The sequence below is a fragment of the Bradyrhizobium australiense genome, from assembly GCF_013114825.1.
In the GTDB taxonomy this organism is placed as follows: Bacteria; Pseudomonadota; Alphaproteobacteria; order Rhizobiales; family Xanthobacteraceae; genus Bradyrhizobium; species Bradyrhizobium australiense.
Map to the genome: position 1 here is coordinate 227,644 of NZ_JAAVLX010000005.1, position 229,064 is coordinate 456,707.

Below are 229,064 nucleotides of genomic sequence, written 5' to 3' on the forward strand. Positions count from 1 at the left end.
GCCGATTACTTCTTCCAGTACCGGCAATGGTACCAGCGGCAGAAGATGTCGCTGCAGGAGATCAAGGACGAGTTCAAGCAGTCCGAAGGTGACCCCCACATCAAGGGCCGTATCCGGCAGTTGCGGGTGCAGCGAATGAAGAAGCGCATGATGGCCGCCGTTCCCAAGGCCAGCGTTGTTATCACCAACCCGACCCACTATTCGGTGGCGCTGTCCTACGATCGCGGCATGTCGGCGCCGGTCTGCGTCGCCAAGGGCGTCGACAATATCGCGTTCAAGATCCGGGAAATCGCCAAGAAGCACGACATTCCGATCGTGGAGAACGTGCCGCTAGCGCGCGCGCTCTATGCCACCGTCGATATCGACGAGGAGATTCCGGTCGAGCACTATCACGCGGTGGCCGAGATCATCGGCTACGTCATGGGTCTGAAGCGCGGGCTTGCCGCCCGGAGAATGTGAAGGGAACCGCTGGAAACTGCCTTGAAATGCCTTCAACCTGTCAAATAACCGCCTGATGGACTTGCGCTTGCCGGTCCGATTCAGGCACTCAGGAGCGGCGCGCGGACCAGCGCGTCACCTCCTTGCCGACGGGCAGTGCCTTTTCAGATGACCGCCGAAACCGACAGCCATCCGCCCACCGAGCCCTTCGCGGCCCACGAGCCGGCGCGGCGGGGCGGTAGCATCGTGCTGGTGTTGCTGGTGGCCGCCGGCATCGTCGCGGTGGCGGTGGTGCTGATGACCATCGGCCGCGCCCAGGCCCAGCCTTATATCCTCGGCGTGCTGGCCCTTTTGGCCATGGTCGGCCTGTTCAATCTGTTCGCCTTTGCCGCCGGTATCGTCCGCTTCACCGACCGCACCGCCGACGATCCCGTAATGGGCCGCATCGCCGACCACGCCTATGACGGTCTGGCGGTGACCGATCCCAAAGGCCACGTTGTCTATTCCAACGCCGCATATCAGGCGCTGACCGGAGCTGCCACGGCGCAGGACGTGCGGCCGGTCGAGCGCGTCTTCATCGGTAATCCCGACGTCTCCGAAGCCGTGTTCCGCCTGCTCAAGGCCGCCCGCGAAGGCAAGCGGCAGCAGGAGGAGGTCCGCATCGCCGGCTCCGACGGCGCGCAGGGCCGCTGGCTCCGGATGCGGGTTCGCCCGCTCGGCCAGAGCAAGCGCGAAGCAAAATACGCGGTGTGGTCGATCGCCGACATCACGCGGGACCGCGAGCGCCAGGAAGATGTGTTCCGGGAACTGCAGCACGCGATCGAATATCTCGACCACGCCCCATGCGGCTTCTTCTCTGTCGATCCGGCCGGCGACGTCATCTATGTCAACGCCACGCTGGCGAACTGGCTCGACTATGATCTCGCCGAGATCGGCTCGGGCGGGCTCAAGCTCACCGATATCGTCTCGGGTGATGGCGCCTCGCTCCTGACCTCGATCGTGGCGGTACCTGGCGAAGTCAAGACCGAAGTGTTCGACATCGACCTGCGCATGCGCAGCGGCAAGCCCATGCCGGTGCGGCTCTATCACAAGCTCGCGTTCGGCGCCGACGGCTCGCCGGGGTCGTCGCGTACGCTCGTGATCAGCCGCGCGCGCGACGAGCATTCCGACCCTGAGCGCGCCGCCGAAGTTCGCTTCATGCGGTTCTTCGACCATACGCCGATGGCGATTGCGACGGTGGACCGCGGCGGCACGGTGGTGCGCGCCAACGCCCGCTTCGCCAAGCTAGCACAGAGCCTGGGGCCGGATGGTGCGGCCAACAAGTCGATCTTCCGCACCGTTAACGCGCGCGACCGCGGCCTTTTGATCGCGGCGATCAATCAGGCGGCCGAAGGTCAGGGCGACATCGCCCCCGTCGAGGCCATGCTCGACGGCGCCAAGGAGCGCTGGGGCCAGTTCTTCGTCACCGCAGTTGAGGAGGACGAGCGCGACACCGAAGCCGCCATAGTTTATCTCTTGGAGACCACCGAGCGGCGCACGCTGGAAAACCAGATCAACCAGTCGCAGAAGATGGACATGGTCGGCCAGCTCGCCGGCGGCATCGCGCACGACTTCAACAACGTGCTGTCAGCCATCATGATGGCGAACGACTTCCTCTTGAACGCGCACAAGCCGACTGATCCGTCGTTCCAGGACATCATGCAGATCAAGCAGAACGCGACCCGCGCGGCGACGCTGGTGCGGCAACTGCTCGCGTTCTCGCGCCGCCAGACGCTGCGGCCGCAGGTGCTTGACCTCGGCGACGCACTTTCCGACCTCACCATGCTGCTGCGGCGGTTGATCGGCGAGAAGGTCAAGCTCGACCTCGTGCACGGCCGCGATCTCTGGCCGGTCAAGGTCGACGTCTCCCAGTTCGAACAGGTGGTCGTCAATCTCGCCGTCAACGCGCGCGATGCGATGCCCGATGGCGGCAAGCTGACGGTAAGGACTGCCAATGTGACGGCAGACGAAGCCGCGCAGCTCTCGCACAAGGGCATGCCGGCCGCCGATTACGTGCGGATCGATATTTCCGACACCGGTACCGGAATCCCGGCCGACATTGTCGACAAGATTTTCGAACCATTCTTCTCGACCAAGGAGGTCGGCAAGGGCACCGGACTCGGCCTCTCGACGGTGTACGGCATCGTTAAGCAGACCGGCGGCTTCGTTTACGTCGACTCGATGCCGGGCCAGGGCACCACCTTCCGTATCTTCCTGCCGCGTCACCGGCCCGAACTGGAAGCCCAGCCCGAAGCGCAGGTCACGAACGGTGCCGCGAAGGACGCTGCGGCCGAACCGCCGAAGCCGCGGACCGACCTGACCGGGCAGGGCACCATCCTTCTGGTGGAAGACGAGGACGGCTTGCGGTCGCTGAATGCGCGCGGCCTGCGTTCGCGCGGCTACAGCGTGATCGAGGCCTCCAACGGCATCGAGGCGATGGAGGCGCTCGACGAAAAGGACGGCGCGGTCGATCTCGTCGTCTCCGACGTCGTGATGCCGGAAATGGATGGCCCGACGCTGTTGCGCGAAATGCGTAAGCGCAATCCGAACCTCAAGATCATCTTCGTCTCCGGCTACGCCGAAGAGGCCTTCGACAAGAGCCTGCCGGAAAACGAGCAGTTCGCCTTCCTGCCAAAACCGTTCGCGCTCAGCGCGCTGGTCGAAAAGGTCAAGGAAACCATGACGGCGTCCTGAGCTTCGGACCCGGACAGGCAATGTCCGGGAGCGCAACGCACGGGGCTTGTCGTGCTCGCGCCGGTGGAACGGCATGTTCTGCCGGGCGGCGGGAGAAGGTGCCTGCCAGGCCCTGAAATGACCGCTAACTCCTGCCAAATCGTCACATCCCCGCGACTGAGGGCCGCAGCTGCGGTTCCCGATATTGGCTTCACTTTTAGGCAGCCGTGCCCATGTTAGGGGCGCTTCCCCAATCCTGGGAACTGAGGAAAAACACATGAGTTTCTCGCAAGGCACGCGCGGAATTATTCGAGCGCTGGCGATCGTCCTGTCCGTGGCGCTCCCGTTGGCGGTCGCGGTCTCGGAGGCTGACGCCCGCGTCGGCGGCGGTGGCAGCTCGGGTTCGCGGGGATCGCGAACCTTTTCGGCGCCCCCAAGCACGACCACGGCGCCGGGCACGGCGCAGCCCATGAACCGTACCTTTACCCAGCCGAGCAACCCCGGCGTAGGTGCGCCGGCGGCCGGCGCGGCCAGCAAGGGCGGCTTCTTCAATCGGCCCGGAATGGGCATGCTCGGTGGCCTCGCCGCCGGCTTCCTCGGCGCCGGCCTGCTCGGAATGCTGTTCGGCGGCGGTTTGTTCTCCGGCCTCGGCGGCCTGTCGTCGATCATCGGCCTGCTGCTGCAGGTCGCCCTGATCGTCATCGTGGTGCGGCTGGCGATGTCGTGGTGGCAACGCCGCCACACGCCGGCCTCCGCTTATGCCGCCGGACCTGCCGCGAGCGGACCGGCCGAAGGCCCCGGCGCCCAGACCAGCTTCCGCTCGGGGCTGGGCGGCTTCGGGCTCGGATCGAGCCAGCCGGCGCTGGAAATCCAGCCGGCCGACTATGAAGCGTTCGAGCGGCTGCTCGGCGAGATCCAGGCCGCCTGGTCGAACGAGGACGTCGCCAAGCTGCATACGCTGGCGACGCCCGAGATGGTGTCCTACTTCTCGAAGGATCTCGAGGAGAACAAGGCCCGCAACGACGTCAACAAGGTGACCGACGTCAAGCTGCTGCAGGGCGACCTCGCGGAAGCCTGGCGCGAAGGCGAAACCGATTACGCCAGTGTGGCGATGCGGTTCTCGCTGGTCGACAAGACCCTGGAGCGCACCACTGGCCGTCTGGTCGCGGGCAGCGAAGCCCCGATCGAGGCCACCGAGGTCTGGACCTTCGCCCGCCGCCGCGGCGGCGATTGGGAACTCTCGGCGATCCAGCAGACGAGCTGATTGTTCATACGTGATGACGAAGGCGCTGCGGTTCGTTCCGCAGCGCCTTTTTCTTTGTTCGCAGATAGGCACGTGTTTTCGTGGGTAGCACGTGTCCCGGACGCGGTGCTGCGTTCCTCACGCTGCACCGCATAGCCGGGACCTCGTGGGTCTGGGTCCCCGGCTCTGCGCCGCGTCACTCCGTGCCGCGCCGCTCCGGGACACGAGAAGCGTTCCTCGGTTCATTCATTTCACGATGAGGTCACCGGAATCGGAATAACGGCTGGCGCGTTGGGTTGATGACAACGAGCCAAAAACCAAAGGGAGAAAACCCAGATGAAGAATATTGCGAGGATCGTCGCTCCGGCCGGCATGACGGTCGCTCTCATGTCGGTCATCCCTGCAGCACCCGCGCAGGCGCAATCCGCCGACACCAGCTTCTTTCTGACGAGTAACGGCATCGGTAACGGCGGCAATCTCGGCGGCCTCGCCGGCGCCGACAATCATTGCCAGACGCTCGCGCAGGCGGCCGGAGCGGGCGGCAAGACCTGGCGCGCCTACCTGTCGACGCAAGCCGCCGACGGTCAGCCTGCCGTGAATGCGCGCGATCGCATCGGCAAGGGGCCGTGGAAGAATGCCAAGGGCCAGGTGGTCGCCAAGGACGTCGCCGAATTACACGGCGCCAACGGGCTGACCAAGCAGACCGCGCTCAGCGAAAAGGGCGAGGTCATCAACGGCCGCGGCGATACACCCAATCGTCACGACGTGCTAACGGGATCGCAACCGGATGGCACCGCGTTTGCGGCCGGCGAGGATCGCACCTGCAAGAACTGGACGAGTTCGACGCAAGGTGCAGCGATGGTCGGTCATTCCGATCGCATGGGCCTGCGCGACGACGACGCCTCGAAGTCCTGGAATTCCTCGCATCCCTCGCGCGGACCGGACGGCGGCTGCTCACAGGCCGACCTCAAGAGCACCGGTGGCGACGGGCTGTTCTATTGCTTCGCGACGAACTGAGTGCACGCCGTAGCCCGGATGGAGCCAACTGGTCGCGCGAACGCGCGCCCGATGACAGGCTCCGCGCAATGCGGGGGGCCAAACGTGCAGGGGTCCCGGGTTCGCTTCGCTTACCCGGGCTACGATCATGACGTGCCTCGGCCATCAGTGCTGACCCCACCGCAATTCTTGCGCAAAGGCCGCCGCCAGGCGGCCTTTTTCATTTGCGCGCATCCAGAGCGCGGCGGTTGCGCGTGACGAACGAACCGCCGGATGATTTGTTGTGTCGGTGAAACCGGCTGCGGAGGTATTCAATGCGTTATGAGCTCTATTACTGGCCAATGATTCAAGGCCGCGGCGAGTATGTCCGCCTCGCACTGGAAGAGGCGGGCGCCGGCTATACCGACGTCGCGCGCCACGGCAACGGCATGGCGGCGATGACGCGCATGATGGAAGCGGGCAAGGGAACGCCGCCCTTCGCACCGCCGTTCCTGAAGGCCGGGAAGCTTGTGATCGGGCAGACCGCCAACATCCTGCTCTATCTGGGATCGCGCCATGGGCTGGCGCCGAAAGCGGAAGCCGGCAAATTGTGGGTGCACCAATTGCAGCTCACGATCGCGGATCTGGTGCTGGAAGCTCACGACACCCATCACCCGCTCGGGCCGTCGCTGTACTATGAGGAGCAGAAGGCGCCAGCCAAGAAACGCACCGATGAGTTTTGGAAGGCGCGCGTGCCGAAATACCTCGGCTATTTCGAAGACCTGTTGCAGGCCAATGGCGGGACATATGTCACCGGCCGCCGCCTAACCTACGTCGACCTGTCGCTGTTCCAGATCGTGGAAGGCCTGCGCTACGCTTTTCCAAACCGCATGAAGGCCTTCGAGAGCGAAATTCCCGGTCTCGTCGAACTGCGCGACCGCGTTGCGGTGCGGCCGAACATCAAGGCGTATCTGGCGAGCGATCGGCGGATCCAGTTCAATGAGGAGGGGATTTTCCGGCGGTACAAGGTGCTGGATGCTTGATGCCGTTATTCCGGGATGGTCCATAGGACCAGACCCGGACTATCGAGATTCTACGATTTGCAGTTGCATCGTAGTTCGATGCTACGCATCGCCCGGAATGACGGCGTCGCCGTCACATGTTCCTTCCATCCACCGGTGTCATCTGCAGCTTCGACAGTTCGATACCATCGAAGCAGCTCACATTCACCGCCACCACGTCAGTGCCGTCGGGCTTCTTGCCGCGCGCGAAGACATCGACGCCGCAATCGACGCAGAGCTGATGGTGGATCGCGTGCTTGTTGAAGAGATATTCCTTCAGGTTTTCCTCGCCGGCGCGGAGGTGAAAGCTTTTCGGGTCGAGAAAGGTGAAATGCAGGCCCTTCTTGGTGCAGATTGAGCAGTTGCAGGCGGTGACCATCGCGAGGTCGGTGGTACATTCGAAGCGCACCTGGCCGCAATGGCAGCCGCCGGTGTAGGTCTTGCTATCGGGCATCGGTCATCCTTCTCACCAAATTCCGGGCACGAGACGATAGCGCACGCGGGCGGCGTAGTCAGCATAGCCCGCAAGCCCTTCGACCAATGCGCGCTCCTCGATGCGGGCGCGAATGGCAAACAGCACGGCGAATACCGGCGCGAGCGCCACACCCCACCACGATCCCAGGAGCAGCGGTATTCCGATGAAGTACAACATGACGGCGCTATACATGGGATGGCGGACGAAAGCGTAGGGGCCACTCGAGATCACGCGTTGGTGGCGCGCGGCCTGCACCTTCACGACCGGTGCCGCGAACGAATTCTCGCGGAAGACCCACATGATGAACGCGATCGAGAGCAAATACATCGCAAGGCCGAACGCCTGCAGCAGCAGCGGAACGTCGGAGGCGTCGGCGCGCCGGTCGAGGCCGATCGCGACGAGCCACAGCAGCAGCGCCGCGACAAATATCAGCATGAATTTCTTGTCGGCGGCAGGCTGGTCGGCCTGAAATGTCGGCCGCATGCGCTCGGCGAGCAGCGCCGGATCGGTCTTGGCAAGCCACAATCCGCAGGCCGGACCGAGGATCGCGCTGACGATCAACATCACCCACGCCCCCGGCCAGTCCAGCGAACCCGCAGCGGCGAACAATAGCGCGCCCATGCCAACGACGACGATGGTGTTCTGCAGCAGAAGTTTTGCGGTCATGCGCGGGTTCCTTGGCCCCACGCGCAACAGGATCGCGCATTTTTTCGGCAAACTTGCGGCGTCAGATGGTTGGACGAGAGAAGCAATGCGCCTCGTCTCGCTCGACCGTCATACCCGCGAAAAGCGCGTATCCAGTACGCCGTGGCCTATCGGCTCAATCGTGACGTCTCTGGAAAACTGGGTCACCCGCTGGAGCCCTTCATCGGGCGGCGCTGCGCGCCGGCCCGTTGGCGGTGACGACAACCGGTGGGTTGGCTCAAGCCAACTGGTCGACCCGCGTTCCCTGTCCGGGCGGCAGCGCGGCGAGCAGTGTCGGCTGCGGCGTACGGGTGCCGTCGGCCGGTGCACCGTTCTGCACGTCCGGCGCCTTGTCGGGCGTTTTGAGCGCACTGGTTTCAGGCGCCGGCGTCGCCAGCGGTGCGGTCACAGCAGAGACATTCATCGGAACCATCCCTATTGGTTGATTCCGAGATTGGCCGGCGCGAAGCGAAGGATTGGTGAATCCGCAACCGCCATTCGCCGGCCGCTGGCGCCCATCCTGTCCGATGGTGAACCGGGCGCTGCCGCTTTCGTTAGAATGCGATGTATCGGAGAGGCCGGCGCTACTCGTCCTTGCCGCGGGTCACCACGATCGAGGCCTCGGTCTTGGTGCGGGTGCATTCCATGTTGAGCCGGCGGAAGCGCATGGAAACCTTGTCGCCGCGCAAGATGCCCATGCGCTTGATACAGCGCGAGGAGCCGGTCGCAACGTCGGGCTTCGGAATCGTGAAAATGATGGCGCCGGCCGAGGCGATCAGTTCGAAGAATTGCGGCTTCGGCTTGCGGTCCGTCTTGGCGTAGAGCTCGTTGGAATAATTGCGGCCGCGACAGCCGAGCGACAGCTCTTTCGCCGCCGGATGCGTCAGATAGATCATGTTGCCGGTATTGACGCTGATCTTGATGCCGTCGATCTGGTTCTTCAATTCGATGGCGATATCGTTGCAACGATCAGCCTGTGCCGGCGAAGCACTGATCGCAGCGACCAGCGCCAGCATGGCGGCAAGCAAGGTCGGTTGTCGAAGTTGTGGTCCCAAAGCCATTGTGAATGCCCCTTTGCGTCAATGAAGCCGCGCGGATTTCCTGCAAGGAGCGCGCGCGGAAGTCAACTTGCTTGTCAGAAACCGTAGAGGAAGACGCTGATCCCGAAGGCGATCACGGCGAGCACATCGAACAGTGTGGGGATGCTGACCAGCAGGGTGGCGAGCCCAAGCCGCTCCTTCCGTATGGCGAGTGCGATGGCGCAGGCGCCCATCAGCGGAAACGCGATGATCTGGACCGGGGTCTGGAAGGCGGAGAGGCCGCCGAAATCCAAGCCGTGCCGCACGACGGAAGGCATGTAGTTCAGCCAGTTCATCAGTACCAGCGCGCCGAGCGCCACGATCGCATACCGCAGCCGGCCCACGGTCGCGAACGCCAGCGCCGCCAGCGCCAGCACGGGATGCGCAGCGACATAGGCCTTGATGATCGCTCCGCCGATGCCGGGGCCTGGAATCTCTGACATGTCGCCGAACAACATCGGTGCATGCGACAGCCCTTCGAAAGCTTCGATCGCGGCAATGATGATCAGAAGCAGATAAAGCCCGAGCAGCCGCGGCGGGCGGGCCGGGACAGAGGCCGCGTCGGGCACTGTAGTCGCGGAGTTCATTGCTATCGCAATCGGTTCAGGGATCATCGGAAATCTCGGATTTGTCTGAAGACGACCCGGAACGGTTCAATCGCCAATATGAGGTCGCAAGTGCCAGTTTCAGCTTCTTCTCGCGGGCAAGCAAAACCTTCCTTTTGTCCGAAAAATGCTTAGAACGGGTCTATCGCTGCGGCGCCGTTCTGGCCGCCGTCGGCTCCAACCCGAGATATCGACATGAACGCCCCGACCGCTTTTCCCGACCAAAAGCCCGTTCCACCCTACAAGCATACGCCGCTGTTTCCGCTGGGGCCGGATACCACGCCTTACAAGAAGATCACGTCCGAGGGCGTGCGGGTCGAGAAGGTGCTCGGCAAGGACATGCTGGTGGTGTCGCGCGAGGCGCTGCGGGCGCTGTCGGAAGCCGCCTTCGGCGACATCAATCACTATCTGCGCCCTGGGCATCTGAAGCAACTTCGCTCGATCCTGGAAGACAAGGAAGCCAGCGACAACGACAAGTTCGTCGCCTTCGATTTTCTGAAAAACGCCAACATCGCTGCCGGCGGCGTGCTGCCGATGTGCCAGGACACCGGCACCGCGATCATCATGGGCAAGAAGGGCTGCAACGTCATCACCGATGGCGACGACGAGGCGGCGCTCTCGGAAGGCGCGCGCGACGCCTACCTGCGTCGTAACCTGCGCTATTCGCAGGTGGCGCCGCTGTCGATGTATGAGGAAAAGAACACCGCCAACAACATGCCGGCGCAGTGCGAGATCTACGCCGAGGGTGATGATGCCTACAAATTCATGTTCATGGCCAAGGGCGGCGGAAGCGCCAACAAGAGCTTTCTGTTCCAGGCGACGCCCTCCGTTTTGACCAAAGACCGCCTGCTGGCCTTCTTGAAGGAGAAGGTGCTCACCCTCGGCACCGCGGCGTGCCCGCCATATCATCTGGCCATCGTCATCGGCGGCACCTCGGCCGAGCTTTGCATGAAGACGGTAAAACTCGCGTCCGCGCGCTATCTCGATGCGCTGCCGACCCACGGCTCGGCCGACGGCAATGCGTTCCGCGATCTCGAGATGGAGCAGGAAATTTTGAAGATGACGCAGTCGCTCGGCGTCGGCGCGCAGTTCGGCGGCAAGTACTTTTGCCACGACGTGCGCGTGATCCGGATGCCGCGCCACGGCGCCTCGCTCCCGATCGGGCTCGGCGTCTCCTGTTCGGCGGACCGCCAGGTGCTCGGCAAGATCACCAAGGACGGCGTCTATCTCGAAGAGCTCGAGCACAATCCGGCGCAGTATCTGCCTGCGGTCGAGCAGTCGCTCGGCGGCGAGGTCGTCAAGATCGACCTCAACCAGCCGATGAAGAACATTTTGGCGACGCTCTCGAAATATCCGATCAAGACCCGGGTCTCGATGACCGGCACCATGATCGTCGCGCGCGATTCCGCGCACGCCAAGCTGCGCGAGCGGCTGGAGAAGGGCGAACCGCTGCCGGATTATTTCAAGAATCATCCGGTGTATTACGCCGGCCCCGCCAAGACGCCCGATGGTTACGCATCCGGCGCGTTCGGCCCGACCACGGCGGGACGCATGGATTCCTTCGTCGACCAGTTCCAGGCGGCGGGCGGATCGATGGTGATGGTCGCCAAGGGCAACCGCGCGGTCGCGGTGCGCGAAGCCTGCAAAAAGCACGGCGGCTTCTATCTCGGTTCGATCGGCGGAGCCGCGGCAAATCTTGCCGAGCACTGCATCAAGAAGGTCGAGGTGGTGGAATATCCCGAACTCGGCATGGAAGCGATCTGGCGCATCGAGGTGGTGGATTTTCCGGCCTTCATCATCATCGATGATAAGGGCAACGACTTCTTCAAGGAATTGAATCTGGGGTGAGGGCCGATCGTTGGACGGGTTAGCCGAGGATGCGATGATCGAGTGGTTCGATGACCTGAAGATCGGCATGCGCTTCAAGAGCGAGGCGGTGACGGTGTCGAAGGAGGACATCATCCGCTTCGCATCTGAATACGATCCGCAGCCGTTTCACCTCGACGAGGAGGCCGCGAAGAAGACGATTCTCGGGGGCCTCGCGGCTTCCGGCTGGCACACGGCGGCGATTGCCATGCGGCTAGCAGCGAACAGTCGCCCGTTCGGACCGCATCCCTTGTTCGGCGCCGGTGTCGATGATCTGCGCTGGCTGAAGCCGGTGCGGCCCGGCGATACCATCCATCTCGAAGGGGAGGTGGTGGAACTGGTGCGTTCGCGATCGAAGCCGCACGGCGTCGCTCGCGTCAAATGGACCGCCTATAACCAGCAGGGCGAGGCGGTCTACACCTTTAATCCGATCGCGATCGTGCCGAGTCGCCCGAAGTGAGTGCGAGGACGTGTTGTAGGGCGATTGGCCTCGATGGATTCAGCAAAGGCTGGGTCGCTGTGCTCCTCGACGGCGACCGGCAGGAAATCTTGTTCCATCGAGATGTCACCGATGCGCTGTCGCACCCGTTCGACAGGGCAGGGATCGACATTCCGATCGGAATGACCGACGATGGTGGGCGCGACTGCGATCTGCTGGCACGAACGAAGCTGCGGCCGCATACCTCGCGTGTCTTTACGGGCGCGCGCCGCTGGCTTTGGCAGGAATTCAGCGATCCCGATGCTGCCAACGGAGAAGCGCAGCGACGCGGGCAGAAACGAGTGTCGCGCCAGCTCTGGCACCTCGGTGCGAAGATCATGGAAGTCGACGCGTTCGTGCGTGAGAATCCCTCTCGCGATGTCCGCGAGGTTCATCCCGAACTGGTGTTTTTGCGGTTGAACGGCAGCGAGCCTTTGCCTTCGAAGAAATCCACCGAGGGAATCATGCTGCGCCGCGCGCTGCTCAAGCAAGCAGGCATTCGGCGCATTGATCGCTGGTTGACCGAAGCGCGGATCGGTAGTGGCGCAAAGCCTGATGATGTACTGGATGCCTGCGCGGTCGCGATTGCGGCCTGCGAGCCTAAGGGCAGCGTCCCGGAGGGGACGCCGGCCCTTGATGCGCACCGCTTGCCGATGCAGATTTGGTTCTAGCCGACGGATTACGCCCGCGACCCTGTGAAGGGAAAGCTGCCCATTGGGCCGATGCCCATCTCGCCGGACATGCTGTCGCCGGAAACCTTGCCGGTGAAGGCAAGCGTGAGAGGCATCGGGTTGGTGATGGAGATCTTCCAGGCGACGTCGTCGCCGTTGACGGTGCCGTCAAAAATTTCACCGGAATTGCCGTCGGCGCCCTGCGTGCCCGTCAGAGCGCCACCTGCGCTCTTCAGCGAAAGCGTCGCCTTGCGCTCGCCCATCGGCGTGCTCATGGTGATAGTCCAGTTACCGTCCACAGCCATCGCTGTCTCCCCGAAATTTTCCCGGCAAGCCGGAATGGCTTGCGAGATCCGCTAAACTCGATCGGCGGTATAGCCTATCTCGCCACACAAGCCCAACTGTCTCAAGCGTCGTTTTGACGCGTGCTTCTCAGGCGCGCTGGGCGGTAGCACGGAGCCGGCTGCCAACCAGAATACGAAACGCGATGTATTGAATTGCGAAGGCTGCAATTTTGGCGCCGACCAGCACGACGGTCACGTAGAACGTCCACAGCTTCATGTCGCCGGTCATCGCAACACCGATCGTGCCGGCAGCGAGCACGAAACACAGTGCGGCCCAGGCGTAGCCCGCGTAAATGACATATTCGGGAACGGTCTGTGTCACGATGGAGGGCATGTAGCGCAACATCCAGCCGCGCTTGAGCATGATGACGCCGATTGCGAAATGCCCGATGGCGGGTTTCGCCAGCACAAAGCGCGGGTCGTGGGTCAGAAGCGTGGCGCTGCCGAGCACGATGACCAGTGCCAGGCTCGCCCACGTCATGTAGCCGAGCTCTTTGTCCTTGATGCGGGAGTAGATCACCTGCGCTATTGCGCCCGCGATCGCGACGCCTGTCGCCAGCAGCACGTTGTCGGTAGCAAGATAGATCGCGATGAACACGATGGTGGAGAAAAAATCGGCGCTCAGTCTGGCGAATACGTCCTTCATCGTCTTGCTCTCTGCTGGTCGTGTTACGGTGGAAGTCTGGTTCAGTCGGCGCCGGGAAGGGCACTCGCAGGCGGCGTACCATACTTCGCCTTACGATATAGTGGATACCATGCGGTGAAGTAGGCGGCACCGTTGCGGGCGGCGAACGCGATCACAAGTCCCGACCAGAGCGGCAAGCCCGGGACATAGATCGTCAGCACGTTGCCGATGATCATCAGTACAAACGCGGCGTTCCAGGCCCAGGTGATGAGATAGACCGCCTTCAGAAAGCCGGGCTGCCTGGCCGTCTCGGCATCGACTTCCTCAAGCGCATATTGCAAGATGAACGGCTTGCGGATGATCAGCGAAACCAGCGAGATCGCGAACACTCCGATGTCGATCGTCAGCTTGACGGCCGAATGGCTGAGATTCGGATCGACCAGGACGACGTAAGCGCCAAGCGCGGAAAATACGACGACCGAGCCCGCGCCGAGCATCTTGATCGAGCGGCCGCGATAGACGTCCACGCCGATGACGGCAAGACAGATCGCGGCTGCCACGAAGAGGCTGATCTCGGCCGAGGTCACCAGCATCAGCAGGGCGAACGAACCGAACGGGGCCAGTATCAGGAAGATGGTCATGACGGCCTCTCAAGGCAAATCTTTACAGCGTAAAGATACCGTAGGACCGGAGGGTGGAGTCGTCAAGAAGATCTTTACAGTGTCAAAATGTGGCTGCTATGTTGGCAACGATGTGCCGAGCAGGGGAGCACCGCCCTTCGGTGCTCGCGCGCCCGCTACGCATCGCGCCCCCGTCGGGATCGTCAGCGCAGGCCAGCAGTAAAACGCCAATATTCCAGGGCGATGCGTCAGCATCGAACAATGGTGCGCAATTGCGCACCTGAGAATCTCGAGAGTCCGGGTTCATCGCTGCGCGATGCTCTACGATGTGCAATTGCACATCGTAGAATGACGGGGGCGCGCTAACTTACGCTGCCCCGACCCAATTGCCGTGAAAACCGTCGGGCACGCGGTGGCCGAGATGTACCAGCGCGACGGGCCCGGCTTCGACATTCTGTGCGTTGAATACCGCAAGATCGCTGCGGTTCTCCCGCGCGCGCCATACGACAGCGAGAAGCCAGCCGTCGCCTTCGGCGGCATCAGGCTCGCGCTCCACGAACACCGGCTCGGAAATCGTGTCGCCGGCGGGTAGCAGGTAATGACCGAGACGTTCGCCCGTGCCGTCGACATGAACGATGCCGGACAGCGCGCCGAACATCGGCAGGTCAGGATTGGCGCAGGCATACCAGCCGTGGCTGTTCGCCAGTCCCGCGCTGCGGTCATCGATGCGCGGGAATTCGCCGGTGAGATCGTCGAGATAGATTTGCGTGAAGCGGTCGGTATTGCCGGCGAGGTCGAAGGTCCAGCGGCAGTACCGGGCGCGCGATTTTTGCGGGTCTGTCTTCGAGCCGTCGGCATAGGTGAACAACGGCGCTTCCTCGAACTGCATCACGTCGGCGACGATGCGGTCGCCTTCCTCCCAGGCATTCATGACGTGAAAGACGTAACAACTCTCGCCGCGGAACCAGACCATCTCCTTCGCCGAGCCGTTGCGCTTCATGAGGCCGACATAAGCGCCTTTGTCCGGCTCCCAGGCATAGGGCGGCTTGCCACGCATCGCGCGATCCATGCTGCCGGTAATGGGCAGGATCGGAAACAGCAGGTGATTTTCGGTGACGATGAAGTCGTGCACCATGCTGGCATAGGGCGCCTCGAAGCGATCGAACCGTGTCACGATGCCCGAGGCGCTGACCGATCCGAAGGAGAGGGCAGGGGTGAGGGGGCCCATGGCGTTGTAGCCGAAGAACATCATCTCGCCGGTCACGGGATCGATCTTCGGATGCGCGGTGAAGGGCCCCTTGATGCCGCCCTTGTAATCGCAATAGCCCGTTCGCTTGAGCGTGCTGGGTTCGATCTCGGTCGGCAGATGGCCTTCCTCGAGCGCCAGCAACTTTCCGGCATGGAAGATGATGTTGGTATTGGCGACGCCGCCATCATCGGTAGTCCCGGCCGGCGCACCCGGCAGCTTGCGGCCGAAGCCGCCGAACAGCGCGCGGCCTGCGTCATGCTCGGCCAGCCATTTCGGGGTGCGGACCCAGCGATTGCGATAGCTGGCGCGGCCGTTCTCCAGATGGAAGGCGTGCAGCATGCCGTCGCCGACGAACCAGTGGGCGCCGGGCGCATCGAACTGCGGGTTGGGGCCATTGCGATAGAGCGTGCCGTTGAGCTCGCGCGGCAATTCGCCGGTCACCTTGAGGTGTGGTGCATCGCATTCCATCGGGATCGGCGCCAGATTGGTTCGGGCCGTCTCCGTCGTCACCTGATCGAGCATCTCGCGTCTCCTCCGGCTTAATCTTTACACCGTAAAGATGACAGTAAGGACGTTGCAAGCTATCGTCAAGCAAAATCTTTACAGTGTAAAAATTGCGGCTATAACGAGTCGCATGGCAAGAACATCGCGAGAAGCCCGAACGATCCGTCCCGCCCCAAGGCGCAGGGCGGCGAAACCCGTAGCGGAGAGGCCGGCCAGCGGTCGGCGCCGGCCGGCCGGTGAGACCCCTTATCATCACGGCGATCTGCACGACGCTTTGCTCGCCGCGGCGGAGCGGGTGCTGGAACGCGACGGGTTGCCGGGCCTGACGCTCCGGGCGGTGGCGCGCGAGGCCGGCGTGTCGCATGCGGCTCCGACGCATCATTTCGGCGATCTCACCGGGCTATTGAGCGAGCTCGCCGCCATCGGCTTCAGACGCTTCAACGAGGCGATGACCGCGGCGGGCAACACCGAAACGCAGCCGCTGATGAAGGCGATGGCGCGCGCCAAGGCCTATGTCGCCTATGCGCAGGCGCGTCCCGGCATGTACGGGCTGATGTTCCGTACCGAGCGGCTCGATATGACCAGGCCTTCGCTGCACGAGGCGGCGACCGCCTCTTTCGAAGGCCTGGCGGCCGCGGTGAGCCTCAGCCGCAACGAAAAACTCACCGGCGAGGCGCTGGAGGCGCTGTCGCTCGACCAGGCCGCGGCGATTGCGCGGGCATGGTCGCTGGTGCACGGCTTCACCACGCTGCTGCTCGATGGAAGGCTAAAGCACATCCTGCACCGGCTGCCCGACGGCACAGGCGTCGAAAAGCTCCTGGATGCCATGCTCAAATCAACCGTCCGGCCGCAGGGGACTTGATGCCGCGCTGCCGGGGCCGGGCTCATAAACGGGCAGGGCCGGCGCGCAGTTCTCGTGATACATTGCGTCGAAAAGCCAAGGCCCGCAGCACCTCCGAATGACCCGGCTGCAAGGGCCCAAATATATTCCGCTTGCGACTGCGAAGCGTCAGGGCTTTACATACGACCAGCCCTGCTCCTGCAATTGCATCACGCGCACAACGCCGGACTTCACGACTTGCGCCTGTGGAATGATTGGAATGTCCTTGCCCTCGGCCTTGCGCATGTTTTCCTGGGTATTGGCGCAGGCTTTGAACGAGATTTCCGGCGTGCTCAATGCGAGCACCTCGATTCGCGCCTTCACCGGCGAGGTGTCGTTACGCAGCATGTGCAGGCCAGGGCCGAAAGTGACGACCTCGATCGACACTTTCTCGCCGCGGTCCTTGTAGTATTGCGCGACGTTCGTCGCATTGTTGAGTGCGAGATTCATCATTGTGGGTTCGTTGGTGTTTACCTGCAGGACAAGATTGTGCAACTTGCTGTTAGCAACGGCCTGCTTCTGCGCTGTCGTTTGCTTCGTCGGCGCCGCTGGCGCCGCGACGATCTGCGCCCTTATTGGCGTCATAGCCGGCTCCGCCGCCGATGACGTGGCGAGGATGAACAGCGCTACGACGCCCATTGCCGCTCTAACAAAATTTTCAAATTTAATCATCACGCACCTCCCTTGAACGGTTTCCTGTTCGATGCCCCTCAGTTGCGTGGCGTGGCAATGGCTTGCGGCCATTTGCATATCGCGGCCAGCTTTTGTCGCACCATCTTCAATCCGCCGATCGAAAAACTCCCCTCGCGGGCGATGCCCGTTCGGGGAGAAAGGCGAACGGCGATCTCGCCCTCCTCGGGGAGCGACTGTAACAAGCCCACGACATCGCCCTTGAACGCAGCGCCGCTTCCAAACGATGGCGCGCCTGCCGCGGTTTGCACCGGGTGGTCGCCATTGACGCGATAGGACAAGGCGTAATCTTCGCCGCGACCAGAGATGGCCGGTCCGGCGACCACAAGTTCGGTGCGGCCATTACGACAGTAAATGGAGAGCTGCATCGTGGAGCGCTGGGCGCCCTCAAGGGAGGGTGTGGTGGCTACGACGAATGGCTTATAGTCCACGGGCGATGTGGTCTCGCTAATAGTCCAGTTTGCGACCGCAGGCGTCGGGCGCACTGCGGGCGCCATGCTGCGCGACAGCCGGTCCAGACATTTCAGCCGTTCTGCGCTCTCCAACAGGGCACAGTCGCGAAGTTGCGCCAACGGATCGCTCGTGCTTTGCGCGAGAGCAATTCCGCTTGCCAGCTCGAATGCGACGAACAGGGGGATCGCAGCGGTCCTCATTGCGATGCCTGCTTTGTACGCGCCTGACGATCCAGCCATGCCTGCGCCGCTGAGGAGCGGGCTAACCCGGGGACCGTCGCAGCAAGATTGATCGATTTCCATTTCGGGTCGAAGCCAGTCGCCTGCAGCCTGTCGATCCGGGAAAACAGGTAATCGACAAAGCGTGCGACGCGCTGATACCGATTCGATTGGGCCGGCCAATTGAAGGCGACTAGAACGGTCGGCACGGCGATCGTCGACACGCGTTCGCCTTGCTTGATCAGATTGGGATATTCGCTCGGCTCCAGCACTGCAGGAAGGTAGTAATCCTCGAACTTGCTCTCGTAAGCGACCGGAAGGAACTTGAAGCCAGGCTCCCAACGCCCACGCAGGAAAGCGTCAACCGGCTTCGAGGTGATGAAAACGACGGCGGCCATTTCGCCCTTGCGCATCTGCTCCAGCGCGACCTGGTGCGGAATGAAAGTCTTTTCGACGTCGATGCCGAGGCGGCTGAAGATCAGCGGTCCCGAATAGGCGGCGGCCGTGCCCAGGGTGTTGAAATTCACCTTCTTGCCGGCGAGATCCTGCAGGCTCGTAATCTCCGGCCGAACGAAGATATGCAGTTCCGACGGGAAGAGGTTGAGAAGGTAGACGACGCGATGCTGAACATCAGGCGCCTGAAGCTTGTACTCTTCGAGCGCATCGGAATTGATGATCGCCATGTCGACGCCACGCAGATAGAGCAGCGCATTCATATTTTCCGTGGCGCCTCGGGTCACGATGGGCAGCACAAGCATGTTCGGCCCGTCGTCGACGACGCGGGCGATCTCCGCAGCAAGTCGGATAGGTGCGCCCTCCAGCAGGCCCCCGGCGAGGCCGACCGTCCACGCATTCATTCTCTCTTTTTGCGTCTCGGAAGCTAGGCCGCTTCGCGGCGGGCGGGCGGGCTGCGCCTGTGCACCGACTTCGGCAAACTGAAGTGCCAGCATGACCGGCGCCAACATACTGAGCACGAGCAATAAGCGTGATTTAAAAAGTGTGCTCATCTGCAAACTCCTCTTGGGTCAAAAAAACTCCACTTGCGTCAAATTTGGCTTTCAACTGGCCAATCGCCCCGGCAAGGCCCGATGGGAGATGTAATCGTATCACTCAGACAATGCGTCGAATCGATTCTTGGCCTCCTCAATTCCGCCAGCATGAGCCTTCGAATAGAGCTCGCGTGCTTTCGTCGCTTCGCCGCGCGTTCCGTATGTGCCCCATATGGAAAGAATGATAGGATCATACGTCTCCGCGAGCATGAAGCTCGCCTGTGCGCTGCCTGTCTCGGCAGCGCGCTCGAGTACGATCCGCGCCGCACCGATATTTCCCTGGGCGAGCAGCGTGCGGGCGCGCGCCATCAACTTGGCCGCTTCCGGATTGCCTTGCGTGTCTGCGGCCACTGGCTGCACTGAAGCGGTTGTCTCCACGGTGAGCGCCGCCTGGGCGATTGGGCTATTCGCAGTCGGCTCAGGCGAAGTGCGCGCATCGATCGCGCGCTGCCCCATTGTCGTTTCGCGCGGCGGTGCCTTGGCCCTGTCGCGCTCTTGCTGCAGCTCCGTCGTCGTCCTTCCCGCGGTCTGCTTGAACTTCGCTGCTTCGTCGCGCGCCTTGGTCAGCAGCGCCGTGTTCGCCTCGATTTCGCGGCGCGCCGTCGCGAGTTCGCGCGACAACGTCTCGGCGCTTTCGCGCTCCTTCTGCTGCTCCGCTGCCGTCTTCTCTGCGGTCTGCTTGAACTTCGCTGCTTCGTCGCGCGCCTTGGTCAGCAGCGCCGTGTTCGCCTCGATTTCGCGGCGCGCCGTCGCGAGTTCGCGCGACAACGTCTCGGCGCTTTCGCGCTCCTTCTGCTGCTCCGCTGCCGTCGTCTCTGCGCTCTGTTTGAACCGCGCAGCGTCGTCGCGCGCTTTGGTCAGCAGCGCCGCGTTCGCCTCGATTTCGCGGCGCGCCGCCGCGAGTTCGCGCGATAACGTCTCGGCCCTTTCGCGCTCCTTCTGCTCCGCTGTCGTCTTCTCTGTGGTCTGCTTGGACTTCGCCGCATCGTCGCGGAACTTGTTCAGCAGCGTCACGTTCGCCTCGATTTCGCGGCGCGCCGTCGCGAGTTCGCGCGACAACGTCTCGACGCTTTCGTGCTCCTTCTGCTGTTCCGCCGTCGTCCTTTCCGCAGTCTGCTTGAACTGCGCCGCATCGTCGCGCGCCTTGGTCAGCTGCGCCGTGTTCGCCTCGATTTCGCGGCGCGCCATCGCGAGTTCGCGCGCCAAGCTTTCGCGCTCCTTCTGTTGCTCCGCTGCCGCCGTCTCTGCAGTCTGCTTGAACCGCGCAGCGTCGTCACGCGCCTTGGTCAGCTGCGCCGCGTTCGCCTCAATTTCGCGGCGCGCCATCGCGAGTTCGCGCGCCAAGGCTTCGCGCTCCTTCTGCTCCGCTGTCGTCTTCTCTGCAGTCTGCTTGGACTTCGCCGCATCGTCGCGGAACTTGTTCAGCAGCGTCACGTTCGCCTCGATTTCGCGGCGCGCCGTCGCGAGCTCGCGCGACAACGTCTCGACGCTTTCGTGCTCCTTCTGCCGCTCCGCTGCCGTCTTTTCTGCAGTCTGCTTGAACCGCGCAGCATCGTCACGCGCCTTGGTCAGCAGCGCCGCGTTTGCCTCGATTTCGCGGCGCGCCGTCGCGAGTTCGCGCGCCAAGGTTTCGCGCTCCTTCTGTTGCTCCGCTGCCGTCGTCTCTGCGCTCTGCTTGAACCGCACCGCATCGTCACGCGCCTGGGTCAGCTGCGCTGCGTTTGCCTCGATTTCGCGGCGCGCCGTCGCGAGTTCGCGCGCCAAGGTTTCGCGCTCCTTCTGCTGCTCCGCTGCCGTCGTCTCTGCAGTCTGCTTGGATCGCGCAGCATCGTCACGCGCCTTGGTCAGCTGCGCTGCGTTTGCCTCGATTTCGCGGCGCGCCATTGCGAGTTCGCGCGACAACGTCTCGACGCTTTCGTGCTCCTTCTGCTGCTCCGCTGCCGTCTTCTCTGCAGTCTGCTTGAACTGCGCAGCTTCGTCGCGCGCCTTGGTCAGCAGCGCCGCGTTTGCCTCGATTTCGCGGCGCGCCATCGCGAGTTCGCGCGATAACGTCTCGGCGCTTTCGCGCTGCTTCCAATGCTCCGCTGTCGTTTTCTCTGCAGTCTGCTTGAACTTCGCCGCATCGTCGCGGAACTTGTTCAGCAGCGTCACGTTTGCCTCGATTTCGCGGCGGGCCGTCGCGAGTTCGCGCGACAATGTCTCGACGCTTTCGTGCTCCTTCTGCTGCTCCGCTGCCGTCTTCTCTGCAGTCTGCTTGAACCGCGCAGCATCGTCGCGCAGCTGAGTCAGCAGTGCAGATTTCGCCTCGATTTCGCGGCGCGCCATCGCGAGTTCGCGCGACAGAGCCTCGGCACTTTCGTGTTCTTTCTGCTGTTCCGCCGTCGTCCTTTCCGCAGTCTGCTTGAACTGCGCCGCATCGTCGCGCACCTTGGTCAGCTGCGCTGCGTTCGCTTCGATTTCGCGACGCGCCGCCGCGAGCTCGCCCGCCAGCACGGCTCCGCGAGCGCGTTCCTCTTGAAGAGCTTGGCGTTGTTGCTCCGTCCTTGCTGCCTGTTCCTGTGCGAGAGCCGCTGTTTTTTCGCGCTCCTGTTCGAATGATTGTGCAGCATTCGCGGCGGGCGGGCGCAGTTGCTCGATCGCGCTGCGTGTCTCGGCAGCCTCATTCGCCAGGATTTCGGGACGCGGCGCCTTCTCTAAAGATTGTCCTGCCTCCGGTGCGGGCGCCTTCACGGCCTGCTTGACCTGAGGAGTCTTCTGCGTCCCCGTCTGCGCTCCGAAATCGACCTTGATCTGCTGTTGTTGCCCAAATAGGTCGGCCCTCCCCGGGTCCTGACTCACCAACCGGGTCTCTTGCTCAGCGAACTGCCCGCCGCTCGCGCCGACGGCAACGGTATCCTGCTGACCGGTGTTTCGCGTCACCCAGGTGGCGACCTCGGTGCGGAAATATAGGCCGGTTAGCGCCGCCGCAACGAACGCTGTGGTGATGGAGAAAGCTGCAAATCGCCGCCGCGCACGGCCGACGTGAGAGGAGGTGATTGATCGTTTGAGATACGGATTGTGCAGTAGCGGAGACCAATGCGTCGGCGTGATCTTGCTTGGTTCGCCGTTTTCACTGATCCATTCGCCCGCCTCGAGCGACCAGTGAGCGACATCAAAAGTTCCACTCGCATCATCCTCGAGGATGATGGTCTCTTGGTTCCTCGGTGCGCTCTCGATCGTTTGGCGCATAAAAACGCCTACTCTGATGGTACTATTTTTCTGATTTGCTGACGAATTACCCGACTATCACTTCTCTATTCCAATACGGGAAGCCTATTCCACTCGCGAGACGACCTCAAGCACCCAGAAGTTGGGAGACGCGGTGAAATCTCGCGCGAATCGTCCATAGGTTTACGGGCGTGTTCATCGGCGCCGGGATGGGCCTGCGCGACGACGGTTGCGGCTCGCGTGTCGCTCAGCAACCCCTGCAAATCTTGGTTTGCCGCGCGAGCCTTGCGTCGGCTTCCGCATCTTCGGTGGGCTGCCGCGTCCACTCGTCGTAGCGCGCTTTGGGGTCCGATTTGGGCGGGGCTTCGTTCAAGGGGCCGAGAATGATCTCTCGGTTGCGGGCGGTTCTCCGCTTGGGTCGCCTGTCCTCGCCTGGCTCTTCGTTGGACGTCGGCGGTTCACCCAACCCGTCCCAGGCAATCGGCGCGCCCGCTGTCTGCGTCGAGCAGCCAGTTCCGGAGGCGCAGCAGCCGGAGAGGGCGACGCCGGCGATGAGGAGAGCCAGGAGTTTGAATTGCATCGCTGCCCCGGGTGATGCCGTGAAATAACAAGATTTGACAAGGTTCAAGTACTCAAGCCTGAAGCTTTGACGTTAATGCGGCAAGAAAGCGCCAGATTGGGTCTACCATCACCGCTTCGCCAATGCCACCGCGCGGCCGCGTTCACCGATCACCTTCACTTCGTCCTTGCCGCATTTGAAATCGCGGGCGAATTCGTCCGCCGCCTGGCGGGCGAGCTCGTTGGGGTTACGGTTGGCCTGGCCATCGATATAGGCGATGTGGCAGACCGGCCCGGGTGGCAGCCGCGTCACCGCGAGCATCGGTTTCGTGATCGGGCTTCCGGTCTTGTCCAGGTCGTTGTTGTCGGCGATCAGCCAGCGCTGAATGATCGCGAAGGGCCTGCCGTAAACTGCCCGCCATTCGACGGTGTGGCCGATCGAATTGAAGGGGCCGAACCATGCCTCCGCGGCCGGCTCCTTGGCGGCGGCCTCGCGGTTTCGCCCGACCGAAACGGTTTCACGCAGGTCGCCCTCGCTGATCAGTACCACCAGCCCCGATTTGCCGGGGCAGACCTGCGTGGTGCTGCCGTCGGATTCGGGCTTGCCGACCGTGTGGCAGTCCTTTGGTGCGGTCGACGTGTAGCTGCTGCTGAATGTTTGGGCGTTCGCCGGTGACATCAGGCCGGACAACAGAGCTGCGGCCGATGCGATCAATTGTGAGGAACGTTTCATCCTGCCACTCATTTCCTCTGGAACCTCGAAGATCAGACGTGTGCAACCTGGGGAAGGTTCACGGAAACCCCGCGAAATACCTGACATTGCCGTGGAATCGTCCTAGAAGGGCGACTTCGCAATTCCTCGTTTTACAAGCGTGCAGTCATTCAGTCGCCATGCCCTCCATTCCTTCAAACAAACCCTACCGCGTCGGCCGCTCCCGCACCGGGCTTGGTCTCTTCGCCACCAAGCCGATCAAGAAGGGCACCAAGATTATCCGCTATTTTGGGCCGCTTTTGGATTCGAAGAAGAAAGAGGAAGACGCGATCGAGAACAAATATTTGTTCGAACTGAACGACCGCTGGACCATCGACGGCTCGGTGCGCAAGAACATCGCGCGCTATATCAACCATTCCTGCCGGCCGAACGCCGAATCAGATGTCAAACCCCGCAAGCGCAAGGTGTTCATCCGCGCCATCAAGAACATCGAGCCGGGCGAGGAGATCAACTACGATTACGGGACTGATTATTTCAAAGCCTATCTGAAGCCGATCGGCTGCAAATGCGCAGCCTGCGAGAAGAAGCGCAAGAAGCAGCGTGCCGAAGCGCGGGCGGAGAAGGCGCGGCTGAAAGCGAAGGCCGAGCGGAAAGCGCTGAAGAAGGCCGAAAAACTTGCGAAAGCGGAAGCAAAGCTGAACGATAAATCGAAGGCGAAGGCTGAGCGGAAGTCGAAGAAACTCAATGGGCATTCGCTCAACGGCAAGCATCTGAACGGCAACAGCCACGCCAGGGTTGCCGGCAAGAAGCTCGCCGGCCGGAAACGGCCCCCCGCAGCATCAGCGCCGGCCCTTCAGGCATAGCTCATCCGCCGGACTTGCGTACCGACCTCGGCAGCAACGAATTGCCGTAGTCGATCGCCGAGCGCTGAATGATCGCGCCCTTTTCGTCGACCACGACGCGAAACCGCCGATGTGCTGACAGGAAGGTCAGCCGATGCCGGCCGCTGTCGGCATCGACGCCGCGCTCGGCAAAGCTCGTGATCTTGCCCGCCCGCATCTCCTGCTGAAGGAGCGGCAGCTCAAGACCGAGGCCCTCGGCGACGATGGCGGCATCGATCTGCACGATGCCATTCTCGAATTCGATCGGTTTCATGTTCAGGCCCTGATGCTTCGGTGCGGACCTTACGCGGTCACCGGACTGCGTTTGGGCTGCGCGGGATAGGCGCATTCCGCCAGCGTTGTGGCGTCGAGCTCGCGCATGAAAGCTTCGCGCGCGGCAGCGAGCCTCGCTTTCAGCCGGCACCGCGGCTTCAGCGCGCAACTCCCGCCATCCTCGCGAAAGCATTCGACCAGTGGCGGCCCTTCCAGCGCCCGCACCACTTCGCCGATGGTGATCGACTTGGCGGGGCGGGCCAACATGAAGCCGCCGCCGACGCCGCGTTGGGTCGAGATGAAACCGCTATCGGCGAGGTTACGCACGACCTTGGCCAGATGGTTTCGGGAAATGCCGAACTCGGCCGCGATCTCGTTAGTCGCGAAGGAACGGTCGGGCTCGCCCGCCAGCCGCATCAGGGCGCGCAAGGCAAAATCCGTGAACGACGTCAGGCGCATGGGAGCCCTTTCAAAAGATCTGCTTGCAAATCATCTATAGCCGTCTAAATAGGTATTTGAAATACCTATTTACGCGCGACCGATTGAGGCAGGCGGAATGGAAGCGATCGTGGCAGGGCCGGAGCGGCGCGAACGGCTCACGGCCGAGATCATGGAACGTACCGGAATTGACGAGGCGATGATCGAACGCCTGGTGCGCGCCTTCTACGCCAGGGTCCGCGAGGACGCGGTGCTGGGGCCGATCTTCGACGCGCGGATCAGCGATTGGGAGCCGCATCTGGCGCGGATGTGCGCGTTCTGGTCGTCAGTCGCGCTGATGACCGGCCGCTATCACGGCACGCCAATGGCCAAACATCTGCCATTGCCTATCGACGCCGCGCATTTCGACCGCTGGCTTGCACTGTTCGAGGCCACGGCCCGCGAGATCTGTCCGACCGCGGCCGAAGCGCATTTCGTGGAACGGGCGCGTCGGATTGCGGCGAGCCTCGAGCTTGGCGTCGCCGGCGCCAACGGCGTCATGCTCGCCAATGGGGAAAGATTTCGACGTAGTCAAGCAGGAGCAGTATGATGGCCTATCGTGCACATATCGTGACGAACAAGGAGCAGGCCGACCCGTATTCGGGCAGGCCTGGTGCCGATGCTGGTCATCGGGCTGGTGCTGACTTTTGCCGGAATGATTACGGCGGTGATTTTGAGCTGAGGCTTTCCGTCGTTGCGAGGAGCGCAAGCGACGAAGCAATCCATCTATCCGGTATGCCGCGATATGGATTGCTTCGCTTCGCTCGCAATGACGACTGGGCCCTACGCCGTCACCGTCTCACCACTCTTTCGTAGCCCAATATACTGCAGCTCGGCAAACACGCCGGTGGCAATGGCCTGCGCCACGATGGAGATCTGACCGAGCAGGTTCGGCGACACCGCGCCGGAGAACAGCAGCGCGATGCTGCCCAGCGTCCACGCGGCGTTAACTACGATCACGAGCAGCACCAGCGCCTTTATCACCGTTGACCTCGTCGCTAACCAACCGACTAACGCGGTATAGGCGATCAGGAACAGGCCGGTTTCGCGCAACAAGACTTCCGGCAGGTCGAGGAATGGCGCGAGCGCGCCGGCGCCGAGCGTCAGCGCCACCGCGGCGACGCCGCTGAAGATGGCGTCGGCGACGAGGGCACGGTCCAGGAAGGTGGATGGATGGATCATGACGTTCTCCTTTGCTTGGGAATGGACTCTCGGGGGCAGGGATCAGCGTTGCAGCAGCGACCTGAGCTGACGCATCAGCCGCACCGGGCAGAGCGCCTTGCCGACCGTGTTCTCGATCGTCTGCACCTGCACGAACACGAATACGCCGGCGTCATGCACCAGAGGCTCGGGCATATTCAGGGAGCGTGCCACGAGCCAGGTGACCAGACTGCGAGCCCAGGGGATCATGGCGGCGACGAAGCGGAACAGCGAAAGCATCAGCATGGGTCGTCTCCTGTGATCCCAAGATGACAGGGCTCCCGACCCGTTTCGATTACCTCGGACGTAAGAAGGCAGACTGTTCGAAGACGTTCTAAGATGTTCGATGGTGTTCGCACACGCTCAGAAACGCTTGAAAAATAGGGGTTTCCGCGTACATTCATGTTCGTCACCGTTTGTTCTCGTTCGCGTCCAGCCGCCGACTTTGTTGGTATTTTTGTTGGTATCGGAAGAACAAACGTCGGGGCACAATTCCGATCTTCCGAGACGCGAGAAGTCGAAGCAGATGGCACGCAGTCAGGTTGGCGAGCACGCAAACCCCCAGCAGATCAGGACCGACGTCGACTGTCGCGCCGCCAAACCGAAATTCGAGAACGGCGCTTGGACCGCCACGAAAATTTCTGACGTGACAGGCGGCGGTCTCTATCTCTTCATCAAGCCGGACCTGAACAGGCCGGGCAAAGCCGCCTCCAAGCTCTGGCAGATGGCCTATCGCTTTCATGGCCGACAGAAGACCTACTCCGTCGGGCCTTACGGCGATGGCAACGACGGCACCTTTTCACTCGCCACTGCACGTCAGAAGCGCGACGTCGCAAAGGCGCTGCTCGCCCAAAGCCCACCAGTCGATCCCTCCGTCGAAAAACAATTCGAAAGACATCGTCAGGCGGCCGAACGCCCTCTGGGCGTGTGGATCGATGAATGGCTTGCAGAGAAGAAGATCGAGAAGATCAAGCGCGGCAGACTTGTCACAGTTCGCAGTCCTGAAACCATCGCGCTGCTCGAAAGATGGGCTGGTTATCTGAAGGGTCGTTTCGGCAAGCTCTGTCGGAAAGACATCAAACGCCCCGACGTTCTCGCTTTCTTTCGGGCGATGCAGGCTGAAGGCAGACTAGAGACCCGTGACCGAGTTCACAGTATCGGTTCGCAAGTTTGCGACTACGCTGACCTCGAAGGGGATGGCTACAATCCGTTCCGTGCCTGCAAGAAGCAGCTTATTGCCAACGTCTCGACGCCGCGGCCCGGCGTCACTGATCCGCAGGATGTGATTCGCTTGTTCAGGCTGATCATGCCAACATGGGCGAAGGCCAGATTTGGTGATGTCGTCGGTGATGCCCTTCGGCTCGATGCACTTACCATCCCGCGCCCCGGCATGATCAACAACATGGAATGGTCAGAAGTCGACTGGGATGCCGAACGGTGGACTATTCCTGCTGCTAAGATGAAGACCGGTTGGGATCATGTCGTGCCCCTGTCGCGACAAGCCGTCGCTATCCTGCGACGCGTGCGGAAAATCAACGGCAATCGGCGCTACGTGTTCGCTTGTGCCGAAGATGAGCCCTTGTCCAGTAGATCGCTTTGTTCTCGGCTGCGTGCACTCGGCATCGACACCAAAACCGAACATTGCGCCCATGGCTTCCGCACTACATTCTCGACCCTTTGTCACCATGAGGAGATCAAGGAAGCCAAGGCGTGGGATGGCGACGTCATCGAGTTGCAACTTGCGCATCTCGAAAGTGACTCGGTGAAGGCGATCTACAAACGGCACGGACCGCTGGCTCTGATCGGCTCGCGGACCAAGCTGATGCAGCATTGGGCTGACCGGATCGATCGCTTTGCCCTCCCAAAAAAGATTGTGCCGATCAAGGAAATCCTCGAAAGCTGTGCGAATTAAGAGCGCCTTCACGTTCTCGGCTCAATGCGAGGGAGGGTCATATGATAGGCCTCGATGGAATCGGCATCGACCATGGTCTGGCCCTCCATTTTGTAGGCGATGATCTTTCCCTTCTTGATCAGCTTGTAGGCCTTGGTCCGGCCGAAACCACCCCGCTCCAACGCCTTTTTTAACGGAATCAGGTTCCGTTTTTTGCGGGGCTCATCCGTCATCGCCATCAATCGCTCCCTGCTCGGTTATTCATTCTTCTCCGCCGCCCAATTGAATCAAGATCGGCGGTCTCGTGCGGCTAACGGCGGCGCTTCGGAACAGCGCGCGCCTGACATGCCTTTGTGAGTTTGGTTCTCGACACCAGATTGGTGACCGCAAGATTGGTGACCGCAACATAAAAACGAGTGGCAGGGAAGAAAGCTCCGCGTCGATTCATTCAATCACGGCATTCGCTCCTCTCTCCAGTGAAAGCTAAGAAAGCTTCGAGTATTATGGGACAGCTGAAAGAGCCGAGGATCATTGAGAGCCGGTGAGATCGGAGAAGAACACAGCGATCATTTTCCGGTGACTGGATTTTCGCGTCATTTTTGGGTGTGACCAATTTTGCTGAACGCGCATCAAGCCGTCGCCTTTATTGCTTTAGCTCGCACAATTTTGGCCATGATGAACTGGACAGGCCGGCCGCGTCGCAAATTGGCTTATTTACGCGATAGTAAGCACATGGTGCCGGTAAGCGCGCTCCTCAAAATCGCGACTCTGGATACATGCCGCCGGAAATCTTGCCATTTGTTGAGGCAGGTCGAGATCGCCCATTTTGCGGATATAATTTTCGACCCGCCGTTCGATGCCCGAAGACACTACACAGCAAAAAGGGTCGGGTAATCTGCGGCCCGACTTTCGAATTTAGAACGGCTGGCTTTTTGTCACGTGACCGCGCGTTATCTGCTTTCGCATGCCGTCGTCATTGTTCGCAAGGCGTAGACGCCATTTCTTGACCAAGGGGTCTGCCTCCTCCGCAAGCGCCCGAACGACGCGCGCTCTATCCACATAAAATCGCTCGCCCATGCTAGTCCCCCTTGACATGAGAGGCACATGCCCGTTTTTGCGCCCGACAACAGTAATCCAAATCTCAGGCGACGAGGTCGCATTCACATTCTCGCCTTGTTCATTGTCGCCGATGCAGGCTGTCATGATAGAAGCCCGGCTCTGTCCCAATCCGATTCGGAGAAAGAATGGCAAAAGCAAAGAAAGTAGTTCGCCGCGCGTGGACGAAAGACGATGTTCGAAAAATGAAGACCATGGCAAAAGCAAAGTTAGGCGTCGCCAGGATCGCAAAGGCGCTAAAGCGGACGCCCGGTGCCACCACTGTGATGGCAGCAAAGCTAGGCGTTTCATTATCAACGCGCGCTTAACCTGTAGGCGACCGGCCGGGGGCGGCCTGTCGCCCATTTCCCGCATCGGTGAATCTGAGCGATTGGTGGCGGTCACGTCGGGGCCATTCAAATGTGGTCGGCTAAGCTGTTGATTTTTAGTCTAGCTCCAAAAAAACGTGAGTTTGAGAACCAAAGAATTATGAGTCGCTTCAAGTCTTGAAACCAAAGATTGCGAATCGCTCTTTGAATGGGCTTGGCCTTGGGTTCGGAATGCCGTGGGCCCCAGACATTGTAGATCGCCGCCAGGATCAGATGGATAAACTACCGAGCATTCGGAACCTCGCTGTGCTTGTGAGGCGTTCGTTGAAGTCGGGGTGGTCCCAGGTGCCACAGCCCGTATCCCTTCGCGTTGGACACCACCGGCTTTCGCTGATCCTGGCGTCGAAGGACTCGTGCGTGTGGCCATAGAGCCAGAGGTCGGCCGGGCGCAGCGCGCCCCGTCCGTCGTCACGCAGAGATCATCAGTCGCGTTAGATCGCTGCAGTAGGCGGCGTCGAGGGCGAGGTCGCTCTCCGGACGCTGCGCTGTGGCGGCATCTGTCGCACCGGCGCATGGTGCATGACGAGGACCAGGCGGTCTCCGCCGCGGGGCTTGCGCATTTCGGCGTCCAGAAATGCCACAAAAATGAGATGCCTCGTGAGGGCGTGATGCGGCAGGAAGCGCGGCTCATAGTTTGAAATCCGGATCTTCTTGAAGTCGTTCATCCGGTCGCCGGCGGTCATCATCGCGATGCGCGTGGCCGTTGAGGCCGACGTCCGTCCAGAGTGTCGCGCCCGCGAACGTGACATCGCCGACGCGGACGGTTTCGTTCTCCGCAACGTGCACGTGCATTCCGGCAGCCGCAGCCCTGACCCTCTCAAGCGTCGTTCCCAGGTCGTGCCATAACGTTCGTGATTGCCCATGACGTAGATGAGGGGCCGGTCTGTCACGCGGTCGAGCAACCAGCGGACGCCGCGCTCGGCCCTGGGGACCAGGTCGCCGGCGACGATCAGCACGTCGTAATCCGGACGCGCCGCGCCGGACGCAGGTCCCAGCCCCGCGTGAGCTCGAGATGGAGGTCGGACATGACCCACAAGCGCATGGTCAGTCCTCCCGCCTTCGCGATCGAGGGGCTCGGCCCGGCTCAGGTTTTCGATGATCTCATACACGAGCTGGTCGGGAGCGCGAACTGCACCTCGCGCGAGCCGCAGCGCGGGCACTCGTGCCGCTTCGGGTCGTAGACGAAATCGCCTTTCTGGCCGCAAGCGCGACAGCGGAATCTGGCCATCCCATTCCTCCTCGATTCCGGGGTAGGCGGGATCGACGTCCACGAACGCATCGTTCTCCCGGTCGTAGCATCGGCAGGTGATCCGGCGCTGATCGCCGATGCCGTACCGGACCATGCCGATGTTCTCGAAGCCGGGACGGACCTCGGCAGGAGGCCGGCCTCAGCGTACCGGTAGCAGCGAGTCGTCAGCCAGCCGCCGCTGCGGAGGACGCCGACCTCGCCGCACACTTCTCAGGTGCAGGCGCTGCGGGCCTCGGCCAGATCGATCGCCTCCTCGACCTGGCCGTTCGCGTCCAGAGACAATCGGTCTGTCCAATACAGGGGGCGAGCCATATTTCTCTCTGATATGCGTCAACTGGAAGGTGCCGCCGTCGGCTTGGACAGCCGTCCGGATCTGGACGCAGCACCGGTCGATAAGATCCTGCCATCCGGGCCCGCGCCCCCGCCCCCGCTATGGTTAACGAAAGGTTTCTCGCAGCGGAGGGGTCAATGGTCGGAAGGAAGAGGGCGCCGAAAAAGGGCAAACGAACCCCCATAGGGGACCGGGTTACGTTAATTGCGATGATGGACAAGGACATCATCGCGGACATCAAGTAGGTGGCCATCGACGAGCATCGGGCAGCCTGGGATATCATGGAGCAGGCCGCGACGGAGTTTCTGAAGCGGAGGAAAGCAAGGAGAACGCCCCGAAACTCTACTGTTTTTCCTTGCAGTTGAAGGAGCGTAACGGTTCAATCCATCGGCTCAAGGACCGATGATGAAGCTGTTTGGTTATCTTCCGGAGACCCTCTTCAAGCCTCTATCGGGGCCGAAGAAGCACGTCTACGCGCGCCTGCTGATGCGTCTCTACGAGAGGGTCTATTCGGCACGGATCCTCGAGACGCCGCTCAGGGAAGAGGTCGTGAAGCAGATCGAAATCGGCCTCTCGGAGTTCGGCATCGGATCGATGGGCGAGCTTTCCGAGGGCGACCCTGAGGAAGATCAGACCACGAGCCAAGCTCATTACCTTGCCTACTATCGACTGCGCGACACCGGTTGGCTCACAGAAGAGACCGAGAAGTGGCGCACCTACGTCGACATGAATCCGGACGCGTTCATGGTCCTGGGCGCGATCACCGACTTCGGCAACAGCCGGGTGCGCGTCGCCGGAGCCGTTGTCGACGTCAAGAACAACCTTGAGGCCGCGAACCGCGAGCCGGAGACCATGGCCCAAGGTCTGGCCAACGCGCACGACACGGCCCTGCGGTTCGCCCGCAGCATGCGCCGAATCCTCGCCGGCATGCGCGAGATCGAGGACCGCATTCTGGGCAATCCAAACGCGGCGGCCATCCTCCGCACTTTCTTCCAGGACTTTGTCGACGGGCTGCTGATCGCTGACTACAAGCAACTCAAGACGTCCAACAACCCCTACCGTCATCGCCGCACGATCGCATCGCTCGCGGGCGACATGCTCGCGGATGCCGCGCTGCTCGGCAAGATCGCACGCGCCTACATCGAGCAGGGTGTCATGGCTCCGGGCGCCACGATCGCCACGGCCGAGGAGCGCGTCGTCGCGGAGCTCGAAAAGATTAAGAGCGTATTCGAGGACGTCGGACCGTTCATGGACAAGATCGAGGACTTCCGCGATCGCCTCGAACGCCGCATCCGCACTACGGTCCACTACATGGACGTCATGGGAGAAGGGTCCGCCGAGCGGATCGTGCGGTTGATCGAGCAGCTCTCGAAGATCGGCAGCGACGAGGTCGAGATCCGTCTGAGGTCGCCGGATGTCGGTCTGCCGATCACGTCCCTCGCGCTATACACCCCGCCGCCGCCGAAGGCTCCTCCGGAGCGGACCCGCTTCAAGGTACCGAAGCAGGATCCCTATCTGCGAGCCTATGTCCAGGCCACGACCGAGTTCGACCGGATGGTGCGGGTGTCCGACCAGAAGCTGCTCGAGTTTGCTCGCCGGCAGATGCAAGGCCGCGATGCCGTGTCGTCCGCGGAGATCGAGATAGAAAGCATCCCGGATCTGTTCGCTTACCGGGCCCTGCCGAACCTGGCGGCGGTTGGTCGCTCCGTGCGGTTGGGCGAATTCACCATCACGCTCGAGGAGGAGCGCACCGCTAACGACTGGATCGACGTTACCGCCTTCCGCATCGAGAGAACGAGGACCTCCGCCGATGCTGCGTGATCTTTCCAAACTGATCGACGACGAGGATTCCGAGGGCGGCGACGGCGACCGGTTGCAGAAGGAGTTGCGCCAGGCCGCGCAGTCGCTCTGGCGCGCCCAGTTCATCTACGAAAACGACTGGGGCATGAAGACCTCCTACGAGGTGCTCCGCCGCTACATGGGCTACTTCGAGAACCTGTTCGACGCCCTGGGTTACCGCGTCGTAGGCAGGCCGAACGACGGATACGTCGGCCTGGTGGCGAACGAACTGCCTCCCCGTCAGAGCATGAAACTCGACGAAAGCCTGCTCCTGCTGGTGCTGCGGCTCCATTACGAGGAGGCGTTCACGCGGTTCGAGGCCAAGGAATTCGGCGAGGTGGAGGTCGAGAGCGAGCAGATCCTGCAGATCTACGAGGACCGGACCCATCGCGAGCGGCCTAACTTCGGGCGGGTAAAGGAAATCCTGGCCGGCTTCAGGCAGCGCGGCCTCGTGAGGATCGAGGATCGGGACGACAGGAACTTTACCCTGTTCCTGCGGCCCGCGTTGCCGATCGTGGTCTCCAAGGACACGCTCGGCTCCCTCGAAGAGTTCGTCTCGCGCTCGGCCGCGGCGACGGCAAAGACCGACGCCACGAGCGAGGTGCAGGCGTGATCGAACTCCGTCGTATCATCCTGGTCGACTGGTATCTGTTCCGGGCGCAGCAGGTCGACATGCGCGGCATGACCGCGATCATCGGCCCGAATGGGGCGGGGAAATCGGCGATCATCGACGCCGTTCAGACCGTGCTCTCCGGCGCAAGTATGGCCAGCATCCGGTTCAATCCGAGCGCCCAGAGCAACGTCAGGAGTAAGCGGACGCTGCGCGACTACTGCCTCGGCGTGGTCTCGCTCGATGAGAAGGGCGAGCGGTCGGAGCCGACCAGGCAGCATGCCTACACCTACGTCATCCTGGTTTTCGAAGACCTGAACGACGGCTCCACAGTGAGCTTGGGCGTGGCTTTTTCGGCATCGGCATCGAGAAGCGACGAGTCCTGCGAGGCGCGCTTCATTGCCAAGTGCGCGATGACGAAGGAAGACATCCTCGCTGCGGTTGGCGACGATGAGGTCGAGACGCTGCAGTGGCATGCGGTGCGCACCGCGTTGCGGGCCCGGAATATCGAAGTCGACGACGCGTTCTCCAGCGCGACCGACTTCGTCGCGGAATCGCTCCGGGCCTTGTCGCCGGCGGGCTTCCCGCTCGACCCGAGGCGCTTTCAGAAGGCATTCCGGAACGCGCTGCTGCTGAAACCAGTGGACAATCCCACGGACTTTGTCCGGAACTACGTTCTCGATGTTCAGCCCCTCCAGGTCGATAGGCTTCGGCGCGGGATCGAACATTGGCGTTCGCTGACCCGCCGTATCGAGGAATTGAGGGCGCAGAGCGCGAGCTTCGCCGGAATCCTCCGCATCGTCGGCCGCGCCGTCGAAAACGAACGAGTTATCGCGGTCACCAATTGGCAGATTGCCCGCCTTGAGTGGGAGAAGTTCCGGCGGGATGCGCGACGTCAGGAAGAGAACATTGCGCAGCTCAAGAGCGCCGCTGCAAAGGCGGAAGTGGAAGCCGTCGCTGCGTCGACCCGGCACTCGACGCTCGAAACGGAGCTCAAGGCCGTCGAGTTGTCGATCAACACCAGTGACGGCGAACAACTCGCCCAAATGTATGAATCGGACAAGAATTTCACCGTGGGTCAGCGCGCCAATGCAATGGCACCGGTCAACGAGATCGATGGGCTCATCGCCTCGATAAAAAGGGCCGTTGAGCGCAATCTGCTGGTTCGCCGGGACGATCTGCTGCATGCGCTGCTGAGTGCAGTCGTGGTCGCTCGGGGAAGAGCGCCACTTTCCGAATGGGACAAGACGCTCTCGGAGGACTGGAAGGATAGCGCTTCGCATCTGGATGCGGCGCTTGCCGCGGTCGATCAGGAACGGCTCGCGGCGGTCCGCAAGACATTCTCGGATGTCCATTTCAACGCCCGTGTCGCGACCAAGGATCTTCAGGATCGCATTGATCAGATCAACAGCAATCTCAAGCGAATGGACCAGGGACTGAGCCCCATCGAGCGTGGCACGCGGGAGCTGATCGACCAGCTTCGTTCGCATGGCATCGAAGCTGAACCATTGTGCGATCTGGTGGAAATCCGCGACGACAAGTGGCGGATGGCGGCCGAAGCCGTACTGGGGCGGTCCCGGGAGGCGCTGATCGTTGAGCCTAATCGGGCGGTCCGCGCCCTCGAAATCTATCGGGAAGGCGGGGAGTATTCGTTCCAGCACGCTGAGGTCATCAACACGACGAAGACCGACAGTACCAGGCCGGCCGAAAAGGGCTCGCTGGCGCAGATCATCAGCACGGAAAACCGGCACGCGCGGGTCTTCCTGAACTATCGCCTCGGCCGACTGATGATGGTGGAGACCATGGACAGGATGGTCGCCGCTGAGAACGCCATTACGCCAGATCGCATGATGCAGGGCGGCAGGACGGTCCGGCGACTTCCTAAGCCGGAGTACCTGAAACTCGGTCGCGCCACGCAGGCCCAGATGCGCCAGCAACTTCAGACCGAGCGGCAAGAGCTCGAGCTCAAGCTCGCCGAACAGGCTCGTGAGATTGGGCGCCTGGAAGAAGAGGCCCGTCTCTTCGAGGGCATGTTCGCGCAATTCCAGAAAGTACAGGGCGCGGGCCTGAGCTGCTTGTCGTGCGGCGCTACGCTGGTCGAATTCGATCGCAAGATCTCGGACGCCGAGAAGAACATCGAGGATGCCCGGCGCAATCGCGATCCCAAGCTCATATCAGAGCGAGATCGTCTGCGGTCTGAAGCGGGGACGGCCGCCCGGCTGAAAAACACGACTCAAGTGACCTTCAACGGGGCACAAACGGCGCGGGACCGCGCCGAGGGCGCATACGAAATCTATGTGAAGGAGAACCGCGACCACTTGTCGTCGGTCCGGCGCGGTCGCGCGCGCCAGATGCGGGATAGCTTTCCGCAGTCGACGGCCATGCGCGAGTACCGGGGGCAGGTCCCTGCGATCGCCACTGAATCTATACAAAACCTCATCGCTGGCTTCGTGGCCGATCGGGATCGCCGCTCGACGGATCGCCGCTCGAGTCTCATGCGCGAAATGACCGGCGCAATGAACAAGCATGGTCAGGAATTCCATGTCGTGCCGCCATTCACGGCTGAAGAAGCGACGCCGGCGGCCGTTGAGAAGTGGGCCGCGGCGGAAAAGCAGCGCCTCGAGACACATGAACTGGTCCAATACGAGGAGCAGTGCCGGAATGCCGCGACCGAGATGACCTCGGCATTCCGCGATGATCTCCTGCATCGCCTCGACGACGCCTTCACCGGCATTAAGGCCACCCTGAACGAGCTCAATCGTCACCTCAAGGATCGTCAGTTCCACGGGCGCGACTACTACTCGTTCAAGGCGCTGGAGGCCCCGACCCATGTCGACATGATCGAGCTCGTCGAGGAATCCAGGAAGTCAGAGTTCAATCTGTCTCTCTTCGGGGATCGCAGCGGCGACGCGAACTCTCCCATGATCCGGGCGGTTCGCCAGATCGAGGAGATCCTGTCGAATGTGGAGGCGCGGACCGAGGATATCGAGGACCCGCGCAAGTATTTCAATTTCGAACTCTACATCCAGGATGCCGAAGGCAAGATCCGATCGTCGCTGACGAGCCGTGCGGGCACGGGATCCGGTGGTGAAGGCCAGTTGCCCTTCTACATCGCCATCGGTGCCTCGTTGGCCGCCACGTACCAGAACCGGCGCACCGGCGAGAGCGGACTGTCGCTCGCCATCTTCGACGAGGCCTTCAATCGACTGGACACGAAGGCGATCGGTCAGTGCTCGGAATTCATGCGGGATCTCGGGCTCCAGGTCATGCTGGCCACCCCCGACGAAAAGCGTCACGTGTTCATGGAAGTGGTCGACACCGTCGTGAATGTGAACCGGCTCGGCAACCAGGTGATGATCGACACTGAATTCCTGACCGAGAAGGCCCGCGACGCGATCGTTGCGATCGACCCATACCGGAAGGGCTTCGACGTGTTCAAATCCGAGCTGATTGCTGTCGAGAAGGCTGCGGTCATCCCCCAGGACCAGGCGGCGGAATGACCGACGTTCGTACACCGGATGCCGTCGAATTCCTTGACCGGCTGCTGGAGCGGAGCGAGCGCAACCCTGATCGCTCCCGGCCGGCTTCCGCGGCTCCGGAGTACGACAGGCTATCGACCGCGCAGCAGGTTAGCCGCTTCCACGATCAGATGGCGGCGGCGGAGAGGTTCGGCGCCGTCGAACTGCTGTGGGGCAAGAGAGACCGGAGCCATCTGATCGAGCGGGTTCGCGTGCGCGATCCTGAACTGCTGGCCAGACACCTGGGGCGTCCGCCGGCGCCAGCAACCGCGCAGCGCGTCCGGAACGAGCTGCTTCCGGCCGCTACGGCCGGTGAGCCGTGGGTGGTCGGCCTATTGGATGAAATGACGGCTAGGTGGACCCGCAACGAGCCCGCCTATCGCCTGGCGGCCGGCCAGGCCGATGCCGCCAAGGAGTTCTTCACGCTGTTGGCGTCCATCTCGCGGCAGGAGGCAAAGGACTGGACGCGCGAACCTTCTCCCAAAAGGCGACGAACGACACGAAGGCGTTCGATCGGCACGCTTCGCGGCTCGCCGCCGTTCTCGGCGTCCAGATCGGGCAGCCCGGTGCAGCGGCGGACGTAGTCTGGGCGCACATCGGCCTGGAGCGTTTCAGCCACCCTGTTCATCTGAAAGGGCCTATTGCCGTGGACGGGGCCAGTGGCCGCGTGGTCGACGGTCGCGCCAAGCCGTTCGCATCAATCCATCCGGAGATGCTCTCGCAGCTATCGGTCTTGGTGCGGCCGACGGCCATCCTGACGATCGAGAACTACGCGAGTTTCAATCGGCAGGTTCGCGAGATCGAGGACGGCAGCCTGGTCGTCTACACCGGCGGTTTCCCGGCGGCGGGAGTCATCGAGCTCCTGTCGAAGGTTCTGCTGACCGTGCCCGCCGAGGTGCCGTTCCTTCACTGGGGCGATGTAGATGCCGGCGGTCTGCGGATTTTCAGGTATTTGGAGGAAAACTTGCCGCGTGGGCCGCAGCCGCACCTGATGACCAAGGAGCTGGCCGAGAAGGCCGGGCAGCCGGCCGATCCGGAACCGAGCCTAGGGTCGATCGCGAGATCCGAAAGCGCTATCCGCAATTTGGCTGACTGGCTGGCGTTTGGATCCGATGTGCGCCACCTGGAGCAGGAGGCGCTGGAGCCGCGGTCCGTCGTGCCAGCTGCGGATCACGGCCTAGGCTGAGCGCTAGGAAAACAGGCGCAGGGGGAGCAGCTGTGCAGATGGAAAGGAAACGGTTTTGGGGCAGGACGGCCGATCGTTCGCGCCTAATCTTCTTATGAAGTCAAAGTCATATAACGCACAGGCCTTCAAAACAGGTGGAAACGGCAGTGGAGTTTCTCGATTGCGCTTGCGACGATCGGCAACTCCATGGGACGGTCTTGTAATAACGGCGCCCATTTGATCGGTGCCTGCATTTATCACGAAGCTGAGCGATGGGGCGACGTAGCAATAATTCGGCGGGAATGGGCCTATTGATCGTTTTGGGTCTCGTTTTTTGGGCCCTGAGCGCGGCGTATCACTTCGTCCTGCAAAATGGCGCTGCCATCGCAGGGTTTGCAATTATTGTGGGGGTGCTACTCCTGATCTGGTCGATAGGGGCGCGGGCGCTGTCTTCGGGCAAAGCTCCCCCGCCGTTGCCGGCGCAGAGCGACCAGGGTTCAGTCGTCGCGCCGATGAACCGGCAGGCAGCAAAGCGGGCTCCAGCGCGGTGGGTTGATCCTTCAGAAACTGTGGTCGTGCAGGGCGCGCAGATCCAGGGCGGGTTGTTCTATCTGGGCGATTTCGTGCAGTTGGACGACCGGCGCTCGACTGATCAGTACGCGATCAATCCGAAGCTCTCCGCGAGCGCAACTCGGCCTGACGTCGAAGGAAGTTCGATGCCCTATTGGCCGTCCTATGCCGCCATCACTCCTGCCGCCCGCCGCGGCTTCCTGAACTGGATGGCCGACGGGCGCAACAGCCGAGCTTACGGCGTTGGACACGTGTTCCTTTTTTTCTACGGTCTGGAGCACCGCGCCTTCATCGAGACGAATCTTGCGTCGTTGCCTGCTCTCATTCAGGAAGTGGAGCGGCTGCTGACTGTCTACGCGGACAACAACTCCTTCCGCGGCTATGCCACGCGCTTTTTGAGCTATGCCAGAATAGCCGCCGGGATTCCGATCTCGCCGCCAACTCCTTCCCCGGAGCGGACAGTCACCTCGGAACTGGATGTCGCGATCCGACTGCACCTCGGGCGGGCGCTTCAGCAGGATGGAGCGCTCGGCCCCCACGACGCCTTGCTGTGGGCGCTTGCAATTCCGGACGTCTATCTTCGGACGCCCGCAGTCCGGTGCTTCGAGGAATTCGAGCGGCTCTTCCGCCATCGGTTCAACGAGCGCTATCCCAGCGGCCTTGCGCTTCGAGCAACGGGCAACATCCGCCTCAGCTACAAGGCTGCGAGCGGCGCGTTCGAGGTTCCCATAGCGGGTAGTCACGAGAGATATCCGGACATTTGCCAGACTTCGGGAAAGGGGCCGGCCAATCTGAAGAGGATCGTTCAGGAGTGCACGGACGAACTCGACAGCTTCAGTCGCTTCGTCGGAAGGCGTCCCGACTCCCGCGAGTCTATGCAGGCCGCGCTTTTGTTGCCGGAGCCGCTGCAACGAGACCCTGCGGATGGCCGCATTCACCTCTTTGGCCAGAAGATGCACCGCTCGATGGGCGAACACAAACGCGCCAGCACGAAGATGCGCAACATGCTGGAGGCAGCGGGCTTCGACATGCCGGCGAACGGGAAAGTCACGTCCACGCTTGCCGATCAGCTCGGCTCGGCTCTGGACCGCATCGACATCGCGATAGAGCCGGATCGCCGCTATGGGAGCGGCGTCCCTCAACTCGAGGATCAGGTGATCATCTTCAAAGCGGATGGCGGCGGAAAGGTCGATCCTGACCGATCTTGCTACAGAGCCGTGAAGGCTCAGGTCGAGGTGGCCGTCTTGGCCGCGGCCGCTGACGGCGATGCCTCCGTCGACGAGTTGAAGCGGGTAGTCGCAGGAGTTCGAGACGCCTCGGATCTATCCCCGATCGAGCAGGCACGGCTGATCGCCTACGCCGCGACCGTGTTCAACAGTCCGCCCAAGCAGGACCGGGTAATGCGCAAGCTGGGCGAGCGCAGCCCAGAGGAGCGCACGATCATCGCCGATGCCGCACTAGCGATCATCGCTGGCAACGAGAACGTGGATCCGAGCGAAGTGCGCTTTCTGGAGCGGCTCCATAAGGCGCTCGGTCTTCCGAAGGAACGGGTGTATTCCGCCTTGCATCGCGCAAGTCCAACCCAGGCAGCCGACGAGCCCGTTGCCATCTCACAAGAAGTCCGTGCCGAGGGGGTACCGATCCCCGTCTCGGAGAAGACGCCCATTCCGGCCGAGACGGCCAAGGCGCAGGCGGAGTCGCCGCCGGCATCGACGATCCGCATAGATGCCGCCCGGCTTGCACGAACGCAACGCGAGACCCAAACGGTTTCGGCTCTCCTAGCGAACATTTTCGAAGAAGACGGGGCATCGCCGCCCGAATCATCCCCCGCCGTCTCCGGCACCACCGGCTCGCTTGATGGGCTCGACGCCGCCCATGCCGAATTGGTCGAGCTCCTCGAAATTAAGGGATCCCTGCCAAGGGCGGAGTTCGAGCAACGCGCGAAGGACCTCAAGCTGCTGCCGGACGGGGCCATCGAACGGATCAACGATTGGGCCTTTGACCGATTCGAGGAGGCAATCATCGAGGACGGCGAGGACGTCGTCATGGTAGAGCACCTGCGCAACAGGCTGGCTGAACTGAGAGAAGCGGCATGAATCCATCCACTGCACGCCCGATCAAAGCGAAGGACCGGGACACCATCATCCAGGCGCTCGCCGCCGGCGTGGTGCCACGCATAGGGCTGCCGCACATCCAGGTCGGCCGCGTGGCGGAGATCACCGCGCTGGTTCGCGACATCGAACGGATCTCCGACGGCGGCGCCGGCGTTCGCTTCATCATCGGCGAATACGGTGCCGGCAAGACGTTCTTCGCGAACCTGATCCGTCTCATCGCGTTGGAGCGGAAGTGCGTCACCGTCCACGCCGATCTTGCGCCGGATAGACGCATCCACGCAGGCGGCGGACAGGCGCGGGCGCTGTACTCCGAGGCCATTCGCAATATGGCCACTCGCACGAAGCCGGACGGCGGCGCGCTGGGTGCGGTAATCGAGAGGCTGGTCACGGACTCCCTCAAGGAGGCCGCCGATCGGCAGCTTTCGGTCGAGAGCGTGATCGATCAGAAGCTCGCTCCCATTCAGGATTTTGTCGGGGGATACGATTTCGCCGTCGTGCTGAAGGCCTATTGGCGCGGCAGCGAACATTCCGACGCGTCGTTGAAAACCTCGGCCCTGAGGTGGCTCCGAGGGGAGTTCTCGACAAAGACGGAAGCCCGCCAGGCGCTAGGGGTGCGGACCATCATCGACGACGACAACGTCTACGATTCATTGAAGTCTCTCGCCTGTCTGACGCGGCTGGCAGGATATGCCGGTCTGATCGTGATGTTCGACGAGATGGTCAACATCTACAAGCTGCAGAATTCCCAGGCCCGCAATCAGAATTTCGAGGAAATCCTTCGCATCGTAAACGACGCCCTGCAGGGCAATACCACCGGCATCGGCTTCATGATGTGCGGGACGCCGGAATTCCTCCTCGACACGCGGCGCGGCCTGTACAGCTACGAAGCGCTTCAATCGCGTTTGTCCGAAAATCGCTTCGCGGCGGACGGATTGGTCGACTATAGCGGCCCGGTCATCCGACTGCAGAGCCTCACGCCGGAAGATCTCCTCGTGCTTCTGTTCAACATCAGGAACGTCTTTGCTGGCGGCGACCCCGCGAAGTTCCTGGTGCCAGACGAGGCCTTGACCGCTTTCATGGATCACTGCAATCGCCGCATCGGAGAGGCGTATTTCCGGACGCCACGCACCACCGTCCGCGCGTTCGTGCAGATGCTCGCCGTTCTTGAACAGAACCCAGGCGCACGCTGGCAGGACCTGATCGGCGGGATTCAGATTGCGCCCGATGCGCCCGATATCGCCGTCACGGAGGAAACGACCAAGTCCGCGGGAGGGGAGGGCGATGAGCTCACCAGTCTCCGTATCGGCAACTGAAGGGGCCTTCGACCGGCTTCATCCGAAGATCAGACGTTGGATACGCGACCAGGGCTGGGATGAACTTCGCGAAATTCAGGCACGCTCCATCGGCACCATTCTCGACGGGGCGGGGGACGTCGTAATCGCTGCTGCGACCGCCGCCGGAAAGACGGAGGCAGCGTTCCTACCGATCCTGACTTTGATCGCGGAAAGGAAGGGCGGCGGATTCTCTGCAATCTACGTCAGCCCTCTGAAGGCGTTGATCAACGACCAATTCCGGCGACTGGATGAACTCTGCGAAGCGATGGAGATCCCTGTCGTCAAGTGGCATGGGGACGCCTCTCAGGCGGAAAAGCGGAAGGCCATCGCGAAGCCTTCGGGTGTCGCGCTGATTACTCCTGAATCGATTGAGGCGATGTTGACGCGGCGCCCGGGCGATGCGCATCGCCTTTTTGCGTCGGCAGACTTTATCGTCGTGGACGAACTCCACGCATTCCTGCAGGGTCCACGCGGACTGCATGTAGCCAGCCTCTTGAAGCGCATTGACGCGATGGCTCAGAAGCCAGCCCGCAGAGTCGGATTGTCGGCTACAATCGGTGATCTGACCCAAGCTACGGCCTGGCTTCGTCCGTCGGCTCCGCAAAATGTCGACCTTCTCGTCGCGAAGGCGGATTCTCCTGAGTTGCGGCTCCAGATACGTGGCTACGTCGAGCCGCCGGATCTCGACGATCCCGATCATGCGGAAGGAGCCAGCCAAGACGCTCAACCGCCTAAGCGCATCGCGCTGGACGCGATCTGTGACCATCTATTCTCGACCTTGCGCGGCACGAACAATCTGGTCTTCGGCGGGTCTCGGCGAACCGTGGAGTCGGCCGCCGACCGTCTTAGGCGTCGATCCGAGAAAGCGGGCGTTTCGAATGAGTTCTATCCTCATCACGGCAGTCTTTCGAAGGTTCTCCGAGAGGATCTCGAGATTCGGCTGAAGGACGGAAGCCTGCCAACGACGGCGGTATGTACGTCCACCCTCGAGCTTGGCGTCGACATCGGCTCCGTCAAATCGGTCGCCCAGGTCGGCGCGCCTCGCTCTCTTTCGTCGCTGCGACAACGTCTCGGCCGAACTGGTCGGCGGCGCGGGACCCCGTCGATCCTACGCGTGTACGTTCGCGAGCCCTACGTCGACGTCGAGTCGGGGATCCTCGACCAATTGCGTCCGAATACTATCCGGTCGGTGGCTGTGGTCCGCTTGCTGCTGGCTGGGTTCGTCGAGCCTGCTGCGCCCAGCCCGGAAACGACCTCCACGCTGATCCATCAAGTTCTGTCCGTCATCGCCGAACGGGGCGGCATCCGTCCGAAGCCGTTGTTCGATCTGCTGTGCGGGCCGGGACCGTTCAACTCGATCGATACGGCGGACTTCGCGCAGCTGCTGCGTCATCTGGGATCCGGTGAGGTCCGGATGATAGAACAGGCGCCAGACGGCGTCCTGATGCTCGGTTCGGAGGGCGAGAAGATCGTGCAGTCGCGCGATTTCTTCGCTGTGTTCGAGAGTTCGGAGGAATGGCGTCTCACCGCGGCCGGGCGCACGCTCGGCACTCTCCCGATCTCGTTCCCGGTTCACAAGGACAGCCTGGTGGTCTTCGCCGGGCAACGGTGGATCGTTCTCGACGTCGACGAGGCCGGAAAGGTCCTGTCGGTCGCTCCGCATCCGGGAGGCATGGTGCCGCGGTTCGAGCCATCTCACGGTGAGGCCGCGCACGACCGATTGTTGGCCGAGATGAGGGCGGTCTACCTCGACAACGGTGTTCCGGAATACCTGGACAAGGCAGCCCAAGAACTGTTGGCCGAAGGGCGCGATAGCTTTCGGGCGCTCGACCTCGATCGGCGCTCCCTCATCCAGGAAGAGCGCGACCTCCACCTCTTCGTCTGGAGGGGCTCGCAGACGACGGCCGTCTTCAGCGCTGTGCTCGGAATGGCCGGCTTGGAGTGCGGTGTCCACGATTTGGGAGTGACCGTGCCCGAGACCACGCCGGCGCAGATGGTACCCATTCTCGAGAAACTCGGCTGCATGTCCGCGCTCGACCCTATGGACGTCGCAGCTTTCGTGAAGAACGTACGCTCAGGGAAGTTTCAGGACTTCGTGCCCGAGGCGCTCGCTCAGAAGCAGTGGGCACTTCAGAACGGGCAGTTCGTTGGCACGGCCACGGCAATCGCGAAGACTTTGCGCTGACCATCCGCCGATCCTCACTGGACGCGTGTGTAGCTCCGGGAAAGGAGATCGAATTCCCCGGAACCCGCGGTAAAGCCGTAGGACTGGCTTTTCGGATTCGAGCGGCATGTTTTTACCGATCACAGCGTCGAGTCCTTAAAAATGGTGGAAACCGGCGCCTTCTTGATCGGGCGAAGTTGCCGAAGAGTTCAGCCATTGAGAGCATTTCACGCTTTTTAAAGATGCAGACTGCGCCAAAATACTGTCAACTCGAGGCGCACCAAAGCGAGGCTTTTCGTCGGGCAGATGCAAGTGCGCGGAACGGTGGTCGCTCATACGACTCTCGCCGGTCAACATGGTACGGGTACATGCCGTGCGTCGCAACGAAGCCGGCATGCGGGTCATAACCATGGGCCAGCTTGCCGCGAGGCCTTGCAGGTGGCCTTCAGGACGGCCGAGGTGCGAGGGTAGGGATCGTGCTGCACCTAAGTGACCGGGTGGCCTGGGGCAGGATCCCGGAGCGCTGAAGGGGACCGGCAGGCATGTTGCCGCTTGCAAGTAGCCTTCGTTGATGGAACGTATCGGGAACAAAGCCCGGTTGAAACTTTCGAAAGCCAAAACAAGCGCCCTCGCGATCGCAGCCTCTCGATCACGAAAGGAGGCCGAGGCGCTGAAGACGTTGGCTCGGGAAGCCGCGTTGGGCGTCGCGCAGATGAAGCAGCAGGCGGATGCGACACGGATCCAATCCGAAGCGATCGGACTGTCCGTAGGGGCGGCCACCGCGTACATCGCGGCTCAGACTCGGATTGCTGACGCGCTCCGCGCCAAGCAGCCGCTCACCGAGAAGGATATCGCCCAGATCAAGGTCGAGGCCGCGGCGCTAGGGGAGGCGACCCAAGCAGCTGAACGAGCTCGGATCAACGATCAGATCAGAACCGATCGGCGGACCGTGCTGCTCTCAACCGATGATGTAGCGATTGCGCAGCAATTGCGCGGGATCTACCCCGACGTGAGTCAAGCCCTTGCGAGCTCCGAAGCGGCCGCCATGCGCTTCAACATGAGCTCCGCGACATCTCGACGACCGGCCAGGATCTGAATCGTTCGTTCTTCGTCGACTTTACCCAACAGCTTCGCAACGGCGCCAGCGCCTTCGACGCGATGAAAACTGCCGGCGTCAACGCGCTGGGAAAGATTGCCGACAAGCTGGCCTCAATGGCCGCCGACAGCCTCTGGGCCAGCGCGTTTGGAGGCTCATCGGGCGGAGGCCTTCTCAGCTTCTTGGGGCTGGGCGGCAGCGGCAGCGTACCGGTGATGAGCGGTACCGGACTCGGTGCTGGCACCGGTGGGCTGTCGTTCCCGATGTTCGCCGGCGGCACCAGCTACGCGCCAGGCGGACCGGCCATGATCAACGAGGGTGGCCGCGGCGAGATCGTGAACCTGCCAAGCGGCGCCCAGGTCATCCCGCACGACATCTCGATGCAGATGGCGGCAGCCGCCGGCAACGACAAAGTCACGATTCACGGCGGCACGACCAACATCATTGTTCAAGGCAACGCCGACGACAAGGCAATGGCCACGATGAAGCGGGAACTCGCCCAGCGAGACGCCGATTTCGAACGTCGGGTTATCGAAGCCTACCGCAAGGCAAAAATCAGGCGGCAAATCTGATGGTGCTTCCAGAAAAGTGGACCGCCCCTGTGGGGCTTTGAGACCAGTGGCCCGTGTCCTGCAGGTGCTACGACTGAAGGATCGAGATTCTTAGACGCGTCGATGCGCCTCGTTGGGGGTCAACTTTTGCCGCTTTTTATCGAGAGTTGTCGGATCAGTCCTTCGGCGGGCGCGTGGAATGTGAACCAGATATCCGGCCTTCGCAGTTCGTTCGTTCTCACAAAATGCTCGTAGTCTCTTAGCCATTCCTGCCAGTCCGAGGATTGGCAGTCATATAGTTCGGCCAATCGCTTTATGGCCGGCAGAGCGTCGTTTGGGGATAGTTCGATCCGTCTTATCTGCTTGGCGAGTGGATCCGTTTCGCTTCCCGAATGAATGAGGGATCCGACAAACGCTGATCTCATGTCGAATTCAGTGAAGTAAAAGAAATCCTTTAGTACGTTGTTGCGTTGATTAGGATTAAGTCCGCTGGAGGCTACGATCAGATCAACGTCGCTCACGATCTTTTTTTGGTAACTGCGATCCTTGCCTGCAAAGCGGCCTGATCGCATTGCGCCTGACACCGCAAAGGATAGCGTTAGCTCGATCGCTTTCTTAAGCCGATCGTTCAATTCGTCAGCCTGAGCTATTTTTGCACGAAGTTTTGCGGATAGGGGGCCCAGTCCGATCTGTTCGAGCTGATCGACGTTTACATTCAGTGCCAACAACGCGATGAGCAGGCAAACCAGCGTCAGCAGGGCCGTCGGCTCCTTTCCGTAATACGATAGGAGGGGCGGCACTATTACCACTCCTGTGAGCAGGAAACCGCTCACGATCGTCCGTGCAATTTTCGAAACAGACACCCGCCCAGCGCCTTTCAATTCGCCTTTAGCCCCGATCGCTACTTGTTTGCTTGTTCCTTGTCCCAAACATCTTGGCGATCGGACTCCATGATCAGGCTGGCAAGAGGTGCAATATATTGAGCCCGGAAGGTCAGATAGTCCGCACGGTCGTAGATTAAGACCGACACGACTAACTCCTCAACATCGACATATTCGATCAGAAACCCGTCGTCAGGAGTCCTGTACAGGTTGAGATTATCGATGTCGCCAAAGCTTTCCACTTGTCTGCAACCGGCGCGAGAAAGCGTTTCGGCCCAACCGATCGCGTCGTCCGATTCAGTCGCCTTCAGAAACCAGGCAGGCATGTCGCATTTCGACAGCTTGCCGTCCTGGAAACGGTAAAGATTATCTGCAATCGTCATAGTGCGGGTTCTCCTGCTATCGATCGATTGTTATGGGTGGTGGCGGCTAGAGACGCAACTCGGTTGAGCTGGACTTGCCGGACGCTTCGGCGATTGCCGCGTCTATGGCTTCGATAGCTTCTTGCAGTTCAATAAGCTTTGTGACCGCTTCCTCCGTCTTGCCGCGCTCGTAAGGCGTGGCCAGAACTTCCGCCCACCGTTGGCGCATCGTGACCAAGTTTGCTCGCGCCTTTTTCAAGGTCTCGCCCGGTTCGCTCATTTTTTCTTCCCTTTCGGCTTCTGCTGCAGTGGGACCTCGACCGGAGGCACCTACCTACTGATCACGTGCAGGACTTTCGGACCGTCTGACCATTTCGCGAAATATCTTCGGCAGTCAGGCCAATCTCTGCAATCGAATCCTTTAGCGCTTCACGAAACATGTCTGGAAAAAAGGCGTGCCAAACAGTAGCGAATTTTAGGGGATGATCTTTAGCGAGTTTTTTCATTGCGCCGTTCAGCGCTTTGGCGCCGCCGCTTTGATATGACCGCTGAAGCTCATTTATCTGTGCCCAATCCGCATCGGTGAGCTTTGAACTATCGACTACCTCAAGTTGCTCGTACGGCATTTGCTGTTTCCGTTCACCTTCAGCCCAATCTCGGTCAGACTGGCAGGCTGCGATTCCACTTTCTACATTCCGTCGATGATGAAGCGATAGTTGCGCGTCTCAATACGACCAGGTTTGTATGTGAACTTGTTTCCGGTGGCGATGCCCTTCATGTGCGCCTGCAACCGCTTTGCGGCTTGTTCAGTAGCGTACGATTTCACCTCTTTCATGACTGCCTCGTAGGTGTCGCCAGCTTGGCATTGAGGGCAAGAGAAAATATCCGCAGGTGAGGGATTCTCAGGCCCGGTGAGAGTCAACTTGCACGCAGCACAGATGACGGTGTGGTTTTCAGACATTGTCAGAGAACTCCAGGAGGGAACAGCGCCGACAAACCAAGTGGGCTTGCCGGCGCGCGCCAAGGAATTAGCCTTTGATATTGCGGGGATCGTTGCCGTAGGTTCGTTCCTCGCGGATCCTACCATCGCTCTTGTGCAGAACCGCTTGACCGAGACCGCCGCTATCTTGCGCGCGATGTCCGGCCTTCACAGCAGCGGCCTCGCTTGCCGCCTGCGTGCGATGGTTGGATATGACCTTGCCGCTCTGCTCAACGGCCCAACCATTACCTTTTGGAACGGAGTGGAAGACTTGTCGTTTAGCCATTTTTGTTCACCTCAGTTGAGTGCATTTGCGATCCGCTTCAATTTGCGGGTCGCGTCATCGAGTTCGCTGAGCGCACGACGCGGATCTTCGTCCCGGATCGCTCGCTCGCAGTCATCAAGTTCGCGCCGGAGCAACTGCCGGATCGCGTTCGCAGCTTCTTGTGGTGTCATGCCAAGAATCCTTGAGAGCCGGAGCGCCAGGCCGCGCGACTTGGCGCTCCGGGGCGGCCGGTCAGGCAACCTTGCTGTTGACGAAATCGGAGTTGGTGCCGTGGGCCGTGACTGCGGCCTCGGTGAAGCGGTCGTCACAGTGCGTGGCGAAAGATTCGACGAAACGTCCGTGATAGACGCCGTAAAGCGCCTTCGTCGTGACTTCTCCGACACCAGAGATGAAGTTGAACTTCAAGCCACCGAGCTCGATGGATGGCCTCATCCACGCCTTCGACCGCCATTGGTGGGGCGTGTGCGTGAAGTCACCGTCCGTGTCATAAGACCACGTAACCACATGGCCTTCATCGATCTTTTTCTTGAAGTCGTTTAGCAACGCCTGGGGCATTGTCGTCCTGAATAGAACCGCCATGGTTCTGTTCCTTTCTGCATAGCAGCAGGAACGTCAGGACCACTTGACAGTTTGGTACCATCGATACAGATACTACCCATGTGATCACATACTCCCTGCCCGCCAGGTGGGGGATAGGCCCGGACGGTGGTGAGACATCGTCCGGGCCGCGCTATGTCCCGCCTTCGCACGGCCAGCGGCCAAACTTCAGCGAGACTCCTGCGAGTTGGGAACGATCGTTCCAACTTTCAAGCATCCGTGAACTGACTCTTTACCGTGGATTGCGCGCGAGAGCCGATTGACTCCGTGAGTCACGGCTTCGCTTATTCACTGATTCGCGAAGCGCGGCTTGCAGCGTCGTATCCATCGCAATCAGCGCGACATGGTCGACGCCGGATTATTTCTTCGACTTCAGCCCATCTCGACAAGCCGAAGCATCCAACCGCAACCGAAGGCGAGGGCAAGCCGCCGAAACAAAACGGCCGCCCTGGCGTGGCGGCCTTTCTGCATCAGCGGAGAATTAAGACAGGCGAGGCACTGCCTCTTTCGTATCCGTAACGGGACCACCTGTCCGGGCTGCATTCCGTCGTGGTGCACCACGCCTCATGGGAAGCCCGGATGGATTGGTCCGCCTGAACATAGGCCAAATTGCGACGAGGGCCTCAATCGCCAACTCAGAAGATTAAGTTATCTGTCCAATGTGACGCGTAATCTCGGCGTTCACAATCGACTTTGCAATATCCCAAGCAAAGCGCAGCGTTTCCGCTCCGCGACTTTTTGCGATGGATTTGGCTTTCGCCCAAATATCGGGTTGGCGCGTTGAATCAAGGAAGTCGTGACCGTCGGCCGTTATCCGGGTGAGCGCGAATTTTCCTGACGTTCGCCAATATTCCCCTTCGATCCACCCCTCGTCAATGATCAGCATCATGTGATAGGCGAGCTCATCGTCATCATGACCTTCCAGCTTTGCGAATTCGCTCGCATAGCCTTCCCAGGAAGCTCTACCGTTGAGCTGTGGTGAATTCTCCAAAGCCAACATAATCTCTCTTATGAGATCGAGATCTCGCTTCATGCCGTTCGTTCCGCGCGCTCGGTCAGTCGGACCATCGGATTTCTTGCCCTTAAGGTGGCGTGTCTCCACTGCGAAGTCTAGAGTGGCCTTCATTTGCGCTTCTGTGACCGTTGGCGCGACAGCAGATTCAAGCGCTCGAGCGATCGCGAGACACGCTGCTGGCGGCGGCAAATGCAAGTTGTAACCTGTGACGTATCGGAAATCGTAGTCCTTGTTCATTTCCTGCAACGTGCTGACATATTCGCGAAGATCGATGACGGCCGGCAAATGCTTTTCTTCACATAGGTCAAGTAGTGCAGGTAGGTTATGACGAACTGCAACATCTCTCAGCCGCTTCTTCGGTACCGCGTGAGCCGTGAGATAGGCCTTCAGCAACAACTCGATCGCGTGCGTTACGAGAAAATACATTGCATAGAGCGGTCGAGGCTCCGGCGTGTTCAGCAGTCGCTCGAAGGCCTCGAGATATTCTCTAGCTCTTTCCCGTTGCTCGCCCGCGAGAATACCGAGCGGTTGCGGCATCTCGTGCGTCACGGGCTGCTCAGTAGAGCGCATCGCAGGTTCCGGTGTAGATGGAAAATCCATTCATGACGAATACGAACTCGATAGGTTCGCTTTTCTCGCGAGGCACCCTTAGCCTGAAATGATCGGCGGCGACTCGATCGACGCGGGTATCTGCAGAACTGGCAACGAAGTCCCAATCGCCATCGACTTTTTTCTGTTGAATGAACCAATCGGTAACAGCCGCGTCTCCCAACTTGATGGATCCAGAGCGCGTATCAACGATGATTGTCTTATAAGCATTCTCCCACCACCATTTGGAGACGTTGTCGCGGATGAAACGTCCCTGGTCGCTACGAACAGCGTCCGCCGAACTCGCGCTGCATCCCATGTCGGAGCAACTCGTTTATCTGACCACAGAGTACGGGAAAGCCTTCACGGCAGCAGGTTTCGGAAATTGGTTCGAGGATCTTTGCATCGAGGCTGGCGTCCCGGGTCGAGTTCACGGTCTCCGGAAGGCATCGGCGATTAGACATGCGCTTAACGGCGCAACGGCCCGAGAGCTCATGGCGTGGCACGGCTGGAAGACAATCGGCGAAGCTCAACGCTACATCGAGGAGGCAAATCGGATAAGGCTCGCAGAGAACGCTGGGCGAAGATCATTTTAGGTACAGCCGTTGGCTCACCTCTTGACCCGGTGAGCCAATTGAGAGCGTTATGAAAGGCGGGCTCTAACGATTCAAGCGCAGGAGAGACATTTGCGATCGCCCTGGTCGCAAGCACACCTTATTTGGACTTTCGTCGCACCAGCCATTGCCTCGCGGCTTCCTCCATTACACCCCACGCGGCGCGATCGTCCTCCAAAGCGGCCTGCTTTATCGCCTTTATGATTTGTGGCGACATCATTGTCAGGAACTGCCTTGATATCACCGAGCGGACTCCTCGCTCTTTTTGGCGACTTTCTCTTTTCAACCATCCCGCTCCCGTTGTGATCGGTTTTAGCGCCGGAACTTCCCATGCCTCGCGAGTCGCCAACGTCATCGGCGGCTCGGATCCCATGCTGACCTTCTTCCCCGACTTTCAGCTTACCGTCGATGGCCGCTTTGTAGAAGAACTCGCGCGGCGTGCCGTTTTGGTTGGCTGCACGTCGATGGTTTGCGGATCGCCCTTCAAGAACGCTGATCTTGAGGTAAAGAATGACAAAGATCCCAGGCGCAACGCCGCCCTTTGGCAGATCGCGCGATTTCACTACAGTTGCGAACGACCAGCGCGATTTGGCTCAAGGCGCTGACTAAGGTGACGGCACTGGAGTTCGCCGCGCGTTCGATTTGGTTGATCAATCGGGCGGACTCAGGAGGCATGGCAAGGCCTCTACGGCGTCATCATCACCCTCAGTTCCTCGCGATGGGCACCACCATCATGGCGATGGGACGACGGCACTCAGAGGACCCGACGCGCGGACGGAACAGTTCGTGGCTGGGACGGTCGGCGATAAGACGCGCAGCGGGCAGCTGCATGATTGCTTCTAATTGAATAAGAGCCAGTGCTCCGGCCAGCCGGTCTCAAGGACGAAGGCGGCACTGACGTGCTCTGCTTTCGAGGGCAAAGCGGAATTGTTGTCCTTGATCTGAGACTCAGCGATTTTGAGGCTGACCTTTGCCTGGTCCAGAAGTGCCGACAGGAACATCCCGATCAGAGGAAACTTCGGAATCTGGCGAGTTCTGTGATGTGATCGGCTAACAAGATTTCCGTTACGAGCGGAGGCTGTGGCGCTGTGTGGATCTCGTAAAGATGACGTGTGGCCTCAGGCTTCGTCATAAACTCTCGTATGCAGTCGTCCAGCGTGCCTTCCGCCAGCAGATAGGTGCTTCTGTCTGCACGACGTTCGTTGTTTATGGACGGCCATTTGCGAAGCATGGCGGGCGCATCGAATCGCATGTGAATGTCATTCGCCTCCATCATCTCTGTTGTCGATCATTCAACGTGGCTGCTCCGCCTCTGAACAGTCGGGAACTGCCTGATTGCCTCATGCTGCGCCATAAGACATTGCCAGCCATTGCCGAAGCCGCGTCTGCTTCTTTACAAAATGGCGCAAAGCGGACGCCCTCAATGATCAGCATTCGCTTGCGGGCAGTAACCCCGCTAAGGCCTTGGCTTCCGATTTGAGAGCATCGATTGCCGACTTGCGGGCTTCAGCATCGAAGCGCGTCTTGATCGCTGATAGCGAAAGGGCGCCCCTCAGTTTGCCGTGTACGTCCATCAACGGCACGGCCGCCGCGGCGACCTCCGGATCCCGCTCTCCGATTGAAACATAAAAGCCTCTATCGCGGATCTTCTTCCCTTCTACGTTCGTTGGCTCGCGGTATGCAGTGAGAATTCGACCGGCGGCGCCGCAATCAATCGGCAATCGCTGGCCTTCTTCGAGATGGTGTCGAACTGAACGCGGAGAATTGACGCGGTAAAGACAGATGCGTTGGTCGCCATCTGCAACATAAAAGGATGCAGTTTCTCCCGTTGCCTCAACCAGACGCCGAAGGGATGGCCGGATGACTTCGCCAAGATCCAGACCGCGCTGATAGAGCGCCCCAAGGCGCCACAATTCCGGTCCTGGTCGAAACAACCGGTCCGCGCCGCGGACGAGAAAGCCATCAGCTTCCAAGGAAGAGGCCAATCGGAGCACTGTGCTCTTGTAGAGGTCTGTCATTTCCGCAATCTGCGTCAGCGTCATCGCAGACTGCTCCGCGTCGAAACTTTTCAGGATCGCGAGCGCTCTCCTGACCGCGTCAACTCCTATCTTGCTCATCTCTGCTCCAGGTTCTGAAGAATAGAACCATCATAAAACTGAGGCGTTAGAGGCCATCAAATATGGAGGAAGGTGGTTCTGTACACCAGAACAGATTGACTTTTTTCACGCGCAGGACTATGGGTGCACATAACAGAACGAGTTCTGAAATGCGAGACAATGGAAGGCCACCAACGCTGGCCGTTGACTTGCGCGAGGTAATGATCCGCTTCGGCGCATTCATCGCAGTCAAAAGCATGAACCTCCAGGTAGGCGAGGCGGAGTTCGTTGCGGTCGTGGGCCCAACCGGTTGCGGCAAGTCCACCATCCTGAACACTGTCACAGGTCTCTTCAAACACTCGTCGGAGACGTTCAGATCTTCCGCAAGCCGCTCACGGGACTGAATGATCAGTCCGGCTACATGCTCCAACAGGCGGGCCTAATGCCGTGGAAGATCGCGCAGGACAACATTGGGCTCCGGCTCGTTCTTCAGGGCAAGTCAGTCGAGGAGGCGCGCTCCGAGGCTCGGTTCGGCCTGACGGGGTTTGAGCAGCGTTATCCGCATCAGCTATCAGGCCGGCAACGCAAGCGCGCGGCGATGCAGACGCTCATCACGGAGCCGAGAATTGTTCTTCTGGACGAGCCCTTCTCGGCGCTCGACGTTCACACGCGCCGGCTGATGCACCGCATCCTGCTCGATCTCTGGCAGGCCGAGCGCCGCTCCTTGATCTTCATCACCCATGATCTCGATGAGGCGATCACGCTGGCTGACCAAGTCGGCGCGACGTCCGCGGGGCCTGCAAGCGGGATGGTCGGCGAGGTCAGGATCACGCTGCCTGATCGCGGGACGTCTCCGCGCTGCAGACCACGGAGGAGTTCGTCGCGCTCTATCGCGAAATCTGGTCGCTGCCTGGTGGGGAAGTGGAGAAGAGCTATGCCGCCCGGAACTAAGCTCGTTGTCACGCAAGTCGCCATATTTGTCGATCTTGTCCCGATCTCGGAGCTCGGGGTGCGATCAGGCCTCATCGACGCCTTCTTGTTTCCGGCGCCGTCGACCCTTGTCGGCAGGATGAGGAAGTGGACGTCGACGCCGGATTTCCGGGGCGATGTTGGCATAACGCTGGTCGCGATTCTATCGACTTCAGCCAAAAACTTCACCAATCGCTTCGCCGAGCGTGCGGCCCCGCAACTGAAATAGCAACCGCAGCGGCCGAAGATACCGCAAAGAAGGCTTCGTCAGATGTCCCTGCCGCTCACCGGTATCCGTGTCCTCGACCTGTCGAACGTATTGGCAGGCCCATTCTGCGGCTACCATCTCGCGCGCCTCGGCTCGGAGGTTATCAAGATCGAAAACTCCAATGGAGGCGATCTCGCGCGACGCCTTGGCGCAGATCCGCAAAGGGCAGAGCGCCTTCAGGGGCTCTCGTTCGTCGCCGTGAACGCCGGTAAGCAGTCGGTGGCGCTCGACCTGAAGTCTGGAGCGGGCAGAGAAGTGTTTTTCAGACTGGTGTCCAAGGCCGACGTCCTTCTCGAAAACTTCCGGCCCAAGGTCATGGAGCGGCTTGGTCTCGGTTTTGACGTGTTGTGCAAGCGCAACCCGCGGCTCATCTATTGTGCGATCTCAGGCTTTGGGCAAAACGGTCCTTGGTCGGCCCGCCCGGCCTACGACCAGATCGTCCAGGGTCTTTCCGGCGCGATGAGTATTACCGGTGATGCAGCCACGGCTCCGCTGCGGACCGGCTTCCCGATCGCTGACACCATCGCCGGGCTAACGGCCGCCTTTGCCATCTCCGCCGCCCTCGTCGAGCAGCAGCAAATGGGCAGGGGCCGGTTCATCGACGTGTCGCTGCTCGAGGCGACAATCGCAGCCATGGGATGGGTGGTTTCCAATCACCTGAACGGCGGAGTCGAGCCGCGGCCGATGGGGAACGAGAATTTCACGGCCGCACCCTCCGGCACGTTCCGCACGGCGACCGGCCCGCTGAATATAGCCGCTAACGAGCAGAAACAGTACCGGACCCTTTGCGATCTGATCGGCCGGCCGGATCTGAAGACAGATCCGCGCTTCGCTAAGCGCGAAGCACGTAAAATGAACCGCGGGGCGCTTAGCGATGAGTTGAATGCAGCTTTGAGCTACAGGCCTGCGGAGGAGTGGGAGGCACTGTTTAATGCCGCCGGCGTTCCCGCTGGCTGTGTGCTGACCGTTCCGCAGGTTTTGCGCGAGCCGCAGTTGCTGGAGCGCGGCTTTGTCGAGACGCTTGCGCTCGACAGGGCTGGCGAACCACCATTACGCATTACGCGCCCTGGTTTTCGGCTGGATGAGGCATTTCCTGTCCCCGCACTCCCTCCGTCGCTCGGTGCGGACACAGAGCGATGGCTGGCTCGGCTCGGTTATACCTATCCGGAAATTGAGCACCTTATCGCAAGCGGTGCCGCCGGAACTGCACGTCAAGGAGGACCGGATTTTCCGCGGGTCCGCCCGGCGACGGATGGAGCAGCGTGACGGGCAGGGAGTTGCGCGCAAGCAAGCTTCGGCCGGACATAGGCTGACGAGATTGGAGAATAGAATGAGCGAAACGCAGCTGCGAGAGCAGGCCGCCCATTGGTGGCGGACCTCCATATGCGACATTGCGCCCGGGCGGATCGCCTACCGCGGATACACGATCGAGGAATTGATTGATCAGATTTCCTTCCCCGCAATGATCTGGTTGATGCTGCGCGGCGAGCTACCCACACCGGCGCAGGAGCGGCTGTTGCAGGCTGCACTGGTTGCATCAGTGGATCATGGCCCGCATGCACCTTCTATCGCCATCGCGCAGATGGCTGTCAGTTGTGGGCTGCCGCTCAATAGCGCGATGGCTTCCGCGATCAACACGCTCGGCGACGTGCATGGCGGAGCGGGTGAGCAGGCGATCGAGCTCTACGACGAGGTCCTGCGACGGAGCGAGACCAAGGATATGGATGAGGCTGCCGCCGAGGCAAGCGATCATTTCACCGCCACGCGAAGCAAATATCTGCCCGGCTTCGGTCACCGGTTTCATCCCGTCGACCCGCGCGCTGACCCGCTGCTCGCACTAGTCGATGCCGCGGTCAGTGATGCTGCCGTCAGCGGTCGCTACGCCAGCGCTGCGCGCGCGATCGAGCGCGTCATGCGCGAGCGCAAAGGCAAGCTCATCCCTATGAACGTAGATGGAGCCACTGCAGTCATCTACGCGGAGCTGGGCTTTGCTCCACCCCTAGCCCGCGGCATCTTCTGCTTGTCACGCGCGGTAGGCATCCTGGCGCATGCATGGGAGCAGACCGGACGCAAGGACCGCAACAAAGGGCCAATGCCCAAGCAGTTCGCCTACAAATATCAGGGGCAGCCAAAGCGCAGCCTGAGGAAGCGCCATGATGTACGTTGAGGGACTGCCGCAGCTCATCCAAACGCGCGTCTTTTCGGCCATGCCCGCCAAATTTCGCCGGCCCGGAGTCCGCTCCGATTGGACGGAGTGTCAACCGTGGAGGAAAGCCCGGTGTGCGGTCGCAAACCCCGCCAAGTCGCGGGCCACTGGTCACCAACATCCGTAACACCCGCGCACTGGCGCATCTGGCTCAAGGCGGGAGAACCGCTGCTTAGTGTCCGCTACAGCTTCAACGGGTGATCGCGGCACGGATTTCAAGTTGATTTACTTGCTGCCATTGCCTGCCCTAAGCCATCTCCTTAGTCTCTATCAGACTGGCAGAAGCTGACGATTTCGCTTCCGTGCGTTAAGCTGGCAAGTGTGCGCCCCGCTCTCCGATATCCTCACGATTGGCAAGTCTCTGCGACTCGCAAGAAGTTCATCAGTAGCACCTGCCCTTGTTGGGTAAGTATCGATTCCGGGTGGAACTGTACGCCATAGGTCGGGTGAGAGCGATGTGCGAGGGCCATGATCTCGCCTTCATCCGAACGCGCTGTCACCGTTAGTTGCGGTGCGCATGACTCGTCGAGCTCAACAACAAGAGAATGGTAGCGGCCAACGCAAAGTGGGGACGCGAGTTCCTTGAACAGTCCGCGGCCGTCATGGGTGACGTACGAGGACCTGCCGTGCATCGGACGACGGGCACGCGCGACGCGTCCGCCGAACACTCTCCCAATACACTGGTGTCCGAGGCAGATGCCGAGAATTGGGACGCGACCTGACAGTTCGCGGATGACGGCGGTCGAGATTCCGGCCTGAAGTGGTGTGCAGGGACCAGGGGAGAGCACCACGGCGATCGGCTTGAGGCCGGCAAGGTCGCTGACGCTGACCGCGTCGTTCCGGATCACTGCCGTTGCTGCACCGAGCTGGCGGAAATAGCGGGCAATGTTGAAGACAAAGGAGTCGTAGTTGTCGATAATGACAATCAAAGTGCACCGGATGTGTCAGCACGAAACGCGTCAAATATGCGCTGCGCCTTCGCGAGCGTCTCCTCGTATTCGGCCTCTGGATCTGACATCGCCGTGATCCCGCTCCCTGCATGAAACAGAGCCAAATCATCGTCGATTGTGACAGTGCGGATGGCGATATTCGTATCCATGTGCCCGTTAAAGCCGATAAAGCCGATCGCCCCGCAATAGACCTCTCGCGCCACTCGCTCGATCTCTGCAATGATTTCCATCGATCGCACCTTGGGCGCGCCGGTGATGGAGCCGCCGGGAAAGCAAGCTCGCAGTAAGCTGACGGCATCTTCATCTCCGGCAAGTTCACCCGTCACGGTCGACACGAGGTGGTGCACTGAGGCACAGGATTCCAGGGCACACAGCTCTGGAACCTCGACCGACTGCGGCGTGCATACGCGTGACAGATCGTTGCGCAGGAGGTCGACGATCATCGTGTTCTCGGCACGGTCCTTTTCGGAGGCGAGGAGGAGTTCAGCGCGGCGCCGGTCGTCCTTCGAATCAGCGGAGCGCGCGATCGTGCCCTTGATCGGCCGCGTTTCGACATGCGGTCCATCAAGCTTGAGAAATCGTTCTGGCGAGCTCGAGGCAATGGTCAGCTTGCCGTGGCGCAGCAGGGCTGCAAAGGGGGCCGGATTGAATGACCGCAACTGGCAATAGAAAGCCAGCGGATCGAATGAGCTCGAAAGGCGGGTGCTGAAGCGCTGCGCAATGTTTGCTTGGAAGATGTCGCCAGCCAGAATCAAGTCAATGACGCGCTGCACCGCCGCAATGTAGCTCTCACGGCTGAAGTTAGAATGCCATGCGCCAGCTGTGCCGGGCAAGTCATTCCGCGGCGCCCTTGGGCGATCGAGCAGCGCTGCAAACTCATCGGCTCGACGACTCGCACGCTCGCGCCGTCGTGCGGGATCCTGCTCCGGCCATCCGGTCGAGACGATCCAGCATCTGTCGTCACGGTGGTCGAAGCTGATGACCACATCATAGAAATGCAGGATGGATTGCGGCAACCTCTGACCGGAGATTGCCGGCGCAGGCAGTCGCTCCAGTGTCCTGTTCAGATCATAAGCAAAGAAGCCGGCCGCACCGCCCTGGAACGGCGGCAGATCGGGACGATGCTCTTCTGGGTACCTCGCGAGCAGGGTGCGAAGAGCTCGCCACGGATCGCCCGCGAGAGCCTCTGTGTTGCAACTCGCCTGTCCGTCCGTGACCGTATAGATGCTGAATGGGTCGCAGCTCAGATAGGAATAGCGCCCAAGCAGCTCATGCGTTGCCGCGCTGTCGAGAAACGTCAGGTGCGGTCGATGCGCGAGACAGCGCATCGCGGTGACAGGTTCAATCCACTGCAGTTCGCGGACGTGCATCGCCTTGTCAGTCACCGACAACGGGCGTGCTGGTGAGACGCGCTCCGATTGCGAATCCCACCTCGTCTGGCACCCACAAGCTTTTGAGACCGATTGCCAGATTAACCCCCGCTAGTTGACCCGAAGCGCTCACTAACTTCGCTTATCGCTGCCGTCGAGGCGAACCGCACATCGACTGGATACATTGTAGTCGGCTGCGAACCGTAGCTCCCGAAGGGGGCGTACCCGCCTGATCGATTCCTGGTATAGATCATGCGCTTTGTACGCTGCCAGCTCCGTCTCGTTGTCGAACTCACCATACACCACCACGTCGATCTCGTTGCCGAGCTGGTCGGTCTTGCAATTGCGCGCAATCTCGAGCCGACGTGCATGCGGGATTGTGGTGAGAACCGATAGGCCTTCGATGATTTGCTCGATATGGGCCTGATCCTTGGCGCTGAACAAGACAATGTGACGAATCATGGGCGGCCTTAAGGAGTGATGTCGCAAGGAGGTCGATTAACTATCTTGGGATCGAGCCCGCTGCAACGGGGGCGCAGCCGCAAGCCGCATCGCGCGGCAAAAAGGTCGGAGGTTTGGTGCTCTTGCGCTTTGCCCCGGGGTTTGCAACCGACCTCGCCAGATCTCGTTCGCGGTCATGACGAGGAAAGGGCAAGGCGCTCAATGGTTTGAATGTGGCGCGCGAGCAGACTACAGGCTTGATCGACGTTGCGCGCCCGCAGGGCTTGCAAAATCAGGCGGTGATCCTGGTTGGACCGCGGTCGCCAGCCGCTACTGCGCGCCATCGCGAACACGAGTCGTGAATTTGCAAGCTGTAGTCCGTCAAGGCTCGCGAGCAGGCGCGGCATCGCGCAGGGCGCTACCAGCGCGTGGTGAAAAGCGCGGTTGGCCATTTCAAACTCCTGAATGGTCTGGGCGGTGTCTCCTTCAATCAGGGCGAGCTCGATCCGTGCCAAATGGCTAGAGGTGAGCTTTGGCGCCGCATTGCGCAACGCGACCACTTCGAGCGCGGCGCGCATCTCGGCGATCTCCTTCACGGAATTGATATTAAGTGGGGCAACTCGCACGCCGCGACGGGGCACGGCGACGACAAGATGTTGGGCCTGAAGTTGCCGAAAGGCCTCGCGCACCGGGACGTGGCTGGAATTGAATTCTCGCGCGATATGGTCCTGCCGGAGTGGGGCGTCCGGCTGCAGCTCGCCGCTGATGATGCGCTCGCCGATTGCCTCTGCAATGCGCCCCGCTGTCGTCGTATTCTCGTCGTCAGTCATTATAGATTATCTATCATAAACGGTTGCGCTCGGGAAGCAGGCGAGTGCCCGGCCATGCGCATGGCCAGGCGTCAAAATCTAAGAGGTGCCCTCATTTTGCGGCATTTCTCCAAACTTTGGCTGATTTCGCGGTCTTTAAGCGCCAATACACCTTACACCGTTGCGTTGAACGCTAATTGGGGCGCCTGCACGCAGCTCCGAGAGTTCTTGAAGGTCATCTCCTGAACGTCCAAGTATCGTTGCCGTGAGCAGTTGTTATAGATTATAGCTTCCATTATCTACGGTAATCGCTGATGGGAAAGCAAATCTTAATGGTTGGTGGAGTGGGAGCGCAACGGAACGAAAACGGCAAGAACGCACCGGTTCGCAGTAACTGGGAGCGCGCCGAGGCCGAAGCACTTTATGGCCTGCCGTTTGCCGACCTGATGTTTCGGGCGCAGAGCGTTCATCGCGAGAACTTCGATCCAAATCACGTCGAAACCGCAAGCCTGCTCAGCATCAAGACCGGCGGCTGTCCCGAAGACTGCGGCTACTGCGCCCAGAGCGCGTATTATGACACCGGCCTGAAAGCCAGCCGCCTCAAGGCTCGCGCCGATGTGGTCGCCACCGCCCAGCGCGCCAAGGAGGCCGGCGCGAGCCGCTTCTGCATGGCCGCCGCCTGGCGCAGTCCAAAAGACCGTGATCTCGATCAGGTCTGCGAGATGGTTAGCGCGGTCAAGGCTCTAGGCATGGAGACCTGCGTCACGCTTGGCATGCTGACGTTGAGGCAGGCCGCGCGGCTCGCTGAGGCCGGGCTCGACTTCTACAATCACAACGTCGACACCTCGCCGGAGTTCTACGGCAGAGTCATCACCACTCGCACCTTGCAAGACCGCATCGACACACTGGCGCAGGTGCGCAAGGCTGGCATCAAGGTGTGCAGCGGCGGCATCATCGGCATGGGCGAACGTGTCGAGGACCGACTCGGCATGCTTGTGCTGCTCGCCAATCTCCAAAAGCATCCGGAAAGCGTGCCGATCAACCTCTGGAACGAGGTCAAGGGCGTACCGGTCTACGCCACCGCCGAGCGCCCCGATCCGATCACGCACGTGCGCCTCGTGGCGACGGCCCGGATCATGATGCCCAAGAGCGTGGTGCGGTTGTCCGCCGGACGGCAGTACATGACCGATGAACTGCAGGCGCTGTGTTTTTTGGCCGGCGCGAATTCAATCTTCATCGGCGATGTGCTGTTGACCACCGAAAACCCGAAAGCCGACCGGGATGCCAATTTGCTGAACCGGCTCGGTATCACGTCCGGGCTTGCCTGAGTAAAGCAGACCAGCGGCGAGCCCCCGCGGAATTTCAGTCTAGGTGAACAATGCAGATTACTTTGATGAAGGGTAAAATCCATGGCGCGTCGGTAACCGAAGCCGATCTACACTATGACGGCTCGATATCGATCGATCGTACGCTGCTGGATGCGGCGGGATTTTTGATAAACGAACGCGTTGAAATCTATAATATCGAAACCGGAGCGCGCTTTGCTACCTATGTGATCGAGGCGCCCAAGGGCTCTGGCACGATAAGCCTCAACGGTGCGGCCGCTCGAATCGCGATGCCCGGAGAGAAAATCATCATCGTTGCATATGCCTCCTTCGATGAGGCGGAAGCGAAAATCTTCAGACCGCGCGTTGTTGTGGTTGATCAAGAAAATCGCATCTTACCAGGTTGAAAACATGAAGGCCGATGGATGAAGCCTTGTTCTTGGCTGCCAATGGAATTTCTGCGCGTAAATGCGACGTGGGAGTGAAGGATGAGCTCGACCCATGCGGCCAAAATGAGAAATTTTGCCACGGCCCTGCATGCCTTAAAAGAAGACGACCGGCTGCGCTGCCTCAAGCCGCGCACTGGCGTCGACTTTTCTTCGAACGATTATCTTGCGCTGGCGAGCGCGCCTCGTATGAAAATGGCCGTCGTGACCGCGCTCGAAGCCGGCACCCCAGTTGGAGCCGGCGGCTCGCGGCTCCTGCGCGGCAATTGCGAGGAACACGAAAGTCTCGAAGCAGAAGCAGCTCAGTTCTTTGGGGCGAAAACCGCGCTTTTCTTTAGCGGCGGTTACATTGCAAATTTTGCCGTCCTGACAACGCTGCCGCAGCGGGGCGATCTGCTCGTTCTCGATTCTCTTGTGCACGCGAGTATTCATGAAGGCGCGCGCGCTGGCCGGGCGGAGTTTCGGATAAGCGATCATAACGACGCCCAGTCGGTCGAAGACAAAATTCGTGACTGGCGGGTCAAGGGCGGAAAGGGCCGGGTCTGGATCGTGGCCGAAAGTCTCTACAGCATGGATGGCGATTTCGCACCACTTAAAGATCTGGTCGCGATCGCGGACCGATACGACGCTTTCCTGATCGTGGATGAGGCCCATGCCACAGGCGTCTACGGCAGGCAGGGACGGGGGCTCACCGCGCCCTACGAGGGGAGCGAAAATCTCCTGGTCGTTCATACCTGCGGCAAGGCGCTGGGCGCTGCTGGTGCGCTCGTCACTTGCACACGCGTGCTGCGCGACTTCTTGGTCAATCGTTGTCGCCCGTTTATCTTCGCCACCGCCCCCCCACCGTTGGTGGCTGTCGCCGTGCGGGAAGCACTCTCAATTCTGCAGGAGGAGCCTGAGCGTCAGCAGCGTCTGGCCAAGCTGGTCGCCTTCACTCATCGGAAGATTCGTTTGCGCGGTCTGCGCAGTCCTTCGGACTCGCAGATCGTGCCCTACATCATTGGCGACAACGCCCATACAATGCGGCTCGCCTCTGCACTGCAGGCGCGCGGCTTCGACATACGTGGAATCCGGCCGCCAACCGTGCCGGCGGGAACGGCACGATTAAGAATTTCAATCACGCTTAACGTTCGCGAAGATGATGTATCCGACATGCTTGATGCGTTGGTCGAAGAGACGTTGGGTGGTTCGCGATGACTCAGCGGATCGTTGTGACAGGCACAGATACCGGAATTGGGAAATCGGTCTTTTCCGCAGGGCTCGCCAATCTCCTCGGCGCGAACTATTGGAAACCGATTCAGGCCGGCCTTGAAGGAGAGACCGATAGCGAGCTCGTGGCGCGGCTGGGCAGTCTCTCACCCGATCGCATCGTGCCGGAGCTTTACCGGCTTCGAACGCCCGCTTCGCCCCATTACTCAGCCGAAATCGACGGAGTTCGCATCGACACAGATGCGATCGATGTGCCGGACAGCGGAGAGCGTCCGCTCGTGATCGAGGGCGCCGGCGGGTTAATGGTCCCGCTGAGTGGCGGCACACTTTTTGTCGACGTCTTCGAACGCTGGCGGCTTCCCGTCGTGCTTTGCGCAAGCACGCGAATTGGCACCATCAATCACGCGCTGCTGTCGATAGAAGCTCTGCGAAAGCGCCAGATCCGCATTCTCGGAATTGCATTCATTGGCGAACGAAATGTTGAGCCTGAGATGGCAATTTGCGAAATCGGACGCGTGCGTTGGTTGGGGCGATTGCCTTGGCTTTCTCCTCTCACTCCAAACGCGCTGCAGGCGGTCTTCAAAGACTCGTTTGTCCCTTGGGACTTCAAGCCATGATCAAGACGAAGTCGCCGATCTGGCATCCGTTCACGCAGCACGCGCTTCAGGATGAGATGATCAAGATCGTGCGTGGTGACGGCGCTTATCTCCACACCGCGGACGGTCGCCGTATCATAGATGCAATCTCATCTTGGTGGGTCGTGACCCATGGTCATTGCCATCCACATATCGTGCGCGCGATTCAGAAGCAGGCGGGCAAGCTCAACCAGATGATCTTCGCCGGCTACACCCATGATCCAGCTGAAGAGGTCGCTGCGCTACTTTTGAAACTCGCGCCTCATGGCCTCGACCATGTCTTCTTTTCTGACAGTGGCTCAGCCAGTGTGGAAGTAGCTCTAAAAATGGCACTCGGCTATTGGCATAACATCGGCAAGCAGCGAATACGCATTGTCGTGATGCAACATTCCTATCACGGCGACACGGTTGGGGCGATGTCGGTAGGTGCTAGAAGCGTGTTCAACGCGGCGTACGGGCCCCTTCTATTCGAGGTTACCTCAATCCCGTTCCCCGCGAGAGGTCGCGAGCAGGTGACGCTCGATGCGCTCGAGTCCGTTTGTCGAAACGAAATTCCGGCCGCTTTTATTGTGGAGCCTCTGATATTGGGTGCGGGCGGAATGCTGATGTACCCAGCCTGGGTGCTAAAAGAGATGAAGCGAATCTGCGAAGCATCCGAGGTTCTGTTCATAGCCGATGAGGTCATGACGGGCTGGGGCCGTACCGGAACCTTATTCGCCTGCGAGCAGGCCAATGTGACGCCCGATATTGCCTGCTATTCGAAGGGGCTCACGGGAGGAGCGCTTCCGCTCGCGGTAACACTCTGCCGCGCGGATATTTTTGACGCTCATTATTCGAAGGACCGTACACGTACGTTTTTTCATTCGAGTTCATATACCGCCAATCCAGTTGCCTGCGCCGCCGCAAAGGCCAACCTGGATCTCTGGCAAAGTCAGGAATCTCGCCAGCTCGTGGCGTCGGTTGCCGCCATGCAAGAGCGGGCCGTTGAGCCATTTCGCGCCGACCCACGCTTTGCAAACGTCCGTCGGGCGGGCACCATCACAGCACTCGATCTGCAAACGAGCGATGCCGGCTATCTCGCTAGCACCGGACCGAAGCTTCAGGCCTTCTTTAAAGACCGAAATCTGTTGCTGCGCCCGCTCGGCAATACGATCTATGTGATGCCGCCATACTGCGTCACAGCGACAGATCTTGACCAAATCTATGCCGCCATCAGGGATTCTGCTGATGCGCTGGCTTGAGGTTGCGCTTGGTGCGTGTAGGTACTAAGAGCTTTTAACCGTTTCGGCGCTTGGCCGATCGTTATCTAGCTGAATATCAATCTACAACAAGCTTTAGAACCGATCTGAGAGAGTGTGGCTGATACACCAGATACCAAACGCACCTGTAGATGGCGTGAATTCTGCTAGTGTTGCTGGTAGCGCTCCCACAGGGTGTACGGCAGTGCGATCCAAAGACGCGCCGCATGAGGAAAGCACGGCTGAGAAGTTTTATTTGATGGTACGCGATGATCAAACGTCTCCGCACGTTCTTAGAAGGAACGCGAACACCTCGGCTCGCCAAGGCAGCCGCAAAATCTACATCTTACCCAGCCCACAGTGACCATGCATTTCGAGCAGCAGGACGTAAATATCGGATTGCCGCCCTTTGACAGCGCAAAAGCATGAGGTGGCAGATCACGAGAGCGGGCGAGCGCTGCCACACGCCCCCTCAGCTCGGGTAGTTGAAATCCGTCGAAGGAAGTCGTTCGATCGCAGGATCTCACCGCCGACGCCCGGCTCATTGCATTAATCAAGACGAATATATTCGTTACAAATTGGAAATCTCAGCGAAGCACTCCGATTGAACCGTCGCTTCACGAAGGAGGCCCACATCAGCGTCAGACTCTTGCGCCCAGTGCCCGTACGCTACCGGGAGACCTGGCATTGCCGACGCGGCATTTCACGTGCGGGCGTGGTGCTGAGGCGAAGAAAGTGCAGGGGCTATCCACCTAACTCCGACAGGAGGCGAAATGCGCAAAACCTCCCATATTTCCTACCACGGTCCAGTGAGGTGCTGTGCGATATGCGGCGGAAAGTTCGGGCTGATCCGCTACTACTGCTGGCGAACGGCCCTTTGTTCCATGAAATGCGTCGACCGCTTCAAGGCACGGCGGGAGGCCGACCACAAATGGCTTCGCTGGTTGCGAGCGGCTTAATAGGTGGCACCGAGACGCCGCGGGAGACGGGCTCGAGGCAGAAGCGCATTAGCGGAGTTGAAAAAGTTGTCATTAGAATTCGGTGTGACGCGTTAAAGAGTAGCATGGAAGTATCGAGTGACAGAGATGTCAGCAACAATCATCGACTTTACGGCTTACAGGATGAACAAGCGTGCTGCGGCTGACCTGTCGCGCGACGAAATTTGGTTGACCGCGCCGTATCCAGCGGTCGCATCCTTCTATTTCTTCTGGCCGTTTCTGGCCTGGATTCCGCTTGGTTTGCTGGATCCGTCAGTCTCGGAACAGGAGCCTTCGTGAGCAGTCTTCGGACGCGGCGCAGGGAACTAGCGACCGGGATGGATGCGCGACTGTTAATGTTTGTGCGTAGGTCACCAATTTTGGAGACGAGATCGTTCTTCCCACCATTCACAGTTTTCTCTCGACTTCCATAGGAAGCACTGACTGCAGGGATATGGGGCAAGCGATCGATCAAGATCTAAAATGAGTCACAGTTAAGAGCAGCCTCCTTGAACATGTCGCGATTGCAATGCTGCAGCGGTGGACAGTGGAGGGACGTCGTGTCGCCTGGGCCACCGCGTACGACAATACCATCGTCGAAGTATCCTGGTCGGAGATAGCGTTGGCAACATCGGTCTGGGATTCGGCAACACAGCGCCTGTCAGCATGGCCTAGAGAATTATCACTTAGATGCGGCTGCCGCCCAGACAGGCAGACCCATTCCTTGCTTCTGGCGGAACGCCGGAGGACCATCTCGGTCTCACCCCCGGAGCGTTAATGTCATGCGTAGATCCGAGGTGCAGGAAATGAAAGCCGGCCCAACGACTGAGTGTGCTAAGATATACGTAGACTTGCACTGAATAGGTGTTCTCGTGGATGAGCAGTTTTTAAAGGACCGGGCCCAGATCATTCGCGATCTAGCGGACAAGGCAGACCCATTCACTAGAAAAAGGCTGCTGGACCTAGCGGAACGGTATGACAGACGTATGAGACCGATGGCCTCAGATGACAAAGCGCGGCGAAACTAATTGGTCGTGGAACTGTTCCGACCGATCTGGCGGCTCACCATTGATTGCACGTGGCCGATTTCGTGGTCGACATACATGAGCAACGCTCTGGAGTCCGCCTGAAGAGACCCGACCGCACCTTTTCTTGCTGAGTCGCTCGCCTGAAAGACGCGGAAGCGGCTTATTATATTACGAGGACGTCAATCGCCGGTCTTGCGGAGGCGTCCTCTTCTCGAAATTAGGATGGGTGACCGTGCGCCGGCATTTATCAACAACTGTTCGCCGAGGCTAATGACCCTGTATCTGCGCGAGAACCTACTCGCACCATGCGTTTTTGCGTTCAAAGCCCATTAAATCCTGCAAATCGATCTCTTGCCGGATACAGAAAAAAGGCCGCGCGAACGGTACGCGCGGCCAAGTCAGGGAGGAAACGCCCCAAGGGGCCGCTGAAGGAGCATCGAGATGAGCAGATCGATCACTCACCGAGAACTCCAAGCTTGTGAGAGCATCAGTGTTACGAGATGCTTTTTTATTCATCTCTAGTCCCGCGAAGTGATCGAATACTTGAGTTCTTGCGCGGTTTGGCGGTAATTTTTGTGCATGTCTCGCATCTTTTGTGCAAAGATGATCAACTGGACGCAGCGTGCAGCTCAACGTATCGGTCGGTCTACTGCGATAAGCCCGGATACCTAGGGAGGTCACCGGTTCCCTTCTTTGTTCAGGCGGGATGTCGTTTCGGCGACACTCATCACGAGTTTCGGTGATCTATTACAAGCCTGTACGTGAGGTGCACTGCGAGTTCAGAATCGTGAGCAGCTACAGGCCTATGGGAAGTCAATGTAGCGCATCGATGGCTCGTCGGCATCGGCCGGACCGAGCTGGTCCGAGGCTGACAGGCAAGCCGCAAGCACTGCCGATGTCTGCTCCATGGCCTGCAAATGGCGAAGCGTCACGCGGATATGGCGCGGGCAAAATGGTCGTTTCGGAGTGCGACGGTGGACGGTTCAAGTCCGCAGACGACAGGATGGATGACATGCCGCTCGAAGGCCACGAGATCGGGGTTGCCCGTAACTTTCAAGCAAGTGCCTGGAAGCTGATTCGGCAGTCATGCCTGGATGGGCGTTTTTTGGCCTAGTTGGCCGCGGAACGGATGCAGGGGATAGAGGTGCGCGCAGGTGGGCAACCCTCGGGCACTGGCTATGTCACCGCTAGCGTACGGCGATGCGACAGTAGTTTCGGCAAGATATGGGTGTGACTCGCGATACAGCACATAAGCGCGTGCAGAGTTGGGGCGGGCGCCTACCGAGTTTCCCGGCGTGCTCAACACCGCGGAAATGTGCGTGCCTGCCGAGCGGATGCCGGGCGTGCCGCTGCTCGCCAACATGACCGCCTTCGGCAAGACGCCGTTTCTTTGCGATGGCAGAATTCGAGGTAACTATTCAACGGTGATCTGGCCGGTGTCTGCGCTGCGGGTGGCGAACAAGGGGCAGGAAGATCTGTAAGCTGCGATCGCGCGACCGCCGCACCCACAAGATTGTCGATCGAATCCAGGCGCGCGCCCAACTTTATGCGACGATCGGACCGCACGATGACGAGGCGCTAGACGCTTGCGTTCTCCAGACAATCGCTCCCGAGAAACCGCACAGGTGATTATCGAGAGGTTGACGGAACGGTCCTCTTGCAGGTAATCGGAGGTGTCGAGGTTCTCCGGATCAATCCGGAGCCAAAAGGGAAGCCGGTGCGATGCCGGCGCTGCCCCCGCAACTGTAAGCGGCGAGCCACTGTCCAACAGAAGTCACTGAAGCCACGCGGCTTCGGGAAGGCCGGACAGCGGGCGACGACCCGCGAGCCAGGAGACCTGGCCCGACAATATATTCGTCCACGGGCGGGGTGTCCCGGTGGTGCGCCAAGCAGTTGCCGCTTCGGCGGCTTTTTCTGCACGCGTCCGCCATGGCCTTTGCTCCCAACATGGGGTTGAAGCTATGTCTCTTCTCTCGATTCCTGTCGCTACACTCGGCACGCCGCGCATCGGTCCGCGCCGCGAACTGAAACTAGCGCTCGAGAGCTATTGGGCCGGAAAGTCTGACGAAACGCAGCTTCTTGAGACTGCGGCTGCGCTTCGCGCCGCTAACTGGTCGCGGCAGAAATCGCTCGGCGTAACCGTTATTCCTTCAAACGACTTCTCGCTTTATGACCATGTGCTCGATACCAGCGTGATGGTCGGTGCCATTCCGGAAATTTACGGTTGGAGTGCAGGCCCTGTTTCGCTCAAGACCTACTTTGCGATGGCACGGGGCGCACAGCGCGATGACCATGAGGCGAATTGCGGTCACGCCGAGCACGGCGCGGCAGCGCAGCAGATGACCAAATGGTTCGACACCAATTATCACTACATGGTGCCGGAATTTCACAAGGACCAAACCTTCACGCTTTCCTCTCGCAAGCCGATCGAGGAGTATGAAGAAGCGAAAAGCCAGGGTTATCAGACGCGCCCGGTGCTGGTTGGTCCAGTCACCTTTCTCAAGCTCGGCAAGAGCGCCGATTCTGCATTCGATCCGCTATTGCTCCTCAATAGGCTGCTGCCGGTCTATGTAGATGTTCTCCGCGAACTCACGTTAAGGGGTGCCGAGTGGGTGCAACTGGACGAGCCATGTTTGGTCCTGGACCTCGATGATGCCACACGCGACGGGCTGCGCCGGACCTACACTCATCTGGCCGAGAAGGTTCCCGACCTCAAGATCATGCTCGCTACCTATTTTGGAACGATCGGCGACAACCTGGAAACCGCTTTGACGTTGCCGGTCGCGGGCCTTCACATCGACCTGGTCCGCGCCCCGGAGCAGTTGAGCGCGATTGTCGCCGACGCTCGAAGCGATCTTGTCATCTCCCTCGGCATCGTCGATGGCCGCAATGTCTGGCGTTCGAACCTTCCAGCGGTGCTCGATCGGCTCGAACTTGCCATCGCAAAGCTCGGCAAGGACCGCGTGCAGATTGCACCCTCATGCTCGCTGCTTCATGTCCCGATCGACCTCGAACTCGAGACGGCTCTTGATCCCGATGTGAAAAGCTGGCTTGCTTTCTCCGTCCAGAAGATCGGAGAACTCGCAACGCTGGGGCGCGTCCTGGCTAAAGGATGGAAGGAAGCGGCGGATGTACTTGAGGCCTCGGAAGGCGCTGCTGTCGCGCGCGAAACGTCACCCAACGTTCACAATGCGAACGTCGCCAAGCGAATGGCTGCAATCGATGACAGCATGCGGCGTCGCCACAGTCCTTTCGCCCGGCGCGCCGAAGTTCAGCGCGCGCGGTTCGGATTGCCGACATTTCCCACGACGACGATCGGATCGTTCCCACAGACGGTGGAGGTTCGCAACGCCCGCGCAGCCCATGCGCGGGGAACGATGAGCGACGCACAATACGAGCAGTTTCTCAAGGAGGAGACGGCGCGCGCGGTGCGCTGGCAGGAAGACATTGGTCTCGACGTTCTCGTGCATGGCGAGTTCGAGCGCAATGACATGGTGCAGTATTTCGGTGAGCGGCTGTCCGGCTTCGCATTCACCAAACATGGTTGGGTTCAGTCCTACGGCTCGCGTTATGTTCGGCCGCCCATCCTGTTTGGCGATGTCTCCCGGCCGAAACCCATGGCGATGGAGTGGTGGCGCTTCGCGCAATCGCTCACCAAGAAGCCACTGAAGGCGATGCTGACAGGACCGGTGACGATCCTGAACTGGTCGTTCGTCCGTGATGATATTCCACGGAGCGAAGCATGCCATCAGATCGCGCTCGCGATACGTGACGAGGTGATCGATCTGGAGAAGTCCGGCGCGATGATGATCCAGATTGACGAGGCTGCGCTCCGAGAAGGATTGCCGCTGCGCAAGTCACAATGGAAGACCTACCTCGGCTGGGCAGTAGACAGCTTCCGCATCTGCTCGTCTGGCGTGGCCGACGAGACCCAGATCCACACCCATATGTGTTATTCCGAGTTCAACGACATCATCGATGCGATCGCGGCAATGGATGCCGACGTCATCTCGATCGAGACGTCGCGATCAAAAATGCAACTGCTTGATGCCTTCAAGAGCTACAGATATCCAAACGAGATCGGGCCCGGCGTTTACGACATCCATTCGCCGCGCGTGCCGGACGCAGCCGAGATGAAAAACCTCATTGCGCTGGCGCGGCAGCGACTTTCCGATGCGCAGCTCTGGATCAATCCCGATTGCGGCTTGAAAACGCGCCGATGGGAGGAGATGCGTCCCGCGCTCATCAATATGGTCGCGGCTGCCCGTGAATTGCGGATGGCGTCCTGATCCCGAGGCGGTCGCCGATCTCCGATCTCTTTTTTTCACAGGGAGTCCCGATGCGTTTCTGAATCAAATGCACCCGCTTTGGAAAGGAGGAGCCCTGTTGCGTGAATTTCTCGCTTGTCAGGGCGATGTGGCGTGACGGCGAGAAAACGATCCTGGAGTTCGTCGGAAGCAACGTCCAAACGATCGAGGTGGACGAGGCGCCGGGACGAAATCTCTCGTCCGTCTCAATGGGGTTATTGAGTCGATTGTTGCAGATTTCGGGAACCGGAACCGGCGAAGTGTCGGTCGGTTTGCGAACGGGCGATGCGCATCCGGACCATTGGCATGCTCTCGCCTAGTAGCGTGAGATCAGGCCGGAGAACGGTTTTTGCTCCCTCGTCTCGCGAGCGAACCGTCGTCGTTCGCCTGATACAGGGTGATCTGTTCGCGCTAGAACATCGCTGCGCCTATCACGGCTCAACGCGGCGGAGCTGGCGCACTAAAGCTAATCCTAATTCCGCAAATCACTTGAGGCGAGCAGGTCTGTCGAGTTTAATGATCTGATACGCCGTTAATTAGGTGATTCGGAGAGAAGAACATGCCCCAAGGCAAGGTGAAGATGTTTAAGGACGATAAGGGTTTCGGCTTTATAGCGCCTGATACCGGCGGTGAAGACCTATTCTTCCACGTGAGCAGCTTGTTGCCCGGTGTAACGCCCAAGCAAGGAGACCGCGTCAGCTATGAAATTGGTGTAGACCGCAGGAGCGGACGTAGTCGAGCCGAAAAGGTCGTGATCGGTTGATCATAGAGACTTGGGCTGATTCATTCCCGGCCGCCATACGAAGGCTTTCTTATCATCGCGCGCGTTCCAAAGCGCCTCTAGCTTCTCCCACTCCATGAACCCGCAATCCCGGTCGCCCCGCAATCACGCCTTTTCATCAGGACCGAGCAAGTCATTATTTTTTCGGAAAGGCATTAGCGGTTACCTCGCAAGGAAAGTGGCGAGGTCTCGGCAGGCGGTGCAACATCCAGCTCCTGCTCGTGGACCAAGCGGGCGGAGACGGCGATCGCGTTCAATTGCGATGTCCCATCGGCTGCGCTCCCGCTACCTCAAGCCGGTCGCATGCAACATCCAATCGGGAACGCCATGCATCTCGCGAAAACTTTTGGTTCGGCGACATCTATAGCCTGCGCATTGTTTTGGCCTCACGACCGGCATCACTTGATCTTTGTCAACACGCCGGAACGCTTCAGGTTGGAGCGACTGCTTATTCACATCGGCCAACCTGACTCGACTTGGCTTCGCGATATGAGGCCGATCAGATATCGATGTTGCGCAGGCGCTGGCGGTTGCGCAGCACGATCTGGCGGGCACCGGAAAAGCCCAGCACGCCTTCGTCGCTAAATTGCGACAGGGCACGTGACACCGTTTCCAGCGTAAGCCCGAGATAATCGCCGATGTCGCGGCGGCACATCGGGAGCGCCATCGTGCCGGCCACCGTAAGGCGGCGATCCATCTCCAGGAGGAAGTTGGCGACTCGTTCGATCGCGCTTTTGCGACCAAGCAGCAGGATGTGCTCCTCGGCGCGCTTGAGGTCATCAGCCGTTATGGTCCAGAGCTTGTGGGCGACCCGGACGTCGGTGCCGGCCGCCTGTTCGAGGCTGCGGCGCTTCACCAGGCGCACGGTGCTGTCGATGATGGCTTCGGCGGCCAGGCGGTGCTTGGTGCCGGACTCCAGCCCGAACACGTCGCCAGGCAAATGGAACGCGCCGATCTGACGACGTCCGTCGGACAGCAGCTTGTAGGTGCGCACCGCGCCGCGAACGACCTGGTAAACATACTCCGCCGCCTCGTCCTCACCGTAGATTTCCTCGTCCTTGCTGTAGGTGAACTCCGTGGCGATCAGGCCAGCATGGCCTGTGAGGCCGAAAAGCGGTTCGACAGGCCCAAAGGCGCCGGGAGCGGCTCGGTTGACGTTGAGGGACGGGGCGATCGATCGGGTGAGCATGAGCCATCTCCTGTGCAGCGGATGGCGAATTGGTAAGTGGAACGAAACGGCTGGGAAATTTCGTTCCATGCCTTAAGGGCAATGCCTTAAGTAGAATCCCGGAGCTGTGCCGGTTTTCAGGACGCCGAGGGCAGCTCCGTGTTGATCGCGTCCCAGATATGGGAGGAAAGGCTGTCCTCGACATGCGGCTTGACCAACACATGGCGAATACCGGCAACTGCTGCTTTAGCCGGAATGGACGCGTCGGGGTGACCGGTGATCAGGATGATCGGCGTATCGATATCGCGCCGGCGCAAGAGACTGGCAAGGTCGATGCCGCTCATGCCCGGCATCTTGTAGTCGATCACGAAGCAGTCGGCGCCGCTCATAGTCATGGCGTTCAGGAGCGCCTCGCCGCTGCGGAAAGTGCGTACACAAAAACCGTCGGCTTCCAGGAGAAAGCGCAGCGATCCGAGCACGTCGGTGTCATCATCGACGACGTAGACAAGGGGCGTTCTGTTAAGTGAGGGCACCACAGGTTTATGCGGCTTTCTGATCAGCGATGCGGTCGATCAGAGCATCCATAAGATCGTCCTGCGGGGCCGACTTGATCCAGCTCAATCTTTAAGCGCCTCGGCTCTCATGGCGAGGCGGACGAGTTCCGAAAGATTCGAAGCCTGCATCTTGGTCATCACGTTGGCTCGGTAGACCTCGATGGTGCGCGGGCTGATATTGTAGTCGCGTGCGATCATCTTATTGGACAGGCCAGCCACCAATCCCTCCATCACCTGCCGCTCGCGCGGGCTCAGCGAGGCGACCCGCGCGGCGATGTCCTGCGTCATTGCCTCGTCGCGGGCGCCGGCTTCAGCCTGCCGGAGCGCGGCGTCGATCATCGCAACCAGGCGGTCATCCTCGAACGGCTTCTCCAGGAAATCGACCGCACCGAGTTTCATCGCCTCGACGGCGAGGGGGACATCGCCATGGCCGGTCATGATGATGACGGCCAAGGAGGCGCGGCTCACCTTCAGGCGCTTTAGCAACTCGACGCCATCGATGCCGGGCATACGGACATCCGAGACCACACAGCCGAATTCGATGCTGGAAAGGTGATCGAGGAATTTCTGCGCCGTCTCGAACAGACTGACCTCAAAATCCGCGGAATCGAGCAAGAAGTGCAGCGAGTCACGCATCGCCTCATCATCGTCGATGACGTAGACATTTCCTCTAGTTGCCATCTGTCAAACTCTCGTTGGGTGCAGCCGGCAGGGTGAAGCGAAACGTCGCGCCGAATGCGTGATTGGATTCGGCCCACATCCTGCCGCCATGGGCCTCGATGATGGAGCGGCTGATCGACAGCCCGACCCCCATGCCGGTTTCTTTGGTCGTAAAGAAGGTCTGGAACAGGTGCTTCTCCACATTTTCGGGGAATCCGTGACCGGTGTCGAACACCGAGACTTCTGTCATATCCTCGTCGATCGGCCGGTTAGAGACGATGAGCTCGCGCCGTGCGGACTGGGCCATGGCTTCCAGCGCGTTACGAAACAGGTTGACCAGCACCTGCTGGATCTGAACGCGGTCGACCAGGACATGGTCATGCTGCGGGTCCAAGTTGAAGCGGATCCGCACGTCCTGTTCGCGCGCACCGGCCAGGCCAAGCGCGCCGGCTTCTTCAATCATCTTCGAAAGGCTCTCGATGCGCCTTTCGGATTCGCCGCGGGCGACGAAATCGCGCAGCCGCCGGATGATCTGCCCGGCGCGGATCGCCTGTTCCGCCGCGCGATCCATCGCGTTCTCGATTCTTGCGCGGTTCGGATCGGGGCTCGTGGCAAGCAGCCGGCGCGAGCCCTTCACGTAGTTGCTGATGGCAGCAAGCGGCTGGTTAAGCTCATGTGCCAATGCAGAACCCATCTCTCCCATCGCGCTCAGCCGTGACATGTGGACGAGCTCCGACTGCAATTCCTGCAGCCGCGCCTGGGTCTGCTGATGCTCGGTGAGGTCACGGACGAAGCCGGTAAAATAGGGCATGCCGCCGGATTGCATCTCGCCGATCGACAGGTGCATCGGGAAGGTGGTACCGTCCTTTCGCTGACCAGTGACGATGCGGCCGATGCCGATGATGTGCCGTTCGCCGGTGGCGACGTATCGCGCCATATAGCCGTCATGGCGTGAACGGTCGGGCTCGGGCATCAGGATGCTGACATTCTGCCCGATTACCTCGTTCTGGAGGTAGCCGAACTGGCGTTCCGCCGCGCTCGAGAAGAACTGCATGATGCCGCGGCTGTTGATGACGATCATCGCGTCCGGGATGGTCTCCAGTATCAATTGCAGGTGCCGTTCGCGCGTGCGCAGGTCCTCCTCGAGCCGCTTCTCCTCGTCGAGGTCGAGCACGACGCCGGAAAGGTGGGACGGAATGCCATCCTTGTCCCTGATGACGCTGCCGCGGGCGCGGACCCAATGGGTGCCGCCGTCCTCGGGTCTTAATCGGTAGGAGAGGTCAAACGAGGCACCGGTCTCGAGGGAACGGGAGATCGCCTGCTCGGTTCGCTCGCGGTCCTCAGGCTCGAGCAGCGAAAGGAACAGATCGTAGCTGACCGCAGCGGCATTGGAAACGCCGAAGAGTTTTCGCGCGGTATTCGACCAGAACAACTCCCTGGTCGACAGATCGATATCCCAGCCGCCTATGCCAGCGCCGTCGGCACCCAGCCGAAAGCGCTGATCGTGGCTGCCGTCGTCACACGGGAAGGGCCCTATGCCGCTCAATTGTTCTTTTCCAATTCCGGAGCGTGGATTCGGTTGAGATTTTCCCGATTATGGGCCGAATGCCCGGCCTCACTCAAGGGCGAGAAAATGTGTACGATCGCGCTGATTTCATCCGTTTGACCTCGCTCAATGTGCGCGGCCGCCCCGCGTGCTTGAAGTGGCGCCGTCGACAGCGAGGATTTCGCCTTGTACAAGTTTCTCGAGCAGACGGTTGCCAAATACATGACGCGCGAGCCTAGGACGGTTGCGTGCGATATGACGATGTGTGAACTCGGCGATCTCTTCGAGAAGCAAGATTTCAACGCCTATCCGGTCATGGACGAATCGCAAGTGGTCGGCGTCATCTCGAAGTTTGACTACCTGTCCTGCTTCGTTTTCACGCCGGCGCGCATCATCCCGCGCTACCGCGACCTGATGCAGCGGGCCGCTGTTGATCTGATGACAGCGGAATTCATTTATGTCGCTCCCGAAACTAGGCTGACCCGCGTGCTGGAGCTGATGGTCAACCACCGACTCCGCAGCATGCCAGTGCTCGACAACGAGCAGCGGCTTGCCGGCATTATTTCGCGGAAGGACGTGATGCGGGCGCTGCAGGATTGTGCCGCGGCGGACGCTGACCGAGTCTGATCGCAGCAGTGCCGCGTATGACCGGCAGTCGCTTGAGGTCAATGAGTTGAGCAGCGTTCGGATCGGGCGCGCCATCCTCCGAACTATCCCGGCGGCGAATGTGGGCCATTCGGATTGTCGTCTTGAACTGCGACGTGTGGTGGAGCATTGGTTCGTTTACGGGTCTATAGCGGCGTTCCCTCTCCGGGGGCCAGGAGTTCAGTCGATTCCGAGCAACGCAGCCAAACGTTAGCGCACTCCGGTGAGCACGAATCGGGTGCTCGCCAGGCATGCTTGATCGGTCGTTTCTCCCAAGAGGTGCTGCGCTGTCGATCATCCAGTACAACACCAGGGTGACTGGAGCCACCGGTAGCATGGCCTCGAAAGGATAGTCGCGCACTGGCTGGTGACTCCAACACGAAATCCGAGATTGGATTGATCCGGACATTCCAAACCAACACAAGTTCCACAATTCGGATTGGTGAGGTGGAAGGGCACCTCCGATTTCCTTGCTCCTCGCGGACCCGGCAGGGCGGCGACCCGATCAGACCGTCGATCGAGGCATATTCGCCGGGAGCGAACGCTCATCCTCGAATGAATCGGACTTCGTGGGGGCCGGCGGAGTGAGGAATCATAGTGCAACACCAGCCGGCTCCTTGACGGCGAACGAGTTGGCCGAGCGCGTTTGCCAACGATCACATGGCCCGTGCCCTCACCGCCTTCGGGGTGACCCGGCTGTTGCCCAGGCTCCAGCCGGATGTTGCGAAAACTGCGATGGGAGGGAGGATCAAGGATCGGCTTCAGGGAGGGTTTCTTCGTGGCGATCTTGCTCTGTTCAACAGGCAGCTTAAGTGGGATCTTTAGTGGGAGCTGGCTAGCTGCGGGCTTGGTCAGGCCTTGATAATGATGCTGACCAGCGGCACGAGCAGGCTGACCGTCCGTTCAAGGGATGGTGCAGCAGGCCCGAGACCCGCGATAGCGGGGCGCCTCGATCTGGAGCGCGACAAGGGAGGTGCCGTGGATCTCAGGCAAGCTCGAGCTCGCGCCCTTAACGACCTCCGCGGGGCGCGGAACGACGCAGCTTCAGGGCTCCGGCGATTGATCTGCATCAACAACATCTCATCCCTACGGACGCTACACTGCATCGACCCGCAGGGAAACGCGCCCATGAGGCGCCTGCAGACTGCAATCGGAGGGACGTGTGAAAATTTCGGTTTTGGGGGAAGGAATGCATTGTCGATCGTGTCACGATTGCACGGCGAGGGGCTTTGCCATCTGCGCAGCGCTCGACGAGACCGAATTGCGCGAATTGGCGCAGCTGTCGCGGCATGTTCGTTTCGAATCAGGCGCCACCGTGTTCGCACAGGCAAACATAGCAACGTCGTTCTTCAGCGTGCATGCGGGTACCCTGCGCCTCTACAAGCTGTTGCCGGACAGTCGGCGGCAGATCGTCGGTTTTGCATTGCCAGGCGATTTCCTCGGGCTCCCCGGCTTGCCGCACCACGAATTCTCCGCTGACGCGGTCGGCCGTGTCACGCTGTGTCAGTTCCCCAAGGAGTCATTTGCGACATTCGCCGAGAAACGGCCGCAGTTGCTGCGCCGCATGGTCGAATTGGCGGGCCACGAGCTGGCCCGGGCACAGGAACATATGGTCTTGCTCGGACGGCGCTCCGCCGAAGAGAAGATAGCGAGCTTCCTGATCGGCTGGCGCGACCGACTGAGTGGAATTGGACGTGGCGGAGAAATTCTGCCGCTGCCGATGAAAAGGCTGGACATCGCGGATCATCTGGGACTCACCATCGAGACGGTGAGCCGTACCTTCTCGAAGCTCGAACGCGATGGTGTGATCCAAATCTTTGCGAGTGGCGTCGTCCTGTTGGATACCCCGCGCGCCGAAGCGTTGTCTGCGGGCGTAAGTTGAAGCGCGTCGCGTAGGGTTCTTTTGTCCTGGTTTGATCAAGGTCAAAGACGTCTCTGTTGAAACGGCGATATATTCGCATCAGCTTCAATGGAGGTCGTCATGCCCGCCGATGCGCTCTTGGTTTCAGCAGCCGTCATCTCGGTCTTCATGATTTTCGCCGCTGCTCTTGCTTGGGCCAGTGTCCAATCACCAAGGTCGCATCAGGCAACACCGGGAGCGCGCAAGCGTCGTCCATTCTGATTCCGTCAGGCAGCTGCTGGAGCTGGTGCAAAACGCTCGCCGGTCGCAGGGGTAGCTGATCGGGTTGATCTCAATCAAGGACAACACAGCGAGACCCGGGCTGACGGGGCAGGCATCCATGCAAAGAGAATCACACATGCAGCAATCTCAATGCACGAAATGGATGACCCACGGCGAAGCCGGGCTGATGCTATTCTTCTCGATGGCAGCCTTCGTCTGCGCGTTCGCAGCCGCCAAGGCGCTGGACGCGCCGTTCGCGTTTCATGCTTCGCTCACTGCAGTGGCAAGCGGCGTCGCCTCCTTCGCCATCATGAATCGGTATCTCGACCGCCCCGCGTCGCTGCCGCCGGAGGAGATCAACGGGAAGCCGAACTATAATGTCGGTCCGATCAAGTTTGCTTCCTTCATGGCGATGTTCTGGGGCATCGCCGGGTTCGCCGTCGGGCTCTTGATCGCATCCCAGCTGGCCTGGCCGGCGCTGAACCTCGATCTACCGTGGACCAGCTTCGGCCGGCTCCGGCCGCTGCACACCTCGGCGGTGATCTTCGCCTTCGGCGGCAACGTGCTGATCGCGACCTCGTTCTATGTGGTGCAGCGGACCTGCCGGACGCGGCTCGTGGGCGATCTCGCGCCATGGTTCGTCGTGCTCGGCTACAATTTCTTCATTTTGATCGCGGGCACCGGCTATCTACTTGGCGTAACGCAATCCAAGGAATATGCCGAGCCCGAATGGTACGCCGATCTGTGGCTGACGATCGTCTGGGTCGTCTATCTCGTCGTGTTCGTGATGACGCTGGTGAAGCGCAAGGAACCGCACATCTTCGTCGCCAACTGGTTTTATCTCGCCTTCATCGTCACCATCGCCGTGCTACATCTCGGCAATAACCCGGCGCTGCCGGTCTCGGTGTTCGGCTCGAAGTCCTACATCGCCTGGGGCGGCGTGCAGGATGCGATGTTCCAGTGGTGGTACGGGCATAACGCAGTCGGCTTCTTCCTGACGGCCGGCTTCCTCGCCATCATGTACTACTTCATCCCGAAACGCGCCGAGCGGCCGGTCTATTCCTATCGACTGTCGATCATTCACTTCTGGGCCCTGATCTTTCTCTACATCTGGGCCGGCCCGCACCATCTGCACTACACGGCGCTGCCGGATTGGGCGCAGACGCTCGGCATGACCTTCTCGATCATGCTGTGGATGCCGTCCTGGGGCGGCATGATCAACGGCCTGATGACGCTGTCCGGCGCCTGGGACAAGCTCCGTACGGATCCCGTGCTGCGCATGCTGGTGGTGTCGGTCGCCTTCTACGGCATGTCGACCTTCGAAGGGCCAATGATGTCGATTAAGGTCGTGAACTCGCTCAGCCACTATACCGACTGGACCATCGGCCATGTGCATTCCGGCGCGCTGGGCTGGGTCGGCTTCGTTTCCTTTGGCGCGCTGTACTGCCTGATTCCCTGGCTATGGGATCGCAAGGGTCTCTACAGCTTGAAGTTGGTCAACTGGCACTTCTGGACCGCCAGCATCGGCATCGTGCTCTACATCTCCGCGATGTGGGTCTCCGGAATTCTGCAGGGCCTGATGTGGCGCGCCTACACCTCGCTCGGCTTTCTCGAATATTCTTTCCTCGAGACGGTTGAAGCGATGCACCCGTTCTACGTTATCCGTGCCGCCGGCGGCGCGCTGTTCCTGATTGGCGCGCTGATCATGGCCTATAATCTATGGATGACGGTGCGGGCAAGCGAGGCGGATATCGGCACAGAGCTGGCGTTGCAGGCGGCGGAATAAGGAGCGATCGGATGTCCTTCTGGACCCGCCATCAAATCTTCGAGAAGAACTCGGTCATCCTGATCGCGGGCATTCTGGTTGTGATTGCGATCGGCGGCCTGGTCGAGATCACGCCGCTGTTCTACCTGAAAAGCACGATCGAGGTGGTCGATGGCGTCAGGCCCTACACACCGCTCGAACTAGCTGGCCGCAATATCTATGTCCGCGAGGGCTGCTATCTCTGCCACTCGCAGATGGTCCGGCCGCTCCGCGATGAGGTTGAGCGCTATGGCCACTTCTCGCTGGCTGCCGAGAGCATGTACGACCATCCATTCCAGTGGGGTTCGAAGCGCACTGGGCCGGATCTCGCGCGGGTCGGCGCAAAGTATTCCGATGAGTGGCACGTCACTCACCTAACCAATCCGCGCGCCATTGTGCCGCAGTCGGTGATGCCGGGCTATCCGTTCCTCGCCCAGACCGAGGTCGACACCGCTGTTGTCGCCGATAACCTCAAGGCCAGCCGCGTCGTTGGCGTGCCGTATTCGGACGAGCAAATCAGGAACGCGGTCGCCGACCTGAAGGCGCAGGCCGATCCGGACAATGTCGGCACCGATGCGTTCGCGAAGCGCTATCCAAAAGCTGTGATCCGCAATTTCGACAGCAAGGCCGGTGCGCCGACCGAGATGGATGCGCTGGTCGCATATCTGCAAATGCTCGGCACGCTGATCGACTTCAAGCTCTACAACGAAAAGGCCAATCTTCGCTGAGAGGCAGGACGATGAAAGCAATCTTGACCGTGCACAACATCGCGTCGGACCTCGTCACCAGCGTATGGACGCCGATCTTCGTCGGCCTGTTCATTGCGATCGTGATCTACGCGCTTTGGCCGTGCAACCAGGCGGCTTTCGACCAGGCATCTCGGATGCCGTTGCGGGAGGACTGAGAGGTCATGGCGGAAAGCGAACTCGACAAGGTTTCCGGCAAGACCACCACCGGTCACCAGTGGGACGGCATCAAGGAACTCAATACACCGCTGCCGCGCTGGTGGCTGATCACCTTCTACGCCACCATACTGTGGGCGATTGGCTATTGGGTTGTGTACCCGGCCTGGCCGCTTCTGTGGAGCTATACCAGGGGCGCGCTCAACTATTCGACCCGCGCCGCGGTCGCCGTCGAGCTTGCCAATCTGGAAAAGATCCGCGGCGACAAGATGATTGCGCTGGGTGCGGCTTCGCTCGCCGATATCGAAAAGGATCCGGCGCTGTTGGCGCTGGCGCGCGCTCGCGGCAAGGCCGCGTTCGGCGACAATTGCGCGCCTTGCCACGGCTCGGGCGGCGCCGGCGCAAAAGGCTATCCCAACCTGAACGACGACGACTGGTTGTGGGGCGGCTCGCTCGACCAGATCGTGCAGACCATCCAGTTCGGCGCGCGCTCGGGTCACACCAAAACCCATGAGGGCGCAATGCTCGCCTTCGGCAAGGATGGCATCTTGAAGCGGGACGAGATTGGCACGGTCGCCAACTATGTGCGCTCGCTCTCGGGCTTGTCGACGCGCCAGGGTTACGATGTCGCCGCCGGCGCAAAAATTTTTGCCGAGAATTGCACGAGCTGCCATGGTGAGGCGGGCAATGGCAACCAGGAGCTCGGCGCGCCAAATCTCACTGACAAGATCTGGCTCTACGGATCGGAGGAGGCGACCCTGATTGAGACCATCACGAATGGTCGGGCCGGCGTGATGCCGGCGTGGGTGGGCCGGCTTGATCCGTCCACCATCAAGGCGCTGGCGGTCTACGTCCACACGCTCGGCGGCGGCAAGTAGCGGAGCAAAGGGAAGCGGCGTTGGGTTTGCGCTGGATCAACCCGGCAGAGAGGAGGAGACTAGGAGAGCGCGGGCCCATGAACAAGATCGTCCAAATAAACCCCGACCAAGTCGAAGATGTTGGGTCGCTTTACGCGGCCCGCAAGAAGGTCTACCCGCAGAGTGTTTTCGGGACTTTCCGTCGGATTAAATGGGGCCTGATGGCGTTCTGCCTGGGCGTCTACTACTTGTTGCCTTTCGTGCGCTGGAATCGCGGCCTTGGCGCCCCAGATCAGGCGGTGCTGATCGATCTGCCGAACAGTCGCTTCTATTTCTTTTTTATCGAGCTGTGGCCGCAGGAGGTCTATTACTTCACCGGCCTCCTCATCATCGCCGCGCTCACACTATTCCTGATGAATTCGGTCGGCGGCCGCATCTGGTGCGGCTATCTCTGCCCGCAAACGGTCTGGACCGACCTGTTCTATGCGGTAGAGCGCCTGATCGAGGGCGACCGGCGCGAGCGCATGAGGAAGGCGGCTTCCGCCGATCCCCTAAAACTCGAGCGCATCTCCGAAATCATGCTTAAGCATTCGAACTGGCTCTTGATCGCCTGGTGGACGGGCGGCGCCTGGGTGCTCTATTTCACCGACGCGCCGACGCTGGTGAAGGAGCTCGTCACCTTCCAGGCGCCGGCGATCGCCTATATCTGGATCGCAATCCTCACCGCGACGACCTATCTGCTCGCTGGCTTCATGCGCGAGCAGGTCTGCGTCTACATGTGCCCCTGGCCACGTATCCAGGCGGCGCTGACCGACGAGTGGGCGCTGAACGTCACCTATCGCTACGACCGCGGCGAAAAGCGCAGGTCGGTAAAGAAGGCGAACGAGCTGCGGGCGCTCGGCCTGCCTGCCGGCGACTGCGTCAATTGCTATCAATGCGTGGCGGCCTGCCCGACCGGCATCGATATCCGCAATGGCCCGCAGATCGATTGCATCCAGTGCGGCCTGTGCATCGACGCATGCGACAACGTGATGAAGAAGATCGGTCGGCCGACTCGGCTGATCGGCTACGACAATGACATTAACATCCAGCGCCGAATGGCCGGAAAGCCGCCGATCTACGGTATCGTGCGGCCACGCACGATCATCTACACCGCGCTGATCGCACTCGTCGGTGGGATCATGCTGTATGCGCTGCTCACCCGTTCGCTGCTCGACATCAACGTGCTGCACGATCGCAACCCGGTTGCGGTGAAGCTCAGCGACGGCTCGATCCGCAACGCCTACACGGTCCGGTTCCTCAACAAGCGCGGTTTTGACCGCGTGGTGACGATCGACGTCGATGGTCCGCCGTATGCTGTGCTGCACGTCGTGGGCGACGATTCGATTACACCTGATAGGCCGATGGTCGTGCTAGGACGCGACAGCACCACGGAATTGCGCGTGCTGGTGACCGCCCCATCTGAGAAGAACCCCGAAAGATCGATCCCGATCAAATTCCGGATCACCGATATCGGTCTAGGTGAGGTCGCTTTCGCGATCGACAATTTCGTCTTGCCATGAGAACAAGTGGAGCTGTCGTGAACAGAGCCAGTGCATCGCCAAAGCCGCTCACCGGCAGCAAGGTGCTTTTCATGCTGCTTGCGTTCTTTGGCGTCGTCATCGGCGTCAACCTCACCATGATAAGGCTTGCTTCCATGACGCTGCCCGGCACCGACGTCGACAGCGCCTATGCGGCGAGCCTTGCCTATGAGAAGGAGATCGCCGCCGCACGCGAGCAGGAAGCACGCAGCTGGAAGGTGGACGCGCATCTTGCGCGTAGTGCGGACGGCGACACGGCGCTGGAAGTCAAGGCACGCGACGGGAGCGGAAAGGCGCTGACCGGACTGAAATTCACCGGTCGCCTGGAGCGGCCGACCGACCGGCGGGCGGACCGGGTGATCGCGCTGTCGGAGGTGACGGGCGGCATTTATCGGGGCAGCGGCGGCGCCGTCGGACCGGGACAATGGAATCTGGTGCTGGAAAGCGAAGCCGACGGCCGGCGTCTATTCATGTCTAGGAACCGCGTGGTACTGAACTAAGGGAAATCTTCATGCAGGCGACGCGGGACTTTTCGCACTATGTCAAGCATCTCGGCTCCGGACTGGCGCATATTGATCTCGCGGTCGAAGGCGTCGGTTGCGCCAGCTGCATCTCGAAGATCGAGCGTGGCCTTTCAGCCATCCCGGACGTGACGCTGGCGCGCGTCAACCTGACCGACCGCCGTGTCGCGCTGGAGTGGAAGGAGGGCGCACTCGATCCGGCGCGCTTCATTGATCGCCTGGCCGAGCTCGGCTACAAGGCCTATCCGTTCGAGGCTGTCACCGCCGAAGCAGTAGAGGCCGAGAACTCCCGCTTCCTGCTGCGCTGCCTGGGTGTTGCGGCATTCGCGACCATGAACGTCATGATGCTGTCGATCCCGGTGTGGTCCGGCAATGTCAGCGATATGCTGCCGGAGCAGCGAGAGTTCTTCCACTGGATCTCGGCGCTGATCGCGCTGCCCGCGGCGGCCTATGCCGGCCAGCCTTTCTTTCGCTCGGCGTTCAACGCGCTGCGCACTGGCAACGTCAACATGGATGTGCCGATCAGCATCGGCGTGATCCTGGCGCTTGCGACCTCGATCGTCGAGACAATCGGCCATGCCGAGCACGCCTATTTCGACGCGGCGATCATGCTGCTCACCTTCCTCCTGATCGGGCGCTATCTCGACCAGAACATGCGGCGGCGAACCCGCGCGGTGGCCGGCAATCTCGCCGCGCTGAAGGCCGAGACGGCGACCAAATTTGTCGGTCCAGACGAGATATCCGTGGTGCCGGCCGCGGCGGTCATGGCCGGCGACATTGTGCTGCTGCGGCCGGGCGAGCGTTCGGCGATAGATGGCACGGTCGTCGACGGCAGGTCGGAGATCGACCAGAGTTTGATCACGGGTGAAACGCTGCACGCGGCGGTCGAGCCGGGCAGCGAGGTCTATGCCGGCTCGCTCAACATCTCCGGCTCCTTGCGCATCCGTGTCTCGGCCGCTTCCGAAGGCACCCTGCTTGCGGAAATCCAGCGGCTGCTTGACCATGCCGTGCAGGTGCGCTCGCGCTATGTGCAGCTCGCCGACCGTGCCTCGCGCCTCTACGCACCGGTGGTCCATGCGACCGCTTTCCTGACCATGATCGGCTGGTTGATCGCCGGCGCCAGCGTCCATAACGCCATTATCACCGCGATCGCCGTTCTGATCATCACTTGTCCCTGTGCGCTGGGGCTTGCGATCCCGACGGTACAGACAGTGGCGTCGGGCGCGATGTTTCGCGCTGGCGTGCTGCTCAATTCGGGTGATGCCATCGAGCGCGTCGCTGAGGTCGACCGTATCATCTTCGACAAGACGGGAACGCTGACGTTACCTGAGCTCGATGTGGTGAACGCGGCGGCCGTGCCCGCCGATGTGTTCGACCTCGCAGGCCGGCTTGCGCTGGCGAGCCATCACCCCGTCGCCGCTGCGCTGGCGCGCGCGGCCGGCGCGAAATCGCCGCTGCCCGGGATCACGGAACAGCCGGGGCAGGGCGTTCGCGGCATTCTTAAAGGTGAAGAGGTGAGGCTTGGAAGTCCGACTTTCTGCAAGGCCGATGATCTCGCGAACGAAATCCTAAGCCGCGATCCCGAGGCTTCCGTCGTTGCGTTCGCGCGTGGCGAAAAACGTTATGTGTTCGCGGTATGCCAGAGCCTGCGGCCGGACGCGCGCGCGGTCATCGCGGCGCTGCGGAAGCGTGGTGTGGCGGTAGAGATTGTTTCCGGTGACCGCGAGCCGGCCGTGCGCGCCGCGGCTGAGATGCTTCAAATCCCCGAATGGCGCGCCGGCGTCACGCCCGCCGACAAGATCGCTCGGATCGAGGAGCTGAAGCGGCAGGGTTTTAAAGTCATGATGGTCGGCGATGGGCTCAACGATGCGCCGTCGCTGGCGGCGGCGCATGTCTCGATGTCGCCGATCTCGGCGGCGCATTTGAGCCAGGCGACAGCCGATCTCGTCTTCCTCGGCAACCGCCTTGCGCCGGTGATTGCCGCGGTAGACCATTCGCGGAAAGCGTTGCGCCTGATGCGGCAGAACCTCTATCTCGCGGTCGGCTACAATTTCCTCGCAGTGCCGATCGCCATTCTGGGCTTCGTGACGCCTTTGATCGCGGCTGCCGCGATGTCGGGCTCCTCGATCCTGGTGATGCTGAATGCGCTGCGAGCGCGACCTGTCCCGCAGGAGAATCTGTGATGGAGGTGATCGTGTTCCTGGTGCCGCTGGCGCTCTTGCTCGGCCTGTTCGGGCTCCTCGGATTTCTGTGGTCGCTCAAGAACGGCCAATATGACGATCTCGAGGGAGCCGCCTGGCGCGCGATTTCTGACGACGACCAAACGCCGGCTCCGCGCCGCGTCGAGCTGAGGTCGGAATCGCAACCGTAACGCCTCGTCGTTGCGCGTCCCGGGATGCGCCAATTTTGATCTCACGCAATACGGTCGGCTATTTCGCCCCGCATACTTGACGTGCTCAAACCGTACCGGGAGGGTACTATGGCATCGGCTATAAGAACGGAATCGATCGGAGGTAGGCTCATGGGCAGGTTTTCGGAGTGGCTCGGCCGGCTCCGTGATACCGCCGACCTCCGCGCTCTTGGAGCCGCCGAGCTCGATTGCATCGCGCGCGACCTTCGCGTCTCACCGACCGAGCTCGAAACCCTCACTTACCGTGGGCGGCGCCGCGCTGATGAGCTGTCGGGACTACTCAAGGTGCTTGGCATCGACGAGACGGCCATTGCGCGCAAGGAGCCGGGCATGCTGCGCGACATGACGCTGGTATGTGCACTGTGCGCCGAAAAGACCCGATGCAACCGCGAGATAGAGGCGGAAACAACGGCGCAGCACCTTCATGAATACTGCGCCAACAGCTACACGATCGATGCGCTCCGGACGAAGCCAAAGCCAGGTGCGATGGATCTCGTTCGTGGTCCGAGCTGCTGCTGACAAGCTACAAATGGTCTAAGGGCCTCACGGTCTTTAAACCGCGCGACTGTGCACGCCTGTTGACCGCAAGAGGTGGGCATCAAACGCTGAGGCGACGCTACGCACCAGGAATTCCGATCCTTCGCTGACGGTTAGCCGACCTTGAGACATTGTCGCGACTCCGTCTGCTAAAAGCCGGTCGATGCGCGCGCGATCGACGACTGCTGTCCGTGGATCCCGACGATGGATGCGGGATATCTGCTCCAGGTCAACGGTCAAATCGCACATGATCCGCTCGATGATGTCAGCGCGGAAAAGATCATCCTCGGTGAAAGCATAACCCTTCACCGTGGCTAGCCGGCCCTCCGCGATGCGGTTCAGGTAGTCGCGGATGGCCACCACGTTTTGGACAAAGCCGTGGGGCATCCGACCGATCGCGCTCGCCCCGAGGCCGATGAGTGTGTCAGCGCCGTCATCGGTGTAGCCCTGGAATTGCGCCGCAATCGGCCATCGCGCTGCGCCGTCGCGAGCGCATCGTCTGGGAGCGCGAAATGATCCAATCCGATGCGCACATACCCCGCGTCCTGAAGGGCCTCTGCGATGGTCTCGGACTGCACGTGTCGCGCGACGCTGTCAGGTAAGCTCTCCTCCGCGATCTTGCGCTGATGCTTCTTGAATGAGGGGACGTGCGCGTAGCCGAAAACCGAAAGCCGGTCGGGGCGTAATTCGACGCACTTGGCAATGCTGTCTAGACAAGAGCTTACCGTCTGAAAAGGGAGACCATAGAGAAGGTCGAAGTTGATCCCCCGCACACCTGCCCGGCGAAGCCTTTCGACTGCAGCTGCCGTCTGCTCGAAGCTTTGCAATCGATTTATTGTGCGCTGCACTCTTCGGTCGAAGCTCTGAACTCCGAGGCTCGCGCGGGTGACCCCGCAGTATTTAAAAGCCTGCGTCAGGTCATTGGTCAGAGTTCGCGGATCGACCTCAACGGCAATCTCGGCATCCGGAGTTACGAAAAAGATATAGCGCAAGGCGTCAGCGAGATCGACGAGCAGTTGCGGAGCCATGATGGTCGGAGTGCCCCCGCCGAAGTGCAGATGCGCGACCGGCAGGCTTTTCTCTATCGTGTCCGCGATTAGTTGCGCCTCCCGACGCAAAGCTGCGACGAACGCGGCGATCGGCTCGTCGTGCGTGGCCACCGATGTATGGCATCCGCAGTACCAGCACATTGAGCGACAGAAAGGTATGTGAAAATAGAGCGAGACGGGTCGGTGGACCGAAACCGATCTGAGCCAATGCCGATACACCTTCTCGCCGATTGCAGAAGAGAAGTGCGGGGCTGTTGGATAGCTGGTGTACCGGGGGAGCTTGTCTTGCCCGTAGATGTCAGCCAAATCCGATCGCATATTCGAGTTCCCCTCCCATTCCTAGCCACATAACAGCCTTGGCGCCGACTGGACTTTGCGCTGGGTCAACTGGATTCCGAATTAGCGGGCCGCTTCGGGCCCCGCTTGCCGCGGAGCTTCCACTGCACCCGACCTGCAAAGTCAATTCGCTATGATCGCTAAGCGTGCCGTCCTCATTCATCACCGCAGGCTGCTGATGTGACAGCGCAGCATGATATTGGCGGCATCCATGATGGATATATGTGAGATCTCTCTCTCTCTCTCTCTCTCTCTCTCTCTCTCTCTGGTATCGGAAGCAACCATTAGTAGAAGGTGGGTGGGACATCAGCTCGGCAAGGTCATGGACTGAAGCATTGCTCGCGTGACAGCGCCGAGCACGGTTTCCTTGAGGCGCGAATGCCCGTAGCCGCCGGACGGATTCAACATGGCAGCGCGATCCCAATTGTTGACCCACATCAAAGCCGCCGGCCTTTCTTGCGTTATTTGGCAAAGATGCAGGTCACGAAGACAGGAGAGAGATTGGCATGGCACGCATTGCATTGGATACGGGCAGCATCCGGGGCATCGGCGCCGTAGTTGCCCGGGGACTTCAATCCGCGGGCCACCGCGTGGCCGTCACCTGTGCCGGCAGCACCACAGCCGCCGGATTGCCAATGCGAAGCTCGATATGGTGAGGCTGCAGCGGACGCTGAGCTTCATCGTCTTTATGGTTACCCACGACGTCAACAGCCTCCATGCGGTCTGCGACCGTGTCGCGGCGCTGGTCGACGGCAGGATTGCCGCGCTCGGCCCGCTGCAGTCAGTGCTGGCGTCCGATCACGGCGCGATGATTCCGCCAAAGGCCATGATTGAGGGAGACGTGGTTGGGCTTGGCGTTGCTGGAAAAACAAATGAACGAGCGCGCTAGATGCTCGAGCATTCCGCTGAACAGGCGCGATCTTAGGTTCGCACCATTGACGACAGACAACGCAAGCGCCCCGAAACGCTCGCAGGAGCTAACTCCGACAGAATCGGTTCGCGCTCGCATCAAGGTAGCACCGCCGACATGGCCCTGCGATAAGGAGCCCGGTGCTGGAGGCAAAAAATGCCGGATCTCAGAGCAAAACAGCCGTTTTCGGCTATCGTCCGGGCCGCGATCAGCGCTCCCGTGCGGTTCTTGATTGCGCATCCTCTTGTAGCGAGGCGGAGAAAGCTAAAGTTTGAAATAGAAGAGACGCTGGATCTAACGCGCGAATTGCGAAACGAATTTAAGAGCAGAGAGCTAGGAGTTGGATTCGACGGAGGCACGCTTCGGTCGCTGACCCGCGTAATCATTCGGGTGCGGAACGACGGCAATACGGCTATCGAGGAATTCTCATTTGAGATTGAAATCCCGGGTGAGCATCACAATTGCTTAACATACATTGCAGCGCGCAGTCGCGAGCTGGATCGCGTGGCTTCCATCAGCTTCACTGGGAAAGCGGCCAGTAACAGCATGAGCCGCGAGATCAGCGATTCAAAGCCAATGGGCTTGACCGTCAAGGTTGTGGTTGGTAGCGCTCTAAATCGACGGGAAATTATCAATTTGGGAATGTTTTTCGATGGCTCCCCAACCGGTTGTCTGGTGCATTGTCGCATCCCGAATACGAAAATCCGGATACGGAGCACCGTGCACTTCTAATCGGATTGGACGTTACCGAAAGACCTATTGACGGTGATCAATCTAGGGAACTGAACTTTTCAGCGCCGCGACGCTCTGGCGCAAGCGCTGCCTCCTGCTCACCCAGAGCGTTACCGCTGCGTCTGGCGAAGGAAGTGGACCAAATCTCGGCGACCGCAACGCCGCTGGTCTCCGAGAGCATCACCATGCATCCGGTGTTGGCGCCGACATGGATTCGTTCGGCGTCTCCTAAAATGTGCGCGTATAGTTCATCGGCGTTCCAATTTGCATCACCGGAGGACAGGCAGATGTGTGGAAACTTGCAAGGACATGTCTGTATGATGACCGAAAAAGCCCGACGCACTTTGCAAAAGAGAACCAAGAGGTGCGTCGGGCTGCAACCTGGAGGTTGCGGGCATCGGCACGGGTGACCGTCCGTGTCCACGCCCAACATCATCTTTGCAAATGACGTGCCGCTCGAAGGCTGCCGATGATGTGCGTCTTGTCGGCCCGGGGCACGGCCGCGCGATATTCTTGGATTGAGAATAGTGTCGCAATTACCACATTGCTGAGTGAGACTTTGTCCGCCATCAAACAATCTGCGCCATGATGAGCCGGCTGCCTCGCCGTTGCGAGCCGTGTCCGTGCAAATCTCGCTGATTACCTTCGCCGCACCAGCCGTTGGCCAACGCGCTCCCTCAGCGGTCTTCCGAGATTGAAGCCCTAAACGCGCAATTGTGAGGTTTCCGCGGCGTGCCCTGGCTGATCCGAAAAAGTAGCGCAAGCCTCGCAGCGGATCTTGCAGGTGGGAAAAGCGCCGAGGCCGCGTAAAGAAGTCGGCCACCGCGAGGTCATGATAGAACAGATTGCTATGTGGCCAGAGCTTACGCCGGGTCATCAGAGCGTCCGGCACGAACGCGACTTAGATTAAGGCCGCTGAACGCATGTCTTTATGTATCAACAGTATAGATGTATCCCATCAAAACAATCGATTTCACCAATTTTACGGAATGCTGCATAGAAAAAGCGCATAGGCCGGTGCAGATGGCGCGCACACTCGGCGGATTTTCGTCGTGGATGACGATCAATCGATGGGTGAAGCATTGACAGACAGCCTCTTTTCCGTGGGGTTCATCTCAGAAGCATGATCTTTGGCGATCGTCCTAAGATTACGTGAAGGGAAGAACTGACGCCGTTGTTGATCTTCCCGCGAGCGTTGGACCGAATTCCCTGAAGAGAGCAGAAGGAAGCGAAACCAGATTTCGTTTGGAACGGATATCGGTCTTCCCGTGGCTAAAGTTAACGGCGAATGCCCTCGCCGTAAATGAACCGTCGGCACCCTCCCTCTGCCGACGGAAGCTGGTGCGATGTGTAGCAGCGTCGCTCCTCCCAGACTGACTTCGGCCCGGCCGCCGAAAGGTGGCCGGGCATCTTTTTACTATGGCGAGTGTTGAGCGCCAGCTTGCAGATCTTGCATTTGATCTCACTCACACCCATGAATTCAGGGGGAGGGCGCCGCGTCCTCGCACCAATCCATCGCCAGATCAGCTGAAGTCGCAACCCGGGCATTATTCTTTCTCGTCGAATTGCGAGCACACTCTGCCGGCCAGCTCGTTGAGCTTGTGCCCGCGCGCCAAATCCTCGTCCTTGAGCGTCTCAGCGCGTACGCAATGCGGCTTATCGCTGTCGACCCAAATCAAGGTGAAGGAATTCGCGACCATGCCGAGCGCGCGGGCGCCCCCCCATCACCACCGCGGCTTGCTGAATGTCGCCGTACTCGGCGATCGAGTATTGCGTGTCGCGATAGAGGACGGACGCGGTGGTCTTAAGGTCGACGAAATCGCCGCTGTGGTTCGGCATCTCGTCCGGTCGGGCTTTCTTCCAGAATCCGCGCGGGTCCTTCCAGATCAACGAGCGTTCGGGCGATCCGCCGAGCATGCCTTGCTGCACGAGCGGGAATTGCCCGAGGGCGATGATCATGCCGGTAAGCTGCTCGGATTGACGCAAGTCCCGTTCATCGTGGTTGGATTGAGCGACTTTTAACCCGACATGGCCGCAAGTAGGCCTTGGGGGCCAACACCTTGAAGGAAGCCCACTTGAAGGGGTTGGAGCGCAAAACTGAAGTCGTTCTGGCGCTTGTCAAGGCGCTGTAGAACAGGCACACAAAAGTTGTATGCCTGCAGTGATCGGAGCGAACAGGGCTGGGCGGCGGGAAGGCCTCCCAGCCACAGGACCGCGCGGCCTCGTCAGCTTCTCAACAGCTTGCATGAGTACCTTCTCAGGTGATCTTGGACGTGAGGCTAGCGTGGACCCGAAAAATTTTGACGCATCCAATTTAACAGCGTGGCCCCAGGTGCAACACGCTGTGCTGCAAGAGCGGCAAGCGGACCGGCCCGGGCAAGAGGCCTTTGAGCAGCAATTGGACGAGGCGCGCCAGGCCGATACCGCGATGCCCGACGAAGGGCCGCGCCGTAGCCCCCTCCCAATGTGTCTAGCGACGGCCAGCGGTCCTCGGACGAGCTGATGGGTGCGCTTGCCAGGAGCAACCTCCTGCCAAGCGAGGAGGTCCTCATCAACCACGAGCATGACACAGCAGAGTTGAGTCCAGCGAAGAGGCCGAGGACCCTAGACAATCCGCAAGACGTTGCCATTGAGCGGCAGCTGAGTGAAATCACCAATTCAGGTGGAGGTGATGGAGCAATGCGCGCCGCCTCGGCGCTGCAGCCGGCTCAGTCAGCGGGGATTGTGATACGGGGGCAGTGGGACAGGCGGCCTCTCTATTCCGAGGATGCTTCCGTTATCTTGGGGCTTGAGGAGGCCCTCATCAAGGGCGGGATAGGTGCCACCGCCAAGCAGTATGTAAATTCTCTTCTTAGCTTCAGCCGCTGGCTCTTCGCAAAAAACAGACCGAGCATTGTTGCTCGGCTCGACAGTAAGTCGCTGAGCGATGGCAGTGACGTGTTCGAGTTCACCGGAAAGGGTAAACCCGAGAGACTCCTTTCAGCATTAGACCATTTGCGCAGCTTTCGGTCGACGGGCGAAGTCATCGTACGCCCAAGGAGAGGTCGCGCCAAGGATGCTCCCGTTGTCCTGGGGCTTGAGGAGGCCCTCATCACGGCCGGGACTAGGCGCCTCGACATCGCCGCTGCGCAGCTTAGCGCGTCCTCGGCGCTGCGTCCGACTGAATCAAGGGGGGTTGTGACAGGGTCGGACATGCGGCCTCTTTATTTCGAGGATGCTCGCGATATCTTGGGGCTCCAGGAGGCCTTCATCAAGGCCGGAATGAGAGCCTCCGCCTACAATTACGCAGGTGCTCTTCGTAGCTTTAGCCGTTGGCTCTTCGCAAAAAACAAACCAAGCCTTGTTGCTCGGCTCGACAGTAAGTCGTTGAGTGGTGACGTGTCCGGGTTCATCGGAAAGGGTAATCCCGACCGACTCCTTAGGGCAATAGACGAGCTCCGGACCTTCCGGTCGACAGGCACGATCGCACTCCCCAGCGCCCAGCCCAATCCTCACCCCCCGGACGTGGCTCCCATTCATCCCGAAAGCGCGGTGCTGATGGAACCGAGGCTCATCGGCGACGCCGCTGCGCAGCACAGGGCGTCGCATGAAGCTAGCAGTCGGCGAGAGGAGCTTCGGGAACGCCAGGAGGATCAACCCGCTCCGTCGGTTTTCGTCCAAGAGCACGTCGCATTCAATCCAGAGCAGATTTCTCCGGGGGAGCTTCGGCGAGTGCTCGATCATCTGGATGATCAATCCATGCCTTCGCCAGCCTCCGTCGTTCCAGAGGAGCTTCTGGCACTGGAAGAGCAGCTCCACAACGAAATTCAGCGGCAGCCGGATGATCAACCCGTCGATCTAGAGGAGTTTACTTTCAATCTAGAGCAGTTCTCTCCAGGGGAGCTTCGGCGACTGCTGGATACTGAAGCCACGCAGTTGGAAGTGGATCATTTAGCCCGCCAGTCGCCAATCGACGATTGGAGTACAACGAGCCGTTCCCAGTGGGCGCCGCAGCCGGCCTATTTGCCAGCGCAAAGTGTCAGTCAGTCGAACCTGCCATCCTGGGATAGAAACTTCGAGGCATATACCTCCGGCCCGGCAGATCAGTCGTCTTATGACCCGGGGTCCGCTGCCGAATCTATCTTTATATCTTCCCCTGGAGTGGCGGCACGGCGCACAGTGGGCGCCCGAAGACCTTAAGGAGGGAATGCGCTTGCACAACGTGCTGCCAGGCGCGTCTCAACCGGAGACAAATCTCACCCTTCAGGCCGTGAATTACACCGCCACCATCGGGCCGCCAAGCTATGAGAGTGAGGTTTTTCTGCGCCCAACCGAATAAGGGGATGACAATCTTCGAAAGTGGCGCCGTTCAATGACCGCTCGTAGGCGCAAACGCCGTGCGGCATTGGCCGTAGTCGTCTCGCTCAATGTAACCGCTCAGCAACGTCGTTCGAAGTTAAAGCGCACAAGACGGCAAATCATGGATGCGTTAGCGGGCAAGGCGGCCGTGGAAAAATGCCCGATTGAGCGATTGCGGCCCTATGAGCGGAATTCCCGCGCGCATTCGGCCGAGCAAATCGAGCAGATCGCGGCGTCGATCCGGCAATGCGGCTGGACGATGCCGATCTTGGCAGCCGATGATGGCATGGTTCTAGCCGGTTACGGGCGTCTAGCCGCCGGCAAACTGCTCGGAATGACGCGTGTCCCGCTCATTGTCGCGCGCGGTTGGAGCGATCAGCAGAACCGCGCCTACGTCATCGCCGATAATCGGCTCACCGACGCGAATGATTGGGATGACGAGATGCTACAGCTCGAGTTGAGCGATCTCTTCGAAGGCGTCTCCCGCGGCGGCGATGCCGATGTCGGCGTGGGTTCTACACGACGTTGACACACGCGAAGGCTCCGGGTGGAAACTTGAAATCTGGCGCTAGCGTTGAGTGATAAATTCCTTCGCCAATCGCCGATGTTCCCAGTTGGCCCGCTCAAGTTCGGGTCGATCAAACTCTTCCTGGGGATAGCCGACGCAGAGATAGCCGATGAATTTCCAGGACTCCGGCACTTCAAGAACCTCATGGATGCGAGCCGGGTTAAGGACCGACACCCAGCCAAGTCCGATGCCGTCTGCACGTGCGGCGAGCCACATGCAGCAGATGGCGGCGGCGACGGAGTATTCGACCGTTTCCGGCATGGTTGCACGCCCGAGGCGATGCCCCATATCGTTCGTCTTGTCCGCGAACACGGCCAGGTGACCCGGAGCCTCTTCGAGACCGGCAAGCTTGAGGCTCGCGTACCGCGCCGCGCGTTCGCCTGAATAGGAATGCAACGCATCGGCGCTGCAGGCCTTGAAATCCTCGATCACGGCACTGCGCCTTGTATTGTCTTCGACGATCACAAACCGCCAAGGCTGGCTGAGGCCGACCGACGGGGAAAGGCAGGCGATCTCAATCAGCCGCTCCATGGCGCCGCTCGGCAGAGGATCGAGACGAAAGCGCCGCACGTCGCGGCGCCACACGAAGAGCTCGCGCAGTTGCCGGCGAAAGGCTTCATCGAAAGCGACCATCAGAGTCCTGGTTCCGTGTGGAGGAGTGCGGCTGTCATCAGCAAAACCACGATCTCGCCAATCTGTTCGAACGCACCCAATATATCACCTGTCTGTCCGCCGACTTGCCTCGTGGCAAGCCACGCAAGTATCAACCCGGCCAGCGAGAGCAAAATCACTCCGAGCAACGCCTTGCTCGGCCCGGAACCGAAAACCAGGCAAAGAGCCCCGAGAGCAAACGCAATGCCGGCGCTTCGCCCCGGCGGCCGTCCGGCTAGGGCCGAAAGCCCATCCGATCGCGCCGGCGGAATCAGCCACATGAAGGCGGGCATGCCGGCGCGCGCCGCCGCATGTGCAACCGAAAGCGCCGCCGCGATCGACATTGGCTCGGCGATCGTTTCGAGCGCGCTCCATCGCAAGATGAGCGATGCGATAAGCGCGCACGCACCGTATGTACCGATCCGGCTGTCGCGCATGATCTCGAGCTTGCGCTCGCGCGTCCGACCGCCGCCGAGCCCGTCAGCGGTATCGGCAAGGCCGTCCTCATGCATCGCGCCAGTGACGAGAACCGTGGCCGCCAGCCCCAGCATGGCTGCAGGGCTTGGCGTCAAGCCCATCTCGCGTGCGATCCAGTAGACCGCCGCACCGGCAAAGCCAACCAGCAATCCTGCCACTGGCAACGCCCAGCTCGCGCGGGCAACATCGCCATCGCTGACCGGCGTCGCCGGCCCGATAGGCAGAAGCGTGGAGAGCGAAATGGCGATTCTCAGGTCAGCGACGATGCCCCTGAGAAGCTCGGAATGATACATGTGTCTTCAGCCCTCCAATCGTCAACTCGCTCGCGCTCACTCCACGACGCGTCGCAATTCCGCCAAGCGCGGCATTACTTCAGCTTCATCGGCAATCCTGCCACGACGAATTCGACCTCATCCGCAACGGATGCAATCGTCTGGTTCAGGATACCCGCCGCGTCCCGAAACGCGCGCGCCAGCGCATTGTCCGGCACGATACCGAACCCGACCTCGTTCGTGACGATGATGACCGGGCTGCGCTGACGGGCAAGCGCGTCAGCGAGTAGCGAAGCCTCATGCGACCAGTTGCGTTCCGCGTGGAGCACGTTCGATAGCCACAGCGTGAGGCAATCGACCAGCCTTGCGCCACCGCCATCGGTTTCGATCAAGGCCTGCACGAGATCGAGCGGAACCTCGCGCTCGATCCAGTCCTTTCCTCGCCGCGCGCGATGCTTCGCTATTCTCTCGCCCATTTCCTCATCGAGCGCCTCTGCTGTGGCGATATAGACGGGCTGTTCCGGAAAAGCGCGGGTGCGGACTTCTGCCCGTAAGCTTTTGCCGGATCGGGCGCCGCCCGTGATGAGTATGATGGCCATGACGTCCTCCAGTTAGGGCCAGCACTAATCACCAATCTTCGACAAAGACAAAGGTGAAATCACGCGATATGGGGCTTGCCTTGATAGGGAATTCTTGTGCATCAGGGCCAGGCACGACGGGAGAATGAGTGTGGGCTTTGCGGGAGCGATGGTGGTGGCGATGACGGTGGACGCCCTGTTGGGCTGGCCCAACGCGCTGTTCGCCCGCATTGGTCATCCCGTCACTTGGCTCGGGAGGCTGATCAACATTCTCGACATCAGCTTCAACCGGGCTATCGATCCGCCTGGAGTCAGGCGGATCGCTGGCGCAGCCGTGGCGCTTTTCGTGATTGGAGTTTCGGCCGGAATTGGATGGGCGGTTCAGGCCGCGCTCGCCTTTGAATGGAGCCGCATCGTCCTCCTGGGAATTCTCGCATGGCCCCTGGTCGCGCTGCGTTCGCTCTATGATCATGTCGCCGCCGTTGCGAACCCCTTGCAATCCGGTGATATCGCAGCCGCGCGTGCCGCGGTTGCGCACATCGTGGGACGCGATCCCGCAGCTCTTGATGAGGCGGGCATTGCGCGCGCAGCCATCGAGAGCCTGGCCGAGAATGCTTCCGACGGCATTGTGGCGCCCGTGTTCTGGGGAGTGTTGTTCGGGCTGCCCGGCATCGTCGGCTACAAGGCAATCAATACGCTCGACTCCATGATCGGCCATCGCACGGCGCGTCACGAATCCTTCGGTTGGGCCGCCGCGCGCATCGACGATCTCGCCAATTTCGTACCGGCGCGCCTCACAGGCTTTTTGTTTGTAGTGCTGGCGACGCGGCCTTCGAATGCGTTGTCTTGCATGGCGAGGGATGCGCGCCGCCACCGCTCGATCAATGCCGGCTGGCCGGAAGCAGCCATGGCCGGCGCGCTCGGCGTGCGGCTCAGCGGGCCGCGCACCTATCGTGGTGACACCGCCAACGAACCTTGGCTCAACGAGGGAGCGCGCGATCCGTTCGCTGCGGACATCCGGCAAGGGTTGAAGCTCTACGTCCGCGCCATGGTTCTTTTGACCGGTGCGCTTGCGATTCTGGCCTTCGCGTGACGGACGGGGCAATGCTCGAGCATGGTGGAAATCTCGATCTCGCCGTTCAGCGCTTCGGCGGGCGTGCGCAGGACTGGATCGACCTCTCAACCGGGATCAATCGGCAGCCCTATCCGGTGGGTGAGGTCGAGCTTAGGTACTGGAGCGCGCTGCCTTCGCGATCAGATATCGCGTCCCTCCACCAAGCTGCCCGAGAGGCCTACGCTACCCGGGCGCCAGTCGTGGCGCTTACTGGCGCACAAGCGGCCATCCAATTGTTGCCGAATCTTTCATCGCACGGCCGCGCGCGAATTCTTGCGCCGACCTACAACGAGTACGCGGCGGTTCTTTCAGCCGCAGCCTGGGACGTGGCCGAAGTTTCCGAACTCGAAGGACTGGCGGGCGCGGATCTTGCCGTGGTCGTCAATCCCAACAATCCAGATGGTCGGCGCCATAATCCGACCGAATTGGTGGCCCTCTTGCCGAAGGTCGGTCGGCTCTTGGTTGACGAGAGCTTCGTCGATGCCGTCTCCGGCCTGTCGTTGGCACCGGAGGCGGGACGGTCAGGGCTGTTGGTCCTGCGCTCGTTCGGAAAGTTTTACGGGCTTGCCGGACTGCGGCTCGGTTTCGTGCTCGGCAGCGAGGCTGACGTCGCGGCGCTGGCGGCGATGGTGGGTCCGTGGCCGATTTCGGGCGGAGCGATTGCGATCGGACGGCGCGCCTTGCTCGATCGCGAGTGGGCAAAGGCAACCGCGACGCGTCTGGCGCGCGATTGCCTCCGGCTGGATGCCGAGGTGCGATCGCAGGGCTGGCAACAGGTCGGCGGCACACCGCTGTTCCGGCTCTATGAGACTGGGGACGCGCAGGCTGCGCAGGAGAAGCTCGCGCGCGGCCAGATATGGTCGCGTGTTTTTGAGCAAAAGCCGGGATGGCTCAGGCTGGGCTTGCCGGGTAACGGGGCGGAATGGTCGCGGCTTGCTGCCGCGCTCTCGCGTTGATCAATAATACTTAGCGCGCGAGCGCAAGCAGCCCATTTACATCGAGATGGTTGTCGATGTGATCGGCAAGCGCATCGAGCGCGCTCTCCACCCTGGCGCGGTACTGCTGGTCTGCGGCCGGAATGTCCAGTTGCGCGAGAAATGCGCTGCGGAAATTGTCTGAAGCAAACAGGCCGTGCAGGTAGCTACCGTACACGCGTCCGTCGCTGGAAACTGCGCCTTCCGGCGCGCTGCCAACCAAAGCAAATGGCCGTGCACGGTCCGGCCCGTCGGTATGCCCGATGTGAATCTCGTAGGCCTCGATCGGCCGGTCCGTCGCGGCATGGACCGCCGCAACGCGCGTGAGAGTCTTTTGTGACGTCATCACCGTCGTCACGTCGAGAAGTCCGAGGCCGGGCGTTTCTCCCGCCGGTCCCTCGATTCCTGTCGGATCCGCCACACTGCGTCCGAGCATCTGGTAACCGCCGCAGACGCCGAGCACATGGCCGCCGCGACGATGATGCGCGAGAAGATCGATGTCCCAGCCCTGCGCGCGCAGGAAGGTTAGGTCGCCGCGTGTCGACTTCGAGCCGGGAAGGATCACGAGTTTTGCATCGCCCGGGATTGCCTCTCCAGGGCGGACCATCACAAGGTCGACATCAGGCTCGAGCTTCAGCGGATCGAGGTCGTCAAAGTTCGCGATCCGCGACAGCGCGAGAAAGGCAATCTTGCACTTGCCGACCTTGCGGGCGTCAGCAAGCCCCAGCGCATCTTCAGCCGGAAGCTCGCTAGCGCGGGCGAAATAGGGGAGAACCCCAAATCCCCGCCAGGATGTGCGTGCCTCTATCAGCCGGTAGCCGTTGTCAAACAGCGTCGGATCGCCGCGGAACTTGTTGATGACGAAGCCGCGGATCATGGCCGCATCGTCGGCATCCAGCACGGTCTTAATGCCGACGAGCTGCGCTATTACACCGCCGCGATCGATGTCGCCGACCAGCACGACTGGCACGTCGGCCTTGCGGGCAAAACCCATATTGGCGATATCGGCGCTCCTCAGATTAACTTCGGCTGGGCTGCCGGCGCCCTCGACCAGAACAAGATCGGCACGATCCTTCAGGCGTCCGAAACTTTCGAGGACCGGCTCCATCAGCGATGACTTCATCGCAGCGTACGCGCGGGCTCGCAGCGTCGCCACGCGCCGTCCCTGCACGATGATCTGGGCGCCAACATCTGTCTCCGGCTTGAGCAGAACGGGATTCATGTCGGTGTGCGGCTCGACACCTGCGGCCTGCGCCTGCAATGCCTGCGCGCGTCCGATCTCGCCACCGTCGATTGTCACGGCCGCATTGTTCGACATGTTCTGCGGCTTGAAGGGCAGCACCCGATAGCCGCGCCGGGTCGCGGCGCGCGCAAGGCCGGCGACGATGAGCGACTTGCCCACGTCCGATCCCGCACCTTGGATCATCAATGCGCGCGCCATCGAATCGGACTCCGCGGTTGATTCGTCAGTACTCGACGCCGGGCTGCGCCTTGATGCCGGATCGGAAGGGATGCTTCACGAGCGTCATCTCTGTGACAAGGTCGGCGGCATCGATCAATTCCTGCCTGGCATTGCGCCCCGTGAGGACGACATGCGTCATCGGCGGCTTTGAATTGCTCAGGAACTCGACCACTTCTCCGATCTCCAGATAGTCGTAGCGAAGCGCAATATTGATCTCATCGAGAACGACCATGCGCAAGGCTTCATCGGCGATCAGCTGCTTGGCCTTTTCCCATGCGGCGCGCGCCGCGGCGATGTCCCGGGCGCGGTCCTGTGTTTCCCAGGTGAAGCCTTCACCCATGGTGTGGAATTGGCATAATTCACCAAAATGTCCGGTCAGCAGGCGGCGCTCGCCAGTTTCCCACGCACCCTTGATAAACTGCACGACGGCGCAGCAAAAGCCATGCGCGATGCACCGCATGATCATGCCAAAAGCCGAGGAGGATTTCCCCTTGCCCGCGCCGGTATGGACGATGATGAGTCCCTTCTTGCCGCTCTTGGCGGCCATCATCCGGTCGCGCGCTGCTTTTTTCTTCGCCATTTTGTCGGCATGACGGGCGTCCAGCGAGGCCTCGGAGGTCACGGTTTCATCCTCAGCGGCATCAGGTTCGGAAGTCATCGGCACGCTCCTTTGGCTTGACAAGTTGCACGCTTTTGCAAATGGTGGGGTGGCGTTGGTTCCTGTCCTACGACAGGCGAAGAGGGAATGCGATAGGACTCTGGCCTTGAAAGCTTGAGCCTGAAACGCAGCCGCCCCCGCGACCGTGACCGGAGAGATCTTCAAGAGCCACTGACCCGTCAGGGTTGGGAAGGCGGAGATCGAAGGGAAAACCTGCTCCGCAAGCCGGGAGACCTGCCAGCGCAGAGACTTGAGACCGGCGGACGGGGTGCTCCGCGACGGCAACGAACCCTTATGTCTATGGTTCGTGCGCCTCATCGCCTCCGCCAAAACGTCGAGGAGGGCGATGACCGTCACGCTTCATGTCTGCATCACCTGCCGTTCCGGCCAATCCTTGAGGGAAGGCGAGACCGCGCCGGGCGCGCGTCTGCATAGCGCCATCCTTCAGGCTGGCGTGCCCGAAGGCGTCAGCGTCGTTCCGGTCGAGTGCCTGTCCGCCTGCAGCCAGGGCTGCTCGATTGCTCTCAGCGCGCCGCGACGCTGGTCCTATGTCTACGGACGCCTATCCGATGCAAACGCGCCGGACGTAGTTGCTGGAGCTGCGGCCTATGCGGCGGCGCCCGACGGCATCGTGCCGTGGCGCAGCCGGCCGGAGATCTTCCGCAAACAATCGCTTGCCCGCATTCCACCCATCACCATCCTGCCGGAGCCCGCAGAATGAACACGCTCGCCAAGGTTCCGGTCACGGTCGTCACCGGCTTTCTCGGTTCGGGCAAGACGACGCTGATCCAGCATCTGATCGCCAACGCGAATGGCAAGAAGCTTGCGGTGCTCGTCAACGAGTTCGGCAGCGAGGGCGTGGACGGAGAGATCCTGAAATCCTGCGCGGATGTCAATTGTCCCGCCGAGAACATCCTCGAGCTCGCCAATGGCTGCATCTGCTGCACGGTGGCCGATGACTTCATTCCCGCCATGGAGCAGCTGCTCTCGCGCCGCGTGAAGCCCGACCATATCCTGATCGAGACATCGGGATTGGCCTTGCCGAAGCCGCTGCTCAAGGCGTTCGATTGGCCGGAGATCCGCTCGCGGATCACCGTCGACGGCGTGATCGCGCTGGCGGATGCCGAGGCTGTGGCGGCCGGCCGCTTTGCGCCCGATCCCGTTGCGGTGGAAGCGCAGCGTGCGGCCGATGAAAACCTCGATCACGAGACGCCGCTGTCGGAAGTGTTCGAGGATCAGATCGCGTGCGCGGATATCGTCCTGCTCACCAAGGCGGATCTTGCCGGCGTTCAAGGACTTGAAGCGGCCAAGGCGGCGATTGGCGCCGAAATGCCGCGTCGCGTGCCGATGTTGCCGGTCATCGACGGCGCAGTCGATGCGCGTATCATCCTTGGTCTCGAAGCGGCAGCGGAAGACGATCTCGCCGCGCGCCCGTCGCACCACGACGGCGAGGACGAGCACGAACACAACGATTTTGCCTCCGTTGTCGTCGAACTCCCGGAAGTTGCCGATATCGAAGCGCTGGTCGCATCGATCCAGCGACTTGCGCGTGAGCAGAATGTGCTGCGCGCTAAGGGATATATCGCAATTGCGGGCAGGCCGATGCGATTGCTCGTGCAATCGGTCGGGGAGCGGGTGCGGCATCAGTTCGATATGCCCTGGGGCACGCGGCCAAGGCAGTCGAAATTGGTTCTGATCGGTGAACACGACGATATCGATGAGGCCGCCATCAGGGCGGGACTTGGTGTCTGATGCACGTCGTGTTTCGCGAGAGCCGCGGTCTTGAGGAGACCGCGATCCCTAGGGATCTCGGCCAGGACCCGGCCGACCTTGTCGTGCTCTCGTTCTCGGACAGCGATCTCGCCGCGTTCGCGTCCGGCTGGCAGCGTGGGCGTACTTGCCTGCCGTCGCTGAGGCTCGCGAACCTTGCGGAACTGCGTCATCCGCTTTCGGTCGATACCTATATCGAGCGGACGCTATCGCATGCGCGCGGCGTACTGGTGCGCCTGATCGGTGGCGAGTCCTACTGGCCATATGGACTGGCTGCCCTGCATCAATTGGCCAAGGACCGCGACATCGCGCTTGCGGTGCTGCCAGGTGATGGTCGCGACGACCCGCGGCTGGATGCGCTCTCAACAGTGCCTGCCTTGACGCTCGGACGGCTGAAGGCATTGTGCGACAAGGGCGGAGCAATGGCGGCGCAGGCGGCAATCGCGCAGCTTGCATTGGCCTCGGGACTTTATGCGGGGCCTGTCGTCGGCGAGATCGAAATCTCCGAGATCGGTTTTTACGATCCAGATCGGGGCGCAATCGCGGTGCTGCGAAATTCCTGCCAGCCGCGCGCGCTGATCACCTTCTATCGTTCCTATCTCACCTCGGCAGATACCGCCCCGGTCGACGCGCTGATCACAGCACTGCGGCAAAAGGATTTTGATGCCTATGGCGTATTCGTCACATCGCTAAAGGCCGCCGGTGTGGCGGACTGGCTGAAGGGGCAGTTCGAGCAATGCCCGCCTGCAGTGATCGTCAATGCAACCGCCTTCTCTGCGGCCGCCGACGACGGTACGACGCCTTTCGATGCCGCCTCCTGTCCGGTGTTCCAGGTTGCATTGTCGACGGCCCGGCGCGAGGATTGGGCAGAGTCGCTTCGCGGTCTCTCACCGGGCGATCTGGCGATGCATGTAGCGTTGCCGGAGATTGACGGCCGGCTATTTGCGGGCGTGGCCAGCTTCAAGTCGGCGGGTGAGCGCGATCCCGATCTGCAATTTGCGCATCTGGCGCACAGGCCTGACGACGAACGTGTCGGTTCGGTCGTGGATCGGGTGGTAGCCTGGCACAGGCTCGCGGACAAGCCGGCAGGCGTGAAGCGGCTGGCGATTGTGCTCTCGAACTATCCGGGCCGTCCGCACCAGCTCGCGCATGCGGTTGGGCTCGACGCGCTCGCTTCGGTCGAAACGCTGCTGTCCCATCTCGAAGCTGCTGGTTACGACGTGAAAGCTGCGGGAGCGTTCGGTGAAACTCTCCAGCGGGAGGAATTGATCTTTAGCGTTGCGGATTACCGCACGGAACTGGCGAGGCTTTCGCGCTCATTACAGGATGACCTTGCGCGCGCCTGGGGCGCCCCGGAGAACGATCCCGCCTGTCGTGGTGGCGAATTTCATTTCGCAGCGATCCAGTGTGGCAAGGCGATTATCGCCGTTCAGCCTGAACGCAGTGATGTTACCAATCGTGACGCTGAGTATCATGATCTTTCCCGCACGCCTCGCCACGCCTATGTCGCATTCTATCTTTGGCTCAGGCAGCAAAAGGTCGACGCGGTCGTCCATATGGGCGCTCACGGAACGCTGGAATGGCTGCCCGGCAAGTCCGTGGCGCTGTCCGCTGCCTGTTGGCCTGAAGCGCTGATCGGCGACATGCCCGTGATCTATCCCTTCATCGTCAACGATCCCGGCGAGGCCGCGCAGGCCAAGCGGCGCATCGGCGCGGTCACGATTGGGCATTTGCCGCCACCATTGGCTCGGGCGGCGTTGCCTCAAGGCCTGCGCCGGCTCGAGCAACTGCTCGATGAATATTCGACGGCCGATGGTCTCGATCCGGCGCGCCGCCAGCGCCTAATCGCGTCGATTCGCGATGAAGCGCGTGCCGCGGGACTGGAAGAGGATCTCGGGCTTGGCGCCTCGGCTGCGGCGGCTGAGGCAATTCCCCGGATCGATCGCTTTGTCTGCGACCTCAAGGAAAGCCAGTTCGGCGATGGCCTGCATGTGTTCGGCCGCGGGGCTTGCGGCGAGGCGGAGAAGCGCGCGCTGCTTGACGCTCTCTCTGGTAGGCGCGTTGCTCCGGGGCCGGCAGGCTCGCCCTATCGCGGGCGGCGCGATGTGCTGCCGACCGGACGCAATCTGTTCGCCGTCGATCCCCGCGCAGTGCCGACACCGTCCGCGCATGTGGAGGGGATCAAGCTCGCCGAGGAATTGCTGCGCCGTCACCTGCAGGATCACGGCGACTGGCCGAGGGGGCTGCTGGTTAATCTCTGGGGATCATCCACCATGCGCACCGCAGGCCAGGATTTCGCGATGGCCCTGCACCTGGCAGGCATCGCGCCGCGCTGGGACCACGGATCGGGCCGGGTGTCGGGTTATGAGATCATCGCACCAGCGGCTCTTGGTCGGCCGCGCATCGACGTGACGCTTCGCGTGTCGGGACTGTTTCGCGACGTCTTTTCATCTCTTGCGCAATTGTTCGCGGCAGCGACCCAAGCGCTTTCGGAACGCGATGAGGAGGGCGACGAAAATCCCTATCGCCATCGCGCGGCGCGTGTGTTTGGACCCCGTCCGGGGCAGTACGGTGTCGGTATGGCATCGATGCCGGATCTCTTCACGGCGGGGACGCGCAACGCGGCCGGTGAAGCCTGGCTGTCGGCTTCGTCTTGGGCATTCGCGTCCGACGGCACGATGCGGCCTGATCGCACAGGTGTCGAGGCAAGGCTCGTCGCCGCTACTGCCTTCGTCCATGTGCAGGACCTGCCGGAAACGGATCTGCTGCTCGCCGCAGACTATGCCGTGCATGAGGCGGGCCTAGCGGCTGCGGCGGCGCGCCTGGGCGCGGCCACACCATCGCTCTACCACCTCGACGCGACACATCCCGATCAGCCGCGTGCTCGCTCGTTGACCGAGGAAATTTCGCGCGTCGTGCGTGCGCGTGCGGCCAATCCAAAATGGATCGCCGGCATGATGCGCCACGGCTTTCGGGGCGCGGCGGAAATTGCTGCCACGCTAGAGCATATGGCCAGCTTTGCACATCTTGCCGATGCGGTGCCCACGCATCTCTTCGATCTCTATTACGACGCGACGCTTGGCAGCGACAACGTGCGAACTTTCATGGCGCGCGAGAATCCGGCGGCGCTCGCGGCGATCGAGACTTGCTTCACCCGTTTGCATCAAGCTTCGCTCTGGCGGACACGGCGCAATTCGATTGCGGCCGCGCTGCGGGAGGCTTCATGAGCGCTGTTGCGATCAAGGGCTGGTGCCCCAGCGCCTTACGGCCGATGCGGTCGGGGGATGGGCTCTTGGTTCGCATCCGGCCGCACGGTGGCCGGCTCGATCCGAAGCAGGCAGCGGGAATTGCGGTGCTGGCCGAGTGCTACGGCAACGGCCTGATCGATCTGACCAGCCGGGCCAACCTGCAAATCAGGGGTGTCAGTGATCAAGGTCATCGTCCCTTGATCGAGGAACTATCACGGCTGCACTTGCTCGATCCCGATCCGGACTCGGAAGCGCGGCGCAACATCCTTGTCACGCCCTTCTGGAGCGAAAGTGACGATACCTGTTTTCTCGCAGCAGAACTTGAACACGGGCTTGTGATGGGACCGCCCGGCCTGCCGACCAAATTCGGCTTCGCCGTTGATTGCAGCACAGAGCCTGCGCTGGCCGGCGCCTCCGCCGACATCCGCATCGAGCGCAGCATCGCGGGAGAGCTGATCGTGCGTGCCGACGGTGCGGAGCATGGTCGTCCCGTCTCGCGGAGAGAAGCGGTAAGCGTTGCGCTCGCGCTTGCCGAGTGGTTTGTCGATTCGGGCGGAGCCGGGGAGGGCAGAGGGCGAATGAGAGCGCATGTCGGGACTGGCACAAAACTGCCCGACGCGCTTCGTGGCAAGGTCAAGCCGGCTTGCATGACCGCGGAGCCGCGTCCCGGACTTTATCCGCAAGGCGCGATGATCGCTGCGGCTTTCGGACAGCTGACACATGCCGCGCTCAGCCATCTTGCCGGATGCTCGCAAGGATTACGGATGACGCCCTGGCGCATGATTGTGGCGGAAGAATTGCGCGAAATGCCCCACTGCGAGGGCCTCGTCACCCAAGCGGACGATCCCATTCTGCGCGTCGTCGCCTGCAGCGGTGCGCCCGCCTGCTGCGAGGCGCATTCCGATACTCGTGCACTTGCAGCAGCGCTTGCGCCGCATATTGCCGCGGACGAGAAGCTTCACGTCTCTGGCTGTGCCAAAGGCTGTGCCCATTCGGGGGCTGCCGCGCTCACCCTTGTTGCGACCCGCGAGGGATTTGATGTCATCCGCAGCGGCTCAACGCGGGATACGCCTAGCCAGCGTGGAGTAAGCGCAGGCCGAATGATCGCGGATCCTTCCGTTCTAACGGGAGCGCACTGATGCCGCACGTCTATGAAACCGATGGTGCGGCGATCTACCGTCAATCCTTCGCCACCATCCGCGCCGAGGCGGACCTTGAGCGCTTTTCGGCCGACGAGGAGCCGGTCGTCGTTCGCATGATCCATGCCGCTGGCATGGTCAGTCTCGAATCCTGCATCCGCTTCACGCCCGGCATGGCGCGCATCGCGCGGGCTGCGCTTCAGAACGCCGCGCCTATCCTCTGCGACGCACGCATGGTTTCGGAGGGAATTACGCGTGCGCGCCTGCCGGCCGGCAACGCCATCATCTGTACGCTTGACGATCCCGCGGTTCCCTCCCTCGCGCAATCCATGCGCAATACCCGCTCAGCCGCAGCGCTGGAATTGTGGAGGCCGCATCTAAACGGCGCGATCGTCGCTATTGGCAATGCGCCGACCGCGCTGTTTCACCTGCTCAACATGCTGGAGGATCGCAACTGTCCAAGACCTGCAGCGATCATCGGTTGTCCGGTCGGCTTTGTTGGCGCGGCTGAAGCCAAGTTTGCGCTGATGGCTGACCAGCCTGCGCCGGCGCTGACGGTCGAGGGGCGCCTTGGCGGCTCGGCAATCACGGTCGCCGCCGTGAACGCGCTGGCGAGCCGGAACGAATAGCCATGGGGCGCATCATCTGTTGCGGCCTTGGGCCAGGAAATCCGGACCTCATGAGCGTGCGCGCCGATCGTGAGCTCCGTGCGGCCAAGCACGTGGCCTATTTCCGAAAGAAGGGACGGCCCGGCCAGGCGCGCCGCATCGTCGATGGACTACTGGCAAAGGACGTCTGCGAATATCCGATGGAGTATCCGGTCACGACGGAGATCGCCTTCGACCGTCCGGAATATGTTCGCCTCCTTGCAGGCTTCTACGACGAGTGGGCGGAGCGTCTTGCGCGGCTTGCCCGCGCATTCGACGTCGTCATTCTCTGCGAGGGCGATCCCTACTTCTACGGCTCCTTCATGCACCTGCGTGCACGTCTGCAGGCCCGCGTCGAAATCGAGGTGATCGCCGGCATTCCCGGCATGGCTGGCTGCTGGAATTCGGTCGGCCTGCCGATCGCCCTCGGCGACGATGTGATGACGGTGCTGATGGGTACGCTATCGGAACACGAGCTCGAGCAACGCGCGCGCAATTCCGATGCGCTCGTCATCATGAAGACCGGGCGCAATCTGAAGAAGGTGCGCCGCGCGCTTGCCGCCGCCGGCCGCCTTGGCGAGGCATGGCTGATCGAACGCGGCACCATGCCGGGTGAGCGCGTCGTGCGGCTGAGGGACCTGGACGAGACCGAGTGTCCCTATTTCGCGATCGTACTCGTGCATGGGCAGGGACGCCGGATGGGGGCGGCCGAATGACGGGCATATTGACCATCGCGGGACTTGGGCCGGGCGACCAGGCGCTAGTCACGCCGGAAGTCTCCGCCGCGCTCGCCGCCGCGACCGACGTCGTGGGCTATGCGCCCTATGTCGCGCGGGTGCAACCGCGTGAAGGACTGACGCTACATCCATCAGACAATCGCATGGAGTTGCAGCGCGCAAACGATGCCTTGCAGCTGGCATCGAAGGGACGCCGCGTTGTCATGGTTTCGTCCGGCGACCCGGGTGTTTTCGCCATGGCAGCGGCTGTATTCGAAGCCCTTGAAGTCTCGCCGCAATGGCAGGGGCTTGCAATCCGCGTTCTGCCCGGCGTAACTGCAATGCTGGCAGCGGCCGCGCGCGCCGGCGCGCCGCTCGGCCACGATTTTTGCGCGATCAATCTCTCCGATAATCTGAAGCCGTGGCCGATGATCGAGAAGCGCTTGCGGCTTGCTGCCGAAGCTGACTTTGCGATCGCGATGTACAATCCGCGCTCAGTGAGCCGGCCCGATGGTTTTGGACGCGCGCTCTCGGTTCTGAAGGAGGCAGGTTGGGGCGAACGCCTCGTGATCTTTGCCCATGCTGTCAGCACGGCCGCGGAGCGAATTGAAACGGTGATGCTGCGCAAGGCACGGCCCGAGATGGCCGACATGCGAACCCTTGTCATCGTCGGCAATTCAGCAACGCGCCGCGTCGGCCGCTGGGTCTATGCACCGAGGCATTCCCGATGACGGAGCCAATGCATGACCTCCGTCGCGCTTTCGACCCGCGGCCTGTCAGGCAATTCGGGCCGCTTGAGCATCACGACGGGAAGGCCGAGCTCGCGCGCAGCGTCGATCTTGGCACGCGCGCCCGCTCCACCGGCATTGCGGGCAACAACCCATTCGATGCCGCGCGCGCGCATCATCTCCAATTCGCCGGCGAGGGTGAATGGTCCGCGCGACACAATGACATCGACATCCGGAAATGGCAGTGGTCGATCGGGAGGATCGACAAACCGCAAAGTGTAGGCGTGCTGCGGCCTGGCGCTGAAAGCTGTGATGTGCTGCCGTCCGATCGCAAGAAATACCCGCGCGCGATTGTTCGGCAACACTGCGGCAGCCGAGGTGATATCCGCGGCCTCGATCCAAGTGTCCCCGGCCTCTTTTGCCCAGGGTGCGCGCTCGAGCGCGATCAGCGGTGTTCCGGTCGTCTCGCACGCTGCAACCGCATTGCGGCTCATCTCGGCCGCGAAGGGATGGGTTGCATCGACAAGGTGCGTTATTCCCTCGCGTCGAATGAACTCGGCAAGGCCATTCACGCCGCCGAACCCCCCGATGCGGGTCGGCAGCGGCTGGTTCGCCGGGGCGCGGGTGCGACCTCCATAGGAATAGATCGCATTACACCCCGCGCGCGCCACAGCGTCCGCGAGCAGATTGGCATCGCTTGTTCCGCCCAGAATGAGGGCGCGCATCATGCATGATCCCTGGCTGACGATTATCGGCATTGGCGAAGATGGCCTTGCCGGCCTCTCGGATGCAAGCCGAAAGGCGCTTGCGGAAGCCGAGACGGTGTTTGGCGGCGAACGGCATCTCGCGCTGGCAGGGATTGCCGACCGCGGCCGTCCCTGGCCGGTGCCGTTCGAGACAGATTGCGTCCTGACCTGCCGCGGCCGTCCGACGGTGGTGCTCGCCTCGGGCGATCCATCCTGGTACGGCGTAGGAGCCAGTCTCGCGGAACGGCTCAGCAAGAGCGAATGGATTGCGCATCCCGCGCCCTCGACATTCTCACTTGCTGCGGCGCGGCTCGGATGGCGGCTCGAATCTGTCGTCTGTCTTGGACTCCACGCGGCGCCATTCGAACGCCTGGTGCCGCATCTGACACGTGGAGCGCGCATTATTTGTCTCGTGCGCGACGACAAGGCGCCCGGCGATCTGGCCAAATGGTTGACGGCGCGAGGCTGGGGCGAGTCACGGCTGTGGACGCTCACCGCGCTCGGCGGTGCCCGCGAATCCGTGGCGCAATATCGGGCCGACAGCTACGCCGCCGATAGCGGCGCGGGTCCGGTGACAGTTGCGCTGGAAACCAATGGACCGCACGGCGTTCCGCGTAGCTCCGGCCTTTCGGACGCGCTCTTCGTGCATGACGGCCAGTTCACCAAGCGGCCGATGCGCGCGCTCGCGCTTTCGGCGCTAGCGCCGAGATGCGGCGACAGATTATGGGACATTGGCGCCGGTTCAGGTTCGATCTCGGTAGAATGGGCTCTCTGTGGTGGCACGGCGATCGCCATCGAAGCGCGGGCTGATCGCGTAGCGAATATCCGCGGCAATGCGGCAACCTTCGGTCTGACGCATCGGATCGCCGTCGTTGAGGGAATAGCGCCTGATATCCTCTCAGGCCTTGGGACACCGCAAGCCGTTTTCATCGGCGGAGGGCTCGACGCCAGGATGTTCGATGCGGTGTGGTCGCGCATTGAGCCGAGAGTAAGGTTAGTTGCGCATGCCGTCACGCTGGAGACCGAGGCGCTACTCTCGGACCTTCATCAACGCCACGGTGGCGAGTTGATGCGAATCGAGATTGCGCATGCGGGTCACCTCGGCCGCTACCGCTCCTGGGAAGCGGTGCGGCCAGTCGTGCAATGGAGTGCAGTCAAGTGAAAGTCGCAGGTCTGGGGTTCAAGCGGGAGGTCACACTGGCTGCGCTGCGCGAAGCTCTCGCCGCCGCGGGCGGTCCTGAAGATCTCGCGGCAGTTGCAACGGTCAGCGACAAGGCCGAAACCGCCGCGCTCAAATTGCTGGCGCGCGAACTCAACGTGCCGATCCGGCCTGTTTCGGCCGATGTCCTGGCCGGCATTGCCACGCCCACACAGTCAGAATCCGTCAAGGCGAAGTTCGGTACGGGCTCCGTCGCCGAAGCCGCGGCGCTTGCGGTCGCCGGCCGTGGTGCGCGCCTTGTTTCGACGCGGGCCCTCTCGCAGGATCGGACGGCGACCGCAGCGATCGCGGAAGGAGACGCCGAATGACGGTGCACTTCATCGGCGCCGGACCGGGAGCAGCTGATCTGCTCACCTTGCGCGGTCGCGATCTGATTGCCGCCTGTCCGGTCTGCCTCTATGCCGGCTCTCTCGTACCCCAGGGCGTTCTTGCCCATTGCCCAAAGGATGCACGGATCGTGAACACCGCGCCGCTGTCGCTCGACGACATCATGTCGGAGATCGTCGCGGCGCATCATAAGGGCAAGGACGTCGCACGGCTACATTCCGGGGATCTCTCGATCTGGTCGGCGATGGGCGAGCAATTGCGCCGCCTGCGCGCGCTTCAAATCTCCTATTCAATCACGCCCGGCGTGCCGGCCTTTTCCGCCGCCGCGGCCGCGATCGAGGCCGAGCTCACGCTGCCAGGTCTTGTGCAATCGGTCGTCCTGACGCGGATGCCGGGCAGGGCGAGCGTGATGCCGAAAGGCGAGAAGCTCGCCACCTTCGCCGCGACCGGTGCGGTGCTCGCCATCCATCTCTCGATCCATCTGCTTTCTAGGGTAATTGATGAGCTGACGCCGCACTACGGAGGAGACTGCCCGGTCGCAATAGTCTGGCGCGCAAGCTGGCCGGATCAGCGCATCATTCGCGCTACGCTCGGTACGCTGGATTCTGCTGTAAGCACCGAGCTCGAGCGCACGGCCGTTATTCTGGTTGGCCGCACACTGGGTTCGGAAGATTTCGGAGAGAGCCGCCTGTATGCCGTCGACTATGACCGCCGCTATCGGCCGCTCGGGCCGACGCCGCGCTTTCCGGAAGGCTCGTGATGACGGCGAGCCTCGTCATCTCCGCGCCTGCATCCGGTGTCGGCAAGACGACGCTGACGCTGGCGTTGGCGCGCGCCTATCGCGATCGCGGGCTGAAGGTCCAGTGCTTCAAGAGCGGGCCCGATTATATCGATACCGCCTTTCATGCGGCCGCCGCGGGGCGCACCTCCGTCAACATCGACAGCTGGGCCATGCACCGCGAAGCGATCGAGGCGCTCGCTTCGCGCGGTGCGAATGCGGATCTCGTTCTGGCCGAAGGTTCGATGGGCTTATTCGACGGCGTTGCCACACGGGGCCTCTCGGGGACCGGCGCTACCTCCGATATCGCCGAGATGATGGGCTGGCCGGTCCTGCTTGTGATCGATCCCTCCGGACAGGCGCAAACCGCCGCGGCGGTGGCTGCAGGACTGCGCGATTTCCGCGCAGGCGTGCGTCTTGCCGGCGTCGTTCTCAACCGCGTCGCCAGCACCCGGCACGAGGACCTGGTGCGCCGTGCCATGGCAGGCGCCGGCATTGCCGTGTTCGGGGCGTTGCCCCGCCACGCCGCGATCAGCTTGCCGAAGCGGCATCTTGGCCTGGTGCAGGCTGAGGAGCAGGGCGAGGTCGACGGCCTGATCGCGGAAGCCGCCCGCTTCATCGCCGAGCATGTCGATCTCGATGCAGTGTTGCAATCGGCGGCATGCGCCTCGACGGCGCCATGCGCCGCACACGGCCCGAGCGTCAAGCCACCCGGCCAGCGCATCGCTCTGGCGCGCGACGGCGCATTCTCGTTCGTCTATCCGCACATGCTGGAGGCCTGGCGTGCCGCCGGTGCCGAGATCGCGACCTTCTCGCCGCTCGCCGACGAGGGTCCTGATGACAGTGCCGACGTCTGCTGGATGCCCGGCGGCTATCCGGAATTGCACGCCGGCCAACTCGCGGCAAATCGCCAATTCCGCCGTGCGCTAAAATCCTTTGCTGAGACACGGCCGGTGCATGGCGAATGCGGCGGTTACATGGTGCTGGGCACCGCCTTGACCGAGGGTGGCGGCACACGCCACGAGATGACCGGACTGCTCGGCCTGGAGACGAGTTTTGCCCAACGTCGGATGCATCTGGGCTATCGGCTTGCGGAACTCGCTCTGCCGATGCCCGGATATCAGGCCAGAGCGCTCCTGCGCGGCCATGAATTCCATTACTCCACGATTGTCTCGCAGCCCGATACACCTCTGGCTATCGTGCGCGACGCGACTGGCGCGGTCGTTGCGGAGACGGGCTCGCGGCGCGGCTACGCCACCGGCACGTTCTTCCACCTCATTGCGGAGGACAGGTGAGCGGCTTTGTTTCCTTTGTCTCGGCCGGCCCAGGCGATCCCGAGCTCCTGACGCTCAAGGCGGCTGCGCGTCTGCGCGCTGCTGATGTTGTGCTGTACGACGACCTTGCCTCGGGCGCGATCCTCGATTACGCCCGAGCCGGGGCCAATCTGGTAGCGGTTGGCAAGCGTGTGGGCCGGCCCTCAGCCAAACAGGAGCACCTCAACCGGCTGCTCATCGACTACGCCGCCACAAACGCGCGCGTTGTACGTTTGAAATCGGGAGACGCCGGCATCTTCGGCCGGCTTGAAGAAGAGATCGAGGCGCTGCGCGCGGCGCGCATCGACTACGAGATCATTCCAGGCGTCACCTCAGCCTGCGTTGCGGCAGCGCGCGCCAGCATTCCACTCACCCGCCGGGGCACCTCGCGCCGCGTCCAGTTCGTGACCGGCGCAGATGTCACCGGGCGGTTGCCCGCGAATCTCAATTGGGCGGCACTGGCCGATCCGGAATCGACGACCGCGGTCTATATGGGCAAGCGCACATTCCCGGCGCTCGCGGCAAAGCTGATAGAGCACGGCATGGCTCCCGACACGCCGGCGCTATTTGCGGAGTCTCTGGGCCACGCCGAGGAGCGGATTGTCCGCACCACGATTGCACAGCTCGCAGAGCAGCTCGCGCAAGCGACCGCCGCAACGACGGCGGCGGTCATTCTTTTCGGCGCGCTGGCGGGAGAGACTCTATGATGATGCCGCCGCCCGATCTCGCCAGCCCCTTGACGTCTCCTCGGAAGGAGCACACAGAGCAGGCATGGTGCTCGGAGCGGAGCAAAGCGCCGGAGCATAATCGGGAACGGGCAAGGGCGGACGTGAATGCGGCGCCCAAAGCTCCGGCCGCGCCCGCGCCTGTAAGCGGTGAGGGGCTCCGATCCGCCACTGGGCCGTCAAGCTTGGGAAGCCAGGACCCGTTTCGAACCGCGAGCGAGGAGACCGGCCCTGCAATTCTTAACACCAGCGCCGTCGGGTGTGACGGCAGAAGGGACGTAAGTCATGCATATCGAACCAGATATCGTTACGGGCGCCAAGCTCATGCTGAGTTACGCGACGGGTGCCGTTGCCGGCGGCTGCGCTCTCAAGCTCACGGTCGAAACCGTGCGCGAGCAGGGGGTTGTTTCATTCGCGGTGCGCACCATCGCAACAACGGTCCTGGTTTTCTCGTTCTTCGAACTCCTGCCGCATTTCCGGATGGGGGTCTCGGAGGTGCATTTCATTCTCGGCTCGACGCTGTTTCTCCTGTTTGGCGCAGCGCCAGCCGCGTTCGGGCTGGCGCTTGGTCTTCTGCTGCAGGGGCTGTTCTTCGTGCCGACCGACCTGCCGCAATATGGTATGAACGTGACTACGCTGCTGGTGCCTTTGTTTGCGATCCAGGCGCTGGCCGGGCGGATCATTCCTCGCAACACCGCCTATGTTGACCTGCAGTATCGGCAGGCACTTGCGCTTTCGACCGCCTATCAATCCGGCATCGTGGCGTGGGTCGCCTTCTGGGCGCTATATGGTGCGGGCTTTGTGGCCGAGAACCTCGCCTCCATCGCGTCTTTCGCCGCTTCCTACGCGCTCGTCATAGTAATTGAGCCGCTGGCCGATCTAGCCGTGCTGGCACTGGCGAAATCACTGAGAGCTGTGACGGCCGATGGTCTTGTTACTTATCGGCTTCACAACGCCGCCTGAGATGTCGTAAGGGCGGTCGCAAGTCGCGCCCGCCCCCACCTCATAACGCGATGCTGACACTCTCCCTGATAGGCATTGGCTGCGGCGATCCCGAGCAGCTCACGCTTGCTGCGATCCGCGCAATCAATGCGGCTGACCTGGTGCTGATTCCGCGCAAGGGCCCGGTGAAGTCCGATCTCGCCGACCTGCGCCGGCTGATTTGCGCGCAAGCCTTGACGAACAGCCGTACGCGCGTTGCCGAGTTCGACCTGCCCATTCGCGACACGGCGCAGGAGGGCTACCGCAAGGGAGTGGACGAATGGCACGACGCCGTCGCAGTGACCTGGTCCCGAGCGATTGCGGCGCATCTCGGTGATGACGGACGCGTTGCCCTGCTGATCTGGGGCGATCCTTCGCTATACGACTCGAGCCTGCGGATCGCACGAAGGCTTGATCCGTTGCCGATAATCGAGGTCGTCCCGGGCATTACGTCGATCCAGGCGCTTTGCGCCGCACATTCACTGCCGCTGAACGACATTGGGCAGCCTTTTCTCGTCACCACCGGACGGCGGCTGCGCGAAGGCGGTTGGCCGTCCGGCGCCGACACGGTGGTCGTCATGCTCGATGGCGGCGCCGCGTTCCAGTGGCTCGAGCCGACCGGACTATATATCTGGTGGGGCGCCTATCTCGGGATGCCCCGGCAAATCACCATGTCAGGTGCGCTCGCAGAAGTGGGGCCAGTCATCGTCGCCGCCCGACAAGAAGCACGCGCCAGGCACGGCTGGATCATGGATAGCTACGTCCTCAAGCGCGTGTGGTAGCACTCGTGGGAAGGCCGCTGGCATCTTGAACCAAGGGCAGGACGACATGCTACCCGAGTGGGTCTACCAGGAGTGCCCGGGCGTTTCGACCTTCCATCGCGATGCCGCTCTGGCCCGTCAGGCCGAGCTCACCAAGCCGACCGGTGCGCTGGGTCGCCTCGAGCACCTCGCGATCGAGCTGGCCGGTCTGCAACAAACCGACCGGCCTCGAGCCGAGCGCGCGCCGATCATCGTCTTTGCAGGGGATCACGGCATCGTCGCGCAGGGCGTATCGGCCTATCCTCAGGAAGTTACGATCGCGATGATGTCGAATTTCGCGTCAGGCGGTGCAGCAATTTCGGTTCTCGCGCGCGAACTGGGCTTAAATCTGGAAATCGTCGATGCCGGAACGCTCGCCGAACAGCCCGTGCCGGGAGTCGTGACAGACAAGCCGCGCCAGGGCAGCCGGGATTTCAGCAAGGAAGCGGCGCTCGAGTTGGGCGAGGTCGCCTTCGCCTTCGACTGCGGCAAGCGCGCCATCGCGCGGGCGGCCTCAGCAGAGCCAGATCTTCTGATCCTTGGTGACATGGGGATCGGCAACACCACGACTTCTGCGGCAGTCGCCGCCGCCCTGCTTGGCATGCGCGCCGAGCAGGTGACCGGCAATGGCACCGGGATCGATGCAGACAGCCGTGCGCGCAAGGCGCACGTGATTGATGCAGCGCTGGCTCTTCATGACCTTACAAGACCAGGAACTTCTGCCGAGCGGATCCTGTGCGCGGTCGGCGGTCTTGAAACTGCTGCTATTACGGGCGCGATCATCGCCGCCGCACAGCGTCGCCTCCCGATCCTGATCGACGGTTTCATCGTGTCCGTCGCGGCGTTGACGGCGTTGCATCTTAATCCGTCGTGTCGGCCCTTTCTCTTATCGTCGCATCAATCGGCCGAGCAGGGGCACTGCCTAGTTCTCGAGGCGCTGAATGTGCAGCCGTTATTCAATCTGGACCTCAGGTTAGGGGAGGGGTCGGGTGCCGCGCTTGCATTGCCGATCCTGCGGCTTGCATGCGCTCTGCACAACGGCATGGCGACCTTCGCGCAAGCCAGCGTTCCGAATCGCTCATAACGCGACATTCTGATTGACCGACACAATCCGCCAATCGTTCCGTAGCCGATCAATTCGGGTGATCGACAGCGGATCGATTACGAAGCGCAACGCTGCTCGCGGTGTGATGTCGAGGGCTACGCAGAGCGCGGCGCGAATAGTGCCGGAATGCACGACGAGCGTTGCTGGACCAGCAGCTATTTTACGAAGTCCATCCCGAACCCTCGCAATTTGATCTTCGAAGCTCTCGCCGCCGGGTGGGCTTGAACGAGCGGGATCCTTCCAGAACTCGGCGTACCCTTCTTCTCCGAGAGCGGCGAGATCGTCGTGACGTCGGCCGGTCCAATCCCCGAAGTCCTGCTCCCGAAACTCAGGCACCAGGATTGGATCAAGCTCGAATGCGCGCGCGGTATCGACAGTCCGTTGAGACGGACTCGCGTAGCTTGCGGCGTCCCGCGGTAAGCGCCTACGCACGGCTTCCAAATGCGCCCGACCGCTGAGATCAGCCGGAGCGCCCGACGGGGAGATCGTTCCTTCGATAGTATTGACGACTACCGCATGCCGGACCAACCAAAGAAAGGCTTCCCCTTCCATCCCTATATCTCCGATGCTTATCAATTCGAGAAACATCTTTAACATTCGCCCGCGGAGGCTTTACCGCGAAGGACTGATATCACGGCCGAAGCAAAATCCGTATCTCAACACCCCCGGCGCCGACCTGCAACGAAGGCGCGTTGCCTCGCGCGTCAGACCACTTTCTCATGATCGCGCTCGGCCCTTCTCGTTGATGCGACGGCGATGGGCGCTCGCGCCGAAGTGTAGCAACTCGTTGCGAGTGTGGCGGTCGTCTAACCAACCTGCGCAAGCCAATTTCCGAAAGAATTGCCGGGATGTCGCCATAGCGGCGACCGAGAAAAAGAGGCCGCTTGTAATGAACAAGCGGCCCAAGTCTAGGGAGGAAACGCCCAAGGAGGGCTGCGATAGCGCATCGCGCTACCGTGGTGCGTATATGCGTTGGCGATGCACAAAACGCAAGAGTTGACTTCCGGATCGGCATCAAAGCGCATGATGAAGACCTTCAAGTGACACTTGAATCGCACGTAGCGTCAGGTTGTATGCTTTCAAAGCAGTGTTTCCGACTTAGCGAATGATATCGACACAGTGCGTTTGAAAAGGCGCAAGGAAGAATTCCGGAAGCTGAGATGTCCCGATGGCGCGCCACTTCTCATGCTTCCGACGTTCTTGCTTCATATGTTCCGGCCGTGCTCGCAGGGCATTCTCGTAAAGACGTGAGCGTCATTGGCCGTGCGCATAATAGCAACCACCGTGCGGAGGCCTCCTTAACGTGTAAGCTGCTGACTTAGCCTCAAAACAATTGCGGACTAACGCCTGGCTCTGAGAACGTGTTCAGGTGTTACTCAGAGAATCAATCGGGCGGATCTCCAGTGGAGCCGGCATTAGACGGGCAGCGCAAGTTGCATCCCCGCTGGCCCCGGCGTGGACAAGCGCCCCCAGGTTGCATCGGTGCTCACTAACCAAGGGCAGGCCCTCGTGTAGGTTTTCGGCCGCTCCCTCGGTATAGTTGGGTCCACCTCAACTGCGCTTTCACTGCGCGATCTGTCGGAGCAGCCGAATGCAGGTCTCGAATGCTTCTGCAAGGTGGTCAACAGGATCGAACGTTATCGCAGTCAAGATCATCGGGAAGATGCAGGCGAAGTCGTTGGCAGTTTGGCGCAGATTGGCACACATACTCGACGTCATTTCCGTCGTGGATCAGGATCAGTCAGTAGGTGAAGTATTGCCGAATATCCGTTTCCGTGGGGTTTATCGGCGAAGCATGGTCTTTGACGACCGTCATAAGATTACGTGAAGGGAAAAACTGAGGCATTGTTGACGCGAACGTTGGGCTGAATTCCTTCGATCTTGTTTCGAGAAGGAAGCGAGCTAGATTTCGTTTGGAACGGATATCGGCCTTCCCGTGGCCAAAGCTAATGGCGAACGCCTCGCCGCAAATGAACCGTCGGCACCATCCCTCTGCCGACGGAAGCTGGTGCGATGTGTAGCCGCGTCGCTCCTCCGAGGCTGGCTTCCCGCTCGGCCGCCGAGAGGGACCGGGCTTCTTTACTGTGGCGAGTATAAGGCCCGCTTAGAGATCTTGCATTTGATCTCACACCCCTGAAGTCAGGGGGTCATACTATTCCCAAGGCCATTCGCCAACTGCCCACGGAGCTCCGGAAAGTTGGAAAATGCCGCCAGAGCCGGCAACAGCCCAAAACCCTGGCACCGCCGTATTACGGGCTTCTTTATCGCTGTCATGCCCACTTCAAGCAGTTCTGGCCCGAACCGGTTCAGGGCAGGATCGACACGCGCATCGAAACGGTTGCGAAATCGATGGATGCTACGATGGTGGTGTCGTATTCAGACGTGTCCGGTTGAAGACGCGTATGTTCGAAAACCGACGCCGAGGCGCAAGTATTCCGTCGCCGCGGCGCCAAGCACATGTTTTCACTCTTCAAGCAAGGCCCGCACAAACGTGCTTGGTGGCACGTCGATTGCTGGGAGATGGTAAAGGATCCGCACGACCATGCCGCTCTTCCAGTCGTTGGGGCAGGAGCTAGATGAAGCTTACTCGATTGACCCAAATCAACGACAGAGACGCCGCACTGAGTGCCGTCAGGTTTCGTAACGCACGAAGACTATTCGCGTTGGCCGCGACACCTGCCTGTCCTCGACAATCTGTAGTCATCCCGCGCGTCTCGCCGTGCGCATCGCGACGTGCGATCTGATCTGGGTCGAGTGGGAGGCGAATGCAGGTCGCTGATCGAGATGTGCTGCTTCAGTAACGAGCCAAAGAAGAAATTTATGGGACGTGGCCGCAGCTGCCATCGCGGCTTGCCTAAACACGAAAACTAAGGAACCCCAAGCATGAACGCGCCAAGCTATTCCGAGGCCCTGGAATTCGCGATCGACCGTTCGTACGAGATTAACCTAGACATGTTGAGATCGCGAAACTTGCACCTTGGTACGTACAACGATTATCTCGTCGGCACCTATCCGCCTCTCAAGGCAATGGGGGACCTGGATGCCGAAAGGTTGTTGAATAAGGTCGCGTCGTCAATTGACCTCTATTTCCACATCCCCTTCTGTAATCAGTATTGCACCTTTTGCCACTTCGCCAAGGAAATCAATCCATCTTCCGAGCGAGTGGAACGTTATTTGGCGGCTTTGAATAAAGAGATGAGTTGGTCAGATGCGGCGCTTGCTGGCAGAGATGTTGAGACTGCTTTCTTTGGAGGTGGCACTCCCTCGTTTTTGACCAACCATCAACTCAAAACACTATTTGATATGACTAATCAGCGCTTTGATTTATCGAGGGCCGAAGTAAGTTTCGAATTGCATCCCTCTCTTGTGAAGCATGCGGACGCTGCGGATCGCATATCCACTCTGCTTAGAGGTGGGGTAAACCGCTTCGTGCTTGGCGTTCAAAGTCTAGATCGAAGTATTTTGCGCATATTGAACCGCGGGCACGGTGTGGAGGAGGTGATACAAATCGTAAAACTGCTGAATGAGATGGGCGTTGAGAATCTGTCGCTTGACCTCATGTATGGACTGCCGCAGCAAACGCTCCGGAGCTGGTACGACTCGATTATCGGCCTATTGGACATGGGCATAGAGAAGTTCAATGTATTCCCATTGATGTTTAAATCGACTGACCCCGTAGCCCGCCATTTGGCTAGAGGGCGATATCAATTCGCCGGGGCTAAAGAGCGCATCATAATGCACTTTATGGCAGAACACATCCTCACGAAACTCGGCTATCGCCACGGGCCGATTTTCTATTGGACTAAGAGGTCGCAGCCACACTCCGTTCAACAGCGCCGTAAGTACGATTCCTGGAATGACAATAATCTTGTCCCATTTGGGGTTGGCGGATTTGGTTACATGAGCCAGTGCCAGTTCTATAACGAGGCAGATTTAGATCGCTACCTTTCTAGGGTTGAGGCAGGCGAGAAGCCAGTGTGGAAGGGGGTTGTACTGTCGCAGGACGACCTCATGCGCCGAACGTTAATGTTTGCCTTACGAAGCAGCGGAGTGTTGCTTTCCCGCTTCGAGCGGGAATTTGGAGTATCGGTTGAAAAGTACTTTTGCCGCGAGCTGGAAATCTTAAGGGAGGCGGGTCTCGTCTGCATCTCAAACGATGGCGTGCTGTCATTAACTGCCGCCGGTAATATCAACTCGGGCGCTGTATCGCTGCAATTTTTCTCCGACAATGTGCTTGAGCGGGTCGCGTACAACGATAGCAGGATAACAGACAAGCGAACCGATCTGCTCGAAAAACACGACTACTCGCCGGCTGCAAGATACGGGTCAAGTGCAGAAATGCAAGCTGTCTTTCGATGAAATCGGGCGCGCTCGTCAATGGTCGCTAGCTTATTCTTTTCCACGCCGGAGCCGCCGCCCTATCAGGCGCAGAAGATATTTTCTCATCTGACCGACAGCATTGATCGCGGGCAGCGAAAACGCCCGCTTGGGCTTGTCAGCAATTTTGTAGCCGATCAGCTGCCGCACTGCATTGCCGAGATCAAAGGTAGTAAACGGCCAGATGAAGGGATCAAGGCTCTTGGACGAAGCATTAATGCGATGATTGCGTCGACTGACTATGACGTACAGCTGCTGAATCTGCCGCAGCCCGACTTCGCGATCGCTAAGACCGACATCCACTATCTCGTCAACTGTGCTTATCAGATGTCAGCGTTTGCCGGTCTTCATCCGGTGGAAGCCGAGTTGACGGTGGGAGAGGAACTGAGCCGTCTTGCTCGCTTAAGTGGTCATCGGCAGCCTAGCATTGAGGTCCTCTCGTATGAAGATATGATTCTTGCGAACCCGGTACAGAGCGATCCACGCGTATATTGCCTCGGCGCGGCTGGGGTCGAAGAGCGAGATTTTTGTTTGGGTCACCAACTCATTGAGAGCGAGCTACAGCTAGCAATCGATGCTCTACTTGAGTTGCGTGACGGTGCTGACGCGGACGCTCGTCAATGTCTTGCGGTATGCTTGGAGCGCCTTGAATCAGCAAATTGTGTTCTGACGCGCTTTTATGAGCATATGTCGCCTGACCTATTCGGCCAATTTCGTGTGTTCTACGGAAAAAATCCTTACAAGAACAGGCTTGGCCCGAGCGGCCGGTTCTCTGCCCGCATCGTGGCGGTCTCGGTGCTACTGGCCGGTGAAGAACTCTTCCAACAGAAACCGCAATTTTATAGGGATATATATCGGCTGTCCGAATACTATCCGCAGGTATGCATTCACGAGGTGTTCCGCTGGTTGTCACCGGGCAATAGAAGCGCGGAGCTCACGCCAACTTGGCTAGAAGGGAAAGCGGAGTTTCCTAGGTCTGCAACCATTTCGCCCGTCATGGAACGCCACGGCCCTGAAATCGGAAAGCTGCGCGCGTCTTGTGTTTATGCGCTGGATCAGTTTACCCGGATGCACCGTATTACTGCTTTAAAATATACGATTGAACCGGGGCGTCCAATTGTCGGAGTTGAGGCGTCGGAAAGTGTTGAGGCTGTTCTATCACAGCGGCTGTTAACGGCGGCGCGTCCGTAAGCTGACGGTATGCGCCAGATGTGCGGCGTCCGACACCGGTCGAAAGGTGATGTTCGATGTCTCAAGACGAGGTGATCTTCCGTCGGTTTGAATCGGGGGATACTGATGATGTATGGCATATGCATAGAAGCGCATCGGAGAGTGTTGGTGTGCGTGGCCCGGAAGGAGCGTGGGAGGATGATTTACGCAACGTTGGAGAAGTATACATCGCGTCAGGCGGAGACTTCGTGGTTGCGCATATTGGTTCCCGACTCGTTGCCATGGGAGGATTGAAACCTGTTGACGGTGATGTCGCAGAGTTGAAGCGGATGCGGGTCGATCCCGCCTTTCAACGACGAGGGCTTGGGAGGAGGATTCTTAGTAAATTGGAATCGCGAGCCGGCTCTCTAGGATTTAAGCGGATAATTCTCGACACGACAAAGATCCAAGTAGGGGCTCAAAGACTTTATGAGACGGCTGGCTACGTTCGCCGCAAGGAAGGGATGTTGCACGGATATGCAGTGATCTTCTACGATAAGCGGCTCACGGGCCGGGATGGACCACCTGACGTGATCGAGGACATTGTGAGCCTGGATAATCCAGTCTAGTGCTGAGGGACCAGTTTGGTGAAAGGCTGAAGAAGGGGAGGCGCTGAATTGCGGCGCGCGACGACCAAGAAAAGCGCGTCGGGACGCGCGGAAGGTGAGCTCGACGAGTAAAGACGTGGCGATGCCCCATCGAGGTGATGTTTGGCTATTAGATAGCGTCGAACAGCGACTTGGCCATGCATACGCTTCGACCAGAATATCGTCGTTCGTTAGGCCCTGCGTGATGTGTACGGCGGACTGATCGCAAAGTCACCGAGCTATAGCCGACAGCTTACTTGCCGCTTTCTGATTGAATGCGTTCCGGTTTCCCCGGCTCTCATCGCCCTTACGTGACTAATTTGAGCGTTTCTTCTGGAAACGGCTTCGTATCTCTCAAGTGTTTCACGTGTGGTGTTGGCCTGCTTCTTGCTACCCGAGCGTCGGCAAGTCGTCGATTGTAGATCTCGGGGAAGAATTTATGGGCGGGGGAGCGGAAACGTTTTACGGCGTGATCAGACGTCAGGGTATCACGCGTCGCAGTTTCCACAAATTCTGCAGTTTGACGGCAACGAGCCTCGGGCTCGGTCCGCTCGCGGCAAGCGAGATTGCCAACGCGCTGGAGACAAAGCCGCGTGTGCCCGTGATCTGGATGCACGGGCTCGAATGCACGTGCTGTTCGGAAAGCTTTATCCGCTCGGCCCATCCGCTGGTCAAAGACGTGGTGCTGTCGATGATCTCGCTCGATTATGACGCCCTGATCATGGCGGCGGCAGGACACCAAGCCGAAGCCATCATCGAGGAGATCCGCGCCAAGTACAAGGGCGAATATGTGCTTGCCATTGAAGGCAATGCGCCGCTGAACGAAGGCGGCATGTTCTGCATTGATGGCGGCAAGCCGTTCGTCGAAAAGCTCAGGGCGATGGCGGAAGATTCCATGGCGATCATCGCTTGGGGGACTTGTGCGGCCTGGGGTTGCGTGCAAGCGGCCAAGCCCAACCCGACTTGGGCGACGCCGATCGATAAAGTGATTACGAACAAACCGATCATCAAGGTGCCGGGCTGCCCGCCCATCGCAGAGGTCATGACCGCCTTGGTGACCTTCATCACCACGTTCGGAAAGCTTCCCGAGCTCGACCGCCAAGGGCGTCCAAAGATGTTCTATTCCCAGCGCATCCACGACAAGTGCTATAGGCGTCCCCATTTCGACGCCGGCCAGTTTGTCGAGGGGTGGGACGACGAGTCCGCGCGCAAGGGCTATTGCCTCTACAAGATGGGCTGCAAAGGGCCGACCACCTACAACGCCTGCTCGGCCGTTCGGTGGAACGGCGGCGTTTCCTTCCCGATCCAATCCGGCCACGGCTGTTTCGGCTGCTCCGAAGACGGCTTCTGGGACAAGGGCTCATTTTACGATCGACTGACGACCATCAGGCAATTCGGCATCGAGGCCAACGCCGATCAGATCGGCATGGCCGCTGCCGGCGCGGTCGGCCTAGCCGTTGCCGCGCACGCGGCGGTCACGGCCGCGAAGCGGCTGACCCGTAATCCAGGCCGGGTAGCTCAGGAAAAATAATCGAATTCAGGGAAGAGACAACGATGGGCGCCCAGACATCCAATGGGTTCAAGCTCGACAATTCCGGCAAACGCATTGTCGTCGATCCGCTGACCCGGGTCGAAGGCCACCTCCGCGTCGAGGTCAATCTCGATTCCGACAATGTGATCCGCAACGCGGTCTCATCCGGAACTATGTGGCGCGGCATCGAGACGATCTTGCGTGGACGCGATCCTCGCGATGCCTGGGCGTTCACCGAGCGGATTTGCGGCGTCTGCACTGGCACGCATGCGCTCACCTCGGTGCGGTCGGTGGAGAACGCGCTGGGCATCATCATTCCCGAGAATGCTAATTCGATCCGCAATATCATGCAGCTCTGCCTGCAGGTGCATGATCATCTTGTGCACTTCTATCACCTGCACGCGTTGGATTGGGTCGACGTGATTTCTGCCCTTAAGGCCGATCCCAAGGCGACCTCTGCGTTGGCGCAATCGGTCTCCTCCTGGCCTCTATCATCGCCAGGCTATTTCAAGCATCTGCAGATCAGGCTCACCAAGTTCGTTGAATCGGGCCAGCTCGGCCCTTTTAAGAATGCTTATTGGGGGCATCCGGCCTATAAGCTTCCGCCGGAAGCGAACCTGATGGTCTTGGCGCATTACCTGGAAGCGCTCGATTTCCAAAAGGACGTCGTCAAGATCCACGCCATCTATGGCGGCAAGAACCCGCATCCGAACTGGCTGGTCAGTGGCGTGGCCTGTGCCGTCAATGTTGATGGTACCGGTGCGGTGGGCGCCATCAATATGGAGCGGCTGAACCTGGTATCCTCGATCATTGGCCGTTCGATCGAATTCGTCGAGCAGGTTTATCTGCCCGACGTTACCGTGATTGGCTCCTACTACAAGGATTGGCTCTTTGGCGGCGGTCTCTCGGGTAAGAGCGTAATGTCCTATGGCGACATTCCCGAGAAAGCCAATGATTATTCCGCGAAAAACCTCAAGCAGCCGCGCGGCGTGATCCTCAATGGCAATTTCAGCGAAGTCCTGCCGATCGATCACGGCGATCCCGAGCAGATCCAGGAGTTCGTCGCCCATTCCTGGTACAAATATCCTGATGAAACGAGGGGTCTGCATCCCTGGGATGGTGTCACCGAGCCGAACTTCCAGCTCGGGCCCAATTTCAAAGGCACCAGGACCGACATCAAGGAGCTCGACGAAGGCGGCAAATATTCCTGGATCAAGGCGCCTCGTTTTCGCGGCAACGCCGTCGAGGTGGGACCGCTGGCGCGATACATCATAGGTCACGCCCAAGGCAAAGCGGAGTTCAAGGAACCGACCGAGAAGCTGCTGAAGACACTCGATCTTCCCTTCGCTGCACTCTTCTCGACGCTCGGCCGCACTGCGACGCGTGCGCTCGAATGCCAATGGGCCGCGCACCAGATGCGCCATTTCCAGGACAAGCTTATGGCGAATATCAAAGCGGGTGACACCGCTACCGCCAACGTCGATAAATGGAAGCCGGAGAGCTGGCCGAAGGAAGCCAAGGGATACGGTTTTACCGAGGCGCCGCGTGGTGCGCTCGGGCACTGGATCAAGATCAAGGAGACCAAGATCGACAACTACCAGTGCGTTGTGCCGACGACATGGAACGGCTCGCCGCGTGATCCAAAGCGAAATATCGGTGCGTTTGAGGCCTCGCTGATGGATACGCCGATCGCTGATCCGGAGAAGCCGCTGGAAATCCTGCGCACGATCCATTCCTTTGATCCATGCCTGGCCTGCTCCACCCATGTGATGGGGCCGGGTGGCCAGGAAATGGCAATGGTCAAGGTCCGCTAGGGGAGGAGGCATTGTTGGACAAATCTCCGCAAGCGCTAACCGCCGCTGTCGCGGCCGTTGCGGTACGCTCCGGCCGCAGCGCCGAGCGCGGCGTCGTCTATGTCTACGAGGCGCCGGTGCGGCTTTGGCATTGGATCAACGCCGCGGCAATCCTGGTGTTGGGTCTCAGCGGATATTTCATCGGCAGCGCGATACCGACCATGCCAGGAGAGGCAAGCGACAATTTCCTGTTCGGCTATATCCGTTTTGCGCATTTCTTCGCAGGCTACGTGCTCACGCTCGGCTTCCTCTTGCGCATTTACTGGGCGTTCATGGGCAACCCCCACGCTAAGCAGATTTTCTACGTGCCGCTCTGGCGCAAGAGCTATTGGCGCGAGGTGTGGCACGAGATTCGCTGGTACGCTTTCGTTGCGGCCGAGCCAAAGAAATACGTCGCGCACAATCCGCTGGCCCAGCTTGCGATGTTCTTCATGTTTACGCTGGCGATCGCGTTCATGATCGTCACCGGCTTTGCACTCTACGCACAGGGCACCGGCAACGACAGCTGGCAGTACAAGCTGTTCGGCTGGGTGTTTTCGATTTGGCCGAACAGCCAGGACGTCCACACCTGGCATCATCTCGGCCTGTGGATGATCGTGACGTTTGCGCTCATCCACATCTATACAGCGGTTCGCGAAGACATCGTGTCGCGCCAGAGCATCGTCTCCTCGATCATTTCTGGCGAGCGCGAATTCCGCGATTGATTGACGATGCAGATGCCAACTCCGGAGAACACGAAACGGATCCTGATGCTCGGCATCGGCAATATCCTGCGGGCCGATGAGGGGTTCGGCGTGCGGGTGGTGGAGCAGTTCCACCGCCGCTACGCCTTCCCTGACAATGTCACCATGCTCGACGGCGGCACGCAGGGGCTCTACCTCGTCAATTTTCTCGAGGAGGCCGATTGCCTGATCGTGTTCGATGCCATCGATTATGGGCTCGCGCCCGGGCACTTGAAGCTCGTGCGAGACGAGGAGGTGCCGAAATTCACCGGAGCCAAGAAGGTGAGCCTGCATCAGACCGGTTTCCAGGAGGTCTTAAGTGCGGCCGACCTGCTTGGCCGCTGCCCGCAAGAACTCGCTCTAATCGGCTGTCAGCCACTTGATCTGGAGGATTGGGGCGGGCCGCTGACGGATCCGGTGCGCACTCAGATTGCGCCTGCGATCGAACTGGCTTGCGAACTGCTGGCGCAGTGGGGTTCTCCGGCAAAGTTGCGCACCACGCCGCTACCGGAGTCGGAGCGTCTGCTCGCGAACGATATTGACCATGCAAATTATGAGAGGAGGGCGCGGCCGATCTAGCGGCTCGCAGATTACCATGTGCCTTGGCTTGCCAATGACGATTATTGAGACCGACGGCATGTCGGCGCTTTGCGAATATGCCAATGAACAGCGGCGCGTCTCAGTCATGCTGCTCTCCGAGCCGCCCGTCGGTGCCAAGGTGCTTGTCCATATCGATACCGCGGTGCGGCTCTTGGAAGACGACGAAGCGCGGCTAATCGCCGACGCGCTTGAGGGCCTTTATGCGGCCCTCAATGACCACGATTGCGATCGGGTCTTTGCGGACTTGATCGGTCAAGAGCCGCAACTGCCCGAGCACCTGCGCCAGCCGGGTGCCGCCTCCGCGACATTGCCTGCCCATCTTCGCCAATATCAACGGAAACCAAATTTGCAGCCGAAACAAGCTTCATATGGAATATTGCCGAGTGGGTGCTGATCCGAGCGGGTATGCAATCGCGAAAGAACAATGATTTTGGCACGTGCCTTGCTACACCTCGTCCATACACATGGACTATCAGAGAGGCGGCTGATGGACTTTCAGCTCGGGAAACATGATCTGACGCGGCTCCGGCGAAAGACACTCGGCATGATCACCAAGATCCGGAAATCTCTACCCACCGCATTTGGAAGCCGCGGGCGCCAATGGCGCGTCCGCGGACACAGGCATTATCCCTCAGCAGACCAACGGAACGTCGTATCATGAAACAGGTTTCCGGGTCGCACCCGATAGCGCCGAGAAAATGCGGCCGCCGATGAGCGTGTTTCCAATCGCCGCGGAAAGTCTCGACGCAGCCCATAGCAGGCTAACAGCTGCGGGTGCGCTCGCGAAGCTCGCTTCGCTCAATGGCATCGAGCTGGCGAGGAACTGTCCGAATGCCATCGCGCTGTTGTCTTCCGTCGCGGCTGCCGTTTCTGGCCAGAAGAGCGACATGCCGACGCAGCTGTTCGGGCTCGGGAATCTCAGCGATCTCGAGCGCAGGCTGATTGTGGACGTGCTTGGGGAGGGCGATCTCGCCGGCGTCGTTGCGCTGCCAGGTGGCCGCGTGGCGCAAATCCAGGAATCGGTACTTGCGGGAATCTGGCGCGTGCGCATCGAGACCGACGCCGCACACGAATATGTCGAGGTCGGTGCGATCCCGGAGATCGTGCGGCGCGCCGCAACCGACCTGACATCGAGCGATCTCATGATCGGCGCGGCACCCGACGGCGCGATGAACGTGCTGCCGGTGCTCGCGGAAATCCGCGAGCGGGCACTGGCCTGGCGGCCGGGCATGCGCCCGCAGATCATCAACTTCACCCTGCTGCCGATGAGCGCGGTCGACCAGGCGTTTTTGCAGCAAAGCGTCGGAAATGGTCCGATCCAGCTCATCTCGCGCGGCTACGGGACTTGCCGAGTGCTTGCGACGGGCATCCGGAACGTCTGGTCGGTGCAGTTCTTCAATGCCATGGACACCATCATTCTGGATACGCTGGAGGTCGGCGGCGTGCCAATGGCTGCCTTGGCCGCCGAGGAAGATTTCTGGGATTCCGCCGAACGCCTGCAAGAAATCATCAAAGCTTACGTCGAATGACGAGCTTCGAGAATTTTGGCGTCCGGAAGGATATTGCAAACGGCGCGCGCATGAAGTGCGGCATTTGTTGGATCGGTTACGACCTGGCTGAGGGGGATGAGGCGACGCAGATTGCAGCGGGAATGCCTTTCGCCGGGTTGCCCGACAATGGCGTTGTCGCAAATTTCAATGCGCCCAAATCGAAGTTCATGGCGATTGAAGATGATTTCTGACCGCGAACAGCATCCCCGCAGGAGCGTGCACGCCGATGCGTCGGCGTGGGGCGAGATGCTCGCGGCAGTCTATCGGGATATCGCCGATCGCAGCATGCGCGACCTGCCGATCTTCAACGAGGCCTTGAGCGTCGAAGCCATCGGCTTTCGCGAGCGTGAGGGCAGGGTCGTCGGCATGATGGTCACGCCTTGGTTCATGAACGTGGTCACACGCATGCGTGACGGCACTTCGCAATCTTCTCCGGGCACGAACCTGCGCTTGCGATTTCCGGCCGGCGACATCGAATTCACCGTCAGCGAGCTGGCGCCCGTGGGCTCGATCGCGAGGTACTCACTGTTCTCGCCGATGTTTGAGTTCGAGGATATGGCGTCCGCGCGCGCCAGCGCCGAAGCAGTGCTCGCGGCGCTGATGTCGCCGGCCAATCGCGCGGCGTCACATGGGCCCGATGCGCCAAATATCAGTCCGATCGACCGCCGGACTTTCTTGCGCGGTGTACAGACTGAGCGGCGCGCATGAGCCTCGCCATCCGCAACCAGATCGATGTTACCGTATCGGTTGCTCGCGACGCAATTGCCGCGGTCGAGATTCTGCCGCGCGCCCGGCCGCCACTGGGGCGGCTGTTCGCCGGCAAGCCGCCCGCTTCGTTGCTCAATGTGCTACCGCGAATCTTCTCGTTGTGTGCCGCCGCGCACCAGGTGGCATTCCTGTCCGCGATCGAGGCGGCGCGCGGCGAAGGCATCAGCCTTGCGACGCGGCAGCATCGTATCGCCATGGTCGTTGGCGAGCGGCTGACGGAATTGCTGCGGGGCCTGTTTGTCGGGCATTTCCCGCTGGATGCTACCAGCGCCGCAGCGATCCGCGCCCTGATGCAGGGTGTATCGGCGCTTCTCAGCAGCGCAGAGCCCAGCTGCGGCCAAGTTCGACGCGAGGCAATAGCGCGGGTTGCGATTGCGCTGGCGGCGCTTGGCATAACGAACGAAGACGGTGCGCCGAGGCTCGGTACCCCACTAGCGCTTCGCGTCGTGGCTCTCGAGGAAGACGCGTTGAACCCAACGCCGATGCAGCACTCGTTTTTGTCCGTTGCCGACGACCGCGACGTCATTGAACGGCTCGTGGATGATGCAGGATTTTGCCGTTGTCCCGACCTTGAGGGCCGCATTCCCGAGACAGGTGCGTGGGCACGCCAAATGATGCGTGATCAGATCACGCTAGGCCGGTCGGGGCCGGCCGAGCGGCTGAAGGCGAGGATTGCGGAAATCGCGCGGCTGCACGCTTGGCTTCGCCTCGGTGCTCGTGTTGAAACAGCGGAGCATGGGATCGTCGAAAGTTACAGGCTGGGGCCGGGCCGTGGTGCGGCCGCGGTCGAATGCGCCAGGGGACGTCTCTATCACGCGGTTGAGCTTGATCGCCAGCGGCAGATGTCGCGCTTCGAAGTTATTGCCCCGACCGAGTGGAATTTCCACGCGCGCGGACCGCTTGTCCGCAGCCTGCAAGGCGCGGTGCTGGCCGCGAAACCACGGGGACAGCGTGCGGTTCGCGCGATGGTCGCATCCTTCGACCCTTGCGTCGGGTTCACTCTCAATTTTCGCGAAATTGGCGATGCATGAAATGGCGCTTTGTGAGGGCATCGTCGAGATCGTTGAGGAGGAGGCGCGCCGGCGATCGTTTTCCAGGGTGAAGACCGTATGTCTGGAGATCGGGGCGCTGAGCCATGTCGCTCCCGAAGCGATGAGGTTCTGCTTTGCGGCCGTTGCCGCGCGGACCATCGCGGATGGCGCGGTCATTGAGGTCGTCGAATTGCCTGGCGTCGCCTGGTGCTTTGCCTGTTCGAGGAGCGTTGAGATTGCGCACCGCGATGAGCCGTGTCCCTGCTGCGGCAGCTATCAGCTGCAGGCGACCGGGGGCGAAGAGATGCGGGTGAAAGAGCTGGAGGTCGATTGATGTGTACCGTATGTGGCTGTAGCGAAAGAACACCCTCCACCGAACGTGCCGACGCGCAAAGTGAGCAAACCCAGGGCCATCACCATGAACACTACGGTCACCACCGTGATCATGTGCATAGCGGTCAAAACGTGCATGAGTCTCACAACCATCACCACGGCCATTATCACCATCATGATCATAGCCATCAGCATGCTCTGGGCGGAGGGGCGCTTGTGGATTGCGGTGCCGATCCGGCCGGCTTGAAGATCGTGGGTATGAGCAGCGAGCGAACCATTCGGATCGAGCGCGACATCCTTGGCAAGAACAATAGGATCGCCGCCAACAACCGCGCGCGCTTCCTGACAGATGACCTGCTCGTATTCAATCTTGTTTCCAGTCCGGGCGCCGGCAAAACCGCGCTGCTCGTCCGCACCGTCTCCGAACTGAAGGATAGCCGCCCGGTTGGTGTCATCGAGGGAGACCAGCAGACCTCGAACGATGCTGATCGCATTCGCGCCACCGGCGTGCCCGCAATCCAGATCAATACTGGCAAGGGCTGCCATCTCGATGCTGCGATGGTCGGTGAGGCTTATCGTCGCTTGCCGCCGCTTAAGGGCGGTATTCTCTTCATCGAGAATGTCGGGAATCTAGTTTGTCCCGCGGCGTTCGATCTCGGCGAGGCCTGCAAGATCGTGGTGTTCTCGACCGCCGATGGTGAAGACAAGCCGCTCAAATATCCGGATATGTTCGCCGCATCGTCGCTGATGCTGATCAACAAGATTGATCTGGTGCCGGTGATCGACTTCGATTTAGCCAAGACCATCGAATATGCGAGACGCGTCAATCCGAACATTGAGGTGCTGACGGTTTCGGCGCGTACGGGCGAGGGCTTTGCCGCGCTCTACGCCTGGATCCGGAAGCAGGCTGGGAATCAGAGGCGTCCCGTCGGTGACGCATTGCGATGAGCGCGAGCAGCGACGCCATCATCCGGGGCGGAACGCGGCTGCGGGTGCGCGTCAGTGGCGCCGTGCAGGGTGTCGGCTTTCGTCCGTATATTTATGGTCTCGCTACCCGCTATAGGTTGGCCGGATTCGTCGCCAATGATCCTGATGGCGTGATCATCGAGGTTGAGGGCGACCTTACGTGCGAGTTTGTGGCCGCTTTGCCACTCGAAAGCCCTCCATTGGCGCGGATCGACCACATCTCCGTTCAGGAGATTGATGCGCTTGCGGCGAAAGACTTCTCGATCCGCGCCAGCGAACACGGGAGGGTCTCGACGCGGATTGTCGCCGATGCCGCGACATGCCAGCAATGTCTCGATGAGTTGTTCGACCCGAACAGCCGCCATTACCTCTATCCCTTCATCAACTGCTCTCATTGCGGCCCGCGCTACACCATCGCCGAACGGCTTCCCTACGATCGCCGCAACACGGCGATGGGGGACTTTGCGATGTGTGCCGCCTGCGCGGGCGAATATGCCGATCCGGCGAGCCGCAGGTTTCATGCGGAAGCGATTGCGTGTCCGACATGCGGTCCTCGGCTCAGTCATGGGATCAACGACATTGCCGCGGGGATCGATGGCGGCCAAATCGTCGCAATAAAGGGGATTGGCGGGTACCAGCTGCTTTGCGACGCTCGCAACCATGATGCCGTGCAGCGTTTGCGCAGGAGGAAGCAGCGCGACCAGAAGCCGTTCGCGGTCATGGTTGGTTCCGTAGAGCAGGTCAGCGAGATTGCGGCGGCTAATGCCGCCGAGCTCCCACTGCTCGAATCCGTCGCCCGTCCGATCGTCCTCCTGCCGTCGCGCAACAATCTAGCGCCGGCGATAGCCCCTGGCCTGTCGCGCGTCGGCGTGATGCTGCCGGCGGCCCCGTTGCATCACCTCATCTTCCATGCGCTTCGTTCGACAGGTGCATGGCATCGGGTTGAAGGTCCGGTCATTGTCAGCACCAGTGCTAATCCCGGCGGCGAACCGCTCCCGATCGACAACGCGGAGGCGCTGCGGCGGCTCGCGGGAATCGCCGATCTGATTGTGACCCATGATCGCGATATTCTGACGCGCGCCGATGATTCGGTAATGGCGGTGGTGGCGGGGCGGCGCCAATTCATTCGTCGGGCCCGCGGCTATGTTCCCGAACCTATCCGGCTTGCGAGGTCTGTGCCGCCCGTGCTCGCCGTCGGTGGCGCGTTGAAATCGACCATCACGGTCACACGGGGCAGGGACGCCTTCGTCTCCCAGCACATCGGCGATCTCGATACGGCTGAAGGCATCCGCTTCTTCGAGGAGACCATCCGGCACCTCACATCGACCCTCGACATCGATCCTGTCGTCATTGCCCATGATCTGCATCCCAACATGGCGACCACCCGCTTTGCGGAAGCGAGCGGCCGCGCGCTGGTCGCTGTCCAGCATCACCACGCGCACGCTGCCGCCGCCATCGCGGAGCATGGCCTTGGGGGGCCTACGCTCGCCCTTCTCCTCGACGGCTATGGTTATGGCTCCGACGGCGGCAACTGGGGTGGCGAGCTATTGTTGTGCGAAGGCGCCGGATTTCGACGAATCGGGCATCTCGCGCCGTTGCAAATGCCCGGCGGAGATCGCGCAGCCCGCGAGCCTTGGCGCATGGCGAGTGCAATATTTCACTTGCTGGGGCGGAAAAAGGAAATCGGGCTGCGCTTCGCAGCACAGCCGCAGGCCGAGCGTCTGCGGTCATTGCTCGATCAGCCCGGCGTGGCGACCACGACCAGCGCGGGCCGGCTGTTCGAAGCAGCGGCGGCGCTGCTGGGGATCGCGACTTTGCAGAGCTATGAGGGCGAAGCCGCGATGAAGCTCGAGGCATGTGTGGGGCGGACTGCGGTGCTTGAAGAGGGCTGGATGATCGATGGCGACGTGCTGTCCTTTCGCCCGCTGTTTGCGCATTTGATTGCAAACAACGTTGGCGCCGCGGAGGGAGCCGGGCTATTTCATGGCACGTTCGCAGCTGCCTGCGTTGACTGGGTCGCGCGCGCGGCGCGGGCAACTGGCGTTGCCACCGTCGTTCTGAGCGGCGGTTGCTTCCTGAACGCGGTACTCGCGGATGAGATCCAGCGCGGCTGCATTGCGGCCAGTCTCACTCCGCTGCTGCCACGGCAGGTTCCGCCCAATGACGGTGGCTTAAGCCTCGGACAAGCTTGGATCGCCGCTCTGCAGATTGCACAACGGCCGTCAGCCCCGGAAGGAACAGCCTGATGTGTCTCTCAGTACCGGCTGAGGTCGCCACAATTCTTCCCGATGACATGGCCATCGTGTCCATCGACGGCATCAGCAAGGAGATATCGATCGCGCTCATCGATGATCTCGCGGTGGGAGACTACGTCCTTGTCCATGTCGGCTACGCCTTGGCTAGAATCGACCCGGCGGAAGCCGAGCGCACGCTGCAGCTCCTAAAGGAGCTAGGCAGCGTGGGGCGGGAGCTCCAGTCATGAAATATGCCGACGAATTTCGCGACAAGACCATCGCGCACGGGCTCGTGCGTGCGATTGGCGCCGAAGCCGATTCGCAAAGGGCATATCGGTTCATGGAATTCTGCGGCGGACACACGCATGCGATTTCCCGCTATGGCCTGGAGGATATATTGCCTGCGAACGTTCGCATGATCCATGGGCCGGGTTGTCCCGTCTGTGTTCTGCCCGCCAGCCGGATCGACATGGCGATCAGGCTCGCCGAGCGGCCGGAGATCACTCTCTGTGTTTATGGCGACCTGATGCGCATCCCCGGCTCGCAGGGAAAAGCCCTGCTGAGCGCCAAGGCGTTTGGCGCCGACATTCGGATGGTCTACTCGACGCTCGATGCGATCAGAATCGCCGAACAGGCACCGAATCGGGAGGTGGTCTTTTTTGCCATTGGATTTGAGACCACGACCCCGCCGACGGCGGTGATGATCCGGCTTGCCGAGAAGAAATGGCTGAAGAAGTTCAGCGTGTTCTGCAATCACGTGCTGACGCCCTCGGCGATGCACAGCATTCTCGAGAATCCCGATATCCGCGATATCGGGCGGGTCGAAATTGATGGCTTCCTCGGGCCTGCGCATGTCAGCACCATCATCGGCACGGAGCCTTACGAGGTCCTCGCAGAACAATTCGGCAAGCCGATCGTGATCGCGGGATTTGAACCGCTCGACATGATGCAGGCGATCCTGATGCTGGTGCGGCAGGTGAAGGAAGGCCGACATGAGGTGGAGAACCAATACAGCCGTGCGGTGACGCGGAAAGGCAATCGGCGCGCCCAGGAAGAGGTGTCGGATATCTTTGAATTGCGTGACCAGTTCGAATGGCGCGGGCTCGGACTCGTACCCCATAGCGGATTAAAGCTAAAGCAGGCTTACGCTCAATTCGACGCCGAGAAACGTTTCGCGATGCACGAAGTGCGTGTCGCCGATAATCCGGCGTGCGAGTGCGGGGCCATCCTGCGCGGCGTGAAGAGGCCGGTTGACTGCAAGCTATTCGGAACCGTCTGCACGCCGGAAATCCCGATAGGATCGTGCATGGTCTCATCGGAAGGCGCCTGTGCCGCGCATTGGACGTATGGACGGTTTCGCGATTATCAGTTGAGGCGGGCGTGATGAGAGCAACTGTCTATCAACGCAAGCTCGACATCGAGAACGGACGGGTCGACCCGTCCCATGGCGCCGGGGGACGCGCCATGGCGCAGCTGATCTCCGGCCTGTTTCACGAAGCCTTCGGCAATGAATGGCTCGCCCGCGGCAACGATCAGGCGGCCTTCGATGTTGGCGCCGGCAGGATGGTGATGACGACCGATGGCTATGTCGTTTCGCCGCTGTTCTTTCCCGGCGGCAATATCGGATCGCTCGCGGTGCACGGCACGATCAATGATGTCGCGATGGGCGGCGCGCGTCCGCTCTATCTATCGGCAACTTTCATCATCGAGGAGGGCTTCCGCTTCTCGGATCTGAAGACGATTGCGGATTCGATGGGCGAGGCCGCGCGCGCCGCCGGCGTTTACATCATCACGGGTGACACCAAAGTCGTCGAGCGCGGGAAGGCGGACGGCCTGTTCATCTCGACGACGGGGGTCGGGGTTTTGGCCGATGGGCTCGATCTCTCCGCGGAGAAGGCAAGGGTCGGCGACCGCGTGCTGGTCTCTGGCAGTCTCGGCGACCATGGTGCGGCGATCATGTCGAGGCGCCAGAATCTCGCTTTCGAGACCGAGATCGTCTCGGATTCCGCAGCGCTGCATGATCTCGTAGCCCTAATGGTTGCGGCGGGCGGCAGCAGCATCCGGGTGATGCGCGACCCCACGCGCGGCGGTCTTGCCGCGATGCTCAACGAGATTGCGCATCAGTCGGGCCTCGGGTTCCGTCTGCAGGAAGAGGCCATTCCGGTGAAGCCGGCGGTTGCCGCCGCCTGCGAACTCCTTGGGCTTGATCCGCTACATGTCGCCAACGAGGGCAAGCTCGTTGCCATCGTGGCGCCTGATATGGCCGATGCCGTGCTTGCAGCTATGAGGGCGCATCCGCTCGGGTGCGATGCCGCTGATATCGGCGAGGCCGTAGCCGACAGCCATCAGTTTGTGCAGCTGTCAACCAGCTTTGGCGGGGGGCGAATCGTCGATTGGCTGTTGGGCGAACAATTACCCCGGATCTGTTGAGCACAATAGCAACTTCTGCAATTTCGTTGTTGCTTTGAGCAGATCGCCCGGGCGATTCCTCATGAAGCACTCGTTCGCTTCGAGCGCATCTAATCAAGCCGACGATGCGGGATGGGACTCGAAAGCGGAACGGCCCACACGTCAATCCTTAACATCAAGCCCTGCTTCAACATCAGTCGTGTAATGAATTCCGTCCACTCACAAACGTCAAATGAGTCCCGCTATCATGCTGACCGGACCTTAGCAGGGTTCGACGGAACGCAGATTTCGCGGGTAAAAGCGGACCGTTTGATTTGGCGCAAAGACACAGGGGAGCGCAGCGCTTAGGAGTGATGCTGATATAAGCTTGGGAAAGTAACCGTTGCAGGCCTCAATCCTGAAAAAGTATTGCGATGCCCGCCTGCCTTGGTACACCATCTATCCAACTGTACCGGAGTTCTCCGCGGAGGTCGGTGCACAGGATTGTGAGAAATGGCTGAGGCGCCTGCCACCTGACGACTCCGTGTCGCTCTATCTCCACATTCCGTTCTGCCGGTCGATCTGCTGGTATTGCGGCTTTCCTACGGCCATCAGTCGCCGGGATGCGCCGATCCTCAATTATCTGTCGGTGCTGCGTGAGGAGATCCGTTTGGTCGCGGAGCAAGCGCCGGAAGCGCTGCCCGTGAGCGACGTGCACTTCGGCGGCGGAACGCCGACCGTCATCACGCCAGCGGAGTTCCTGGCCCTGATGGAACTCCTGCGCCGCCGCTTCGCGTTCAGGAAAACGGCTGCGATCGCCGTCGAGATCGACCCGCGCACGTTCACGGTCGAGATAGCCGAAGCCTTAGGAGCAGCCGGCGTGAACCGCGCGAGCCTCGGTGTGCAGAGCTTCGATCCCATCGTTCAAAAAGCGATCAACCGGGTCCAGAGTAAGGCGCAGACCGCCGCTGCCGTCGAAAATCTTCGCCGGCACGGAATAAGCCGCATCAACTTCGACCTTATTTTCGGTCTCCCAAATCAGACGGTGCAGTCCTGCGTCGAGAGCACGACGATGGCGATCGCCATGCGCCCAAACCGGCTTGCGGTTTTCGGCTACGCGCACGTTCCTTCGTATATGAAACGTCAGCGCCTGATCGATGACGCAGCGCTGCCGGACAGTGCTGCCCGCGCCGAACAGGCCGCGGCCGTGGCCGATACGCTGGTCGCCGCCGGCTACCACCAAATCGGGCTCGACCATTTCGCCTTGCCGGACGATGAGCTCGCGCTGGCGCAGAAAGCCGGTCGCCTGCGGCGTAACTCCTTGGGTTACTCGGCCGACACCTGCAAAACCTTGATCGGCTTCGGCACGTCGGCCATCGGCCGTCTCGGCGACGGTTACGTCCAGAACGATGTTGCAACAGGCTCCTACAGCCGGCACATCAGAGCTGGCCGTCTGGCGACGTCAAAAGGCTACCGTCTCACCGATGAAGACCGCGTCCGAGCCGCGATCATCGAGCGGCTCATGTGCGATCTGGAGGCCGACGTGCCGGCAATCTGTGCCGCCCACGGATTTTATGCGAACCATTTTCTCGATTCAGCTGAACGCTTGGCGATGCTCGCCGAGGACGGGATAGTCGACATCGAAAAGGGTTTCGTCCGCGTGAGGCGGGAGCACCGCTTTGTGATTCGCGCTGTTGCTGCCGCATTCGACGCTTATCTCAACCGTTCACCTTATTAACAAGCCGCGTAAACGGATCCAAAAGCATCACCGCTCGTCGCTAACAGGACGGCGCCTCGACCATGTAGAAATGGTTCTATGCAATCTGATCCAAACTGCCCTCGGTGCGGCAACGATGTCGACGGCCTCTGCGAGCGTCACGTTGGAGACCTGGCACTGCCGTAAGCCTTGGCGCCGTAATCGCCCGGCTGGCCGCTTGGCGAGAAACGATCAACCGCGTTGAGCGGGAGCTGGCGGGCTGGATTAGCCTGTAGCACTCTGGGACGTCATCAAGGCTCGTCCGCGTTCGGTCCTGAGATCAGTGGCGCGCCCCCGACAGAAACCGGCCCTTGTGGTTTAGTCGATCGCATGGGTTTCCTGGCCGACTCCGAAGCGGCATGGCCAGGACGATGAACATGAGGAGGAGAAGCCGTGGGTGCCGGACTCTGCAACGAGTCGACCCGTAAAGTGAGCGCTGCGATTTGATCCGAGATTCGTGTTAAATCGGCCAGCTGGGCGCTGATGCTGCGGCTGAGTTCCGCGAGCTCATCGCTAGTCTTCTGTTGTCCCGACTGAATCTCCGACAGGGCCGCTCTGTCCTCAGGTGACAAGCCTGGCATTGGGGCAACTTCACGGGCCGCCGACGTCTCGACAAAGTGTTCGACGTTGGTCCAAAAATAGGCTCCTGCAGCGCACACGAGGATAACTACGAGCACTAAAACCCACGGAACGCGTCTCGGCGACGTGTGCAATACCGGCGGCAACTCCGAACCGGTTGCTTGATCCATCATCTCTATCATCCCTCGCTCGATGTCGCGGCCCGGGTTGGCTTTGCTCGTTGACGCGCTATCACACGAGGGTCAAGAGCTGCAACGAGCCGCAACCATCGACAAACCGTTATCCGCAAGTTGCCCTCATCGTTTCATCCACTCCTGTGATCGGTGCGTTGACACTTTTTGCGCATCGCCGGCTCCTACATCATAGCGCTACTGCAAAGCAATACTTCTCGTCTTCATAGGCCATCGCGCAGCATTTCCTCGACATTCAGAAAAACTCTGCGAACAATCTCCATTTGCCGGCCCGAATGCGAGCCAGTCGTTATTTCCTGAATTATCCTTCAGGCTCGTATCGAGCCAGGCATCGCCACTTACCGTGGCCCGCAAGTCCATCCCTTGACGAGACGCGCCACTTAGAGCTCTACGAGCTGTCGGTTGGGGCCACTCTTCACGCGCCGGAACACTCGGCTCGTGCCCAAATACTCTTGAAGCTATCCTGGCCTGCGCAGTCGAATACGGAGCACAACGCCAACTGTGTTGAGCCCAATTGCACAGGAAAATCTTGGGGAAAATAAACCCATTCGGAGGGTCCGGCGGTCGGCATAAATCTGCAAGCTCAATGACGCCCTTCCTCTCGCCTACGTCACCGACATACTGAGGATGATCGTCAATGGTCACCCGAACGACGAACTCAGCCAACTTCTTCCCCGGGCCTATCCGGGCAACCCTTCAAAGCCGTCGCTTGAAAACGACGCTAATGATGCAGATCAACAAATCGCGGTTTCACTGCGTTCCCGCCGAGAGATGGGCGCGTAAAGAGCTGAGCGGCTGCAGCGCTCACGAGTGACCGCCGCCCGGTTTCCACCGGACCGATGTCACCATCGCCGGAGTTCGTCTAGTTGTCGAGGAGGCCTCATCCGGAGCAGCGAAACAGCCACGATCCCTGCATCGACAGGCAACGCCTTGCGACCCAGTCAACTACTAACGTCAGCAGTTGGAGGAAATGACGGATATATGGCAATCGGCGGTTGATGAAGGTCGCGCGGGTCACACGTCAAGGAACTGGGATGCAATATAGAACTGGCCGCTCCAACGGTCCTAATGGATGTGCCAAGACGTCTGCGGCTATCAAATCGGCTCCAACCGCGATCTCTCCTTTCTTATGCATGCCCATGATGGACCTTCTGGGTACACAAGTTTCAAAGCTCTCTGGGCTTCGGGCCTCTCAGTTGCCTCGTCTCTCGGCTGCCGCGATGACAGTGAAGCATCATGGAACCAACGCGTCGTCGCTGGCGTGCGAGCCCGGCTTTCTGATGACTGCTATCTTCTCGAAGAAGACGTCTTCTTCGATCAGAATGCTGCACGGCCGAAATCCTTATGCTTGTGGTGGAAGAGGCGGGTCGTTCGCAGTGTATTGGTGGCGAGGACAGCAAGGCGTCGTCCGCCCCTCGCCACTATCTCGCCGAGCGAAGGAACCGAATAAAGCCGGCCGCTCTCGACACCGAAGCAGCGCAACAGAACTGCGTTGGAACAGTCGATTAGCTTGGCCGCGGCATGGCGTGCTCGACACGTGCCTCGCCGATGAAGCCAATAGCGTGCCGGCCGGTGACGAGGTGGGAAGGCTCAGCGAGTATCGCTGAGATAGACGAGCCGATTGCTGCCAAGCCCCGGAGCCTACGGACATTAGAAAGTTGGGAGGCAGCTCCGGACCAATCAGGCCGGAGCGCAATCCATTCAAGACTAGCAATACGGACGCGGAGTTCACTATGCATGGTTACTTTGTCGTAGCGACGGCTGCGGCACACGTTTTCAGCTTTCGATCAACTACGAAGCACAGAGGGCTTGCTATCGCACTCTCTCTAGCAGCGAGTCTCGTCGGCAGTTCGGCGCTAACACAGACTGCCAATGGGCCTAAGCCAAAACGCGACATTCCAGATGAGTTTGCCAAAAGAAGAATTGAGAGGGAGTCCGATTCGGTCACAAAATTCCGAAGCCGCCAGCTCAAACGAGCAACGCTTCTCGTCGGTAACTCGGCGCTAGCACAAACTGCCAGTTTGCCTTCCGCTAAGCGGGACGGTGCGGATGAAAATGCTAAGAATAGAACTCAAAAGGAGATCGACCCATTCGCAAAGTTCGAGAACCTCCGCGAAAAAGGCATGTGGCTCAATATCCCTGGTCCTGCCGATACGATAGATCAGGATAAAGGCGGCGTTAGATCCGCGCTGGCAGACGTCGGGATCGGCTACGTTGGCGGGACAGTAGTCAGCGTCATGGACAATCAACTGCCAAATGCAGCCAGAGCCACCACCGCCAATCAGCTATACATGGGCCAGAATCCGACATTTAGTACCGTAAATTTCATGATAGTGGCCTACGATCTCAGCCGCTTTGGAATTCCCGATGGTCAGATCATCGTGGGAGCTGAGCAGCAATACTGGACATGGAAACCCGGCGGGCCAGATAGAGCAGGTCTCAATACGTTGGCCTACTACCAGACGTTCTTCGACAGGAAACTCGAACTCAAAATGGGCTACCTCAGAAATGTAAATGAGTTCGCAGGCACATTGGTCGGAGGGAACGCAGGAGCAAGCGTTTTGGCCCCCTCGTCGAATATCCTGTATCAAGCTGGCATGAGCAACAATGCCGCGCCTACGCCAGCTCTCAACGTGAAGTACAATTTTGATGATCACCTATATGACAAGGTCTCAATCCAGCGCTCAATCAGTCCAGACGGTCAGTATACGCAGATCAGCGAAAATCCCGCCGGCTTAAGCTGGAGCACGGCCAACACGGGCATTCTTTTGCTTGATGAAATTGGCTACAAGAACAAAGCTGCTCCGGGCTCACCCGAGACCTGGTTGCGGGCGGGCGCCGGTTTCAATAACAGCAGCTACAAGAACTTGCAGTATCCGCAGCAATCGAGAGCCGACGCGAACAGCGTCTACTACGTCGCAGCGGACAGGCAACTCTGGCAGTCTGATGTACAGGGCTCAGCATCTCGTGGTATCTATGGTGGGCTCTCTGTAATGTACGCTCCACCTGACCTAAACAAAGTCAGTCAATATTACGAGCTTCGTCTCTATGCGAAGGGACTGTTTGACAGCCGGCCCAGTGATCAGATTGCTATTGTTGCCACTAACACCGTCTGGAGCAACTTTGCAGTGGACGCTGCCTCGGCTAAAGGGAATCTCGTGCATCGTGACAGCACAGCGATCTTGGCTACCTATACCGCGCATCTGGCACCCGGGATATATGCAAGTGTAGGACTGGCATACATCAACAACCCGACGAGCATTACACACACGCGCCAAACGGGACATGCTCTGAATTTGTTGGTGTCTACATCGATATTCTTCTAAGTCCTCAAGGCTAGTCACGTGACTCAAAAGTGCGCCACATGAACTCTCCTGGGCTTTGTGGCAGAAGCGTTTGACGGAAGCCAAAATCTGGTACGCCGACTGGTCCATTGAAGCGCTTCTGATTTCTGCTGTGCCGATCGATGAAGGTACGGATGTCGGCCTCGAGCTGCCCGACGGAGGTGCGGACACCTCGCTGGATCGGCTTTCTGGTGAGTTCAGCCAACCAGCGCTCGGCCTGATGGATCCATGACGCGGACGTCAGCGTAACATAGACATGATAATGAGGCCGGCGGGCGAGCCATGCTTTGATCTTGGGCGTCTTGTGGGTGGCGTAGTGATCGATGACGATATGGACATCCAGCCCTTCAGGAACTTGAGCATCGATCTCTTCTTGAGAAAGTGGCGGGAAACAGCCTGGAATCGTTTGTCACCGAGCGGTTCACCAAAGGCGGAGATTATTGGCTCCGGCGCGATCTCGAATCCCATTCGGGAAGCGTTCTATGCCGCTGATTGAGGTTCGACACCCAGCGCTCTTCTGATCACGATCGTCGGATCTGCCCCGCGAGGCTGACACGTCCGAGTTAGGCCATGAGCATCGGTCGAAGGCCAGCATCAACACTGTCCGATTCACCCCAGAGAGTGTTGCAAAAGTCGAAAGTCGCAAGGCTCAGGAATTTTCACGAAAGCACCAAGCAGCGAGCGATCGCTGATCGTATGACCTCACTCGCGTTATTAAAGTCGCCTGTGAAATTTTGCGTGACGCCGTGAGGTCCCTCACATTTTGTATACGGAATTCGCGCCCACGGCCCGCAGAATTGTGGTCATCGGCGAAAATCGACTTTTGCAACACAATCCCCCAGAAAGCGGACCGCGCGTCGTTGGTGATGGTCTTCGGCTTGGGGCCAAGAGCGGGCATTCAGCTCGCTCCTAGCCCTAATCGCGGGGGCCCTGCCGCGGCTGAGGATTGTTGGCGGGGTTGGTATCGTACTTCGATATCCGCGTAATGAGCCCGCTAGTGGTGAGCGGTTGCAAGTCCGCCTCCAGCGCGTCGGCAATCTCCTTGGCATAGATCTTCCGCTCGTCTACGTAGAGCGCAAAGGACTTCAAATACTTTTCCTTCTTCGCTGCATTCTCGATCGTCGCCTTTGTCCACTGGTAGAGCGGATAGTTTTCGACGCCGTGCTCTTCTGCTGCGGCGACATACTCCGCAAAGGCATCGAACTGGCATTTCGGTGCAGCGCGATGCTTGGCAAGAATATCGAACAGCGGTGCCAGTGCCGGAACACGGAGTTTTCGGCCTACCGATTCCGCCGTAGCGGAATCATTCACGTCGAACCTAACCTGATACTGCCAGTGAGAAGCCACGCTATGCTCGCCTTCTGGTCGCACCCGATTTCCTCCTTTTTGCCATCGCAAGGCGCTACCGCTTCCTCACGAGAAGGTGTATCACAAGCTGGCCGCAATGTCAGGCCGACCGTTGGGTTAGTAGCTCCTCGTTTCAAGGCTCTCGTTGGACGAACGAACGTCGATCACCACCGGTTAAATGCCGCTGCCGATCTCCTCTATGCCATCACTTGCCGGCACCTTGAACTCAACTCGCTGTCCCTCGAGGTTGATTACCTCGGCCGTAGCGCACACGTGGTAGCCTACAGGCGTGGCGGCGCAGTGCTGTACGTCTACTGCAGCGCCGACCGCGCTCTTGATGAGGCTCGCGAAAATCAGATCTTCGTCAGATCCGCGCTGGCCGTTTGACCTCAACTAGTACAAGCAGCGAACGCGGGAGCATGGTCCATAACGGCCGGATCTCCGTGAATGTGCGAGCGCGTCATGGGCGGCTGCTTGGTGACCTTTACGCGCGTTACACTGCACCGGCCATCAATGCTGACGGGCACGTCACCCTCGATGGTGGCGCGACGAACGACGCGATGCTGGTCGCCGTAATCATTGACAGCATAATGGTGCGTGGCGCGGTTATCCCAGATCGCGACATCGCCCTCCCTCCAGTTCCAGCGCACGGTGTTTTCGGGCGCGGTGATATGAGACTGGAATATATCAAGCAGCTTTTGGCCGTCATATTTGGGGATGCCAAGAAAACGCTGTACCAAAGCGCCGAGCACTAGCGTCCGCTCTCCGGTCTCGGGGTGGACACGCACGACGGGATGCTCGGTTTCGAAGATGGTTCTGGTGAAGACCTCGTCAAAATGCTTCTTATCGACCTCACGGACTCGGGCCATTCCGGCATAGTCAAAGACGTTGCTGTGAACGGCCCAGAGCTCGTCTGCAAGCCGTTGCAGCGGTGGCGGCAGATCGAGATAAGCCGCCGCGGTGTTCGACCAGACCGTATCGCCGCCGAATAATGGGATCACTACGGCCCGCAGCACCAAAATCTTGGGATAGGCATCGGCGAAGGTCCCATCGGCGTGCCACACATCGGCCCGGCCCCCACCGCGAGCGGAGTCAAGCTCGAGGAGCGATGCCGTTCCCTTGGCAACGCCAAGCATCGGATGCGGCACCAGCTTCCCGAAACGGGCAGCAAATCGCTCCTGCTCGGCGTCACCGAGATGACTTTGGTCGCGGAAGAAGATCACCTTGTGGTCGAGCAGCAAGCGGTTCATTGCAGCGATCGTCTCGTCCGGCAAATCGCTCGAGAGCTTGATATTTCTGATTTCGGCGCCGATGCGCGCTGCGCGTTTGACGATATCGGTACGCGGAATGGCATTCTCGATCAAGGTCGTTTCGCTCATGGATGTTCCAGTCTTTGCGGTTTCTTCACCAAACGAACGTATTCAGCTGCGACCCGGAATCGGTGAACGCTAGATTGGTAATCATCAAAATCCGCGGCAATCGGCCGGTTGGTGCGCTGTTCGTACGACGCAAAATCGGCCACGCACCTATCGCAGCTGATCCGTACCCATTTTCGATGGGATGCGCCTGAAACTCGCCGGTGCCCCCTGCCTCCGTGCAGCATTAGCTTGATTGAGGATCGACAATCCCGCAGGTTCAACTTCGAAAAGTCTCATCGAGACTGCCTTCGATCATTGGTTTGGTGAAACTTCTCTACTATCGCAGATACGATCTCGTCCTTCTAAGAAGATACGAAGCGCCTGGTTTGCGGGCGGACGGCAGGTGACGTCACCCGGGTTTCAAGGCAGACCTCGCATTTAGCGAGTGATCTCCAGCAAGCACCGTGCCAGCCGCGAAAACGAGCCGCGAACGATTACCTGCCGGCAAGAGCGCCAAAGGAATCGCGAAAACCGGCGCGACGGTCACCGGATTAGGCCGATAATTCGATCAGATAGTCGGCTAGCCCCGATGGCCAGCGCGCGCGAAGAAGCAGGGCCTAACGATACGTGAGGTCGAGCGCCTAGGTCGGCGCCAACGGCACAAGGACGCATGATCGTTAGGCATCCGTCCGGCTCAGCACGAGAGACGATAGTCATCAGATGACCTTCCATCTTTCAACATCAGACACGTCGGGTTCAAGACGGAGGTGTCGGAGATCTGACAACCTGCAGCGTCGATGCAAAGGCATGCTGGCGGCTGCGCGTGTTTTCTCTCGTGAAGCAAGGCACACACCAAATTCCGGCACCATCGCGGCACCCCTGATCTCGATGTGGTGGCACCTGTCATTCCTGAGCTGCTCCGGCGATAGCCGACCGCCCGATGCGCGTAGACCCAGATCGAGTTACGGGTGCTGGTCGACAATACCGCCGGCGCATCGTTTGCAGCTCTCCGCGAGTGATCGAAAATCCTGTCACGAGAACATCGCGGTTCACGTTTGCGAGGTTACATTCTCAGGGAGAAGAGGACCGTGACCCCGCCTCGCTGCTAGTGTTCTGTCCCGCAAGTTCGTAGCATGGTTATTGCATGAGTTCCGGGTATCCCGATGAAGGAGATACCGATGCGCACCGGACGGGAAGGCGATGCTGACGATTTCGAGCGACGAAGACACGCAGCTCACGGCCATAACACGGTCGCGCTCGCTGTCGCGGCGCTGACGCAGCGAACAGAGATCGTGCTGGCCTGCCAACGTGAGCCGAGCAACATCGTCTTGGCGACGCGGCTAGGTGGTCGGCCCAATAGGATCGGCAAACGACCCAATCGCTTTATCGCCAATCGAATCGCCGATCATCTACGATGAGACGCGTACCAGCGGAGCCCGCGCGGTTGAGGGTGAGGCTGTGGCTGATCAGCAAGACACTGCTCGCAGGCCCAAAGCCGCAATCCATTGGACCGTGCGCCGATCTAAAGGGACGGACATTGCCAAAAGCACCGTTCATCGCCTGTTCCAACTCTCCGGTTTGCGGCCTCACTGTACCCGCAGCTTTAAACCCTCGACCGATGCTTTTTTGTCGAGAAGTCCCGCTTCCGGAAGATTGGAAGGCGATGGAGGAGATTGCTCGCATGAGTGAGAAGGGCGATGACGCGGCCGCCATCGAGGAGCTGCTCCAATTGCTGATCGACATCCTATCGTCAGCAACTCGGCTTCCGCGCGGCCCAGAAAGCGATGCAGCGTTACTGCAGATAGGGGAACTTCAAAAAAGTGTAGGCGTGGTCCTGCTGAAGCGGTTTTACGATAAAGCATAGCGAGCTCCCATTGCCGTGGGGCAGGACGGACAATCTGCTTCAACTTACGACGGAGCCGCCTAAGGCCCGCAGCGAGATGTCGGATCTCGCTTGGCGCTGATGACTCCAGGCGAATCTATACCCACCCCATCCAAATCGTTACAGTTAGCAATCTCGGCGAAGCACAGTGATGGAGCGCGCAGCTTCGGCACGGAGGCGCACATCAGAGTCGAGCTCTTGGGCTGCCGCGAGACTTGGCATCGCTGCACTTCACGTGCCAGCGTGGTGAAGACGTGAAGAAAATGCAAGGGGCTATCCGCCGAAAGGCGAGAATGCGCAACAGCTCCCATACTTCCTCCGCGGTCCAGTAAGGGGCCGCGATATGCGGCAGAAAGTGCGCTGGTTGCGAGCGGCTTGATAAATGGGGCCCATAACCAGGCAGACCTTGAAGGGAGCACATTGCATATCGCGCACAACGTTCTGTTCGGATTTTAGCTTCTAGACACTCGTGCTGAAGCACCATCGGCTATTTTGTTTCAGGGGAGGGTGAGAGATAGGACAATGCAAGCGCTAAGCGTCTGCGGACTACCGGCGCGGCCGTAAAGTTCTGAACGCCGCCGAGCGGCGGCGGTTTGCTAGGAGCCGCTACTCGGGTCGCTCCGAAATCGGTCGGTTGTGCCGCCCTTTTCACTCAGCGGCAACAAGACCTCCGAAATCTTTCTATCGGTACCGGCCGCATTGAACTCGATAGCTGCATCGTAAACTGTCCCGACGCTCAAACGCCTCAAGCCCGGTACGCGAAAAAGCCCGGTACTTTCCACCATGTGTGCTGTGATGATGCCGCTCGATTACGCGCTCATAAAGAGGCCCACCGCCCGGATCGAGTAGTGCATCGAGAAGCTTGCTGAGGCTGTCGAACCCGTGATCTTACGGGGCTATCACGGCTGCAGCACGGCCGACGCCGGCATTTATCACCGTGAGGAACTTCGCACGAACGACCGCGGGGTGATGACCGAAAGATTGCGGCTCATCACCGATGGCGAGCAGTCCAATCGCAAAGAACTCTTCGATTTCTTACAGCATATATTACAAAATCCGAACGTGCGCACTGTCGTGCTTTACGGGTCCTACCATGACGATGGAATCGGTCCTTGAAGAAGCTCTTGCAGGCCCGAACAGCACTCTCGCAGCGGCAGTCTCCGGCAGCCCTGACCAAGAGAGTTGAGGAGGCGGACAGCTTAATCGAGCCGGCTGTGCTTTACCAAACATCAATTCTCAACGTGCGGGTTTTTGGCCAAATTCATAAAGCTGAAGCGAGGCGAGCAAGTTCGGTTAGCTAGTGCAACGGAGGACTGGCCGGATGGCTTCATCGGAGACCTCGTAGGTGATGCAGGCCGGCCGCAAGCAAGGTGACGAATAGCGAACGAAGAATGTCAATAAAAGAGCCCGATCGCCAAGAATTGCTGACGAGTTGCGCGTGAGGCCGAGGTCCTCATCGACCTTGTGGTATGGCGAAGCGCGCGGTTCCGCGGGCCGCGCTCACAAATCAGACCCGAAGTTTGAGCAGACTGCGTGCTCATCGTCTCATGCGCTGGCTCCGCCGCGATGCTTATCCAGTGCGGTATCAAGGCACCTGATCAAGGTCTGTCCGGCAAAGGGCTTGGCCAGGAAGCAAATTGCTCCGGCGCTCAGCGCGCGCGCGCGAACGCGATCATCGGGAAAGGCAGTGATGAAAATGAACGGTGCACGGTAACCTTGAGCCCGCATATGTGTCAGCAGGTCCAAGCCGCTCATAATCGACATCTGCACATCCGCAATCACACACGATGTTCCGTTCAGGTGGGGCGAGCGCAAGAACTCCTCGGCCGACACAAATGTATGAACGATATAGCCGCGGGACTTCAAAAGATTATCTATCGCAGCACGTACCGATCCGTCGTCATCGACGATGGAAATGAGCGGAGGCGTGGACAAGACGATGCCCTCTAACGCGGGAAAGGCGCTTGCCGAAGCATAGTCGCCTGGACCAAGGGTGGGCTTGCGGGATGAAATTGTAAACTCATACTTAGGCTTATTCGGGCTGGTTGGCACAAATTCCGAGGGTCTCAGCCATTCTGATTAAATCGGCCAGCGACCGTGCCCCCATTTTCTTCATCACTCGTCCGCGATAGATCTTGACGGTAATTTCGGCGAGCTCGAGCTCTGCCGCTACTTGTTTGTTCATAAGGCCAGCAGCGACCAGTTTCATCACTGCCTGTTCGCGAGGGCTTAACGTCTCGAACAAGGATTGCAGGTTCGCAACTGTCTTCTCAACCTCCCGCCTCTTGCGATCCCGTTCGGTCGCGGCGACGACGGCGTCAAGCAGCTCCTGATCGCGGAACGGTTTGGTAAGAAAATCGACCGCTCCACCTTTCATGGCCTTGACGCTCATTGGAATGTCGCCGTGGCCAGTGATGAAAATAATCGGAATGTGAAGGTTCAACTTGGCTAGCTCGGTCTGCAGCTCGAGGCCGCTCAATCCCGGCAGCCTGACGTCAAGGACGAGGCAGCTGGCAACCTCCGGAAGCTTGCCTTGCAGCATTTCCTTGGCCGATCCGAACGCAGCAACGTCCAAGTTCACCGATCGAAAAAGATTCGAGAGCGAACGACGTATTGAGACGTCGTCGTCGATCACGAACACGATCGCCCTTCCGCTGGGCTCCTCGGCCTTCACGCCTTGGTGCGGCGAGTCGGAGAGCCCGGTCACGACACGACCTCTTTATGCAACGGCAGGACGAATTGAAACGTCGCGCCCGGCTCTTGCTTGCGAGCGATCGATAGGCTCCCGCCGTGAGCCTCCACAATCGAACGGCAGATCGAAAGCCCCATTCCAAGGCCGCTTGATTTAGTGGTGAAAAAGGGATTGAACACGCGATCCTCGTCGTCCTCGGTGATCCCGATACCGCAATCAGTCACGGCGAGGTGCACGCGTCCCATATCATCTTCGGATGACTGAATCACCAGTTCGCGCGGCCGGTCCCTGACCGCTTGCATGGCCTCAATCCCATTCATCACTAGATTTGTGATCACCTGTTGCAGTTGAACCCGGTCACCCAGGATCAGGGGGAGGGCCGGCGCCAACTCGGTCCGCAACGAGACCTGATGGCTGACCAGCTCGCGTGTCAATAGCGCGATTACCTCCTTGACGATGTCATTGATATCAACCGGCGCCATCTCGACCTCGCCTTTCTTCGCAAGCGCGCGGATGCGGCGGATCACCTCGCTCGCTCGGATCCCGTCCTCGATGATCCACTCCACTGAGCAGCGCGCCGCGGAAAGATCAGGAGTTTCGCGACCAAGCCAACCCAGACAAGCCTCGCCATTGGTGACAATGGCGGCGAGCGGCTGGTTTATCTCGTGGGCGATGGAGGTTGTCAGTTCGCCCAGCGTCGTCACGCGCGTCACGTGCGCGAGCTCTGCCTGCGCTTTCCGCAGTTCTCGTTCGGCCTGATCTGCGCGGATCGTTGCGGTGATGTCGGTGCTGACGCCGCGATAGCCAAGGAAATTGCCGTCAGCATCAAAGAATGGCTTGCCGCTGGTCCGGACGTAAATTGTAGATCCCATCTGGGTATCGGTGCGATAGATGAAATCGCGAAATGGAAGACGTGCATCGAGTGTCGCCCGATGCTGCCGCCACTTCTCGGGTTCTGCTTCGACATCGCGCGCTATTTCCCAGCGAAGCAGGCCGATGACCTCTGTGGCCGGAATGCCTACTGCGTTGGTGTGCTCCGATAAAAGGGTGACCCGGTGGTCCGGCCCGGTCTCCCAGAGCCAGTCGGAGGCGGTTTCGGCGTAGTCGCGAAAACGCTGCTCGCTTTCGCGTAACGCAGCAAGAGCCTTTTCCAGTAGTTCCCTGGCCGCATGTTGCTCGGTGACATCCATATGCGTTCCGATGAGCTCGCTGACGTGGCCATCGCTGCCGACCACGGCGTGCGCAACGGAATGTATGCGCCTTATCGCGCCATCTGGAAGAAGGATTCGGAAATCATATTCGAAATGCCCTCCTTTGTCTTCGATAGCCTGGCGCGGCACTTCCTGAAGCCGCGGCAAGTCGTCTGGATGGATCCGCGACCGGATGGTCTCTATCGATACAGCCTGTTCCGGATCGAAGCCAAACAGACGATCGATTTCGGCGGAGCGATACACAAATTCGAGACGGTGGACGTCCCAGGACCAACTGCCCGTGTGGCTGAGATGCTGGGCTTCGGCCAGATAGGCCTCGCTACGACGCAACTGCTGTTCCGCCTGCTTTGCAGCCGTGATGTCCGTCACTGCCCCGACAAACTCGATATCACCAGAGGCGTTTCTGAAGGCTCGTACCACCGCGTGGAGGTGCTTCACCGAGCCGTCCGGCATCAGCAGTCGGTATTCGTGCTCGAAATCCTCTTCGTTTTGGAGCGCTCGTTCGATGGTCTCTCGCACGGCAGCCCGATCTTCTGGATGGGTTCGATCAACGACGAGTTGCGGCGTCGGTTCGGTCGACGGATCGTATTGGAAAATACGAAACGTCTCCTTTGACCAGTGGACCTCGCCGGTGGCGACGTTCCAGCCGAAGCTGCCGGTGCGGCTCAATTCCTGCGCCTGGGCCAGATGGGCTTCGCTCCGCCGCAGGGCAGTTTCCGTCCGCTTTCGCTCGGTGATATCTTCGCAGGCGATAAGGACGACGAGCTTGTCTTCTGCCCACTGCATGGCTTTGGCGTTTTCGCGCACCCACAGCACTGAGCCATCCTTCCTGATCTTCTGGATCTCCCAAGTGTGCGATTGGCCGACCGTTTTTATGCACAGCCCGACGCGCTCGCGAACAAACGGACGATCTTCTTCCAGAAATACCTTCAGAACGGAATGCCCGACAAGCTCCGAGGGCGCATAGCCGAGCTGTGTTGCGCCAAACGTATTGACGTTCAGGACCGTTCCGGTGGGGTTGACCATGAAGTGCATGACCGGATTATGCTCGAAAATTTCGCGCCACTGTTTCTCGCGGTCGCGCAACTCAGCCTCGCTGCGCCGGAGCCTGGCTGCGGCCTCAAGCGCAACCTCCCTTTCTCGGCGGACTTTTCCAATCAGGTGCGTTCCGACAATTGAGGCAACAAGGAAGGCCACAACCACAGGAAGATCCCGCGGATCGTCGAGATTGAAAGTGGGCGGCGCAAAGAAGTAGGCCAAAGCAGCGAATGGCAAGATGAAAAGCGTGGCAGAGGGGATGAAGCTGCCCATCAGAGAAAACACCAATATCATTTCCAAATAGCCGAACGCCGTCGCGGCGAACTGGGTGTGAAGGTACAACGAAGTTAGCGTCATCAACTCCAGCGGGAAAAACTGGTCGCTGAGCGTCCGAACTTGAACTTATTAAGCTGGTTACGCATCATCCTAAACTATCGAAAGGAGCTGGAGAACTATACGAATGTTTTACCTCGACCTCGCGCAGTAGCTAGCGCTAGCATTATCATGCCTCGGCACAATTAAGTCATTGATCTCAATGGTTTACCCGGAAGGGCGACTTCCGTGCTCCCGGGCTTTGATGAGCCGAAAGAAATTCGCCATTGAGGCGGCCATCAAGACCTTCTTAGAACCCACACGGCAGTGCGCGTAGAACCAGTAGAGCGCAAAAATCAGGCCGGCACTTCACCCCGTATCAATCAACGGGAAGCCTTTGGCGAGATGCCTAATGTTGGCCAGTCTCCTAAATCTAGGCCTCGAGCCGGGCGTCGGCCAGGTATCGTGGAGCTCACCGGGCGAGATCTGGAGGCGGACCGGGCGGCCTTTCGTCGACCCGCGCGTGGACTTTAGTGGCGAGGCCTCCTCGGCTTCGGCCCACCCAACGATTTCCACTCTCTTTTGGCTCCGCGGGCGTGCTGATGGACGCATAGAATCGAACTGCCATCGTGAGCCTTGAGGAGAGCATTCATCAGGTCGATCCCAGATAGCCGCCTTTCGCCACCGGTTGAACCGATTGTAGCGGTCGTGTGCGGCCTGTATCGTTCCGGCAAGTGAAGGCCGGTGCCGCAGCTGAGTAGATTTCATCAACATCGCCACGACAACGCGACCAAACTTAGTGAGCTCCGCTTCTGTATTGTTAGGTTTGATGGATTGCGCTCCGACCTGTTTGGCCCGGAGCTGACCAGCATTTGGCGTCTGAAGGCGGTCCGCAGCGGCGCTTTGCAGCAGCCGTTAGCGTCTACGGTGTCGCTTAGGCCGCTCGGTAATATCGTCTTGCTCGCCAAGGAAAGCCAAGCTCGCATGGAAGATGAAAGTTGCCACCGGCGTCTTTTCGAAGGGTGGAGGATGCGCGTCATGGCCAGCTGCGTCAGAGCGCGCCCAAATCAACTACCAAATTCAGCAATTGATGGAACTGACGGACACATGGCAAGCAGCATCAATGAACCCGCGCGGCGGCCAAATCAAGGTAGTACGGATGCAAGATATGAAAAGCTTTGATGCAATGCCATTTCGGGCGTGCGCGTCAATGCCGGGGATGGAGTGAAGCTTGGTCAAAGCAAGAGCGACGACAAAGTCGCGGGTTGGAAAGCCCACGCTTTCCGCTCCAGACGATGATCCCTATCTGTGGTTGGAACAGATCGAAGGCGCGCGGGCGCTAAGATTTGTCGAGCGGCAGAATGGCATGACTCTGCAGGTGTTTGGCGGCGCGGCATTCGAGCGGGATCGCGATGCGCTGACCTCGATTTATGACCGACCGGACAATATCCCCTATGTCGGCCGGTGCGGCGGCCATCTTTACAATCTCTGGAAGGATGCCAACAATCCACGCGGCCTCTGGCGACGAACCACTCTGGAAGAATTTCGTAGGCCGAAGCCGTCATGGGAAGTTCTGCTCGACGTCGATCAGCTTGCTATCAGCGAAGGCGAAGACTGGCTTCTGAAATCGACGGCCTCACTCGCCGGGGATCATAAACGGACGATTTTGAGCCTATCGCGCGGCGGCAGCGATGCCGTCACCTTGCGTGAGTTCGATACGGACTCGAAGGCCTTTGTGAGCGATGGCTTCGTCTTGCCGGAAGCCAAGGGCGCGGTTGAATGGCTCGATCCCGATACGCTGGTGCTGTCGAGCTCGCATGGGCAGGGCATGGCGACGACCTCCGGCTATGCGCGTACGGTGAGGCTGTGGCGGCGCGGTACGCAGGCCGATCAAGCGACAGCGATCTTTGAGATCGCAGCCGATCATGTCGGAGTAGGCTGCAATGTCGACCACACCGTTGCGCCGCCGCGGATTTGGTTCGTCGATCGGGTGGACACCTTCAATTTTGCCATCTGGCTTGGCGACGAATTCGGTGCCACGACTAAACTCAAGCTGCCAAGCAACATCTTGATGCTCCCCCATCGCGATTGGCTTGCCATCAAGCTGCGCGAATCCTGGTCTGTGGCGGGGCAGACCTATGCCGCGGATACGGTGCTCGTCATCTCGTTGGCGGCGTTCCTGGAAGGCAATCGTCAGTTCGAGGTTCTTTTCGAACCAGGCCCGCGCCGCGCGCTGCAGGGGTTCTTTTGGAGTGCCGGCAAGCTTGTGTTTTCCATTCTCAACGAACTGCGGCCGCTCTTCGAGATATGCACGCCGTCCGAAAAGGGGTGGAGCCGCGCGCAGCTGCGCGGGTTAGCCGACATCGGGGTCGTCGACCTCTGGCCCCTTGATTGCGATCCATCCGAAGGCAACGGCGACCTGCTCGTCGGGAGCCAGGATCCGCTCACGCCAGCTTCGCTTATGCTGATCGAGAAAAACGTCGCCAGTCCGACCGTGCTCAAGCAGGCGCCGAAGACCTTTACCGTGGATGGGCTGGTGGTCACCCAACATCAAGCCATTTCGATTGATGGCGAGCGCATTCCCTATGTACAGACCGGTCCGGCCGACGAGACGGGCGATGCGCCCGTCCATATGAGCGGCTACGGCGGCTTTGGGATCTCCGTGAGGCCGTACTACAATTCAGCGCTTGGCAAGCTTTGGCTCGAGCGCGGCGGCACCACGGTGCAGGCGAATTTGCGCGGCGGCGGCGAGTTCGGTACGCGCTGGCACGATGCCGGCCGGCTCGGTGGTAAGAAATTGTCGCACGACGACTTCGCTGCCGTTGCCGCCGATCTCGTGCGTCGCGGCGTGACGGCCCCGAAGCGGATCGCAGCCCAGGGCGGATCGAACGGCGGCATCCTCATCACCAATATGCTGACGCGCTATCCGGAACGCTTCGGCGCGCTGTTCTGCACGATCCCGCTGATCGACATGCGCCGCTACACCAAGCTCCTGGCAGGAGCAAGCTGGATTGCAGAATATGGGAACCCTGATAAGCTCGATGAGTGGGAGTGGCTCAAGACCTATTCCGCGTATCATGCCGCCAAGCGCGGCCAAAAATACCCGCCGATCCTGATCGCCACTACGCGGCGGGACGATCGTGTTCATCCCGGACACGCGCGCAAGATGGCCGCGAAGCTCCAGGCGATGGGCTACGAGGCCTATTTTTACGAGCCGGCGGCGGGCGGCCATGGTTACGGCCGGGACAACAGGGAGCGCGCCGGCTTCGAGGTGCTGGGCTTTCGATTCCTGAAGAGCAAGATCGGCTGGCTGGACGGCGAGGCTTAGGCGGACCCGCCTTGTGATCCCACAAACTCCAGCGTGATGGTTGCATGACATTATCAGCGAGTCAGCCGGAGAAGGCGAGCAGCTTGCGCAACTCACTCGACGTCGACAAGGTCGCTACTCTTCATTCGAGATTGCGTGGGCGCAAGAGCCAGTGTTTTTGTGCATGCTACAATCTGCGGGCCGATAAAGCTTTGCCATGTCGCGGATGAGCTGAGGTGTCGAGAAATTAACATGCGCGGCTCCTTCTCGGCGGTACTGATCTCAGAACGGCTCGATATCGACGTTCGGGAGCGCTTTCCATTGCTTCATGAAGTCTGCGGTTGGCGCGATCACGTCAATGGTTGAGGCATTTTGAGCGGGGCGATAGCCTCGAGCGCGATCAGGCGGCTTCCGGAAGAGCGGAATCCTTGAAGCCCTGTTTTAATTAACCGCCGTCGCGGGAAGCTCCTGCCACGAGCTGGCCGGCCAGGCGCCCGTTGAGCAACCGAACGCGAGCTCGCTTCCTCAGAGGGGCCAATCCGCGATCATCTCGGCGTCGCATCAGAGCTGACCCTTGCTTTCTTGATGGACCCAGCATTTTCCGGTACGTCAGCCCTGTACGGATTCGGTTTGCTGGCCGTCGCGCCATATCAATTTCGTTCTCCCTTTCGTCGTCCGAGCAGATAGCAGCCTTAGAAACATGCGGGCTAGCGTGACAACGTAAATCCGCTAACGAACGCACATGCGCGATGGCACTCACATCCTCATCTAGGCGCGGCTCGCAATCGATGGCCTCATTCTGAAAGCGATGCCAGTACGTCAGGCCTTGGACTGAAACCCACGAGTCAGTGGGTATGCGCATCAAGACGGCTACGCGGCGGCAAGGCAAGTTGTCCGGCGAGAAAGGTGCCGGCCGCTGGATCTCAATCCGCGAATCTTCTTCGGATCCTTCGCCGATGTCCAGCGCCTGAAATACGACATTTTTCTAGGCCTGAGGTATGTGCGCCCAAAGACGATTTCGTCGCGGGGCTTTGCCGATTCGTTTTGGATTGTCGTTCTGCGAGAACCGTTGGTTGAGGTGCGCGCTTGCGGGGTTTTGAGGGAACTGCGCCGGGCGAGCACGACGAAGTGCATTCGCTTCCGACGGATCCCCCCATTCAGCTTTCAGATTTCCCTGCGGCGCATGGGATCGTCCAACGGTCGTTCCTGGCTCTTGGGCTCAGTTTTCTCCAAAAATGCCAGTGCGGCGTCGATCTGCCCAAGTTGACGTCCGATCTGGTGTCGCTCGTGAGCTTCTTCGGTGACCCCCAGTTGCTCGATGAGCTTCTGTTTACGCGCGAGCAAATTCTTGATGAGTGTGGTCACCGAACGGCCCAGACGCAGCCAACAAGCATCGCGGCGAAAACGACTGCGGCGCCGATTCCGAGGGCAATTTCCATCGCATTACTCCGTCATTCTCTACACGGTTCCCATCAGCCGGTTTATGCAAAGAACCAGTCTTCCGGTAATCGATATAAGCGCGTGATTTTCGGTGCCCTCACCGAGGAGTGGGTTAAGGTGTCGTAATCAAGACTGCTGTATGCTCGCAACAGCCTAGGTTTCCCTTGCCACGTGACGTCGCACCGTAGTGAAACATGTTCGCTAACGAACCGCTGACTTCGCATTGATTGTCATGGTCATATCCGTTTGCTCAGCTCGCGCGTACGGAGACACTGATCCTGTCGTACCCACGGGTTTGGTGTTCGAAGGACGTCACGGTGGAGAGCGCGAGCGAATGCGACCGCAGCTTCTCCAACATGCTGTTTCATTTCGCCTCACAGCAAACGGCGGGGCGCACCGGACGCTACCGAGCACGTGCAAAGTCCTCCCGTAACATTAGCGGTTCCACATGTGATCAGATCAGTCGTTGTGGTTGAACGAAGCAATCGGCGTGCCGATTCGAAAATTTGAGGTTCTACAGTCGCTTCGTACTGGATGTAGGTAGCGCCAAGTTGTGGGACATTGGTCTCAAAGCTGACAAAACGGCGCGGTTAGTGTCCGAATCTTCGCAAAGTTTTGAAGAACGGTGAATGCACCGGGCCCTCAGAAATGGCCGGTGCCGGCTCGACGCAGCAATCCAGTTCACCGATGCGCGACCGATACATATTGGCCCGCGCTGATTCTCTAGTCAGCTCCTTGAAAGCTTCAGGCGCCGACGCGCCTACAGCCAGTCCTTTGGGGAGGAGTGGCCCTTATTCGGGAAGCCAAGCGTGCAGCCTGCGACAAAGGCGTACACAGACTGTTTCCGTCACGAGCCCGGGAACCGAGCACAAAATCCAAACCGGCCGTAAGCCGTCCGGAATCCTCCCGCCCGGAAGCGGTTCAGAGGCATATCACGCGGCGACCTGATTTCTGTTTCGCCGTCCCGCAGGACTTTCCCCGCACCTGACCAGCTGCCGGACGCGGGGGAGGGCAATTGGTCGGCGTCAAGGCCAGCCGCGAGCTAAGCCGACATTTTGGTTCGAGAGGATTGCGTCGCACTGAGAGGCTTCGAGATTGGCGAGTTAATCGGCGCGAATGCGAGATTGACTTTGTTGCTGATCAATCAATGCGGCAGAACCCGGCTGATAGTGCGATCTTCTGTCGCCAGAGGTCGCCTTCGCATATTGTTGATGACGAGCTTTGGAATTCTGCCGGCGGGAAAACGGTCGGAACTTTATGGCCGCAAACCCAAGACCAAAGCGATCCTGAGGATCCCAGGAAATCACACCATCGCTGTTGCGGGAAGGACAAAGCTCGGCGTTTCGCCTTCGGCCGCCAGTGCAGCAGTTCAAGTGCCCGGGCGGCACGCAACATGTCGCGCGCAGGTCACCAGCCTTGACATCCGTAGCAGCTACGACAGGATTCCTGCACTGTCCGCACCGCTACACGCGCCAAGATAGTTGGATCCGATTCACCCCCTGCGGCCAGAGTTAAGACCTTCTCAGCAAGGCATGCCTTCAACGAAGAGGTCCGCCTCGCTTCGGGCACCATCCTGACAGCATGCTCCAGAACACCCCTCAACTCAGCACAGACTTTATCTTGCGAGGATTTTGCGGGCGTCATGATGCTACTCCACAAAATAGAACCTGTTCATGCGGACTCCGGCCTACCAGCCAGTGTTCCCGAAAAACTAGAACTCGGCACCTGATGGCCCGTCCCGCCGAGTGAGTGTGGCAGTCGGGTTAGGGATGGTCACGCCGACGAATACAAGAGATATGATGAGCTGATGTGACAGTTGGACGAAGGAATAACTGTGGGCTCGCTGGGATGTAGTGCCACTCGATCTGCCGGTGCTGCGACCAGCGCAATGTTGCCATGCTGGTGAGCTCGGTGCCGCTATCAGGGACAATCATCGCTGGAACAACGTGCAATGCAATCACAGCATCGAGCTCGCCCAACCCCCAAAGACTGGCGGCGCACTATAAAAGATAAGCAAGACATTCCCGCGTGAAGTCATTGACAATAGCCAGTATGCGGAAGCCAAAACAGATCTCAAATTCTAACTGGTTGAGAGCGACCGGGCCCTCATCGCGTTCTTGGGGAGCTCAGTTCATTTAACCGAAGACCGAAGCGCTCCGGCACCCCGGGGACGGCGCGCAGCCGGCCAGCAATGGCTTCAATGCTCTTTTGATCGCGTCCCGATCAGCCAACAGCTTTACCTTCGTCCACCGCAAGATCGTCGTCTTGTCTATGCCAATACCAGTCTAGAGAAGAATACGATGCGCTGGCTGCCTCCGCCTCGTTCTACGCGCGAAGTTTGCGCCACAGCCCCTTGCCACTCACCACAGCTAGCCCAAATCCCCGGTATCGCCCCACGGTTCACCCGAAGATGTGCTCGATGCCTCCTTTGGGCAGACGAGAAGCGCGTAATCATACCGTCATAAGCGTTGGATATGTGTGATCAAATTTCCCCGGCGCTTCGCGAGGTAACGGCTACCTGCATAGATTGTGCCCTGGACAACATACTAGCGGCGCTGAATCAGGTAGACGAAAAGTCAGTCGGCGGCCAATCGGAAAACTTGCCAGGTGGCAGCCGCATCTCAGCCACTCTGATTGCACTGCTGCTGACGAACCGCAGCGTTGTATCGAAGGGACGCTGCGATGAGTGGCATCGATCGATATAAACCTCGCGCACACCGAATTATTCGAGATGAAGACGCCAGGCAACTGTACGGTGGCTTGCTGAAGAATGGCACGATTGGTCAGTTTCAAAGGTTGGGTTCTAAACTAAGTATCGGAATCCGGGATGACTTCGATTGATGATAGCTTAAGTGAGATCAAATCCGTGCGGAACGACATTTGGCGTGTTCGTACGTTGCTTCAAACCGAGTTGCCTGATGCGGAGCGAAAAATCGCTGAGAAGCGCCTGCTTGAACAGCGTTCCGCCTTTGAACGGCTCTTAGCGACCACATTTCCTTTGACGTTGAGGCTCTGAAGTCAATTCGGAGCCTGTGCCGCTCAAAAGCTAACTAAACGACGGACGTTTGAATTTCTTATTGACCGAGAGCATCTCGTGACTGGGAGTGGATTGTATGCGGGCTCCGGCAAAGCTCAGATGGAGGCAAAACCGAATCGCCAAAAATGTCGCGGTGATAACCTGCCTTGTTCCTTGTCTTGCTTTCCACAAGTTTGATTAATTCTCCGATCCGCAGTCTGCATCCCTGATCAGCGGCAGACCAATCTGCACTCTTTTCGGCCGCCTTCGATGGCCGATCTTGGCGATTGCCCGTTGCATTCGGGAGCTCAGGACACCAATTCGGCAGAACAATAAGAGGTAAGGGCGATTTTTTTGCGCTCGCGACGAATCCGGTGTTTGGCCCCGACAAAGAAAGATGCGCTCGGCGCTTCCAAGAAACGCGCGGCTTTCATCGGTGTTCCAATTCGCAATGATGCAACGGTTGCGGGCAGATCGTTGCTGGAAGACGCTCGCCATGTCGGCTTTCGATTCCGACGGCCGCCCTCTGGCCATTAAGCAATCTGGTCGGCCAAACCGTGAAGCTGCATTTCCTGGTCGCGCGCGCCTGCAGCTATTTGGCGCAGCGCTCCTGGCTGCAGAGGAGGCTATCAGAGCTGAAGCCTACCCGCGACTGCAAAAGGGTCCATTAAGACATCATCGGCAACAGTCCCCGCGGCCTCTCGAGAAAATCGCGGTCGTTGCCCAGTCCAACAGGATCGTGTTGTTGCGGGGCGTTCTGCGACCCGCAAGGAACTGGTCTCCACGCGTGCACGAGCTGTCGCCGCGCGGCGGGCGGCCCTATATGAGAAGAATTGCGCCGGGCTGCCTGAGACGGTGCTTGATCGAAATTGTCACGCCCGTGAGAAGAGGTCTTCACCGGAGCGCTGAACCCGTGCCAGGGATGATTCAACTCGCTGACAAGGCAACCCCTCGACGAGATCGGTGAGATCTCGCCACCGTTCCAAAAGCTGCTCTGTATCCTGGAGGAGCAGGAGTTCCAGCGCGTCGACACATCGGACTATCAAGATCGCCGCGCTGTCACTGACTCGATCAACCGCATCTCGAGAGGCGGTGGCGCGAAACAAGTTCCGCGCTAGACCTCTACCATCGCATCGTCGTGCCCATCCTGCTGCTGCCCTTGCGCGAGAGCCGCAGTGAGATCCCGCTGCTCGCGGCCGAGTTCTTGGAAAAATCAATGGCGAGAACAGTCGTGCATTGAGCTTCGCTACACTGCAATGGACGTGCTAGTAGTGAATTGCGTTTTTCCCCGCAACATGTGCGAGCTCGAGAATTGCGTGTAGCGGACGCGACGCTGGCCAAGAAACTTGCGATCATCAGAACCGACTTTGCCAGCTCCTCACGGAGGGTGGCCTGTTGGCGATGCTGTGGAGCCGCCGATCGGACGAGCTATCACTGCCGCAGCTGCTGATCGTGCCGCTGTCGCCGAAGCGCCGGCGCGGCTTCCGGGGGAACTGGTCACTGCATCCGATTGCGAGTTCGCGAGTTGCGGGCGAACCGGGGGGCGAGACCGCCGAGCATTTGGGAGCGGCGCGAAAATGACCGACCGCGACCACGTTACCGCGGCCATCGAGAAGTCGGGCTGGGTGCAGGAGGGAGGCGACTCGCCTACCTACGCCAGCTGCACGCTCAAGAAGTATGGCCACCAGATCAAGCGTCTGTTAGCCGAGTGTCGCGGTCGCGACACGCTGTCTGGCCCAGGACATGCACAAGAGGGAAATCGCCGAGATAAATCAGCTCGGCGGTTGGCACGACCTTTGAAGGGAAGAAACTGTCCCGTCGCCTGCCCAAGGAATCGGAGTTTATGGCCTACAAGATAATCGCCTCCCAGTGCACCGTCTGCGGCGCATGTGAGTTCGAATGCCCGAATGCAGCAATCAGCCTCAAGAACGACGTATATGTAATCGATCCGAAGAAGTGCACCCAATGCGAGGAGCATTGCGACACGCCGCAATGCGCCGTTATCTGCCCGGTGCCCGGCACGTGCGTGCAGGCATAAGGAGCGGCCGATGAGCGGGTCCGCTGCGCGCAGCAAGATTGAAACACTATCGGCGGCGTTTCTGATTCGCGGCCTGGTTGGCCGCGGGCTGCGTGTGACTTACGCGATCGCCCATGCGGTGAAGGGGGCGCGCTGCCGCCGTCGTCGGACATGGTCGGAGTCGTCCTTGCGCGAGCGGCGGAGCGGGCAATGGTAGCAGCCGTAAAAGACACGGTCGACCGGGTGCGCTCGATCGACGTCGACCAGTATCGATATGGGTTTGAGACGCTGATCGAATCCGACAAGGCCCCGAAGGGTCTGTCGGAAGACACCGTCCGCTTCATCTCCGCCAAGAAGAACGAACCGGCCTGGATGCTGGAATGGCGCCTGGAGGCCTATCGCCGCTGGCTGACGATGACCGAGCCGACCTGGGCGCGCGTCAACTATCCGAAGATCGACTACCAGGACATTCACTATTACGCAGCGCCGAAGCCGAAGAAGACGCTGTCGTCGATCGATGAAATCGATCCCGAAATTCTCAAAACCTACGAGAAGCTCGGCATTCCCTTGCGCGAAGTCGCCATTCTCGAAGGCGTCGAGCCGCCGCCGGGCGGCGAGCCGTCGGCCAACCGCAAGATTGCGGTCGACGCGGTGTTCGACTCGGTTTCGGTCGCGACCACGTTCCAGAAGGAGCTGAAGGCTGCCGGCGTGATCTTCATGCCGATCTCGGAAGCGATCCGCGAGCACCCTGAATTGGTGAAGCAGTATCTTGGCTCGGTCGTGCCGACCTCGGACAATTACTTCGCGACGCTTAACTCGGCAGTGTTTTCGGACGGCTCGTTCGTCTATGTGCCGCCGGGCGTGCGCTGTCCGATGGAGCTGTCGACCTATTTCCGCATCAACGAGCGCAACACCGGCCAGTTCGAGCGCACGCTGATCATCGCCGACAAGGGATCCTACGTCAGCTATCTCGAGGGCTGCACCGCACCGCAGCGCGATGAGAACCAGTTGCATGCCGCGGTCGTTGAACTCGTCGCCCTCGATGACGCCGAGATCAAGTATTCGACGGTGCAGAACTGGTACCCCGGCAATTCCGAGGGCTTGGGCGGCATCTACAATTTCGTCACCAAGCGTGGCGACTGCCGCGGCAACCATTCGAAGATTTCCTGGACCCAGGTCGAGACCGGTTCGGCGATCACCTGGAAGTATCCGAGCTGCATCCTGCGCGGCGACAATTCCCGCGGCGAGTTCTATTCGATTGCGATCTCGAACGGTCACCAGCAGGTCGATAGCGGCACCAAGATGCTCCATCTCGGCAAGAACACGTCGAGCCGGATCATCTCCAAGGGCATCGCGGCGGGCAAATCGCAAAATACCTATCGCGGCCTCGTCACGGCGCATCGCAAGGCGACCGGCGCACGCAACTACACCGCCTGCGATTCGCTCCTGATCGGCGACAAGTGCGGCGCGCATACCGTGCCTTATGTCGAAGCGAAGAACTCGTCGGCGACTTTCGAGCACGAGGCGACGACGTCGAAGATTTCCGAGGACGTGCTGTTCTATTGCACCCAGCGCGGACTCTCGCAGGAGGGAGCGGTTGGTCTCGTGGTCAACGGCTTCGTCAAGGACGTGCTGCAGCAACTGCCGATGGAATTCGCGGTTGAGGCGCAGAGGCTGATCTCGATCTCGCTGGAGGGCAGCGTCGGATGATCCAGTCCGCGGATGAGCCGATCGAGGCTTTCGTCCGCGCGATGGGTTGGACGGCGAGCATTCGTGATAGTTCAATCAAGGTGTCTGAAGCGCTGCTCAAGGAGTTGATGGAGCTTAGTAGCCGACCGGCATGATGGACGTCGGATTCGAGCGGGCCAATGCAACAGTTGGTGGAAGTCGCTCAGAGTTCCGACAAAAGGCGGAAGTAACTAATGTCATTGCTTGAAGTGAAAGATCTGAAGGTCCGTGTCGAGGATAACGAAATCCTCCATGGGCTGACGCTGACGGTGAACCCGGGCGAGGTGCACGCGATCATGGGGCCGAACGGCTCTGGCAAGTCGACGCTTTCGCACGTCATCGCCGGCAAGCCGGGCTATGAGGTCACTGACGGCGAGATCCTGTTCAGGGGCGAGGACCTCCTTGAGATGGAGCCGGACGAGCGCGCCGCCAAGGGTGTGTTCCTGGCGTTCCAGTACCCGGTCGAAATTCCCGGCGTCACCACCTGGAACTTCCTGCACACGGCGTTGAACGCCCAGCGCAAGGCGCGCGGCCAAAGCCAGCTTACGTCTCCGGAATTTCTCAAGAAGGTCCGCGAGGTCGCCAAGTCGCTCAACATCCCGCAGGACATGCTGAAGCGCGGCGTCAATGTCGGCTTCTCCGGCGGCGAAAAGAAGCGCAACGAGATCTTGCAGATGGCGCTGTTCGAGCCGGCCGTCTGCATCCTCGATGAAATGGATTCCGGCCTCGATATCGACGCGCTCAGGATCGCGGCCGACGGCGTCAATGCGCTGCGTTCGCCCGATCGCGCGATGGTGGTGATCACGCACTACCAGCGGCTGCTCAACTACATCATCCCTGATTTCGTGCACGTGATGTCGAGGGGCCGCGTGGTGAAAAGCGGCGGCAAGGAACTGGCGCTGGAGCTCGAGGCTTCCGGCTACGCCCAATTCGAAGACGCGGCCTGACGCAAAGCGGATTTGTGATGAACCTGGTGTTGGCAAAGAACGAGACGGGACGCGCGCTGAGCGACAGCTTTGCGATCGCGCGCGACCGGCTGCCGGGCGCGGGCAAAGTGGCTGAGGCGCGAAGCGCCGCCTTCGAGGCCTATGAGCGCGCAGGCCTGCCGCATCGCCGGATCGAAGACTGGAAATATACCGACCTGCGCGCGCTGATGCGCGAGGTTTTGCCGCTGGCGCCTGCGCCGGATGCGGCTGCACTGAAACGAGCCGCGGCGGCCGTGAAGCTGCAGGCGATCAAAGGTGCGCGCCGGCTCGTACTGGTCGATGGCGTGTTCGCTCCGAAACTTTCCGAACTCGATGGCCTGGAGAAGGGCCTTACCGTCCGCACCTTGCAGGACGTGCTGGAAGCCGGCGACGCCGCGCTGCAGGCGCAGCTTCTCACGCCCGATAACGCCAATCCGATGGTGGCGCTCAACAGCGCGATGATGACCGACGGCGTCGTGATCGAAATCGCCGACGGCCTCGTGCTGAAGCAGCCGCTCCAGGTCATTCACGTCGCCAATGCCGCCACGCCGGCGGCGATGTTCACCCGTTCGCTGCTGCGGCTCGGCCGGGATGCCGGGCTGACGCTGGTCGAGGGTTACATCGCTGCCGATGGCGCCGAGGTCTATCAGGCCCATGATTCCCTGATCATCGCGATCGGCGACAATTCGCGGCTCGACCATGTTCGCCTCGTCGAGGACAGCCGTGAAGCCATCAACATCTCCTCCTCCGTCGTCACCCTGGGCGCGCATGCGCATTTCAACACGTTCGGCATGACGTCCGGCGCCGCCGTCAGCCGCTATCAGGCGACGATTGCGTTTGCCGGCGAGCACTCCCGGGTCGAGACCAACGGGGTCAACCTGCTCAACGGCCGCCAGCACGCCGACACCACGCTGTTCATGGACCACGCGGTGCCGCATTGCGCCAGCCGCGAGGTGTTCCGCGCCGTCGCTGACAACCGCGCCCATTCGGTGTTCCAGGGCCGCATCGTCGTGCGTCCCGATGCGCAGAAGACCGACGCCAAGATGATGACGCGGGCGCTGCTCTTGTCCGACGATGCCGAGGCCGATAACAAGCCGGAACTCGAAATCTTCGCCGACGACGTCACCTGCGGCCATGGCGCCACGACCGGTGCGCTCGAAGAAAGCCTCTTGTTCTACCTGCGCGCCCGCGGTCTCTCCGAGAAGGAGGCGCAGGCGCTCTTGATCCAGGCGTTCGTGGGCGAGGCGATTGAGTCCATCGTCAACGACGATCTGCGAGAACTCGCAATTGCTGCCACGCGCCGCTGGCTGGAGGCACGTTCATGAGTCAGCACCCAGCGGTCAAAAATGGTGCCTATGACGTCCATCGCGTGCGGGAGGATTTCCCAGCGCTGGCGATGAAGGTCTATGGAAAGCCGCTGGTCTATCTCGATAACGCCGCCTCCGCGCAGAAGCCGACCGCCGTGCTCGACCGGATGACCGAGGCTTACAAGAGCGAATACGCCAACGTGCATCGCGGCCTGCATTACCTCGCCAATGCCGCGACCGACGCCTATGAGGGCGCCCGCGCGAAGGTGGCGCAGTTCGTCAACGCGCGCGGCACCGAGGAGATCATCTTTACTCGTAGCGCCACCGAGGCGATCAATCTGGTCGCGCAGACTTTCGGCCGCGAGCGCATTACAGCGGGTGATGAGATCGTTCTCTCGATCATGGAGCACCACGCCAATATCGTGCCATGGCATTTTCTCAGGGAACGCTATGGCGCTGTCATCAAATGGGCGCCAGTGGACGGGGAGGGCAATTTCCTCCTCGAGGAGTTCGAGCGGCTTCTGACCGAGCGCACCAAAATGGTTGCGATCACGCAGATGTCCAACGTGCTCGGCACCGTGTTGCCGGTGAAGGAAATAGTGAGGATCGCGCATGCACGTGGCATCGCGGTGTTGGTCGACGGTTCGCAAGCCTGCGTTCATCTGGATGTTGATGTCCGCGACATTGATTGCGATTTTTACGTGATGACGAGCCACAAACTGTATGGGCCGACCGGCATCGGCGTGCTTTACGGTAAGTATACGCATCTGGCGTCGATGCCGCCGTTCAATGGTGGCGGCGAGATGATCCGCGAGGTCTCGCGTGGCGGCGTCACCTACGGTGATCCGCCTCACCGGTTCGAGGCTGGCACGCCTCCGATCGTCGAGGCGATCGGTCTGGGCGCAGCTGTGGACTATATCAATTCAATAGGAAAGGCACAGATCCACAAGCACGAGAGCGCACTGCTCGCTTACGCGCAGAAGAAGCTGCGGGGCATCAAGTCCCTACGTATTATCGGAACGGCGGCTGAGAAGGGCGCGATCATCTCCTTCGAAATAAAAGTCGCGCATGCACACGATTTTGCCACCGTCATCGATCGTGCAGGCGTGGCGGTGCGCGCCGGTACCCATTGCGCGATGCCGCTGCACGAACGTTTTGGCGTGCCAGCGACCTGCCGCGCTTCGTTCGCTCTCTACAACACGCATGAAGATATCGATGTGCTGGCGGGCGCGCTTATCAAGGCGCAGGAGCTGTTCTCATGAGCGAAGGGGCTGGCCCCAGACCATGAGACGCGTCGTGTATACGCGAGTTGCCGCAGCAATGCGCTAAGCATTGTATCGCAGGACTTCCGCCCGGGCGAGTGGGTCCGCTACTTGATGCTGATTAAGAACGGCGCATGGATCCGCCCAAGGATATTGGTGAGCCGCTGGTCTTTGCGGGCGAGACTCGAACCGTGCGGCAGATCTGTCCTACGCCCTTGGGTTCATAGCGCGGGCCGTCTTCATCATCAGTCGCGCTCACGGGATGATTCGTCTCGGCGAGAGCGGATCTCTCGGTGGAATCGAGGTATTAAGCCTCGATCATGATCCGGAAAAGTGCAAACCGGTTTCCCGAAAGATCCTGCTCAAACAAAGACATGGGATCATGATGCGAATTCCATCTAGTCGCATCATGATCGAGACGCCTGCCCGGCGTGCCGCCCGAATTGACCACTATGCCGCCGACCGAACCATTTCCGAAGGCGGACCACCGTTCACCGTGACGCGGCTTGATGCGCTGATCGAGCCGCCCACCTCTCGCGCACCCGCATGTGTGGTCTCCCGGCAACAATGGCGCGAGAGGGACAAAGATCTGGGGTAGATGCTGCAACGTTGTGCAGCAGGGGGCTCGTCCTCAAGTTTGATCTGAGCACGGCAGCGCCCCAATTAGGCGCGGTGGCCTGCCGATCCTCGCTCGCCATCTGCCTGTCGCGCGAATCCAAGAGCCGCGGGGCCTACACGTCCCCGTAGGCGCCTCGACATTCTTCCGGCGGCGGTCATAGCTTGCGATCATGAACAACGCGCCGATGGTCGCGAGGTTCTTCAAGACATCGACAGCATCCTGCGTTGCCGTGCCCCGGATAATTCCGGAAGTCGTACAAATAACAAGTCGAGATCCCGACATGGAGGACCGTGACAACCAGAAAGAAGCGCGCACCAAAGTTCAACGCGATCATCAGCGCCGCGAGGAGTTCGAGCGAATCGACCACAACCGCCTGAAGTTGCGGCGTCGGCATTCCGGTCGCGCTCTCAAGCGACGCGGTTTAGGACGCGAACGCCTCGGGAACTGAAAATTTGGTCGCGATGAGATCGGCGGTCTGCTGTATGCCGAACAGCTTCGTCGCCCGCGTGTAGATGAACAGCAACGCGAAGAGAACTCGCCCAAAGGTAACGAACGCTGGCTGGTGGAGCTGACTGCAGTGCGGACGCGGGAAGAGCGGAACGTTTATGGTCGTTCCGCTCTCCGCGATCAAATCGAATCCGTCTGCGCCCGGAGGGCGACCGCCTTCAATTAGCCGAGTTGCGGACGGCCGGCGCGCTCCTGGGCCTCGACCGCGGCGACCGCCGTCATGTTGAGGACGCCACGCGCGGTCACCCCGGGCGTTAGGATATGCGCCGGCCGCGCCGGACCGATCAGGATCGGCCCCACGGGAAGCGCATCCGCCAGGACCTTTACCGTCTGATAGGCGATGTTGGCAGCATCTAGCGTCGGCATGATCAGGATGTTGGCCTCGCCGTCCAACATCGATTGCGGCAGCACCATCCGTCGTGCAGCGGCCGACAGCGCGGTGTCGCCCTGCATCTCGCCGTCAGCCTCGAGCCCCGGGTGCTTCTCTTTCAGAAGCTGGGTCGCGCGGCGCATCTTGCGCGAGGAGTCGGTGTCATAGCTGCCGAAGTCGGAATGCGATACGAACGCGACCTTCGGCTTGAAGTTGAAGCGCTGGACGTGGAGCGCAGCCAGCGAGGCGATTTCCGCCAGTTCCTCCGCGCTTGGGCTGGGCCGCACCTGGGTATCGGCGATGAAATAGGAGCCCTTCCTGGTGATCATCAGCGCCAGCGCCGCATAATCGCTGGTCCCCGGCAAAAAGCCGATGATCTCGCGCACATGCCGCAGGTGGCTCATGTACCGCCCCTCGACGCCGCACAGCATGGCGTCGGCTTCCCCACGCACCACAGCGAGGGCCGCGATCACCGTGTTGTTGGTGCGCACCACCGTGCGCGCCGCGTCCGGCGTGACGCCGTGGCGCCCGGCAACGTCGATATAGGACTGCACGTAGGAGCGATAGCGCGGATCGTCCTCAGGATTGACAAGGTCAAAATCCTCGCCCGGCTTGATCGAGAGGCCAAACCGTTTGATGCGGGCTTCGACCACCGACGGCCGCCCCACCAGGATCGCCCGCGCCAGCTTCTCCTCGAGGACCACTTGCGTGGCGCGCAGCACGCGCTCGTCCTCGCCCTCGGCGTAGATGACGCGCACCGGCTGCGTCTTGGCCTTGGCGAACATCGGCTTCATAAGGAGACCGGAGCGGAACGCAAACCGCTCGAGCAGCGCGCGATATTCGTCGAAATTCTTGATCGGCCGCGTCGCGACGCCGGAGTCCATCGCAGCCCTCGCCACCGCCGGCGCGATGCGCAGGATCAGGCGCGGGTCGAACGGGCTCGGGATCAGCGATCCCGGCCCAAAGCCCTGCGTCTCGCCAGTGTCGAAACCGGAAGCCACCGCGTCCGACGGAGGATCGCGCGCAAGCTGCGCGATTGCATCGACCGCCGCGTGCTTCATCTCCTCGTTGATTTCGGTGGCGCCGACATCGAGCGCGCCGCGGAAGATGAAGGGAAAGCACAGGACGTTGTTGACCTGGTTCGCGAAGTCCGAACGTCCCGTGCAGATCATCACGTCGGGACGGCCTTTGCGGGCCTCGTCCGGCATGATCTCCGGCACCGGGTTGGCGAGCGCCATCACCAGCGGCTTGTCGGCCATCTGCTTGACCATTTCCGGTCTCAGCACGTTTGGCGCTGACAACCCCAAGAAGATATCCGCACCGGGAATGACATCCGCGAGCACCCGCGCATCAGTGTTCTGCGCATAGACGGCCTTCCAGGGATCCATCGAGGTATTGCGGGCTTCATGGACGACGCCATCGATGTCGCAGACCCAGATGTTCTTACGCTGCGCACCATCGACACCAGCAGGTTGAGACAGGCGATCGCGGCCGCGCCGGCGCCGGAGCAGACGATCTTCACGTCGGGCAGCTTCTTGCCGTTGAGAAGCAGGGCGTTTGCGATCGCAGCGCCCACGATGATGGCGGTGCCGTGCTGGTCGTCATGGAAGACTGGGATCTTCATGCGCTCCTTCAGCTGCGCCTCGATTGCGAAGCATTCCGGTCCGCGGATATCTTCAAGATTGATGCCCCCGAAAGTCGGCTCCAGCGCCGCCACCGTGTCGACCACGCGCTCGATGGTGTCGGCCTTGATCTCGATGTCGAACACGTCGATGCCGGCGAACTTCTTGAACAGCACCGCCTTGCCTTCCATCACGGGCTTGGACGCCAGCGGGCCGATATTGCCGAGGCCGAGCACGGCGCTGCCATTACTGACCACGGCAACCAAATTGGCACGTGCCGTCAGAGAGGCGACCTCAGTGGGGTCTTTGGCGATCTCGGTGCAGGCGGCGGCAACGCCGGGCGAATAGGCGAGCGCAAGGTCGCGCTGGTTGACGAGCGGCTTGATCGCCTGGATTTCGAGCTTACCGGGTCGCGGCAGCCGGTGATAGGCCAGCGCCGCCGAAAGGAGATCTTCAGAATGGGATGACATGCTACTCTCGCGTTTCCTAACCCCAAGTTTCTATTCTGTGCTCGTCTAATCAAGGTCAGTTGTCCGGTGGATGGAGCCGGATGTGAAGCACGCCCGGCAGCCCGGATGCAACATCGGATCGCACCCCTATCAACAGCCCTCATTACATCAAGGCGTATCAGCCAGGGCGGTCTGGGCGTCGACGCGCATGCAGAAGCCCATGGAGCGGAAATCCCACGAGCGCTGTGGCTTGAGGTGCTCAGGCAGTCGAACAACGCCTGCGGGCCGGCCGCGACGATCTCTCTGGCTAGTCGGCCCAATAGGATTGGGATCAGGATGGCGAGGGAGGCCAGGCGCAATGTGCGCACCACCGTCGCCAACGAGCTGAGCAGCGGTCAGGCTTCACGACGATGGTGATCCAGACTGGCTGACGCAGCCTTGCAGCTGGGTCGCCTCGTCACGTTCCATTTTCGGTAGCGGGCCCGTGTCGCAATGTTCTCGCGCTCTTGTGGGGCAAATGCTGTGCAATATCGCGCGCGCCCGCCCTTGTTTTTGTTTCGAACAGGATCAAACGAGCACGGTAGACACGCTCGATGTCGGGTTTGCAACAACAGTCCGGTTACCCGCGCGAAGGTGCCTATCTACTTTCAACTGCGCTGTTTTTTGCGCTCACGTCGCGGCTGGCACGGTCGTTGCAAAACTCTTGGCCGAGAGCCGCCGTCGCAACAGGAAACCTTTGAAGGATATCAGCATGAGTCTCGCCACGACCCAGAGCATCGCAGAAATCAAAGCCCGCAACAAAGAGCTGATTCAGGAGGTGCTGAGGGTCTATCCGGAGAAGACCGCAAAACGGCGCGCCAAGCACCTCAATGTTCACGAGGCCGGCAAGTCGGACTGCGGAGTCAAGTCCAACCTCAAATCCATCCCCGGTGTGATGACGATCCGCGGTTGCGCCTACGCGGGCTCCAAAGGTGTGGTCTGGGGACCGATCAAGGACATGATCCATATCAGCCACGGTCCGGTCGGCTGTGGACAGTACTCGTGGGGCTCGCGGCGTAACTATTACGTCGGCACGACAGGTATCGATAGTTTCGTGACCTTGCAGTTCACATCCGACTTCCAGGAAAAGGATATCGTGTTCGGCGGGGACAAGAAGCTCGTCAAAATCATTGATGAAATTCAGGAGCTGTTCCCGCTCAACAACGGCATCACCATCCAGTCGGAATGCCCAATCGGTCTGATCGGCGACGACATCGAGGCGGTCTCCAGGGCAAAATCGAAGGAATATGGCGGCAAGACAATCGTGCCGGTCCGCTGCGAGGGTTTCCGCGGCGTGTCACAGTCGCTCGGCCACCATATTGCCAACGACGCGGTGCGCGATTGGGTGTTCGACAAGGTCACCCCCGAGAGTAAGCCGACATTCGAGCCGACGCCCTACGATGTCGCGATCATCGGCGACTACAATATCGGCGGCGACGCCTGGTCATCTCGAATTCTGCTTGAGGAGATGGGCCTGCGCGTGATCGCGCAGTGGTCCGGTGACGGTTCCCTGGCCGAGCTCGAGGCAACGCCGAAGGCGAAGCTTAACGTGCTGCATTGCTACCGCTCGATGAACTACATCTCGCGCCACATGGAGGAGAAATTCGGTATTCCCTGGTGCGAATACAACTTCTTCGGGCCCTCCAAGATCGTGGAGTCGCTGCGCAAGATAGCCGGTTATTTTGACGACAAGATCAAGGAGGGTGCCGAGCGGGTGATTGCAAAATATCAGCCGCTGGTGGACGCGGTGATCGCTAAATATCGCCCGCGCCTGGAAGGCAAGAGCGTGATGCTGTTCGTTGGCGGACTGCGTCCGCGCCATGTGATCGGCGCCTACGAGGACCTCGGAATGGAGGTCGTCGGCACCGGCTACGAGTTCGGCCACAATGACGATTACCAGCGCACTGCCCAGCACTACGTCAAGGATGGCACGCTCATCTACGACGACGTCACGGGCTATGAGTTCGAACGCTTCGTCGAGAAGATCCAGCCTGACTTGGTCGGCTCTGGCATCAAGGAAAAATATGTCTTCCAAAAGATGGGCGTACCGTTCCGCCAAATGCACTCCTGGGACTATTCGGGTCCGTATCATGGCTATGACGGATTTGCGATCTTCGCGCGCGACATGGACATGGCCATCAACTCACCGATCTGGAAAAAGACCAAGGCGCCGTGGAAGGAGGTCCCGAAGCCGAACCTGTTGGCTGCCGAATAACCCAAGTGGCCCGGCTCACTGCTGAGAGCCGAACCCAATATTGATCACGATTTTCGAAAAGGATCCTACCAATGGCGCAGAGTGCAGAACACGTGCTCGATCATTTCGAGCTGTTCCGCGGTCCGGAATACCAGCAGATGCTGGCCAACAAGAAGAAGATGTTCGAGAATCCCCGCGATCCCGCGGAAGTAGAACGCATCAGGGAATGGGCGAAGACGCCCGAATATCGCGAAAAGAATTTTGCGCGGGAAGCGCTCACGGTAAACCCAGCCAAGGCTTGCCAGCCGCTGGGCGCGGTGTTCGCCTCAGTTGGCTTCGAGGCCACGCTGCCGTTCGTGCATGGCTCCCAAGGCTGCGTGGCCTACTACCGCAGCCATTTGTCGCGGCACTTCAAGGAGCCAAGCTCCTGCGTCTCCTCGTCGATGACGGAGGACGCTGCGGTATTCGGCGGGCTGAACAACATGATCGATGGGCTCGCCAACAGCTATAATATGTATAAGCCCAAGATGATCGCGGTCTCCACCACTTGTATGGCGGAGGTGATCGGAGACGACCTCAATGCCTTTATCAAAACCTCCAAGGAAAAAGGCTCGGTGCCAGCTGATTTCGATGTGCCGTTTGCGCACACGCCAGCCTTCGTGGGCAGCCATGTCACCGGGTACGACAATGCGCTCAAGGGCATCCTCGAGCATTTCTGGGACGGCAAGGCCGGGACAGCCGCGAAACTCGAGCGCGCGCCCAACAATAAGATCAACCTCATCGGCGGCTTTGACGGCTATACCGTTGGCAACATCCGCGAGATCAAGCGCATCTTCGAATTGATGGGCATTCACTACACTATTCTTGCCGATAATTCCGATGTGTTCGATACACCGACCGACGGCGAGTTCCGGATGTATGACGGCGGCACGACTTTGGAAGACGCCGCGAACGCGGTTCACGCTAAAGCAACGATCTCGATGCAGCAGTGGTGCACGGAAAAGACGCTGCCGTTCATCGCCGATCATGGCCAGGAGGTCGTGGCCTTCAATTATCCGGTGGGCGTGTCAGCAACGGATGAGTTTCTGATGGCGCTGTCGCGCATCAGTGGCAAAGACATTCCGGAGGAACTGGCTCGAGAGCGCGGCCGCTTGGTCGACGCGATGGCCGACTCTAGCGCGCATGTCCACGGCAAGAAATTTGCGATCTATGGCGATCCAGATCTCTGCTATGGGTTGGCTGCCTTCCTGCTCGAGCTTGGCGCCGAACCGATTCATGTGCTGTCCACGAACGGCAACAAGGCCTGGGAGGAGAAAATGCAGGCGTTATTTGGGAGCTCGCCGTTTGGGCAGAACTGCCATGCCTATCCGGGGCGAGACCTCTGGCATATGCGCTCGCTCTTGTTCACCGAGCCGGTCGATTTCCTGATTGGTAACACCTATGGCAAATATCTGGAGCGCGACACTGGTACGCCGCTGATCCGGATCGGTTTCCCAATCTTCGATCGGCATCACCATCACCGCTCTCCGGTGTGGGGCTATCAGGGGGGCATGAACGTATTGGTGAAGATTCTCGACAAGATCTTCGACGAGATCGACAAGAAGACCAACATTGCCGGCAAGACCGACTATAGCTTCGACATCATTCGTTGATGACGAACGGCGCACGCCATCGCCGGCAAACGTCAGCGATGGCCTAAGCGCACGATGGACCTGATCTTCGCGAACAAGCTCGGTTGGGAGGAGAGACGGATGAGTTCGCTATCGGCCACGATCGAGAAGATCTTCAACGAGCCGGGCTGCGCCAAGAACGCCAACAAATCGGATGCCGAGCGCAACAAGGGCTGCACCAAGCAGGTGCAGCCGGGCGGCGCCGCAGGCGGCTGCGCCTTCGACGGCGCCAAAATTGCGCTGCAGCCTTTTACCGACGTCGCTCATCTCGTGCACGGTCCGATCGCCTGTGAGGGTAATTCCTGGGATAACCGCGGTGCGGCTTCGTCTGGCGCCAGCATCTGGCGCACCGGACTCACCACTGACATGAACGAAACCGATATAGTATTTGGGGGCGAGAAGCGTCTCTACAAAGCAATCAAAGAGATCATCAGCAAGTACAACCCGCCGGCCATTTTCGTCTATCAGACCTGCGTACCCGCCATGATCGGCGACGACATCAATGCGGTTTGCAAGGCGGCTTCGCAAAAGCTCGGCAAGCCGGTCATTCCCGTAAATTCACCGGGCTTCGTCGGCTCCAAGAACCTCGGCAACAAGCTCGCCGGCGAGGCCTTGCTCGAGCATGTCATCGGCACACAAGAGCCGGACTACACCACGCCCTATGACATCAACCTGATTGGCGAATACAACCTCTCCGGCGAGCTTTGGCAGGTCAAGCCGCTGCTTGACGAGCTCGGCATCCGCATCCTCTCCTGCATCTCGGGGGACGGCAAATATCGCGAAGTCGCCTCTTCGCACCGGGCGCGCGCTGCCATGATGGTATGTTCGAAGGCGATGATCAGTGTCGCGCGCAAGATGGAGGAGCGTTACGGCATCCCGTTTTTCGAAGGGTCGTTCTATGGCATCCAGGATTCCAGCGATTCGCTGCGCCAGATTGCCCGGCTGTTGGTCGAACGTGGGGCGCCTTCCGAACTGATCGAGCGCACCGAGGCGGTGATCGCGCGCGAGGAGGCGGGCGCCTGGGCCGCGATCGAACCCTACAAGCCCCGCTTTGCCGGCAAGAGAGCACTTCTGATCACTGGCGGCGTCAAGTCCTGGTCCGTGGTGGCGGCGCTGCAGGAGGCAGGGCTCGACCTGGTCGGCACCAGCGTCAAGAAATCCACCAAGCAGGACAAGGAGCGCATCAAAGAGCTGATGGGACAGGATGCCCACATGATCGAGGACATGACGCCGCGCGAGATATACAAGATGCTGAAGGACGCGAAAGCAGATATCATGCTCTCGGGCGGCAAATCGCAGTTCGTTGCGCTGAAAGCGGCGATGCCCTGGCTCGACATCAACCAGGAGCGCTGCCACGCCTATATGGGCTACCTCGGTATGGTGAAGCTGGTCGAGGAGATCGACAAGGCGCTGTTCAACCCGATGTGGGAGCAGCTGCGTCGACCAGTGCCGTGGGAGGAGGTGGCTAAGAATAGGCAGACCAAGGTGATGGCGCAGATGGACGCGCAGGCCGCCGAGGTCGCCGCCGATCCGGAGACGACCCGGCGCGCGAAAAAGGTCTGCTTCTGCAAGGAAGTCGATCTCGGCACCCTCGAGGATGCAATCCGCTCCCATGGCCTGACCAGCGTCGAGGCAGTCAGACAGCACACCAATGCGTTGGGTGGCTGCTGCAAGAGGCGTATCGAGGACATCCTGGCGAAAATGCCGGTGTCCTCGCCGCCTGCCATGCTGCAGGCCGCGGAATAGGACGGCGTCATGGCGATCGTCACCACGCCGAAGAAGGCCTGCGCGGTCAACCCGCTGAAGATGAGTCAGCCGATTGGCGGCGCATTCGCCTTCATGGGCCTGCGTGGAGCGATGCCGCTTCTGCACGGCTCGCAAGGGTGCACATCCTTCGGGCTCACGCTGTTCGTGCGGCATTTCAAGGAGGCGGTGCCGCTGCAGACGACTGCGATGAGCGAGGTGGCGACCGTGCTCGGCGGTTATGAAAATGTCGAGCAAGCTATCCTCAACATATACAATCGTGCCAAGCCGGAGATCATCGGGATCTGCTCGACCGGAGTCACCGAAACTAATGGCGATGACGTCGACGGCTACATCAAGCTGATCCGCGAGCAGCATCCGCAGCTCGCCAAATTTCCTTTAGTCTTTGTCTCGACGCCCGATTTCAAGGACGCCTTTCAGGACGGGTGGGGCAAGACGGTGGCATGCATGGTCGAGGTACTGGTGGAGTCGCCGGCGGGCGGGGCGGAGCGTGATCCCGCGCGGGTGAATGTCCTCCCCGGATGTCACCTGACGCCGGGTGACCTCGACGAACTCAGGACGATCCTGGAGGATTTCGGCCTGAAGCCATCCTTCCTGCCTGATCTCGCAGGATCTCTGGACGGGCATATCCCGGACGAGTTTACGCCAACGACCATTGGTGGCATCGGGGTTGACGAAGTAGCGGGCATGGGCCGGTCCAGCTGCACCATTGCCATCGGTGAGCAGATGCGGCGGGCGGCAGAAGCCATACAGGCCAAGACCGGGGTGCCGTTCCGCCTGTTCGAGCGGCTGTGCGGCCTCATCCCCAACGATGAATTCCTCGCTTTCCTGAGCGACATCAGTGGCCGCCCTGTGCCAGCAAAATATCGGCGCCAGCGCGGCCAGCTCGCCGACGCGATGCTGGACGCCCATTTCCATGTCGGCGGCCGCAAGCTCGCGATTGGTGCCGAGCCTGACCTCCTGTTCGACCTGTCTAGCATGCTTCACGAGATGGGCGCGCAGGTGACGGCAGCCGTAACGACCACGCAGTCGCCGGTGCTGGAGCGGATCGGAACCAACGAGGTGCTGATCGGCGATCTCGAGGATCTGGAAGAGCTTGCTAGGACGAGGAATTGCGACCTGCTGATTACGCATTCGCATGGCCGCCAAGCGGCGGCGCGGCTGAAGATTCCGTTTTATCGCGCGGGATTTCCGATGTTCGATCGAATCGGCGCGGGACACCAGCTATCCGTCGGCTATCGCGGCACGCGCGATGTGATTTTCGATATCGCCAATCTCGTGATCGCCGACCGCGAGGAAAATCATCAGCCTACGCCCGATAGCTGGCGGACCTCGAGACAGCGCTTAAAGCCCAGCCGCCGCAGCTTCATCGCCTCAACAGAGGAATCGATTGCATGAAAGTCGCATTCGCTACCCAAGACTTGAGGCGCGTCGATGCGCATTTTGGCTGGGCCAAGTACATCGCGATCTATGATGTTGGGCCAATCGGGCACGTATTTCTGAAGGCAATTCAGTTCGACGGCGACCTCAAGGAAGACGGCAACGAGGACAAGCTCGCGCCCAAGATCGAGGCAATCAAGGATTGCGCCATCCTCTATGTCGCGGCCATCGGCGGCTCCGGTGCCGCGCGCGTAGTGGCGAACAATATACATCCGATCAAGGTGAACAAGCCCGAGAACATCCTGGTGCTGGTCGAGAAGCTTCGGCACGTGCTGAAGGGTACGCCGCCACCCTGGCTGCGCAAGGCGCTGGCAAAGGACCAGGAGCGCACGCTCGATTTCGAAGAATGAGGACGACATGACTGAAGCGGCGGATATCGTGCAAACTGATCGCGCGCTCGATGCGCCATTCGTGAGGGGACTGATCAAGATCTGGCGCGCCCAGGACGTCCATGGCGCGTGGGACGGCAAGAGCGATCTCGATCTGCTCGAACCGTATATTCTGGACAAGGAGAAACGGCGGGCGCTGCCGATCGTCGGCGATCCCGATCCGGATACGCTCTGGCGGCTGGAGCTGTTCTTCAATGCAGTCGCGCTCTCGATCGAGAAGGCGACGGGTGTGATGATCCAGCCGATGCTGAAGATGCATCATGAAGGCTTTGGCCGCATCGTGCTGATCGGCGGCCGACTGATCGTGGTGAACAAGCAGCTGCGCGATGTGCATCGCTTTGGCTTTGACAATCTCGCAAAGCTCGCCGCCGAGGGTGGCAAATACGTCGAAGGCGGCATCAAGATGATCCGGAAATTTCCCGACGTGGCAAACTATTGAGGGCAGCTCATGAGCGAACTTGAAATCCTGAAAGCAGAAATAAGAAAGCTGTCGGTGAAGGCGACCAAGGCCAAGATGGATCTGCACGATTTGTCCGAGGAACTTCCCGTCAACTGGACCTCGATCTTGGCGGTGGCGCAGAAGGCGCACGATGCCTTTGCCGAACTGGAGCGCAAGCGCGAGGATCTCAAGGCGCTCGAAAAGGCCTAAAGGGTATCCGATCATGTCATTTGCAACGCGCGACGGCCGCGACTGGACGCCGAACTACCTGATCTCAATTGATCCCAAGAAGTGCATCGGTTGTGGCCGCTGTTTCAAGGTCTGCGGTCGCGACGTCATGACGTTGAAGGGGATCAATGAGGAGGGCGATCTTGTCGATCTCGACGATGACGAAGACGATGAGATCGAAAAGAAGATTATGGTGATGAATGACCAGGGCGCTTGTATCGGCTGCGGCGCCTGCGCCCGGGTTTGTCCGACCAACTGCCAGACCCATCAGCCCGCCGGAACGGAAGCCGCTTGACAGCGCCTCTGTCCGCCTTTCCTGCAGGCAAGCGGGAGTTGGACGGCAAAGCCTCGCTGAAGGGACTCTCCATATGCTGCGCTCGGGGATAGAGCCCTTGGCGCCGATCCATTCCCGCCAGCTTGCGGGTGCCGAGCCGACCCCAGGGTAGAATCATGCCCTCGTCGCCCGCAATTCGCTTTGGATGGAATGCCGATCACACGCTTATGTAATACACTTCATCTCGGTCCTTGCATGTTACGACTACACTGGTGGTACCCCGTAGAAGAGGGTGAGTTCTCGCTAGCTCCTCTGCCAAGCGCTCGGCCGCACGGAAGGCTTGCACCTCGTTTTCGAATGGCAACCCGCAGGGGTCGTCGACATTCCGCTTTCCTGCGAGATTGAAATAAAAACGAAGCATTGCTCGCCGGCCTTGTTGCACGTGAGAAAGAAAACAGATTTTCATAAACGAGATGCGGTGATCGCATGTCACCCATAACGAAGTGTGCGCTTCCGGCTACCTAGCTCGAGGCTACTACGGGGCGTCAGACGATGAGCAGAGTGGGCGCCAATCACTTAGGCGGCGCAATCTCGGCGGAATTGTCGCTCATGGGTTTATCCTTGGTTGTTTTCGCCTACCGCAAATGAAGAAAAGGCACAATGCTGCTGGAGAAAAACAAATCAGATAGTTGGTGCGCTTCGGACGAAAGTGAAGCGTGCCGACTACAGCAACGACTTAAACGAGGCGTTCCGTACAGTACGTACAAGCTTAACGATCAGGAAGGCTCTCAAGAGGTCCAATAAAGGCCGAAGCTTCGTTCTCGCGAAGGGATGAATCCTTCAGAGCCAGACTCGGACGATGCTCACGACGACTCGGTCGGAGAGGAATTCTCAATAGATATGACGGACGGTAGGGATCGCCCTGAATCATCAGTGACGACAGACGAACAGCGCGAGCTGGAGTGCTGCAAGCAGGAGATTGCGCATCTCAAGCAGTTGGTTGTGCGGCTTTCGGAGATTGTTATGCGCAACGTCGTACGGCGCACCGAGGACCGAACATCGGAACGCTTGTGAATTCTGAGCCTGCGCGCGCGGTGAAGCTTAACCTCGCGAGCGGCCGCTATGACGTCGAAAGCCGAAAATCGATCAGACATGATCAGGGCAGCGCGTCATTGGATTGTGGCGGTTTTTGTCCTCAGAGCTCCAGAACGGCCTTCAAGCGAGCTTTCTCTAGACGATGCTTGAGCGCAGTAAGCCTGTTAGCAAACTCGGTCACCTCATGAATAGCGAGATCACCAAAAACAAATTCGTCGAGTGCTTCCTATTGTGCGGCGACGCTCGCAAAATGCTTGTAAGTCTTGTCCGTCAGCGACATCTGGACGACCCGGGCATCGCTGGTAGAGGGCTTGCGCCGCAAGAAGCCCTTCTTCTCCAGCAGCTTTGATTGCGTAGTGACGAATGAAGAGTCGACGTGGATGAATTTCGACACCACATTCACAGGAATACCTTTTCCTTCGTCCAACTCCATTAAAGCCATCAAGATCAGTCACTGTGGCCCAGTGATGCCAAGTGCACTGGCCCGGAGTCCTCCAGACAAAAGTTGATGGATCTGATCTGCCACACCAATCGCCGGACTACCTCCTGAGAGTTTTGCGAGCTACTAGCGACCGCTCTTGCTAGACTGGGCAGATCAGGAGGCATGGTATGTCAGCGTTCCATTGCTTTCCTCTCCATAGCGCGGATTTTTTAACAGGGACAACGCTGTCAGCGCGAATCCAATCCACAGCGCGTCACCTGTGGGCACTCAGATCACCTCGGCGCTGCAGAAGTCGGGACTTGCCCATCGCTGGGTCGCTGCCAGCACAAGCGGGGACAATCGGTGTGGTGAAATCCGTCGAAAAGGTCGGGCTAACGCGGAGTTTAACCGTCGACGTGGGACTCGTTGCAGTAATCAATATCGAAAGATCCTTATTATGCAGGGTCAAGCTCACAACCCTTTTTCGCGAGTCGACTCTTTTGGGGGCGGCAAAGACAATCATGCGGTCAAATCCATCTCCAGTACCAGTTCGGAGAAACGGCATAGGAACAGTACGTGGCTAGGTATTTGTAAACGACTCCCTCATGGGCACCTATGCTGAGACGTTGTTTCGGCGCAGCAAGCGCGATAAGCAGGAAAGAATCTGGCTGCAGTACAGCCTGATGCGGCTTGGCAGCGAACTAAGGCAATCCGAGCATTGGTCCAGCGCAGCGGGCCGGCCGGTCCTGCATGGAAACGATGCGGCTGAAGCCGTCGCCAAACTGGTGTAACTCCGTCTGGGATAGCAAATTGAGCTTGCTCAAAGCCGCAACCAGTGCATTTGGCGCTGTGCATCAAGCGGCTAGCGCCTCACATGCTCACCCAGAGGGCATGATGCGCCCCCAGCGTCATCTCGACGGATCTCGAGCCTTTGAATTGTGTAGCAAGCGTGGTCCGCCTCTCTATGCGGGGCCGCGCTGGAATTATTCGAGAGAGCTCAGAGGCAGCGCGAAATCATAGGCTGGAGGAAGCGGAAAGAGGAGCTGGAAACCGCTGTGCGGCGAACGCTTGAAAAGCGGTTTTAGATTCCGCCTGACTAACTCACTTGAATTCAGGAGCGCGCGATCCGTATTATCTTCCTCACTAGAGGGATGGGGGAGATCTCAAAATGTTCGATGCCGCTATCACCGAGCTTCTACGCGCGGTCCTCGACGAGGTCTGTGAGAAAGTGTCCCGGGACGAGACCGGCACCCGCGCGCATGTCGCCTCTAAGCTTCTGAAAGCCACCCCCAAAGGTGAGACGAGGCCCCGACCGCCTCAAACAGATCGACGAAGCGCCGACCATATGGCGGTCGGTGCGGACAACATGATTGTGTCACTCAAGTGAATTTCCAGGTCACAATCCTGAAGATCCTTGTGAGCTATCCGGACGGGTTCGCAGCGGTGGCGGAGCTCAAGCGCGACATGGCCATTTTAGCTACGAGCGGTCGGGACTGGGCCGAGCGCACCAAGGGATTGGCCGCCCGTGTGCCGCACCTCGACATCTTTTCGCAGAAACTCATTGAGCGCATGAACGGTGGCTGGCGCATCACCGAAGAGGGACGTGCCCTGCTCAAATTCATGGAAGCGCGCCCGATCGAGGCCGGACTACCGGGAGAGAGGGAGGTGGCGGCTCCCGAGCAATCGCAGCGAATGATACCTCGGTTGTTTACTGGCGAAGCTGGCCGGCGGCCATAAGAGTCCCAGCAGCAACAGCACGTGGCCGGCAAGCGAAAACGTCCCACCAGGCCTTAGCCCCGCGCTCTTCACCCGCCGTTTGCGTTGCGAGCGGACGTCGTCTTGGGGGGCGTTTTGCCGAGTCGCCTCCAAAAAGATCAACGCATAGTGCGACAGCGGCTCAACGCGCTGCCCTGTCGAGCCCGGCCGTTTGAAATAGCCGCCATCCCTGCCGGTCTCCACCTTCGGCAGGCGGTTTGAATCCCCAGACGATTGAGGAATTCCGATCGATTTCACACAGGTTGGCGAATACACTGTATCAAACGTAATCCAGGCCGATGTCGAGCGCGGCCGACGAATGCGTGATCCAGCCGAGATCAAGTCGACGCCGGTTACGGCGATGGCGGGCGGGATGGCGGCGGCGATGCGACCGGAGGCTTCGATGATCGCCTTGCCGCGCACCATGGTTACGGCCTGCTCGATAGCCTCGACCGTCATGTTGTCGAGCAGCACCGCATCGAAAACCGATCGATTATCTTCGAGAGTTTGATTCAGCTAGACGCAATCTGAATCGCGCTGGAACGCGATGATCGCTATCAGAAACGCGAGATTTCTTGCTTCCCAAAGGCCGCGGACACGTTTTCCTTCCAGCGCACCGATCCGAACGGGCGTTCCAACATGCGTCGGACCCGCACGGGCTCAGGGCCAATGTGGAAAGCAATTGCCTGCTGTTCAATCGCGCGCTCCGACGGAGTCGAGCGGTTGCGCTGGCGCAAATAATCGAGCCATGTCGGGCAGTGATAGCGCTCGGTCCATAGTTCGGGATCGGCGATGTCGCGTGCTATCGACCAGCCATAAGCGCCATTGCGCTGCCGGAACAGCTGTACGTCCTGCATCACGTTGTGAAAGGACCGCGCATTCCCCTGCGTTACGCGATATTCGATCTCGACAACCAACGGGCCGCTGCGTCCGGTCAGCGTCAGCCGCACCTCAGGATCCTCAAGCACCTCGGCCTCTTCGCCCCACGCGCCGACGCGCGGCATGCGCCACCAAAGGCCTAGGAGCGGCGAGACCAACATCAGGGCGGCCGAGACCAGGAGCGCAGTTTGGACCCCAGCGGCATCGGTGAGATGGCCCCAACCCCAACTGCCAACAGCAATCCCGCCGGAACTCGCCGCCTGATAGGCCGCGAGCGAGCGTCCCGCCACCCAGCGTGGCGCCGATAGCTGCACGCCAATATTGAACAGCGCCCACGCCATCATCCACACGGCGCCCGCAAGAAAAAGCGCGGCCGTCGTCAGTACCGGCTCTCGGCTCAGCGCCACCGCGGCAATCGCACAGCCCATGGACAGCGCACAGGCGCGGATCGCCGCCTCGCCACTCATGCGCTTCCGTACCTCAGTGAGATTGAGAGCGCCGATCACCGCGCCCAGGCCAAAGGCGCTCAGCATGATGCCATAGGTCTGGGCATCGCCATGGAGGAGATCGCGCGCCACTAGCGGCATCAGTGCGATGATCGCGCCGCCGATCGCGCCTGTTACCATGGAGCGGGTCAGAACGATCTTGATCGATGGCGAATTGGCGATGTAGCGCACGCCCGTAACGATGGCACGGTTAAACCTTTCAGGCGGCAGACGCGACGGTTCGGAGAAAGGTTTCCACAGGAACAGCGCCAGCATTAGTGGCAGATAAAGCAGCGCGTTTAGTGCGAAAGCAGCTACTGCGCCAGCGGTCACAACGACAATGCCACCGATTGCCGGACCTACACTGCGTGCGATATTGTAGCTGATGCTGTTCAGCGCGACCGCCGCGGGAAGCGTTTCCGACGGTACCTGTTCGCTGACCGAGGATTGCCAGGCCGGATCCATCAGCGCCACACCGCTGCCGACCACGAAGCACAGCGCCAATAACAGGTTCGGCGTGACTAGGCCGAGCCAGGCGAGGGCCGTCAGCGCGGCCGCGCCCGCGAGCGCGATACCAAGCGAAAATAGCATCACGATGCGCCGGTCATGCATGTCGGCAATGGCACCGGCCGGCATCGAGATCAGCATGACCGGCAGCATCAAGGCGGTCTGGACCAGTGCGACCTTGTCGGCCGACGATGTCATCTGCGTCATCGCCCAAGCCGCGCCAACGCCCCGAATCAAGGCGCCAAGATTAGAGAAAAGACTCGCCAGCCATATGCGGCGGAACGTGACATGGTGGAACGGCGCAGTGATGCTATCGGCGCTGAAGGTCTGCGACTGGGGCAACTCGGTCATTTGGCTCCTGCCTCGCCTCCGATAATGTGAACCTGGGCCAGATCAGTGATGATCCGGGCAACCTCGACGCTACCAGGCAACCTCGGTCTGCCTTGTCGAATTGGTCGACCCAGCAGCGGCATTGCTCGGTGAACGCGATCATCGTTCCGGTCTGGGCAGGGTTCGCGGTCAAGCACGGCATGTCCCGCTCGGTGGCGGTCTTGACTTCGAGATTGATGCTGATCGCGTAGCGGATGGACATGGCATTAGATCACGGCGACGTGAGGCGAGATCGCTGTTTCGCAGCCAAATCTCAGATGAACCTCTTGAACGGCCGAGTTCCGATATTTTGATCTCGTCAGGGTGGATGGGCCACGCGAGTGAATGGCGATACGATATTCGCGATTCTTAATTTGCGTTCGAACACCGATCTAAAGGAATTCTCCTCAGCTCTGTCGGCCGCAGCATAGAATAGAGTGACCAAGCGCGGGTTTTGCGCGTTGTATGCGAGTGAGCGATGAAAAAATGCGTAAACGCACTTCGCGCCTTGGATAGCGGCATCAGCCTATACTTTGGTTTTCGGACGAAGCATCATTGAAGGGCAAAGTCTGCACTTGAGTACTTGAGTACTTGAGGAATTCATCGGACCGAATATCGAGCAAGACTTCTGCCACGGCCGCAAAGCGGGCGTAGCACTTCTCCAATACGACTGTCGTCCTGAAGCGAAGCCGAATGACTTGACGCTCGCTTCGTAGAATTCCATCGAGTCGGCCCGTGGGTCGTGTGGAGATTTATCGCATCCATAGGACGATGGCAGCGAAAGTGACGACGGTGATTTCGGGCGGTCCTTTCGAAGCGGGTTGCGACGCGGCCGGAACTGCTTGAGTTTGAGAGGCACATCCCATGAGATGGCGCTGGACATAGACATGCTTGTCTCGCGGATGTTTGAGCGCGCGCCGTGTTGGTGGGGATGATGGCCAGCGCGCCTGCGATAGCCTGGCGCAAGTGATCGGCCTCGTAGGCCGTATCGGGCCATGACGACCTCAACGGCGCGACGGAAACTGGAGGAGCTTCGATGCAAGTGCTGATGTCTGCAGAGCAGCTGTCTGAGGAAAGTGCTCGGCTGAAGCGTGAACAGCTATCTGGGCAGGAGTCAAGCGGCTTAGGTTGGTATGTCAAAGCGCAAGCTCCAGAAGCCTAAAACATTTACCGTTCTTCGAAGCCGAATTCGATCCAGCTGCTCGGGGATCGACGCGCTAACGCTCCGGCGTTCAGTCAGAAGCACACCTCCAAATAAGGCCCCTCAATGTTCCTCAAGTGCGATTTTCCTGAGGTGCGCCGCAAAACCGCGAATAATTGCGTAATTTCGCTGGGAAAATGCAATCTGTCCCTGAAGCAGCGGGAATAAGGCACCGGATTCGAATAATGATTTATCAATTAACCGGTCAACGGCGCAAAGCAGCGACTGCTGCTCTCCTTGTAATGGAACCGAGAGTTTTTATGCGCAATCACGACTTTGTCTCCGGTAGTCTCCTGGCCCTGACGGCGGCCAGCCTCGCGCTGCTCTGCTCGAGCCTGCTCGCGTTTGCATTCATCTAAAGGCAGCGCGCTACTCGCGCTGCGGAAGCGCTCGCCGTGCGCAAAAATGCTCTACGAGTCCTGAATCCAAAAGAAGATGACTTTGACGCTGAAAAAGGACTTTAATCTGGATGAAGGCCGAGAACACAAGGCTGAGGCCGCTGGTATCTAAACGGAAATGACTAAGGTGAGAAGTTTCGGGGAGTCGCCGACACGGTTTGCCTTTACTCGCTCGATCTTCTTTCTCCCACCCCCGTCTCACGATGTTGAGCCCGCCGGCAATGCCATTCCCGCAACTTCTTCGTCGTCAGTCCGGCTCGACGGTTTGCCGGGATGGATGATCCGAAAAAAAGCGCGCCGGTCCTATTCATCGAGCAACCGCCAGCACTGCCCGATACCCGCAACTCATCTCATCTAGCCCCACGTTCCGCTTTTGATCGCTCCTGCTCCAGAGCTTCCATACCGTGTCGATGCAGCCAAAGAAGTCCCCTTGCGAGCTGACGGAGATCGTTTCGCTTCGGACCAATGGGCAGCCGTCTTGCGCGACGAAGAGCGTCCGCAGCTTGCTTCTCCAACGGCGAGAATTCCCGCTTTGTCGGCATCACCTGATCTACTCTCAATCAAACGCTCCGTTATCTACGCCGCTCAGGCGCCAAGTTTTGTGAAATGGTTCACAAAGGAAAAGCGTCGTGAACTGGTCAGGTAGCCCCCAGTCGTCTGTTTTCTTTTTGACGCAAGCGTTCACAAGAGACGGCATGAGCTTCGTGCAGACTGCAAACACATTCAAAGATGTGGATGGAGGCGAACGCGCGACAATGCACGACAGCTTGTCGGCGATCGTGATGCTTTGGAGGGCCCCGACCGCGCGCCTTAACGCTGCACTATTCTGAGAGCTGCGATTGATCGCGCACAAATGCGGCTCTGGCCGCTATCGAGGAGCTAGGCTGGCCCTAGCAAGAAAATAGCGTTTCTGCCACTAGGCCGTCTGCGATGTGGAGCTGCGCTGTAGGAGACCAGCTCAGACTAGCAGAGAGCGAGCCAAGCGAATTGCCCAGTGCGCCTGGCGCGCAACCCGAAAGACCGATGTCAAAAGGTCTGCGATATGGTCAGCGCGGTGAAAGACCTCGGCGTGGAGACCTACGTCACGCTCGGCATGCTGACTCCCTGGGCAGGCCGCACGGCTCGCCGAAGCTGGGCTCGATTCCTACAATAAGAATGTCGACACTTCGCCCGAGTTCTACGACAAGATCATCACCACCGCACCCTGCAGGATCGCATCGATACGCTGGCGCACGTGCGCAATGCCGGCATCGAGATCTGTTGTAAGGCATGTGAACGCGTTGATGACCGAATGGGCATGCTGGTTCTGCTCGCCAATCTGCCGAGCTATCCGGAGAGCGTTCCGATCACCTTTGGAGTCAGGTCAAGGGCGTGCCCGTCAACGATACCGCGGAGAGGCTGAATGCGATCGCCCTGGTACGGTTGATCGCGGTCGCCCGCATTCTAATGGTGAGAAGCCCTAGTGCGGCCCTCCGCCGGAGTTGTCGCCGGCAATATTTTCTCGCACGGTAACAAACGATCCGTTCGTTGTGGATATTGGAAAGCGGGTTCTCCGACTGGGATGAAAAATAGCTTGTCTTCGACTCGCGTAGCCGCTCTTTCTCTGAGACTATTGATGTCAATCAATGGTGCTTAGAAAGGGGAACGCTGATGATTTGGAATGACGTCTTCGACGAAGCCAACAACTCCGGTCTGCGCACACCTCCACGTCGTATGACTTGCGCGTCGTGTTGTTGACCTAATCCATTTCGCGTCAGCGTGCTGACACCGCAGATAGCGAAGGCTTCTACAAGCCGTACCCTGCAGTCGGATTTTGAATAGATGCGCACCCGCTTGTCTGAGCGGCGTGATGCAAGTTGCTGCCCGTTTTAATCGTCCCGTCGTCCCAACTCCAGCTTGCCGAGGAAAACAGGATGACCACGATAACGATCCTATCAAATTCCCCTATCGGATGCCGAATGTGTCCGGGCGGCCCCGTTATTTCGTCGATTGAGCAACGCACCAGCTGGGAGATCGACTACAATTTGAAAGCGCGGCCAGATCGCCGAGAAGGCCGGCTTCGACTACGCCTCGACCAAATCCGTTTCACCGCTGGCTATGGCGCCGACAAGCAGCACGAATCGGTCAGCTTCTCGCACGCGCTACTCGCAGCAACTGAAAAGCTCAAAATCATCGCTGCCATCCCACCGGCCCATGGAACTCAGGGCTGGCCGTACTCATTCGGAAGGTTCAATGTGGGGCGACACCCAGGTCCAAAGAAGCAAGAGCGCTCCGTACGACCATGACAATCTTGCCGGCAGGTTATCTTTCGATTTTTCTGGCGATTTTTTCAGTTGCCATCGACACGAAGACTTTATCACCTCACCAATGGTGTGAACTAAAGCGTCATTTGAGCTTCAAGATCGCAGCATATCTGCTTTGGGTCGGATGCTGCGGCAGCCTCGCTGCCCCGATGCTACTACGTGGTACGTTGAGCTTGGAGGAGGATGTGACATGGTGACCATGCGTGAAGTGTCTGTCGACGACGCCACAACGGTGACCCAAATGGTTGCTGCCCTACTTGCCGAACTTGGGGCTGGCCAAGCGCAGGCCGGATTAGATACCCAGCTGGTTGCCAATCTTCTCGCCATGAAACAGCGCGTCTATGGGTTTCTCGCCTTCACCGAGGAACGTCCTGTCGGTATCATCATGGTGTCGGAAAGCGCTGCGCTTTTTGCGCGCGGAACCTACGGCATTATCACCGAACTCTACGTGGTGCCGGATCAGCGATCGTCTGGGGTCGCGATGCACCTTATTGAGGCTGCCGTGGGCTTGGGGACGGAAAAAGGCTGGGGCCAACTTGAAGTGGGAGCGCCGAGGCAGCCGATGTGGAGCCGCAGCCCCAACTCAGCATTGTACTTGAAGGCCGGTTTTGCAGAGATCGGCCCACGCCTCAGGTTGCCGTTGCACGGCCTAGCTATAGCTAGCCAACGTGCGCAAGGCAATCCTGCGGGCGATCCGCGGTTAGATCCTCGGCGGCAACGCGCCCGATACCGCCGTGTCTCGGATTCATCTGCTGCAGGTTTGCATGAGCGTCGATTTGCCGGCGCCCGATTGACCCGCGATGAAGTTTGTGACGCCAGCTCGTGAGCGGGGCCTTTTCTTTGATGGGACCGCGGGCACCCAGTACTCGTCGGACCGCATGATCGTCATCACGCGCTGAGTAACTGCCGAGGGGCCCGGTCCGGCGAACCAGCTGTACGCGACAGGTCGTAGTAGTCGATCTTGAAGAAGTAGCGGTCTGAGCCGAGATAGAACCGAAGTCGTGCTCACCTTACGATCGTTGCCTCGAGTAAACCGATCTAACTTGCGCACGAGCTCAAGCAGCTCGGCCTAGCAGGCTGTTGAAGAGGTAGCCAATCGGCGGGCGATAAAGGGAATGTCGTCGCCGGCTTCGAGGCATATCTCGTCGGCCGTGAAGAATCTCGTAAGTCCTTGAGCGGGATTCGATTTTCTGGTCACACCGACATTCGAGATTGCCGGGTTTTGGGCGTTGAGGCCCCAAAAGCTTGCAATCTCAAACCTCGCTCCGTTCCGAAAATCGACTCCCGCTCAATGGCTTGGGAGGTTCTTCACAGTCGACTATTTATCAACGAGGTTCGCAAATTCCGATCCGGCGGCTGCCGCAACAATCGCCGAAACAACGGCCGCTCGCCGCAAACGACCGCTGATCCTTGTCCGGTTTCTGACAGTGTGCAACGGCTATCGTCGGGTTCAAGACACCGCCCGCCATGTACGGTGCGAACGGTCTTCAAAGCGAACCCGAAGCTTAATGCGCTTGAGCGCCGTTGGCACAGCCATTGCTATTTAGAGGCGGCAACACAGAGTGAGGGGAGGGCTGAGCGCATTCAAACGCGTGTAACGAGCGATGTTCTCCTCCTCTAAATCCGTATACGCATTTCTGAGAGAGAAACCAGCGCGCGGGAACAGCCGCGCAATCTTCGACAATCGGTTGACGGAGAGCAACATGTCTTCAGTGAGACTGATCATCTCTTACGGAAACCATGGTATCGATAAGTCGAGCTCGCCGCAGAACAGGTTAGTGGCACTGGCCGAGATGGGTCACAAGATGCTACTCGTTCGCGGGGGGCAAGGCGGATTCCACCTGGTTGATCCCACACGCGAAGCGCAGGACACGAATCCGAGCTTCGCTGATAAATCCCGGCAGTCTCGACGATCTCGAAATCATGACGTGATGCAGATCAACCAGAATATCTGGTGCGTGGAGTCCGGCGGTACGGAGAAATGTGTCATCACATTGATCACTTCCTAGAAGAGAATGACGCCTATAACGCGGTCCTAAACCACGCCCAGATTCCAAGCAGGCCAATCACTATCGCAACGCTTTGAACAAGATCCACAACAATGGCAGGCAATGGCACCATCCCGACCCCGATCACGATGGACGAGCTCGAGGACATGCTCATGGAGCACGGCATTACGGATGAGGTCGACGGGTCCAGCATCCAAGACACCCCCGAACTCGCCGCCTCATTCTTTGCTACCCAAAGATGGAGAGTTAAATGACTACCCCAGTAGACGTATCTGTGCGGCGCCAAACGACAGACGTAGATGCAATGCTGGCCGAACTCCGAGTATGCGAACGCCCGCACGATGTGGAAGTGAGCGGCATGCCCTTACACATTTTGCCTGGCGTTTTGTCACCGCGCCTAAGTCACGCTCCCGATGCCTTGATGTCGAAGTGGCGCATCGACCCTGGCGCAACGGTGCTAGATCTTGGATGCGGGTCAGGTGTACTAGGGCTTGCAGCACTCCGTGCCGGGGCAGGACGCCTAATGGCTCTCGATATAAATCCGCAAGCCGTCCTCACAACGGAGATAAACATCGAGCGATTAGGTTACTCGGACAAAGCAGAAGTGCGCTGTAGCGACATCTATTCTGCGCTGCAATCCGGAGAAAAATTTGACGTCATTCTCTTTGCCGCACCCTATTGGAATCGGAAAGCAAAGGACGACCTGGAGCGCTCTTGCTATGATGAAGATCACAAAGTTATGGCCTCAGCTCTCGCGGGAGCGCATCTCTGGTTGAATGCCGCCGGGGTAATGTATGTGGTGTTCTCTGATCAGGGAGATGTTGGACGCGTCTTGAACTTGATTGATCAGAGTAGGCTGCGTGTCAGAGACATGCATATTTTCCGACCATCGATTGCAGGTGGGCACGTCCGCATTGTTTGGGAGCTCACGGCTCGATAAAGTCGACTGTGAAGAACCTCCCAAGCCATTGAGCGGGAGTCGATTTTCGGAACGGAGCGAGGTTTGAGATTGCAAGCTTTTTGGGGTTGAAGGCCCGAAAGCTTGCAATTTCATTTTTGCGATTCCCTCGAATCGCAGGTCGTGATTGCGTGGTCGGATCGGAGGGGGACGATGCGACCCAAGGAACGACGGGACAGCGGACAGGCCGATCTTCTGCGCTCGCGGCTGGACGCGATCATCGACATGGATGACGTACTCCCTGATGGTGGTGTAGCTCGGTAGAAGCAAAGCCGCCCGGACGAGCGCCCCCAACTAGCGCCGCAGCGGGGGGGCCGCGGTGGTCACAGGGAGTTCTCCGGTAGGACCGGCTTGCGACTGCTGGGTACTTGAGAAGTATGTCGCTTTCTCGCGTTGACGTTTACGGCGGGAAACGGCACGCCTTGATCATCCGTATGTAGCGATACCGAATAGGTTGATGACGAAGACCAAAGGCATGTCTAAAGCCTGGACGTATACGCGTCGTACGATGCTGTTGGGCAGTAGCTTCTTGGCTAGCGCGTTGTTCGGGGGCGTTACGGTGCCTACACTCAATCGGCCGCAGCGCAAGGTTGCCATGGTGTTGAAGGCGGCCGACTCTCCCTTCGTCGTTGGGTGCACACAAGACGGCATTACCTCGTTGCGTTATCGTAATGATGCGTATGACACGGATTATGTCCTGCCTGGAGCCGTGCTGGGGACGGCTCACGCTAGAGTTCGGCGTGCCGGATCCGAGTGGCATACGCTTCGAACCGGCGTTGATGCAACGAAGCCGATGGATAGCGCGGCCCTTGAACTAGCAGCCCGCGATGCCGGCGTCCTTCTCACGACCCGCCTCGCAGTCGACGAGGCTGGATTGACGTGGGAGATCATGCTGCGGAACGACGGCATGGCGAGCGTGGAGGTTGGCGACCTCTATTTGCCCATGCCGATGAACACCGAATTTCCGGCAGGGCAACCTGTATCGGTGGCTGTTTTGAAGCACAGCTTCGTCTCGGGGCATGGATCGCACATCTTCTGGATTCGCGGAAACAGCACCGGTCCCTTTCTCATGCTCTTACCGAAAGCGGACACGTCACTGGAATATTGGGATGTCCACAAGGATTCGGCCGAAGCCTCTGGGACGTGGTGCGCCTACATCTTGGGCGGGGCGGCCGCCGGCGAGGCAGTGGCGGGCGGGACTCGCTGGCGACAGCCGACCCATTCCCTGTCCCTGTCGCCGGCCGAGCAACGGCGTTACCGTCTCCGCTTCCAGTGGGTTGCCGATTACGAGGCGGCGCGCAGGGCTATCGCGGACGCCGGTCTGGTGGACGTGGAAGTAATGCCGGGCATGACGGTTCCCAATGACCTGCATGTCGACATCGCGCTCGCGTCCTCCATTCCGGTGGAGCGAATCGAAGCGGAATTTACCGGCGACACGGTGGTGCAACGGTTGCCGGATCGGGCTGGCAGGCGACTGTGGCGGGTTCGCTTTTCGCGATTGGGCGAGAACCGGCTGACCCTGCACCAGCCGGGTGCGCGCCAGACCTTTCTTGAATTCTTCGCTACCGAGCCCGTCGAGACGATGATGAAGAAGCGCGCAACCTTCATCGTGAAGCGGCAGCATCGTGACCCGTCCAAATGGTACGACGGTTTGTTTGGCGAGTGGAATATGGAGACGCAGGTCCTGCTTGGCCCGGACAATTATGACCGGATCAAGGGCTGGCGCATCTACGAGGTAACGTGCGACGATCCCGGGCTGAGCAAGCCCGCTTACCTCGCGACCAAGAATGCCGAGCATCCTGATGCGGCGGAAGTGGCGGCGCTGGATCGGTATATAGATACGTTCGTCTGGGGCGGGCTGCAACGTACCACACAAGAGGCATACGCCTACGGCCTCTACGGCATACCGGATTGGAAGCAGAACAGGGAAAGCAGCGATCCCGGCCCAAAGGGCCGCCTGCATATCTGGCGGCCTTATGACTATCCGCACATCTTCGCGATGTATTTGGCCATGCACCGCATCGCGCGTGACCATCCCGCGATACCCACCCGCCAAAGCGCACGAGATTATTTGGTACGCGCCTACGGTACGGCGCTGGCCATGTTCACGGTGCCGATGCGCGTGGTGATGTGGTCTGCCTACCGCACCGGCTTCTACAACGAATGTGTGATCCCCGAACTGGTTTCGGCGCTCACGACGGCGGGCTTGACGCGCGAGGCGGCGACGTTGGAGGCGCACTGGGCGCGTAAGGTGCGCGCCTTCGTCGATCCGAAGGCGGACCTGTTCAAGTCTGAATATCCGTTCGATTCCACAGCTTTCGAATCAACGCAGGCACTGGCGCGCTCGGCCCTTGACGACCCTGTCGCCATGGGGGTTTCGAAAGCGGCAGCGCGTGCCTTCGCAGAGCGTCAGATCGCTGCAAATCTGTTCTGCCGTGGCTGGCTGGAACCTGCTTATTACTACCTGGGCAGCGATTATCGCGGGACTGCGGGCGACGCCTATACGCTGACTTACATGGCGCAGATGGGTGGCTGGGCGCTGCTTGATCATGCGCTGAACGATGCAGACGACCCGCATCCGCTCCTTCGTCTCGGCTATGCGTCACAACTCAGCGCGTGGGCTTTGCTGAACAGCGGCCCTGCGTCGGCCGGTCATGGCTATTGGTATCCGGGCGAGGAGAATGACGGCGCGGCCGGTGGTGGCTTCGAGCCGGCGCCGAGCGGGACCACATGGCTCGGTCAGCCGCATCACCGTGGAACGTGGTATTACTCGTGCGAGATCGACCTGGGATTTTGTGGGGCGGTCCGCGCTGCTGCGACGATCGTTGCCGACGATCCCATCTTTGGCCAGGTTTGTCACGGTGGCATCATGGAGACATTCGCTCACACCCTGCGTATCTGGCCACGTGATGGCGTGCGGCGACGGCTCAACGTGCGGCTACAGTCTCTTCGACTGGACTTGGTGCTGCTCGACGCCCGATTCCGGGCGGATCGACCGATCATTCTGAATTTGGGGGAGGGGTGGATCAGCCTTACGCCTGAGCCCTTTGCCCCATCTGCATCGGGAGTGACGTTCGAATTGCGGTACGATGGCGGGAGGAAGCGCAAGGAAGTCGTCGACATCACGGACAGCCAGATCGTCGTCCGCTTGCCTGCGGCGCGCTTACCGCGGGTTCAGGTTCGCTAGTGGCCGATTATCGGGTGCGATCGGCACTTATGGCCTGCTGTTCCTCGCGGCTTCCGAGGCGATGACGATCATCAAATCCCGAGCATCTCGGCGCACGTATCCGCATCGCCGCGGTGCTGCATACCTCGGGTTCGGCGATGACCCACCATCCGCACATCCACATGATCGTGCCGGCTGGCATCGGCGGCAAATTCAATAATCGTTGAAATATGGAAAAAGTGAATGCCGTGGCCGCCCTCTCCCGGGAGAATCGCCTCTAGACTATCAATCGGCACTGGAATGGGACCCCCATCGGCGTCCAAAAGGGGCTCTGACTCATATGTGGAGCGGCCCGGGCTGGAAGATCTTTCTCTGGTTGAACAAGGGATGACGGTGCGGTCATATGTTCGGCCTGTAAACGCGGCACTTGGCCGCTGGCCACGATGATATCCGCGGAAGCAATCGCCCAATCAATTTCTCGCGCTCGAAGCGCAGTGAGTCAGGCGGTCTGATTGCTGCCGGGAATGTCGTCATTCAGGATTTTAGACCTTGCCTCCTCGGCAGTCCTCTTCTTCTGCCGGAGAGCACTTCAGATTAGGATTTTAGCATTGCAGTTGGTGCCTGATAAATGCCGCCCCTGACAAGCAACGCCCAGATGGTGCGCGCAATCTTGTTGGCAAGCGCCACCGATACGACCTTGACCGGCCGTCTTTGGAGCATGGTCCGAATCCAGAGCGGGACTTTCAAGCCTCGTTTGGCAAGCTTGATGATCGAGGTCGCACCAACGATCAAGAGCGTCCGTAGTTGCCGATTTCCGCGCTTCGATATCGCGCCGAGCCGATCTTTTCCGCCGCTTGACTGCGCCCTCGGCGTCAGCCCCGTCCAGGCCGCGAAATCTCGCGCAGTCGCAAAAGGCGCGTGAATCCAGGACGGATGTCCGAACGGTAGCTGGGATGAGAGAACCGACGCCTGGGATGCTCATAAGTCGTCTAGCATGAGGATCCTGTCTTACGGCTGCTAAAATCTCCCTGTGCTATTGAGGCCGGTGCCATGTAGAACGTGCGTCATTTCCCAGGTGCAGCATACGATTTTTGGTAGTCTCTGGAAATGATCTACATCAACGATTTGCTCTTTTTGGGGGACACGCAGCGCGCCAGGAATATCCGGGTGTCAGCTACGGAGCGAATTTCGGATTCAACTCGGCCATTCCCGAACTCGCAGAAGGGGCATTCGCGTCGATTTCGTCTCGGCCATGGCCGGTCTAGCCACAGAAGACATTCAGATAAGCGCACGAAGTCGATCGATATGAGCCACCTCCGGATATCAACTCGCGCGACGGGCAAAGACTAGCGTAGCTCCCAGTGCGCACATGATGGCACCCGACACCTGTCGCATCTTGGTAAGGATTAACGGTCGAAGGCCGGCTCTCGCTCTCGCAGCCAAATGGGTCGCAACCAAATCGACACTAATGTTGAGTGCAACCGAGATGAGCCCGAGGACGATGAACTGCGCGGCGACGTTCGCGGATGGGTCGACAAACTGGGGAATGAAGGCGAGAAAGAATGCGGCCGTCTTCGGGTTTAGTGCCTCGACGATGATGCCGTCGCGGAAGGCCCGACGCACCCCGGTCGTCTGCACCTCAGTCGGCTCGACAATGCGCGCTTCGCGCCAGGTCTTGAGCCCGAGCCAGATGAGATACAGGGCACCCGCGATCTTCAAAAAAGTGAATGCCTCGGCGCTCGCCATGACGAGCGCAGATATGCCGACGGCGCCGCCGAACACGTGCACAAGGCCGCCGAGACCTAGGCCAACACTCGATGCCAACCCTTCCGTTCTGCCGCCGACAAGCGTTCGCGCCACGATATAGAAGATTCCTGGCCCCGGCGTGATCGCCACAAGCAGCGACGCTGCCAAAAACAGGATGAACGTCTGGAAGTCCGGCATCGCCCACCCCTCTAATCGCGTCAACCAGTTCGTCTAGGGCCGGTCTTCGTACACGATGACTACGCTAACCTCAGGCCGGAATCGGAATGAGGGAAGCCACTTCCCGATCCTGCGGCTTTTCGCACGCTGCAAGGCCGGCGGCGACGCCGATGCGGTCAGCCTCGGGCAGGTTCTGGCTCATCTTGCGCTTGCCCTCAAACCTGGTGACCGGAATGCGCACTCCGATGATCCCTCGCAACTGGGAGTCAATGAAGTCGGCGGGGGCATCGCTGACGGCCCAAGGCTTCGCGCGCGCCTTCTCATGGATGTTCGTTAGGCGCGTGACCACCTCGAGCAGACGTTCGGGCTCCTGGAAGAACTCGACCGGCCCGTACGCGTGGACGGCGATATAATTCCATGTCGGCACCACCTTCCCGGTTTGTTGCTTGGTGGCGTACCATGAGGGTGTCGCGTAGGCTTCCGGACCCATGAAGATCGCCAGAGCTTCGCCGGTCGGAGCCGAACGCCATTGTGGATTGGCCTTCGCCAAATGCCCGTACAGCACCCCGTGCTCTCCTTCGGTCTCATCGAGGAAGAGCGGCAAGGGTGTCGCAATCGGCCCGTCCGCGGTGGCCGTGACTAGGTTGGCGACGCCGGCGGAGCAAATAGTCGCGCGGATGCTTTCGACCTGGTCATCTCTAAAGGCGGGGGGCACATACATGGCGGTTCTCCGTTCTCATTCATGAGATAGACCGAGCCTGGTTCGGTTAGAACTGCCAGTTATCACTGATTTTTATGGTCCAGTTGGAGGGGCATGGCGACTAGGACAATCGCCGCGAACGAAGCTGATCGACCGCCTGGGCCAGAAGCTGACAGCCGCGTTCGATCTGGCGCGCCTCCAGTGCGGCGTAACCCATGATAAGCCCGACAACGTCCGGCTGATGCCGGCGGTCAGGACTGAAGAGGGGGGTGACCGGATAGATGCCTACGCCCTTGACGCGAGCGGCTTCGATCAGCGCTGCTTCGGACGTTCGGGGCAGATCGCGAAACCAGACCACCACATGCAAGCCGGCGGCTGCGCCGTCGATTTGGATTCGATCGTCAAATCTGCGGCGCAAAGCGTCGAGCAGGACTTGCCGCCGCTCGCCGTTGCGCCGTCGGACTCGCTTGACGTGCCTGTCGTATGCACCGGTCTCGAGCATCGTCGCGAGCGCTTCCTGCTCGATCAGCGGCGTGTGCCTGTCCATGATCTGCTTGGCCGCGGCGAACAGGGACTGGAGTTGAGAGGGCGCCACCAGATAGCCGATCCTCAGCGTAGGCGAGAGCGTCTTGGAGACTGTCCCAAGATAGATCACGTCCTGGCTTGCTGCGAGCGCGTGCAGCGGGGGGACCGGCTTAGTGTCGTATCGGTACTCACTGTCGTAGTCGTCCTCGATTACATAGGCGTCGAACTTCCTTGCCCAGGCGAGCAACTGGTGCCGACGCGCGATCGGCATGATGCCGCCCAGCGGAAATTGATGCGACGGCGTTACGTACGCGAGCCGCCCTTCGGTCTTCGCAAGCTGCTCCGTGTCCAGTCCGTCGCCGTCGACTGGAATCGGCACGGCGGCAGCCCCGTTCGCCGCGAAGACGTGCCTTGCCATCAGGTAGCCAGGGTCTTCCATAACGAACCGATCGTCGGAGTTGAGCAGCAGTCGCGCACACAAATCGAGCCCTTGCTGCGAACCGTTCACGATGATGATTTGATCAACGTCGCATCGCACGGTCCTCGAACGCCAGAGATAGGCCTGCAGCGCCATTCGCAGGCGCCGTGAGCCGCAAGGATCGTTGTAGGCCAATCTCGCGGGCCGCCGTGTCATTGCAGCGACCACGGCTCTTTTCCACGCGAGCACGGGGAAATCCGAAGGTGAGAGGTCCCCATATCGAAAATTTGCGAGCAGGTTGCGAGATTGCTCCTCCGAGCGCGGCGCGACCTGTCTCAAACGCTCACCGTACCCCGACAGTCGCACCTTCCGTGACAACGGCCGCGACGGAGTGCGCACGCGTTCCCTCTCGATAACGCGCGGTCGTGCGCCATGGCGGACCTCGATGAAGCCTTCAGCCGCGAGTTGCTCATACGCGATCGTCACCGTACCGCGAGATACGCCGAGTTCCGCGGCGAGGGCGCGGGACGACGGCAGCAGCCCATCGGCGCCGTACGCGCGCCCCAGGATCTGATCCCTAAGCGCTTCGTAGATCTGACGCGCTCCCATTCGCGGGGTGCGATGCCCAGGGGGCGTCTTGATCTGTGCCATCGAAAGTTCGCATAACTAGGCTTGCTTGATAAGCCACTCTCTGATTATTCGCCTTGAATGCCAAGCTGTTCTGAGGAGTTAGCGGCGCAGGCAACCCAGGGGGCGCTATTCCGGGCGTTGCCGCAGAATCCAATCCAGCAGGTCTTCGTTTCGGCGACCACTTCGTGCGTATTAGTCAACGGCGGCCGGTGCGGATGCAAGCGCCATACGGCGCAAATACAGTTCGCCCCCGGTAGCAAACCGTAATCTTTCTGCTAGTGCACTTTCAATAACTCAGGCGCTGCATAGCCGCGGTTTTCACCGAATTGTGGTTGCCTCGGGAAAGCCCTTTGGCAGCTCGCTTTCGATTTTGCCGAGCGCAGCTTCAGCGGTAAAGGCGACACGTTCGATTGATTCCTGAACAAGCGTTTTCGGTACGCCCGCCGCTTCGCCTATCTGCAAGAAATGCCGGCCGTCTACTTGGGCAATCCTGTAGTGAAAGTTTGTCCCTACCGACATCGCGAGCTTCATCTGCTTGCGTTGAATTTGACCGGTGTCCAGACTCGGCTGTGCCGTGAGCACGTCGTAAAGCGTGTCAGATAGTAGCGGCCGCCGGCGTGATGAAGATGCTGAAATTCTTCGCATAGCCATCGGTCGCGACGATCAGACAAAAGAAGATTGCGCTCTGAGCAGCGTCGCCTGATCATCCGCTCCTGGCCACGACTGGTAATCAGACAGCACGACCGGCTGTGAGCTATCCTGGCCGCTGCGATACGCCCACATGTACGATTTGGTCCGCGCGTCCCGTCCGTCTTCCTAACCTGAGTAGCGCCTGGCCGTCAGCTTGGGATCAGCTTTTCTGACTATCATTCGGAGCACCCCTGAGCAGCCTGAACGTATTGCGAGGGGACTTACGCTGAAGGAAAGGCGAACGGCCATGTATGATCGGATCAGTGGCTTATCCACACCGCCGACCCAAGCTGTCGAACCGAGGCAGTCGGTGGACAGTGACAGCTTTATGGAAACAGTTGCGGATCTCGCGCTGCGGCGGAGCCCGCTGCCTGGGGATTTGCCCGACATGGGGTGCTGTGCCAGCAAGCCCAATGTCTCGGATCCAAACAACCCCAGTACATCCGGTCCAGTGAGGCCGAAAGCCCCACTGTTCGAATACAGGACGGCCGAATTGGCTGACGCTAATGTAGACGGCATATGTGTTGGGCTGACTGCGGAGTGGCTCGGCAATCTTCAGTACAGCCCGAGATCCCGAATGACTGCGCTAACACCCGGATCGGACGGGCACGGCTCAGCGGCCGTGTGGCAGCAGCGCTATCTAGATATCAGGGGGGACTTGCGAAACGACGGAGCAGAACCTCCTCAGGCCAACAGTGACGCAAAGTACGCCATGTTGCAGGAAGCGGGTTTGCAACCATCCCAAAAAGAGAAGGTTTACAGCTTCGACGACCCTGCGAGCATCTCGAGCATGTTGGGCAAAATCACTGCCGACGGATCGAGGTATTTGCTTAGTTTGAAGTTCGTCGAAGGTGGGAGACACACAGTTGCGACATCGACGTTCGATGGAAGGACGACGCTCTTCGATCCAAACTATGGAGAATTCAGTGTTCCATCAGACCAGGTGGATAGCCTGTTCCAACGCCTCGCGGACCGATATATCGACCCCAACGGGCTGTATTTGAAATCAATTGCCACGCGAAAAATGTCTTGAGCCGGGCCTGCAGGCACCGCCAATTGGCGCCGGCGCGCCCGAATGGGCCGGTCGTGCTGATACCGACCGTGCCCCAGGACGCCCCGTTGCGACCGCCGTGGGTTTTCGAGCATGTCCGGATGGAGGCTCCGAAAGATGCTCCGACCGGGCTCGGCCTGCCAAGCGGCTCGTTCATGCATTCCGATGATCTCGCCCGGGTCTACCCCATTTGATCTCGCCCACGTTTGAACGAACCGCTGGACGGGAGTGGAGGCGAGCCTGCTGAACTGAGGTGTCTTATCTGAGAGGATGTTGGTCTTCGCCACCCTCTCAAGACAGAAGACCCAGATGGCCACGATGAGCCCTCTTCGGCAGCGAATGATCGAGGACATGATGGTCCGCAATCTGTCGCCGTGGACTCAACAATCCTACATCTGTGCGATTGCAAAGTTTAGCCGACATTTCGGCTGCGCCCCGGACCGGTTGAGTCTCGGGCAGGCCCGGGCCTACCGGACTGCATCTCATCAGCCAAAAACGTTTGTGGTCCCACATCAATCAGGTTGCCTGCGTGCTGCGCTTTTCTACGGCGTCACAGTCGGGCAAGTCGACCATCCTGAACATGGCCCAGGTCGTTCTCACCGGCGGCAACCGGCGCTTCCTGCGCCTGATAGCGGAAAGATCTGTAGCGGATCCAAGCGCAGCGTCGTCGACTCTCCAACGGCATGATGTTAGCGCTCGTGCCGCCGGGCTTGGTCAGGGTTGCGCAGACGGCGCGAGGCTGAAGGTGAGTGGTCAGTTCAGGGCTCTGGCAGGGAGAGGGACCAGCAAGTTTCCGTTCGATGGCGCATCATCAGCTTTTCGGGCAGCGCGAAGCGCGCAATTGTGTTCAATTTCGGACAGCGGCGACAAATCCAGTCGCGTTCAAAACACTGGTCGCCGTGGAGTGCCGTTGAGCTTTTCATGGCGTGATCAGGCGCTTAATGCGCGCAGACGATGCTGGCACGGACATTGCTCGTAAGTCCAGCAATACTGAATGAGTGCTGAGTGCACACAGACGCGAGACGAGCGATGCTCTCCTTCCTTGAACCCATGTGCCTCGCTCCTGCGAGGAAGAACTTGTTGCTTGTTACTTGGGGCCTCGTCGCGCTTAGCGCGGCGACACCGACATTCGCCGCGGATCTCGCGGGGCAGCCCGTCTACACAGAGGCACCACCGCAACCGGCCGCGGCCGCGGCCGCGATCAGAGATCAGCCAGCGCAAAAAGTCGCGCAACCTCTGACAATCGGTTTGGAGAGTAACATGGTGGTGGGCTTAGAATCTCCAGCTCCTCCGATCAAGGTGGAGAACTGGCTGCGTGGCCAGCCCCTCACGAGCTTCCAGTCCGGGAAAGTGTACATCGTCGAATTTTGGGCAACTTGGTGCGCACCGTGTGTGGCGGCGTTGTCCCATCTGGGGCAGCTGCAAGAGAGATACAAAGACAGCGAAGTTGAAGTCCTCGGAGTCGCAGCTTCTGAACGAGCTCGAACGGCGGACGAGGCCAGAACCAACTTGGACGCATGGTTGACCGAAAAGTTCTCGAATCTCAACTACCGGATCGGGTTCGATTACACAGGCGAAATGAACAAGCTCTGGATGGATCCCAGCTTTTCTGTCGGGATTCCCACCTCGTTCGTCGTCGACCGTGATGGCCACATCGCCTTTATCGGTTTTCCGACGCAACTCGATGACGTTCTGCCGAAAATTCTGAGCGGCAGCTGGCGCACCAGCGACGAAGCTAAAGCCGCCGATACCGAGCGGCTAAAGGCGAACGCGGAAAAGCGCGAAATGACGAGAAAGCGAGCGCACTGAGCCGATCTTCGGCAAACTAGCGCAAGCGATGAAGCCGGGGATTGGGCGAAGGCGCTTTCGGCGGTCGAAGAGGCCGTCGCTGTGATGCCGGACCGTCTTAACTTCTGCGTGCTCTATGCGGATCTGTTGCTTCACAAACTGCACGACTTGCAGACCTGCTTGGCGGTCATGAGGCAATTAGTTCGCGAGGCGATCGACAAAAACTCGGAGCTGTGGATGGCCGGGGGCGCCGCGGCAACTCTCCGATGCAGCGAATGACAACTGCCACTTCCTGACTGCCGAGCGCCTTGCGATGGGCAAGGAATTGTCCGAACACATTCTGGCGTTGAATCTCCGCAACGGGCGATGGCTTTCATTCTCGACGCTGTTCGAGAGGTCGATGCCGTTGGGCAGCTCCCCGATCTGCGTCTTGAAAATATGGGTGGTCGGCGTTGTGCCGTGCGGCTTCAGCCATTTGCCCCCGTTCCGCAGCAGCGCCGTCTTCTCCTGCGCGCCTCCCAGCGAAATCCGGAAATCATCGTCGCGCGTGAGCCCGAGCGGAGCCTGGGCAAGCCCCTTGAGAAGCTTTTCGATCGCTTCGTCGTCGACGGCGTCGCCGGCGATAGTGTGACCATCGCCATGGCGATCATCATCTTCGGCTACGAACTGCAGGGCGCCCACACAGTCCCTCCCGATCGCAGCGAGCAGGCTGTAGGCATCGGTCCCGGCGGCGCCGACCTTTTGCGCCACCCGGCGGCGCAGGGCGTCCAAGTCGGGGAGGAGGTTGTCGAAGACAGCCGTAACGGCTTTGCCTCGGAAGGCATCCTCGCGCGGATCGCATAAAATCAGTTTATCGGAAATGGCGCATAGACTACCATTTTGGCGCCGACCCTTGGATGGCGTAATGGTCCGATGCACCGCTGTACGCGAAAGCACCCGCCGGCGCGCTCCCAATTGCTTACACGGCCGGTTGGTCGGGCGGGGTTGGCCGCGACGGTCTCGCTAGCAATGCAAGACGCTGCCACAGCGCGTCCCGTTTCGGCGGTAATATCTGCGACCTCTTCGAAGATTGTCTTGCGGAATTGCAGATCGCGCGTCACGCACAACGGGAGCCCGACGGTCTCTGCTCTAAAAAGCCCGGTCATCTGCTCGATGATCGCGATCGCTTCGTCGATCCATTTCGTAGATAGGTCCAATCAAGAGAATGTATTTTACCAATTGTGCGGTCGTCATCTAAGATTGAGGACGGCTGGGGCCAATCTAAGGAAGCGAGTCTCGAATGAAAAAAATGCTGTTTTTTACTGCGAGCGCCGTCGCGCTTGCAGCGGCGGTACCGACTTTCGCCGCTGAGGGTGCCGCGCAACCGGTCGACACCAAGGTACTCGTAGCCGATACGTCATATCCCGAATGCGAGGAGGACCCGTTGGATGGCGTCTGCGATCTCTTTTTTTGCTTAACCGACCCCGCGTGCTTTGCGCGCTAACAACGGAAAACAACTAAGCAGAAAATGAGATAGAGTCTCAGTACACCGCCGCTTGCGGGGACGGCGGCAGCGTCCTCTTTGCGTGCGGATACGCGGCCATATGATACAAGGGGCGCCGTCTTCGGTGTTCTCTCGGACGACAATTCAGCCCGAGAAAGTCCACAACGTGGGGTGAGGGCGCTGCGTAAGCAGCGCTTGCGGATACTGCCCTCACCCTCGCCCTCACCAAGGGAGTTGACATAGCAAACGCTGAGTGAACGACGATGATCGAGGAGTTCCTTGCTCGCATGCGAACGCATCGCAACAACATTCACCGCTATCGTACGGGCGAGCGCCCCTTCGGCACTCGCCCGCCCGATACGCGCAGCGCGCAATTGTTTCAAACCGAGCTGACGGAGCTGGAGAGACAATACGTCGAGCGACGGCTGTCGGAAGAACGGGCGGCGCTCGATGCCGTCGCCAACACGACCCTTCCGTTTGGCTTGCCCTCGCCGAGGACACTTCCCGAGGGCGTGAGCACCCAGCAATCGAACCGAGGCCTCGCTAAAGTGCCGGTCCCGCCGAACGCGGCGTGGCGTGACATGCGTTCCTCGGACAGGAGCCGAAAGGATGGCGAAGCTCACCGTCCACTACGTCGCGTTCTAAATATTCAGAATGTTGAGATATTGCAGCTCGCGGCGCTGCTTCACTCGTGCAGGCGCCGATCGAGTGAGAAGGCATTGCTTTCACACGCCATGAAGAATTATCCGGAGACGAAAGGTCGTCAACGAGATGGTCGAGGCTTACGCCGACGGATTAGGTGTGAGCGGCAGCAACTTGGCCCGTCTTTTCGCCGGAGCGGCTGTCGAATCGGACTTCATGGCGGGCGCTTCTCGCGCCGGCCGAGCTTCGAACCATTTTTGGCTGGCACAATAGCGGCCGGCTCTTGCGTGGGGCTAGGGCGCACGTCGCTGGGCCTTACGAGCACTCCATTCGATCTCGTTATCGTAGATGAGGCGGCGCGAGCGAATTGCTCGTGCGGTTGCAAGCTGCTCGATGGGCCGTACTGGCCGGTGACCACGCTCAGCTCGAACCGCATCACGAAGCTGAAATCATCAAGCGCGTGGCAAGTATACGGCATACACGCCGCTTTCAGTCTCAAGCCCCAATACAGGATGCTAGCGCCCATCGGACGGCTGGTGTCGGAAGTGTTCTATCGGGACCTCAAGCTGGAGCCGGGAAGACTCGATCCCGAAGTTGATCGATCCTGTCTGCCGGCGGAGTTCGACAGGCCGCTGCTTTGGATCGATACGGACAGGTTGGGCGAGCGAGGTTACGAACGAGTTCCTTCCAATGGGTCCAGCCGTATCAATCAGGCGGAGGCGCATGCGATCGTGGCGCTGCTGGAAAAATGGCTGGCGCACAGTAAGTTCATGGATTGGCGGACTAGCCAGACGAAGCACGACGCCGGTATCGGCGTCATCCGCATGTATGCCGCGCAGAGGGACCTCGTACGTCGGGCAAGCGCCGCGACCGTATCGAACACGCGAATGAAATAAGCAAATACATTGGCTTCTTCGAGCGCGCCGGCGGTTTGCGAGCTCCCATAGTCTCGCCTGAATTCCGCTGCGATTGCATCGCGGGTCTCAAGGAGGAACCTGCGATAGCTCTTGGTATCCTTGCGAGCGTAGGAGCGACAGAACTGATAGACGTCCTTGACCGCATGCTCGACGAGCTTTTGGAGGCTTTTCGGATCGCGCCGGAGTGGAGATCCGCCCCGCAATTGTCGGGATGCCGCAGTAAGTTATCACGCCGGCAACAGAGCGTACCGTATACGCGCCGCGGCTGAACCCGATCAGATAGATGGGGTCACCTGGTTCATACAGGCCAATGATCGCCGCGTAGCCATCGACGAATTTCGGGTGATGCCAAGGCCGGTCGCCATGCTGGCGAGGTCATAGAGCCATCGCATCCAGCCGATCTTGAAATGACCGTCGGATGCCGAACCGAGAGTCCGAGGGTTTGACCTTCGTGTCGGGATCAACCCGACAAGCTCGGTAGAGCTTGTAAAGGTTGGTTCGGGCTTCGTCGAAATTGGTGTCACCCGCCTGGCCAGTAATGTCGCAAAAGATGACAATGTTCTTTGGCATCGCACACTGTCCCCCAAAAGTGCGCCAACACTCCAATAATATCACAGATTGTGGGGGTCGAAGTGTGACCTGGCTTACCCTTGAGGGGATAGTCGTTTCGATATTGGACGGTTGCGGTGTGCCGCTACTTGCCATCAACAAGATTGACGCCAATTCGATCGGCGAGGGCAACGAGGTCTGCGTAGAGCGGAATGTCTGTGAGCAGATTCTGTGGGGCTCCCGTCGGGGAGAGGTCCTTTGCCGTGATGCGATCGCCGAAAAGCATCAGAGCGAGGGCCCGGTCGTCCTGTCGCGATACCCAGCACAGTCCATCGGCGTGAGGACACGCGGCGTGGATAGCTTCTGCCCACTTCCGGGTATTTGGATACTCGTCCTTTTCGGTATCGATGAGCTCGCTGCGCTTGACGCCCAGCTTTCTGAGCGAAGTCGTGCTGAGCTCGACCAGATTGAGATCTCGTTTGGGGGTGACCTGAGACCGGACTTGATCGACGAGTTTTTGCTTGTCGAAGGTTTTCAGTCCGGGGGCGAATGGCACGTCGTGGAACACGGTCTCCATCGCAGCGCACTCGAAGGTCGTGCCGCCGTAGAGCGTAGGGATGCTCGAGCCGTCCGAGGCTTTGATCGGGCTGAACCTCGCGTTGCCCTTGCCCGGGTTGAACTGGCTGCTTCCATAAATCTTCTGGTGAATACGATGGAAGACCTGGCCCTTCGGCCACGTCTTCATGTTCACCAAATTGGCAAGATCGGCGGGTAGTGCCGGCACGCCCGACGGCCGAGCTGGCGACGGTCGGGCGGCCGGGCGGCGTACACCGGACCCCTTCTTAGCCATGGAGCACGCCGGCCACCTCGTCCTCTGCCGCGGTAATGACGCGATCGGGCTTGCTGATCAGCAAGTCCTGCGGTCGCTTGCCCCCGAGGAAGCTATTGGCCGACGCAAACCAGTAGGCTAGGCCCCAATCGTCCTTCTGACCGCGAAAGACCTCTAGCACCTTCGCTAGGCCTTTAGTCGGCCTGTAGTCGGTCGAGGCATCCAAGGCATAACCCGGGAAGTAGTCGACGCCGCGATGATGCACCGCGAAGATCTGCCCATCCTTCTTCCACTTGTTCGGTTGAGCGCTTGGATTGCTGGCGCTGAATCCGGCTACCTTGGCGACCTGTGCCGCTGTCATCCAATCGCCGGTCTCGAGCACGCGTTTGCGTGCTTCGGCTGTCATGCGAGCTTCGATCAGCTTGTGTTGCGGAAGGGGTACATCGGGTACGAGGGCCTCGATAATCGAACGGAACATCACATCCTGCCGATGCTCGACGATACTAGAGACGAGCGGAACAAGATTGGCGAGCGTAGCCACAAGCGCCCGAACGGCTGGTTTGTTGCCATGCTTCAACGTCAAAGCGACCACCTGCTCCACGGGCAGTTGGGCCAGACGGTTGCTTACCTCTTCGGGGGTTCCGGTAACGGTTGCGACACCCGAGAGTTCGAGGGTTTTCTCGGCCGTGGTCATGGCTTAGGTCCATATGATGACGGTTATCAATATAATACAATAACCGAAATCATCAAGGGCCATTTCCGAAGCTTTCGAATAATCAGCAAAATCGGCCTGTTCGGGGTACGCAAGACGTCGAAGCTGGTTCCCGACCCGCTTTTGGCTGGCAGTCGGTTGCGCTCACAAGCTCGGCAAATTTTGCAGAAGTCGGTTCAGATCGCTTTCAAGAACAAAAGTCCGATTGCTGCATTTTTTGCCGACCAGATGCTTCACCTCAATCTCTTCATACAGCTTGGTTCTCGATAGTCCGGTCCGTTTGATGACTTCCTCGAGAGAGAAGGGACGGGCGTCCGCAGAAATCGGCCTTATGCTTGGGATCCGGTCCGGCGATGGTGCCTAGTTTCCGCCTCCGAGCCATTGCTCGAAAGCATCCCTCCTCAAGAAAATCGGGCTTGCGTGCGATCCCCTCCAATCGACAGCCGGGTCCTAAGCCAGCCGAGCCGATGTCTGCTGATTTCAGGGAACGTATCTCCAATAGCGTGGTCCGACTGCCGTTTCTGGATACGCCTGATCTGACTCAGGCGTGATGCCCGTCGCCGCGTGTCCAGCAGGATTTTAAGATCATCCATTACTGAGCGGTTTGTAGCAAACTCGGTGTGGTTAAGGCCGAGCAGTTCATCACCAATCTCGGTGACATCGATGGTATCCAGACCGGGCAGAATAACAGGGAGTCCGGCGCGGGGGACATCTCCGGCGCGCGAGTAGACCGCCAACAACTTGGAGGCGGCTAACGCCTTGTCTGCGCCCGAGGCATAAAGTGTAGTACCACTGCTAATCCGTTGAATGTCAGGGAGCTGTCTCTCAAAGACGTCGCGAGGCACGTCTGGTGACGCCATGATAAGCTCGTCTACGCGGGCCGGGCTTCCGGTAGCAGAACTGTTCTTTAGAGCGTCGAGAACCAAGAGGTTTCCCATGCTATGGGCCAAGACGTCCACTCTCTCAATTCCAAAACTATCTCTAAGCATCCTCAGGAGAGTAATGAATCCCTCCCGACCCGCGTAGGCGCTGTCGAGATCATACCGATAATCAAGAGCTGCACCTCGCGAACTCCATGAATAAAGGATCGAAAGGCCCCGATAGTCCAGGTCATAAATGATTTGAGCGTTCCGCAATACTCCGTCCTCAAAGCTGGTGTTAAAGCCGTGAACGAAAATTAGTGCGCTCTTCGCCTGCGTTCTGCGGATCAGGTCGGCCCACGTATCAATCGTCATGATCTGTAGTTGCCGAATCACGAAATGTTTTCTTTCGTCAAGCGGCTCATGCCGCAGCTCTATTCCGAAAACCTTCCAAACTGAGGGTAACTCTATTCGCCCCATCCTGTGCGTTTCAGGCACGTGAACCGATGCAGCGCCAAAGGTGAGTGTGCCTTGCCGATCGCCAGTAAACGAAACTGCTTGCGCTCCGTTTTTGGGTACTCGATCAGTCACGAACAGGAACTCGACCAAGCGGGGATCGTTGCTGAATATTCTCTGTCGGGCGCCGCAAGCGGCCGGCGGGTTTTGGCACGGCATGTCGACGGTCAAATTTTGCGGCGTCGAAGCAGGAGGCGGTGTTGGCGCGGATGGGATACGCGATGGAAATGCGTTCGCGTGACCAAACTGGTTTTCTGCTCTCGCGATAACCCCGCCACTTCCACACATTCCAGGGAAGCGCCGACATGCTTCACTCGTTTCATTCCTTAGGGTAGGAACCCCGGGAAGAGCTGGCGCAGGAAAGATTACCTTCAGCAGATTGGCCGCCCGGATAATTGGGCGAATAGTATCTAAGACAAATTGCCACTCTGATTGTCCATTCCGATGCTGCACCTGTGCTGTAAAGCTGAAAGAACTGACGGTTGACCCCAGCTGAATATAAGTGATGCTTCCAAGGTCACGAACAATCGGATAGATGCCGGTGCCAGTCGTTTGCTGCATCACATACTGAAACAGGAAGGGCTCGGCGAGCTGCTGCAGTGCCGGAATGTTTCCAGCTTGGAGTGAACTCACGTAATTTCCGACAATCGGGATTGCTGCTCCAGGCGTGAGCTGTGCTAGCGCGGTCCATGTGCAGCCGAACCATATTGCAAAACTGATGACTAAAACCCGCAGCTTCCCCCTCATTGCCGCCTCCTTTGCTGCACCGCCGCCAGCGGGCAATGCAAGGAATGATAGCACTAAGCAAAAAGCACTCCCAAGAGGCGAGGACGCCGCGCTAGGCATTGTGCCTGTTTGGTCACAGTGCTGGCCCCGCCTCCGTCTCAAACGCATGTAAATTCAGTGCGAGTGTATCCCATAGGCGGGTGGAAAAACACAGGTAAATCAAAGCGAAAGCCGATGCACGGGAGTGCCCACCCAACTGTACCGAGCCGTCCCAGTATATGACCAATTTACACTACGGGCTTTTGAGAATCCCTGCGATTCCGATTTGTATACCTCGGCGAAGTCACGGCAACGCGCGACCTGCCCATCTCGTCAGAACCAATCAATCGGCATCTCTTCGATGAGCGCGCGAGTATAGGCAGCAGCAACGAGCGCCGCGTAGTTCTGCCAATCGTCGTTCTTGTGTTCGTCGCAATAATCGCAAATGCCTTGTACGACGAAAATGACCTTTCCCTGCGCCCAGGCTGCGTTCTGTAGTCCGCTGGCTTCCATCTCGACCGCGCGAACGTTGAACCGGTCACGCAATTTATCTCGCGTCGTGTCGTTTTTCAGCAGGATATCAGCGGTTCCAATAGCGCCGCCGTTGGAAGGCCATCGCGCACATCGGGATGCGATATAGGCTTGCCGCTTTCATGGAGCACGTCCTGCGAGTTCGGCGGGCAGGCGAATTTCTCACCTAACCTCAGTTGCGCGTGGGCCAAGATGACTTCCCATGGTCGTTCACTCATCAATTCGCGCGTTGTGAGCTGGCCAGCCGCTTGAAGTAGTCCGGCTGATGGTCGTTGAGGTGAACAGCGGCGAACGCCTGAGGAATTTGCTGCATTAGGGACTAGCCTCGGCGCTCAATGTGGCTGCCGCATTCGCGAAAAATTTCGTCGTCGCTCTTGATCTCCGAAATATTCAAAACGCCGCTGACGTGCGCTATCGTACGCGAGCGCCCTCGGATGGCCACCCTGCATCCAGATTTCATGGCGACGCTTAAGATCATGATAAAGCCGTCCCATGCCTCGTTGTTTGATCGTTACGGATTTCTGCGCCTGGCCGCACAGAATGTAAAAATTGCGGATATCCTGCGAGACTTTGGCTTCATGGCGTTCTTGCAGTGGACTAGGCAGAGCCGGATGGTCTTTTCATCGGCATCCTTGATGGCAACCAAGCCAGCGGCTTCGCCTGACCCATCGTCATTGAAGACCAAATCGAATTCCGCCTTCAGCCGCTGAAAGGTGTAGTGCTGGATCGTATCTGTTGCCCGCCTTGCGCATCGCTTCCCGATTGAGCGGCACATTCTTCGAAGGCCAGGATTCCAACCGCGAGACTGGGAAGAGCCGCATTGATCGGGATGTGGTAGCAGTTAGAGGAGTAGGTGCCATCCGCGTATCTCACGATGAAGAGGTCGACTTCGAGGTGCTCTTCGAGCGGCAGAACGACACCTCTTCAACGAGACATCTGGACCGGCCTGATCTCGACTGGCGTCAGCCTCGGTGTCGCGTCGGTTGCCGAGGAGGAGCAGGTCTGAAGATGGGAGACTTATTTTGCTCCGTCGTACATCACGTAGATCGCAGGTACTGCGATTCTTTCGAAGCCTTCCAGCTTGCGTGGTACGCATGGAAGCCTGCGTGAGGGCCTCGCCACCCAGAAGTCGACGATAGATACCCGCAGGGCTGAGGTGCTTGGCGGAGCAGAAAAGATGCTAGAAGCATCGGAAATTGCTAATTTGAGTTCAGCGCGGCGATGTTGAACCGCATTTGCACTCAGCGTTCCCGGTGTCCGGCCGTCAAATGGCGAATTGCAGAATCTTGACTGCCTGCCAGCTGAAAAGCGCGCCGCGCCGGTCGCTAATCTTAAGAAGGTTCTGAGCAAATAACAGAAGCCATCGCGCGGCCAGATGGCTCTGGATCTGCTGCGATCCGATTCCTGAATAGCCAAGAAGTGCCTGATCCCACAAAGCTCGTTGGTCCGATGATCGAGCGGTTCTCGTTTTGCGACGACGCGCGCCGGACTCCAAAGACAGGTAGGGCGATCCGGTACTTTGCGCGATTCTTGCAAGAGTCATCGCAGGATGATCAGTTGATGGTTCTCTTGTCATGAACGAGCGGGGGACGCAGTCGAATATCGCCTATGCAATCTGCGGCTTCAACGATATTCCAAACCAGCGCGCCATGGGCTTCCACCTCATGCTAGTGGATGAAGACGGCGGCTACAGGCCGTGGCCCATTGTCGTGGTGCGCTGGGGCAAGCGGGTGTTTGCCTATCTCAACAAATGCCCGCACACTGGCGTCCATCTCGACTGGGAACGCAACCAGTTCTTCGATCCCCTCGGTATGCGGCTGATGTGCGGCAAGCACGGCTCGACCTTCGAGCTCGGCACGGGCCGCTGTGTGGACGGCCGGTGCAAGGGCAGCAGTCTCACGCCGGTCGCGTTGACGGTGCTGGACGGCGAAATCTGCGCGACCGGCGTGCGGCTTGTCGAGGAAGAGGATTCCTCTGGCTAAAGTTGAAGCCGGTGCTCAGACCGGCCTGTTCTCGTTACGGTTTCTTACGGGTTCCATCCTCTTCAGCCCGTCTTCGTAAGAGATCTCATCATAGGACGCATCGACACCCTTGGTTGCGTCGAGCAGGTAGTCGAGCTTGCCGGGCGCGTCGAGCTTCTTAATGTCATTTTTATCGACCCCGACCAGGTCCATCATCTCCTTCCAAACGGTGGATTCATCGCACGGCAGCACGTTGAAGGTGATACCGCGGAGTTTGATTCGATATTTCGCCAACAGGTCTATGTTGTTGCAAAACATGAAGTAGCTGCCATCAGGACTTAGCGCGCCGTCAAGAACATTTGCGACATCAGCAAGATAAGCGAAGCAGTGCAGATAGCCGGCAAGCACCGGAATGCTGCGTTCGCCTTCCTGCGCGACCGTCAGTACCTGCTCGATTGAATAGTGGGGCGGCCGCTTCTCGTCGGCGACCTGGGCCTGGAATTTTAGGGCGATATCGCCGCGAAAGCCGAACCGGCCCTGCTTGGTGGTCCCGCCCTTGAATATGGCATTGAGCAGGCGTCCCTCCTTCTCCAACCGGCCTAGCGCGGTGTTCTCGATTGCAGTCATAAAAAATCATCCCTCGATCCAAGACAATCGCCGGACACTCCGGCGGCAGGAGACGCAATGCAAATTGTTTGCCGCCGCGTTCGTAACGCTTCATCGGCTAATCCATAAAGAAGACACTTAAAAGCTCCGCGATCCCTCGAAAACCTTTGTCAGCAACCCGACACGCGTCGCAAAGCCAACAGGCGCGACTTCGAAAAAGGTAAGCATTGTCAAGCTCGTGCGCGCTGGCACGCGACTTGCCAATTCTCATGCAAACGACTTGGGAAAATAAAGGTGCCATGATCAATCTGACGAATAGCGCAGTGAATGCGCTCAAGAGCGCGATCTCGGCTTCGGCGCAGCCGACGAGCGGCCTGCGCATCATGGTCGAGGCCGGCGGCTGCGACGGATTCAAATACAAGATGGGTTTTGCCGACGAGGCAAAGTCCGACGACACCGTCATTGAGCGCGACGGGATCAAGGTGTTCGTCGACAATAAGAGCCATGAGCACCTCGCCGGCACGACGATCGATTTCGTGGTGGCGCTGGAGGGCTCCGGCTTCACCTTCGACAACCCAAACGCCAGCTCGAGCTGCTCCTGCGGCAAATCCTTCCGTAGATGAAAAGAGAAATCGAAGCATGCTGCTGGAACCAGAACAACTAAAGCAATCGCCGGTCATTGCGGCCGATCGGGAGCAACTCATTCGCGCAGTGATCGAGGAGATCCGGCCCAATCTGCAACGCGACGGCGGCGATTGTCAGCTGGTCGGTATCGAGGGCAGCAAGATCATGGTCAAGTTGACTGGTGCCTGCGTATTCTGCAGACTTTCAAGCGCGACGCTAGAAGGCATTCAGGCGCGGCTGGTCGAAAGGCTCGGTGAATTCGTTCGCCTGATCCCGGTCGCCGGCGCCACCAATGCGCGGTATTGAACGAGGCGTTTGTGCCGATCTATCTTGACAACAATGCGACCACACGGGCAGATCCGTGTGTCTTGCAAGCCATGTTGCCCTTCTTTACAGAGCGGTTCGGTAATGCCTCGTCCACCCATGCCTTCGGCAGCGAGATCGCGGGCGCGGTCGGAAAGGCGCGCCGCAGCCTGCAAGATTTGCTGGGAGCCGCCCACGATCATGAGATCGTCTTCACCTCCGGCGGGACCGAGTCCAACAATACCGCCATCCTTTCAGCGCTTGCGACCCAGGAAGGGCGCGACGAAATCGTCACCACTTCTGTCGAGCATTCCGCCATTCTAGCTCTGGTGGAGCAATTGGCGACAAGGGGCATCAAGACGCATATGATCCCCGTGGATTCGCGCGGACGGCTTGACGTCGAGGCCTTTTGCTGGGCGCTTGGACCACGCACGGCGATTGCGTCGGTTATGTGGGCCAACAACGAGACCGGTACGATTTTCCCGGTGGAGTATCTGGCTGGGTTGGCGCGTGCGGCGGGCGCGTTGTTTCATACTGATGCGGTACAGGCGGTAGGTAGGGAGCCCATCGACTTGAATGACAGTGCTATCGACATGCTGTCGCTGTCCGCGCATAAGCTGCATGGCCCCAAGGGGATTGGAGCGCTCTATTTACGCAAAGGCACGAAATTCAGGCCGCTGATCTGGGGCGGGGCACAGGAACGACGACGACGCGGCGGAACCGAGAACATCCCTGGCATCATCGGTCTTGGAAAAGCTGCAGAGCTTGCGGCCGAGCGGCTCGAGCCGGAGCGCGTTCGCATTGGTGCGTTGCGCGATCGCCTGGAGCAGGCGATCTTGCACAACTGCCGCTGCATAGCGCTCGGCGATGTCGGTAATCGGCTGCCGAATACGGCTAACATCGCCTTCCAAGATCTCGAAGGCGAAGCAATCGTTCATCATCTCAATCGCGCGGGCATTGCCGCTTCGCACGGATCAGCTTGCAGCTCGTCTTCAATGGACCCGTCTCATGTGCTGCGCGCCATGAACGTGCCTGCGAGGATCCTACGCGGCGCGGTACGCTTTTCCTTGTCGCGTGAAACCACCGTCGAAGAAGTCGATCAGGTCGTCCGAATGATGTCCGGCATCGTGGCTCACCTACGCACCATGTCACGACAGCATCCCAATCACGCCAGCAATTCGCCCTGATGCACGAGTTGATCTGATGAAAATCATGATTCGCCGCTCTCCGGAGGCCGGCCTGTCGATTTACGTGCCGAAAAAAGATCTCGAGGAGCCGATCATTGAATCGGAGCACGAGAGGTTGTGGGGCGGTTGGATCAGAATAGCCAATGGCTGGGTGCTCGATCTGCCCGAAATGGCGAGCGATACGCCGCTGCCGATCACGGTCAATGCCCGAAAGCGTGGCGAGGGCGCGGACGAGCGATGAAGACGGCCCCGCAAATCGACTTTGTCAACGCGGCCGATGCGGAGGCGATTCTCACCGACGTCGCGAACCGGCTGCGTGCCGGCAGCATTGTTCCCTATCTCGGACCTGGCCTGGCCGATTTGTCCAAAACGGATGCGCCTTTGACTCCGGAGGCCTTGGCTGGCTTCTTCGCTACCAAGGTCGCGCTGCCGCGCCGGGCCAAGGGCAACGTCTGGGCGTCGGCGCAGCACATCGAGAGCAACAAGCATCGCTCCACCGTGACGGCATTGATGGTGCAGGCCTTTGCTGCGCCGGTCGAGCCGACGCCACTGCATCACCATCTCGCCGCGCTGTCACCGCCTGTCATCGTCGATGCCTGGTATGACGGCGCGATGCGTGCGGCGCTTGGCAAGCACGAGGGGTGGGGCGAGGTGCAGGGCATTAGCCGCGCCGGCATCGGCGAGGGTCGCTGGTATCGCTTCTATGATGCGGAGGGCAGAGAGGTCGATCGCGCCGTGGCGCAGAGCTGGACCACGGTCCTCTACAAGCCGCACGGCGGCGTGCTGCCTGCCAGGAACTTTCTGATCTCTGACGCCGACTATGTCGAGGTGCTGACCGAGATCGACATTCAGACGCCGATCCCCGATGTGGTGAAAGAGCGGCGCAGTGGCCGAAGCTTTCTCTTCATCGGCTGCCGCTTCAACGATCAGATGCTGCGAACCTATGCGCGGCAGCTCACCAAGCGCTCGGCCGGTGTTCATTACGCCATCGTGGAACCGCAGGTGCTGTCCAGGAATGAGCTCCGCTTTCTGGTCGAACAGGGCCTGACGCCGCTTGCGATCCCGCTCCCGCGCGCGATCGAGATACTGCTCGCCGGCTGACAGAACTTGTATATGGGTCGATGTTGCTCGCGTGCCGGGCGCACGCGAGTTATCTTGCGTTTCGCGCCAGGGAATGACTGTGCTCATTCCGTGTCAGGATCGAGACGCCTGTCACACTTCGAACATTTCTAATGTTGTGCAGAAGGCTTCGCTGCCACGGCCAACCGCGGCAGGCGGCTCACTTTTTTGGCTTAGATCAAAATTGCTCACCATTCCGGCCATGGCACGCGAGTTGCAAATCTTGATTTCAGTTTCCGCCTGCAGGGAGAATGGTTAGAATGGACGTATCAGCGCTGGACGAAGCAAGCTTGGCAGGGAGCGCCGTCAACATCGGCGAAATCATGCAGGCGATCGCCGAGCACAAGGGCTGCGGCACGTCCGGCGGCAGCGGCAAGGCGAGCTGCGGCTCGCAAGCCAGCCAGGGTGAGCTGCCGACCGAGATCTGGGAGAAGGTCAAGAACCATCCCTGCTACAGCGAAGAAGCACATCATCACTACGCCCGGATGCATGTTGCGGTTGCGCCCGCCTGCAACATCCAATGCAATTACTGCAACCGCAAATATGATTGCGCCAATGAATCGCGCCCGGGCGTGGTGAGCGAAAAACTAACGCCGGAGCAGGCGGCGAAAAAGGTGCTGGCGGTCGCCTCCACCATCCCACAGATGACCGTGCTCGGCATCGCGGGGCCTGGCGATCCCCTGGCCAATCCGAAAAAGACGTTCATGACCTTCGAACTGGTGGCCAGGGCCGCTCCCGACATTAAGCTGTGCCTGTCGACCAACGGCCTCATGCTGCCCGACCATGTCGACACGATCGCCCGCTTCAAGATCGACCATGTCACCATCACCATCAACATGGTCGACCCCGCAATCGGCGCCAAAATCTACCCGTGGATTTTCTACAACCACAAGCGCTACACCGGCCTCGAAGCCGCAAAGATCCTCAACGACCGCCAGCTGCAAGGCCTCGAGATGCTGACTGAGCGGGGCATCCTCTGCAAGATCAATTCGGTGATGATCCCAGGCATCAACGACCAGCATCTGATCGAGGTCAACAAGGCGGTCAAATCGCGCGGCGCGTTCCTACACAACATCATGCCGCTGATCTCCGCGCCCGAGCACGGCACCGTATTCGGGCTCAACGGCCAGCGGGGTCCGACCGCCCAGGAATTGAAGGCGCTGCAGGATGTCTGCAAAGGCGAGATGAACATGATGCGGCACTGCCGGCAGTGCCGCGCCGACGCTGTCGGCCTGCTCGGCGAGGACCGCAGCGCGGAGTTCACTACCGAGAAGGTTATGGCCATGGACGTCAAATATGACCTGGAAATGCGCAAGGCCTATCAGGCCAAGGTGGAGGAGGAGCGCGTCGCCAAGGTTGCTGCCGAGCAGGAAGAGCTCGCCGGGCTCGCCAGCGAGATGAGCGGCATCAAGCTCTTAGTTGCAGTGGCGACGAAGGCCTCGGGCCTGATCAACGAGCACTTTGGGCATGCCAAGGAGTTCCAAGTGTACGAACTCTCCACTACGGGCGCCAAATTAGTCGGCCATCGCCGCGTCGATCACTATTGCCGGGGCGGTTATGGCGAGGAGGAGAGCCTTGCCACCATCATCCGAGCCATCAACGACTGCCATGCGGTGTTCGTGGCCAAGATCGGCGGCTGTCCGAAGAGCAATCTGTTGAAGGCCGGGATCGAGCCGGTCGACCAATACGCCCATGAGTTCATCGAAAAATCAGCAATCGCCTGGTTCAAGTCCTATCTTGAGAGGGTCCAAAGCGGCGAGATCCAGTATGTCGACAGGGGCGAGGCGGCGATCCGGCAGAGCGCGCTGATTTCGGCTGCTTGAGGGAGACGTCGATGCCGTTCAAGATCATTGCCTCGCAATGCACGAGCTGCTCGGCTTGCGAGCAGGAATGTCCGAATGTCGCAATCTCGGAGAAAGGCGGGACGTTCGTCATCGACCCGAAGAAATGCACCGAGTGCATCGGCCATTTCGAAGAGCCGCAATGCGTCGCGGTGTGCCCGGTCGATAACACATGCGTCATCGACACCTCATTGCCGCGCTACTAGGCGCGGGCGTAAATAGGCTCGAGCCTATGACCTTCACGCTGGCGCCCACCGCTGAAAAACTCGCGAGTTTCGTGCTGCGCGCCGATGGCACCGCTGGCGCCAGCGTCCGGCTCGCCGTCACGGCAGATGGTTGCTCGGGATTACCCGCCGATATGGGTGTTACGCCGGCACCTCGGCCCGGTCAGCAAGGCGTCGAGCGCAGCGGCCTAAAGTTGCTTCTCAATGCCGAGAACCAGCTAACGCTTGGGGGTCTCACGATCGATTTGACCGACACCACTGCGCAGACCGGGCTGATCTTCCCAGAAGCGGGTGTGCTGCTCCATCAACACCGCAAAGGCTGCCCATTAGAAGAGGAAAGCTGCCGATGAATCTCGATGTGGCAGGCGATCCGCTGTCCGGGAGCGAGGGGACCCTCATCGCGTACACGCTACTCGGCGACGGCCTGCCGCGCGAAGCCGAGGATCATCTGTGGCAGGCCGGGCTCTCCTATCACCCGGACAAGATCGCGGAAAAACACCTGCACGAAGCGCAGGCGCTGGCGCCGGGCCACGCCGCCGTCCTGATCGGACTCTACCGCTTCTATTTCTACAAGACTCGCTTGTCGGAGGCGTTGGAGGTCGCCAAGATCTGTATTTCTAAGGCAGCGCGAGAAAACGGTCTCTCAGACGACTGGCGGCGGGTTAGCGCGACCGATGCTGCTTTCGATTGCTACGACAGCAGCCTGTCGCGCTTCTATTTATCTTCACTGAAAGCCTACGCCTACCTGCAGATGCGGCTCGGCGAACTCGGTGAAGGACACGCGGCCGCCAGCAAGCTCGTGGAGCTCGACCCGACCGACAAGATCGGCGCCAAGGTGCTCCTGGACGTGCTGGAGCGGATGGGACAGGACGATGACCGATGACATCGAAGAGGCCCGCGACTGGCTAGGCAACAAGGTTGACTGCGGCACCTGCACGCATCTCGGGCTCAGGGCCACTGGTGGCTGCTGCTTGTTACAAGCCTGCGTCAACGACCGCTATGCCCGCCGCATCGACCGCTTCTTCAACTGGAATCCGGCGCTGGCCGACGCTTACATCACACATCCGCATTTCGAGGTGCGCGCGATCGCGGCCAAACACGCTAACCTATTCCTGCTGCCGATGCTGCTCAATGACGCTGAGGAAACCGTGCGCTGGAACGCGGCGCGCCGCCTTCCCAAGCGCTTTGTGCTGCGGCTGCGCAGCGACCCGCATCGGGAGGTGAGGATGCGGGTTGCGACCTTGCTGGAAGGCGAGGAGCTGGCGCCGATGCTATCGGATGAGGACTATTACGTCCGCCTAGTGGTGGCGAGCCGGATCGCGCCGGCGCTGCTTGGGCCTCTCATGAACGATGACGAGCCCGAGGTGCGCCGCGTGGTTGCGCTCCGCATTCCCTATGACTGGCTTCTCGGGATGGTCAATGATCGCGTTTCGAGCGTGCGGCTCGAGATCGCACGGCGGCTGTCTCCGGATTCGCTCCGCGTGCTGCGCCGCGATCCGGATTGGCGCGTCCGCTATGAGGTGGCAAGCCGCATTACGACGGACGAGCTGGCTGAGTTGGCCGAGGACGAGGACTCGATGGTGCAGGAAGTCGCCCGCGCGCGCGTGGCGATCCGGCCCAAACGACCGAGAGAGAGTGGGACATGAGCAACATCGTTCGCGACAGCGAAGTCGTCGAGCTCACCGGGCCACCTTTCTTCAGCTTTGGCGAAAAGGTGCGGGCCAACCGCACCGTCCGCAATGATGGAACCTATGCCGGCAAGGAAGTTGGCGAGATCCTCGCCAAAAAAGGGGAGGTGGGTTACGTGGTCTCAATCGGCACTTTCCTGCAGCAGTTCTACATCTATGGCGTCGAATTTCTCGAAAGCGGCAACCGCGTCGGCATGAAGCGCAAGGAGCTCGAGCCGGTGCTGGCGCGCGAGGAGCTTGAGGACCTGCCGTTGCCGGAAGAGGCCGCCCCGTGATCGACCCGAGGCTGCCGAAGTACCAATGGGGCCAGCGCGTCAAGGCGGCGGTCGACCTCATTAACGACGGCTCCTTTCCGGACGCACCGGCCGACGGACTCTTGATCGGCGCCGGAGCGATCGGCGAGATCGTGCAGGTCGGAAGGCATACCGAAGCGAACGTGCCAATCTATCTCGTCGAGTACGGCGAGCGGCTGGTCGTCGGCTGTCTTGAAGAAGAAATCACAATGCTTTGAGGGGAGCCGTTCGCAATGAATGCCGCGGTAATGAGAAAAGTAGGGATCGGGATTAACCCTCATCCGAACGAGCTCGATTGCAAGCGGATCGAGCGTGCCTTGAGCTCGCGCCAGCGCTATCGCTATGTCTCGCCGAATGTGAAACCGGTGAGGGGTGGCTATCTGATCGAGAGTCCATGCTGCTCTCACAATATCGATAAGGACGGCGGCCTCATCGACGTCGCGCTAGTCCACTATGACACGGTGAACGGGATGTGGAAGCTGTTTCGAAAGAACCACGCAAACGGAATCTGGGAGTTTTATAGCATTTACTACCGCCTGACCTCCGCAATCGAAGAATTGAACACCGATCCCGAGCGGCTGTTCTGGCAATGAAGCTGATTTTGGAACCAGTTATATGGGAGCCGCGATGGCGCTTGGCACAGACGAACTAATCGAAATCGAACGGGTGCTTGCGGCAGCGGAGCCTGATGCAACCTCATTTTCCGAGCTGCGGCGCCGCTTTCCGCAGCTCGCCGTGACGCGCTGTGATGCCTCTGACGTGACGGAGCAGCCGTTCCGGAGTTTTCCGCATTTCGATCTGCATCTGATCGATGGCTGCGATCGCTGCGTGCAGATCACGACTGATCCTGCGCGGGCGATTGGCATCCTCCTGGCGACAAGGAGTACCGGGCTGTGACCGGCGTTGGAGTCGCAGGGCAACGCAATCATGGCGCATACGCGGCTGATGTTGCCTTCATTCCGCTCTCCGATCCCGATATAACCTCCGCCGAGCTCTCTGCCGTTGAAGCGCTGCTGTGTTCGCCGCGAGTCTCCAATGGACCGATCACTGACGTCTTCGAGAAAGCCTTTGCCGCCTATCTTGACCGCAAATATGCCGTTGCCGTCCCCAGCGGCACGATCGGGCTCTTGCTTGCGCTAAAAGCGCTCGGCGTCGGACCAGAGCAGGAGGTGATTGCCTCGCCTTATTCGTTTCGCGAGACGGTGCATGCTATCAGTCTAGTGGGCGCGCGGGCCGTATTTGCCGACGTCGACTATTGGTCGGGAGCCTTGGCTCCGGCGAAGATCGAAGAGCGTGTCACGGCCAACACGCGGGCGATTATAGGTGGCAACCCCAATGGCCATCCAGCGCCATGGTCGGAGCTGCGCGCGATCGCGCAGCACCATCAGCTGCCGCTCCTGGAGGATTCGACCGAAGCGATCGGATCGCGATACAAGGGCGAGCTCGTCGGCCGTTTTGGCGATATCGCCGTGTTCGACTTCGCCCAGCCACTGGCCCTGACCTGCGGTGAAGGCGGGATGGTGGTGACCGACGACATCGACTTGGCCGTTGGCTTACGTCGCCATCGCGCACATCGGCTGGATGAACGCTCCTCCGTTGTCATCAGCAGCGCAGCGCCCCACCAGGCCGGCATGAGCGATCTCACAGCTGCGCTGGGCCTTGCGCAGCTAAGGCGCCTCGAGGAAATCCTGGAGCGGCGCCGGCTCGCCGAACAGCTTTACAACGCGCATATGCAATCCTTTGAGGGTATCAAGCCGCCTTATGTGGCTCCCGATGCGACCGTCGTGAACTGGTTCCTCTATCTCGTCCATCTCGGGACGCGCTTCACGCGCTCCAGCCGCGATGCCATCGTAGATGACCTGCGCATCGAGCAGGTCGAGGCCGCCGCCTATTGCCATCCGTTGCATTTGCAGCGGCATTATTTTGATCTCGGCTATCGGCATGGCGATTTCCTGGTCACGGAGAAGATCGCCGATCGCGCCCTGGCACTGCCATTTCACACCCATCTGACCAGCGACCATATCGAGTTTATCGTGGAGACGGTGAAGGATGCGTCAATCAACATCGGCGCTGGCGCAGCAATTTATTAAACCGAAGAATCATCAATGGGACGCAAACGGAAAGCGTGAATGTCGACAGTTAGGGTCTCACAGTGGGACAAGATAATGGAGGTCATTCAGGCCACATCACTATTGGCGGTGCTGCAGAACCCGAAGATTCCGGACAAATACAGGGGGCAGACCAAAGACGGATCCTCCGACGTCCAGCAAGGCCGCAAGGAACTCTCGAGGATAGGTCCGAAGAGCGAGCTGGAGAATGAGAAGCTCAAAACGATCGGAGCCGTCGGCTCCGAGTTGCGGCTCGCCCGCGAGCCCAAGGTGCTCGGAACGAACACATGAACATCGAGCCCTTGGGCTTCGGCTCGGGCTTCTGCAGGCTCGGCGCTAAATAGCAGGGAAGGCAAATGAATTTCGCAGCAGGTCACTGTTCCCTGAACGGGATAGTGGTCGAGATTGGCGAGCGCCGGCCGGCCTTAGGCCGCACGATGGTTTTGGTTTTCTCAGCGCGCCGTCGGTGCCTGCCAGGAGCTGGCCGGTGAACTTGGCGCGCTTCGGCTAACCCGTGCCGCCGTCGATGCGTTCAGGCAGGAAAACGTGACGACAGCATGAGCCAAGGGAGCACCGCGACATGGGCAGCCAAGAGATTGAGGTGTTCACCGTCTGTCACGCCGATGCAATCGAGCGGGGCGGCGCGAAGGGCTTTAGCCTGTCGCGGATCGACGAGAGCGGCGAGAGCCGGCCGTTTCCGATTGTCGTGGTGCGGACCTTCGGAAACGACTACCACGGCTACATCAACCGCTGCCCGCATGACGGTGTCTGGCTCAACATTGGCTCCGGAGAATTTTTCTCGTCGGACCGTGCCTTTATCAGATGCGGCCGGCACGGTGCGATCTTCGAGATCGACAGCGGGCTTTGCATCGACGGCCCCTGCAACGCAAAAGCCCTGGAGCCGGTCGCGCTCGCCGTGGTCGACGGCGACATCTGCCTATGTGGCGTGAAGCTGGTGGAGGACAACGGGTTTCCCGATCCGTTCGAGGACAGCGATGAAACCATGGACATCATGATCCATCCGGATTAACAGGCATGATCTCATGACCGTGGCTCAGGAGTCTTTCGGGAAAGCGCCGTCCTTCGGATGAACATTGGCGCAGGCCTGCGCCTGTCGCTGCTTTCGAAGTCGTGAGAAATCAAAGTGCCGGCACGCCGGCGGAAGTCATCCTGGCATGAATGAATGGTACTGGGACACTCGAACAACGAGACGCGCAGCGATTTCGATGTTCGAGCGCATTGGCGGCCTTGTGAGGACCGATCGGCCGTCGACAGCTCTTATAGCGCATGGAGGCATTACCCGAAACGGAGATCATCGGCGCGGTGCATCCGGCTGATGTCCGGGGCAGCAAGCAGGTCTTCAAGTGCTATCTCACGGAGCGGACGGCGGGCCAAGACCCGACACGCCCGAGCAGGGCTACGCCAGCGCCATCTCGGTTTTCTCATTGGCGGCGCCGCTCTCAACCCCGCTGGCTCGCTTGCATCTGCGCCGCATTGCTGGGACGATTGCCAACGAAACCGCGCTCGCCGAACTGGACCTCCCGCTAGCAACTCTCGGCCGACTGGGGGCGCAACCAGGCGGGCAACCCGGGATGATGAAAGACGGCGGCGCTTCCTAAAACTAGGTAGAGGGCCTGACCTCGTCCCGCTTGGCTTTTGCTTTCCGTTCGCTCTTGGCCTGCGATAAGACGCCGGGGTCCTTTTAGGAGAATTGGCGGCTACCTCTCCATATATTGCTAGATGCGCAACTCGCGTGCTGCGAGCGCGAGCTGCACGGTCCGACCCTGTGTCGGGAGTGAGGCAGGCCGGCAAAGGGGGTGAACATCGACGCCAGCACTTTTTGGTCGGGTGAAGCCGGGTGCGGCCTTTGCTTCCGATGACAACCGCGCTTATGGAGGGGGCCGAGACCGAGCAGGTGCTAGTGACATCCAAGGCGGCGCTTGAAGCAGAGAAAGCCCCCGGCGGTCACAATCACAACGCCGCCGAGGGCTCCGTCTGGGCTGGAGGGGGATGTTTGAGCCCAGACGTAACAGGACCGTTAGGGTGAGATAACGATCCTGTATCAGGAGTTCTTGAGACTCGCTGAAACCAGATTGGCCGTGCGTGCAGCGAGAGGGGGAACAACCCTGCGAAGTACCAATCCCAGTCACGCACGGCAATTCAAAGGGCATATCCATTGACCGTAGTCTTGTAGTCGAGGTCTCCGCCCCCAGGAATGATTGAAGGCAAGCGCCTCAAGGTGTATAGCGCGCAGCGCCGGCGCCACTGGCATCGCTGATTGCGGTTTGCCAGTGCCGCCAGTTCGGGCTTCTAGCCGGCTTGGCTTGCGAGCTCGCGCAATCCACGCTCGGCGATCAACGCGCCCGTCGTCGCACGGTCCAACGCTCTCCGAAAGATGCGGTCGGTTCGCGCCGTATCATGCCGGTAGGCCATCACACCTTGCTGCAGCAAAGCGTCGATCTCATCAGGAAGATCGCCGAAATTGATGGGCTCCTCCGTGACCGTTATGGCGATCGCTTCATCCTTGAGATGACATTGCAAGAGCCGGGCCATCCAGAAGGACGGGGATCCTCGGGCTATTTTGGGCCTCGCTTGCGGAAAAGCTTGAGGCGCGCGTGTCCGGCTCGATTGTTTGTCACGTCTGCAACGGAAGAGACCGCTGCTGTAGCAAACGTGACAATGACTGGCAGTCGGACGTTGGCAGATTGAGAAGGATCGGCGCGGAAGCGGGCGTCGCGCATCTTGGTTCGAAGCTTGCATGCAGAAGCAAGATGGCGGAGCAAGCAAAACGGGAGCAAGGAGGATCGCGATGATGGGACGAGACTTTGAGGCCCTGATCAGGAAGGGCTTTCCCGAGGCGGAGGTGTCCGTGACAGATATTGCCGGCAACGGCGACCATTATGGCGCCCACATCATTCCGCGTGCCTTCCCAATCAAGAGCCGAAGCAGCATCAGATTTTGCATGCGGCGCTCAAGGGGACAATGGGTGACGAACTTCACGCGCTCGCGCTGATGACCGCTGTCCCAGTGGCGATGCACTCGGACCTTGTCTCTCTTCATATAACCCAATCGAACGCGTGGCAGGCGCATGAACTCAGAAACGGAATTCGAGCTTCCTCAACTCTACAGGCATCACGTCTTTGCCTGCCACGTCCAGCGTCCGCCCACACATCCGCACGGCAGCTGCGGTGCAGCTGGCGCGCAAGTTCTGTGGGACAGGATGAGCAAGGCGATCGAAGCGCAAGGGCTCACCGATATCGGCTTCACGGCGGCGGGCTGTCTCGGCTTTTGCAACGTAGGTCCCCTGATGGTGATCTATCCCGATGGCGTCTGGTACCGCCCGACCACGCCTGACGATATCGACGAAATCATCGAGTCCCATCTCAAGGAAGGCAAACGCGTCGACCGCCTGGTAATGGTGTTGAAGCGGAGCTAGACGAAAGGCTCGGTTAGCGCCGCCTGCGCGGGCTATCAAGTACGGCGCGGCTACACGTCCAAACGGAACGTCTCTGAAACGTCGGGATTACCAGCTCACCAGGATGATGAGTGGTGGTGACCTCACGCCTCTCTTCAAGAAATCCGTCCGCAACACCGGGCCCTTGACCTTATCGGGGTGGACTTTGATCTCATCGGGATCTTCGGTGAGATGAATATTTCTGATCACGGTGCCGCGCGTAGAACGAGTTTGAGCTTCAAGTCCTTGATCACCGTGACGGTGTCACCCTGGTGGCGTACCGCTTGAAGCTGGCCTGACCTCCATGTGGTGCTTTCCGCCAGTCGCGCCGACATGAGAAAATGACTTAATCGATTGCACTTAAACCAATTCGATCGTGTCTGTCGTCACCTAATCCTGGCTCCGCCAATAGCTCACAGCCAAAACGGATGCGGCGCCGGGGCCCGGCTCCCGGCGCTGAGAGAGATGATGCTTCTTCGAATCGTCAGCTCGCTCGATCTTTTTGTTTGGAACCGGTTTCCACTCTTCCGGATCGTGCTCTTGTCAGTACTTGTAGGTGATGCCGCCGCCGACCAGCCATGGGTCGATATTGGCGCGCCCGGTGACGGGAATGGCGTTATTGACGGTGGCCGAATAATCCGGCCGCAGCCACAACTTCTTCACGTCGACATTGAGGCCCCAGTGACTGTCGAGCATGTAGTCGAAGCCGAATTGGACCGCGGCGCCAACCTGGTTGCTGATGTGCAGATCCGTCATCGCTAGGCCGGCAAACGGCGTATTGGCCGCAGACTGGTTGAAAAAGACGGTGTAGTTGATGCCAGCGCCAATATAGGGCTTGAACGCGCCGAAATCGGTGAAGTGATACTGCAGCGTCAGCGTCGGCGGCAACAACCAGGCTGTGCCGATCTCTAGCCCGTTGAGCGTCCCGGTGCCGCTGATCTGATGCCTGGTCACGCCGAGAATGAGTTCGGCGGCGATGTTCCTGGTGAAGAAATAGGTGATGTCGAGCTCCGGTATGGCCTGATCGCTGATCGAGAGCCCGGAATTCGCCGACGACAGGGGCGGGATACCGGCAACATTGACCAAGCTGCCTCTTGCATCCGGCAGCACGCCGAGCACGCGCAGGCGGACCATCCAGGGATTGAAGGGGGCGACCGGCGGCGCCTTGGTGTAGATCGACGCCGATGCCAGATCCGCAGCCCGTACCGACATGGCGGCCCCACCGAACGCCGCCGCGAGCACGAGCAGCGACGCCATCGTTAGAATTGCTCTTGTTCTCATCGCATTCTCCATTCCCAGTCAGCGCGGGGAGTCGCGCGACGCCTCTGTCACACCACAAGCGGGCTGGTGATGATGTGATGCGGATCAAATCGGGCGGGTGATGGCGCGATTAAGTCGACGCGTTGCAAAAGGATCACTGGCCGTGCAGCATAATGACTTTTCTTCGAACATTTCGCTCTATATTTGTCTGAGCAGGATTCTGTCTGTA

At 60.0% G+C, this 229,064-nt stretch carries 213 protein-coding genes, 16 pseudogenes and 3 riboswitches (1 of these 232 running past the window's edge); of the genes and pseudogenes, 150 read left to right on the forward strand and 79 right to left on the reverse strand.

What is annotated here, in order from left to right; genetic code table 11:
* The 5 genes from flhB to HCN58_RS17260 form a co-directional block, all read left to right on the forward strand.
* Positions 1–459 carry the final stretch of a flagellar biosynthesis protein FlhB gene (flhB, locus tag HCN58_RS17240; RefSeq protein WP_171580592.1) on the forward strand. Its footprint begins 615 nt before the window's first position, so 459 of the gene's 1,074 nt are visible here — the last part of the coding sequence; the start codon falls outside the window, past its left edge; the stop codon is at positions 457–459.
* 147 nt (positions 460–606) lie between these two features.
* Entirely contained in the window at positions 607–3,171 is a 2,565-nt protein-coding gene (gene cckA, locus HCN58_RS17245; protein WP_171580593.1) for a cell cycle histidine kinase CckA, read from the forward strand.
* A gap of 256 nt (positions 3,172–3,427) precedes the next feature.
* Entirely contained in the window at positions 3,428–4,414 is a 987-nt protein-coding gene (locus tag HCN58_RS17250; protein ID WP_171580594.1) for a Tim44 domain-containing protein, read from the forward strand.
* A 351-nt stretch (positions 4,415–4,765) separates the two neighbouring features.
* Complete coding sequence (locus tag HCN58_RS17255) at positions 4,766–5,410, forward strand: lectin (protein ID WP_376701191.1); 645 nt, start codon at positions 4,766–4,768, stop codon at positions 5,408–5,410.
* Positions 5,411–5,703: 293 nt separating this feature from the next.
* On the forward strand, positions 5,704–6,411 hold the full coding sequence (locus tag HCN58_RS17260) for a glutathione S-transferase (RefSeq protein WP_171580596.1): 708 nt from the start codon (positions 5,704–5,706) through the stop codon (positions 6,409–6,411).
* 112 nt (positions 6,412–6,523) lie between these two features.
* Here HCN58_RS17260 and HCN58_RS17265 read toward each other — a convergent pair whose 3' ends face one another.
* The 5 genes from HCN58_RS17265 to HCN58_RS17285 form a co-directional block, all read right to left on the reverse strand.
* The gene (locus HCN58_RS17265; RefSeq protein ID WP_171580597.1) at positions 6,524–6,883 is read right to left on the reverse strand and encodes a GFA family protein; all 360 of its coding nucleotides are present in this window, start codon (positions 6,881–6,883) and stop codon (positions 6,524–6,526) included.
* A 12-nt stretch (positions 6,884–6,895) separates the two neighbouring features.
* Positions 6,896–7,570: a methyltransferase family protein gene (locus HCN58_RS17270; protein ID WP_171580598.1), complete on the reverse strand. Its 675-nt coding sequence runs from the start codon at positions 7,568–7,570 to the stop codon at positions 6,896–6,898.
* Between the two features lie 256 nt (positions 7,571–7,826).
* Entirely contained in the window at positions 7,827–8,012 is a 186-nt protein-coding gene (locus HCN58_RS17275; RefSeq protein WP_171580599.1) for a hypothetical protein, read from the reverse strand.
* Between the two features lie 160 nt (positions 8,013–8,172).
* The gene (locus HCN58_RS17280) at positions 8,173–8,649 is read right to left on the reverse strand and encodes a hypothetical protein (RefSeq protein WP_171580600.1); all 477 of its coding nucleotides are present in this window, start codon (positions 8,647–8,649) and stop codon (positions 8,173–8,175) included.
* Between the two features lie 74 nt (positions 8,650–8,723).
* Complete coding sequence (locus HCN58_RS17285) at positions 8,724–9,254, reverse strand: hypothetical protein (RefSeq protein WP_171580838.1); 531 nt, start codon at positions 9,252–9,254, stop codon at positions 8,724–8,726.
* Positions 9,255–9,467: 213 nt separating this feature from the next.
* Here HCN58_RS17285 and HCN58_RS17290 point away from each other — a divergent pair, with 213 nt between their 5' ends.
* The 3 genes from HCN58_RS17290 to HCN58_RS17300 are packed head-to-tail and all read left to right on the forward strand — an operon-like array spanning position 9,468 to position 12,287.
* Positions 9,468–11,120 (forward strand): fumarate hydratase, encoded by a 1,653-nt coding sequence (locus tag HCN58_RS17290; RefSeq protein ID WP_171580601.1) that lies wholly within the window; start codon positions 9,468–9,470, stop codon positions 11,118–11,120.
* 34 nt (positions 11,121–11,154) lie between these two features.
* Positions 11,155–11,598: a MaoC family dehydratase gene (locus HCN58_RS17295; RefSeq protein ID WP_171580602.1), complete on the forward strand. Its 444-nt coding sequence runs from the start codon at positions 11,155–11,157 to the stop codon at positions 11,596–11,598.
* Entirely contained in the window at positions 11,595–12,287 is a 693-nt protein-coding gene (locus tag HCN58_RS17300) for a DUF429 domain-containing protein (protein ID WP_171580603.1), read from the forward strand. Before HCN58_RS17295 ends, HCN58_RS17300 begins: the two co-directional genes overlap by 4 nt.
* An 8-nt stretch (positions 12,288–12,295) precedes the next feature.
* Here the strand turns inward: HCN58_RS17300 and HCN58_RS17305 are convergent, their stop codons facing one another.
* The 4 genes from HCN58_RS17305 to HCN58_RS17320 all read right to left on the reverse strand — a co-directional run bounded on the left by HCN58_RS17305 (position 12,296) and on the right by HCN58_RS17320 (position 15,647).
* Positions 12,296–12,592 (reverse strand): hypothetical protein, encoded by a 297-nt coding sequence (locus HCN58_RS17305; RefSeq protein ID WP_171580604.1) that lies wholly within the window; start codon positions 12,590–12,592, stop codon positions 12,296–12,298.
* Positions 12,593–12,719: 127 nt separating this feature from the next.
* Positions 12,720–13,277, reverse strand: a complete 558-nt coding sequence (locus HCN58_RS17310) for an inner membrane-spanning protein YciB (RefSeq protein ID WP_171580605.1) — start codon at positions 13,275–13,277, stop codon at positions 12,720–12,722.
* A gap of 41 nt (positions 13,278–13,318) precedes the next feature.
* A complete protein-coding gene (locus HCN58_RS17315; protein ID WP_171580606.1) occupies positions 13,319–13,897 on the reverse strand; it encodes a hypothetical protein in 579 nt (192 codons plus the stop codon).
* Between the two features lie 346 nt (positions 13,898–14,243).
* The gene (locus HCN58_RS17320; protein WP_171580607.1) at positions 14,244–15,647 is read right to left on the reverse strand and encodes a carotenoid oxygenase family protein; all 1,404 of its coding nucleotides are present in this window, start codon (positions 15,645–15,647) and stop codon (positions 14,244–14,246) included.
* Positions 15,648–15,759: 112 nt separating this feature from the next.
* Here HCN58_RS17320 and HCN58_RS17325 point away from each other — a divergent pair, with 112 nt between their 5' ends.
* Positions 15,760–16,491, forward strand: a complete 732-nt coding sequence (locus HCN58_RS17325; protein WP_171580608.1) for a TetR/AcrR family transcriptional regulator — start codon at positions 15,760–15,762, stop codon at positions 16,489–16,491.
* A 147-nt stretch (positions 16,492–16,638) separates the two neighbouring features.
* Here the strand turns inward: HCN58_RS17325 and HCN58_RS17330 are convergent, their stop codons facing one another.
* From HCN58_RS17330 to HCN58_RS17355, 6 genes are all read right to left on the reverse strand, one after another.
* On the reverse strand, positions 16,639–17,181 hold the full coding sequence (locus tag HCN58_RS17330; protein ID WP_171580609.1) for a DsrE family protein: 543 nt from the start codon (positions 17,179–17,181) through the stop codon (positions 16,639–16,641).
* Between the two features lie 38 nt (positions 17,182–17,219).
* Positions 17,220–17,771: a hypothetical protein gene (locus HCN58_RS17335; protein ID WP_235983681.1), complete on the reverse strand. Its 552-nt coding sequence runs from the start codon at positions 17,769–17,771 to the stop codon at positions 17,220–17,222.
* Positions 17,772–17,848: 77 nt separating this feature from the next.
* A complete protein-coding gene (locus HCN58_RS17340; protein ID WP_171580611.1) occupies positions 17,849–18,877 on the reverse strand; it encodes a TAXI family TRAP transporter solute-binding subunit in 1,029 nt (342 codons plus the stop codon).
* A gap of 99 nt (positions 18,878–18,976) precedes the next feature.
* Positions 18,977–22,147: a hypothetical protein gene (locus HCN58_RS17345; RefSeq protein WP_171580612.1), complete on the reverse strand. Its 3,171-nt coding sequence runs from the start codon at positions 22,145–22,147 to the stop codon at positions 18,977–18,979.
* 226 nt (positions 22,148–22,373) lie between these two features.
* Positions 22,374–22,706 (reverse strand): hypothetical protein, encoded by a 333-nt coding sequence (locus HCN58_RS17350; RefSeq protein WP_171580613.1) that lies wholly within the window; start codon positions 22,704–22,706, stop codon positions 22,374–22,376.
* 108 nt (positions 22,707–22,814) lie between these two features.
* Positions 22,815–23,363, reverse strand: coding sequence for a hypothetical protein (locus HCN58_RS17355; protein ID WP_235983711.1), 549 nt, complete (start codon positions 23,361–23,363; stop codon positions 22,815–22,817).
* A gap of 212 nt (positions 23,364–23,575) precedes the next feature.
* On the opposite strand from HCN58_RS17355, the gene HCN58_RS17360 reads away from it, so the two are divergent.
* A complete protein-coding gene (locus HCN58_RS17360) occupies positions 23,576–24,259 on the forward strand; it encodes an SET domain-containing protein (RefSeq protein WP_171580615.1) in 684 nt (227 codons plus the stop codon).
* A gap of 1 nt (position 24,260) precedes the next feature.
* On the opposite strand, the gene HCN58_RS17365 is transcribed toward HCN58_RS17360, so the two are convergent.
* Together HCN58_RS17365 and HCN58_RS17370 are read right to left on the reverse strand one after the other, a co-directional pair.
* Entirely contained in the window at positions 24,261–24,551 is a 291-nt protein-coding gene (locus HCN58_RS17365) for a DUF6522 family protein (RefSeq protein ID WP_171580616.1), read from the reverse strand.
* 29 nt (positions 24,552–24,580) lie between these two features.
* Positions 24,581–25,009, reverse strand: coding sequence for an RrF2 family transcriptional regulator (locus tag HCN58_RS17370; protein ID WP_171580617.1), 429 nt, complete (start codon positions 25,007–25,009; stop codon positions 24,581–24,583).
* A gap of 97 nt (positions 25,010–25,106) precedes the next feature.
* Here HCN58_RS17370 and HCN58_RS17375 point away from each other — a divergent pair, with 97 nt between their 5' ends.
* A complete protein-coding gene (locus tag HCN58_RS17375; protein WP_171580618.1) occupies positions 25,107–25,577 on the forward strand; it encodes a group III truncated hemoglobin in 471 nt (156 codons plus the stop codon).
* A 233-nt stretch (positions 25,578–25,810) separates the two neighbouring features.
* Here HCN58_RS17375 and HCN58_RS17380 read toward each other — a convergent pair whose 3' ends face one another.
* Positions 25,811–26,209: a hypothetical protein gene (locus HCN58_RS17380; RefSeq protein WP_171580619.1), complete on the reverse strand. Its 399-nt coding sequence runs from the start codon at positions 26,207–26,209 to the stop codon at positions 25,811–25,813.
* 42 nt (positions 26,210–26,251) lie between these two features.
* A complete protein-coding gene (locus HCN58_RS17385) occupies positions 26,252–26,473 on the reverse strand; it encodes a hypothetical protein (RefSeq protein WP_171580620.1) in 222 nt (73 codons plus the stop codon).
* A 280-nt stretch (positions 26,474–26,753) separates the two neighbouring features.
* On the opposite strand from HCN58_RS17385, the gene HCN58_RS17390 reads away from it, so the two are divergent.
* Positions 26,754–28,139 (forward strand): tyrosine-type recombinase/integrase, encoded by a 1,386-nt coding sequence (locus HCN58_RS17390; protein ID WP_171580621.1) that lies wholly within the window; start codon positions 26,754–26,756, stop codon positions 28,137–28,139.
* Positions 28,140–28,147: 8 nt separating this feature from the next.
* Here the strand turns inward: HCN58_RS17390 and HCN58_RS17395 are convergent, their stop codons facing one another.
* On the reverse strand, positions 28,148–28,357 hold the full coding sequence (locus HCN58_RS17395) for a helix-turn-helix domain-containing protein (protein WP_171580622.1): 210 nt from the start codon (positions 28,355–28,357) through the stop codon (positions 28,148–28,150).
* A 1,005-nt stretch (positions 28,358–29,362) separates the two neighbouring features.
* Here HCN58_RS17395 and HCN58_RS17400 point away from each other — a divergent pair.
* Entirely contained in the window at positions 29,363–29,542 is a 180-nt protein-coding gene (locus HCN58_RS17400) for a hypothetical protein (RefSeq protein WP_171580623.1), read from the forward strand.
* 491 nt (positions 29,543–30,033) lie between these two features.
* Here the strand turns inward: HCN58_RS17400 and HCN58_RS17405 are convergent, their stop codons facing one another.
* Positions 30,034–30,558, reverse strand: a complete 525-nt coding sequence (locus HCN58_RS17405) for a metallophosphoesterase (protein ID WP_171580624.1) — start codon at positions 30,556–30,558, stop codon at positions 30,034–30,036.
* 69 nt (positions 30,559–30,627) lie between these two features.
* Here HCN58_RS17405 and HCN58_RS17410 point away from each other — a divergent pair, with 69 nt between their 5' ends.
* The 11 genes from HCN58_RS17410 to HCN58_RS17455 all read left to right on the forward strand — a co-directional run bounded on the left by HCN58_RS17410 (position 30,628) and on the right by HCN58_RS17455 (position 46,164).
* Positions 30,628–30,783 (forward strand): hypothetical protein, encoded by a 156-nt coding sequence (locus HCN58_RS17410; protein WP_171580625.1) that lies wholly within the window; start codon positions 30,628–30,630, stop codon positions 30,781–30,783.
* An 885-nt stretch (positions 30,784–31,668) separates the two neighbouring features.
* Positions 31,669–33,003, forward strand: a complete 1,335-nt coding sequence (locus HCN58_RS17415; RefSeq protein ID WP_235976742.1) for a Wadjet anti-phage system protein JetA family protein — start codon at positions 31,669–31,671, stop codon at positions 33,001–33,003.
* A complete protein-coding gene (locus HCN58_RS17420) occupies positions 32,993–33,634 on the forward strand; it encodes a DUF4194 domain-containing protein (protein ID WP_171580627.1) in 642 nt (213 codons plus the stop codon). Before HCN58_RS17415 ends, HCN58_RS17420 begins: the two co-directional genes overlap by 11 nt.
* Positions 33,631–37,131: an SbcC/MukB-like Walker B domain-containing protein gene (locus HCN58_RS37095; protein WP_171580628.1), complete on the forward strand. Its 3,501-nt coding sequence runs from the start codon at positions 33,631–33,633 to the stop codon at positions 37,129–37,131. The genes HCN58_RS17420 and HCN58_RS37095 overlap by 4 nt, the downstream gene beginning before the upstream one ends.
* Entirely contained in the window at positions 37,128–37,733 is a 606-nt protein-coding gene (locus HCN58_RS35855) for a DUF3322 domain-containing protein (protein WP_235983682.1), read from the forward strand. The genes HCN58_RS37095 and HCN58_RS35855 overlap by 4 nt, the downstream gene beginning before the upstream one ends.
* 62 nt (positions 37,734–37,795) lie before the next feature.
* The gene (locus tag HCN58_RS35860; RefSeq protein ID WP_311966823.1) at positions 37,796–38,335 is read left to right on the forward strand and encodes a Wadjet anti-phage system protein JetD domain-containing protein; all 540 of its coding nucleotides are present in this window, start codon (positions 37,796–37,798) and stop codon (positions 38,333–38,335) included.
* 281 nt (positions 38,336–38,616) lie between these two features.
* A complete protein-coding gene (locus HCN58_RS17435; RefSeq protein ID WP_235983684.1) occupies positions 38,617–40,980 on the forward strand; it encodes a tellurite resistance TerB family protein in 2,364 nt (787 codons plus the stop codon).
* The gene (locus tag HCN58_RS17440; protein ID WP_171580630.1) at positions 40,977–42,311 is read left to right on the forward strand and encodes an ATP-binding protein; all 1,335 of its coding nucleotides are present in this window, start codon (positions 40,977–40,979) and stop codon (positions 42,309–42,311) included. Before HCN58_RS17435 ends, HCN58_RS17440 begins: the two co-directional genes overlap by 4 nt.
* Positions 42,280–44,517: a DEAD/DEAH box helicase gene (locus HCN58_RS17445; protein ID WP_171580631.1), complete on the forward strand. Its 2,238-nt coding sequence runs from the start codon at positions 42,280–42,282 to the stop codon at positions 44,515–44,517. The genes HCN58_RS17440 and HCN58_RS17445 overlap by 32 nt, the downstream gene beginning before the upstream one ends.
* A 547-nt stretch (positions 44,518–45,064) precedes the next feature.
* Complete coding sequence (locus HCN58_RS17450) at positions 45,065–45,592, forward strand: hypothetical protein (RefSeq protein ID WP_171580632.1); 528 nt, start codon at positions 45,065–45,067, stop codon at positions 45,590–45,592.
* 116 nt (positions 45,593–45,708) lie between these two features.
* The gene (locus HCN58_RS17455; protein WP_171580633.1) at positions 45,709–46,164 is read left to right on the forward strand and encodes a hypothetical protein; all 456 of its coding nucleotides are present in this window, start codon (positions 45,709–45,711) and stop codon (positions 46,162–46,164) included.
* A gap of 119 nt (positions 46,165–46,283) precedes the next feature.
* On the opposite strand, the gene HCN58_RS17460 is transcribed toward HCN58_RS17455, so the two are convergent.
* The 9 genes from HCN58_RS17460 to HCN58_RS17500 all read right to left on the reverse strand — a co-directional run bounded on the left by HCN58_RS17460 (position 46,284) and on the right by HCN58_RS17500 (position 51,170).
* Complete coding sequence (locus HCN58_RS17460; protein ID WP_171580634.1) at positions 46,284–47,006, reverse strand: hypothetical protein; 723 nt, start codon at positions 47,004–47,006, stop codon at positions 46,284–46,286.
* A gap of 38 nt (positions 47,007–47,044) precedes the next feature.
* Complete coding sequence (locus HCN58_RS17465) at positions 47,045–47,407, reverse strand: hypothetical protein (RefSeq protein ID WP_171580635.1); 363 nt, start codon at positions 47,405–47,407, stop codon at positions 47,045–47,047.
* A gap of 46 nt (positions 47,408–47,453) precedes the next feature.
* Positions 47,454–47,666, reverse strand: a complete 213-nt coding sequence (locus HCN58_RS17470; protein WP_171580636.1) for a hypothetical protein — start codon at positions 47,664–47,666, stop codon at positions 47,454–47,456.
* A 61-nt stretch (positions 47,667–47,727) separates the two neighbouring features.
* Positions 47,728–48,012 (reverse strand): hypothetical protein, encoded by a 285-nt coding sequence (locus HCN58_RS17475; RefSeq protein ID WP_171580637.1) that lies wholly within the window; start codon positions 48,010–48,012, stop codon positions 47,728–47,730.
* 62 nt (positions 48,013–48,074) lie between these two features.
* The gene (locus HCN58_RS17480; protein WP_171580638.1) at positions 48,075–48,410 is read right to left on the reverse strand and encodes a hypothetical protein; all 336 of its coding nucleotides are present in this window, start codon (positions 48,408–48,410) and stop codon (positions 48,075–48,077) included.
* 4 nt (positions 48,411–48,414) lie between these two features.
* Positions 48,415–48,651, reverse strand: a complete 237-nt coding sequence (locus tag HCN58_RS17485; protein WP_171580639.1) for a DUF2188 domain-containing protein — start codon at positions 48,649–48,651, stop codon at positions 48,415–48,417.
* Positions 48,652–48,882: 231 nt separating this feature from the next.
* On the reverse strand, positions 48,883–49,230 hold the full coding sequence (locus HCN58_RS17490) for a hypothetical protein (protein ID WP_171580640.1): 348 nt from the start codon (positions 49,228–49,230) through the stop codon (positions 48,883–48,885).
* Positions 49,231–49,891: 661 nt separating this feature from the next.
* On the reverse strand, positions 49,892–50,833 hold the full coding sequence (locus HCN58_RS17495) for a DUF2513 domain-containing protein (protein WP_171580641.1): 942 nt from the start codon (positions 50,831–50,833) through the stop codon (positions 49,892–49,894).
* Positions 50,820–51,170: a hypothetical protein gene (locus HCN58_RS17500; RefSeq protein WP_171580642.1), complete on the reverse strand. Its 351-nt coding sequence runs from the start codon at positions 51,168–51,170 to the stop codon at positions 50,820–50,822. Before HCN58_RS17500 ends, HCN58_RS17495 begins: the two co-directional genes overlap by 14 nt.
* Positions 51,171–51,569: 399 nt before the next feature.
* On the opposite strand from HCN58_RS17500, the gene HCN58_RS17505 reads away from it, so the two are divergent.
* The gene (locus HCN58_RS17505) at positions 51,570–52,070 is read left to right on the forward strand and encodes a hypothetical protein (protein WP_171580643.1); all 501 of its coding nucleotides are present in this window, start codon (positions 51,570–51,572) and stop codon (positions 52,068–52,070) included.
* 822 nt (positions 52,071–52,892) lie between these two features.
* Here the strand turns inward: HCN58_RS17505 and HCN58_RS17510 are convergent.
* Positions 52,893–53,582: an IclR family transcriptional regulator gene (locus HCN58_RS17510; RefSeq protein WP_171580644.1), complete on the reverse strand. Its 690-nt coding sequence runs from the start codon at positions 53,580–53,582 to the stop codon at positions 52,893–52,895.
* 149 nt (positions 53,583–53,731) lie between these two features.
* Between HCN58_RS17510 and HCN58_RS17515 the strand changes: the two are divergent.
* The 4 genes and pseudogenes from HCN58_RS17515 (at position 53,732) to HCN58_RS17530 (ending at position 56,965) form a co-directional block, all read left to right on the forward strand.
* A pseudogene (locus HCN58_RS17515) lies at positions 53,732–54,512 on the forward strand (ABC transporter ATP-binding protein).
* Positions 54,496–54,759 carry an ABC transporter permease family protein gene (locus HCN58_RS36770; RefSeq protein WP_171580645.1) on the forward strand — a complete coding sequence of 88 codons (264 nt, stop codon included), beginning with the start codon at positions 54,496–54,498 and terminating at the stop codon, positions 54,757–54,759. Before HCN58_RS17515 ends, HCN58_RS36770 begins: the two are co-directional and overlap by 17 nt.
* Positions 54,760–54,801: 42 nt before the next feature.
* On the forward strand, positions 54,802–56,064 hold the full coding sequence (locus HCN58_RS17525) for a CaiB/BaiF CoA transferase family protein (protein WP_171580646.1): 1,263 nt from the start codon (positions 54,802–54,804) through the stop codon (positions 56,062–56,064).
* A 64-nt stretch (positions 56,065–56,128) separates the two neighbouring features.
* The gene (locus tag HCN58_RS17530) at positions 56,129–56,965 is read left to right on the forward strand and encodes a citryl-CoA lyase (protein WP_171580647.1); all 837 of its coding nucleotides are present in this window, start codon (positions 56,129–56,131) and stop codon (positions 56,963–56,965) included.
* A 383-nt stretch (positions 56,966–57,348) separates the two neighbouring features.
* On the opposite strand, the gene HCN58_RS17535 is transcribed toward HCN58_RS17530, so the two are convergent.
* The 4 genes from HCN58_RS17535 to HCN58_RS17550 form a co-directional block, all read right to left on the reverse strand.
* Complete coding sequence (locus tag HCN58_RS17535; RefSeq protein ID WP_171580648.1) at positions 57,349–57,933, reverse strand: anthranilate synthase component II; 585 nt, start codon at positions 57,931–57,933, stop codon at positions 57,349–57,351.
* Positions 57,930–59,324: an aminodeoxychorismate synthase component I gene (gene pabB / locus HCN58_RS17540; protein WP_171580839.1), complete on the reverse strand. Its 1,395-nt coding sequence runs from the start codon at positions 59,322–59,324 to the stop codon at positions 57,930–57,932. Before pabB ends, HCN58_RS17535 begins: the two co-directional genes overlap by 4 nt.
* A gap of 132 nt (positions 59,325–59,456) precedes the next feature.
* Positions 59,457–59,786, reverse strand: coding sequence for a Dabb family protein (locus HCN58_RS17545; protein WP_171580649.1), 330 nt, complete (start codon positions 59,784–59,786; stop codon positions 59,457–59,459).
* 173 nt (positions 59,787–59,959) lie between these two features.
* Complete coding sequence (locus HCN58_RS17550) at positions 59,960–60,595, reverse strand: GntR family transcriptional regulator (RefSeq protein ID WP_171580650.1); 636 nt, start codon at positions 60,593–60,595, stop codon at positions 59,960–59,962.
* A gap of 311 nt (positions 60,596–60,906) precedes the next feature.
* On the opposite strand from HCN58_RS17550, the gene bioB reads away from it, so the two are divergent.
* From bioB to HCN58_RS17600, 10 genes are all read left to right on the forward strand, one after another.
* Positions 60,907–61,902, forward strand: coding sequence for a biotin synthase BioB (gene bioB, locus HCN58_RS17555; RefSeq protein WP_171580840.1), 996 nt, complete (start codon positions 60,907–60,909; stop codon positions 61,900–61,902).
* A 50-nt stretch (positions 61,903–61,952) separates the two neighbouring features.
* On the forward strand, positions 61,953–62,306 hold the full coding sequence (panD, locus tag HCN58_RS17560; protein WP_171580651.1) for an aspartate 1-decarboxylase: 354 nt from the start codon (positions 61,953–61,955) through the stop codon (positions 62,304–62,306).
* A gap of 81 nt (positions 62,307–62,387) precedes the next feature.
* Positions 62,388–63,542, forward strand: coding sequence for an 8-amino-7-oxononanoate synthase (locus HCN58_RS17565; protein WP_171580652.1), 1,155 nt, complete (start codon positions 62,388–62,390; stop codon positions 63,540–63,542).
* Positions 63,539–64,171, forward strand: a complete 633-nt coding sequence (gene bioD, locus HCN58_RS17570) for a dethiobiotin synthase (RefSeq protein WP_171580653.1) — start codon at positions 63,539–63,541, stop codon at positions 64,169–64,171. Before HCN58_RS17565 ends, bioD begins: the two co-directional genes overlap by 4 nt.
* On the forward strand, positions 64,168–65,430 hold the full coding sequence (locus HCN58_RS17575) for an adenosylmethionine--8-amino-7-oxononanoate transaminase (RefSeq protein ID WP_171580654.1): 1,263 nt from the start codon (positions 64,168–64,170) through the stop codon (positions 65,428–65,430). Before bioD ends, HCN58_RS17575 begins: the two co-directional genes overlap by 4 nt.
* A 1,073-nt stretch (positions 65,431–66,503) precedes the next feature.
* On the forward strand, positions 66,504–66,704 hold the full coding sequence (locus tag HCN58_RS17580; RefSeq protein WP_171580655.1) for a hypothetical protein: 201 nt from the start codon (positions 66,504–66,506) through the stop codon (positions 66,702–66,704).
* 2,023 nt (positions 66,705–68,727) lie between these two features.
* Positions 68,728–68,913, forward strand: a complete 186-nt coding sequence (locus tag HCN58_RS17585) for a hypothetical protein (RefSeq protein ID WP_171580656.1) — start codon at positions 68,728–68,730, stop codon at positions 68,911–68,913.
* Between the two features lie 181 nt (positions 68,914–69,094).
* Positions 69,095–69,291, forward strand: a riboswitch (cobalamin riboswitch).
* A 102-nt stretch (positions 69,292–69,393) separates the two neighbouring features.
* Positions 69,394–71,721 carry a 5-methyltetrahydropteroyltriglutamate--homocysteine S-methyltransferase gene (gene metE / locus HCN58_RS17590; protein ID WP_171580657.1) on the forward strand — a complete coding sequence of 776 codons (2,328 nt, stop codon included), beginning with the start codon at positions 69,394–69,396 and terminating at the stop codon, positions 71,719–71,721.
* Between the two features lie 101 nt (positions 71,722–71,822).
* On the forward strand, positions 71,823–72,059 hold the full coding sequence (locus tag HCN58_RS17595) for a hypothetical protein (protein WP_171580658.1): 237 nt from the start codon (positions 71,823–71,825) through the stop codon (positions 72,057–72,059).
* A gap of 239 nt (positions 72,060–72,298) precedes the next feature.
* Entirely contained in the window at positions 72,299–72,502 is a 204-nt protein-coding gene (locus tag HCN58_RS17600; protein ID WP_028348719.1) for a cold-shock protein, read from the forward strand.
* Between the two features lie 517 nt (positions 72,503–73,019).
* Here the strand turns inward: HCN58_RS17600 and HCN58_RS17605 are convergent.
* The 4 genes from HCN58_RS17605 to fixL form a co-directional block, all read right to left on the reverse strand.
* Positions 73,020–73,709 (reverse strand): helix-turn-helix domain-containing protein, encoded by a 690-nt coding sequence (locus HCN58_RS17605; RefSeq protein ID WP_171580841.1) that lies wholly within the window; start codon positions 73,707–73,709, stop codon positions 73,020–73,022.
* Between the two features lie 116 nt (positions 73,710–73,825).
* Positions 73,826–74,221: a response regulator gene (locus tag HCN58_RS17610; RefSeq protein WP_171580659.1), complete on the reverse strand. Its 396-nt coding sequence runs from the start codon at positions 74,219–74,221 to the stop codon at positions 73,826–73,828.
* Positions 74,222–74,305: 84 nt separating this feature from the next.
* Complete coding sequence (gene fixJ / locus HCN58_RS17615) at positions 74,306–74,923, reverse strand: response regulator FixJ (RefSeq protein ID WP_171580660.1); 618 nt, start codon at positions 74,921–74,923, stop codon at positions 74,306–74,308.
* Positions 74,913–76,448, reverse strand: a complete 1,536-nt coding sequence (gene fixL / locus HCN58_RS17620; protein WP_171580661.1) for a sensor protein FixL — start codon at positions 76,446–76,448, stop codon at positions 74,913–74,915. The genes fixJ and fixL overlap by 11 nt, the downstream gene beginning before the upstream one ends.
* 186 nt (positions 76,449–76,634) lie before the next feature.
* On the opposite strand from fixL, the gene HCN58_RS17625 reads away from it, so the two are divergent.
* The 11 genes from HCN58_RS17625 (at position 76,635) to HCN58_RS17675 (ending at position 87,808) form a co-directional block, all read left to right on the forward strand.
* Entirely contained in the window at positions 76,635–77,075 is a 441-nt protein-coding gene (locus HCN58_RS17625) for a CBS domain-containing protein (protein WP_171580662.1), read from the forward strand.
* A 1,180-nt stretch (positions 77,076–78,255) separates the two neighbouring features.
* Entirely contained in the window at positions 78,256–78,975 is a 720-nt protein-coding gene (locus HCN58_RS17630) for a cyclic nucleotide-binding domain-containing protein (RefSeq protein ID WP_376701183.1), read from the forward strand.
* Positions 78,976–79,378: 403 nt separating this feature from the next.
* Positions 79,379–81,001, forward strand: a complete 1,623-nt coding sequence (gene ccoN, locus HCN58_RS17635) for a cytochrome-c oxidase, cbb3-type subunit I (protein WP_376701192.1) — start codon at positions 79,379–79,381, stop codon at positions 80,999–81,001.
* A gap of 11 nt (positions 81,002–81,012) precedes the next feature.
* Complete coding sequence (ccoO, locus tag HCN58_RS17640) at positions 81,013–81,747, forward strand: cytochrome-c oxidase, cbb3-type subunit II (RefSeq protein ID WP_171580664.1); 735 nt, start codon at positions 81,013–81,015, stop codon at positions 81,745–81,747.
* 11 nt (positions 81,748–81,758) lie between these two features.
* Positions 81,759–81,923 (forward strand): cbb3-type cytochrome c oxidase subunit 3, encoded by a 165-nt coding sequence (locus HCN58_RS17645; protein ID WP_171580665.1) that lies wholly within the window; start codon positions 81,759–81,761, stop codon positions 81,921–81,923.
* 6 nt (positions 81,924–81,929) lie between these two features.
* Entirely contained in the window at positions 81,930–82,799 is an 870-nt protein-coding gene (gene ccoP, locus HCN58_RS17650) for a cytochrome-c oxidase, cbb3-type subunit III (protein ID WP_171580666.1), read from the forward strand.
* 77 nt (positions 82,800–82,876) lie between these two features.
* Positions 82,877–84,340, forward strand: a complete 1,464-nt coding sequence (gene ccoG / locus HCN58_RS17655) for a cytochrome c oxidase accessory protein CcoG (protein WP_171580667.1) — start codon at positions 82,877–82,879, stop codon at positions 84,338–84,340.
* On the forward strand, positions 84,337–84,858 hold the full coding sequence (locus tag HCN58_RS17660) for a FixH family protein (RefSeq protein ID WP_171580668.1): 522 nt from the start codon (positions 84,337–84,339) through the stop codon (positions 84,856–84,858). The genes ccoG and HCN58_RS17660 overlap by 4 nt, the downstream gene beginning before the upstream one ends.
* Before the next feature lie 11 nt (positions 84,859–84,869).
* Complete coding sequence (locus HCN58_RS17665) at positions 84,870–87,062, forward strand: heavy metal translocating P-type ATPase (RefSeq protein WP_171580669.1); 2,193 nt, start codon at positions 84,870–84,872, stop codon at positions 87,060–87,062.
* Positions 87,062–87,250: a cbb3-type cytochrome oxidase assembly protein CcoS gene (gene ccoS, locus HCN58_RS17670; protein WP_171580670.1), complete on the forward strand. Its 189-nt coding sequence runs from the start codon at positions 87,062–87,064 to the stop codon at positions 87,248–87,250. The genes HCN58_RS17665 and ccoS overlap by 1 nt, the downstream gene beginning before the upstream one ends.
* Before the next feature lie 150 nt (positions 87,251–87,400).
* Entirely contained in the window at positions 87,401–87,808 is a 408-nt protein-coding gene (locus HCN58_RS17675) for a DUF6455 family protein (RefSeq protein WP_171580671.1), read from the forward strand.
* A 33-nt stretch (positions 87,809–87,841) separates the two neighbouring features.
* On the opposite strand, the pseudogene hemN (HCN58_RS17680) reads toward HCN58_RS17675, so the two are convergent.
* Positions 87,842–89,193, reverse strand: a pseudogene (hemN, locus tag HCN58_RS17680) (oxygen-independent coproporphyrinogen III oxidase).
* A 676-nt stretch (positions 89,194–89,869) separates the two neighbouring features.
* On the opposite strand from hemN (HCN58_RS17680), the pseudogene HCN58_RS17685 reads away from it, so the two are divergent.
* Together HCN58_RS17685 and HCN58_RS17690 are read left to right on the forward strand one after the other, a co-directional pair.
* Positions 89,870–90,100, forward strand: a pseudogene (locus HCN58_RS17685) (hypothetical protein); the annotation flags it as partial.
* A gap of 177 nt (positions 90,101–90,277) precedes the next feature.
* Entirely contained in the window at positions 90,278–90,853 is a 576-nt protein-coding gene (locus HCN58_RS17690; protein ID WP_171580673.1) for a hypothetical protein, read from the forward strand.
* Positions 90,854–92,509: 1,656 nt separating this feature from the next.
* Here HCN58_RS17690 and HCN58_RS17695 read toward each other — a convergent pair.
* Positions 92,510–92,812 (reverse strand): PD-(D/E)XK nuclease family protein, encoded by a 303-nt coding sequence (locus tag HCN58_RS17695; protein ID WP_235983687.1) that lies wholly within the window; start codon positions 92,810–92,812, stop codon positions 92,510–92,512.
* Positions 92,813–93,355: 543 nt separating this feature from the next.
* Here HCN58_RS17695 and HCN58_RS17705 point away from each other — a divergent pair.
* Together HCN58_RS17705 and HCN58_RS17710 are read left to right on the forward strand one after the other, a co-directional pair.
* Positions 93,356–95,032 (forward strand): hypothetical protein, encoded by a 1,677-nt coding sequence (locus tag HCN58_RS17705; RefSeq protein WP_235983689.1) that lies wholly within the window; start codon positions 93,356–93,358, stop codon positions 95,030–95,032.
* A gap of 205 nt (positions 95,033–95,237) precedes the next feature.
* The gene (locus HCN58_RS17710; RefSeq protein WP_171580676.1) at positions 95,238–95,720 is read left to right on the forward strand and encodes a ParB/Srx family N-terminal domain-containing protein; all 483 of its coding nucleotides are present in this window, start codon (positions 95,238–95,240) and stop codon (positions 95,718–95,720) included.
* A 39-nt stretch (positions 95,721–95,759) separates the two neighbouring features.
* On the opposite strand, the gene bluB is transcribed toward HCN58_RS17710, so the two are convergent.
* From bluB to cobU, 3 genes are all read right to left on the reverse strand, one after another.
* Complete coding sequence (gene bluB / locus HCN58_RS17715) at positions 95,760–96,392, reverse strand: 5,6-dimethylbenzimidazole synthase (RefSeq protein ID WP_171580677.1); 633 nt, start codon at positions 96,390–96,392, stop codon at positions 95,760–95,762.
* Positions 96,392–97,180, reverse strand: a complete 789-nt coding sequence (gene cobS / locus HCN58_RS17720; RefSeq protein ID WP_171580678.1) for an adenosylcobinamide-GDP ribazoletransferase — start codon at positions 97,178–97,180, stop codon at positions 96,392–96,394. Before cobS ends, bluB begins: the two co-directional genes overlap by 1 nt.
* Positions 97,181–97,254: 74 nt before the next feature.
* On the reverse strand, positions 97,255–97,758 hold the full coding sequence (gene cobU, locus HCN58_RS17725; protein ID WP_171580679.1) for a bifunctional adenosylcobinamide kinase/adenosylcobinamide-phosphate guanylyltransferase: 504 nt from the start codon (positions 97,756–97,758) through the stop codon (positions 97,255–97,257).
* A 130-nt stretch (positions 97,759–97,888) separates the two neighbouring features.
* Between cobU and cbiB the strand changes: the two genes are divergently transcribed.
* Both cbiB and cobD read left to right on the forward strand, forming a co-directional pair.
* Positions 97,889–98,830: an adenosylcobinamide-phosphate synthase CbiB gene (cbiB, locus tag HCN58_RS17730; protein ID WP_171580843.1), complete on the forward strand. Its 942-nt coding sequence runs from the start codon at positions 97,889–97,891 to the stop codon at positions 98,828–98,830.
* Positions 98,831–98,841: 11 nt separating this feature from the next.
* Positions 98,842–99,807, forward strand: a complete 966-nt coding sequence (gene cobD / locus HCN58_RS17735) for a threonine-phosphate decarboxylase CobD (protein ID WP_171580680.1) — start codon at positions 98,842–98,844, stop codon at positions 99,805–99,807.
* Between the two features lie 10 nt (positions 99,808–99,817).
* On the opposite strand, the gene HCN58_RS17740 is transcribed toward cobD, so the two are convergent.
* A complete protein-coding gene (locus tag HCN58_RS17740) occupies positions 99,818–101,266 on the reverse strand; it encodes a cobyric acid synthase (RefSeq protein WP_171580681.1) in 1,449 nt (482 codons plus the stop codon).
* A 25-nt stretch (positions 101,267–101,291) separates the two neighbouring features.
* Complete coding sequence (cobO, locus tag HCN58_RS17745; protein ID WP_171580682.1) at positions 101,292–101,945, reverse strand: cob(I)yrinic acid a,c-diamide adenosyltransferase; 654 nt, start codon at positions 101,943–101,945, stop codon at positions 101,292–101,294.
* Positions 101,946–101,984: 39 nt separating this feature from the next.
* Positions 101,985–102,201, forward strand: a riboswitch (cobalamin riboswitch).
* Between the two features lie 90 nt (positions 102,202–102,291).
* Between cobO and HCN58_RS17750 the strand changes: the two genes are divergently transcribed.
* Genes HCN58_RS17750 through cobJ form a run of 7 tightly spaced genes read left to right on the forward strand, consistent with a single transcriptional unit; the run spans position 102,292 to position 110,196 of the window.
* The gene (locus tag HCN58_RS17750) at positions 102,292–102,666 is read left to right on the forward strand and encodes a DUF1636 family protein (RefSeq protein ID WP_171580683.1); all 375 of its coding nucleotides are present in this window, start codon (positions 102,292–102,294) and stop codon (positions 102,664–102,666) included.
* On the forward strand, positions 102,663–103,697 hold the full coding sequence (gene cobW / locus HCN58_RS17755; protein ID WP_171580684.1) for a cobalamin biosynthesis protein CobW: 1,035 nt from the start codon (positions 102,663–102,665) through the stop codon (positions 103,695–103,697). The genes HCN58_RS17750 and cobW overlap by 4 nt, the downstream gene beginning before the upstream one ends.
* Positions 103,697–106,942, forward strand: a complete 3,246-nt coding sequence (gene cobN / locus HCN58_RS17760) for a cobaltochelatase subunit CobN (protein WP_171580685.1) — start codon at positions 103,697–103,699, stop codon at positions 106,940–106,942. The genes cobW and cobN overlap by 1 nt, the downstream gene beginning before the upstream one ends.
* Positions 106,939–108,102, forward strand: coding sequence for a precorrin-3B synthase (gene cobG / locus HCN58_RS17765; protein WP_171580686.1), 1,164 nt, complete (start codon positions 106,939–106,941; stop codon positions 108,100–108,102). The genes cobN and cobG overlap by 4 nt, the downstream gene beginning before the upstream one ends.
* The gene (locus tag HCN58_RS17770; RefSeq protein ID WP_171580687.1) at positions 108,102–108,731 is read left to right on the forward strand and encodes a precorrin-8X methylmutase; all 630 of its coding nucleotides are present in this window, start codon (positions 108,102–108,104) and stop codon (positions 108,729–108,731) included. The genes cobG and HCN58_RS17770 overlap by 1 nt, the downstream gene beginning before the upstream one ends.
* 2 nt (positions 108,732–108,733) lie before the next feature.
* The gene (locus HCN58_RS17775) at positions 108,734–109,465 is read left to right on the forward strand and encodes a precorrin-2 C(20)-methyltransferase (RefSeq protein ID WP_171580688.1); all 732 of its coding nucleotides are present in this window, start codon (positions 108,734–108,736) and stop codon (positions 109,463–109,465) included.
* On the forward strand, positions 109,462–110,196 hold the full coding sequence (gene cobJ / locus HCN58_RS17780) for a precorrin-3B C(17)-methyltransferase (RefSeq protein ID WP_171580689.1): 735 nt from the start codon (positions 109,462–109,464) through the stop codon (positions 110,194–110,196). Before HCN58_RS17775 ends, cobJ begins: the two co-directional genes overlap by 4 nt.
* Here cobJ and HCN58_RS17785 read toward each other — a convergent pair.
* A complete protein-coding gene (locus tag HCN58_RS17785) occupies positions 110,172–110,921 on the reverse strand; it encodes a cobalt-precorrin-6A reductase (protein ID WP_171580690.1) in 750 nt (249 codons plus the stop codon). The genes cobJ and HCN58_RS17785 overlap by 25 nt on opposite strands.
* On the opposite strand from HCN58_RS17785, the gene cbiE reads away from it, so the two are divergent.
* From cbiE to cobT, 8 genes are all read left to right on the forward strand, one after another.
* Entirely contained in the window at positions 110,920–112,101 is a 1,182-nt protein-coding gene (gene cbiE / locus HCN58_RS17790) for a precorrin-6y C5,15-methyltransferase (decarboxylating) subunit CbiE (RefSeq protein ID WP_171580691.1), read from the forward strand. The genes HCN58_RS17785 and cbiE overlap by 2 nt on opposite strands.
* Positions 112,098–112,466 carry a cobalamin biosynthesis protein gene (locus HCN58_RS17795; RefSeq protein ID WP_171580692.1) on the forward strand — a complete coding sequence of 123 codons (369 nt, stop codon included), beginning with the start codon at positions 112,098–112,100 and terminating at the stop codon, positions 112,464–112,466. Before cbiE ends, HCN58_RS17795 begins: the two co-directional genes overlap by 4 nt.
* A complete protein-coding gene (gene cobM, locus HCN58_RS17800; protein WP_171580693.1) occupies positions 112,463–113,245 on the forward strand; it encodes a precorrin-4 C(11)-methyltransferase in 783 nt (260 codons plus the stop codon). Before HCN58_RS17795 ends, cobM begins: the two co-directional genes overlap by 4 nt.
* Positions 113,245–114,558: a cobyrinic acid a,c-diamide synthase CobB gene (locus HCN58_RS17805; protein WP_171580694.1), complete on the forward strand. Its 1,314-nt coding sequence runs from the start codon at positions 113,245–113,247 to the stop codon at positions 114,556–114,558. Before cobM ends, HCN58_RS17805 begins: the two co-directional genes overlap by 1 nt.
* The gene (gene cobA / locus HCN58_RS17810; protein WP_171580695.1) at positions 114,555–115,283 is read left to right on the forward strand and encodes a uroporphyrinogen-III C-methyltransferase; all 729 of its coding nucleotides are present in this window, start codon (positions 114,555–114,557) and stop codon (positions 115,281–115,283) included. Before HCN58_RS17805 ends, cobA begins: the two co-directional genes overlap by 4 nt.
* Before the next feature lie 48 nt (positions 115,284–115,331).
* A riboswitch (cobalamin riboswitch) is annotated at positions 115,332–115,549 on the forward strand.
* Between the two features lie 37 nt (positions 115,550–115,586).
* The gene (locus HCN58_RS17815; protein WP_171580696.1) at positions 115,587–116,264 is read left to right on the forward strand and encodes an energy-coupling factor ABC transporter permease; all 678 of its coding nucleotides are present in this window, start codon (positions 115,587–115,589) and stop codon (positions 116,262–116,264) included.
* 50 nt (positions 116,265–116,314) lie between these two features.
* On the forward strand, positions 116,315–117,064 hold the full coding sequence (gene cobF / locus HCN58_RS17820) for a precorrin-6A synthase (deacetylating) (RefSeq protein ID WP_171580697.1): 750 nt from the start codon (positions 116,315–116,317) through the stop codon (positions 117,062–117,064).
* A 46-nt stretch (positions 117,065–117,110) separates the two neighbouring features.
* A complete protein-coding gene (cobT, locus tag HCN58_RS17825) occupies positions 117,111–118,166 on the forward strand; it encodes a nicotinate-nucleotide--dimethylbenzimidazole phosphoribosyltransferase (protein ID WP_171580844.1) in 1,056 nt (351 codons plus the stop codon).
* Here cobT and HCN58_RS17830 read toward each other — a convergent pair.
* On the reverse strand, positions 118,161–118,739 hold the full coding sequence (locus HCN58_RS17830; protein ID WP_171580845.1) for a histidine phosphatase family protein: 579 nt from the start codon (positions 118,737–118,739) through the stop codon (positions 118,161–118,163). The two genes, cobT and HCN58_RS17830, sit on opposite strands and share 6 nt — an antisense overlap.
* A gap of 2,331 nt (positions 118,740–121,070) precedes the next feature.
* Between HCN58_RS17830 and HCN58_RS17835 the strand changes: the two genes are divergently transcribed.
* The 21 genes and pseudogenes from HCN58_RS17835 (at position 121,071) to HCN58_RS17935 (ending at position 144,188) form a co-directional block, all read left to right on the forward strand.
* On the forward strand, positions 121,071–122,546 hold the full coding sequence (locus tag HCN58_RS17835; RefSeq protein ID WP_171580698.1) for a coproporphyrinogen-III oxidase family protein: 1,476 nt from the start codon (positions 121,071–121,073) through the stop codon (positions 122,544–122,546).
* Positions 122,547–122,564: 18 nt separating this feature from the next.
* Entirely contained in the window at positions 122,565–123,755 is a 1,191-nt protein-coding gene (locus HCN58_RS17840) for a hypothetical protein (RefSeq protein WP_171580699.1), read from the forward strand.
* A gap of 56 nt (positions 123,756–123,811) precedes the next feature.
* Positions 123,812–124,342: a GNAT family N-acetyltransferase gene (locus tag HCN58_RS17845; RefSeq protein ID WP_171580700.1), complete on the forward strand. Its 531-nt coding sequence runs from the start codon at positions 123,812–123,814 to the stop codon at positions 124,340–124,342.
* 457 nt (positions 124,343–124,799) lie between these two features.
* A complete protein-coding gene (locus HCN58_RS17850) occupies positions 124,800–125,891 on the forward strand; it encodes a hydrogenase small subunit (RefSeq protein WP_171580701.1) in 1,092 nt (363 codons plus the stop codon).
* A 23-nt stretch (positions 125,892–125,914) separates the two neighbouring features.
* Complete coding sequence (locus tag HCN58_RS17855) at positions 125,915–127,705, forward strand: nickel-dependent hydrogenase large subunit (RefSeq protein WP_171580702.1); 1,791 nt, start codon at positions 125,915–125,917, stop codon at positions 127,703–127,705.
* 11 nt (positions 127,706–127,716) lie between these two features.
* Complete coding sequence (gene cybH / locus HCN58_RS17860; protein WP_376701184.1) at positions 127,717–128,448, forward strand: Ni/Fe-hydrogenase, b-type cytochrome subunit; 732 nt, start codon at positions 127,717–127,719, stop codon at positions 128,446–128,448.
* Positions 128,449–128,460: 12 nt separating this feature from the next.
* Positions 128,461–129,045 (forward strand): HyaD/HybD family hydrogenase maturation endopeptidase, encoded by a 585-nt coding sequence (locus HCN58_RS17865; RefSeq protein ID WP_171580846.1) that lies wholly within the window; start codon positions 128,461–128,463, stop codon positions 129,043–129,045.
* Positions 129,046–129,061: 16 nt separating this feature from the next.
* Positions 129,062–129,349, forward strand: a pseudogene (locus HCN58_RS17870) (HypC/HybG/HupF family hydrogenase formation chaperone); the annotation flags it as partial.
* 427 nt (positions 129,350–129,776) lie between these two features.
* The gene (locus tag HCN58_RS17875; protein WP_235983691.1) at positions 129,777–130,595 is read left to right on the forward strand and encodes a hydrogenase expression/formation protein; all 819 of its coding nucleotides are present in this window, start codon (positions 129,777–129,779) and stop codon (positions 130,593–130,595) included.
* Entirely contained in the window at positions 130,592–130,807 is a 216-nt protein-coding gene (locus tag HCN58_RS17880) for a rubredoxin (protein WP_171580706.1), read from the forward strand. The genes HCN58_RS17875 and HCN58_RS17880 overlap by 4 nt, the downstream gene beginning before the upstream one ends.
* Positions 130,797–131,324: a [NiFe]-hydrogenase assembly chaperone HybE gene (gene hybE, locus HCN58_RS17885; protein WP_171580707.1), complete on the forward strand. Its 528-nt coding sequence runs from the start codon at positions 130,797–130,799 to the stop codon at positions 131,322–131,324. Before HCN58_RS17880 ends, hybE begins: the two co-directional genes overlap by 11 nt.
* A complete protein-coding gene (locus tag HCN58_RS17890; protein WP_171580708.1) occupies positions 131,321–132,415 on the forward strand; it encodes a nickel-dependent hydrogenase large subunit in 1,095 nt (364 codons plus the stop codon). Before hybE ends, HCN58_RS17890 begins: the two co-directional genes overlap by 4 nt.
* On the forward strand, positions 132,408–132,749 hold the full coding sequence (gene hypA / locus HCN58_RS17895; protein WP_171580709.1) for a hydrogenase maturation nickel metallochaperone HypA: 342 nt from the start codon (positions 132,408–132,410) through the stop codon (positions 132,747–132,749). The genes HCN58_RS17890 and hypA overlap by 8 nt, the downstream gene beginning before the upstream one ends.
* Complete coding sequence (gene hypB / locus HCN58_RS17900; RefSeq protein ID WP_171580710.1) at positions 132,749–133,696, forward strand: hydrogenase nickel incorporation protein HypB; 948 nt, start codon at positions 132,749–132,751, stop codon at positions 133,694–133,696. The genes hypA and hypB overlap by 1 nt, the downstream gene beginning before the upstream one ends.
* Positions 133,693–135,960, forward strand: coding sequence for a carbamoyltransferase HypF (gene hypF, locus HCN58_RS17905; protein WP_171580711.1), 2,268 nt, complete (start codon positions 133,693–133,695; stop codon positions 135,958–135,960). Before hypB ends, hypF begins: the two co-directional genes overlap by 4 nt.
* The gene (locus HCN58_RS17910; RefSeq protein WP_171580712.1) at positions 135,960–136,196 is read left to right on the forward strand and encodes a HypC/HybG/HupF family hydrogenase formation chaperone; all 237 of its coding nucleotides are present in this window, start codon (positions 135,960–135,962) and stop codon (positions 136,194–136,196) included. Before hypF ends, HCN58_RS17910 begins: the two co-directional genes overlap by 1 nt.
* Positions 136,193–137,332, forward strand: a complete 1,140-nt coding sequence (gene hypD / locus HCN58_RS17915; RefSeq protein ID WP_171580713.1) for a hydrogenase formation protein HypD — start codon at positions 136,193–136,195, stop codon at positions 137,330–137,332. Before HCN58_RS17910 ends, hypD begins: the two co-directional genes overlap by 4 nt.
* On the forward strand, positions 137,332–138,378 hold the full coding sequence (gene hypE / locus HCN58_RS17920; protein ID WP_171580714.1) for a hydrogenase expression/formation protein HypE: 1,047 nt from the start codon (positions 137,332–137,334) through the stop codon (positions 138,376–138,378). Before hypD ends, hypE begins: the two co-directional genes overlap by 1 nt.
* 361 nt (positions 138,379–138,739) lie before the next feature.
* The gene (hemN, locus tag HCN58_RS17925; RefSeq protein ID WP_171580715.1) at positions 138,740–140,074 is read left to right on the forward strand and encodes an oxygen-independent coproporphyrinogen III oxidase; all 1,335 of its coding nucleotides are present in this window, start codon (positions 138,740–138,742) and stop codon (positions 140,072–140,074) included.
* Between the two features lie 1,361 nt (positions 140,075–141,435).
* Positions 141,436–141,645, forward strand: coding sequence for a transposase domain-containing protein (locus HCN58_RS17930; RefSeq protein WP_171580847.1), 210 nt, complete (start codon positions 141,436–141,438; stop codon positions 141,643–141,645).
* Between the two features lie 950 nt (positions 141,646–142,595).
* Positions 142,596–144,188, forward strand: a complete 1,593-nt coding sequence (locus HCN58_RS17935; RefSeq protein ID WP_171580716.1) for a carbohydrate porin — start codon at positions 142,596–142,598, stop codon at positions 144,186–144,188.
* Between the two features lie 27 nt (positions 144,189–144,215).
* Here the strand turns inward: HCN58_RS17935 and HCN58_RS17940 are convergent.
* A pseudogene (locus HCN58_RS17940) lies at positions 144,216–144,579 on the reverse strand (IS630 family transposase); the annotation flags it as partial.
* Between HCN58_RS17940 and HCN58_RS37445 the strand changes: the two are divergent.
* On the forward strand, positions 144,523–144,702 hold the full coding sequence (locus HCN58_RS37445) for a hypothetical protein (RefSeq protein ID WP_376701185.1): 180 nt from the start codon (positions 144,523–144,525) through the stop codon (positions 144,700–144,702). The pseudogene HCN58_RS17940 and the gene HCN58_RS37445 sit on opposite strands and share 57 nt — an antisense overlap.
* Before the next feature lie 419 nt (positions 144,703–145,121).
* On the opposite strand, the gene HCN58_RS17945 is transcribed toward HCN58_RS37445, so the two are convergent.
* From HCN58_RS17945 to HCN58_RS17955, 3 genes and pseudogenes are all read right to left on the reverse strand, one after another.
* On the reverse strand, positions 145,122–145,553 hold the full coding sequence (locus HCN58_RS17945; protein WP_171580717.1) for a hypothetical protein: 432 nt from the start codon (positions 145,551–145,553) through the stop codon (positions 145,122–145,124).
* Between the two features lie 174 nt (positions 145,554–145,727).
* Positions 145,728–145,826 (reverse strand): hypothetical protein, encoded by a 99-nt coding sequence (locus HCN58_RS37450; protein ID WP_376701193.1) that lies wholly within the window; start codon positions 145,824–145,826, stop codon positions 145,728–145,730.
* Positions 145,827–146,026: 200 nt separating this feature from the next.
* Positions 146,027–146,932: pseudogene (locus HCN58_RS17955) on the reverse strand (TauD/TfdA dioxygenase family protein); the annotation flags it as partial.
* Positions 146,933–148,089: 1,157 nt separating this feature from the next.
* Here HCN58_RS17955 and HCN58_RS17960 point away from each other — a divergent pair.
* Positions 148,090–148,329 (forward strand): hypothetical protein, encoded by a 240-nt coding sequence (locus HCN58_RS17960; protein ID WP_171580720.1) that lies wholly within the window; start codon positions 148,090–148,092, stop codon positions 148,327–148,329.
* A 263-nt stretch (positions 148,330–148,592) separates the two neighbouring features.
* Positions 148,593–148,775, forward strand: coding sequence for a hypothetical protein (locus tag HCN58_RS17965; RefSeq protein WP_171580721.1), 183 nt, complete (start codon positions 148,593–148,595; stop codon positions 148,773–148,775).
* 1,563 nt (positions 148,776–150,338) lie between these two features.
* Here HCN58_RS17965 and HCN58_RS17970 read toward each other — a convergent pair.
* From HCN58_RS17970 to HCN58_RS17980, 3 genes are all read right to left on the reverse strand, one after another.
* Entirely contained in the window at positions 150,339–150,728 is a 390-nt protein-coding gene (locus HCN58_RS17970; protein WP_171580722.1) for a response regulator transcription factor, read from the reverse strand.
* A 97-nt stretch (positions 150,729–150,825) separates the two neighbouring features.
* The gene (locus HCN58_RS17975; RefSeq protein WP_311966837.1) at positions 150,826–151,467 is read right to left on the reverse strand and encodes a response regulator transcription factor; all 642 of its coding nucleotides are present in this window, start codon (positions 151,465–151,467) and stop codon (positions 150,826–150,828) included.
* Positions 151,468–151,496: 29 nt separating this feature from the next.
* A complete protein-coding gene (locus tag HCN58_RS17980; RefSeq protein WP_171580724.1) occupies positions 151,497–154,091 on the reverse strand; it encodes a PAS domain S-box protein in 2,595 nt (864 codons plus the stop codon).
* 946 nt (positions 154,092–155,037) lie between these two features.
* On the opposite strand from HCN58_RS17980, the gene HCN58_RS17985 reads away from it, so the two are divergent.
* Positions 155,038–155,274: a hypothetical protein gene (locus tag HCN58_RS17985; RefSeq protein WP_171580725.1), complete on the forward strand. Its 237-nt coding sequence runs from the start codon at positions 155,038–155,040 to the stop codon at positions 155,272–155,274.
* 3 nt (positions 155,275–155,277) lie between these two features.
* Positions 155,278–157,374, forward strand: coding sequence for a prolyl oligopeptidase family serine peptidase (locus HCN58_RS17990; RefSeq protein ID WP_171580726.1), 2,097 nt, complete (start codon positions 155,278–155,280; stop codon positions 157,372–157,374).
* Between the two features lie 1,143 nt (positions 157,375–158,517).
* Here HCN58_RS17990 and HCN58_RS17995 read toward each other — a convergent pair.
* A complete protein-coding gene (locus HCN58_RS17995; RefSeq protein WP_171580727.1) occupies positions 158,518–158,718 on the reverse strand; it encodes a hypothetical protein in 201 nt (66 codons plus the stop codon).
* A gap of 1,910 nt (positions 158,719–160,628) precedes the next feature.
* Positions 160,629–160,853, reverse strand: a pseudogene (locus HCN58_RS35875) (IS3-like element ISMamg1 family transposase); the annotation flags it as partial.
* Positions 160,854–161,620: 767 nt separating this feature from the next.
* Between HCN58_RS35875 and HCN58_RS18000 the strand changes: the two are divergent.
* The 9 genes from HCN58_RS18000 to HCN58_RS18040 all read left to right on the forward strand — a co-directional run bounded on the left by HCN58_RS18000 (position 161,621) and on the right by HCN58_RS18040 (position 169,686).
* Positions 161,621–161,809, forward strand: coding sequence for a hypothetical protein (locus HCN58_RS18000; protein WP_210266041.1), 189 nt, complete (start codon positions 161,621–161,623; stop codon positions 161,807–161,809).
* 1,843 nt (positions 161,810–163,652) lie between these two features.
* Positions 163,653–163,847, forward strand: coding sequence for a 4Fe-4S binding protein (locus HCN58_RS18005; protein ID WP_171580728.1), 195 nt, complete (start codon positions 163,653–163,655; stop codon positions 163,845–163,847).
* 10 nt (positions 163,848–163,857) lie between these two features.
* On the forward strand, positions 163,858–164,043 hold the full coding sequence (locus HCN58_RS18010) for a hypothetical protein (protein ID WP_171580729.1): 186 nt from the start codon (positions 163,858–163,860) through the stop codon (positions 164,041–164,043).
* Positions 164,037–165,536 (forward strand): Fe-S cluster assembly protein SufB, encoded by a 1,500-nt coding sequence (gene sufB, locus HCN58_RS18015; RefSeq protein WP_171580730.1) that lies wholly within the window; start codon positions 164,037–164,039, stop codon positions 165,534–165,536. The genes HCN58_RS18010 and sufB overlap by 7 nt, the downstream gene beginning before the upstream one ends.
* A complete protein-coding gene (locus tag HCN58_RS18020) occupies positions 165,533–165,670 on the forward strand; it encodes a hypothetical protein (protein ID WP_171580731.1) in 138 nt (45 codons plus the stop codon). The genes sufB and HCN58_RS18020 overlap by 4 nt, the downstream gene beginning before the upstream one ends.
* 78 nt (positions 165,671–165,748) lie before the next feature.
* Complete coding sequence (sufC, locus tag HCN58_RS18025; protein WP_171580732.1) at positions 165,749–166,501, forward strand: Fe-S cluster assembly ATPase SufC; 753 nt, start codon at positions 165,749–165,751, stop codon at positions 166,499–166,501.
* A 17-nt stretch (positions 166,502–166,518) separates the two neighbouring features.
* A complete protein-coding gene (sufD, locus tag HCN58_RS18030; RefSeq protein ID WP_171580733.1) occupies positions 166,519–167,844 on the forward strand; it encodes a Fe-S cluster assembly protein SufD in 1,326 nt (441 codons plus the stop codon).
* Positions 167,841–169,088 carry a cysteine desulfurase gene (locus HCN58_RS18035; RefSeq protein WP_171580734.1) on the forward strand — a complete coding sequence of 416 codons (1,248 nt, stop codon included), beginning with the start codon at positions 167,841–167,843 and terminating at the stop codon, positions 169,086–169,088. The genes sufD and HCN58_RS18035 overlap by 4 nt, the downstream gene beginning before the upstream one ends.
* A gap of 262 nt (positions 169,089–169,350) precedes the next feature.
* Positions 169,351–169,686, forward strand: coding sequence for a hypothetical protein (locus HCN58_RS18040; RefSeq protein ID WP_171580735.1), 336 nt, complete (start codon positions 169,351–169,353; stop codon positions 169,684–169,686).
* Positions 169,687–169,861: 175 nt separating this feature from the next.
* Here the strand turns inward: HCN58_RS18040 and HCN58_RS35880 are convergent, their stop codons facing one another.
* A complete protein-coding gene (locus HCN58_RS35880) occupies positions 169,862–170,101 on the reverse strand; it encodes a hypothetical protein (RefSeq protein WP_235983692.1) in 240 nt (79 codons plus the stop codon).
* A gap of 275 nt (positions 170,102–170,376) precedes the next feature.
* A pseudogene (locus HCN58_RS18050) lies at positions 170,377–172,676 on the reverse strand (NADP-dependent malic enzyme).
* A gap of 730 nt (positions 172,677–173,406) precedes the next feature.
* On the opposite strand from HCN58_RS18050, the gene nifD reads away from it, so the two are divergent.
* The 8 genes from nifD to fdxB all read left to right on the forward strand — a co-directional run bounded on the left by nifD (position 173,407) and on the right by fdxB (position 181,113).
* Positions 173,407–174,909, forward strand: coding sequence for a nitrogenase molybdenum-iron protein alpha chain (gene nifD, locus HCN58_RS18055; protein ID WP_171580736.1), 1,503 nt, complete (start codon positions 173,407–173,409; stop codon positions 174,907–174,909).
* Between the two features lie 71 nt (positions 174,910–174,980).
* Positions 174,981–176,540: a nitrogenase molybdenum-iron protein subunit beta gene (gene nifK / locus HCN58_RS18060; protein ID WP_171580737.1), complete on the forward strand. Its 1,560-nt coding sequence runs from the start codon at positions 174,981–174,983 to the stop codon at positions 176,538–176,540.
* A 99-nt stretch (positions 176,541–176,639) separates the two neighbouring features.
* Positions 176,640–178,304, forward strand: a complete 1,665-nt coding sequence (nifE, locus tag HCN58_RS18065; protein WP_171580738.1) for a nitrogenase iron-molybdenum cofactor biosynthesis protein NifE — start codon at positions 176,640–176,642, stop codon at positions 178,302–178,304.
* A 9-nt stretch (positions 178,305–178,313) separates the two neighbouring features.
* Positions 178,314–179,720 (forward strand): nitrogenase iron-molybdenum cofactor biosynthesis protein NifN, encoded by a 1,407-nt coding sequence (gene nifN, locus HCN58_RS18070; RefSeq protein ID WP_171580739.1) that lies wholly within the window; start codon positions 178,314–178,316, stop codon positions 179,718–179,720.
* On the forward strand, positions 179,717–180,112 hold the full coding sequence (gene nifX, locus HCN58_RS18075; protein ID WP_065730399.1) for a nitrogen fixation protein NifX: 396 nt from the start codon (positions 179,717–179,719) through the stop codon (positions 180,110–180,112). The genes nifN and nifX overlap by 4 nt, the downstream gene beginning before the upstream one ends.
* Before the next feature lie 7 nt (positions 180,113–180,119).
* Positions 180,120–180,590, forward strand: a complete 471-nt coding sequence (locus tag HCN58_RS18080) for a NifX-associated nitrogen fixation protein (protein ID WP_171580740.1) — start codon at positions 180,120–180,122, stop codon at positions 180,588–180,590.
* Positions 180,591–180,599: 9 nt separating this feature from the next.
* Positions 180,600–180,800, forward strand: coding sequence for a CCE_0567 family metalloprotein (locus tag HCN58_RS18085; protein ID WP_171580741.1), 201 nt, complete (start codon positions 180,600–180,602; stop codon positions 180,798–180,800).
* Between the two features lie 13 nt (positions 180,801–180,813).
* Positions 180,814–181,113 (forward strand): ferredoxin III, nif-specific, encoded by a 300-nt coding sequence (gene fdxB / locus HCN58_RS18090; protein ID WP_171580742.1) that lies wholly within the window; start codon positions 180,814–180,816, stop codon positions 181,111–181,113.
* Positions 181,114–181,309: 196 nt separating this feature from the next.
* Here fdxB and HCN58_RS37455 read toward each other — a convergent pair whose 3' ends face one another.
* Complete coding sequence (locus HCN58_RS37455; RefSeq protein ID WP_376701186.1) at positions 181,310–181,558, reverse strand: DUF6894 family protein; 249 nt, start codon at positions 181,556–181,558, stop codon at positions 181,310–181,312.
* A gap of 855 nt (positions 181,559–182,413) precedes the next feature.
* Positions 182,414–182,620 (reverse strand): MarR family winged helix-turn-helix transcriptional regulator, encoded by a 207-nt coding sequence (locus HCN58_RS37100; protein ID WP_311966824.1) that lies wholly within the window; start codon positions 182,618–182,620, stop codon positions 182,414–182,416.
* 593 nt (positions 182,621–183,213) lie between these two features.
* Here HCN58_RS37100 and HCN58_RS18100 point away from each other — a divergent pair.
* From HCN58_RS18100 to HCN58_RS18110, 3 genes and pseudogenes are all read left to right on the forward strand, one after another.
* Positions 183,214–183,399, forward strand: a complete 186-nt coding sequence (locus tag HCN58_RS18100) for a hypothetical protein (protein ID WP_171580743.1) — start codon at positions 183,214–183,216, stop codon at positions 183,397–183,399.
* A 377-nt stretch (positions 183,400–183,776) separates the two neighbouring features.
* Positions 183,777–183,995: a hypothetical protein gene (locus tag HCN58_RS18105; RefSeq protein WP_311966825.1), complete on the forward strand. Its 219-nt coding sequence runs from the start codon at positions 183,777–183,779 to the stop codon at positions 183,993–183,995.
* Positions 183,992–184,285: pseudogene (locus tag HCN58_RS18110) on the forward strand (hypothetical protein); the annotation flags it as partial. The gene HCN58_RS18105 and the pseudogene HCN58_RS18110, both read left to right, overlap by 4 nt.
* Positions 184,286–184,643: 358 nt before the next feature.
* Here the strand turns inward: HCN58_RS18110 and HCN58_RS18115 are convergent.
* The 3 genes and pseudogenes from HCN58_RS18115 to HCN58_RS18125 form a co-directional block, all read right to left on the reverse strand.
* A pseudogene (locus HCN58_RS18115) lies at positions 184,644–184,843 on the reverse strand (carboxylating nicotinate-nucleotide diphosphorylase); the annotation flags it as partial.
* A 77-nt stretch (positions 184,844–184,920) separates the two neighbouring features.
* Entirely contained in the window at positions 184,921–186,585 is a 1,665-nt protein-coding gene (locus HCN58_RS18120) for an MFS transporter (protein ID WP_171580745.1), read from the reverse strand.
* Positions 186,586–187,355: 770 nt separating this feature from the next.
* Positions 187,356–187,593, reverse strand: a pseudogene (locus tag HCN58_RS18125) (IS5/IS1182 family transposase); the annotation flags it as partial.
* Positions 187,594–189,169: 1,576 nt separating this feature from the next.
* Here HCN58_RS18125 and HCN58_RS35885 point away from each other — a divergent pair.
* The 7 genes and pseudogenes from HCN58_RS35885 to HCN58_RS18155 all read left to right on the forward strand — a co-directional run.
* Positions 189,170–189,699: pseudogene (locus HCN58_RS35885) on the forward strand (radical SAM protein); the annotation flags it as partial.
* A gap of 416 nt (positions 189,700–190,115) precedes the next feature.
* A complete protein-coding gene (locus HCN58_RS18130) occupies positions 190,116–190,487 on the forward strand; it encodes a hypothetical protein (RefSeq protein ID WP_210266042.1) in 372 nt (123 codons plus the stop codon).
* Between the two features lie 208 nt (positions 190,488–190,695).
* Positions 190,696–191,331: a GNAT family N-acetyltransferase gene (locus HCN58_RS18135; RefSeq protein ID WP_171580746.1), complete on the forward strand. Its 636-nt coding sequence runs from the start codon at positions 190,696–190,698 to the stop codon at positions 191,329–191,331.
* A gap of 877 nt (positions 191,332–192,208) precedes the next feature.
* Positions 192,209–192,768 (forward strand): annotated as a pseudogene (locus tag HCN58_RS35890) (P-loop NTPase family protein).
* The gene (locus HCN58_RS18145) at positions 192,765–193,454 is read left to right on the forward strand and encodes a 50S ribosomal protein L11 methyltransferase (protein WP_171580748.1); all 690 of its coding nucleotides are present in this window, start codon (positions 192,765–192,767) and stop codon (positions 193,452–193,454) included. Before HCN58_RS35890 ends, HCN58_RS18145 begins: the two are co-directional and overlap by 4 nt.
* Positions 193,455–193,929: 475 nt before the next feature.
* Positions 193,930–196,659, forward strand: a complete 2,730-nt coding sequence (locus HCN58_RS18150) for a DUF5695 domain-containing protein (protein ID WP_235983694.1) — start codon at positions 193,930–193,932, stop codon at positions 196,657–196,659.
* 68 nt (positions 196,660–196,727) lie between these two features.
* Positions 196,728–196,838 (forward strand): annotated as a pseudogene (locus tag HCN58_RS18155) (transposase); the annotation flags it as partial.
* 394 nt (positions 196,839–197,232) lie between these two features.
* Here the strand turns inward: HCN58_RS18155 and HCN58_RS37805 are convergent.
* The 5 genes and pseudogenes from HCN58_RS37805 to HCN58_RS18180 all read right to left on the reverse strand — a co-directional run.
* Positions 197,233–197,665: pseudogene (locus tag HCN58_RS37805) on the reverse strand (transposase); the annotation flags it as partial.
* A gap of 296 nt (positions 197,666–197,961) precedes the next feature.
* Positions 197,962–198,582, reverse strand: a complete 621-nt coding sequence (locus tag HCN58_RS18165; protein ID WP_171580749.1) for a LysE family translocator — start codon at positions 198,580–198,582, stop codon at positions 197,962–197,964.
* A gap of 70 nt (positions 198,583–198,652) precedes the next feature.
* Entirely contained in the window at positions 198,653–199,282 is a 630-nt protein-coding gene (locus tag HCN58_RS18170) for an FMN-binding negative transcriptional regulator (RefSeq protein WP_171580750.1), read from the reverse strand.
* A 100-nt stretch (positions 199,283–199,382) separates the two neighbouring features.
* On the reverse strand, positions 199,383–200,855 hold the full coding sequence (gene pdxR, locus HCN58_RS18175; protein WP_171580751.1) for a MocR-like pyridoxine biosynthesis transcription factor PdxR: 1,473 nt from the start codon (positions 200,853–200,855) through the stop codon (positions 199,383–199,385).
* Positions 200,856–201,152: 297 nt separating this feature from the next.
* Entirely contained in the window at positions 201,153–201,416 is a 264-nt protein-coding gene (locus HCN58_RS18180; RefSeq protein ID WP_171580752.1) for a hypothetical protein, read from the reverse strand.
* Between the two features lie 355 nt (positions 201,417–201,771).
* Between HCN58_RS18180 and HCN58_RS18185 the strand changes: the two genes are divergently transcribed.
* The 3 genes from HCN58_RS18185 to HCN58_RS37115 all read left to right on the forward strand — a co-directional run bounded on the left by HCN58_RS18185 (position 201,772) and on the right by HCN58_RS37115 (position 204,384).
* A complete protein-coding gene (locus HCN58_RS18185) occupies positions 201,772–202,557 on the forward strand; it encodes a YopT-type cysteine protease domain-containing protein (RefSeq protein ID WP_171580753.1) in 786 nt (261 codons plus the stop codon).
* A gap of 357 nt (positions 202,558–202,914) precedes the next feature.
* Entirely contained in the window at positions 202,915–203,262 is a 348-nt protein-coding gene (locus HCN58_RS37460) for a hypothetical protein (protein ID WP_376701194.1), read from the forward strand.
* Between the two features lie 342 nt (positions 203,263–203,604).
* Positions 203,605–204,384: a TlpA disulfide reductase family protein gene (locus HCN58_RS37115; protein WP_311966827.1), complete on the forward strand. Its 780-nt coding sequence runs from the start codon at positions 203,605–203,607 to the stop codon at positions 204,382–204,384.
* A gap of 177 nt (positions 204,385–204,561) precedes the next feature.
* On the opposite strand, the gene HCN58_RS37120 is transcribed toward HCN58_RS37115, so the two are convergent.
* Positions 204,562–205,299 (reverse strand): HipA N-terminal domain-containing protein, encoded by a 738-nt coding sequence (locus tag HCN58_RS37120; RefSeq protein ID WP_311966838.1) that lies wholly within the window; start codon positions 205,297–205,299, stop codon positions 204,562–204,564.
* A gap of 343 nt (positions 205,300–205,642) precedes the next feature.
* Here HCN58_RS37120 and HCN58_RS18200 point away from each other — a divergent pair, with 343 nt between their 5' ends.
* Together HCN58_RS18200 and HCN58_RS18205 are read left to right on the forward strand one after the other, a co-directional pair.
* Positions 205,643–205,846 (forward strand): hypothetical protein, encoded by a 204-nt coding sequence (locus tag HCN58_RS18200; RefSeq protein ID WP_171580754.1) that lies wholly within the window; start codon positions 205,643–205,645, stop codon positions 205,844–205,846.
* Positions 205,847–206,109: 263 nt separating this feature from the next.
* Complete coding sequence (locus HCN58_RS18205; protein ID WP_171580755.1) at positions 206,110–207,384, forward strand: AAA domain-containing protein; 1,275 nt, start codon at positions 206,110–206,112, stop codon at positions 207,382–207,384.
* 87 nt (positions 207,385–207,471) lie between these two features.
* Here the strand turns inward: HCN58_RS18205 and HCN58_RS37465 are convergent.
* The 5 genes and pseudogenes from HCN58_RS37465 to HCN58_RS18230 all read right to left on the reverse strand — a co-directional run.
* Positions 207,472–207,726 (reverse strand): annotated as a pseudogene (locus tag HCN58_RS37465) (phospholipase effector Tle1 domain-containing protein); the annotation flags it as partial.
* Positions 207,727–208,099: 373 nt separating this feature from the next.
* Complete coding sequence (locus HCN58_RS18215) at positions 208,100–208,804, reverse strand: RES family NAD+ phosphorylase (protein ID WP_171580756.1); 705 nt, start codon at positions 208,802–208,804, stop codon at positions 208,100–208,102.
* Positions 208,797–209,477, reverse strand: coding sequence for a hypothetical protein (locus HCN58_RS18220; RefSeq protein ID WP_171580757.1), 681 nt, complete (start codon positions 209,475–209,477; stop codon positions 208,797–208,799). Before HCN58_RS18220 ends, HCN58_RS18215 begins: the two co-directional genes overlap by 8 nt.
* Before the next feature lie 419 nt (positions 209,478–209,896).
* Entirely contained in the window at positions 209,897–211,618 is a 1,722-nt protein-coding gene (locus HCN58_RS18225) for an alpha/beta hydrolase (protein WP_171580758.1), read from the reverse strand.
* Positions 211,619–211,969: 351 nt separating this feature from the next.
* Positions 211,970–212,182: a hypothetical protein gene (locus tag HCN58_RS18230; protein WP_171580759.1), complete on the reverse strand. Its 213-nt coding sequence runs from the start codon at positions 212,180–212,182 to the stop codon at positions 211,970–211,972.
* 419 nt (positions 212,183–212,601) lie between these two features.
* Between HCN58_RS18230 and HCN58_RS18235 the strand changes: the two genes are divergently transcribed.
* Both HCN58_RS18235 and HCN58_RS18240 read left to right on the forward strand, forming a co-directional pair.
* Entirely contained in the window at positions 212,602–212,877 is a 276-nt protein-coding gene (locus HCN58_RS18235; protein WP_171580760.1) for a hypothetical protein, read from the forward strand.
* A gap of 864 nt (positions 212,878–213,741) precedes the next feature.
* Positions 213,742–214,149 carry a Rieske (2Fe-2S) protein gene (locus HCN58_RS18240; protein WP_171580761.1) on the forward strand — a complete coding sequence of 136 codons (408 nt, stop codon included), beginning with the start codon at positions 213,742–213,744 and terminating at the stop codon, positions 214,147–214,149.
* Positions 214,150–214,164: 15 nt separating this feature from the next.
* On the opposite strand, the gene HCN58_RS18245 is transcribed toward HCN58_RS18240, so the two are convergent.
* On the reverse strand, positions 214,165–214,755 hold the full coding sequence (locus tag HCN58_RS18245; RefSeq protein ID WP_171580762.1) for a hypothetical protein: 591 nt from the start codon (positions 214,753–214,755) through the stop codon (positions 214,165–214,167).
* A gap of 278 nt (positions 214,756–215,033) precedes the next feature.
* Here HCN58_RS18245 and HCN58_RS18250 point away from each other — a divergent pair, with 278 nt between their 5' ends.
* The 17 genes from HCN58_RS18250 (at position 215,034) to HCN58_RS18330 (ending at position 225,151) form a co-directional block, all read left to right on the forward strand.
* Positions 215,034–215,357 (forward strand): HesB/IscA family protein, encoded by a 324-nt coding sequence (locus tag HCN58_RS18250; protein WP_171580763.1) that lies wholly within the window; start codon positions 215,034–215,036, stop codon positions 215,355–215,357.
* Positions 215,358–215,373: 16 nt separating this feature from the next.
* Complete coding sequence (locus tag HCN58_RS18255) at positions 215,374–215,664, forward strand: NifU family protein (RefSeq protein WP_171580764.1); 291 nt, start codon at positions 215,374–215,376, stop codon at positions 215,662–215,664.
* Positions 215,661–216,848 carry a cysteine desulfurase NifS gene (nifS, locus tag HCN58_RS18260; protein WP_171580765.1) on the forward strand — a complete coding sequence of 396 codons (1,188 nt, stop codon included), beginning with the start codon at positions 215,661–215,663 and terminating at the stop codon, positions 216,846–216,848. Before HCN58_RS18255 ends, nifS begins: the two co-directional genes overlap by 4 nt.
* A gap of 16 nt (positions 216,849–216,864) precedes the next feature.
* Positions 216,865–217,089 carry a putative nitrogen fixation protein NifT gene (gene nifT / locus HCN58_RS18265; protein WP_171580766.1) on the forward strand — a complete coding sequence of 75 codons (225 nt, stop codon included), beginning with the start codon at positions 216,865–216,867 and terminating at the stop codon, positions 217,087–217,089.
* Positions 217,086–217,949 carry an SIR2 family NAD-dependent protein deacylase gene (locus HCN58_RS18270; protein ID WP_171580767.1) on the forward strand — a complete coding sequence of 288 codons (864 nt, stop codon included), beginning with the start codon at positions 217,086–217,088 and terminating at the stop codon, positions 217,947–217,949. The genes nifT and HCN58_RS18270 overlap by 4 nt, the downstream gene beginning before the upstream one ends.
* A gap of 341 nt (positions 217,950–218,290) precedes the next feature.
* Positions 218,291–219,790 carry a nitrogenase cofactor biosynthesis protein NifB gene (nifB, locus tag HCN58_RS18275; RefSeq protein ID WP_376701195.1) on the forward strand — a complete coding sequence of 500 codons (1,500 nt, stop codon included), beginning with the start codon at positions 218,291–218,293 and terminating at the stop codon, positions 219,788–219,790.
* Between the two features lie 11 nt (positions 219,791–219,801).
* A complete protein-coding gene (locus tag HCN58_RS18280) occupies positions 219,802–220,014 on the forward strand; it encodes a 4Fe-4S binding protein (protein ID WP_028350583.1) in 213 nt (70 codons plus the stop codon).
* A 26-nt stretch (positions 220,015–220,040) separates the two neighbouring features.
* Positions 220,041–220,382 (forward strand): HesB/IscA family protein, encoded by a 342-nt coding sequence (locus HCN58_RS18285; RefSeq protein ID WP_235983696.1) that lies wholly within the window; start codon positions 220,041–220,043, stop codon positions 220,380–220,382.
* Positions 220,379–220,915, forward strand: coding sequence for a hypothetical protein (locus HCN58_RS18290; RefSeq protein WP_171580769.1), 537 nt, complete (start codon positions 220,379–220,381; stop codon positions 220,913–220,915). The genes HCN58_RS18285 and HCN58_RS18290 overlap by 4 nt, the downstream gene beginning before the upstream one ends.
* Positions 220,905–221,678: a 4Fe4S-binding leucine-rich repeat protein gene (locus HCN58_RS18295; RefSeq protein WP_171580770.1), complete on the forward strand. Its 774-nt coding sequence runs from the start codon at positions 220,905–220,907 to the stop codon at positions 221,676–221,678. The genes HCN58_RS18290 and HCN58_RS18295 overlap by 11 nt, the downstream gene beginning before the upstream one ends.
* Positions 221,675–221,995 (forward strand): nitrogen fixation protein NifZ, encoded by a 321-nt coding sequence (locus HCN58_RS18300; RefSeq protein WP_171580771.1) that lies wholly within the window; start codon positions 221,675–221,677, stop codon positions 221,993–221,995. Before HCN58_RS18295 ends, HCN58_RS18300 begins: the two co-directional genes overlap by 4 nt.
* The gene (locus HCN58_RS18305) at positions 221,992–222,231 is read left to right on the forward strand and encodes a nitrogen fixation protein NifZ (protein WP_171580772.1); all 240 of its coding nucleotides are present in this window, start codon (positions 221,992–221,994) and stop codon (positions 222,229–222,231) included. Before HCN58_RS18300 ends, HCN58_RS18305 begins: the two co-directional genes overlap by 4 nt.
* Positions 222,232–222,246: 15 nt before the next feature.
* Entirely contained in the window at positions 222,247–222,606 is a 360-nt protein-coding gene (locus HCN58_RS18310; protein WP_171580773.1) for a DUF3024 domain-containing protein, read from the forward strand.
* 34 nt (positions 222,607–222,640) lie between these two features.
* Positions 222,641–222,910 (forward strand): DUF6129 family protein, encoded by a 270-nt coding sequence (locus tag HCN58_RS18315; RefSeq protein WP_171580774.1) that lies wholly within the window; start codon positions 222,641–222,643, stop codon positions 222,908–222,910.
* Positions 222,907–224,103, forward strand: a complete 1,197-nt coding sequence (locus HCN58_RS18320; protein ID WP_171580775.1) for a DegT/DnrJ/EryC1/StrS family aminotransferase — start codon at positions 222,907–222,909, stop codon at positions 224,101–224,103. Before HCN58_RS18315 ends, HCN58_RS18320 begins: the two co-directional genes overlap by 4 nt.
* A gap of 39 nt (positions 224,104–224,142) precedes the next feature.
* Positions 224,143–224,412, forward strand: coding sequence for a hypothetical protein (locus HCN58_RS18325; RefSeq protein ID WP_171580776.1), 270 nt, complete (start codon positions 224,143–224,145; stop codon positions 224,410–224,412).
* Between the two features lie 289 nt (positions 224,413–224,701).
* Entirely contained in the window at positions 224,702–225,151 is a 450-nt protein-coding gene (locus HCN58_RS18330; RefSeq protein WP_171580777.1) for a Rieske (2Fe-2S) protein, read from the forward strand.
* Between the two features lie 1,280 nt (positions 225,152–226,431).
* Here the strand turns inward: HCN58_RS18330 and HCN58_RS18335 are convergent.
* The gene (locus HCN58_RS18335; RefSeq protein ID WP_171580778.1) at positions 226,432–226,674 is read right to left on the reverse strand and encodes a hypothetical protein; all 243 of its coding nucleotides are present in this window, start codon (positions 226,672–226,674) and stop codon (positions 226,432–226,434) included.
* Between the two features lie 256 nt (positions 226,675–226,930).
* Between HCN58_RS18335 and HCN58_RS18340 the strand changes: the two genes are divergently transcribed.
* Positions 226,931–227,134: a hypothetical protein gene (locus HCN58_RS18340; RefSeq protein WP_376701187.1), complete on the forward strand. Its 204-nt coding sequence runs from the start codon at positions 226,931–226,933 to the stop codon at positions 227,132–227,134.
* Between the two features lie 75 nt (positions 227,135–227,209).
* Entirely contained in the window at positions 227,210–227,557 is a 348-nt protein-coding gene (locus HCN58_RS18345; RefSeq protein ID WP_065749064.1) for a (2Fe-2S) ferredoxin domain-containing protein, read from the forward strand.
* Positions 227,558–227,644: 87 nt separating this feature from the next.
* Here the strand turns inward: HCN58_RS18345 and HCN58_RS37470 are convergent, their stop codons facing one another.
* Together HCN58_RS37470 and HCN58_RS18355 are read right to left on the reverse strand one after the other, a co-directional pair.
* Positions 227,645–227,785: a hypothetical protein gene (locus HCN58_RS37470; RefSeq protein WP_376701188.1), complete on the reverse strand. Its 141-nt coding sequence runs from the start codon at positions 227,783–227,785 to the stop codon at positions 227,645–227,647.
* Between the two features lie 333 nt (positions 227,786–228,118).
* Positions 228,119–228,856 carry an OmpW/AlkL family protein gene (locus tag HCN58_RS18355; RefSeq protein WP_376701189.1) on the reverse strand — a complete coding sequence of 246 codons (738 nt, stop codon included), beginning with the start codon at positions 228,854–228,856 and terminating at the stop codon, positions 228,119–228,121.
* Between the last annotated feature and the right edge of the window lie 208 nt (positions 228,857–229,064).

Coding starts and splice junctions, on each gene's coding strand:
- cckA (WP_171580593.1), top strand. CDS start 607: ATGACCGCCGAAACCGACAGCCATCCGCCCACCGAGCCCTTCGCGGCC.
- HCN58_RS17250 (WP_171580594.1), top strand. CDS start 3,428: ATGAGTTTCTCGCAAGGCACGCGCGGAATTATTCGAGCGCTGGCGATC.
- HCN58_RS17255 (WP_376701191.1), top strand. CDS start 4,766: ATGACGGTCGCTCTCATGTCGGTCATCCCTGCAGCACCCGCGCAGGCG.
- HCN58_RS17260 (WP_171580596.1), top strand. CDS start 5,704: ATGCGTTATGAGCTCTATTACTGGCCAATGATTCAAGGCCGCGGCGAG.
- HCN58_RS17265 (WP_171580597.1), bottom strand. CDS start 6,883: ATGCCCGATAGCAAGACCTACACCGGCGGCTGCCATTGCGGCCAGGTG.
- HCN58_RS17270 (WP_171580598.1), bottom strand. CDS start 7,570: ATGACCGCAAAACTTCTGCTGCAGAACACCATCGTCGTCGTTGGCATG.
- HCN58_RS17275 (WP_171580599.1), bottom strand. CDS start 8,012: ATGAATGTCTCTGCTGTGACCGCACCGCTGGCGACGCCGGCGCCTGAA.
- HCN58_RS17280 (WP_171580600.1), bottom strand. CDS start 8,649: ATGGCTTTGGGACCACAACTTCGACAACCGACCTTGCTTGCCGCCATG.
- HCN58_RS17285 (WP_171580838.1), bottom strand. CDS start 9,254: ATGAACTCCGCGACTACAGTGCCCGACGCGGCCTCTGTCCCGGCCCGC.
- HCN58_RS17290 (WP_171580601.1), top strand. CDS start 9,468: ATGAACGCCCCGACCGCTTTTCCCGACCAAAAGCCCGTTCCACCCTAC.
- HCN58_RS17295 (WP_171580602.1), top strand. CDS start 11,155: ATGATCGAGTGGTTCGATGACCTGAAGATCGGCATGCGCTTCAAGAGC.
- HCN58_RS17305 (WP_171580604.1), bottom strand. CDS start 12,592: ATGGCTGTGGACGGTAACTGGACTATCACCATGAGCACGCCGATGGGC.
- HCN58_RS17310 (WP_171580605.1), bottom strand. CDS start 13,277: ATGAAGGACGTATTCGCCAGACTGAGCGCCGATTTTTTCTCCACCATC.
- HCN58_RS17315 (WP_171580606.1), bottom strand. CDS start 13,897: ATGACCATCTTCCTGATACTGGCCCCGTTCGGTTCGTTCGCCCTGCTG.
- HCN58_RS17320 (WP_171580607.1), bottom strand. CDS start 15,647: ATGCTCGATCAGGTGACGACGGAGACGGCCCGAACCAATCTGGCGCCG.
- HCN58_RS17325 (WP_171580608.1), top strand. CDS start 15,760: ATGGCAAGAACATCGCGAGAAGCCCGAACGATCCGTCCCGCCCCAAGG.
- HCN58_RS17330 (WP_171580609.1), bottom strand. CDS start 17,181: ATGATTAAATTTGAAAATTTTGTTAGAGCGGCAATGGGCGTCGTAGCG.
- HCN58_RS17340 (WP_171580611.1), bottom strand. CDS start 18,877: ATGAGCACACTTTTTAAATCACGCTTATTGCTCGTGCTCAGTATGTTG.
- HCN58_RS17345 (WP_171580612.1), bottom strand. CDS start 22,147: ATGCGCCAAACGATCGAGAGCGCACCGAGGAACCAAGAGACCATCATC.
- HCN58_RS17350 (WP_171580613.1), bottom strand. CDS start 22,706: ATGCAATTCAAACTCCTGGCTCTCCTCATCGCCGGCGTCGCCCTCTCC.
- HCN58_RS17355 (WP_235983711.1), bottom strand. CDS start 23,363: ATGTCACCGGCGAACGCCCAAACATTCAGCAGCAGCTACACGTCGACC.
- HCN58_RS17360 (WP_171580615.1), top strand. CDS start 23,576: ATGCCCTCCATTCCTTCAAACAAACCCTACCGCGTCGGCCGCTCCCGC.
- HCN58_RS17365 (WP_171580616.1), bottom strand. CDS start 24,551: ATGAAACCGATCGAATTCGAGAATGGCATCGTGCAGATCGATGCCGCC.
- HCN58_RS17370 (WP_171580617.1), bottom strand. CDS start 25,009: ATGCGCCTGACGTCGTTCACGGATTTTGCCTTGCGCGCCCTGATGCGG.
- HCN58_RS17375 (WP_171580618.1), top strand. CDS start 25,107: ATGGAAGCGATCGTGGCAGGGCCGGAGCGGCGCGAACGGCTCACGGCC.
- HCN58_RS17380 (WP_171580619.1), bottom strand. CDS start 26,209: ATGATCCATCCATCCACCTTCCTGGACCGTGCCCTCGTCGCCGACGCC.
- HCN58_RS17385 (WP_171580620.1), bottom strand. CDS start 26,473: ATGCTGATGCTTTCGCTGTTCCGCTTCGTCGCCGCCATGATCCCCTGG.
- HCN58_RS17390 (WP_171580621.1), top strand. CDS start 26,754: ATGGCACGCAGTCAGGTTGGCGAGCACGCAAACCCCCAGCAGATCAGG.
- HCN58_RS17395 (WP_171580622.1), bottom strand. CDS start 28,357: ATGGCGATGACGGATGAGCCCCGCAAAAAACGGAACCTGATTCCGTTA.
- HCN58_RS17400 (WP_171580623.1), top strand. CDS start 29,363: ATGGCAAAAGCAAAGAAAGTAGTTCGCCGCGCGTGGACGAAAGACGAT.
- HCN58_RS17410 (WP_171580625.1), top strand. CDS start 30,628: ATGACCCACAAGCGCATGGTCAGTCCTCCCGCCTTCGCGATCGAGGGG.
- HCN58_RS17415 (WP_235976742.1), top strand. CDS start 31,669: ATGCGTCTCTACGAGAGGGTCTATTCGGCACGGATCCTCGAGACGCCG.
- HCN58_RS17420 (WP_171580627.1), top strand. CDS start 32,993: ATGCTGCGTGATCTTTCCAAACTGATCGACGACGAGGATTCCGAGGGC.
- HCN58_RS35855 (WP_235983682.1), top strand. CDS start 37,128: ATGACCGACGTTCGTACACCGGATGCCGTCGAATTCCTTGACCGGCTG.
- HCN58_RS17435 (WP_235983684.1), top strand. CDS start 38,617: ATGGGCCTATTGATCGTTTTGGGTCTCGTTTTTTGGGCCCTGAGCGCG.
- HCN58_RS17440 (WP_171580630.1), top strand. CDS start 40,977: ATGAATCCATCCACTGCACGCCCGATCAAAGCGAAGGACCGGGACACC.
- HCN58_RS17445 (WP_171580631.1), top strand. CDS start 42,280: ATGAGCTCACCAGTCTCCGTATCGGCAACTGAAGGGGCCTTCGACCGG.
- HCN58_RS17455 (WP_171580633.1), top strand. CDS start 45,709: ATGGCCGCCGACAGCCTCTGGGCCAGCGCGTTTGGAGGCTCATCGGGC.
- HCN58_RS17465 (WP_171580635.1), bottom strand. CDS start 47,407: ATGACGATTGCAGATAATCTTTACCGTTTCCAGGACGGCAAGCTGTCG.
- HCN58_RS17470 (WP_171580636.1), bottom strand. CDS start 47,666: ATGAGCGAACCGGGCGAGACCTTGAAAAAGGCGCGAGCAAACTTGGTC.
- HCN58_RS17475 (WP_171580637.1), bottom strand. CDS start 48,012: ATGCCGTACGAGCAACTTGAGGTAGTCGATAGTTCAAAGCTCACCGAT.
- HCN58_RS17485 (WP_171580639.1), bottom strand. CDS start 48,651: ATGGCTAAACGACAAGTCTTCCACTCCGTTCCAAAAGGTAATGGTTGG.
- HCN58_RS17490 (WP_171580640.1), bottom strand. CDS start 49,230: ATGGCGGTTCTATTCAGGACGACAATGCCCCAGGCGTTGCTAAACGAC.
- HCN58_RS17495 (WP_171580641.1), bottom strand. CDS start 50,833: ATGCGCTCTACTGAGCAGCCCGTGACGCACGAGATGCCGCAACCGCTC.
- HCN58_RS17500 (WP_171580642.1), bottom strand. CDS start 51,170: ATGGGATGCAGCGCGAGTTCGGCGGACGCTGTTCGTAGCGACCAGGGA.
- HCN58_RS17510 (WP_171580644.1), bottom strand. CDS start 53,582: ATGAGCAAGATAGGAGTTGACGCGGTCAGGAGAGCGCTCGCGATCCTG.
- HCN58_RS36770 (WP_171580645.1), top strand. CDS start 54,496: ATGCCGCCCGGAACTAAGCTCGTTGTCACGCAAGTCGCCATATTTGTC.
- HCN58_RS17525 (WP_171580646.1), top strand. CDS start 54,802: ATGTCCCTGCCGCTCACCGGTATCCGTGTCCTCGACCTGTCGAACGTA.
- HCN58_RS17530 (WP_171580647.1), top strand. CDS start 56,129: ATGAGCGAAACGCAGCTGCGAGAGCAGGCCGCCCATTGGTGGCGGACC.
- pabB (WP_171580839.1), bottom strand. CDS start 59,324: ATGCACGTCCGCGAACTGCAGTGGATTGAACCTGTCACCGCGATGCGC.
- HCN58_RS17545 (WP_171580649.1), bottom strand. CDS start 59,786: ATGATTCGTCACATTGTCTTGTTCAGCGCCAAGGATCAGGCCCATATC.
- HCN58_RS17550 (WP_171580650.1), bottom strand. CDS start 60,595: ATGACTGACGACGAGAATACGACGACAGCGGGGCGCATTGCAGAGGCA.
- bioB (WP_171580840.1), top strand. CDS start 60,907: ATGGTTGGTGGAGTGGGAGCGCAACGGAACGAAAACGGCAAGAACGCA.
- panD (WP_171580651.1), top strand. CDS start 61,953: ATGCAGATTACTTTGATGAAGGGTAAAATCCATGGCGCGTCGGTAACC.
- HCN58_RS17565 (WP_171580652.1), top strand. CDS start 62,388: ATGAGCTCGACCCATGCGGCCAAAATGAGAAATTTTGCCACGGCCCTG.
- bioD (WP_171580653.1), top strand. CDS start 63,539: ATGACTCAGCGGATCGTTGTGACAGGCACAGATACCGGAATTGGGAAA.
- HCN58_RS17575 (WP_171580654.1), top strand. CDS start 64,168: ATGATCAAGACGAAGTCGCCGATCTGGCATCCGTTCACGCAGCACGCG.
- metE (WP_171580657.1), top strand. CDS start 69,394: ATGTCTCTTCTCTCGATTCCTGTCGCTACACTCGGCACGCCGCGCATC.
- HCN58_RS17600 (WP_028348719.1), top strand. CDS start 72,299: ATGCCCCAAGGCAAGGTGAAGATGTTTAAGGACGATAAGGGTTTCGGC.
- HCN58_RS17605 (WP_171580841.1), bottom strand. CDS start 73,709: ATGCTCACCCGATCGATCGCCCCGTCCCTCAACGTCAACCGAGCCGCT.
- fixJ (WP_171580660.1), bottom strand. CDS start 74,923: ATGGCAACTAGAGGAAATGTCTACGTCATCGACGATGATGAGGCGATG.
- ccoN (WP_376701192.1), top strand. CDS start 79,379: ATGACCCACGGCGAAGCCGGGCTGATGCTATTCTTCTCGATGGCAGCC.
- ccoO (WP_171580664.1), top strand. CDS start 81,013: ATGTCCTTCTGGACCCGCCATCAAATCTTCGAGAAGAACTCGGTCATC.
- HCN58_RS17645 (WP_171580665.1), top strand. CDS start 81,759: ATGAAAGCAATCTTGACCGTGCACAACATCGCGTCGGACCTCGTCACC.
- ccoP (WP_171580666.1), top strand. CDS start 81,930: ATGGCGGAAAGCGAACTCGACAAGGTTTCCGGCAAGACCACCACCGGT.
- ccoG (WP_171580667.1), top strand. CDS start 82,877: ATGAACAAGATCGTCCAAATAAACCCCGACCAAGTCGAAGATGTTGGG.
- HCN58_RS17660 (WP_171580668.1), top strand. CDS start 84,337: ATGAGAACAAGTGGAGCTGTCGTGAACAGAGCCAGTGCATCGCCAAAG.
- HCN58_RS17665 (WP_171580669.1), top strand. CDS start 84,870: ATGCAGGCGACGCGGGACTTTTCGCACTATGTCAAGCATCTCGGCTCC.
- ccoS (WP_171580670.1), top strand. CDS start 87,062: ATGGAGGTGATCGTGTTCCTGGTGCCGCTGGCGCTCTTGCTCGGCCTG.
- HCN58_RS17675 (WP_171580671.1), top strand. CDS start 87,401: ATGGGCAGGTTTTCGGAGTGGCTCGGCCGGCTCCGTGATACCGCCGAC.
- HCN58_RS17690 (WP_171580673.1), top strand. CDS start 90,278: ATGCCGGATCTCAGAGCAAAACAGCCGTTTTCGGCTATCGTCCGGGCC.
- HCN58_RS17695 (WP_235983687.1), bottom strand. CDS start 92,812: ATGATCATCGCCCTCGGGCAATTCCCGCTCGTGCAGCAAGGCATGCTC.
- HCN58_RS17705 (WP_235983689.1), top strand. CDS start 93,356: ATGGGTGCGCTTGCCAGGAGCAACCTCCTGCCAAGCGAGGAGGTCCTC.
- bluB (WP_171580677.1), bottom strand. CDS start 96,392: ATGGTCGCTTTCGATGAAGCCTTTCGCCGGCAACTGCGCGAGCTCTTC.
- cobS (WP_171580678.1), bottom strand. CDS start 97,180: ATGTATCATTCCGAGCTTCTCAGGGGCATCGTCGCTGACCTGAGAATC.
- cobU (WP_171580679.1), bottom strand. CDS start 97,758: ATGGCCATCATACTCATCACGGGCGGCGCCCGATCCGGCAAAAGCTTA.
- cobD (WP_171580680.1), top strand. CDS start 98,842: ATGCTCGAGCATGGTGGAAATCTCGATCTCGCCGTTCAGCGCTTCGGC.
- HCN58_RS17740 (WP_171580681.1), bottom strand. CDS start 101,266: ATGGCGCGCGCATTGATGATCCAAGGTGCGGGATCGGACGTGGGCAAG.
- cobO (WP_171580682.1), bottom strand. CDS start 101,945: ATGACTTCCGAACCTGATGCCGCTGAGGATGAAACCGTGACCTCCGAG.
- HCN58_RS17750 (WP_171580683.1), top strand. CDS start 102,292: ATGACCGTCACGCTTCATGTCTGCATCACCTGCCGTTCCGGCCAATCC.
- cobW (WP_171580684.1), top strand. CDS start 102,663: ATGAACACGCTCGCCAAGGTTCCGGTCACGGTCGTCACCGGCTTTCTC.
- cobN (WP_171580685.1), top strand. CDS start 103,697: ATGCACGTCGTGTTTCGCGAGAGCCGCGGTCTTGAGGAGACCGCGATC.
- cobG (WP_171580686.1), top strand. CDS start 106,939: ATGAGCGCTGTTGCGATCAAGGGCTGGTGCCCCAGCGCCTTACGGCCG.
- HCN58_RS17770 (WP_171580687.1), top strand. CDS start 108,102: ATGCCGCACGTCTATGAAACCGATGGTGCGGCGATCTACCGTCAATCC.
- HCN58_RS17775 (WP_171580688.1), top strand. CDS start 108,734: ATGGGGCGCATCATCTGTTGCGGCCTTGGGCCAGGAAATCCGGACCTC.
- cobJ (WP_171580689.1), top strand. CDS start 109,462: ATGACGGGCATATTGACCATCGCGGGACTTGGGCCGGGCGACCAGGCG.
- cbiE (WP_171580691.1), top strand. CDS start 110,920: ATGCATGATCCCTGGCTGACGATTATCGGCATTGGCGAAGATGGCCTT.
- HCN58_RS17785 (WP_171580690.1), bottom strand. CDS start 110,921: ATGATGCGCGCCCTCATTCTGGGCGGAACAAGCGATGCCAATCTGCTC.
- cobM (WP_171580693.1), top strand. CDS start 112,463: ATGACGGTGCACTTCATCGGCGCCGGACCGGGAGCAGCTGATCTGCTC.
- HCN58_RS17805 (WP_171580694.1), top strand. CDS start 113,245: ATGACGGCGAGCCTCGTCATCTCCGCGCCTGCATCCGGTGTCGGCAAG.
- HCN58_RS17815 (WP_171580696.1), top strand. CDS start 115,587: ATGCATATCGAACCAGATATCGTTACGGGCGCCAAGCTCATGCTGAGT.
- cobF (WP_171580697.1), top strand. CDS start 116,315: ATGCTGACACTCTCCCTGATAGGCATTGGCTGCGGCGATCCCGAGCAG.
- cobT (WP_171580844.1), top strand. CDS start 117,111: ATGCTACCCGAGTGGGTCTACCAGGAGTGCCCGGGCGTTTCGACCTTC.
- HCN58_RS17830 (WP_171580845.1), bottom strand. CDS start 118,739: ATGGAAGGGGAAGCCTTTCTTTGGTTGGTCCGGCATGCGGTAGTCGTC.
- HCN58_RS17835 (WP_171580698.1), top strand. CDS start 121,071: ATGAACGCGCCAAGCTATTCCGAGGCCCTGGAATTCGCGATCGACCGT.
- HCN58_RS17840 (WP_171580699.1), top strand. CDS start 122,565: ATGGTCGCTAGCTTATTCTTTTCCACGCCGGAGCCGCCGCCCTATCAG.
- HCN58_RS17845 (WP_171580700.1), top strand. CDS start 123,812: ATGTCTCAAGACGAGGTGATCTTCCGTCGGTTTGAATCGGGGGATACT.
- HCN58_RS17850 (WP_171580701.1), top strand. CDS start 124,800: ATGGGCGGGGGAGCGGAAACGTTTTACGGCGTGATCAGACGTCAGGGT.
- HCN58_RS17855 (WP_171580702.1), top strand. CDS start 125,915: ATGGGCGCCCAGACATCCAATGGGTTCAAGCTCGACAATTCCGGCAAA.
- HCN58_RS17865 (WP_171580846.1), top strand. CDS start 128,461: ATGCCAACTCCGGAGAACACGAAACGGATCCTGATGCTCGGCATCGGC.
- HCN58_RS17875 (WP_235983691.1), top strand. CDS start 129,777: ATGAGCGTGTTTCCAATCGCCGCGGAAAGTCTCGACGCAGCCCATAGC.
- HCN58_RS17880 (WP_171580706.1), top strand. CDS start 130,592: ATGACGAGCTTCGAGAATTTTGGCGTCCGGAAGGATATTGCAAACGGC.
- hybE (WP_171580707.1), top strand. CDS start 130,797: ATGATTTCTGACCGCGAACAGCATCCCCGCAGGAGCGTGCACGCCGAT.
- HCN58_RS17890 (WP_171580708.1), top strand. CDS start 131,321: ATGAGCCTCGCCATCCGCAACCAGATCGATGTTACCGTATCGGTTGCT.
- hypA (WP_171580709.1), top strand. CDS start 132,408: ATGCATGAAATGGCGCTTTGTGAGGGCATCGTCGAGATCGTTGAGGAG.
- hypB (WP_171580710.1), top strand. CDS start 132,749: ATGTGTACCGTATGTGGCTGTAGCGAAAGAACACCCTCCACCGAACGT.
- hypF (WP_171580711.1), top strand. CDS start 133,693: ATGAGCGCGAGCAGCGACGCCATCATCCGGGGCGGAACGCGGCTGCGG.
- HCN58_RS17910 (WP_171580712.1), top strand. CDS start 135,960: ATGTGTCTCTCAGTACCGGCTGAGGTCGCCACAATTCTTCCCGATGAC.
- hypD (WP_171580713.1), top strand. CDS start 136,193: ATGAAATATGCCGACGAATTTCGCGACAAGACCATCGCGCACGGGCTC.
- hypE (WP_171580714.1), top strand. CDS start 137,332: ATGAGAGCAACTGTCTATCAACGCAAGCTCGACATCGAGAACGGACGG.
- HCN58_RS17935 (WP_171580716.1), top strand. CDS start 142,596: ATGCATGGTTACTTTGTCGTAGCGACGGCTGCGGCACACGTTTTCAGC.
- HCN58_RS17960 (WP_171580720.1), top strand. CDS start 148,090: ATGCGCACCGGACGGGAAGGCGATGCTGACGATTTCGAGCGACGAAGA.
- HCN58_RS17965 (WP_171580721.1), top strand. CDS start 148,593: ATGAGTGAGAAGGGCGATGACGCGGCCGCCATCGAGGAGCTGCTCCAA.
- HCN58_RS17980 (WP_171580724.1), bottom strand. CDS start 154,091: ATGACGCTAACTTCGTTGTACCTTCACACCCAGTTCGCCGCGACGGCG.
- HCN58_RS17985 (WP_171580725.1), top strand. CDS start 155,038: ATGAAAGTTGCCACCGGCGTCTTTTCGAAGGGTGGAGGATGCGCGTCA.
- HCN58_RS18000 (WP_210266041.1), top strand. CDS start 161,621: ATGACTTCGATTGATGATAGCTTAAGTGAGATCAAATCCGTGCGGAAC.
- HCN58_RS18005 (WP_171580728.1), top strand. CDS start 163,653: ATGGCCTACAAGATAATCGCCTCCCAGTGCACCGTCTGCGGCGCATGT.
- HCN58_RS18010 (WP_171580729.1), top strand. CDS start 163,858: ATGAGCGGGTCCGCTGCGCGCAGCAAGATTGAAACACTATCGGCGGCG.
- sufB (WP_171580730.1), top strand. CDS start 164,037: ATGGTAGCAGCCGTAAAAGACACGGTCGACCGGGTGCGCTCGATCGAC.
- HCN58_RS18020 (WP_171580731.1), top strand. CDS start 165,533: ATGATCCAGTCCGCGGATGAGCCGATCGAGGCTTTCGTCCGCGCGATG.
- sufC (WP_171580732.1), top strand. CDS start 165,749: ATGTCATTGCTTGAAGTGAAAGATCTGAAGGTCCGTGTCGAGGATAAC.
- sufD (WP_171580733.1), top strand. CDS start 166,519: ATGAACCTGGTGTTGGCAAAGAACGAGACGGGACGCGCGCTGAGCGAC.
- HCN58_RS18035 (WP_171580734.1), top strand. CDS start 167,841: ATGAGTCAGCACCCAGCGGTCAAAAATGGTGCCTATGACGTCCATCGC.
- HCN58_RS18040 (WP_171580735.1), top strand. CDS start 169,351: ATGATTCGTCTCGGCGAGAGCGGATCTCTCGGTGGAATCGAGGTATTA.
- HCN58_RS35880 (WP_235983692.1), bottom strand. CDS start 170,101: ATGCCGACGCCGCAACTTCAGGCGGTTGTGGTCGATTCGCTCGAACTC.
- nifD (WP_171580736.1), top strand. CDS start 173,407: ATGAGTCTCGCCACGACCCAGAGCATCGCAGAAATCAAAGCCCGCAAC.
- nifK (WP_171580737.1), top strand. CDS start 174,981: ATGGCGCAGAGTGCAGAACACGTGCTCGATCATTTCGAGCTGTTCCGC.
- nifE (WP_171580738.1), top strand. CDS start 176,640: ATGAGTTCGCTATCGGCCACGATCGAGAAGATCTTCAACGAGCCGGGC.
- nifN (WP_171580739.1), top strand. CDS start 178,314: ATGGCGATCGTCACCACGCCGAAGAAGGCCTGCGCGGTCAACCCGCTG.
- nifX (WP_065730399.1), top strand. CDS start 179,717: ATGAAAGTCGCATTCGCTACCCAAGACTTGAGGCGCGTCGATGCGCAT.
- HCN58_RS18080 (WP_171580740.1), top strand. CDS start 180,120: ATGACTGAAGCGGCGGATATCGTGCAAACTGATCGCGCGCTCGATGCG.
- HCN58_RS18085 (WP_171580741.1), top strand. CDS start 180,600: ATGAGCGAACTTGAAATCCTGAAAGCAGAAATAAGAAAGCTGTCGGTG.
- fdxB (WP_171580742.1), top strand. CDS start 180,814: ATGTCATTTGCAACGCGCGACGGCCGCGACTGGACGCCGAACTACCTG.
- HCN58_RS37455 (WP_376701186.1), bottom strand. CDS start 181,558: ATGAAAATCTGTTTTCTTTCTCACGTGCAACAAGGCCGGCGAGCAATG.
- HCN58_RS37100 (WP_311966824.1), bottom strand. CDS start 182,620: ATGGAGTTGGACGAAGGAAAAGGTATTCCTGTGAATGTGGTGTCGAAA.
- HCN58_RS18100 (WP_171580743.1), top strand. CDS start 183,214: ATGGGCACCTATGCTGAGACGTTGTTTCGGCGCAGCAAGCGCGATAAG.
- HCN58_RS18105 (WP_311966825.1), top strand. CDS start 183,777: ATGTTCGATGCCGCTATCACCGAGCTTCTACGCGCGGTCCTCGACGAG.
- HCN58_RS18120 (WP_171580745.1), bottom strand. CDS start 186,585: ATGACCGAGTTGCCCCAGTCGCAGACCTTCAGCGCCGATAGCATCACT.
- HCN58_RS18130 (WP_210266042.1), top strand. CDS start 190,116: ATGACCACGATAACGATCCTATCAAATTCCCCTATCGGATGCCGAATG.
- HCN58_RS18135 (WP_171580746.1), top strand. CDS start 190,696: ATGGTGACCATGCGTGAAGTGTCTGTCGACGACGCCACAACGGTGACC.
- HCN58_RS18145 (WP_171580748.1), top strand. CDS start 192,765: ATGACTACCCCAGTAGACGTATCTGTGCGGCGCCAAACGACAGACGTA.
- HCN58_RS18150 (WP_235983694.1), top strand. CDS start 193,930: ATGACGAAGACCAAAGGCATGTCTAAAGCCTGGACGTATACGCGTCGT.
- HCN58_RS18165 (WP_171580749.1), bottom strand. CDS start 198,582: ATGCCGGACTTCCAGACGTTCATCCTGTTTTTGGCAGCGTCGCTGCTT.
- HCN58_RS18170 (WP_171580750.1), bottom strand. CDS start 199,282: ATGTATGTGCCCCCCGCCTTTAGAGATGACCAGGTCGAAAGCATCCGC.
- pdxR (WP_171580751.1), bottom strand. CDS start 200,855: ATGGCACAGATCAAGACGCCCCCTGGGCATCGCACCCCGCGAATGGGA.
- HCN58_RS18185 (WP_171580753.1), top strand. CDS start 201,772: ATGTATGATCGGATCAGTGGCTTATCCACACCGCCGACCCAAGCTGTC.
- HCN58_RS37460 (WP_376701194.1), top strand. CDS start 202,915: ATGATCGAGGACATGATGGTCCGCAATCTGTCGCCGTGGACTCAACAA.
- HCN58_RS37115 (WP_311966827.1), top strand. CDS start 203,605: ATGCTCTCCTTCCTTGAACCCATGTGCCTCGCTCCTGCGAGGAAGAAC.
- HCN58_RS18200 (WP_171580754.1), top strand. CDS start 205,643: ATGAAAAAAATGCTGTTTTTTACTGCGAGCGCCGTCGCGCTTGCAGCG.
- HCN58_RS18205 (WP_171580755.1), top strand. CDS start 206,110: ATGATCGAGGAGTTCCTTGCTCGCATGCGAACGCATCGCAACAACATT.
- HCN58_RS18215 (WP_171580756.1), bottom strand. CDS start 208,804: ATGGCTAAGAAGGGGTCCGGTGTACGCCGCCCGGCCGCCCGACCGTCG.
- HCN58_RS18220 (WP_171580757.1), bottom strand. CDS start 209,477: ATGACCACGGCCGAGAAAACCCTCGAACTCTCGGGTGTCGCAACCGTT.
- HCN58_RS18225 (WP_171580758.1), bottom strand. CDS start 211,618: ATGAGGGGGAAGCTGCGGGTTTTAGTCATCAGTTTTGCAATATGGTTC.
- HCN58_RS18235 (WP_171580760.1), top strand. CDS start 212,602: ATGGCCACCCTGCATCCAGATTTCATGGCGACGCTTAAGATCATGATA.
- HCN58_RS18240 (WP_171580761.1), top strand. CDS start 213,742: ATGAACGAGCGGGGGACGCAGTCGAATATCGCCTATGCAATCTGCGGC.
- HCN58_RS18245 (WP_171580762.1), bottom strand. CDS start 214,755: ATGACTGCAATCGAGAACACCGCGCTAGGCCGGTTGGAGAAGGAGGGA.
- HCN58_RS18250 (WP_171580763.1), top strand. CDS start 215,034: ATGATCAATCTGACGAATAGCGCAGTGAATGCGCTCAAGAGCGCGATC.
- HCN58_RS18255 (WP_171580764.1), top strand. CDS start 215,374: ATGCTGCTGGAACCAGAACAACTAAAGCAATCGCCGGTCATTGCGGCC.
- nifT (WP_171580766.1), top strand. CDS start 216,865: ATGAAAATCATGATTCGCCGCTCTCCGGAGGCCGGCCTGTCGATTTAC.
- HCN58_RS18270 (WP_171580767.1), top strand. CDS start 217,086: ATGAAGACGGCCCCGCAAATCGACTTTGTCAACGCGGCCGATGCGGAG.
- nifB (WP_376701195.1), top strand. CDS start 218,291: ATGCAGGCGATCGCCGAGCACAAGGGCTGCGGCACGTCCGGCGGCAGC.
- HCN58_RS18280 (WP_028350583.1), top strand. CDS start 219,802: ATGCCGTTCAAGATCATTGCCTCGCAATGCACGAGCTGCTCGGCTTGC.
- HCN58_RS18285 (WP_235983696.1), top strand. CDS start 220,041: ATGACCTTCACGCTGGCGCCCACCGCTGAAAAACTCGCGAGTTTCGTG.
- HCN58_RS18290 (WP_171580769.1), top strand. CDS start 220,379: ATGAATCTCGATGTGGCAGGCGATCCGCTGTCCGGGAGCGAGGGGACC.
- HCN58_RS18295 (WP_171580770.1), top strand. CDS start 220,905: ATGACCGATGACATCGAAGAGGCCCGCGACTGGCTAGGCAACAAGGTT.
- HCN58_RS18300 (WP_171580771.1), top strand. CDS start 221,675: ATGAGCAACATCGTTCGCGACAGCGAAGTCGTCGAGCTCACCGGGCCA.
- HCN58_RS18310 (WP_171580773.1), top strand. CDS start 222,247: ATGAATGCCGCGGTAATGAGAAAAGTAGGGATCGGGATTAACCCTCAT.
- HCN58_RS18315 (WP_171580774.1), top strand. CDS start 222,641: ATGGCGCTTGGCACAGACGAACTAATCGAAATCGAACGGGTGCTTGCG.
- HCN58_RS18325 (WP_171580776.1), top strand. CDS start 224,143: ATGTCGACAGTTAGGGTCTCACAGTGGGACAAGATAATGGAGGTCATT.
- HCN58_RS18330 (WP_171580777.1), top strand. CDS start 224,702: ATGGGCAGCCAAGAGATTGAGGTGTTCACCGTCTGTCACGCCGATGCA.
- HCN58_RS18335 (WP_171580778.1), bottom strand. CDS start 226,674: ATGGCCCGGCTCTTGCAATGTCATCTCAAGGATGAAGCGATCGCCATA.
- HCN58_RS18340 (WP_376701187.1), top strand. CDS start 226,931: ATGATGGGACGAGACTTTGAGGCCCTGATCAGGAAGGGCTTTCCCGAG.
- HCN58_RS18345 (WP_065749064.1), top strand. CDS start 227,210: ATGAACTCAGAAACGGAATTCGAGCTTCCTCAACTCTACAGGCATCAC.
- HCN58_RS18355 (WP_376701189.1), bottom strand. CDS start 228,856: ATGAGAACAAGAGCAATTCTAACGATGGCGTCGCTGCTCGTGCTCGCG.